General features: G+C 53.5%; 169 protein-coding genes, 25 tRNA genes, 3 rRNA genes and 2 pseudogenes (2 of these 199 cut by a window edge). 124 read left to right on the top strand and 75 right to left on the bottom strand.

Translation table 11 applies throughout. The features are described from left to right. On the bottom strand, nucleotides 1–314 hold the start of the coding sequence (locus LQ901_RS11120; RefSeq protein WP_052181342.1) for a YtjB family periplasmic protein. 397 nt of this gene lie to the left of the window's left edge; the window shows 314 of its 711 coding nt (coding positions 1–314); it begins with the start codon at nucleotides 312–314; its stop codon lies off the left edge, out of view. Between the two features lie 440 nt (nucleotides 315–754). Here LQ901_RS11120 and serB point away from each other — a divergent pair, with 440 nt between their 5' ends. Then, a complete protein-coding gene (serB, locus tag LQ901_RS11115) occupies nucleotides 755–1732 on the top strand; it encodes a phosphoserine phosphatase (protein ID WP_047708038.1) in 978 nt (325 codons plus the stop codon). A gap of 125 nt (nucleotides 1733–1857) precedes the next feature. Here the strand turns inward: serB and LQ901_RS11110 are convergent, their stop codons facing one another. Continuing rightward, nucleotides 1858–4269: a PilZ domain-containing protein gene (locus LQ901_RS11110; protein WP_010862472.1), complete on the bottom strand. Its 2412-nt coding sequence runs from the start codon at nucleotides 4267–4269 to the stop codon at nucleotides 1858–1860. A 150-nt stretch (nucleotides 4270–4419) separates the two neighbouring features. On the opposite strand from LQ901_RS11110, the gene radA reads away from it, so the two are divergent. Further along, complete coding sequence (radA, locus tag LQ901_RS11105; protein ID WP_010862471.1) at nucleotides 4420–5799, top strand: DNA repair protein RadA; 1380 nt, start codon at nucleotides 4420–4422, stop codon at nucleotides 5797–5799. A gap of 785 nt (nucleotides 5800–6584) precedes the next feature. Here the strand turns inward: radA and ettA are convergent. Beyond that, on the bottom strand, nucleotides 6585–8252 hold the full coding sequence (ettA, locus tag LQ901_RS11100; protein ID WP_064977220.1) for an energy-dependent translational throttle protein EttA: 1668 nt from the start codon (nucleotides 8250–8252) through the stop codon (nucleotides 6585–6587). A 336-nt stretch (nucleotides 8253–8588) separates the two neighbouring features. On the opposite strand from ettA, the gene sltY reads away from it, so the two are divergent. Beyond that, a complete protein-coding gene (sltY, locus tag LQ901_RS11095) occupies nucleotides 8589–10511 on the top strand; it encodes a murein transglycosylase (RefSeq protein ID WP_064977221.1) in 1923 nt (640 codons plus the stop codon). An 82-nt stretch (nucleotides 10512–10593) separates the two neighbouring features. Further along, nucleotides 10594–10944 carry a trp operon repressor gene (trpR, locus tag LQ901_RS11090; RefSeq protein ID WP_010862468.1) on the top strand — a complete coding sequence of 117 codons (351 nt, stop codon included), beginning with the start codon at nucleotides 10594–10596 and terminating at the stop codon, nucleotides 10942–10944. Nucleotides 10945–11114: 170 nt separating this feature from the next. Here the strand turns inward: trpR and yjjX are convergent, their stop codons facing one another. Further along, nucleotides 11115–11624: an inosine/xanthosine triphosphatase gene (yjjX, locus tag LQ901_RS11085; RefSeq protein WP_233672259.1), complete on the bottom strand. Its 510-nt coding sequence runs from the start codon at nucleotides 11622–11624 to the stop codon at nucleotides 11115–11117. Between the two features lie 74 nt (nucleotides 11625–11698). Here yjjX and gpmB point away from each other — a divergent pair, with 74 nt between their 5' ends. Then, on the top strand, nucleotides 11699–12343 hold the full coding sequence (gpmB, locus tag LQ901_RS11080) for a 2,3-diphosphoglycerate-dependent phosphoglycerate mutase GpmB (RefSeq protein ID WP_010862466.1): 645 nt from the start codon (nucleotides 11699–11701) through the stop codon (nucleotides 12341–12343). Nucleotides 12344–12354: 11 nt separating this feature from the next. On the opposite strand, the gene LQ901_RS11075 is transcribed toward gpmB, so the two are convergent. After that, nucleotides 12355–13251, bottom strand: a complete 897-nt coding sequence (locus LQ901_RS11075; RefSeq protein WP_064977222.1) for a helix-turn-helix domain-containing protein — start codon at nucleotides 13249–13251, stop codon at nucleotides 12355–12357. 444 nt (nucleotides 13252–13695) lie between these two features. Here LQ901_RS11075 and creA point away from each other — a divergent pair, with 444 nt between their 5' ends. The 3 genes from creA (at nucleotide 13696) to LQ901_RS11060 (ending at nucleotide 16135) form a co-directional block, all read left to right on the top strand. Next, nucleotides 13696–14175: a protein CreA gene (gene creA, locus LQ901_RS11070; protein ID WP_369795325.1), complete on the top strand. Its 480-nt coding sequence runs from the start codon at nucleotides 13696–13698 to the stop codon at nucleotides 14173–14175. A 51-nt stretch (nucleotides 14176–14226) separates the two neighbouring features. Next, nucleotides 14227–14931: a monofunctional biosynthetic peptidoglycan transglycosylase gene (mtgA, locus tag LQ901_RS11065; RefSeq protein WP_064977223.1), complete on the top strand. Its 705-nt coding sequence runs from the start codon at nucleotides 14227–14229 to the stop codon at nucleotides 14929–14931. A 238-nt stretch (nucleotides 14932–15169) separates the two neighbouring features. Next, entirely contained in the window at nucleotides 15170–16135 is a 966-nt protein-coding gene (locus tag LQ901_RS11060) for an endonuclease/exonuclease/phosphatase family protein (RefSeq protein WP_064977224.1), read from the top strand. 137 nt (nucleotides 16136–16272) lie between these two features. On the opposite strand, the gene LQ901_RS11055 is transcribed toward LQ901_RS11060, so the two are convergent. Together LQ901_RS11055 and gloB are read right to left on the bottom strand one after the other, a co-directional pair. Next, a complete protein-coding gene (locus LQ901_RS11055; RefSeq protein ID WP_152136096.1) occupies nucleotides 16273–17790 on the bottom strand; it encodes a LysM peptidoglycan-binding domain-containing protein in 1518 nt (505 codons plus the stop codon). Nucleotides 17791–17863: 73 nt separating this feature from the next. Continuing rightward, nucleotides 17864–18622 (bottom strand): hydroxyacylglutathione hydrolase, encoded by a 759-nt coding sequence (gene gloB / locus LQ901_RS11050; RefSeq protein WP_152136719.1) that lies wholly within the window; start codon nucleotides 18620–18622, stop codon nucleotides 17864–17866. Between the two features lie 165 nt (nucleotides 18623–18787). Between gloB and LQ901_RS11045 the strand changes: the two genes are divergently transcribed. Next, nucleotides 18788–19540 (top strand): class I SAM-dependent methyltransferase, encoded by a 753-nt coding sequence (locus LQ901_RS11045; RefSeq protein WP_052181344.1) that lies wholly within the window; start codon nucleotides 18788–18790, stop codon nucleotides 19538–19540. On the opposite strand, the gene rnhA is transcribed toward LQ901_RS11045, so the two are convergent. Further along, nucleotides 19503–19970 carry a ribonuclease HI gene (gene rnhA, locus LQ901_RS11040; RefSeq protein WP_010862458.1) on the bottom strand — a complete coding sequence of 156 codons (468 nt, stop codon included), beginning with the start codon at nucleotides 19968–19970 and terminating at the stop codon, nucleotides 19503–19505. The two genes, LQ901_RS11045 and rnhA, sit on opposite strands and share 38 nt — an antisense overlap. 54 nt (nucleotides 19971–20024) lie before the next feature. Here rnhA and dnaQ point away from each other — a divergent pair, with 54 nt between their 5' ends. From dnaQ to LQ901_RS11015, 5 genes are all read left to right on the top strand, one after another. Further along, the gene (dnaQ, locus tag LQ901_RS11035; RefSeq protein WP_010862457.1) at nucleotides 20025–20756 is read left to right on the top strand and encodes a DNA polymerase III subunit epsilon; all 732 of its coding nucleotides are present in this window, start codon (nucleotides 20025–20027) and stop codon (nucleotides 20754–20756) included. A gap of 89 nt (nucleotides 20757–20845) precedes the next feature. Then, the gene (locus LQ901_RS11030; RefSeq protein WP_152136098.1) at nucleotides 20846–22297 is read left to right on the top strand and encodes a choice-of-anchor X domain-containing protein; all 1452 of its coding nucleotides are present in this window, start codon (nucleotides 20846–20848) and stop codon (nucleotides 22295–22297) included. Between the two features lie 257 nt (nucleotides 22298–22554). After that, nucleotides 22555–22631: transfer RNA gene (locus tag LQ901_RS11025), tRNA-Asp, on the top strand. A 103-nt stretch (nucleotides 22632–22734) separates the two neighbouring features. Continuing rightward, a tRNA-Asp gene (locus tag LQ901_RS11020) sits at nucleotides 22735–22811 on the top strand. Nucleotides 22812–22884: 73 nt separating this feature from the next. Next, nucleotides 22885–22961: transfer RNA gene (locus tag LQ901_RS11015), tRNA-Asp, on the top strand. A 123-nt stretch (nucleotides 22962–23084) separates the two neighbouring features. Here the strand turns inward: LQ901_RS11015 and LQ901_RS11010 are convergent. After that, a complete protein-coding gene (locus tag LQ901_RS11010; protein WP_152136099.1) occupies nucleotides 23085–23723 on the bottom strand; it encodes a hypothetical protein in 639 nt (212 codons plus the stop codon). Between the two features lie 333 nt (nucleotides 23724–24056). Further along, a complete protein-coding gene (fadE, locus tag LQ901_RS11005; protein WP_152136100.1) occupies nucleotides 24057–26498 on the bottom strand; it encodes an acyl-CoA dehydrogenase FadE in 2442 nt (813 codons plus the stop codon). 213 nt (nucleotides 26499–26711) lie between these two features. On the opposite strand from fadE, the gene lpcA reads away from it, so the two are divergent. Both lpcA and LQ901_RS10995 read left to right on the top strand, forming a co-directional pair. Further along, nucleotides 26712–27293: a D-sedoheptulose 7-phosphate isomerase gene (gene lpcA, locus LQ901_RS11000; protein WP_010862453.1), complete on the top strand. Its 582-nt coding sequence runs from the start codon at nucleotides 26712–26714 to the stop codon at nucleotides 27291–27293. 124 nt (nucleotides 27294–27417) lie between these two features. Beyond that, nucleotides 27418–28188 carry a class II glutamine amidotransferase gene (locus LQ901_RS10995; protein ID WP_152136107.1) on the top strand — a complete coding sequence of 257 codons (771 nt, stop codon included), beginning with the start codon at nucleotides 27418–27420 and terminating at the stop codon, nucleotides 28186–28188. A 179-nt stretch (nucleotides 28189–28367) separates the two neighbouring features. Here the strand turns inward: LQ901_RS10995 and LQ901_RS10990 are convergent, their stop codons facing one another. Next, nucleotides 28368–28970: a peroxiredoxin C gene (locus LQ901_RS10990; RefSeq protein WP_010862451.1), complete on the bottom strand. Its 603-nt coding sequence runs from the start codon at nucleotides 28968–28970 to the stop codon at nucleotides 28368–28370. Nucleotides 28971–29093: 123 nt separating this feature from the next. Here LQ901_RS10990 and LQ901_RS10985 point away from each other — a divergent pair, with 123 nt between their 5' ends. The 3 genes from LQ901_RS10985 (at nucleotide 29094) to aceA (ending at nucleotide 33554) form a co-directional block, all read left to right on the top strand. Then, the gene (locus LQ901_RS10985) at nucleotides 29094–29999 is read left to right on the top strand and encodes a hydrogen peroxide-inducible genes activator (protein ID WP_039046701.1); all 906 of its coding nucleotides are present in this window, start codon (nucleotides 29094–29096) and stop codon (nucleotides 29997–29999) included. Nucleotides 30000–30569: 570 nt separating this feature from the next. Next, nucleotides 30570–32180, top strand: a complete 1611-nt coding sequence (gene aceB / locus LQ901_RS10980) for a malate synthase A (protein ID WP_064977230.1) — start codon at nucleotides 30570–30572, stop codon at nucleotides 32178–32180. A gap of 63 nt (nucleotides 32181–32243) precedes the next feature. After that, nucleotides 32244–33554, top strand: coding sequence for an isocitrate lyase (gene aceA, locus LQ901_RS10975; RefSeq protein WP_010862448.1), 1311 nt, complete (start codon nucleotides 32244–32246; stop codon nucleotides 33552–33554). Between the two features lie 182 nt (nucleotides 33555–33736). On the opposite strand, the gene LQ901_RS10970 is transcribed toward aceA, so the two are convergent. Further along, nucleotides 33737–34258, bottom strand: a complete 522-nt coding sequence (locus LQ901_RS10970; RefSeq protein ID WP_064977231.1) for a CBS domain-containing protein — start codon at nucleotides 34256–34258, stop codon at nucleotides 33737–33739. A gap of 230 nt (nucleotides 34259–34488) precedes the next feature. On the opposite strand from LQ901_RS10970, the gene LQ901_RS10965 reads away from it, so the two are divergent. From LQ901_RS10965 to secF, 6 genes are all read left to right on the top strand, one after another. After that, nucleotides 34489–35499 carry a trypsin-like serine protease gene (locus LQ901_RS10965; protein WP_167550116.1) on the top strand — a complete coding sequence of 337 codons (1011 nt, stop codon included), beginning with the start codon at nucleotides 34489–34491 and terminating at the stop codon, nucleotides 35497–35499. Between the two features lie 65 nt (nucleotides 35500–35564). Next, complete coding sequence (gene queA, locus LQ901_RS10960; protein WP_064977233.1) at nucleotides 35565–36611, top strand: tRNA preQ1(34) S-adenosylmethionine ribosyltransferase-isomerase QueA; 1047 nt, start codon at nucleotides 35565–35567, stop codon at nucleotides 36609–36611. A 141-nt stretch (nucleotides 36612–36752) separates the two neighbouring features. After that, nucleotides 36753–37880, top strand: a complete 1128-nt coding sequence (gene tgt / locus LQ901_RS10955) for a tRNA guanosine(34) transglycosylase Tgt (protein ID WP_064977234.1) — start codon at nucleotides 36753–36755, stop codon at nucleotides 37878–37880. 18 nt (nucleotides 37881–37898) lie between these two features. Next, a complete protein-coding gene (gene yajC / locus LQ901_RS10950) occupies nucleotides 37899–38234 on the top strand; it encodes a preprotein translocase subunit YajC (protein ID WP_010862443.1) in 336 nt (111 codons plus the stop codon). A 27-nt stretch (nucleotides 38235–38261) separates the two neighbouring features. Beyond that, the gene (gene secD / locus LQ901_RS10945; protein ID WP_010862442.1) at nucleotides 38262–40121 is read left to right on the top strand and encodes a protein translocase subunit SecD; all 1860 of its coding nucleotides are present in this window, start codon (nucleotides 38262–38264) and stop codon (nucleotides 40119–40121) included. A gap of 65 nt (nucleotides 40122–40186) precedes the next feature. Beyond that, entirely contained in the window at nucleotides 40187–41095 is a 909-nt protein-coding gene (gene secF, locus LQ901_RS10940; protein WP_052021520.1) for a protein translocase subunit SecF, read from the top strand. A 237-nt stretch (nucleotides 41096–41332) separates the two neighbouring features. On the opposite strand, the gene suhB is transcribed toward secF, so the two are convergent. Further along, the gene (gene suhB, locus LQ901_RS10935) at nucleotides 41333–42136 is read right to left on the bottom strand and encodes an inositol-1-monophosphatase (protein ID WP_010862440.1); all 804 of its coding nucleotides are present in this window, start codon (nucleotides 42134–42136) and stop codon (nucleotides 41333–41335) included. A 496-nt stretch (nucleotides 42137–42632) separates the two neighbouring features. Between suhB and trmJ the strand changes: the two genes are divergently transcribed. The 21 genes from trmJ (at nucleotide 42633) to LQ901_RS10830 (ending at nucleotide 62440) form a co-directional block, all read left to right on the top strand. After that, entirely contained in the window at nucleotides 42633–43382 is a 750-nt protein-coding gene (gene trmJ, locus LQ901_RS10930; protein ID WP_064977235.1) for a tRNA (cytosine(32)/uridine(32)-2'-O)-methyltransferase TrmJ, read from the top strand. Nucleotides 43383–43459: 77 nt separating this feature from the next. Beyond that, a complete protein-coding gene (gene iscR, locus LQ901_RS10925; protein WP_010862438.1) occupies nucleotides 43460–43960 on the top strand; it encodes a Fe-S cluster assembly transcriptional regulator IscR in 501 nt (166 codons plus the stop codon). A gap of 41 nt (nucleotides 43961–44001) precedes the next feature. After that, nucleotides 44002–45216 (top strand): IscS subfamily cysteine desulfurase, encoded by a 1215-nt coding sequence (locus tag LQ901_RS10920; protein ID WP_010862437.1) that lies wholly within the window; start codon nucleotides 44002–44004, stop codon nucleotides 45214–45216. Nucleotides 45217–45240: 24 nt separating this feature from the next. Beyond that, complete coding sequence (gene iscU, locus LQ901_RS10915; protein ID WP_064977236.1) at nucleotides 45241–45630, top strand: Fe-S cluster assembly scaffold IscU; 390 nt, start codon at nucleotides 45241–45243, stop codon at nucleotides 45628–45630. A gap of 33 nt (nucleotides 45631–45663) precedes the next feature. After that, nucleotides 45664–45987, top strand: a complete 324-nt coding sequence (gene iscA, locus LQ901_RS10910) for an iron-sulfur cluster assembly protein IscA (RefSeq protein WP_010862435.1) — start codon at nucleotides 45664–45666, stop codon at nucleotides 45985–45987. Between the two features lie 27 nt (nucleotides 45988–46014). Further along, entirely contained in the window at nucleotides 46015–46533 is a 519-nt protein-coding gene (gene hscB, locus LQ901_RS10905; RefSeq protein WP_112865669.1) for a co-chaperone HscB, read from the top strand. Between the two features lie 14 nt (nucleotides 46534–46547). Continuing rightward, nucleotides 46548–48401: a Fe-S protein assembly chaperone HscA gene (hscA, locus tag LQ901_RS10900; protein ID WP_152136101.1), complete on the top strand. Its 1854-nt coding sequence runs from the start codon at nucleotides 46548–46550 to the stop codon at nucleotides 48399–48401. 2 nt (nucleotides 48402–48403) lie between these two features. Beyond that, nucleotides 48404–48742 (top strand): ISC system 2Fe-2S type ferredoxin, encoded by a 339-nt coding sequence (fdx, locus tag LQ901_RS10895; protein WP_039046707.1) that lies wholly within the window; start codon nucleotides 48404–48406, stop codon nucleotides 48740–48742. 47 nt (nucleotides 48743–48789) lie between these two features. Then, entirely contained in the window at nucleotides 48790–48990 is a 201-nt protein-coding gene (iscX, locus tag LQ901_RS10890; protein ID WP_010862431.1) for a Fe-S cluster assembly protein IscX, read from the top strand. Nucleotides 48991–49204: 214 nt separating this feature from the next. After that, a complete protein-coding gene (pepB, locus tag LQ901_RS10885; protein ID WP_010862430.1) occupies nucleotides 49205–50509 on the top strand; it encodes an aminopeptidase PepB in 1305 nt (434 codons plus the stop codon). Nucleotides 50510–50634: 125 nt separating this feature from the next. Beyond that, nucleotides 50635–51915 (top strand): aminopeptidase PepB, encoded by a 1281-nt coding sequence (gene pepB, locus LQ901_RS10880; protein ID WP_064977240.1) that lies wholly within the window; start codon nucleotides 50635–50637, stop codon nucleotides 51913–51915. 378 nt (nucleotides 51916–52293) lie between these two features. After that, the gene (gene ndk / locus LQ901_RS10875) at nucleotides 52294–52722 is read left to right on the top strand and encodes a nucleoside-diphosphate kinase (RefSeq protein ID WP_064977241.1); all 429 of its coding nucleotides are present in this window, start codon (nucleotides 52294–52296) and stop codon (nucleotides 52720–52722) included. Nucleotides 52723–52955: 233 nt separating this feature from the next. After that, complete coding sequence (locus LQ901_RS10870) at nucleotides 52956–54077, top strand: bifunctional tRNA (adenosine(37)-C2)-methyltransferase TrmG/ribosomal RNA large subunit methyltransferase RlmN (RefSeq protein WP_010862427.1); 1122 nt, start codon at nucleotides 52956–52958, stop codon at nucleotides 54075–54077. A 53-nt stretch (nucleotides 54078–54130) separates the two neighbouring features. Beyond that, entirely contained in the window at nucleotides 54131–54886 is a 756-nt protein-coding gene (gene pilW / locus LQ901_RS10865) for a type IV pilus biogenesis/stability protein PilW (RefSeq protein ID WP_039046710.1), read from the top strand. Further along, on the top strand, nucleotides 54876–55895 hold the full coding sequence (gene rodZ, locus LQ901_RS10860; protein ID WP_064977242.1) for a cytoskeleton protein RodZ: 1020 nt from the start codon (nucleotides 54876–54878) through the stop codon (nucleotides 55893–55895). The genes pilW and rodZ overlap by 11 nt, the downstream gene beginning before the upstream one ends. 9 nt (nucleotides 55896–55904) lie before the next feature. Further along, nucleotides 55905–57026, top strand: coding sequence for a flavodoxin-dependent (E)-4-hydroxy-3-methylbut-2-enyl-diphosphate synthase (gene ispG / locus LQ901_RS10855; protein ID WP_010862423.1), 1122 nt, complete (start codon nucleotides 55905–55907; stop codon nucleotides 57024–57026). A gap of 167 nt (nucleotides 57027–57193) precedes the next feature. Continuing rightward, entirely contained in the window at nucleotides 57194–58465 is a 1272-nt protein-coding gene (hisS, locus tag LQ901_RS10850; RefSeq protein WP_010862422.1) for a histidine--tRNA ligase, read from the top strand. Between the two features lie 18 nt (nucleotides 58466–58483). Then, nucleotides 58484–59140: a YfgM family protein gene (locus tag LQ901_RS10845; RefSeq protein ID WP_064978416.1), complete on the top strand. Its 657-nt coding sequence runs from the start codon at nucleotides 58484–58486 to the stop codon at nucleotides 59138–59140. A gap of 76 nt (nucleotides 59141–59216) precedes the next feature. Then, nucleotides 59217–60401 carry an outer membrane protein assembly factor BamB gene (gene bamB / locus LQ901_RS10840; RefSeq protein WP_064977243.1) on the top strand — a complete coding sequence of 395 codons (1185 nt, stop codon included), beginning with the start codon at nucleotides 59217–59219 and terminating at the stop codon, nucleotides 60399–60401. An 82-nt stretch (nucleotides 60402–60483) separates the two neighbouring features. Beyond that, nucleotides 60484–61995 (top strand): ribosome biogenesis GTPase Der, encoded by a 1512-nt coding sequence (gene der / locus LQ901_RS10835; RefSeq protein ID WP_010862419.1) that lies wholly within the window; start codon nucleotides 60484–60486, stop codon nucleotides 61993–61995. Nucleotides 61996–62182: 187 nt separating this feature from the next. Beyond that, the gene (locus LQ901_RS10830; protein WP_010862418.1) at nucleotides 62183–62440 is read left to right on the top strand and encodes a zinc ribbon domain-containing protein; all 258 of its coding nucleotides are present in this window, start codon (nucleotides 62183–62185) and stop codon (nucleotides 62438–62440) included. Nucleotides 62441–62454: 14 nt separating this feature from the next. Here LQ901_RS10830 and xseA read toward each other — a convergent pair whose 3' ends face one another. After that, entirely contained in the window at nucleotides 62455–63792 is a 1338-nt protein-coding gene (xseA, locus tag LQ901_RS10825) for an exodeoxyribonuclease VII large subunit (protein WP_233672258.1), read from the bottom strand. A gap of 180 nt (nucleotides 63793–63972) precedes the next feature. Between xseA and guaB the strand changes: the two genes are divergently transcribed. From guaB to tadA, 4 genes are all read left to right on the top strand, one after another. Then, nucleotides 63973–65436 (top strand): IMP dehydrogenase, encoded by a 1464-nt coding sequence (guaB, locus tag LQ901_RS10820; protein ID WP_010862416.1) that lies wholly within the window; start codon nucleotides 63973–63975, stop codon nucleotides 65434–65436. Between the two features lie 87 nt (nucleotides 65437–65523). Further along, nucleotides 65524–67101: a glutamine-hydrolyzing GMP synthase gene (gene guaA / locus LQ901_RS10815; RefSeq protein WP_010862415.1), complete on the top strand. Its 1578-nt coding sequence runs from the start codon at nucleotides 65524–65526 to the stop codon at nucleotides 67099–67101. 263 nt (nucleotides 67102–67364) lie between these two features. After that, nucleotides 67365–68921 (top strand): AbgT family transporter, encoded by a 1557-nt coding sequence (locus LQ901_RS10810; RefSeq protein WP_036768610.1) that lies wholly within the window; start codon nucleotides 67365–67367, stop codon nucleotides 68919–68921. Nucleotides 68922–69145: 224 nt separating this feature from the next. Next, nucleotides 69146–69667 (top strand): tRNA adenosine(34) deaminase TadA, encoded by a 522-nt coding sequence (gene tadA, locus LQ901_RS10805; protein WP_370635647.1) that lies wholly within the window; start codon nucleotides 69146–69148, stop codon nucleotides 69665–69667. 104 nt (nucleotides 69668–69771) lie between these two features. Here tadA and LQ901_RS10800 read toward each other — a convergent pair whose 3' ends face one another. Together LQ901_RS10800 and mltF are read right to left on the bottom strand one after the other, a co-directional pair. Continuing rightward, on the bottom strand, nucleotides 69772–69975 hold the full coding sequence (locus LQ901_RS10800; RefSeq protein WP_039046714.1) for a hypothetical protein: 204 nt from the start codon (nucleotides 69973–69975) through the stop codon (nucleotides 69772–69774). Between the two features lie 474 nt (nucleotides 69976–70449). Further along, nucleotides 70450–72015 carry a membrane-bound lytic murein transglycosylase MltF gene (mltF, locus tag LQ901_RS10795; protein WP_064977246.1) on the bottom strand — a complete coding sequence of 522 codons (1566 nt, stop codon included), beginning with the start codon at nucleotides 72013–72015 and terminating at the stop codon, nucleotides 70450–70452. A gap of 249 nt (nucleotides 72016–72264) precedes the next feature. Here mltF and purL point away from each other — a divergent pair, with 249 nt between their 5' ends. The 12 genes from purL to LQ901_RS10735 all read left to right on the top strand — a co-directional run bounded on the left by purL (nucleotide 72265) and on the right by LQ901_RS10735 (nucleotide 90720). Then, entirely contained in the window at nucleotides 72265–76158 is a 3894-nt protein-coding gene (gene purL / locus LQ901_RS10790) for a phosphoribosylformylglycinamidine synthase (protein WP_178090322.1), read from the top strand. A gap of 849 nt (nucleotides 76159–77007) precedes the next feature. Next, nucleotides 77008–78435, top strand: a complete 1428-nt coding sequence (locus tag LQ901_RS10785) for a sensor histidine kinase (RefSeq protein ID WP_369795329.1) — start codon at nucleotides 77008–77010, stop codon at nucleotides 78433–78435. Between the two features lie 13 nt (nucleotides 78436–78448). Then, nucleotides 78449–79240, top strand: a complete 792-nt coding sequence (locus LQ901_RS10780) for a hypothetical protein (protein WP_165807666.1) — start codon at nucleotides 78449–78451, stop codon at nucleotides 79238–79240. Further along, entirely contained in the window at nucleotides 79200–80543 is a 1344-nt protein-coding gene (glrR, locus tag LQ901_RS10775; RefSeq protein WP_010862402.1) for a two-component system response regulator GlrR, read from the top strand. Before LQ901_RS10780 ends, glrR begins: the two co-directional genes overlap by 41 nt. Before the next feature lie 174 nt (nucleotides 80544–80717). After that, nucleotides 80718–82367 (top strand): NAD+ synthase, encoded by a 1650-nt coding sequence (locus LQ901_RS10770; protein WP_064977247.1) that lies wholly within the window; start codon nucleotides 80718–80720, stop codon nucleotides 82365–82367. A gap of 9 nt (nucleotides 82368–82376) precedes the next feature. Next, nucleotides 82377–82715: a nitrogen regulatory protein P-II gene (glnB, locus tag LQ901_RS10765; protein ID WP_010862400.1), complete on the top strand. Its 339-nt coding sequence runs from the start codon at nucleotides 82377–82379 to the stop codon at nucleotides 82713–82715. Nucleotides 82716–82926: 211 nt separating this feature from the next. Then, a complete protein-coding gene (glyA, locus tag LQ901_RS10760; protein ID WP_047708350.1) occupies nucleotides 82927–84180 on the top strand; it encodes a serine hydroxymethyltransferase in 1254 nt (417 codons plus the stop codon). A 665-nt stretch (nucleotides 84181–84845) separates the two neighbouring features. Beyond that, a 16S ribosomal RNA gene (locus tag LQ901_RS10755) occupies nucleotides 84846–86387 on the top strand. Nucleotides 86388–86444: 57 nt separating this feature from the next. Further along, nucleotides 86445–86520 (top strand) — tRNA-Glu (locus LQ901_RS10750). Between the two features lie 129 nt (nucleotides 86521–86649). Further along, nucleotides 86650–89553, top strand: a 23S ribosomal RNA gene (locus LQ901_RS10745). 141 nt (nucleotides 89554–89694) lie between these two features. Next, nucleotides 89695–89810: ribosomal RNA gene (gene rrf / locus LQ901_RS10740) — 5S ribosomal RNA — on the top strand. Together the 16S, 23S and 5S rRNA genes with 1 tRNA gene alongside form the textbook arrangement of a ribosomal RNA operon. Nucleotides 89811–90102: 292 nt before the next feature. Further along, a complete protein-coding gene (locus LQ901_RS10735; RefSeq protein WP_233672257.1) occupies nucleotides 90103–90720 on the top strand; it encodes a hypothetical protein in 618 nt (205 codons plus the stop codon). Between the two features lie 152 nt (nucleotides 90721–90872). Here LQ901_RS10735 and pssA read toward each other — a convergent pair whose 3' ends face one another. Both pssA and LQ901_RS10725 read right to left on the bottom strand, forming a co-directional pair. Beyond that, entirely contained in the window at nucleotides 90873–92231 is a 1359-nt protein-coding gene (gene pssA, locus LQ901_RS10730; protein ID WP_064977249.1) for a CDP-diacylglycerol--serine O-phosphatidyltransferase, read from the bottom strand. Between the two features lie 105 nt (nucleotides 92232–92336). After that, on the bottom strand, nucleotides 92337–93821 hold the full coding sequence (locus LQ901_RS10725; RefSeq protein ID WP_218572285.1) for a cobyric acid synthase: 1485 nt from the start codon (nucleotides 93819–93821) through the stop codon (nucleotides 92337–92339). A gap of 214 nt (nucleotides 93822–94035) precedes the next feature. On the opposite strand from LQ901_RS10725, the gene cobO reads away from it, so the two are divergent. After that, nucleotides 94036–94644, top strand: a complete 609-nt coding sequence (gene cobO, locus LQ901_RS10720) for a cob(I)yrinic acid a,c-diamide adenosyltransferase (protein WP_064977251.1) — start codon at nucleotides 94036–94038, stop codon at nucleotides 94642–94644. Nucleotides 94645–94689: 45 nt separating this feature from the next. On the opposite strand, the gene LQ901_RS10715 is transcribed toward cobO, so the two are convergent. The 3 genes from LQ901_RS10715 to trxC all read right to left on the bottom strand — a co-directional run bounded on the left by LQ901_RS10715 (nucleotide 94690) and on the right by trxC (nucleotide 98630). Next, nucleotides 94690–97326 (bottom strand): bifunctional acetate--CoA ligase family protein/GNAT family N-acetyltransferase, encoded by a 2637-nt coding sequence (locus tag LQ901_RS10715; RefSeq protein ID WP_233672256.1) that lies wholly within the window; start codon nucleotides 97324–97326, stop codon nucleotides 94690–94692. Nucleotides 97327–97422: 96 nt separating this feature from the next. Then, nucleotides 97423–98130 (bottom strand): tRNA-uridine aminocarboxypropyltransferase, encoded by a 708-nt coding sequence (locus LQ901_RS10710; protein WP_064977253.1) that lies wholly within the window; start codon nucleotides 98128–98130, stop codon nucleotides 97423–97425. Between the two features lie 74 nt (nucleotides 98131–98204). Then, on the bottom strand, nucleotides 98205–98630 hold the full coding sequence (gene trxC, locus LQ901_RS10705; protein WP_064977254.1) for a thioredoxin TrxC: 426 nt from the start codon (nucleotides 98628–98630) through the stop codon (nucleotides 98205–98207). A gap of 924 nt (nucleotides 98631–99554) precedes the next feature. On the opposite strand from trxC, the pseudogene LQ901_RS10700 reads away from it, so the two are divergent. Beyond that, nucleotides 99555–100673: pseudogene (locus tag LQ901_RS10700) on the top strand (tRNA/rRNA methyltransferase); the annotation flags it as partial. A 163-nt stretch (nucleotides 100674–100836) separates the two neighbouring features. Here the strand turns inward: LQ901_RS10700 and LQ901_RS10695 are convergent. After that, nucleotides 100837–101094, bottom strand: a complete 258-nt coding sequence (locus LQ901_RS10695; protein WP_010862390.1) for a YfhL family 4Fe-4S dicluster ferredoxin — start codon at nucleotides 101092–101094, stop codon at nucleotides 100837–100839. A gap of 186 nt (nucleotides 101095–101280) precedes the next feature. Further along, nucleotides 101281–102132: a MurR/RpiR family transcriptional regulator gene (locus LQ901_RS10690; RefSeq protein ID WP_010862389.1), complete on the bottom strand. Its 852-nt coding sequence runs from the start codon at nucleotides 102130–102132 to the stop codon at nucleotides 101281–101283. A gap of 264 nt (nucleotides 102133–102396) precedes the next feature. Here LQ901_RS10690 and murQ point away from each other — a divergent pair, with 264 nt between their 5' ends. Beyond that, the gene (murQ, locus tag LQ901_RS10685) at nucleotides 102397–103290 is read left to right on the top strand and encodes an N-acetylmuramic acid 6-phosphate etherase (protein ID WP_152135509.1); all 894 of its coding nucleotides are present in this window, start codon (nucleotides 102397–102399) and stop codon (nucleotides 103288–103290) included. A 55-nt stretch (nucleotides 103291–103345) separates the two neighbouring features. After that, nucleotides 103346–104722 carry a PTS transporter subunit EIIC gene (locus LQ901_RS10680; RefSeq protein WP_152135508.1) on the top strand — a complete coding sequence of 459 codons (1377 nt, stop codon included), beginning with the start codon at nucleotides 103346–103348 and terminating at the stop codon, nucleotides 104720–104722. A 125-nt stretch (nucleotides 104723–104847) separates the two neighbouring features. Here LQ901_RS10680 and LQ901_RS10675 read toward each other — a convergent pair whose 3' ends face one another. The 4 genes from LQ901_RS10675 to rdgC form a co-directional block, all read right to left on the bottom strand. Continuing rightward, the gene (locus tag LQ901_RS10675; protein ID WP_152135507.1) at nucleotides 104848–106950 is read right to left on the bottom strand and encodes a methyl-accepting chemotaxis protein; all 2103 of its coding nucleotides are present in this window, start codon (nucleotides 106948–106950) and stop codon (nucleotides 104848–104850) included. A 301-nt stretch (nucleotides 106951–107251) separates the two neighbouring features. Continuing rightward, a complete protein-coding gene (locus tag LQ901_RS10670; protein ID WP_152135506.1) occupies nucleotides 107252–110374 on the bottom strand; it encodes a glycosyl hydrolase family 18 protein in 3123 nt (1040 codons plus the stop codon). 704 nt (nucleotides 110375–111078) lie between these two features. Then, nucleotides 111079–112452 (bottom strand): tRNA 5-hydroxyuridine modification protein YegQ, encoded by a 1374-nt coding sequence (gene yegQ / locus LQ901_RS10665; protein ID WP_064977298.1) that lies wholly within the window; start codon nucleotides 112450–112452, stop codon nucleotides 111079–111081. 358 nt (nucleotides 112453–112810) lie between these two features. Beyond that, nucleotides 112811–113728: a recombination-associated protein RdgC gene (gene rdgC, locus LQ901_RS10660; protein WP_010862383.1), complete on the bottom strand. Its 918-nt coding sequence runs from the start codon at nucleotides 113726–113728 to the stop codon at nucleotides 112811–112813. Nucleotides 113729–113982: 254 nt separating this feature from the next. Between rdgC and LQ901_RS10655 the strand changes: the two genes are divergently transcribed. The 5 genes from LQ901_RS10655 to LQ901_RS10635 all read left to right on the top strand — a co-directional run bounded on the left by LQ901_RS10655 (nucleotide 113983) and on the right by LQ901_RS10635 (nucleotide 122408). Continuing rightward, complete coding sequence (locus LQ901_RS10655) at nucleotides 113983–115266, top strand: exonuclease SbcCD subunit D C-terminal domain-containing protein (protein ID WP_064977299.1); 1284 nt, start codon at nucleotides 113983–113985, stop codon at nucleotides 115264–115266. Continuing rightward, complete coding sequence (locus LQ901_RS10650; protein ID WP_064977300.1) at nucleotides 115263–119048, top strand: AAA family ATPase; 3786 nt, start codon at nucleotides 115263–115265, stop codon at nucleotides 119046–119048. The genes LQ901_RS10655 and LQ901_RS10650 overlap by 4 nt, the downstream gene beginning before the upstream one ends. Nucleotides 119049–119187: 139 nt before the next feature. Further along, nucleotides 119188–119877 carry a phosphate regulon transcriptional regulator PhoB gene (phoB, locus tag LQ901_RS10645; protein ID WP_010862380.1) on the top strand — a complete coding sequence of 230 codons (690 nt, stop codon included), beginning with the start codon at nucleotides 119188–119190 and terminating at the stop codon, nucleotides 119875–119877. A gap of 75 nt (nucleotides 119878–119952) precedes the next feature. After that, on the top strand, nucleotides 119953–121263 hold the full coding sequence (gene phoR, locus LQ901_RS10640) for a phosphate regulon sensor histidine kinase PhoR (RefSeq protein WP_116546618.1): 1311 nt from the start codon (nucleotides 119953–119955) through the stop codon (nucleotides 121261–121263). Nucleotides 121264–121436: 173 nt separating this feature from the next. Continuing rightward, nucleotides 121437–122408 carry a PstS family phosphate ABC transporter substrate-binding protein gene (locus LQ901_RS10635; RefSeq protein WP_010862378.1) on the top strand — a complete coding sequence of 324 codons (972 nt, stop codon included), beginning with the start codon at nucleotides 121437–121439 and terminating at the stop codon, nucleotides 122406–122408. A gap of 105 nt (nucleotides 122409–122513) precedes the next feature. Here the strand turns inward: LQ901_RS10635 and tdh are convergent, their stop codons facing one another. From tdh to ppk1, 6 genes are all read right to left on the bottom strand, one after another. After that, complete coding sequence (tdh, locus tag LQ901_RS10630; protein ID WP_064978422.1) at nucleotides 122514–123539, bottom strand: L-threonine 3-dehydrogenase; 1026 nt, start codon at nucleotides 123537–123539, stop codon at nucleotides 122514–122516. Between the two features lie 76 nt (nucleotides 123540–123615). Continuing rightward, nucleotides 123616–124806, bottom strand: a complete 1191-nt coding sequence (locus LQ901_RS10625; RefSeq protein WP_047708842.1) for a glycine C-acetyltransferase — start codon at nucleotides 124804–124806, stop codon at nucleotides 123616–123618. 331 nt (nucleotides 124807–125137) lie between these two features. Then, complete coding sequence (locus LQ901_RS10620; protein WP_178088309.1) at nucleotides 125138–125488, bottom strand: DsrE family protein; 351 nt, start codon at nucleotides 125486–125488, stop codon at nucleotides 125138–125140. A 283-nt stretch (nucleotides 125489–125771) separates the two neighbouring features. Continuing rightward, nucleotides 125772–126665 (bottom strand): aldo/keto reductase family oxidoreductase, encoded by an 894-nt coding sequence (locus tag LQ901_RS10615; RefSeq protein WP_152135504.1) that lies wholly within the window; start codon nucleotides 126663–126665, stop codon nucleotides 125772–125774. A 133-nt stretch (nucleotides 126666–126798) separates the two neighbouring features. Then, complete coding sequence (ppx, locus tag LQ901_RS10610; protein WP_106911278.1) at nucleotides 126799–128355, bottom strand: exopolyphosphatase; 1557 nt, start codon at nucleotides 128353–128355, stop codon at nucleotides 126799–126801. Then, nucleotides 128333–130429, bottom strand: a complete 2097-nt coding sequence (gene ppk1, locus LQ901_RS10605) for a polyphosphate kinase 1 (RefSeq protein ID WP_010862372.1) — start codon at nucleotides 130427–130429, stop codon at nucleotides 128333–128335. The genes ppx and ppk1 overlap by 23 nt, the downstream gene beginning before the upstream one ends. A 217-nt stretch (nucleotides 130430–130646) precedes the next feature. On the opposite strand from ppk1, the gene LQ901_RS10600 reads away from it, so the two are divergent. Genes LQ901_RS10600 through phoU form a run of 4 tightly spaced genes read left to right on the top strand, consistent with a single transcriptional unit; the run spans nucleotide 130647 to nucleotide 136112 of the window. Continuing rightward, nucleotides 130647–132875: an ABC transporter permease subunit gene (locus LQ901_RS10600; RefSeq protein ID WP_064977305.1), complete on the top strand. Its 2229-nt coding sequence runs from the start codon at nucleotides 130647–130649 to the stop codon at nucleotides 132873–132875. Between the two features lie 10 nt (nucleotides 132876–132885). Beyond that, the gene (gene pstA, locus LQ901_RS10595; protein ID WP_010862370.1) at nucleotides 132886–134535 is read left to right on the top strand and encodes a phosphate ABC transporter permease PstA; all 1650 of its coding nucleotides are present in this window, start codon (nucleotides 132886–132888) and stop codon (nucleotides 134533–134535) included. A 35-nt stretch (nucleotides 134536–134570) separates the two neighbouring features. After that, nucleotides 134571–135389, top strand: a complete 819-nt coding sequence (pstB, locus tag LQ901_RS10590; protein WP_010862369.1) for a phosphate ABC transporter ATP-binding protein PstB — start codon at nucleotides 134571–134573, stop codon at nucleotides 135387–135389. 15 nt (nucleotides 135390–135404) lie between these two features. Further along, nucleotides 135405–136112, top strand: coding sequence for a phosphate signaling complex protein PhoU (gene phoU, locus LQ901_RS10585; protein ID WP_010862368.1), 708 nt, complete (start codon nucleotides 135405–135407; stop codon nucleotides 136110–136112). A gap of 163 nt (nucleotides 136113–136275) precedes the next feature. Here phoU and ppk2 read toward each other — a convergent pair whose 3' ends face one another. The 3 genes from ppk2 to purM form a co-directional block, all read right to left on the bottom strand. After that, entirely contained in the window at nucleotides 136276–137103 is an 828-nt protein-coding gene (gene ppk2 / locus LQ901_RS10580) for a polyphosphate kinase 2 (protein WP_052241784.1), read from the bottom strand. 222 nt (nucleotides 137104–137325) lie between these two features. Beyond that, nucleotides 137326–137976, bottom strand: a complete 651-nt coding sequence (gene purN / locus LQ901_RS10575) for a phosphoribosylglycinamide formyltransferase (RefSeq protein WP_010862366.1) — start codon at nucleotides 137974–137976, stop codon at nucleotides 137326–137328. After that, complete coding sequence (gene purM, locus LQ901_RS10570; RefSeq protein ID WP_010862365.1) at nucleotides 137976–139016, bottom strand: phosphoribosylformylglycinamidine cyclo-ligase; 1041 nt, start codon at nucleotides 139014–139016, stop codon at nucleotides 137976–137978. The genes purN and purM overlap by 1 nt, the downstream gene beginning before the upstream one ends. Before the next feature lie 221 nt (nucleotides 139017–139237). On the opposite strand from purM, the gene upp reads away from it, so the two are divergent. The 3 genes from upp to hda all read left to right on the top strand — a co-directional run bounded on the left by upp (nucleotide 139238) and on the right by hda (nucleotide 142502). Further along, entirely contained in the window at nucleotides 139238–139864 is a 627-nt protein-coding gene (upp, locus tag LQ901_RS10565) for a uracil phosphoribosyltransferase (protein ID WP_039044642.1), read from the top strand. Nucleotides 139865–140179: 315 nt separating this feature from the next. Beyond that, complete coding sequence (locus tag LQ901_RS10560) at nucleotides 140180–141718, top strand: DUF2066 domain-containing protein (RefSeq protein WP_233672255.1); 1539 nt, start codon at nucleotides 140180–140182, stop codon at nucleotides 141716–141718. Between the two features lie 82 nt (nucleotides 141719–141800). After that, the gene (hda, locus tag LQ901_RS10555; RefSeq protein ID WP_215791181.1) at nucleotides 141801–142502 is read left to right on the top strand and encodes a DnaA inactivator Hda; all 702 of its coding nucleotides are present in this window, start codon (nucleotides 141801–141803) and stop codon (nucleotides 142500–142502) included. A 135-nt stretch (nucleotides 142503–142637) separates the two neighbouring features. Here the strand turns inward: hda and LQ901_RS10550 are convergent, their stop codons facing one another. The 4 genes from LQ901_RS10550 to LQ901_RS10535 are packed head-to-tail and all read right to left on the bottom strand — an operon-like array spanning nucleotide 142638 to nucleotide 145620. Further along, a complete protein-coding gene (locus LQ901_RS10550; protein WP_233672254.1) occupies nucleotides 142638–143066 on the bottom strand; it encodes a DUF2069 domain-containing protein in 429 nt (142 codons plus the stop codon). Between the two features lie 52 nt (nucleotides 143067–143118). Continuing rightward, complete coding sequence (gene wrbA, locus LQ901_RS10545) at nucleotides 143119–143712, bottom strand: NAD(P)H:quinone oxidoreductase (RefSeq protein WP_064977308.1); 594 nt, start codon at nucleotides 143710–143712, stop codon at nucleotides 143119–143121. Next, on the bottom strand, nucleotides 143712–144059 hold the full coding sequence (gene arsC / locus LQ901_RS10540; protein WP_064977309.1) for an arsenate reductase (glutaredoxin): 348 nt from the start codon (nucleotides 144057–144059) through the stop codon (nucleotides 143712–143714). The genes wrbA and arsC overlap by 1 nt, the downstream gene beginning before the upstream one ends. 55 nt (nucleotides 144060–144114) lie before the next feature. After that, the gene (locus tag LQ901_RS10535) at nucleotides 144115–145620 is read right to left on the bottom strand and encodes a M48 family metallopeptidase (RefSeq protein ID WP_010862357.1); all 1506 of its coding nucleotides are present in this window, start codon (nucleotides 145618–145620) and stop codon (nucleotides 144115–144117) included. A gap of 131 nt (nucleotides 145621–145751) precedes the next feature. On the opposite strand from LQ901_RS10535, the gene LQ901_RS10530 reads away from it, so the two are divergent. Next, a complete protein-coding gene (locus LQ901_RS10530; protein ID WP_064977310.1) occupies nucleotides 145752–146006 on the top strand; it encodes a sulfurtransferase TusA family protein in 255 nt (84 codons plus the stop codon). After that, a complete protein-coding gene (locus tag LQ901_RS10525; RefSeq protein WP_064977311.1) occupies nucleotides 146006–147076 on the top strand; it encodes an AI-2E family transporter in 1071 nt (356 codons plus the stop codon). Before LQ901_RS10530 ends, LQ901_RS10525 begins: the two co-directional genes overlap by 1 nt. 124 nt (nucleotides 147077–147200) lie before the next feature. On the opposite strand, the gene bcp is transcribed toward LQ901_RS10525, so the two are convergent. Continuing rightward, nucleotides 147201–147668, bottom strand: coding sequence for a thioredoxin-dependent thiol peroxidase (bcp, locus tag LQ901_RS10520; RefSeq protein ID WP_010862354.1), 468 nt, complete (start codon nucleotides 147666–147668; stop codon nucleotides 147201–147203). A 54-nt stretch (nucleotides 147669–147722) separates the two neighbouring features. After that, nucleotides 147723–148283: a glycine cleavage system transcriptional repressor gene (locus LQ901_RS10515; protein ID WP_010862353.1), complete on the bottom strand. Its 561-nt coding sequence runs from the start codon at nucleotides 148281–148283 to the stop codon at nucleotides 147723–147725. A gap of 152 nt (nucleotides 148284–148435) precedes the next feature. Here LQ901_RS10515 and dapA point away from each other — a divergent pair, with 152 nt between their 5' ends. The 5 genes from dapA to LQ901_RS10490 all read left to right on the top strand — a co-directional run bounded on the left by dapA (nucleotide 148436) and on the right by LQ901_RS10490 (nucleotide 162770). Continuing rightward, nucleotides 148436–149314, top strand: coding sequence for a 4-hydroxy-tetrahydrodipicolinate synthase (dapA, locus tag LQ901_RS10510; RefSeq protein ID WP_010862352.1), 879 nt, complete (start codon nucleotides 148436–148438; stop codon nucleotides 149312–149314). 15 nt (nucleotides 149315–149329) lie between these two features. Further along, nucleotides 149330–150409: an outer membrane protein assembly factor BamC gene (bamC, locus tag LQ901_RS10505; RefSeq protein ID WP_233672253.1), complete on the top strand. Its 1080-nt coding sequence runs from the start codon at nucleotides 149330–149332 to the stop codon at nucleotides 150407–150409. A 63-nt stretch (nucleotides 150410–150472) separates the two neighbouring features. Then, nucleotides 150473–151186, top strand: a complete 714-nt coding sequence (gene purC, locus LQ901_RS10500; protein ID WP_010862350.1) for a phosphoribosylaminoimidazolesuccinocarboxamide synthase — start codon at nucleotides 150473–150475, stop codon at nucleotides 151184–151186. Between the two features lie 514 nt (nucleotides 151187–151700). Next, nucleotides 151701–160421 carry a glycoside hydrolase family 94 protein gene (locus tag LQ901_RS10495; protein WP_233672252.1) on the top strand — a complete coding sequence of 2907 codons (8721 nt, stop codon included), beginning with the start codon at nucleotides 151701–151703 and terminating at the stop codon, nucleotides 160419–160421. 135 nt (nucleotides 160422–160556) lie between these two features. Next, the gene (locus LQ901_RS10490) at nucleotides 160557–162770 is read left to right on the top strand and encodes a tRNA(Met) cytidine acetyltransferase TmcA (protein WP_230405883.1); all 2214 of its coding nucleotides are present in this window, start codon (nucleotides 160557–160559) and stop codon (nucleotides 162768–162770) included. Nucleotides 162771–163132: 362 nt separating this feature from the next. On the opposite strand, the gene LQ901_RS10485 is transcribed toward LQ901_RS10490, so the two are convergent. The 4 genes from LQ901_RS10485 to LQ901_RS10470 all read right to left on the bottom strand — a co-directional run bounded on the left by LQ901_RS10485 (nucleotide 163133) and on the right by LQ901_RS10470 (nucleotide 165798). Next, the gene (locus tag LQ901_RS10485) at nucleotides 163133–163501 is read right to left on the bottom strand and encodes a DUF2897 family protein (protein ID WP_152135499.1); all 369 of its coding nucleotides are present in this window, start codon (nucleotides 163499–163501) and stop codon (nucleotides 163133–163135) included. Between the two features lie 72 nt (nucleotides 163502–163573). Further along, nucleotides 163574–164257, bottom strand: a complete 684-nt coding sequence (locus LQ901_RS10480; RefSeq protein ID WP_230405884.1) for a M15 family metallopeptidase — start codon at nucleotides 164255–164257, stop codon at nucleotides 163574–163576. After that, nucleotides 164254–165381 (bottom strand): succinyl-diaminopimelate desuccinylase, encoded by a 1128-nt coding sequence (dapE, locus tag LQ901_RS10475; protein WP_152135498.1) that lies wholly within the window; start codon nucleotides 165379–165381, stop codon nucleotides 164254–164256. Before dapE ends, LQ901_RS10480 begins: the two co-directional genes overlap by 4 nt. Nucleotides 165382–165444: 63 nt before the next feature. Then, nucleotides 165445–165798 carry an ArsC family reductase gene (locus tag LQ901_RS10470; protein ID WP_152135497.1) on the bottom strand — a complete coding sequence of 118 codons (354 nt, stop codon included), beginning with the start codon at nucleotides 165796–165798 and terminating at the stop codon, nucleotides 165445–165447. Between the two features lie 309 nt (nucleotides 165799–166107). Here LQ901_RS10470 and LQ901_RS10465 point away from each other — a divergent pair, with 309 nt between their 5' ends. From LQ901_RS10465 to LQ901_RS10440, 6 genes are all read left to right on the top strand, one after another. Next, nucleotides 166108–166392 (top strand): helix-turn-helix domain-containing protein, encoded by a 285-nt coding sequence (locus tag LQ901_RS10465; protein WP_010862342.1) that lies wholly within the window; start codon nucleotides 166108–166110, stop codon nucleotides 166390–166392. Nucleotides 166393–166964: 572 nt separating this feature from the next. Continuing rightward, the gene (locus LQ901_RS10460; RefSeq protein WP_010862341.1) at nucleotides 166965–167393 is read left to right on the top strand and encodes a GNAT family acetyltransferase; all 429 of its coding nucleotides are present in this window, start codon (nucleotides 166965–166967) and stop codon (nucleotides 167391–167393) included. After that, nucleotides 167386–167874: a DUF2919 domain-containing protein gene (locus LQ901_RS10455; RefSeq protein ID WP_152135496.1), complete on the top strand. Its 489-nt coding sequence runs from the start codon at nucleotides 167386–167388 to the stop codon at nucleotides 167872–167874. The genes LQ901_RS10460 and LQ901_RS10455 overlap by 8 nt, the downstream gene beginning before the upstream one ends. A 129-nt stretch (nucleotides 167875–168003) precedes the next feature. Then, the gene (locus tag LQ901_RS10450) at nucleotides 168004–168585 is read left to right on the top strand and encodes a DUF1131 family protein (RefSeq protein WP_152135495.1); all 582 of its coding nucleotides are present in this window, start codon (nucleotides 168004–168006) and stop codon (nucleotides 168583–168585) included. A gap of 49 nt (nucleotides 168586–168634) precedes the next feature. After that, nucleotides 168635–169543: a Dyp-type peroxidase gene (locus LQ901_RS10445; RefSeq protein ID WP_233672251.1), complete on the top strand. Its 909-nt coding sequence runs from the start codon at nucleotides 168635–168637 to the stop codon at nucleotides 169541–169543. A gap of 204 nt (nucleotides 169544–169747) precedes the next feature. After that, entirely contained in the window at nucleotides 169748–170083 is a 336-nt protein-coding gene (locus LQ901_RS10440) for a hypothetical protein (protein WP_010862337.1), read from the top strand. Between the two features lie 99 nt (nucleotides 170084–170182). Here the strand turns inward: LQ901_RS10440 and crr are convergent, their stop codons facing one another. From crr to cysK, 4 genes are all read right to left on the bottom strand, one after another. After that, nucleotides 170183–170692 carry a PTS glucose transporter subunit IIA gene (crr, locus tag LQ901_RS10435; protein ID WP_010862336.1) on the bottom strand — a complete coding sequence of 170 codons (510 nt, stop codon included), beginning with the start codon at nucleotides 170690–170692 and terminating at the stop codon, nucleotides 170183–170185. A 72-nt stretch (nucleotides 170693–170764) separates the two neighbouring features. Continuing rightward, nucleotides 170765–172492 carry a phosphoenolpyruvate-protein phosphotransferase PtsI gene (gene ptsI / locus LQ901_RS10430; protein WP_047708869.1) on the bottom strand — a complete coding sequence of 576 codons (1728 nt, stop codon included), beginning with the start codon at nucleotides 172490–172492 and terminating at the stop codon, nucleotides 170765–170767. Nucleotides 172493–172549: 57 nt separating this feature from the next. Continuing rightward, nucleotides 172550–172807, bottom strand: coding sequence for a phosphocarrier protein Hpr (gene ptsH, locus LQ901_RS10425; RefSeq protein WP_010862334.1), 258 nt, complete (start codon nucleotides 172805–172807; stop codon nucleotides 172550–172552). 331 nt (nucleotides 172808–173138) lie between these two features. Next, nucleotides 173139–174107 (bottom strand): cysteine synthase A, encoded by a 969-nt coding sequence (cysK, locus tag LQ901_RS10420; RefSeq protein WP_233672250.1) that lies wholly within the window; start codon nucleotides 174105–174107, stop codon nucleotides 173139–173141. Between the two features lie 387 nt (nucleotides 174108–174494). Here cysK and LQ901_RS10415 point away from each other — a divergent pair, with 387 nt between their 5' ends. After that, nucleotides 174495–175616 carry a beta-ketoacyl-ACP synthase III gene (locus LQ901_RS10415; RefSeq protein ID WP_152135492.1) on the top strand — a complete coding sequence of 374 codons (1122 nt, stop codon included), beginning with the start codon at nucleotides 174495–174497 and terminating at the stop codon, nucleotides 175614–175616. A gap of 108 nt (nucleotides 175617–175724) precedes the next feature. Here the strand turns inward: LQ901_RS10415 and cysZ are convergent, their stop codons facing one another. Next, nucleotides 175725–176483 (bottom strand): sulfate transporter CysZ, encoded by a 759-nt coding sequence (cysZ, locus tag LQ901_RS10410; protein WP_010862331.1) that lies wholly within the window; start codon nucleotides 176481–176483, stop codon nucleotides 175725–175727. 388 nt (nucleotides 176484–176871) lie between these two features. Between cysZ and zipA the strand changes: the two genes are divergently transcribed. The 3 genes from zipA (at nucleotide 176872) to LQ901_RS10395 (ending at nucleotide 181438) form a co-directional block, all read left to right on the top strand. Then, the gene (gene zipA / locus LQ901_RS10405) at nucleotides 176872–177747 is read left to right on the top strand and encodes a cell division protein ZipA (protein WP_152135491.1); all 876 of its coding nucleotides are present in this window, start codon (nucleotides 176872–176874) and stop codon (nucleotides 177745–177747) included. Between the two features lie 86 nt (nucleotides 177748–177833). Beyond that, nucleotides 177834–179846, top strand: a complete 2013-nt coding sequence (ligA, locus tag LQ901_RS10400) for an NAD-dependent DNA ligase LigA (protein ID WP_152135490.1) — start codon at nucleotides 177834–177836, stop codon at nucleotides 179844–179846. Nucleotides 179847–180346: 500 nt separating this feature from the next. Next, nucleotides 180347–181438, top strand: coding sequence for a porin (locus LQ901_RS10395; RefSeq protein ID WP_010862328.1), 1092 nt, complete (start codon nucleotides 180347–180349; stop codon nucleotides 181436–181438). A gap of 223 nt (nucleotides 181439–181661) precedes the next feature. Here the strand turns inward: LQ901_RS10395 and LQ901_RS10390 are convergent, their stop codons facing one another. From LQ901_RS10390 to LQ901_RS10300, 19 genes are all read right to left on the bottom strand, one after another. Then, a complete protein-coding gene (locus LQ901_RS10390) occupies nucleotides 181662–182390 on the bottom strand; it encodes a DUF2057 domain-containing protein (RefSeq protein ID WP_064977321.1) in 729 nt (242 codons plus the stop codon). Nucleotides 182391–182575: 185 nt separating this feature from the next. Then, nucleotides 182576–182782 (bottom strand): hypothetical protein, encoded by a 207-nt coding sequence (locus tag LQ901_RS10385; RefSeq protein ID WP_071849674.1) that lies wholly within the window; start codon nucleotides 182780–182782, stop codon nucleotides 182576–182578. A gap of 249 nt (nucleotides 182783–183031) precedes the next feature. Further along, nucleotides 183032–183107, bottom strand: a tRNA-Val gene (locus LQ901_RS10380). Between the two features lie 35 nt (nucleotides 183108–183142). After that, a tRNA-Lys gene (locus tag LQ901_RS10375) sits at nucleotides 183143–183218 on the bottom strand. A 77-nt stretch (nucleotides 183219–183295) separates the two neighbouring features. Next, nucleotides 183296–183371 (bottom strand) — tRNA-Val (locus LQ901_RS10370). A 37-nt stretch (nucleotides 183372–183408) separates the two neighbouring features. Further along, nucleotides 183409–183484, bottom strand: a tRNA-Lys gene (locus tag LQ901_RS10365). Nucleotides 183485–183561: 77 nt separating this feature from the next. Further along, a tRNA-Val gene (locus LQ901_RS10360) sits at nucleotides 183562–183637 on the bottom strand. A 37-nt stretch (nucleotides 183638–183674) separates the two neighbouring features. Beyond that, nucleotides 183675–183750 (bottom strand) — tRNA-Lys (locus tag LQ901_RS10355). A gap of 77 nt (nucleotides 183751–183827) precedes the next feature. Then, nucleotides 183828–183903: transfer RNA gene (locus tag LQ901_RS10350), tRNA-Val, on the bottom strand. Between the two features lie 37 nt (nucleotides 183904–183940). After that, nucleotides 183941–184016 (bottom strand) — tRNA-Lys (locus tag LQ901_RS10345). Between the two features lie 77 nt (nucleotides 184017–184093). Next, nucleotides 184094–184169: transfer RNA gene (locus LQ901_RS10340), tRNA-Val, on the bottom strand. 37 nt (nucleotides 184170–184206) lie between these two features. Then, nucleotides 184207–184282 (bottom strand) — tRNA-Lys (locus LQ901_RS10335). Between the two features lie 77 nt (nucleotides 184283–184359). Continuing rightward, nucleotides 184360–184435: transfer RNA gene (locus LQ901_RS10330), tRNA-Val, on the bottom strand. A 37-nt stretch (nucleotides 184436–184472) separates the two neighbouring features. Beyond that, a tRNA-Lys gene (locus tag LQ901_RS10325) sits at nucleotides 184473–184548 on the bottom strand. 77 nt (nucleotides 184549–184625) lie between these two features. Continuing rightward, nucleotides 184626–184701 (bottom strand) — tRNA-Val (locus LQ901_RS10320). 37 nt (nucleotides 184702–184738) lie between these two features. Then, a tRNA-Lys gene (locus tag LQ901_RS10315) sits at nucleotides 184739–184814 on the bottom strand. A 126-nt stretch (nucleotides 184815–184940) separates the two neighbouring features. Next, nucleotides 184941–185016, bottom strand: a tRNA-Val gene (locus LQ901_RS10310). Nucleotides 185017–185053: 37 nt separating this feature from the next. After that, nucleotides 185054–185129, bottom strand: a tRNA-Lys gene (locus tag LQ901_RS10305). Nucleotides 185130–185171: 42 nt separating this feature from the next. After that, nucleotides 185172–185247: transfer RNA gene (locus tag LQ901_RS10300), tRNA-Val, on the bottom strand. A gap of 371 nt (nucleotides 185248–185618) precedes the next feature. On the opposite strand from LQ901_RS10300, the gene gltX reads away from it, so the two are divergent. The 5 genes from gltX to LQ901_RS10275 all read left to right on the top strand — a co-directional run bounded on the left by gltX (nucleotide 185619) and on the right by LQ901_RS10275 (nucleotide 187849). Beyond that, nucleotides 185619–187028 carry a glutamate--tRNA ligase gene (gene gltX, locus LQ901_RS10295; RefSeq protein ID WP_064977322.1) on the top strand — a complete coding sequence of 470 codons (1410 nt, stop codon included), beginning with the start codon at nucleotides 185619–185621 and terminating at the stop codon, nucleotides 187026–187028. Between the two features lie 357 nt (nucleotides 187029–187385). Beyond that, a tRNA-Ala gene (locus LQ901_RS10290) sits at nucleotides 187386–187461 on the top strand. Between the two features lie 78 nt (nucleotides 187462–187539). Then, nucleotides 187540–187615, top strand: a tRNA-Ala gene (locus LQ901_RS10285). A 30-nt stretch (nucleotides 187616–187645) separates the two neighbouring features. After that, nucleotides 187646–187721: transfer RNA gene (locus tag LQ901_RS10280), tRNA-Ala, on the top strand. A 52-nt stretch (nucleotides 187722–187773) separates the two neighbouring features. Further along, a tRNA-Ala gene (locus LQ901_RS10275) sits at nucleotides 187774–187849 on the top strand. 490 nt (nucleotides 187850–188339) lie between these two features. Here the strand turns inward: LQ901_RS10275 and cadA are convergent. Continuing rightward, nucleotides 188340–190475: a lysine decarboxylase gene (gene cadA, locus LQ901_RS10270; RefSeq protein WP_010862326.1), complete on the bottom strand. Its 2136-nt coding sequence runs from the start codon at nucleotides 190473–190475 to the stop codon at nucleotides 188340–188342. A gap of 984 nt (nucleotides 190476–191459) precedes the next feature. On the opposite strand from cadA, the gene LQ901_RS10265 reads away from it, so the two are divergent. Then, nucleotides 191460–193175 (top strand): NAD-dependent malic enzyme, encoded by a 1716-nt coding sequence (locus LQ901_RS10265; RefSeq protein ID WP_064977323.1) that lies wholly within the window; start codon nucleotides 191460–191462, stop codon nucleotides 193173–193175. Nucleotides 193176–193334: 159 nt separating this feature from the next. Here LQ901_RS10265 and LQ901_RS10260 read toward each other — a convergent pair whose 3' ends face one another. Beyond that, the gene (locus LQ901_RS10260) at nucleotides 193335–195884 is read right to left on the bottom strand and encodes a toxin-antitoxin system YwqK family antitoxin (protein WP_167550120.1); all 2550 of its coding nucleotides are present in this window, start codon (nucleotides 195882–195884) and stop codon (nucleotides 193335–193337) included. A gap of 190 nt (nucleotides 195885–196074) precedes the next feature. Between LQ901_RS10260 and LQ901_RS10255 the strand changes: the two genes are divergently transcribed. Beyond that, entirely contained in the window at nucleotides 196075–196485 is a 411-nt protein-coding gene (locus LQ901_RS10255; RefSeq protein ID WP_064977325.1) for a VOC family protein, read from the top strand. Between the two features lie 44 nt (nucleotides 196486–196529). On the opposite strand, the gene nfsB is transcribed toward LQ901_RS10255, so the two are convergent. The 3 genes from nfsB to LQ901_RS10240 all read right to left on the bottom strand — a co-directional run bounded on the left by nfsB (nucleotide 196530) and on the right by LQ901_RS10240 (nucleotide 198939). Continuing rightward, on the bottom strand, nucleotides 196530–197186 hold the full coding sequence (gene nfsB, locus LQ901_RS10250; protein ID WP_064977326.1) for an oxygen-insensitive NAD(P)H nitroreductase: 657 nt from the start codon (nucleotides 197184–197186) through the stop codon (nucleotides 196530–196532). Between the two features lie 256 nt (nucleotides 197187–197442). Continuing rightward, nucleotides 197443–198579: an HlyD family secretion protein gene (locus LQ901_RS10245; protein ID WP_064977327.1), complete on the bottom strand. Its 1137-nt coding sequence runs from the start codon at nucleotides 198577–198579 to the stop codon at nucleotides 197443–197445. Between the two features lie 18 nt (nucleotides 198580–198597). After that, nucleotides 198598–198939 carry a DUF3302 domain-containing protein gene (locus LQ901_RS10240; RefSeq protein WP_064977328.1) on the bottom strand — a complete coding sequence of 114 codons (342 nt, stop codon included), beginning with the start codon at nucleotides 198937–198939 and terminating at the stop codon, nucleotides 198598–198600. Between the two features lie 552 nt (nucleotides 198940–199491). On the opposite strand from LQ901_RS10240, the gene LQ901_RS10235 reads away from it, so the two are divergent. The 22 genes and pseudogenes from LQ901_RS10235 to tssM form a co-directional block, all read left to right on the top strand. Continuing rightward, nucleotides 199492–200394 (top strand): autotransporter domain-containing protein, encoded by a 903-nt coding sequence (locus LQ901_RS10235; RefSeq protein ID WP_230402873.1) that lies wholly within the window; start codon nucleotides 199492–199494, stop codon nucleotides 200392–200394. 229 nt (nucleotides 200395–200623) lie between these two features. Next, nucleotides 200624–203110 (top strand): alpha-glucosidase, encoded by a 2487-nt coding sequence (gene ygjK / locus LQ901_RS10230; RefSeq protein ID WP_329618711.1) that lies wholly within the window; start codon nucleotides 200624–200626, stop codon nucleotides 203108–203110. 555 nt (nucleotides 203111–203665) lie between these two features. Then, nucleotides 203666–205717: an autotransporter domain-containing protein gene (locus LQ901_RS10225; protein ID WP_233672249.1), complete on the top strand. Its 2052-nt coding sequence runs from the start codon at nucleotides 203666–203668 to the stop codon at nucleotides 205715–205717. A 160-nt stretch (nucleotides 205718–205877) separates the two neighbouring features. Beyond that, a pseudogene (locus tag LQ901_RS16915) lies at nucleotides 205878–206696 on the top strand (hypothetical protein); the annotation flags it as partial. A gap of 295 nt (nucleotides 206697–206991) precedes the next feature. Then, the gene (locus LQ901_RS16910; protein ID WP_370635682.1) at nucleotides 206992–207240 is read left to right on the top strand and encodes a pentapeptide repeat-containing protein; all 249 of its coding nucleotides are present in this window, start codon (nucleotides 206992–206994) and stop codon (nucleotides 207238–207240) included. A 68-nt stretch (nucleotides 207241–207308) separates the two neighbouring features. Then, entirely contained in the window at nucleotides 207309–208121 is an 813-nt protein-coding gene (locus LQ901_RS16905; RefSeq protein WP_370635681.1) for an autotransporter outer membrane beta-barrel domain-containing protein, read from the top strand. A gap of 492 nt (nucleotides 208122–208613) precedes the next feature. Beyond that, complete coding sequence (locus LQ901_RS10215) at nucleotides 208614–209585, top strand: TAXI family TRAP transporter solute-binding subunit (protein WP_010862311.1); 972 nt, start codon at nucleotides 208614–208616, stop codon at nucleotides 209583–209585. A 94-nt stretch (nucleotides 209586–209679) separates the two neighbouring features. Next, nucleotides 209680–212274: a TRAP transporter permease gene (locus LQ901_RS10210; protein WP_152136157.1), complete on the top strand. Its 2595-nt coding sequence runs from the start codon at nucleotides 209680–209682 to the stop codon at nucleotides 212272–212274. A gap of 676 nt (nucleotides 212275–212950) precedes the next feature. Continuing rightward, entirely contained in the window at nucleotides 212951–213454 is a 504-nt protein-coding gene (gene tssB / locus LQ901_RS10205; RefSeq protein WP_036768596.1) for a type VI secretion system contractile sheath small subunit, read from the top strand. A gap of 29 nt (nucleotides 213455–213483) precedes the next feature. Continuing rightward, a complete protein-coding gene (gene tssC, locus LQ901_RS10200) occupies nucleotides 213484–214962 on the top strand; it encodes a type VI secretion system contractile sheath large subunit (RefSeq protein WP_064977334.1) in 1479 nt (492 codons plus the stop codon). Nucleotides 214963–214967: 5 nt separating this feature from the next. Continuing rightward, entirely contained in the window at nucleotides 214968–215399 is a 432-nt protein-coding gene (tssE, locus tag LQ901_RS10195) for a type VI secretion system baseplate subunit TssE (RefSeq protein WP_010862307.1), read from the top strand. A gap of 6 nt (nucleotides 215400–215405) precedes the next feature. Then, complete coding sequence (gene tssF, locus LQ901_RS10190; protein WP_233672247.1) at nucleotides 215406–217178, top strand: type VI secretion system baseplate subunit TssF; 1773 nt, start codon at nucleotides 215406–215408, stop codon at nucleotides 217176–217178. Beyond that, nucleotides 217142–218140 (top strand): type VI secretion system baseplate subunit TssG, encoded by a 999-nt coding sequence (tssG, locus tag LQ901_RS10185; protein WP_233672246.1) that lies wholly within the window; start codon nucleotides 217142–217144, stop codon nucleotides 218138–218140. Before tssF ends, tssG begins: the two co-directional genes overlap by 37 nt. 2 nt (nucleotides 218141–218142) lie before the next feature. Next, on the top strand, nucleotides 218143–219384 hold the full coding sequence (gene tagH / locus LQ901_RS10180; protein ID WP_233672245.1) for a type VI secretion system-associated FHA domain protein TagH: 1242 nt from the start codon (nucleotides 218143–218145) through the stop codon (nucleotides 219382–219384). Next, nucleotides 219384–219899 (top strand): type VI secretion system lipoprotein TssJ, encoded by a 516-nt coding sequence (gene tssJ, locus LQ901_RS10175; protein WP_010862303.1) that lies wholly within the window; start codon nucleotides 219384–219386, stop codon nucleotides 219897–219899. Before tagH ends, tssJ begins: the two co-directional genes overlap by 1 nt. A 2-nt stretch (nucleotides 219900–219901) precedes the next feature. Continuing rightward, the gene (gene tssK / locus LQ901_RS10170; RefSeq protein WP_233672244.1) at nucleotides 219902–221242 is read left to right on the top strand and encodes a type VI secretion system baseplate subunit TssK; all 1341 of its coding nucleotides are present in this window, start codon (nucleotides 219902–219904) and stop codon (nucleotides 221240–221242) included. A gap of 8 nt (nucleotides 221243–221250) precedes the next feature. Next, the gene (gene icmH / locus LQ901_RS10165; RefSeq protein ID WP_010862301.1) at nucleotides 221251–222027 is read left to right on the top strand and encodes a type IVB secretion system protein IcmH/DotU; all 777 of its coding nucleotides are present in this window, start codon (nucleotides 221251–221253) and stop codon (nucleotides 222025–222027) included. A 17-nt stretch (nucleotides 222028–222044) separates the two neighbouring features. Then, nucleotides 222045–224651: a type VI secretion system ATPase TssH gene (tssH, locus tag LQ901_RS10160; protein WP_152117467.1), complete on the top strand. Its 2607-nt coding sequence runs from the start codon at nucleotides 222045–222047 to the stop codon at nucleotides 224649–224651. A 2-nt stretch (nucleotides 224652–224653) separates the two neighbouring features. Beyond that, nucleotides 224654–226195 carry a sigma-54-dependent Fis family transcriptional regulator gene (locus tag LQ901_RS10155; protein WP_010862299.1) on the top strand — a complete coding sequence of 514 codons (1542 nt, stop codon included), beginning with the start codon at nucleotides 224654–224656 and terminating at the stop codon, nucleotides 226193–226195. After that, a complete protein-coding gene (vasI, locus tag LQ901_RS10150; RefSeq protein WP_152137091.1) occupies nucleotides 226192–226800 on the top strand; it encodes a type VI secretion system-associated protein VasI in 609 nt (202 codons plus the stop codon). The genes LQ901_RS10155 and vasI overlap by 4 nt, the downstream gene beginning before the upstream one ends. Nucleotides 226801–226808: 8 nt before the next feature. Then, nucleotides 226809–228230, top strand: a complete 1422-nt coding sequence (gene tssA / locus LQ901_RS10145; protein WP_064977341.1) for a type VI secretion system protein TssA — start codon at nucleotides 226809–226811, stop codon at nucleotides 228228–228230. 85 nt (nucleotides 228231–228315) lie between these two features. Then, on the top strand, nucleotides 228316–230686 hold the 5' portion of the coding sequence (tssM, locus tag LQ901_RS10140) for a type VI secretion system membrane subunit TssM (RefSeq protein WP_230405915.1). 1067 nt of this gene lie beyond the right edge of the window; the window shows 2371 of its 3438 coding nt (coding positions 1–2371); its start codon is at nucleotides 228316–228318; its stop codon lies off the right edge, out of view.

Here is a 230686-nt window from a genome sequence, read left to right as displayed (position 1 = left end):
GTACCCGATTGCGCAATTAAAGTGCCGTCGATGCGGTAGACGCTGGCATCCAAGATCCGATCTTCGCGCGTCAGTTTGTCCAGCAGGGCGCTGACATGATCTGAAGCGTCATCATTATTCATCAGGGGCGAGAGGTTACCAGCGATTTGCCGCGTTAAGGTGCGCGCCAGCTGATCGACCTGATTGGAGCGTGAGGCTTGCGCACTCATACCAAACACGCTGGCCCATTGCAGCATCAACAGCAGCAAACAGGCCCCGATACTGCAAATCAGGATAGTGCGCAGGTGATATTTGATAAAATTGATTATCGGCATCAGAAGATCTCAGTGTAAACATTGCGCACGAACAAGTAAGGCGACAGCGTTAATTTATCAGTAACAGCAAGGGAGTGCGCGTACAGGTTACGCGCGCCCTATGATTTCGTTTTTCTTGGCGGCGTTTTTCATCCGCGCTCTGACATCCATGACTCTATTGTATCCTCGACGCGCTTTATCCACGGCGTCGTTTCTCAACGGCATCTGCGCGCATCGGCGTGCGGCAAGAGTTGCCAGAGAGCCCTGCAATAGGATAGTTTGATGCAGCAATGCTGCGTCGCGCACTCGTTTGCTTTGCCGCTGATGCATGAGATATGCAGCGAAGTGCAGACTGTGCGAAGCCGTTATGCGCCATTTTCTTATCAGCCTAATCAGCACAACTTTGCTTCACGCAGACGACGCCTGCGTGCTGTTCACGGACCAAGAGCAGGAAGCCACACATGAATTATCAGGATGTCAGTTTTGCCCACCTCCCGTCGACGATTTCTGACTGGCCGTTGTTGCCGCTGTCATTGTGCCGGGGCGAAGTGGTGCCGCTTGATTATACCGCGGGAGCAAGCGGATGGCTGCTGTATGGGAAAAATTTAGATAAAGCCTGTTTAGACCGTTTTCAGCGTCAGTTAGACGAAGCCATCGTGCTGGTGTCGGTGTGGCGTGTCAGTGATTATCAGGTCATTCGTCTGGCCGGTGAGCTGCCGACGGATGCTGCCGCGGCGGCGGACGCATTGCAGCTGGATGTCGCGCGCATGGGGGCGGAGCCGTCACTGCGTCACCCCGGATTGCTGGTTATGGATATGGACTCCACCGCCATTCAGATTGAATGTATCGACGAAATCGCTCGCTTAGCGGGCACCGGTGAACAAGTGGCTGAAGTGACTGAGCGTGCGATGCGCGGTGAGTTGGACTTTGCCCAAAGCTTACGTCAGCGTGTCGGCACCCTGCGCGGCGCCGATAGCGCTATTTTAGCGCAGGTATTGGACAGTTTGCCGTTGATGCCGGGCCTGACCGAGCTGGTGCGTAAACTACAAGCTTTTGGCTGGCAAGTTGCGATTGCCTCCGGCGGCTTTACCTACTTTGCCGATGAGCTCAAGCAGCGTCTGCAATTGGTGCATGCCGAGGCCAATTGTTTAGGTATTGAAGCGGGGCGCTTAACCGGTGAAGTGGTTGGCCCGATTGTGGATGCTGAGCGTAAAGCGCAGGTGTTACGCGAACTGGCGCTGCAATATGCTATTTCGCACGGCAATACGGTTGGGATTGGTGATGGCGCTAACGATCTGAAAATGCTGCAAGCAGCCGGCTTAGGCATCGCGTTTCACGCCAAGCCGAAAGTGCAAGCGCAGGCTAAGGTGGTGATCCGTCATGCGGATTTGATGGGTGTGCTGTGTATCTTATCGGCCAGCTTGTGCCGAGATTGCTGATAGCTGCGCGTTTAGCCTGACGGCCTCCCAAGGGAGGCCGTTATTGTTGATTGGCCGGGCTTTATTTGGCGTTATGTTACGTCATCGCAATCGCGCTCAGCGTGGCCAAAGCGCTGCATGGTGGATTAGTGGCTATCCGACAAACTGCCGTGCATCTCTTGTCGCAGCAGCACTTCTTCGGTGCAATCGGTCAACTCAATCATCGCCGACAATGCCAGCAGCTCTTGCTCCAACGTGCGTGCTTGGCTGAGGTTGGCGCGGATCAACTGATGAAAATCACGCATCAAGTTCGGATGCAAAATATTGCGCTGGTAGCGGGTTAACTGGAACTTGAGCGCGATAAATTCGCCGTGGCGCATGGCGTGGCGGATAAACTCCGCTTGCTCTTGCTTGGAGGCAAACTCACTTTCCAACTTTTTGGCGTGCAACTTGTGCTGCCAGCGCTCTTGGCGCAGCGACAGGTAAATTTTCACATCGGTAGGTAGCGCGTGACGCGATGGCTCGTTCAGCGGCCGACACACTAGCTGTGACCAATATTCCCCGAGCAGCGGATCGAGCAGATCGTCAGTACTGTCTTGGCCTAGACGGTGGTTTAGGTGGTAAGTTGCTGGAGTGATCCCCAGCGCCGTTGGCCGGAACAGGTTATTTTCCTTCACCACGAAGATCGGAATGCTGGCCAGATGCGGCACCGTCAGCTGGCGGAAGATATCGATGATCCCCGGTAGCGGCTGACGCTCGGTATCTTCTTGCAGCACGCCGCGGTTGGCGTTGATCAAGCGGCGAATAAACTGCACGCCGGTATGTTCGTCCGGCTGACCGCTGGCGGTCAGTACCAGCTGGTTTTGCTCGGCATTGATGTACAGCACCCGATACGGCAAGTTACGCAGTGGAATTTGCTTATCCAGTGATTGCCATTTCGGAAACGCCAGCAGCAGTGGCTGATTACGCCGCACGTCTACCGGTTGTCCGAGCACGATGCGCAGGCCGGTTTCCGAAAAATCGACCGTATAGCCAATCACCTTTTGCTGAGCGGGCGTGGTCACTTCCACCTCGGTCTGATGACGATAGCGCGGTGCCTGACGGCGCGGCTCTTGCGACATGTTGACCTCGAAGGTCGGAACACTGTGGCGTGGCAAGCAGTATTCGTTGAGCTGCTCTAAAGGCAGGCTCGGCTTTGGCGTGCGCTGATATTCGCTGCGGATCTCTTCGCTGCTCAAATCTTGCAGTAACACCAGATAGCGCAGATCGCCTAACTGATGCTCGGCAATCAGGGTTTGCTGCTCCGCGTGCGGGCTAAAATCATCGGCCGTCAGCTGGCGGATGATCAGGCGCTGTACGCGGAAACTCGGTCGGCGCGCGCCGGTATGCCAGAACAGTTTACGCTGCGCGCGATCGGTCAGCTCTGAGTTCAGGGCGCAATAGAAAAAGGCGCGTCCGCCTTGGCGATGGATAAAGCTGTACAGCAGCGATTTAACAGTTGAAACCCCCGGCGGACAAATTTTGCTTAGGCGCTCAGGCGTAAAAAAGCGCCCCAACACCGGTTGATACTCTTCATCGTGCCAGTATTGATACAACTCGCGGTTATTTTGCGAGTGCAGGGCATACAAGGTTCCTTGCTGGCTGATCAGCAGCGGCAAGGTGGTGGTGGCGTTAAGATAAGATTGCTCAAAACCACGAATGCGCAACTGCTCGAGCAGATCATCAACATTCAGCCGTACCTGCTTGCTGCCACTGCGTGCCAGTGCGCCCATCAGACGCTGCATGATAGGCTCAGGTTGACTGATGTGCAGGCGCAGTAATTGGCGCTGTGGCTGGCGCTCAATGCCGACGATCAGGTAATTGACGCCATTACGCAGCTCTGGCAAACCCAGTTTGTCGCCCAGCGAGCCGAACTGAACGTTCAGCTCTTGTCCTAGCTTGAACGCTACTGCATGCGGAACGCGCAGACACAAGCCGGCTAGCGAGATATCCAGCGTAATGCCGTGCACCAGATATTGGGTTTCCAACAAGGTGATCAGCACTTGGCTGTGATACAGCAGGCGAATTTCGTTGCGCATAAACTGATAGCCAAAGCGCGCGACTTTAACCGGCAGCTTTTTGGTTTCCAGTGCTTTGCTGGCCGGATTGGCTACCTCGGTGGTTTCCGGCTCAGGCTCGCTGTTGCGCTGCTGTTTTTTCTGGTGCAGGACTTTAAAATTATTGTGGGCCTGCATCACGGCATCGTATACCCCGCGGGTATAGCGTTGCTGATACAATTCCAGTTGCTGCTTAAACAGGTTGAGGGCGATATCATCCAGCCAGTGCGTGAGGCCCAGAATATGGTGCTCATAGCAGCGGCCATCAACACGATTACGTAAGTCGATCGGTTGCAGACAGGGGGTGTGTAATTCGCGCAGCTGCATTTTCAGTTGCAGGCGTTCATTTGGCGTACTGTCCGGCAACATATTGTGGATGAGATCATCCAAATTAGGATGCAAACCCATAGGGATCAGTTGCTGTAGGATGGCATTGAGCTCATCCGGTTTAGAAGTACGCATAATCCTCAATCACTGTTACGTAAGCTTAAAAAGTCCGATTGTCGGCATACAGTTTAACAAAACCATCCGGTAACGACAGAGGCGGTGGCCAGATATGGCGCGGCTTTGCGGCCTTTGTCGACTGCCAGTTCACTAAAGGAACATCTTACCGTGGCGAAAGCAGCAAAACGTGCCTTTGTGTGCAATGAGTGCGGCGCGGATTATCCGCGCTGGCAGGGGCAGTGCAGTGCCTGTCAGGCTTGGAATACCATTACGGAAGTGCGTTTGGCCAGCGCGGCCGGCAGTCGTAACGAACGCTTGAGCGGCTATGCTGGTCATGCCGGCAGCAGCAAGGTGCAAACCCTCGCCGAGATTAGTCTACAGGAACTGCCTCGCTTTTCCTCCGGTTTTAAGGAGTTTGATCGGGTTCTGGGCGGCGGCGTGGTGCCCGGCAGTGCCATTTTGATTGGTGGCAGCCCTGGTGCGGGGAAAAGTACTCTGCTGTTGCAGACCATGTGCCGTTTGGCGCTGCAGATGAACACCCTATATGTCACAGGGGAAGAGTCACTGCAGCAGGTGGCGATGCGGGCGCACCGTTTAGGATTGCCGACCGATAAATTGAAAATGCTGTCGGAAACCAGTGTCGAGCAAATCTGCCTGATTGCCGAGCAAGAGCAGCCGCAGATCATGGTGATCGACTCAATTCAGGTGATGCACATGGCCGATGTGCAATCGGCGCCCGGCAGTGTGGCGCAGGTGCGGGAAACGGCGGCGTTCCTGACGCGCTTTGCCAAAACCAAGCAAGTGGCCATCATCATGGTCGGTCACGTGACCAAAGATGGCTCGTTGGCTGGCCCGAAAGTGCTGGAGCACTGCATTGACTGCTCCGTGTTACTGGATGGCGATACCGATTCTCGTTTTCGTATGCTGCGCAGCCACAAAAACCGTTTTGGCGCAGTCAATGAATTGGGCGTGTTCGCCATGACCGAGCAAGGGATGCGTGAGGTGAGTAATCCGTCGGCGATTTTCTTGAGTCGCGGTGAAGAAGAAGCGCCCGGCAGCTCCGTGATGGTGGTGTGGGAAGGGACGCGCCCACTGCTGGTGGAAATTCAGGCGCTGGTGGATCACTCGATGCTGGGCAATCCACGTCGGGTGGCCGTGGGGCTGGATCAGAACCGTTTGTCTTTATTGTTGGCGGTATTGCACCGGCATGGCGGGTTGCAAATGGCCGATCAGGATGTGTTTGTCAACGTGGTGGGCGGGGTGAAAGTCACCGAGACCAGCGCCGATTTGGCGTTGCTGTTGGCGATGGTGTCTAGCTTACGTGATCGTCCGTTACCGCGTGATTTGGTGATTTTTGGCGAAGTTGGATTGGCCGGCGAGATCCGTCCGGTGCCCAGTGGCCAAGAGCGAATCACTGAAGCGGCCAAACATGGCTTTAAACGGGCGATAGTGCCAATTGCCAATATGCCAAAACAGCCGCCGGTTGGTATGCAGGTATTCGGGGTGAAAAAACTGTCCGATGCGTTGGATGTGTTTAACGATCTGTAATGCAGGCGCTGGGCATGCAAGGTGCGGGCATCAGAGCATCATTCTGGCTGGCGATGTCGGCGTGAGGATAAAACTAACGGGCCGCCCATTGTGGGCGGCCCGTTGTGTGATAGGTGTTGCTGGTGGTGATTAACCACGACGCCAGAAGCGTAACGACAGCGCCGCAAAGCGGGGTTTGTCGTGGTGATTAGTCAGATATTGAGTTGGCGGATAAAAGAACATAAAACACCTTGCGTTATAGTTGTGCGCCTCGGAGGATGCCGAGGCTGCTACGTCATGTTGAATGAGGTAATAAAACTACACTTCCGGTGTGTACGCGGTATCTGCCGATTTGCGCAGATCAGCGGTTCATCATGGCCGCCCAACAGCGGTGCAGAGTACGCAGCGGCAGCAGGCTTGGCTTATCGTTTTGGTTAGTGCTGTAAACAGTGGGTGGATAGATAAACATGATGTACCTCCGTGTTGCTCTCTTGTGCAGTGAAACTGCTGGGTCTATTTTGTGATGTTTATCACTTTCATGTTTGTAAGTTTACTACGAAATTAAGTGGCGACAATCCGTACAGTTAGATGCTTTTCGCATAAATAATAACCTTTGCGGACATAGCCGTTATATCGTCAGCAAGATAAGACGCCACAATAAGAGACCGGGATAACGCAGAGATAAAAAAGTGGCCGCAAAAAAGGGAATAGAAAAGGTCATAAAAAAGGTCACAAAAAAGGCCGCATAAGCGCGGCCTTTTTTAATGTGAAGCTCAGGTACGGTGTAGAAATGTGCAGACGAATGCTTATTTCACCATGCGGGTGTATTTAGCGCGGCGCGGCTGGATAGATTCCGCACCATACGTCTTCTTCTTCCACTCTTCGTATTCGGTAAAGTTACCTTCGAAGAACTCCACCTTACCTTCATCCTGATAGTCCAGAATGTGGGTAGCGATACGGTCTAAGAACCAACGGTCGTGGGAGATAACCATGGCGCAGCCTGGGAACTCCAGCAGGGCGTTTTCCAACGCGCGCAGGGTTTCTACGTCCAGGTCGTTGGTTGGTTCATCGAGCAGCAACAGGTTGCCGCCAGTTTGCAACAGCTTGGCCAGATGCAGACGGCCACGCTCACCACCGGACAGTTCGCCGACGCGTTTTTGCTGATCGGAGCCTTTGAAGTTAAAGCGACCGATATAGGCGCGGCTTGGGATCTCGAAGTTACCAATGCGCAGGATGTCCTGACCGTTAGCCACTTCTTCGAACACGGTTTTCTTGTCATCCATCGCATCACGGAACTGATCGACAGAAGCCAGCTTCACGGTATCACCTAAGGTGATGGTACCGGAATCCGGTTGCTCTTGGCCGGACAGCATGCGGAACAACGTAGACTTACCGGCACCGTTCGGACCGATGATGCCGACAATCGCGCCTTTTGGCAGACTGAACGACAGATCGTTGATCAAGGTGCGATCGCCGTAGGATTTGACCAGATTGGCCACATCCACCACTTTGTCACCGAGGCGTGGACCAGGCGGAATGAACAGCTCGTTGGTCTCGTTACGCTTTTGGTAATCAGTGTTGTTAAGCTCTTCAAAGCGCGCCATACGGGCTTTGCTCTTGGCCTGACGACCTTTTGGGTTCTGACGTACCCACTCCAGCTCTTTTTCGATCGACTTGCGACGCGCCGCTTCAGCGGACGCTTCTTGCGCCAGACGCTGATCTTTTTGCTCCAGCCAAGAGGAGTAGTTACCTTCCCACGGGATCCCCTCACCACGGTCCAGCTCCAAGATCCAGCCGGCGACGTTGTCGAGGAAGTAACGATCGTGGGTGATTGCCACCACAGTGCCTTCGTAGTCGTGCAGGAAGCGCTCCAGCCAAGCCACAGATTCCGCATCCAAGTGGTTGGTTGGTTCGTCCAGCAGCAGCATGTCTGGTTTTTCCAGCAGCAGGCGGCAGATAGCCACACGGCGACGCTCACCACCGGACAGATTGCCAATCTTGGCATCCCACGCCGGCAGACGCAGCGCATCAGCCGCACGCTCCAGTTGGTGATCCAGATTGTGGCCATCATGCGCCTGAATGATAGCTTCCAACTCGCCTTGCTCTTTGGCCAGCAGGTCAAAGTCAGCCTCTGGGTCTGCGTACAGCGCGTACACTTCATCCAGACGGGTCAGGGCGTTTTTCACCTCAGCTACCGCATCTTCGATAGCTTCGCGTACGGTGTGCTCCGGATTAAGTTTTGGCTCCTGCGGCAGGTAGCCGACTTTCAGCCCCGGTTGTGGACGGGCTTCACCTTCGATCTCGGTATCAACCCCGGCCATAATGCGCAGCAGAGTAGATTTACCGGCACCGTTGAGGCCGAGAACACCGATTTTGGCACCCGGAAAGAAACTCAACGAGATATCTTTCAGGATATGTCGCTTCGGCGGAACCACTTTGCCGACGCGGTGCATTGAATAAACGTATTGAGCCACGGTTATAACACCTTAATAAATAATGGGTTCATCATGACTGATACATACCGCAGGGTATGTATGGAACACAGGTACCTAGTTTACCATTGAATCTGGCTTTGGGTCAGCGTTGCTGTATGCGCTCGTGGGTAAAGATGGTGAGTAAAGTGGCACGCAATAATTGCGCCGATAACGCACGCAGAGCCTCGCCGCCGACCGAGGGAGTTTGTATCATAGCCAGCAGCATGCAATTGGTGGAATAAATACCAGCCAGAGTGTCTCTTTATAACGGGCATACTATACTCAACCGCGGAATATTGCAGGATGAGATATCAGGGTTAACCAAGGAGTGAACAGATGGCATTGCGCCAATGGATTTACCGGGCTTGCTGGGTGAGCGTAGCAGGCCTGATTAGCATACCGGCGTTGGCTCAGCCTACCGCCACAGAGCGTCAGTTATATCAGCAAGCCAAAACGGCCTTGGATGACAAGCAGACTGAGGTTGCCGCCGGTTTGCTGCCGTCATTGAAAAATTACCCGCTCTATCCCTATCTGGAATACCGCTTATTAACGCAGGACATGAGCCAGCTCTCTGCTGCGCAGGTGCGTGCATTTGTGCAGCGTTACCCGACCATGCCACTGGCTAAAGGCTTAACCGATCGCTTTCAGGCGGAGCTGGCCAATCGGCAGGACTGGCGTCAATTACTGACCTTTACCCCAACGCCGCCGACTTCGATTGCAGGTCAGTGCCGCTATTACTATGCCCGTTACGCCACCGGCGAGCGCAAAATAGCTTGGCAAGGCGCGCACGAAATCTGGTTGACCGGCAAGTCGTTACCGGATGCGTGTGATGACCTAATCGCCGCCTGGCAAACCAGCAATCAATATACCCCGATGGCGATTTTGGAGCGGATGCTGCTGGCGATGAAAGCGGGTAACAGCAGTTTGCTCAGCTACTTAGGGCGTCAGCTGCCGGCCAACTACCAGACCATGGGCAAAGGGTTGCTGTCACTGCAAGCCAACCCTGACACCATTTTGACCTTTGCCCGCACTCACGGGGCTAGCCCGATAGCGCGTCAGGCGACCTTAATTGCCTTTAACCGCGTGGTGCGCGCCGATGTGGATAATGCGCGCCTGCTGATTAGCCCGCTCAGTAAAGCGCAGGCGATGAGCCAAGAGCAAGTAGCGCAGATGGAGCGCGCGGTGGCGAACCGGATGATGGATGCCGATGACAGCGAGCAGATCCGCTGGCGTGATGCGGTGATCCGGCGCAGTGGTGATAAGTCATTAATTGAAAAACGGATCCGTCTGGCGCTGCAGCATAATGATATAACCGATGTCGGTGAGTGGATCGCCCGTTTACCGGCCTCTGCGCGTGAGCAGGATGAATGGCTGTACTGGCAAGCGCGGGTGCTTGAGCGTAAAGGACAGAAAAAACAGGCTCAGGCGCTGCTGAAAACCTTAAGTGAACGTCGTGGTTTTTACCCGATGGTGGCGGCGCAGCAATTAGGCCAGCCGTACGTGGTGAAAAATGATTCGCGCCAGGTCAAAGTGCTGAATGCCGGTAACTGGCCGGAAGTGCAGCGCATTCGCGAACTGATGTATTGGGATCAGCACAATCTGGCGCGCAGTGAGTGGATCAGTTTGATCGATCATCAACCGCAAACGGTGAAAGCGGAGCTGACGCGTTATGCGCAAAAGCAGGGCTGGAGCGATCTGAGCGTGCAGGGCACTATTCGCGGCAAGTTGTGGGATCACCTCGATGAGCGTTTCCCGCTGGCTTACCCGAACCAGTTCCGCCAGTCGACCGACGACAAAGCGATTTCGATGAGCTACGCCATGGCGATTGCCCGTCAAGAGAGTGCTTGGAACCCGCAGGCACAATCACCGGTGGGCGCACGCGGTTTGATGCAGCTGATGCCGAAAACCGCCCAGCACACCGCTAAGAAAAATGGCATCAGCCTGACGCAAGATAATCAGCTGTTTATGCCGGGGGTGAATATCCAGTTGGGCACCGCTTATCTGGAAGAGGTGTATCAAAAATTTGGTCGGAACCGGATTTTATCGACTGCCGCTTATAACGCGGGGCCGTCACGGGTAACGCGTTGGCTAAATAATGCCGGAGGGCGTCTGGATGCGCTGGCCTTTATTGAGAGTATCCCGTTTACCGAAACCCGGGGATACGTCAAAAATGTGTTAGCCTACGATGTATTCTATCGTTATCAGATGAAAAATCAGGCTGATGTGCTAACTGAGGCGGAATGGAGCCGACGTTACTGATGACATCAGTCCGGAGCGTCGCGCGGGTCTATCTTAGGCATCGCGACGCTCCGTCGCTCGACCAACAAGGGAGTCTATCCGGATGAAACAGAGCACGCCGACGGCGCCGTCAAAATCATGCCAACAAACCGAGGATGAGTGGCGCGGCTTTATCGATTTGCTGCGCCAAGCGGTGCAGGACGGGCAGGATGTACCGGTATTGCAGCTGTTGCTCACCCCTGATGAGCGCGAAGCGCTCGGCACTCGGGTGCGGATCGTGCAAGAGTTGCTGCGTGGTGAGATGAGTCAGCGGGAAATCAAAACCGAACTCGGTGCCGGGATCGCCACCATCACGCGCGGCTCCAACAGTTTGAAAATGGCCCCCACCGATACGCGGGCATGGTTAGAAGCTCAATTATTGACTGACGTGGCAGCGACAGTGGTAGCGAAATAAGCCAAGAGCCGATACGTCATACTGACATCACCGATTGCGCCATCACCTCGTCTAGCATCACTGGGGGGGCTTTTGCTGGGTCACTATTGCGCGTTAGTTGCGTGGGCAAACTACTTGGGCAAGCTACGTGAGCAAACAACGCGGGCAAACAACCTGAACCCGTTAGCGCCTTAGAACCACTGCGGATTAATAAACGGGATCAGCGCCAAAATCAGAGCTTGGTGGTAAACCTTGCTACGGCTGAGTACGCCGTGGGTAAACACCGCAATAGCGCCGCCTTTGTGTTTGATGTTTTGCTCGCCCGTCAGTTGGTCCATCACCGGCCCCAGCTCTTCGCCGCGCTCGAGTGCTTGCAGCACTTGCGGTGGCAAGGTCAGGCTGGCTGAGCGCGATTCACCCATCGTCTGGCCGTTTGAGACTACCATCCACGCAAAGGTTTGGTGCCCTTCAACGCCCGCTTCCAGCCCGACCCAAAAGTCGGCTTTCGGGCGGGCCAGCTCGGCATTGCGTACCCGGTTGTAGGCTCCGCGGCGCGTTTCTTCATTACCAAACGGCTGCGCGGCCACACCACTGTCGACTTCGATCCCTTCTACGCGGCAGTCGCCAAACACGTCTTTAAAGGCGTGGCGAACCGCATTTATTTTGGACGGGTTGGCAGAGGCAACAACAACATGGTACATAAATAACTCCCGGCACACTGACTACACAATGACTACAGATGTCCTTGGATGACACATAACCTTGGGTGAACACAATGACACAAATTTACCTGATTCGTCACGGAGAAACCGAGTGGAATGCCACGCGCCGGATCCAAGGGCATACCGACAGCCCGCTCACTGAGCTGGGGATGTTGCAAGCAGCGCAGGTCGGTCAGTATCTGGCCGAGGAAGGGATCGGGAAGATTATCAGTAGCGATTTGGGCCGCGCGCAACAAACCGCGGCGCGCATTGCCGAACAGTGCTGCTGTGCGGTGCGCACCGATAGCCGGTTGCGCGAAATGAATATGGGCGTGCTCGAAGCGCGTGCGATGCATGAGTTAACGGCCGAAGAGCACAGTTGGCGTCAGCGCATCTTAGATGGCACGCCGCACGGCTGTATTCCTCAAGGGGAAACCTTGCAACAGGTCAGCCTGCGTATGCGTGCGGTGTTGGATGAGTTCAGTGAAAGTGGGCTGGGTAAAATTGCGTTTGTCAGCCACGGCATTGCGCTGGGTAGTTTGATTGGCAATGTGATTGGATTACCGGCTCATGCCGAGCGCCGCTTTCGCTTGCGCAATTGTTCGGTGTCGGTGCTGGAGTTTCAGGATAATGACTGGCTGGCGAGTGGCTGGGTAGTGGAGCGCCTTGGCGATACACATCACCTGTTGTTGCCAGCGCTGGATGAGATCCAGCGCTAATACGGCACTTTTTACTCTGCGAGCGCAGACTCTTCTGGGCGGCGGATCGGAATGTAGTAATCACATTGGATGATCCCGAACTCCATTGGTCGCTCTGGTGAGGTTGGGAATATTTCGATATCAGGGCTGGCGCGGCGCGTCAGCTTGTGCAGCGGCATCACATCACAATACACGTGCACAATGAACTCGGTTAAACCGCGGAATGTCCCGACATAGGTAAAGCGAGCGTATTCACCGGCGGGGATATTGTACTCGCTGAGTTTTCCCTCTTCTGGCGCGTACTCACTATCCACGGCGCAGGTGTAATACAGCTGCTGCTCGTCTTCATTGGTTTTCTTAGTTTCGCCGGAGAGCAGGGCAAAAAAGCGCGGTGGCACCGGCTTATCGGCCGTAAACAGGTTGCGGAATTTCTGCCAATGTTGGAGCACGGAGCGTGGCTTTAAGGTTCCGTCGCGGCGATAGGAAATTGAATAGCTCACGGTGCTGCCACGCAGAGGAATGTCTGGCAACTGCACAAAGGTTGGCTCGGGTAATTCTTGCTTGTACAGGCGCAACAACGGCGGCTGCATCCCGCTGCAATCCCATTCGTCTAAACGGCGGTATTGTGCAGGGGTTCGGTCAAACTGAGTTTTAAACGCCCGGGTAAAGGTTTGTTGTGAATCGAAGCAGTAGTGCAGAGCAATATCTAAGATAGAGCGGTTGGTGGAGCGTAAATCGTGAGCGGAGCGGGTCAGACGGCGTGCGCGCAAATAAGCGCCCATGGCGTGCCCGGTAATATCCTTGAACATCCGCTGCAGATGCCACTTTGAATAACCAGCTCGATTTGCAATATCATCGATTGACAGAGGCTTGCTTAGGTTTGTCTCAATCCAATGCAGCAGTTCCCGGACTATCGCCTCTTGGGCCATGACGCGTTCCTCAACTTAACTCGACATTCTGTTTGTGCTGATAAATTATATCGGCTTCACGTAGGTAACTAATATTATTTGTTTAATCAATCAAGCGGCACTGGCAGGCAAAATGTAGCATCTTTTTTACATACTATACCGCAAACCTCAGCACTGACCCCGTTATCATATCGAAGAAGTTGTGTGTTTTTGTAGATAAATACCATAAATACGTGACTAATGTGTATTTTAATCCACAAGGTATCCCATACTGGAGTCGAAAGAGGCGCGGCAGTCAAACTTGGCGCTATCATTGTCGGTTAATCACCAGACATGACAGATATTTGTACGTGATACTACGCTGACCCGTACTGGCTACTGCAAGCCGGCGGCGACAGATTGATGATTTAGGCCGCTGGTTATTGCGCGCTTTAGACATATTGCACAGAGATTGACCTTATGACCATGAAAACTGTTTTACATCGCTGTTTGGCGTTAGCGTTATTGAGTGTTTCTGCATTGGCGTCGGCCGAACAAATTGGCTCGGTCGATACCGTATTTAAGCTGTTTGGCCCTGATCATAAAATCGTGATCGATGCGTTTGATGACCCCGAAGTCAGTGGCGTGACCTGCTACCTGAGCCGCGCTAAAACCGGCGGTATTAAAGGCGGGTTAGGGTTAGCCGAAGATACCTCCGATGCGTCGATTGCTTGCCGTCAGGTGGGGCCAATCAGTTTGTCGGAGCGCATTAAAAACGGTAAAGCCAATGGGGAATCGGTGTTTGAAAAGCGCACCTCGTTGATTTTCAAAAAATTGCAGGTGGTGCGTTTTTACGATCCGAAACGCAATACGTTGGTGTATCTGACTTATTCTGATCGCGTCGTGGACGGTTCACCGAAGAACTCGCTGACTGCTGTACCGGTCATGCCGTGGCCAGGTCAGTAATCTTGGCTACATTCTCGATAATCAGATTTCAGTAGAGGATCAACACTGCGCATGAGGGAAAAGCTCAGACGATGGCGACGCATTCTGGTGCGGCTATTAGCGGTCGGTTTTGGCATGCTGCTCGCCTTGATTGTGGCTTACCGCTTTGTGCCCGTGGCGCTCCCTAACGTGATTATCGAGCGTTATGTGGAAGCCTATGCGCAAGGTCATTTTGCCTTTAGCGCTCGCCATGACTGGGTCAGTAGCGATCAGATTGCGCCGGCCATGAAGTTGGCGGTAATCGCTGCTGAAGACCAACGTTTTGCTGAAAACTTTGGTTTTGACTGGGACGCTATTCGTAAAGCGTTGCAGCACAACGAGCGTGGGCGTAGTGTGCGAGGCGGCTCGACCATCACCCAGCAAACGGCCAAAAATGTCTTTTTATGGGGCGAGCGTTCGTGGCTGCGCAAAGGGCTGGAAGCGGGGATCACTGTGCTGTTGGAAACTTTTTGGAGTAAAGAGCGGATTTTGACGGTCTATCTAAACAGCATTGAGTTTGGTCCTGGCATATTTGGCGTTGAAGCCGCGGCGCATCACTACTTTCATAAGCCGGCGAGTCGCTTAACCAGCCGTGAAGCAGCGCTGTTGGCGGCAGTATTACCGAATCCGATTCGCTATAAGGTGCAAGCGCCATCCGGTTATGTGGTGCGGCGTCAGCAGTGGATTTTGCGTCAAATGCGTCAGCTCGGTGGTACGGCGGCGGTTGCTGATTTATAGCCGCATTGCCGCTGTAGCACGAGCTGTACACTCTACCTGCCGCTGATGCAGTGCATAAAATTTCACCAGTTAGCTAGGCGGCGTAGCCAACTTTTGTTACTTTAGCGGTCTTGTATACCGTGTAAGACCAGCACAAGGTTGCCGGTACCGAGTAGCAAAACAGGTTGTCGCGGCGCCGCTTAGCGTGTCGTGGTTGAGCGAAATTTGACGTTCCCGTACCGGATGGTTTTACAGTCGGATGAAAGGTAAAAAACGTTTACTGCTAGGCACCACAGCGTCGTTGCTGGCGGTGGGCGCGTGGCAGTGGCCGGTCGATGTGCCGGATGACAGTGTGGTTTTGCAGTATCAGCCTGCCGCAGCGGCGGCGGTGATGCAAGGCTGTGGCAGTGAATCGGATCAGGGTCAGTACCTGAATGCCGACTCGCTCAAAGTGCTGGTCTGGAATATCTATAAACAGCAGCGTAGCGACTGGTTACAGGCGCTGTCTGAGTTTGCTCATGGCTCGCAACTGGTGTTGTTGCAAGAGGCGCAGGCCTCGCCTGAGTTACTGCGTTATGCCACGCACCGCTATCCAGCAGTGGCGCAAGTGGCGGCATTTTCCATTCGTGAGCAGATGGCGGGGGTGATGACACTCTCTTCTGCCGATGCCGAATACTATTGCCCACTGCGCGAATGGGAGCCGTGGTTACAGCTGCCGAAATCCTCGCTGGTTAGCGTGTATGCGCTCAATAATGGCGAATCCCTGATGGTGGTGAATGTGCATGCGGTGAACTTCACCATGGGCGTGCAGGCCTATCGGCAGCAGTTACATCAGGTGATGGCACAAATCGCTCTGCATCAAGGGCCAGTGATCTTGGCCGGTGATTTTAATAGCTGGAGTACCACGCGTCTGGCGTTGCTACGTCATATGGCGGCCAGTGTCGGTTTGCATGAAGTACCGTTTGCCCAAGATCAGCGCAAGCAGGCGTTTGGCTATCCATTGGATCATGTCTTTTATCGCGGCCTGAAGATAGAAGATGCGGCGGTGCTCAATACCGATGCGTCAGATCATAATCCGTTGGCGGTGACTTTCCGTTTGCCTAGTCGACCAGACGCCGCTGCACAGCAAGCGGCGGTGACATCGCGACCGAAAGCGGTGGCCACCACACCGGCTGTTAAAAATCCGGCCGTTAAAAAAGCGCCGTCTGTGACGTTGCAGCCGTAGATCCAGATATCGGGCGGTATAGCGAGCCGCATATCTAACTGCATATTGAACCCATATCGAAGCTAAATCAGTACTCAATAAAAAGGCAGCCAATCGGCTGCCTTTTTATTGTCTGCTTGCATCACGTTTAAGCGTTATCAGCTTTTCACTTTCACCGTCAGGACGGTGCCAGGCTTGAGAACGCTCTTGCGGCTCAAGTCATTCCAGCGCACCAAGTCATCGACAGCGACGCCGTGGCGTTGGGCAATGCTGTACAGAGAGTCGCCTTTACGTGCGCGATAGGCAATCTCCGTTGGCGCGTCGCTCTTCAGTTTCAGCGTTTGCCCAAGCTTGAGACGGCTGCTGACGCTGATCCGGTTTAACTTGGCCAGCTCACTGCTGCTCATGTTATGGCGACGGGCAATCGTCGACAGGGTATCGCCCGATTTGACTTTGTAGCTGCTGGTTACGCTGTTTTTGGCGATACGGCTGTCATCGCCGTTCTGCGCACTACTGCGGGTTCCGCTGCGGTTATTCTTGGCCAGATATTCGCTTTGCGACAATGGCAGCAAGATATATTGACCACGACGAATGCCGGCCCCGTTGAGCTCATTGATCTGCTTGATATCCAGCGCAGAGATCTCGTAACGACGCGCCAGCACATCCAAACTTTCACCGGCTTGGACTTTGTGGCGTACCACGCGAACAGTTAAATCATCCCCATTTTCGCGCAAAATCTTCTTAAACTGCTTAGCTTTTTGCTTTGGCAGCATCAGATAGTGCGGACCGGTAGGGGCCGTGGCCAGCGTTTTATAGGCCGGGTTCAGGGTTTGCAATTCAGACACTGACATCCCCACCACTTGCGCGGCAGTATTCAGATCAAATTGCTGGCCCACATTTACCCGTGCCAGCGCCGTAGACTTATCGATATGCGGCAGATTCAGCGCATAGCGGTCGGCATTGCGGATAATTTCGCTCAACGCCAAGACTTTCGGCACATACAGCGCCGTTTCGCGCGGCAGATTCAAGGACCAGTAGTCAGTAGGCTTACCGTGTGCGCGGTTGGCTTTGATGGCTTTTTGGATCCGACCTTCGCCCGCGTTGTAAGCGGCCAGCGTCATCATCCAATCGCCGTCAAACATGGTGTTGAGGCGCTGTAACAGATCCAGCGCAGCGCGCGTAGAGGCGCCTACATCGCGGCGGCCGTCATACCACCAGTTTTGGTCTAAACCAAAGCGGCGGCCAGTTGCCGGGGTGATCTGCCATAATCCGGCGGCATTGGCGCTGGATAAGGCGTTCGGATCAAAAGCACTCTCCACCATGGGTAACAACGCGACTTCCATCGGCATATTACGCTTCTTAACTTCCTCTACTATCCAGTACAGGTAAGGTTCTGAGCGTTCTGCCACACGTTGGAGATGACTCTTATTACGCAAGTAGCGTGATTTTTGACTGCGGATCCGTTCGTTGTTCGGTACATCTAGTTTCAGTTCGTTGCCAATGAAGTCCCACACATTTTGCTGTGCGAGCTGTTCATCGGCCCATCGCGACGATGACGGGTCAGCGTCGTCACGAACTGATGACTCCTGCGTGCTAGGGTACGGCGTCGACGCGTGATTCGGCGCCTGACAGCCGGCCAGCAACACGGAGGCAAATATCAGTGCTCGTGCCTTCATGTTATTCCGGTCGGTTGTTGCTTAAAAGATGTGCAATAATACTTATCTGACCACCGGCTGACAACCTTAAGGCTTAAAACTGGTCTTTTAGAGCACGTAATTGTGCAAAAATTGAGCTTTCAGATGGATTTTTACCCGACTTTTGCAACGCGTTTCGCAAACTTGGCGCGTGACAACGTAAAAAAGGATTTAAGGCTTTTTCACGGCGCAAGGTCGACGGCAAGGTCGGTAAGTGCTGATGACGCAGTGTCGCGACATCTTGTGAATAGTCATTTAACGCCGGATTTTCTGGCTCCAGATGGCAGGCAAAGCGCAAGTTGGCTGCGGTATATTCATGTGCCGCGCACACCAGTGTGCTGTCCGGCAATTGGCTTAAGCGTTGCAGTGAGTCATACATCTGCTCTGCACTGCCCTCGAACAAGCGTCCGCAACCGATAGAAAACAGGGTATCGCCACAAAACAAGATGCCATCGGCGTAATAGCAAACATGGCCGAGGGTATGACCGGGCGTGGCAATCACCTGCCATCGCTGATCTGCATCGGCTAAGGTTACGGTTTCACCGCCTTGCACCAGATGGGTCGGCTGTACGGCGGCCGTTTCTTGTGGCCCAATCACCAACACATTGGGGTAGTGACGGCGCAGCGTCTCAACCCCTGCGGTATGGTCACCGTGATGGTGGGTGAGTAAAATAGCATGCAGGTTCAATTGCTGCTGGCTAAGTACGCGCAGCACCGGTTCGGCTTCGCCGGGGTCGACCACCACTGCCTGTTGCTGATCGCGGCAAAACAGCCAGATGTAATTATCCGTTAACGCGGGTATGCTGAGTAACATGGCCTAGTTCCTTGTGTCGTGACGTTTACCGGGGCTTGTATCGTTAATGGGTATCGTAACTTGTCCCGCTACAGTCCCGTTACATACAGTAGTGCCGTTCCCTTTGATGGGCGTTGTTGTGCTTGACGCCATTGGCGTTGGCTTTCTGGTTACGAGGATAATAGAGTGATTCGTCCGGCTCGTACATCCCGTGTTATTTTGCCCCCATTGGGCTGGTCAATGATCCCGAAAGGGGAGCGTTACCGTGAGTTACTGCATCAGACATTAGCGCCATGGTGGGGGAAAATCTTTGGTTTTCATCTACTGAAGTTAGGTGCGCTGAGCGCAGATCTCGATAGCTCCGCATCACCCATCCAACATCATGTGGCGGTGGCGCCCGAAGGCCCACAACTTAGCGTGCTGGCTGACCCTGATTGCTTGCCCTTTACCAATAAAGCGTTTGATGCTGCGCTACTGGCGTTTACGCTGGATTACGCCAGTGATCCGCATGCGGTACTGCGCGAAGTTGACCGAGTGCTGGTGGATGATGGGTATCTGATTTTGATTGATTGCAACCCGTTTAGTCTGGCGGGGATTGGCCGCTGTGTACCGCTGCTGCGGCGCCGCTTTCCCTATCAGTGCCGGATGTTTGCACCGTTTCGGATCACCGATTGGCTGCATCTGCTCAATTATGAAGTGATCCATGCCGAGGCGATGCTACCGTTTCCGGGGCGAGCCAGTTCGCGGCGACTGGCGGGATTTTGCACTTGCCATCTACCGGTGCTGGGCAGTTGGCGCTTGCTGGTGGCGCGTAAGCGCACCATCCCGCTGATCCTGACCGGCTCTAAGCGGGCATTGAATAACCCGCGAATGATGTATCCGGTCAGTGCCTGTCAGCAGGTTAACTCTCCGGCTGATAGCCGGTGTCATCCTGAGTAGGATTTTCTGCGGCGCTGCGCGCCAGTTGATCGCACAGTTCGTTTTCGCGGTGGCCCGCGTGCCCTTTAACCCAGTGCCACGCCACATCATGGCGGGCAGCGGCCAAATCTAAGCGCTGCCATAAATCGGCATTTTTTACCGGCTGCTTAGAGGCGGTTTTCCAGCCACGTTTTTTCCAGTTATGGATCCAGCTGGTGATCCCTTGGCGGACATACTGGCTGTCAGTGGTTAAGTCCACATGACACGGCTCTTTTAGGGTCTCCAAACCGACGATTGCGGCCAGCAACTCCATACGGTTGTTGGTGGTAAGACGAAAACCGCCGCTGAGCTGTTTTTCATGCTGGCGGTAACGCAGTACGATACCGTAACCACCGGGACCGGGGTTGCCGAGGCAGGAGCCGTCCGTAAACAGGGCTATCTGTTTTTGCATCTTGGTTAAACCCGTTATTATTTTCTAAACCCAAAGTCTGACATAAATACCGCTATGAGCACAGATTCAAACCGTATTGTTGTACTGGATACCGAAACCACCGGTATGAACAAACTGGGCGTGCACTATGAAGGGCACAAGATCATCGAGATCGGGGCGGTGGAAATTGTTAACCGCCGTTTAACCGGTCGGCATTTTCATGTCTATATCAAGCCCGATCGTTTAGTTGATCCGGAAGCCATTGCGGTTCACGGGATCACCGATGAATTTTTGCAAGACAAGCCCGAGTTTGCCGCTGTCGCCGATGAGTTTATTAACTTTATCCGCGGCGCTGAGCTGGTAATCCATAACGCGCCGTTCGATATCGGCTTTATGGATTATGAATTTGAGCTATTAAACCGTGGGTTAGCCAAAACCGAGACCTTCTGCCGCATCACCGATACCTTGGCGATGGCGCGTAAGATTTTCCCCGGTAAGCGTAATAACCTCGATGCCTTGTGTGATCGTTACGGGATAGATAACAGCCACCGTACCCTGCACGGGGCGTTACTCGATGCCGAGATCTTGGCTGACGTCTATCTGTTGATGACCGGCGGCCAGACCTCACTGGCGTTTAGCGGCGATAGCGAAGAGCACAATACTAACCATCAAGGCGATGTACAGCGCAGCGTGGTGCCACAATTGTCTCTAAAGGTTGTCCGTGCTTCAGCCGATGAATTAGAAGCGCATGAATCCCGTTTGGATCTGGTTCAGAAGAAAGGGGGCTCATGCCTTTGGCGCGTTTGAGTTAAGGACTGTGGCTAGCCGCCATGACTTAATTTAGCGCGGCTTACCACAGTAGACACAAACAGCGAAGCGAGAAGTGAGGAGCGGGCATGCACAACGGGCTGGATAACGGCGCTACGATCACGGCACGGATGGGCATTACCCGGTGGTCGAATCGACTCACACGGCCTCGTAGGTTGGCGTTTCGTATGTTGGCCTGCTGTCTGGGCGTGACCCTATCGGCCAGTGTGGCAGCCATGGACTCTGACGCCGCGGCGCCGATGACGCCACCGGACAGCATTACCGTCGAGCACGATGCCATCTTTGCGAACCGTTTTCGCCTCGACCGCACGGTACAGTGGCTCACTTTGCTGATCAGCCGCAGCGATAATCAAGAACAACTGGTCTTAGTGCAGCCGGATGGCAGTAAGCTCAACGCCCGGATGGACAGTCCCGATGTGCATTGGTGGCGCTCGCCCACACTGGAGATTGTGACCATCAATCGTCCGATGCAAGGCCCGTGGCAAGTGTCAGCACCCGAAGGCACGGTAAGCACCTTCATCGGAGTGCCGGACATGCAATTGAGCGCCGATAGCATGCCGCAGCCGCTGTATCAGCATGAACAGTTGAAACTGACTGCGCGAGTGCTGGTCAACAACCAGCCTTTGCTGCGCACGGATATTTTGCAGCATCTGCGGCTGCATGCCGAGTTTGTGCCGGTTAATGCCAATCACGCCTTACAAGCAGGACAAGACACCGTACGCGCCGGACGTCCGGCAGTAATGGCGGGTGAGCTGCGTGATGATGGACAACATCTCGACGCCAAAGCCGGCGATGGCATCTTTACCATGCAATTACCGGTGAATCCGGCGCCCGGCGAGTATGTTCTGACCATCAATACCGGTGACGGCATTTACCTACCGCCATTTCGTGAGCAGGTAACGGTGCATCCGATGCCGCTGCAGGCACAATTCTTACAAGGGCGTACTGCCAGTCAAAATCATCGGCTCGATGTCAGCAGTGATGCGACGCGCATCGTGCCCGGCTCATTGTTAGTGCGGGTGGATGAAAAGATCCCCGGCGGCCTCAATGCCGAATATCAGGTACAGGCACCGGCCACTGGCAATAGCGTGAGTCTGGAGATCCCGCAGCGTGATTTTATCGGTAATTACAGCCTGACGGCGTGGATTTATGCCCAGCAAGTGGGCGACCGACCATTATCGCTGTTATTGCCTGAGCAACGCTTTATGGTGGTGACCAGCCAGCAGCAAACCCAGCAGCTACTTAATCAGCTGGCGCAGCAAAAGCAGCAGCAAGCTTTAAGCGAACAGGCACAGGCCGAGCTGGCCTCAGTCACGCAAGCGGCGCGCAACCAAGGCTCACACCGTCTGCAAATGGTGCTGTTAGGCACCGTGCTGGTGGTGGGCATATTTGGCGCGGCCATTTGGGGCGGCATGGCCCTGCGCCGCGCTCATCAGCGCCGTCAGGCTTTGCAGGTGTTGCGTCATCAGCAAGCCAGCAGCCAGAAAGTCGGCCAGCGCGATCTCTCCAGTTCGCGCTAAAACGCACTACTGGTAGCAAAGTTGCAGGGCTGGTGGGCCATCAGGCGCTGTATCTCTGCCTCAATGAGTCACGTGGATAGCGGGGGAGGGTTTCGGCAGAGCCGCGCTCATTGCCTGTGCTTACTTGCTGAAAATAGAGTGCTTTGCCGGTTTTTTATGCGAATGAAGTGAAAAAAGCAGATTTTGTGTAAAAGGCTATTGACTCATTTGCGGATGAACCCTATTATTCGCCCCGCTTGCGACGGCAAGCATTGAGCGGTGCGGTAGTTCAGTCGGTTAGAATACCGGCCTGTCACGCCGGGGGTCGCGGGTTCGAGTCCCGTCCGCACCGCCACTTATTTTGTGAATGATGTTGCTGAATATCGCTGAACAGGTATTATCAGGAACATGGTTCAAAGCAACAACCGATTTAAAAGCGAAAGCTTGCACAGTTTCGCGGTGCGGTAGTTCAGTTGGTTAGAATACCGGCCTGTCACGCCGGGGGTCGCGGGTTCGAGTCCCGTCCGCACCGCCAACAATTAGAAAAAACGCGTTCCGAGTACTGATGCGGAATTGCGTAGAAGCGAAAGCTTCGACACCAGTTTCGCGGAGCGGTAGTTCAGTCGGTTAGAATACCGGCCTGTCACGCCGGGGGTCGCGGGTTCGAGTCCCGTCCGCTCCGCCACTTTATCAACCCAGACAGCTTGCTGTCTGGGTTTTTTCTTGCCTACGCTCTGGCGATTTGGCCAGATTTCTGTCTTCTGTCTTCTGTCTTCTGTCTTCTGTCTTCTGTCTTCTGTCTTCTGTCTTATCCGGTATGGCGAACCAACAACAGATTGGCTTGGTTGCGCTGAGTGGTGTGTTCTGCAGGATGATGCCAATCGGGTGCCGGCAGGCGAGCCCAGCTTAGGCCTTGCTGCAAGGCGGAGAGTTGAGTGAGGCGAAAATAAAATGCCGTGGTATTGGGTTTGATGACCGCCTGCGGCAAACGGATCGCTTCCCCCAGTTCAAATAGCCAATATTGTTGTTCGCCCTGCGCGGGTGGCGTTTGGCTCCCGGTTTGTTCGCGGCTTAATTTTTCCCGCGCCGTGAGGCGAATACTGAGCACCGGATAGACGAAAAAAGCTTTTTGCACGGTGGGATCGTTGACCGGAACGGCCACGGCGCAGTAGCGAATTTGAGCCATTTGGCGAGTGAACATCCCTTGGCGGCGGCTGGTACTGACCGGCATGTGATACCAACGCGCGCGCCCTTCACGAAAGGCCGCGGCATAGCGCGGATCACGCTTGTGCACGGAGCTAACGATCAAGGTCAGCTCCGGATTGACCGAGCAGCTGCGCTGCGCGTGGCGGTAGCAGGTATGCTCGTGGCGAGCCGCTCGCTCGGTAATCGGGGCGACGGATGCAACACTCGTGGGCTCGGTTGTGGGCGTGGCGGCAATGGGCATGATCGTTTCCTTCTGACCTCAAACTGACAACAGTGTTCGCTGCTACCGCGGCAGAATATCCGGTTTCCATACCGGCTTGCCATGGCCCACCTCGGGCGGTAATCGCACCGGAGTGTGCAGCTCGGCGCGTGAAACGGTGGTGGCAGCGATGAAATTTTCGCACAGTTAAAATTAGTGTAGCCGTGGCTGCTGCTGGTGAGGGCGTAGAGCACGAAATAAACGCCGAAACAGCGATCTGTTTCGCTTTTTACCGGATAAAAAATGGGCTGCATCGGCAGCCCAGAGTGTGAGAGAGCATGTTAAAACGTAGGGAACCCTTGTGGGGTGACCCACTTAGCTTGTCGGTGCTTCGCTGGATACCGATTGACCTGCCGGTAATACGCGCGGATCAAAATCATCCACATTGATACTGCGCAGGCGTCCATGTTCGGCGCGGATCAGCAATTGCGCCTCTTCCGCGTGGATCACGCCTGCCTCCAAAGCGCGAGCTGCCAATTTATCTAGCCCTGTGAATGGATACGCGGTATTAAAATGCTGACAAATCTTACGGAACAGCGGCTCGGCGTGCAGAATATCGCGCAGCGCTTCTTCCAACTGACCTGCTGGGTTGCCTTCGGTCGGCGCGAGATATTGACCGCGGCCTAAGCGATCACGGGTCGGTGATGGGGTTTGCAGTAACCGCGCCAACTGGTGATCCAAGGCATCATCAGGTCGACGAGCACGCGCCCCCAGCGGCAGCAGGATCAAACGCAGCAGCCCAGCGATCGGACGTTGCGGCAAATTAGCCAGAATATCTAACAAGGCCTGTTCGGCTTGCCATAGGCAATCTTGTACCCCCCAATGCAGTAGCGGCAGATCGGCTTCCAGTCGGCCTTCGTCTTCAAAGCGCTTCAGCGCGGCTGAGGCTAAGAACAGTTGGCTCAGAATATCGCCCAAGCGCGCTGAAATGCGCTCGCGCCGTTTTAGGCTGCCACCAAACAATCCCATGCTGACATCCGACAGCAGTGCCAGATTGGCCGACAGGCGATTGATGCGCTGATAGTAACGCGCCGTATCATCGTGTACTGGGGCGGCGCTGGTGCGGCCATTGGTCAGGCCGAGCCACAGTGAACGGGCTAAATTGGTGCACACAAACCCGATATGGCCGAACAGGGCGTTGTCGAAATGCTCAGTGGCGTACGGCTCTTCTTCCATCACCGCCTGCATTTCGCGTAACACATACGGATGGCAGCGAATCGCGCCTTGGCCATAGATAATCATGCTGCGGGTGAGGATGTTGGCACCTTCTACCGTGATGGCGATCGGTGCGCCTTGATAGGCTCGGGCTAAGAAGTTGGACGGCCCCATGCAAATCCCCTTACCGCCGACGATGTCCATGGCATCTATCAGGCAGCGCTGGCCGCGGTGGGTACAGTGATATTTGACGATCGCTGAGACCACTGCGGGCTTTTCACCCAGATCGATAGCGGTGGTGGCTAAGGTGGCTGCGGCGTCCATCACATACACGTTACCGGCCAGCCGCGCCAACGGCTCTTCGATCCCTTCCATATGGCCTATCGGCATTTTAAATTGGCGACGAATGCGGGCGTAAGCACCGGTAGCCAGCGCGGCGCTTTTGCTGCCGCCGGTGGCGTTAGAGGGCAGAGTGATCCCTCGTCCGACCGATAAGCACTCCATCAGCATGCGCCAACCTTGACCGGCCATTACCTGACCGCCAATGATGTAATCCAACGGCACAAAGACGTTGTCACCACGTGTCGGCCCGTTTTGGAATGGCACGTTGAGAGGGAAGTGGCGGCGACCAATTTGCACGCCTGGGGTGTGGGTTGGGATCAGGGCGCAGGTGATCCCTAAGTCCTCCTCCATCCCCAATAAATGCTCGGGATCGTGCAGTTTGAACGCCAGCCCCAGCACGGTCGCAATCGGTGCGAGGGTGATGTAGCGCTTATTCCACGTCAGGTAAATACCGACAATCTCTTCGCCTTGCCACTGGCCACGGCCAATAATGCCGATATCAGGGATTGCGCCGGCATCAGAGCCCGCCTCTGGGCTGGTCAGGGCAAAACAGGGGATCTCGTCGCCACGGGCTAAACGCGGCAGGTAATAATTTTTTTGCGCTTCAGTGCCGTAGTGTTGCAGCAGCTCACCGGGGCCGAGTGAGTTTGGCACGCCAACGGTGGAAGAGAGCACGCCAGATACGCCGGCCAATTTTTGCAGTACCCGCGCCTGCGCGTAGGCGGAAAACTCCAGCCCGCCATACTCTTTGCGGATGATCATGGCAAAAAAGCGCTGCTCTTTCAGGTAGTGCCAAATCGGGGCGGGCAGGTCAGCCAATTCATGGGTGATTTCAAAATCACGCGCCATGCTGCACAGGGTTTCGACGGGGCCATCTAAGAAGGCTTGTTCTTCCGGACTTAGCTGCGGTTTTGGGTAGTTTTGCAGCAGTTGCCACTGTGGTTCACCGCGGAACAATTCCCCTTCCCACCAGGTGGTTCCTGCTTCAATTGCTTCTTTTTCGGTGCGAGACATGGCCGGCATGATATGGCGGAAGGTTCGCAAGATCGGGGCGCTGATCCATTTTTTACGCAGGGACAGGAAGTTCAGTGGCAGCACCACAATAAGTACTGGGAGCCACAACCACAAGGTTTCAGGGGCGAGCAGTGCGCACAGCAAAGCCGAGCCAAGACAGACGCGACTGCTCAGAAGCAGAGGGATCCGGTGATAAGCCAAGGCACCGAGCAGGATCAGGCTCAGTACAATAAGAATCAGGGTCATGGTGCGCACTCCTTAATTTAGGTCAGAGGTCTGACCTGATAACAGGAATGTTTTAGTTCAAAATCAAACCGGCAGCAAGTTGTTTACATTGAAATTACAACAAACCGCTGCTGATTCGTTATCAGCCGTGTAACTGCCTGTATGCTTCTCGCCGTTGCAGCAATTGGTTACACTGCCAAGGATTCCGATAATAACTGACCTGAGGTTTTACCCATGTACCATGATCTGATCCGTGCGGAGCTGTGTGAAGCGTCTGAGGTGCTGAATAATTTTCTGGCCGATGAAAAGAACATTGCCAGCATTGAAGATGCTGCGCGTCTGATTGCTGATTCCTTCAAAGCCGGTGGCAAAGTCTTGTCATGTGGTAATGGCGGCTCGCACTGTGACGCAATGCATTTTGCCGAAGAGCTGACCGGTCGTTACCGTGAAAATCGCCCGGGTTATCCGGCGATTGCTATCTCTGACCCGAGCCATCTGTCTTGCGTGAGCAACGATTTTGGTTATGACTATGTATTCTCTCGCTATGTTGAAGCGGTAGGCCGTGAGGGCGATGTGCTGCTGGGCATTTCTACGTCTGGTAACTCGGGCAACATCATCAAGGCGATTGAAGCGGCGCGTGCCAAGGGCATGAAAGTGCTGACCCTGACCGGTAAAGACGGCGGCAAGATGGCCGGTAGTGCCGATGTTGAAATTCGTGTGCCACACTTTGGTTATGCGGATCGTATTCAGGAAGTGCATATTAAAGCCATCCATATCATGATCCAGCTGATTGAAAAGGAAATGGCTGGCGCGTAATGGCGTAGTTGGGCGTGCGGGGCCGGTATGGCGGCGTAGCTGTCGTGGTGCCGGCTCACGGATATATCCAGTAGAGCGCAAAGATACCGCCGCCAAGAGTCAAGGGCAGGAAAGGAGACCGCGTATGTGCGAATTACTCGGCATGAGTGCCAATGTCCCGACGGACATCTGCTTTAGTTTTACCGGACTGGCGCGGCGCGGTGGGCAAACCGGCCCGCATAAAGACGGTTGGGGAATTACGTTCTACGAAGGGCGCGGTTTTCGTACCTTTAAAGATCCGCTCCCCAGCGCCAATTCGCGTATTGCGCAGCTGGTGCAAGACTACCCAATCAAATCTTGCGCGGTGGTCGCGCATATTCGCCAAGCTAATAGCGGTCCGGTGTCACTGGAAAATACCCATCCCTTTACGCGTGAGCTATGGGGGCGTTATTGGACCTATGCCCACAATGGCCAGCTCACCGACTTACCGGCGTTGGCTGATGGCCGTCAGCGCCCTGTCGGGCAAACTGACAGCGAACATGCCTTTTGCTGGTTACTCAATTGCCTTGAGCAACGTTATCCTGCGCCGCTGCAAGATTGGCCGGCCATGTTCGCCTACGTCGCGACCTTAGCCGCGCAGCTGCAACAGCGCGGGGTGTTTAATATGCTGTTGTCGGACGGTGAGTTTGTGATGGCTTATTGCGGCACTAAGCTGCATTGGCTGACCCGTCGTGCGCCGTTTGGCAAAGCCACCTTGCTGGATGAAGACGTGATGATTGATTTTCAGCAGCAGACTACGCCGCAAGATGTGGTGACGATCATCGCTACGCAGCCATTGACCCAAGATGAAGTGTGGCATCCGATGCAACCGGGCGAGTATGGCCTGTTCCGTTATGGTGAGTGGTTAAATCGCTAACTGAATATAGGTGGTTACCGTTTGGGTCGTGATGCCTTGTCATGGGGCACAGGTCTGACGCATCTGGCATCGTTAGCGATGAAGCATAGTCAGCCATCAAGCGCAGAAAAAAACGCTTATCCCAAGGGATAAGCGTTTTTCATTACGTCAGTTTACACAGCTCTTGGGCTGCTTAGCGATTACAGATCGCCAGAGTTTTCTGCCAGGAAGCGAGCTACGCCGTCCGGAGAGGCTTCCATCGCTTTCTTGCCTTTTTCCCACTGAGCTGGGCACACATCGCCATGCTCTTCGTGGAATTGCAGCGCATCAACCATACGCAGCATTTCATCAATGTTACGGCCCAGTGGCAGGTCGTTTACTACCTGATGACGCACAACGCCGTGCTTGTCGATCAGGAAAGAACCACGCAGAGCAACACCCGCTTCTTCCAGCTCAACACCGTAAGCGCGGCAGATGTCGTGTTTAACGTCAGCAACCAGTGGGTAACGAACTTCGCCGATACCGCCCTTGTCTACTGGGGTCTTACGCCATGCGTTGTGGGTGAATTCGGAGTCGATAGAAACACCAATCACCTCAACACCGCGTTTTTGGAACTCTTCGATGCGGTGATCAAAAGCGATCAGCTCAGAAGGGCACACAAAAGTGAAGTCCAGCGGATAGAAGAACAGAACGGCCGCTTTACCTGCGATGTGCTGCTTCAGGTTGAAATTATCAACGATTTCACCGTTACCCAGTACTGCTGCTGCAGTAAAGTCTGGGGCTTGACGTGCTACCAGAACCATAGCAACTCCCGTATTGATTCAGTTAGAGGTGATGAGAATATTCTCAGACAACGAGAATTAGTGTAGGGAAGATGGTACATTGAGGAAAGCGAAAAAAAACGATTGTTGTAATCGGATTTTACGATGAATAATAAATGGCCTTCCCTGAAACAACTGCATTATCTTGTTACCCTGCACGACGTGCGCCACTTCAACCGCGCTGCCCGAGCCTGTTACGTTAGCCAGTCTACGCTAAGCAGCGGCATTCAGAGCCTAGAAGAACGGCTGGGATGTACATTAATTGAACGGGATCACAAATCCTTTATCTTCACCCCCAGTGGCGAAGAGGTGGTTAAACGCGCCCGTGAACTGTTGGCGCGGACATTAGATTTGACCGATTTTGCCGCTAGCCAAACGGCTGAAATGGAAGGGCAGTTGCGGGTCGGCTGCATTCCAACCATTGCCCCGTTCTTGTTGTGTGATTTGGTCAAACAGGTGCAACAGCGCTATCCCAAACTGGAGTTGGTATTGCGTGAAGATACCACTTCGGTGCTGATTGATGCGCTCAAAGGCGGTCAGCTGGATGTCTTGCTGTTGGCGTTACCGGTGGACATTCATGGCTTGCACAGCCGGATCGTGGGTCGTGATAAGTTCAAAATGGTGCTGCCCAAAGCGCTGGCTAGCCAATTGCACATGCCATTGGATTTCAATCAGCTGCCGGATGGCTCGGTGTACTTGCTGGAGCGCGAGCATTGCTTGACCGAGCATGCCTTAACTGCCTGTCATCTGGCTTACAGCGATAAAATCAATCCGTTTACCGCCACCAGTTTGCATACCTTGGTACAAATGGTGGCCAATGGGTTGGGCACCACCTTTGTGCCGCAAATGGCCATTCGCCAAGGGCTAGTACAAAATCTGGATCTGGTGATCACCGATCCGCCTCATGCGCCGGCCTACCGTGATATCGGTTTGGTCTGGCGACCGAGCTCCAGCCGCGTTAATACCTTCAGCAAGCTCGGCGAGATAGTCGGTGAGCTGCTAAACGAATAAAAATCCTGTTGTTTACCTTTACGGCGCAGCAATCCTCTATGCTGGCCGTTGGGCATTTTATTATTCGATGTGCTCGCCGCCGGTATTTACTTTCAGTCAGCCGGTTTCAGGTTTTTATAGCCTGAAATCGGTGTTGTTCACATTGGTTCGATTTTTTCTCTATAACCCCGCGTTTCGTTGGCTTTTTTTCTTTTCCTGTCCGAGTCTTTTTGTATTACGCCGTCGTGTACGCGACTGGTGTGTTAGTGTTTTGTAATAAAATAACTGAAAGACTTTCATTTTGGTGGTGGGACACGAGAAGCAAAAACGGAAGTCTCTCCCTTTTTAGAGCAATGACTTTATAGGGATATTCAGCATATTCATTTTTTTATCTCGCTGAGCTGAAACCATTTTTCAGCAAATTCAAACGATAACTTAAAACGCGATGTTGATTTTTTGTTATCGATTGGTCATTTTGTTGCCATAGGGACACGTCATAATCAGCAGCACTGGCTCAGTAATTCGAGCGGTGTATCAGCTTAAGCAATACCGGGTGAGTGGTTGCTAATTTACAAATGATAAGGAAAGGGTATGAGCGGACAACACAATACTTCGGCGCAGCACCCGCTGCTGACCTGTACTGAGCCTCTGACCGCAGAGCAGCAGGCCATCCTTACCCCACAGGCATTGGATTTTCTGGCCGAGCTGGTGACCCGTTTCGCCCCGCAGGTACCGCAATTGCTGGCGGCCCGTGAAGCGTTCCAAGCGCAGATTGATGCCGGTGCATTGCCTGATTTTCTGCCTGAAACCGAGCACATTCGCGAAAAAGCCTGGACTATCCGTGGCGTGCCTGCCGATTTGCGCGATCGCCGCGTAGAGATCACCGGCCCTGTTGAACGCAAAATGATCATCAATGCCTTAAATGCCAACGTTAAAGTCTTCATGGCGGATTTCGAAGACTCCTTGGCTCCGGCGTGGGATAAAGTGATCCAAGGGCAAATCAACCTGCGCGATGCAGTGGATGGCACCATTGAATATCGCAGCGAAGAAGGTAAATCCTACCGACTCAATGCCCATCCGGCGGTGCTGATTTGTCGGGTGCGGGGCTTCCATCTGCAAGAAAAACATATGCGCTATCAAGGCGAGCCTATTCCCGGCAACCTGTTTGATTTTGCACTCTACTTTTTCCATAACCATCAGCGTTTGCTGGCCAAAGGCAGCGGCCCGTATTTCTACCTGCCGAAGATGCAGTCATATCACGAAGCTGCATGGTGGAGTGAGGTGTTCAGTTTCGCCGAAGATCATGTCGGCTTGGCGCGCGGCACCATCAAAGCGACGGCCTTGATCGAGACTCTGCCTGCCGTGTTTCAGATGGATGAGATCCTATATCACCTGCGAGACCACATTGTCGGCCTGAACTGTGGTCGTTGGGACTACATCTTTAGCTATATCAAAACACTGAAAAATCACCCCGATAAAGTCCTGCCAGATCGCCAAGTGGTGACCATGGACAAACCGTTCTTGAGTGCCTATTCGCGCCTACTGATCCGTACCTGTCATCGCCGTGGCGCATTTGCCATGGGCGGTATGGCGGCCTTTATTCCAAGCAAAGATCCGGCGCGTAATGAGTGGGTGCTGAATAAAGTGCGCGCGGATAAAGAGCTGGAAGCCGGTAATGGACATGACGGCACGTGGGTAGCCCACCCCGGCCTTGCCGATGTGGCGATGGCAGTGTTCGACCGCGTACTCGATGGCCGCGCCAATCAACTGGATGTGCGCCGCGAGCATGATGAGCCGGTCACTGCGGCGGATTTGCTGCAACCTTGTGAGGGCGAGCGTACCGAAGAGGGCATGCGCGCCAATATTCGAGTGGCGGTGCAGTACATCGAGGCGTGGATCTCCGGTAACGGCTGTGTGCCCATTTACGGTCTGATGGAAGATGCGGCTACCGCTGAGATTTCGCGTACCTCAATTTGGCAGTGGATCCGGCACCAAAAACGCTTAAGTAACGGCAAGTTGGTGACCAAAGCTTTGTTCAGCGCCATGTTGCGCGAAGAGCTGGCGACCTTACGTGATGAGTTAGGCGCCGAGAAATATGATACAGGTCGCTATGAGGAAGCGGCGGCCTTGATGGAGCAAATCACGGTATCGGATGAGCTGGTCAACTTTCTGACTTTGCCTGGCTACCGTTATCTGAACTGAGTAATGGATTGTAAAGATCCGATAAGCGCCTGACATGAGAACGAAATAAGAGGGAGTTTGACCATGAGCATGACACGCGAACAGCAGATCGCTGCACTGGAAAAAGACTGGAAAGAAAACCCGCGCTGGCAAGGGATCCGCCGTCCTTACACTGCGGCGGAAGTGGTGAACCTGCGTGGCTCGTTTGTGCCTGAGCATTCACTGGCGCAGCGTGGAGCCGAGAAACTGTGGCGTCTGGTCAACGGCGAAGCCAAGAAAGGCTATGTCAACAGTCTGGGCGCGCTGACCGGTGGTCAGGCGGTGCAACAAGCCAAAGCGGGCATCGAAGCGGTGTACTTATCTGGCTGGCAGGTGGCGGCAGATGCCAACTTAGCCTCATCCATGTACCCAGATCAATCACTGTATCCGGCTAACTCTGTGCCAGCGGTGGTGCAGCGTATCAATAACTCCTTCCGCCGCGCCGATCAAATTCAGTGGGCGAACGGCATTGGTCCGGGGGATGCCGGTTATACCGATTATTTCCTGCCCATTGTCGCGGATGCAGAAGCCGGTTTCGGCGGCGTGCTGAATGCGTTTGAACTGATGAAATCGATGATCGAAGCGGGCGCCGGTGCGGTGCACTTTGAAGATCAGTTAGCGTCGGTGAAAAAATGCGGCCATATGGGCGGCAAGGTGCTGGTACCAACCCAAGAAGCGATCCAAAAGCTGGTGGCCGCACGTTTGGCGGCGGACACCTGCGGCGTGCCAACTCTGCTGGTGGCGCGTACCGATGCCGATGCGGCGGATCTGCTGACTTCGGATTGCGATCCGTATGACAGCGATTTTATTACCGGTGAGCGTACCAGTGAAGGCTTCTACCGTACTCGCGCCGGCATCGATCAGGCAATCAGCCGTGCTCTGGCTTATGCGCCGTATGCAGATATGGTGTGGTGTGAAACGTCTAAACCGGATCTGGAGCAAGCGCGTAAGTTTGCCGACGCGGTGCATGCTAAGTTCCCAGGTAAATTGCTGGCGTATAACTGTTCGCCATCGTTTAACTGGAAGAAGAATTTGGACGACGCCACTATCGCGCGCTTCCAACAAGCGCTGTCAGACATGGGCTATAAATACCAGTTCATCACGCTGGCGGGGATCCACAGCATGTGGTTCAACATGTTCGATCTGGCCCATGCTTACGCACAGGGCGAGGGCATGCGTCACTACGTGGAAAAAGTGCAGCAGCCGGAGTTTGCCTGTGCCGACAAGGGCTATACCTTCGTGGCGCACCAGCAAGAGGTGGGCACCGGTTACTTTGATAAGGTGACCAACGTGATCCAAGGCGGTCAGTCATCAGTGACTGCGCTGACGGGCTCAACCGAAGAAGATCAGTTCTAAGGTGAGGCCTCCTCTCTGCGGGTAATGCGGCAGTTGGGATACGGAAAAACAGGCTATACCGAAAATCAAACCTAAAACGAAAAGGAGAAGCATAGGCTTCTCCTTTTTTGTGTATTTTCTTTGTGTGCTTTCGCTGGAACAGTCGTTTGAATTGAGGCGTCGATAATCCTGCAACGCCGGACTTACTCGTCGCCGTTATTGGTACGCACCTGTGGAGTAAGATCAACGGATAAGCCATTGAGGCTGTCGTCATCCAACTCATCTTGCTCTGGCGGATCGGTTTCCTCTTCCAGCTCCAGCAGATGAATCGCCACCGCCACGAAATCGGAATCGGTAATGATCCCCACCAGTTTGCTTTGTTCGGTAACCGGCAGACAGCCGATCCGGTGTTTAAACAGGATCTGCGCTGCGGCGCGAATACCGGCATGCAGATCGATAGTCAGCACTCGGGTTCGCATCAGCTCGCCAAGCTGGATCTCATTCTCCTGCTCAATGCGCCGATTCTCGCTTAACGACAGTAGGCAAGATGTCTGCGCCGCCAGAATGTCGCGCTGGGTGATCAGCCCGATTAATTGCATCTCGTCATCCACGATTGGGATGTGCCGGATCCTGTGCTGAGCCATCAGCACGCGGGCATCGGTGAGACTGTTATCAGCCCGCAAAGTGTACGGATTAGATGTCATGATATCGCCGATAAGCAGCATGATAGCCCTCCTCCGGATTTAACTGCGCATACCGCAACCGTAACGCAACACAGGAAAAATGCCTGCGAAGTGAATCAAATATCCTTTAACAATCTCGCCCAAGCCGAGAAAGATTGCATAAACTCGCGGTGAGTGTTTTTTAACCGTATCGCAGAGTGCAGGATAAGTACAGGCAGGGACGAAGGATGGGGTGTCAACATACACGGGCAATCAACAACGGGTGCATCAGCATGTTGGCTATGCTGATGTTAGGCATGACGCCAGCGCAGACGTTCGCACAAACAGTTACTCCAGAAGCGCCGAGCGTACGGGTGATTGGCGGGCAAGATGTCGCTTCAGTACATACCTACCCGTGGATGGGGTTGCTGCAGGTGCGTAAAACCACTGCGGATCAAACCAGCCAATTGCTGTGTGGTGCCTCGTTTATCAATTCTGGTTGGGTACTGACCGCTGCCCACTGTGTGGCGGATAAAACGTGGCTGGCCGGAGCCAGCGATGTCAGTGTATTTGCCGGTCAGGTGGATAAAGACCGTTTTACACCTGCCGATGAGCATCCTGCAGCGCAAGTGTATGTGCACCGTGACTACAATCCTGATAGCCAGCTGAATGACATTGCGCTGATCCGGTTATCGGTCAGCTATACCGGTGGCACATTGGCGTTAGCCAATGAAGCGCAATCTCAGCATGCGTTGGTTACACCACAAGGTTTGCGCATTCTCGGCTGGGGCAAAACGTCGAATAGCGCGACCCAAGGCAGTACCGTTTTGCAAACGGCACTGTTAAATCCTATCGATGCGCAAGTCTGCCAGACGGCATGGCCGGGATTACCCGATAGCGCGTTTTGTGCGAAAGGGGATGAGGTCAGTGCGGGTTCAGGGCAATATGTGGATAGCTGTTTTGGTGACAGTGGCGGCCCACTTATCAGTGAAACAGGCTCCAGTGTACAGGTCGGGATTGTCAGTTTCGGTACGCAAAATTGCGGCACTAACGTCCCCTCGGTGTATACCCGCATCACCTCGTATTTGAGTTGGATCAGCGGAATTCAAGATGGCAGCATTACCGAGGTGTATGCACCCAGTGGCGGTAGCGGCGGTGGTACCGTTACGCCGCCGACCACCGATAATTGCCAGATTGGTGGCGGGATCGAGTGTGGCCCCGGTGAAGGTGGTGGCAGTTTCCCGCTGTGGATCGCCCTGTTTTTGCCGCTGATTTATGTTTTACGGCGAAGAAAGCACGCATAACAACTTGAAGACACCGGCAGGCGGCTCTAGACTAGCCGCCTGTTTATCTCTGCCCGGTGTTGGTTATGCGAGTTGCTGATTTTTCCTTTTCCCTGCCTGAAACGCTGATTGCGCGCTATCCGCAACCTGAGCGTACTTCTAGCCGCCTGTTGTCATTAGACGGCAATAGTGGCGCGTTAACCCACGGCACCTTTGCCGATGTGGTCGACAAAATTCAGCCTGGCGATCTGGTGGTCTTCAACAATACTCGGGTAATTCCGGCGCGTATGTTTGGCCGTAAAGTCTCTGGCGGTAAGCTGGAAGTGTTGGTTGAACGCGTACTGGATGACAAACGTATTCTGGCGCATGTGCGCGCGTCGAAAGCACCGAAGCCGGGTACTGAGCTGTTGCTGGGCGAAGATGAAAGTGTGCGCGCTACTATGCTGGCGCGTCACGATGCGCTGTTTGAAATCGGTTTTGATGACGAGCGCAATGTCTTTGCTATTTTAGATGCGATCGGCCACATGCCGCTGCCGCCGTATATCGACCGTCCGGATGAGGACAGCGATAAAGAGCGCTATCAAACCGTATACAACAAAAAGCCCGGTGCGGTGGCTGCACCGACCGCCGGTCTGCACTTCGATGAGCAGTTGCTGGAAAAACTGCACGCCAAAGGCGTGGAGTTTGCTTTTGTCACTTTGCATGTCGGCGCGGGTACCTTCCAACCGGTGCGCGTTGATACCATTGAAGAGCACCACATGCACTCTGAGTACGCCGAAGTGCCACAAGAGGTGGTGGATGCTGTACTGGCTTGTAAAGCGCGTGGTAACCGCGTAATTGCTGTCGGCACTACCTCGGTGCGTTCACTGGAAAGTGCGGCACGCGCCGCCGGCGAGAGCGCCATCATTGCGCCGTTCCATCGTGATACCGATATCTTTATCTATCCTGGTTATCAATTCAAAGTGGTGGATGCACTGATCACCAACTTCCACCTGCCAGAATCTACCTTGATTATGTTGGTGTCTGCCTTTGCTGGTTATGAGCATGTCATGCATGCTTATCAAGAAGCTGTGGCGAACCAATATCGCTTTTTCAGTTATGGTGATGCGATGTTTATCACGCGTCAGGCATAATTGAGCAATAAGGCCGACGTGGGCGCTACTGCATACCGTCAGCGGGCGCGACGTCTGGCCGGATAATATGAACCTTTCCACAATCCTGTGGTCATTGTCACCGGACGTTATCAGACTGTTTCTCTGATGCGGGGAGAAAAAATGAAATACGAATTAATCACCACCCAAGGTAATGCCCGTCGTGGCCGCTTGGTTTTTGAACGCGGAACCGTGGAAACCCCGGCTTTCATGCCGGTGGGAACTTACGGCACAGTGAAGGGGATGACCCCTGAAGAAGTGCAGGAAACCGGTGCCCAAATTTTGCTGGGTAACACCTTCCACCTGTGGCTGCGTCCAGGTCAGGACATTATGCGTAAGCATGGCGACCTGCATGACTTCATGAAGTGGCCAGGCCCAATCCTGACTGACTCGGGTGGTTTCCAAGTATTCAGTTTGGGTGATATTCGCAAGATCACCGAGGAAGGCGTGCATTTTCGCAATCCAGTAAATGGTGACAAGATATTCCTAAGCCCTGAAAAATCAATGGAAATCCAGTATGATCTGGGTTCCGACATCGTCATGATTTTTGACGAATGTACGCCATACCCGGCGGATTGGGATTACGCCAAGCGCTCGATGGAGATGTCTTTGCGTTGGGCCGATCGTTGCCGTAAGCACTTTGACCAACTGGGCAACAAAAATGCGCTGTTTGGTATTGTGCAGGGTAGCGTGTATGAAGATCTGCGCGACATCTCCGTGAAAGGCCTGACTGAAATCGGCTTTGACGGCTATGCCGTAGGTGGTCTGGCGGTGGGCGAGCCAAAAGAGGATATGCACCGCATTCTGGAGCATACTTGTCCTCAGCTGCCGCAAGACAAACCACGCTATCTGATGGGTGTGGGTAAGCCTGAAGATCTGGTAGAAGGGGTTCGCCGCGGTATCGATATGTTCGACTGTGTGATGCCGACCCGAAATGCGCGTAACGGTCACTTGTTTGTTACGGATGGCGTGGTAAAAATCCGTAATGCCAAGTATCGTGATGACTTGTCGCCATTAGACGCAGAGTGTGATTGCTACACATGTCGCAATTATACACGCGCCTACTTGTATCATCTGGACCGTTGCAACGAAATTCTCGGTGCTCGTTTGAATACCATTCACAATTTGCGTTATTACCAGCGCTTAATGGCCGGCATCCGTCAGGCAATTGAAAACGGTAATTTCGATACGTTTGTGACTGAGTTTTATACGCGTATCGGAAAACCTGTTCCACCTTTGAACCACAAATAAATAGAGGAATATTCACCGATGAGTCTGTTCATTTCTGACGCTTATGCGGCCGCCGGTGCCCCGGCACAAGGAAGCAGCCTGCAGCTGATTTTTATGCTGGTAATTTTTGGCCTGATTTTCTATTTCATGATTTACCGCCCACAGGCAAAACGCACCAAAGAACACCGCAACCTGATGGAATCCATCAGCAAAGGTGATGAAGTGCTGACTAACGGTGGCCTGATCGGTCGTGTGACTAAAACCAGCGCAGAATCCGGTTATCTGGTGATCGCTCTGAATGACACCACCGAAGTAACCATCAAGAAAGACTTCGTGACTGCGGTACTGCCAAAAGGCACGATGAAGTCCCTGTAATTTCCATACTTCCCTAAGGGGACCGTCGTGTTAAACCGTTATCCTTTGTGGAAGTATCTGATGGTGGCCTTCGTGGTCACCATCGGTGCGTTATACGCACTTCCAAATATTTATGGCGAAGACCCGGCAATCCAAATTTCGGGTGTTCGTGGCGCGTCAACCGACATGCAAACGCTGGACAAGGTTAAAGACCTGCTGGCGGAGAAAAAACTTCCGGTTAAAGCCATTGCTCTGGAAAACGGCACCGTTCTGGTACGCTTCAAAGATACCGATGAACAGCTGGCTGCCCGTGATCTGGTGGCGGACGCGCTGGGAGACAAATTCACTGTAGCCCTGAACCTGGCACCTTCCACCCCGCGTTGGTTGGAAGATATCGGTGCTAACCCGATGAAACTGGGTCTGGACCTGCGTGGTGGTGTGCACTTCCTGATGGAAGTGGATATGGATGCCGCCATGGGCAAACTGCAGGAGCAAACTGCAGACAGCTTCCGTTCTGAACTGCGTGAAAAACGCATCCGCTATTCTTCCGTGCGTAAACTGGACTCCGGTACTGCCGTGGGCGCTGTTGAAGTGCGCTTCCGCTCCCCTGAAGAGCTGACTGCGGCACTGGACTACCTGCAACCGCTGCACCGTGATCTGACCTTCACCGCGATGGGTGATACCGCCTTTATCGCGCAGCTGAGCGAAGCGCGCCTGAAAGAAGCCCGTGAATACGCGGTACAGCAAAACATCACTATTTTGCGTAACCGTGTGAACGAGCTGGGTGTTGCCGAGCCAATTGTGCAGCGTCAAGGCGCGAGCCGGATTGTGGTGGAGCTGCCAGGTATTCAAGATACGGCGCGCGCCAAAGAGATCTTGGGTGCTACCGCGACGCTGGAATTCCGTTTGGTGAACAACCAAGCCGATCTGCAAGCGGCAGTCAGTGGCCGTGTGCCTGGTGACTCCGAGCTGCAGTACATGCGTGATGGTCGCCCAGTTCTGTTGTACAAGAAAGTGGTACTGACCGGTGACCATATCACCGATTCCAGCTCCAGCTCTGACGAGTACAACCGTCCGCAGGTGAACATTTCTCTGGACAGCGAAGGCGGCACTAAGATGGCCAACTTCACCAAGGACAACATCGGTAAACCGATGGCGACCTTGTTCAGTGAATACAAAGACAGCGGCAAGCGTGACGCTAACGGCAAAGTGATTTTGGTCAAGCATGATGAAGTCATCAACATGGCGACCATTCAGTCCCGTTTGGGCCGTAGCTTCCGTATCACCGGTATTGATAGCCAAGCCGAAGCGCATAACCTGTCGCTGCTGCTGCGTGCAGGTGCCTTGATTGCGCCAATCCAGATCGTTGAAGAACGTACCATCGGCCCATCTTTGGGTGCGCAGAACATTCAGCAAGGTCTGGATGCCTGTATGTGGGGTCTGGCGGCGGTGGTGATCTTCATGGGTATTTACTATCGCAAGTTTGGTCTGATTGCGATCAGTGCGCTGCTGGCTAACTTGGTGCTGATTGTCGGTATCATGTCTATGCTGCCGGGGGCGACGCTGACCATGCCGGGGATTGCCGGTATTGTGTTGACCGTGGGGATGGCGGTAGACGCCAACGTACTGATCTTTGAGCGGATCCGCGAAGAGATGCGTAATGGCCGCTCGGTGCAGCAGGCGATTAACGAAGGTTACAGCAATGCGTTCTCCAGTATTGCCGATGCCAACGTGACCACCCTGATCACCGCGCTGATCCTGTACGCAGTCGGTACGGGTCCAGTGAAAGGCTTTGCCATCACCTTGAGTATTGGTATTGCGACCTCAATGTTCACGGCGATCATCGGTACCCGTGCGATCGTGAACTTCCTGTACGGCGGCAAGCGCATTACTAAGCTGTCTATCTAAGGAGTACAGACGTGGTCACTGAAAAACGTAATAACCCGGATAGCCAGCCGAAGGTGCTTGATTTCATGCGTCTTGGCCCGGCGGCGTTCGTGTTCTCTTTGATCCTGATGATTGCCTCAATTGGCATCATCGTCAAAAACGGCTTTAACTGGGGGTTGGACTTCACCGGCGGTACGCTGATTGAAGTGACTTTCTCCAAGTCGGCCGATTTGGGTCAAGTGCGCGATGAACTGCAAAAAGCCGGTTTCGACAACGCCATTGTGCAGAACTTCGGTACTTCCCGTGATGTTATGGTGCGTATGCCACCGAAAGATGACATCAAAGGTGAAGAGCTGGGTCGCCGCGTACTGACTGCTATCCAGCAAGGGGTAGATGCGCAGGCGCAGGTACACCGTATCGAGTTCGTGGGTCCAAACGTGGGTAGCGAGCTGGCGCAAGCCGGTGGTATGGCCATTTTGGTTTCCCTGCTCAGCATCCTGATTTACGTTGGGATCCGCTTTGAGTGGCGTCTGGCGGCGGGTGCGGTATTGTCACTGGCACACGACGTGTTGCTGACTCTGGGCGTGCTGTCGCTGTTCCACATTGAGCTGGACCTGACTATCGTGGCATCGCTGCTGTCGGTGGTGGGTTACTCACTGAACGATACCATCGTGGTATTTGACCGGATCCGGGAGAACTTCCGTAAGGTGCGTCGTGGTACGCCACGCGATATCCTGAACCTCTCCCTGACGCAAACCCTGAGCCGGACCTTGATGACCTCCGCCACTACGCTGGTGGTTGTTCTGTCACTGTTCGTGTTCGGTGGTGCGCTGATCCACGGTTTTGCGACCGTAATGCTGATCGGGATCCTGATTGGTACTTACTCTTCTATCTACGTAGCGTCCGCGCTGGCCCTGAAACTGGGCGTCAAACGCGAACACATGCTGCAGCCAGTAGTGGAAAAAGAAGGTGCCGATATGGAGCGCATGCGCTGAGTTAACACCTCGTATTGAAAAAGCCGCATCCTTGGATGCGGCTTTTTTTATGCCTGAATCTGTGGCTCCAGCTGTAAAGCGGTGGGGGATACGAGTGGATAGCTGCATGTCCTGCGTAGCTTATGTCTGGGTAGCCGATTCGATGGGCAGCAACAAAAAAAGCCGCTCATGAGAGCGGCCTTTTGTCGTTATGTTCGCGTATGTTAGACGCTAAGTACGGGTAAACCGTACTGGCGATTAGCGCTTCAGCGCTTCGCTCAGCTCGTCACGCATGCAAGACAGCATCGCGCGAACAACACGTGGATTACCGGCCACGGTGTTACCGGTCAGCAGGTGGTTGTGGCCACCAACGAAGTCACAAACCAGACCACCGGCTTCACGTACCATCAGCTCACCGGCTGCGGTGTCCCATGGCTTCAGACCGATTTCGAAGAAACCGTCTACACGGCCAGCAGCAACGTAAGCCAGATCCAGCGCTGCAGAGCCGGTACGACGCATATCAGCGCACTGTGCGAACAGCGCTTTCATGATATCCATGTAGGCATTGGTGTGTTGCTTAGCTTTGAATGGGAAGCCTGTGGCCAGTACGGTGCCAGTTAAGTCTTTGGCATCGCCTGCACGCAGACGGTAGCCGTTCAGCTGAGCGCCGCTACCGCGAGTGGCGGTAAACAGTTCGTTGCGGATTGGGTCATAAACCACTGCCACTTCAGTACGGCCTTTGATGCGCACTGCAATGGAAACAGAGAAATGAGGAATACGTTTGATGAAGTTGGTGGTGCCATCCAGCGGATCGATAACCCATTGAACGTCTTGATCTTCACCAAGTTGCTCGCCGCACTCTTCACCATAAATGGTGTGCTTTGGATAGGATTTCTTGATGGTATCAATGATGACTTTTTCAGCTGCTTTGTCGACGTTGGTGACAAAGTCATTCGCACCCTTCTGGGTTGCCTCAACAGATTCTGGTTGTTCGTAAGCTTTGGCAATAACGTTACCAGCCTTGCGCGCAGCACGCACGGCAATGTTCAGCATCGGATGCATAGGTCTCTTCCGGTGGATGTTGTTAAAGAACGGGAAAACGGTGGCGGAGTATAGCAAAGGCGTAAGCAAAAGGGAACGGTTGTTTTTTATCCAGTCGGTTTTGTGGATCTGTTTATTGGCTGGTATAGCTGCGCCCCTTTGACGTGCTACTCGCGTGGCAAACTGCAAAGGGTATAGGCGAAAACCGGCGAGATGATAAATCCATGTAAAAAGTAAGGCTATTGCCTATTCAGCCATTTTGGCGCTGCTCCGGCATTCCACGCTAAAGCGAAGATCCGCGTGCTTGTTATAAACTCGCGGCGCTATCCCGCGCCGGCTAAGCGCTACAGCCTGTAATAAGTGACCGACGATCTGTAGCACGAGGAAAGCAAACGTGCCGAACCGCACAGTTTCTGTATGCCGAATCCCTGCGCAAGCAGTTTTAAATATGTTAATATAATGCCCCTTTTCAGACCGCTGGTTTCGGCCGGCGGCGGTAACCCGATCAGAGCGATTCATGTTAGAAAATGTGCGGATTGTTTTGGTAGAAACCTCCCATACCGGCAATATGGGTTCTACCGCGCGAGCAATGAAAACCATGGGCTTAACCAACTTGTATCTGGTTAATCCGAAAGTTGAGCCCGACTCCCAGGCGATCGCCTTGGCTGCGGGTGCCAGTGACGTCATTGGCCAAGCCAAAATCGTCAGCTCGCTGGATGAAGCGATTGCCGGCTGTGCGCTGGTGATCGGTACCAGTGCTCGCTCGCGCAGTCTGCAGTGGCCACTGATTGAGCCGCGTGAATGTGGTCAGCGTATTGCAACTGAGTGTGCGCAGCATCCGGTTGCCTTGGTATTTGGCCGCGAACGTGTCGGGCTGACTAACGAAGAGCTGCAACAGTGCCACTTCCACGTCACCATTCCGGCCAATCCGGAGTACAGCTCGCTCAATCTGGCGATGGCGGTACAGCTGCTGTCGTATGAGATCCGCATGAACTGGCTGGAGCAGCAGCGTGTAGCAGCACCTGATTACTCGGGTCAAGTTACCGAATACCCGCTGATGGAAGATTTGAACCGCTTCTATCAACATCTGGAGCAAGTGCTGACAGACGTGCACTTCATCCGCAAAGCTAACCCTGGTTTGGTGATGAGCAAATTACGCCGGATGTATACCCGTGCGCGCCCTGAAGCGGCGGAGCTCAATATCCTGCGCGGTATGCTGAGCGGGATCCAGAAAGCGCTCAGTGATAAGTCACATAAATCCGACTAAAACAGTCAGGATAATACTTGACCAAAATAGTAGGAAATGGCACACTGCCAACATCTGAATATAAAGGATGAAGTGCCATGAGACTGACATCAAAAGGACGTTACGCAGTGACCGCTATGTTGGACGTGGCACTGCATTCCGAGCAAGGACCGGTATCACTGGCGGATATCTCTGAACGACAAGGGATATCGCTGTCATATCTGGAGCAGCTTTTTGCCAGACTGCGCAAACAAGGGCTGGTTAACAGCGTGCGTGGTCCGGGTGGTGGTTATCTGCTGGGTAAACCGTCTGACCAAATTGCGGTTGGTATGGTGATCTCCGCCGTGGATGAATCGGTAGATGCCACCAAGTGTTTAGGGAAAGGTGACTGTCAGGGCGGTGCCCGCTGCCTGACCCATGCGTTATGGCGTGATCTTAGCGATAGGATCAGTGGATTTTTAAATAACATTACGTTAGCCGAATTAATGGCCAATCAGGAAGTGTTGCAAGTTGCTGATCGTCAGGAACACGCACACCGTCCGGTAACCGTAGCCGCTGCCTCGCACCGTGATGCACATAGCATCAATCTGGGTGTGTGATTGGGATCCTGACCTCTGACGTAATGTGACGGAGCAATGAAATGAAATTGCCTATTTATCTTGATTATTCGGCCACCTGCCCGATGGATCCGCGTGTTGCGGAAAAAATGATGCAGTTCATGACCATGGACGGCACCTTTGGTAACCCAGCGTCTCGCTCCCACCGTTTTGGTTGGCAGGCAGAAGAGGCGGTGGATATCGCCCGTAACCAGATTGCTGAGCTGGTGAATGCTGATCCGCGTGAAATCGTGTTTACCTCTGGGGCAACCGAAGCGGATAACCTGGCTATCAAAGGGGTGGCGAACTTCTACGGTAAAAAGGGTAAGCACATCATTACCTGTACCACCGAGCACAAAGCAGTGCTGGATACCTGCCGCCAGATGGAGCGTGAAGGCTTCGAAGTGACGTATTTGGATCCAGAATCCAACGGTCTGGTGGATCTGGCGAAGCTGGAAGCGGCCATGCGCCCGGATACCATTTTGGTTTCCATCATGCATGTGAACAACGAAATCGGTGTGATTCAGGATATCGCCACTATCGGTGAAATGTGCCGTAGCCGTGGCATCCTGTTCCATGTCGATGCCACTCAGAGCGTGGGCAAGCTGCCTATCGATCTGGCTGAGCTGAAAGTGGATTTGATGTCTTTCTCCGCCCACAAAGTGTACGGCCCGAAAGGTATCGGCGCGCTGTATGTTCGCCGTAAGCCACGGGTACGTCTGGAAGCGCAAATGCACGGTGGTGGCCATGAACGCGGCATGCGTTCTGGTACTTTGCCGGTCCACCAAATTGTGGGGATGGGCGAAGCGTACCGCATTGCTAAAGAAGAGATGGCCGAAGAGATGGCCCGCATCCGCACCCTGCGTGACCGTTTGTGGAATGGTCTGAAAGACATGGAAGCGGTGTACGTGAACGGCGATCTGGAACAGCGTATGGCCGGTAACCTGAACGTCAGCTTTGCTTTCGTGGAAGGGGAATCCCTGATCATGGCGCTGAAAGACTTGGCGGTATCCTCCGGTTCTGCCTGTACTTCCGCCAGTTTAGAGCCGTCTTATGTATTGCGTGCGCTGGGTCTGAACGATGAGCTGGCACACAGTTCTATCCGCTTCTCCATTGGTCGTTATACCACGGAAGAAGAGGTCGATTACGCCATTGAGCTCTGCCGCTCTGCGGTAACCCGCCTGCGTGAGTTATCTCCGCTGTGGGACATGTACAAAGAAGGTATCGATCTGAATACCGTTGAGTGGGCGCATCATTAATTTCGGTTTATGAGGAGTTAGGCTATGGCATACAGTGATAAAGTTATCGACCACTATGAAAACCCGCGTAACGTTGGTGCGTTTGATAAGAATGACGCCAACGTCGGTAGCGGTATGGTCGGGGCGCCTGCCTGTGGCGACGTGATGAAGCTGCAGATCAAGGTTAACGACGCCGGCATCATCGAAGATGCTCGCTTTAAAACTTACGGTTGTGGCTCTGCCATTGCATCCAGCTCACTGGTCACCGAATGGGTGAAAGGTAAGTCTCTGGATGAAGCAGCGGCCATCAAAAACACCGATATCGCCGAAGAACTGGCGCTGCCACCGGTGAAGATTCACTGCTCGATTCTGGCGGAAGATGCGATTAAAGCCGCAATTGCCGATTATAAGAGCAAGCACGACGTCGCAGAATAATACGAAGAACGATACAAAGAGGTTGTAGAGCAAATGGCAATCACCATGACTGAAAGTGCAGAAAGCCGTGTCCGCACGTTTTTACAAAACCGCGGCAAAGGTATCGGACTGCGTCTGGGGGTAAAAACCTCCGGTTGTTCCGGTATGGCTTATGTACTGGAGTTTGTTGATGTACTGAACGACGATGACGTAGTGTTTGATAACAACGGCGTCAAGGTGATTGTCGATACCAAGAGCCTGCAATTTCTGGACGGAACTGAACTGGACTTCGTCCGTGAAGGCCTGAACGAAGGCTTCAAGTTCAACAATCCGAATGTTACCGGTGAGTGCGGTTGCGGCGAAAGTTTCAACGTCTGACCGGTCACTGACATCAGGTTGTGACCGATGAACTATTTTGACTTATTCGGGCTGCCCGTTGACTTTCAGGTTGACGGCAGCCTTTTAACCGTCCGGTACCGTGAACTGCAAAAACAGTGTCATCCGGATAATTTCGCCACGGCGTCCGAGCGTGATCGTCTGCTGGCAGTCCAGCAAGCCGCACGTATCAATGACGGCTACCAAACGCTGAAAGACCCGTTGCGACGCGCTGAATATTTGCTGGCGCAACAAGGGCTGGATCTGGCCGGCGAGCAGCACACCATGCACGACACCGAGTTCTTGATGCAGCAAATGATGCTGCGTGAAGAGCTGGAAGAGATTGCCGAGCAAGGGGATGCGGCCGAAGACGCGCTGTCAGCCTTTGAACAGCGAGTGGCACACATGCATGCCCAACGTATGCAGCAACTGAGCGATGCACTGGCACAACAGCAGTGGTATGTCGCGGCTGACACGGTACGCAAACTGAAGTTTCTAGCCAAACTCCGGCAGGAAGTTGAGCGACTGGAAGACAACTTGCTGGGGTAATAACGGAAAAGACAATGGCGTTATTACAAATTGCTGAACCCGGCCAGATGGCTGCTCCGCATCAGCATCGTCTGGCGGCGGGAATTGATTTGGGGACCACCAACTCACTGGTGGCCTCGGTACGCAGCGGGCAAGCGCAAACGCTGCCAGATGCCGAAGGGCGTCATTTGCTGCCTTCGGTGGTTCACTACGGTGCGGGCGAACAAGGCCTGTCCGTGGGTTGGGATGCGCGTGCCAATGCTGCGCGTGATCCGGCTAACACCATCATTTCGGTAAAACGCCTGATGGGGCGTTCGCTGGCCGATATCCAAGCGCGTTATCCAAGCTTACCTTACCAGTTTGAGGCTTCAGCCAATGGCCTGCCACAGATCCGCACTGTACAGGGCGAGGTCAATCCGGTGCAGGTATCGGCTGAGATCTTAAAAGCGCTGAGTGCACGCGCCGAAGCCACACTGGGTGGCCCGTTAAGTGGCGTGGTGATCACTGTGCCGGCTTACTTTGATGATGCGCAGCGCCAAGGCACCAAAGATGCTGCGCGTTTAGCCGGTCTGCATGTCTTGCGTCTACTCAACGAACCGACTGCAGCGGCGATTGCCTATGGCCTAGATTCCGGCCAAGAAGGGGTGATCGCGGTTTATGACTTAGGCGGCGGCACCTTCGATATTTCGGTGTTGCGTTTGTCACGCGGCGTGTTTGAAGTGTTGGCGACCGGCGGTGACTCTGCGCTTGGCGGTGACGACTTTGACCATCTGCTGGCTGACTGGCTGGCCGAACAAGCGGGGATCAGCACGCCGGACTCGCAGTTGCAACGTCAACTGCTGGACGAAGCTATCCGCGCCAAAATTGCCTTGAGCGATGCTGAGAGCGTCAGCGTGCAGATTGCTAACTGGCAGGGCCATGTGAGCCGTGAGCAGTTTGCTAGCTTGATCCGTCCGCTGGTGAAGAAAACCTTACTGGCTTGTCGCCGCGCATTGAAAGATGCCGGTATCAGCGCCGAAGAGGTGCTAGAAGTGGTGATGGTGGGCGGCTCGACCCGCACCCCGCTGGTCCGCGAGATGGTGGGCGAGTTCTTTCATCGTCAGCCACTGACCTCGATTGACCCTGACAAAGTGGTAGCGATTGGCGCCGGTATTCAGGCCGATATTTTGGCCGGTAACAAGCCAGATGCCGAAATGCTGCTGCTGGATGTGATCCCACTGTCGCTGGGGATCGAAACCATGGGCGGACTGGTCGAGAAAATTATTCCGCGTAACACCACTATTCCGGTGGCGCGCGCGCAAGAATTTACCACCTTCAAAGATGGCCAAAGCGCCATGATGGTGCACGTGGTGCAAGGCGAGCGTGAGCTGGTGGATGATTGCCGCTCACTGGCGCGCTTTACCCTGCGTGGCATTCCAGCCATGCCAGCCGGTGGCGCGCACATTCGCGTGACCTATCAGGTGGATGCCGATGGTTTGCTGAGCGTCACCGCGATGGAGAAGTCCACCGGTGTGCAATCCTCGATTCAGGTTAAACCGTCTTACGGCCTGACCGACGATGAAATTGTTGGCATGCTGCGCGACTCAATGGCCAATGCCGAGCAGGATATGCAAGCGCGTATGCTGGCGGAACAGCAAGTGGAAGCCGATCGGGTAGCTGAGAGCTTGAGCGTGGCGTTGGAAAAAGACGCGGCGCTGCTGAGCGCCGCTGAGCTAGCCACGATCGAGCAGGCGCTGGGCGCCCTGCGCACCGCTCGTCAAGGCGATCGCGCTGCCGATATTGAAGCGGCCATTAAAGCTGTGGATGCTGCAACCCAAGAGTTTGCGGCACGTCGTATGGATGAATCAATCCGCCGGGCACTGACCGGCCACTCTGTGGATGAGATGTAATTATGCCTAAAATTGTCTTTTTACCGCATCAGAGCCTGTGTCCGGATGGCATGGTGGTCGACGCCGCCGAAGGCGAAACCATTTTGGATGCGGCGCTGCGTAACGGCATCGAAATTGAGCACGCGTGTGAAAAGTCCTGTGCTTGCACCACGTGTCACTGCATCGTGCGCGAAGGCTTTGACTCGCTCAATGAGAGCGATGAGCTGGAAGATGACATGCTGGATAAAGCCTGGGGGCTGGAGCCGGAAAGTCGTCTGAGCTGTCAGGCGCGTGTTAGCGATGAAGATTTGGTGGTGGAGATCCCACGCTACACCGTCAACCACGCACGCGAACATCATTAATACCGTCCGGTAGTCGAAGACTGCCGGATACAGGGAGGATGGAGAAGATGGGCTTACGCTGGCAAGACAGTCGTGACATTGCTCTGGCGCTGCTGGAGCAGTTTCCGGATACCGATCCGAAAACAGTTCGCTTTACCGATCTGCATCGCTGGATCTGTGAGTTGGATGAGTTTGACGATCAACCGGATCGTTCGAATGAAAAAATTCTCGAAGCGATCATCCTGTGTTGGATGGATGAAGCAGATTAAGACCGGGGCCTAAGGGTGCCGGCGCTGCAATCACTGAACGGCTGCCGTATTTCGGCGGCCGTTTTTTTATTCTGATCGCCCGTAACGCCTTTTTACATCCCCCGTTGCAAAATCACCCGCAAAAAACTGCCGCATTGCGCCTAAGATATGTTAACAATGTGCGGTTATCCTTTTAAAAACACTCACACGAACAAGAGATCACAAGGAGTGGTTTATGTCTGAACTGATGTCCGTTTTTCTATCCACCGAGCCGGCCGATAGCCGCTGGGGGGATAAAGCGCTACTGAGCATGAGCGATTTAGGTGTGTGCATTCACCTGCAAGGCAACAGCGCCGAGTGTGTACAAAAAGCGGCGCGTAAATTAGATGGCCAAGGGATCCGCCGCGTGCGTTTAGCCGGTGATGGCTGGGATCTGGAAACCTGTTGGGCATTCCATCAAGGTTTTCGCGCCAGTAAAGGCGAGCGTTTCGCCGAGCTGCCAACCTTGCCCGATGAGCAGCAACGTGAGCTGAATGCCCGTATTCGCTGCGGTGACTGGGTGCGCGATACCATTAACTTGTCGGCTGAAGAGTTAGGTCCGCAACAATTGTCGGTACGCGCTGCCGCATTTATCAAAGAGCTGGCGGGCGATAAGGTGAGCTTTAAAGTGATCACCGGCTCTGAGCTGCGTGAGCAGCAATACAACGGCATTTATACCGTGGGCCGCGGCTCCGATCGCGTGCCTGCGATGTTACAGCTGGATTTCAACCCTAGCGGTCAGGCCGATGCCCCAGTATTGGCGTGTTTGGTAGGGAAAGGCATCACTTTTGACTCCGGTGGTTACAGCATCAAGCCGAGCGGCACCATGGACTCCATGAAGTCTGACATGGGCGGTGCGGCCTTGGTCACCGGTGCGCTGGGGCTGGCGATTGCCCGTGGTTTGAACCAGCGGGTGAAACTGTATCTGTGCTGCGCCGAGAACATGGTCAGCGGCAATGCCTATAAACTGGGCGATATCATTCGTTACCGTAACGGCAAAACCGTTGAGATCCTCAATACTGATGCCGAAGGCCGTCTGGTATTGGCCGATGGTCTGCTGGATGCCGATCAGCAAAATGCTGGTTTGATTATCGACTGCGCAACCCTGACGGGCGCGGCGAAAACCGCGCTGGGCAACGATTACCACGCGCTGTTTAGCTTCGATGAAGCGCTGAGCGCGCAGATGCTGACGGCGGCGCAAGAAGAGCAAGAAGCGTTCTGGCGTTTGCCGTTGGCCGAACTGCATCGCCAGCAGTTGCCATCTAACTTTGCTGACCTGTGCAATATCGCGACCTCGCCATATACCGCCGGTGCTAGCACGGCCGCCGCGTTCCTGTCTTACTTTGTGCGTGATTATCGTCGTAACTGGCTGCACATCGACTGCTCGGCCACTTACCGCAAAGGCGCCAGCGATCTGTGGTCTGTTGGGGCGACCGGCATTGGTGTTCGCTCTCTGGCGAACTTGCTGCTCAAGCGTGCGGCAGACGCTGCGCACGCGTAATGGCGCACGCATTAACGGTTCACCGCGGTCATCCGAGTCCGCGCGCTTGCGCGGTACTCGATGAGGCGGAGCTGTTGTGCGCTTCGTTGCAAACATTCAGATAATCGAACACCTTGGAGGTGATCATGACGATCGCAGTCTATTTAACCACCAAGACGCCTGAAGCGCCTTGGTCGGCGCAGGCGCCGGTATCTTTGCATGACAATCAGGTCTGGTTGCATGTGGATCCGCAGTACTCGCTGCGCCGAATTCAAAAAGCCGCGCGTGCGTTACAGTCAATGGGTATCAATGCCGTTGAGCTGTGCGGTGAGCAGTGGAGCGAAGCGGCGCAGTGGGCCTTTGCCAATGGTTTTACCACCGCCAAAGGCGGCCAGCAGATCACTTGGCATCAAGGCGATCAGGCGGTGCAAACCCGTTTGCAGCAGCGCATGAAAGCGGTCAGTTGGCTGCGTGAGGTGACCAATGCGGCGCCGCAAGATATGACGCCGTCAGTTCTGGCGCAAAGAGCGGAAACCTTTATTCGCAGCTGTACCGAGCAGTTTATCAATACCCGCTGGATAGATGATGGCGATCTGCTCGCCCAAGGTTATGTTGGTGTGCACAGTGTCGGGCGTGGCAGCAGCAATACGCCGGTATTTTTGGAAATCGATGTTAATGCGGGCGCAGGCCCGGTTGCCGCTTGTCTGGTGGGTAAGGGGATCACCTTTGACTCCGGCGGCTACAGCATCAAGTCCAGCGAAGGCATGCTGCACATGAAATGCGACATGGGCGGCGCGGCGACTGTTACTGCCGCGTTGGGCTTGGCGTTGATGCAAGGTCTTAACCGTCACGTGAAGTTGTTCTTGTGCTGTGCGGAAAACCTGATTGCCGGTAACGCCTATAAACTGGGTGATATTCTGCATTATCGCAATGGGGTGAGCGTCGAGGTGGTCAATACCGATGCGGAAGGGCGTCTGGTGCTGGCTGATGGTTTGATTGATGCCACGGCTACTGGCGCGCCACTGATCATTGATGCGGCGACCTTAACCGGTGCGGCGGTGACCGCGCTGGGGGATAACTACAACGCCCTGTTCGCGCTGGATCATGACTTGCTGCAACAGGCGCAAGCTGTGGCGGCTGAGGTCAGTGAACCGGTGTGGCCATTGCCACTGGAGCCTTGGCATCAAGAGATGTGCCCATCTGCCTATGCCGATACCGCCAACAGTCGGGCGGTGAAAGGGGGCGGCGCCGGTGGTGCGTCCAACGCGGCCGGCTTTTTGTCGCGCTTTGCCCCAGAAAATGGCAAGGGATGGTTGCATATCGATTTGGCCGCCAGCTTTGCTGATAGCAGCAACAGCCTGTGGGCTGCGGGTGCCACAGGTCAAGGCGTGGCGACCATCGCACGCTTGCTGTTAACGCGCACCTGATTGTTTTCGTGACTCACCTATTCGCAACGTCTACAACGAAGACGTGAATCCCCGGTCTGTTCATCTTCGCGATGAACAGACCGGTAATCGTGGAGTGAAACGTGGGTGCCACGGATTATGGCCGGCGAGCGTTCGCTTCAGACGATACGGTTAAGTAAACGTGTGACATGACCCCTCATTGGGGGCGTAATCACATCAATAACACCGCACGCAGGCATTTTGTTATGTTGTTTTGGTTAACGAAATGTTTATATAATGTGCGTGTTTGACGGGGGCAATATGCGCATTGCTTACCCCGTAGGACGGAACCCAACACTGGCGGTGCATGTCGCCAACAAAACGTAAAACAGCCCTAAAATAACAACGATAGGACATATCATGGCTCTCGAACGTACATTCTCGATCATCAAACCGGATGCGGTTGCCAAAAATCTGATTGGTGCCATCTATTCTCGCTTTGAAGCGGCCGGTTTACGCATTGTGGCCGCCAAAATGCTGCATCTGAGCTCTGAGCAAGCGGCCGGTTTTTACGCGGAGCATCAGGGCAAACCATTTTATGATGATCTGGTCTCCTTTATGACTTCAGGCCCTATCATGGTGCAAGTGCTGGAAGGGGAAGACGCTATCCGCCGTCACCGTGAGATCATGGGCTCAACCAATCCTGCGCAGGCGCAAGCCGGAACACTGCGCGCGAACTATGCCGAAAGCATGAGCCGTAACGCCGTGCATGGCTCTGACGCCCCTGCGTCTGCCGAGCGTGAAATTGCTTATTTCTTCACGCCAGCGGAAGTTTTTCCACGCGCCTAATCGCCTTTGCTGCGTGCCAATGTGCGCCGCCTAGGTGAACCTATTTCCTAAGGGAGCTACGGCTCCCTTTTCTGTTTCCAGATTGTTTCTGCTCTTTGCCGTCTGTGAGTGGAAAGCCTATCTTAAAGTTTGTACAATGCCGCGCCCTTGTCTGCACAGTTTGCATATTGCGCCAGTGTATTAAGGGGCGACTTATTTCCTTTCACGCCATAACGTGTAATAACGAGGCAAGCATGTCCAACACCAAAATTAACCTTCTTGATCTGAACCGTGAAGCGATGCGCGCGTTTTTTGCCGATTTGGGCGAAAAGCCTTTCCGCGCCGATCAGGTCATGAAATGGATTTACCACTTTGGCTGCGATGATTTCGACGCTATGACCAATATCAACAAGGTGTTGCGCGGTAAACTCAAGGAAGTCGCCGAAATCCGAGCGCCGGAGATTGTTGCAGAGCAGCGCTCCAGTGACGGTACGATCAAATGGGCACTGGCGGTGGGCGACCAGCGCGTAGAAACCGTGTATATCCCAGAAGATGACCGCGCGACCTTGTGCGTTTCTTCTCAGGTGGGTTGTGCGCTGGAATGTACGTTCTGCTCCACCGCGCAGCAAGGTTTTAACCGTAACCTGCGAGTTTCCGAAATTATCGGTCAGGTATGGCGTGCCGCGAAAACCATCGGTCCGGTGGCGACGAACAGCGGTCAGCGTCCTATCACCAACGTCGTGATGATGGGGATGGGCGAGCCATTGCTGAACGTCAGTAACGTGATTCCTGCGATGGAGATCATGTTAGATGATTTCGGATTTGGCCTGTCGAAACGCCGTGTTACCCTGTCTACATCTGGGGTGGTTCCGGCACTGGATAAGCTGGGTGACATGATTGATGTGGCACTGGCGATCTCCTTGCACGCGCCGACCGATGCCATCCGTGACGAAATTGTACCGATTAACCGCAAGTACAATATCGAGTCATTCTTGGCTTCTGTGCGTCGTTATCTGGAGAAATCCAATGCCAATCAGGGCCGCGTCACGGTAGAGTATGTGATGCTGGATCACATCAACGATGGCATCGAGCACGCGCATCAGTTGGCCGAGTGCCTGAAAGATACCCCGTGCAAAGTTAACCTGATCCCATGGAACCCGTTCCCGGGCGCGCCGTATGGCCGCAGCTCGAACAGCCGGATTGACCGTTTCTCCAAAACATTGATGGAATACGGCATTACCGTGATTGTGCGTAAAACCCGTGGTGACGATATCGATGCCGCCTGTGGTCAGTTGGCCGGTGAAGTGGTCGACCGGACTAAGCGCGTGTTGAAGAAACAGGCTCTCGGGGAACCTATCAGCGTTAAAACGGTCTGATTGTCAGAGATTTATTTCTGTTTGTTATAACAGCAGGGTAGCGATAGGAAAGCATGAGGCTAAAACCAGTATTACAAGCAGCGTTCATTTCTGTGTTGCTGTCGGGATGTGTCAGTAGTGTTCCCGAGCGGGCAGCCATTAACTCCGAAGATGCCGCGCAAGCACGCATCAATCTGGGGCTGGGCTATCTGCAACAGGGCGAAATGGTACTGGCACGCCAAAATCTTGAACGGGCGCAGGCCTTTGCGCCCGATGATTATCGCGTTCACATGGCAATGGCGTATTATCACCAGCGGGTCGGCGAATTTAGCAAGGCCGAAACCGATTACACCAAAGCCATGCGCTTAGCACCGAAAAATGGTGACATTCTGAATAACTACGGCGCATTTTTGTGCTCACAAGGCAAATATGCGCAGGCTGAGACACAATTCAAGGCCGCATTAACGATTCCGGACTATTATCGGACAGCAGATAGCCTCGAAAATATGGGGCTGTGTGCCATGCGAGCCGGTAAAACCCAAGAGGCTGAAGGCTACCTGATCCGGGCGCTTAAACATGAACCGGCAAAGGGATCTCGTCTCATGTTACTGGCTGACAATGAACTAAAATCAGGTAATCGTGCGCAGGCGCAGTTTATGCTTGCCACTTATGATCGCGTGTTACCACCCAGTGCTGACAGCCTGTGGATGCATATCCGTCTGGCGAAAATCAATAATCAGTACAGTGCGCTGAACCAATACGGTCAGCAACTGGCGCGCGAATATCCTCAATCTCAACGCTATCAGCAGTTTTTAGCCAATGAATACTGAAGCCCAACATACAGAAAGTCCGATGACGCCGGGACAGCGTCTGCGTCAGGCACGTGAACAACTTGGCTACTCACAGGCTCAGGTTGCCGAACGTTTGTGTTTAAAAAATTCTGTCGTGCGGGCGTTAGAGGAGGATACCCTGACCTCTGAGCTGGCACCGACCTTTATCCGTGGTTATGTCCGCTCCTATGCTCGGCTGGTGAACCTGCCAGAGCAGGAAATGGTCGCGGCCATCAACGCTGTGCTGCCGGCAGAACCTGCACCACAACTCAACATGCAAAGCTTCTCTAGTAAAAAAGAGCGCCGCAGCCATGATAATCGGCTGATGCTGTTCACTTGGGTGTTGCTGTTTGTGGTCATCAGTTTGACCGGTCTGTGGTGGTGGCAAAATCATCAGGCGCAGCAAGCCGAGCTGGAGAAAATGACCAGCACCCTGCCGCCTGCTGAACAATCACAAACCATTAGCGAAACGCCGGCCGTGCCGGTGCCGGAAGATGCCACCACTAACGCTAATAGCGTAAGTGGCACGGCGACCGCGCCAGCGACCGATGCCAATGGCGCACCTCTGGCGGCTACCGCTGGCGTAGCTAGCGCGGTGACGCCAGCTACAGCGCAAGGCGCCACCGCACCGCTTGCCGCCAACGCGGCGCAGCCAGCCGTTGCTGAGATCAACGGTCAGCCAGTGGCGCTCAATGCCGATGGTAATCCGGTTGCCCCAGTGACAACGCCAGCCGAGGAAGCGGCGGCGGAAGTGGCAACCGCGGGTGCGTTGAATCTGGAGTTTACCGGTGATTGCTGGTTAGAAATTAAAGATGCAACTGGCCAGAAACTGACGAGCGGGTTGCAAAAACAAGGGGCGAAACTGAGCTTGTCCGGTACGCCGCCTTACCGTCTGACCATTGGGGCGCCGGGCGCCGTTAACCTGAGTTTCGAAGGGAAACCGGTTGACCTGAGCCGCTACGCCGCCAGCGGCCGGGTGGCCCGCTTTACGCTGCCCCTGACAGAGTGATAGTAAGTTATGCATAAGGAATCGCCAATTCAACGGCGTAAATCACGCCAGATTTTCGTGGGTAATGTACCGGTTGGTGGTAATGCACCGATCTCCGTGCAGTCGATGACCAACACCCGTACCACCGATGTGGATGCGACAGTGGCGCAGATCCGCGCGCTGGAGCGAGTCGGGGCGGATATCGTACGGGTTTCGGTACCGACCATGGATGCGGCGGAAGCCTTTAAACTGATCAAGCAGCAGGTGACGGTACCGCTGGTGGCCGATATCCACTTCGATTACCGCATCGCGCTGAAAGTGGCTGAGTACGGGGTTGACTGTTTGCGCATCAACCCGGGCAATATTGGCCGTGAAGATCGCATTCGCGCCGTTGTGGATTGCGCGCGCGATAACAATATCCCGATTCGGATCGGCGTGAACGCCGGCTCGCTGGAGAAGGATATCCAAGAAAAATACGGTGAGCCGACGCCGCAAGCGTTGGTGGAATCTGCACTGCGCCATGTCGAAATCCTCGACCGTCTGAACTTCCCTGATTTCAAAGTCAGTGTTAAAGCTTCGGATGTGTTCTTGGCGGTGCAAGCGTATCGCCTGCTGGCGCAACAGATCGAACAGCCTTTGCATCTGGGGATCACCGAAGCCGGCGGCGCACGTAGCGGCTCGGTCAAATCGGCGATCGGTCTGGGCATGTTGCTGGCCGAAGGTATCGGTGACACGCTGCGCGTTTCTCTGGCCGCTGATCCGGTTGAAGAGATCAAAGTGGGCTTTGATATCCTCAAAGCGCTGCGTATTCGCTCGCGTGGCATCAACTTCATCGCTTGCCCGACGTGCTCACGCCAAGAGTTTGATGTGATCAGCACTGTGAATGCGCTGGAGCAGCGCCTAGAAGACCTGATCACACCAATGGATGTATCTATCATCGGTTGCGTGGTCAATGGCCCGGGTGAAGCGCTGGTGTCCGATTTGGGCGTCACCGGTGGCAGCAACAAGAGCGGTTTTTACGAGGATGGCGTGCGTCAAAAGACCCGTTTTGACAACGACAATCTGGTCGACGAGCTGGAAGCCAAAATCCGCGCCAAAGCGGCGATGATGGATGAGCGCAACCGGATCGGCATCAATCAGATTGATGAGTGATCTGAACGCCGACAGCCTGTAACAACTGTAGCGGCGGCCTTGATTGAATCGGCGCTAACAAACTATTTATAATCCGCAAGGATCCTCCGGCAGTCGGCACCGATGCGACTGCCGGAGCAGTTTCGGATTCTGCGAAGAATACAGACAAATTACAAAAGAGAAGTGACGTGGCCAAACAAATCCAAGCCATCCGCGGGATGAATGACTGTCTGCCAAATGAAACCCCGGTCTGGCAAAAAATCGAAGGTACCATCAAGCGCGTTGTCGCGAGCTATGGGTACAGTGAAATCCGTATGCCTCTGGTGGAGATGACTCCGCTGTTCTGTCGTGCGATCGGTGAAGTGACCGACGTGGTAGAAAAAGAGATGTACACCTTTGAAGATCGCAACGGCGACAGCCTGACCCTGCGACCTGAAGGCACAGCAAGCTGTGTTCGCGCCGGTATCGAGCATGGCCTGCTGTACAATCAGGAACAGCGCCTGTGGTACATCGGCCCGATGTTCCGTCACGAGCGTCCGCAAAAAGGCCGTTATCGCCAGTTCCATCAGGTTGGGGTTGAAGTGTTCGGTCTGCAAGGCCCGGATATCGATGCTGAGCTGATCATGATGACCGCCCGTCTGTGGCGTGAGCTGGGGATTGCCGATCACGTACGTCTGGAGCTGAACTCGATCGGCTCTCTGGAAGCACGTGCTAACTACCGTACCGCGCTGATTGCATTCTTAGAGCAGCATATCGATGTGCTGGACGAAGATTGCAAGCGCCGCATGTACACCAACCCACTGCGCGTGCTGGATACCAAAAATGCCGATATCCAAGCGCTGCTGAACGATGCGCCGAAGCTGGCCGATTATCTGGACGACGAGTCGCGCGATCACTTCAACGGCTTGTGTGCGCTGCTGGATGCTGCCGGTATTGCTTACACCCTGAATAACCGTCTGGTGCGTGGTCTGGATTACTACAACCGTACCGTGTTCGAGTGGGTCACTGAAAGCTTGGGCTCTCAAGGTACCGTGTGTGGCGGTGGTCGCTACGATGGTCTGGTTGAGCAGCTGGGTGGTCACGCGACCACATCGGTGGGCTTCGCCATGGGCTTGGAGCGTCTGGTTCTGCTGGTGCAAACCGTTAACCAGAGCATTGAAATTAAAAATCCGGTTGATATTTATGTGGTTTCCGCCGGAGAAGGTACACTGACTGCGGCAATGTGTCTGGCCGAAAATCTGCGTGATTTGCTGCCAGAGCTGAACATCATGACTCACTGCGGTGGCGGTAACTTTAAAAAGCAATTCAAACGCGCAGATAAAGTGGGCGCACAGTATGCGCTGGTGCTGGGCGAGAGTGAAATCGCGACCGGTCAGGTAGTACTGAAAAACCTGCATACCTCAGATCAGGAAACCCTGAGTCAGGATGCAGCGGTGGCACGATTGGCGACACTGTTTTAATTAATGAGGATGGAATCGGTGGACATCTATACCACAGAAGAGCAGCAACTTGACGCGTTTCGTCAATGGTGGAAGGACAACGGCCGCGCCGTCATTATCGGTGCGGTACTGGGGTTAGGTGGATTGTATGGCTGGCGTTACTGGCAGTCTCATCAGCACAATAACTACACCGCAATGTCGACACAATACGAGCAAGTATTGACCGGTCTGAACACTGTGGCTGACGGCAGCAAAGCAGCCGACAGCACACAAGCGCAGGCGGTGGATAAGCAGGCTCAGGCGTTTATTGATGCCCATCCAGATACCTCCTATGGTGTGTTTACCGCGCTCGAGCTGAGCAAAGCGCAGATTGAACAAGGTAATTACGCCGCGGCAGCCAAGCAGCTGGAGTGGGCGCAGGCCAATACTCAAGATGCCACGCTGACTCCAGTTATCACTCTGCGTCTGGCGCGCGTTCAGCAGCAGCTGGGGCAGTCGGATAACGCACTGGCGACTTTGGATAAAATCACCTCTGCGGCTTGGAAACCACAAGCGCTGGCACTGCGTGGCGATATCCTGCTGAGCAAACATGATCTGGCTGGCGCGAAAGCGGCCTACACCCAGGCCATGACCGACGGTGCAAACCCGACGCTGCAAGGCATGTTGCAGATGAAGCTGAACGACTTATCCAACTAAGACGGCTCTCAGCGCGCATCACGTAAGTGGGGCGCGCTGCATCTTAGTGTGGCCATACGATTAAAGAGAGGTTGGCATGGCAAAGCGCCATCATCTGCTGGCAACCAGCTTGCTGGCAGCAACATTACTGAGCGGCTGCTCTTTGTTTAGCGGCGAAGAAGATGTGGTGAAGATGTCACCACTGCCGGTAGTGGAAAACCAGTTTAAAGTAGAAAAATTGTGGGATACCTCCGTGGGCAACGGCGTCGGTGATTTCTTCTCCCGTCTGCGTCCAGCTTATATGGATGGCAAGGTTTACGCCGCGTCCCGTAACGGCGAAGTCGCCGCTCTGGATGCCGAAAAAGGCAATGTGCTGTGGAAAACCAGCGTGGCGGAAAAATCCGGCTTCTTCTCTAGCAGCACTTCACCGATGTTAGCCGGTGGCGTGACTGCCGCTGATGGCTCAGTGTATGTGGCCAGCGAAAAGGCCGAGCTGTATGCCCTGAATGCTGACGATGGCAGCGTGAAGTGGACGGCGCGTGTTGGCGGCGAAGTGCTGTCACGTCCTGCCGTAGAAGACAATATAGTGCTGGTGCATACCACAAATGGTATGCTACAGGCCCTGAATGCCGATGATGGCCAGATCCGTTGGACGGCTAACCTAGATACCCCAACCCTGTCGATTCGCGGCGAGTCTAGCCCAGTGACAGCGTACGGTGCCGTGCTGGTGGGCGGCGACAGTGGTCGCGTGACCGCCATCATGATGGATCAAGGTCAGCTGATTTGGCAGCAACGTATCGCCAAGCCGGGTGGGGCGACTGAGATTGATCGCCTGTCCGATGTGGATGCCACGCCGATTGTGGTGAATAATGTGGTATATGCACTGGCGTATAACGGCGAGCTGTCTGCGCTGGATCTGCGCTCCGGTCAACCACTGTGGCGTCGTTCCTTTGGCTCCGTGAATGACTTTGTCATTGATGGCAACACCCTGTATCTGGTCGACAGCACCGGTCGCATTGTAGCGGTGGATATTCGCGGTGGCACCGAGCTGTGGAGCCAAAATGCTCTGCAGTACCGTGGTGTGACTGCGCCTGTGGTGTATGAAGGCTATCTGGTGGTTGGTGATGCCGAAGGCTACCTGCACTGGATGGATCTGGGTGATGGCCGTTTTGTCGCCCAGAGCAAAGTCGACAGCAGCGGTTTGTATGCCGAGCCAGTTGTGGCCGATGACACCTTGTTGGTGCAGGCCCGTAACGGTGATGTGATTGCACTGAAAAAATAAGTGCAAGCGTAGTAATTGGTGAGGTACGGCTCCTGATCTTGGGATCAGGAGCCGTTTTCTCTATAAGAAATAAGAGGTTTTTATGGTTCCTGTCGTCGCTCTAGTAGGACGTCCGAATGTGGGGAAATCCACGCTGTTCAATCGTCTTACCCGCACGCGGGATGCGTTGGTTGCTGATTTTCCCGGCCTGACCCGAGATCGCAAATATGGACGTGCGGTTCTATCCGGCCATGAGTTCATCGTGATTGATACCGGTGGTATTGACGGTACCGAAGACGGTGTGGAAACCAAAATGGCAGAGCAATCGCTGATGGCGATTGAAGAAGCCGATGTGGTGCTGTTTTTAGTGGATGCCCGTGCCGGCATGACCACCGCCGATCAGGCGATTGCCCAGCATCTGCGGATGCGTGAAAAACCAACCCTGGTGGTCGCCAACAAAGTCGATGGTATCGATGCTGATGCGCATTGCGCCGATTTTTACGCACTGGGTTTGGGTGAGATTTATCAAATTGCTGCGGCGCATGGCCGTGGTGTGTCGGCGCTGATCGATCAGGCACTGGCTCCGCTGGTGTCTGAGATGGAAGAAGAAGAGCACGACGAGCTGGCCGATGAAGGCGATGATGGCTGGAATGAGCCAGAAGATCTGCAGTTTGATGAAAACGGCGATCTGATCGATTCTGAAGAGCTGGAAGACGAAGCGGAGCAGGCTCCGGATGATCGTCCAATCAAGATTGCTTTGGTCGGTCGTCCAAACGTGGGTAAATCCACGCTGACCAACCGTATTCTGGGTGAAGATCGCGTCGTGGTTTACGATATGCCGGGTACTACCCGTGACAGTATCTATATCCCGATGGAACGTGATGGCCAAGACTACGTGGTGATCGATACCGCTGGGGTGCGTCGTCGCGGTAAAGTGACCGAGACGGTGGAGAAGTTCTCCGTTATTAAAACCCTGCAAGCAATCGAAGATGCTAACGTCGTTCTGCTGGTGCTGGATGCGCGCATGGGCATTTCCGATCAGGACTTGTCATTGCTCGGTTTCGTGCTGAATGCCGGTCGTTCGCTGGTCGTGGTGGTGAACAAGTGGGATGGTCTGGATCAATCAGTGAAAGATCGCGTCAAAGAAGAGCTGGATCGTCGTCTGGACTTCGTGGACTTTGCCCGTATTCACTTCATCTCGGCACTGCACGGCAGTGGTGTGGGTAACCTGTTTGAGTCGATCCAAGAAGCGTATTCGTCGGCGACCAAGCGTGTGAGCACGGCGATGCTGACCCGGATCATGCAGATGGCGACCCAAGATCACCAGCCACCAATGGTGAATGGCCGTCGCATTAAGCTGAAGTATGCGCACACCGGTGGTCACAACCCTCCGATCATCGTGATCCACGGTAACCAGCTCAAAGACTTGCCGGAGTCTTACAAGCGTTACCTGATGAACTACTATCGTCGCTCCTTGAAGATCATGGGGACGCCGATCCGAATTCAGTTCCAAGAGACGTCGAACCCGTTTGGTCAGAAGCGTAACTTGCTGAGTGTGAGCCAGATGCACAAGCGTAAGCGTCTGCTGAAATTCATCAAAAAAGCGAAGAACTGATTTTCGTCTAGCGAAAGTTGGATCTTGCTTGTTGCACTATCACGGGAGCCTTTGGGCTCCCGTGTTGCATTTTGGGTATACTGAACTCACGATGCGGCAAAGGCGCACTGGCATCGAGTGCCGCTTTACCAGCACAGCACCCGTACAGAAAGTACAGTAATCGAAATGGAAATATCAGGAGTCAGCGATGAGTGATACGCAAAGCGATATGCCAAATGGCGGTGAAAACAGCTGTCCACACTGTGCGGGCGAGTTAGTGTGGAGCAAAGGGCATTATCACTGCCCAGAATGCGGCGAGAGTTTTATCCGGTTGGCTGATTGCCCTGAATGCGGACAACCGCTGCAGCGTTTAGCGGCGTGTGGCGCTGAGAGTTATTTTTGTAATCACTGCAATGTGCCGCGTTCACGGCAGACATTGCAGTTTTATTTTCAAGCCGCTGAATAAGCGTATACCGCAGATTACTCGCTGGTACGCTCGACGCGGCTGTGCAGCACGCCGTCGCTAAGACGAATTTGCAGGCTATCTCCGGCCTGCACTTGCTGCACTGAGGTGATGAGCTGGCGTTGTTCGTCTTGCACTACTGCATAGCCACGAGCCAGCGTCGCCAGTGGGCTGACGGCCTGCAGACGCGCGCCGAGTAGGCCCAAGGCCTGGCCTCGCTGGCGCAGCAGGTGTTGCGTTTGCTGTGACAGGCGAGCCGTGAGCTGATCGAGCTGTTGCTGGCTGCGATCGATGCGCTGGCGTGGCGTTTGGGTATGCAGCCGATGCAACAGGCTATCGGTACGCTGCTGCTGACGTTGCAACAGTCGCTCCGTGGCCTGCTGCAGGCGATGCTGTAAATCATCCAGCTGCATCTGCTGGCGCTGTAGACGCGCTTGTGGGTGTTGGCGCAGTAAACGGTGCTGTAAGCGCTCCAGATGCTGCTGCTGGCGCTGCAGCTGGCGTATCGCAGCTTGTTGTAAGCGATGCTGGCTCTGGCTTAGGCGCGTGAGCAGCGCTTGCTGGTCACGGCTGACTAATTCTGCAGCGGCGGACGGCGTTGGCGCGCGCAGGTCGGCAACAAAATCGGCAATGGTGACATCGGTTTCATGGCCGACGGCGCTGATCACCGGTAGTTGGCTGGCAAAAATTGCCCGTGCAACCGCTTCGTTGTTAAACGCCAGCAAATCTTCCAGTGCACCACCGCCGCGCCCGACAATCAGCACATCACATTCCCGTCGGGCATTCGCTAGCGTAAGCGCTCGGATAATTTGCGCCGGCGCCTCGTTACCTTGCACCATCACCGGATAAATCACTACCGGCAGCATCGGATCGCGGCGCTGCAAGATTTGCAACATATCTTGTAGGGCTGCACCACTGGCGGAGGTGATGATCCCCACTTGCTTGGGATGCTCGGGCAGCGGCTTTTTAGCGCTTTGGGCAAATAATCCTTCTGCCGCCAGCTGCATCTTCAACTGCTCAAACTGCTGCTGTAAATCACCGGCCCCATCGGCCTGCATGCCTTCCACGACCAGCTGATAATCGCCACGTGGCTCATACAGGGTGACATTCGCGTGAACCAACACTTGCTGGCCGTTTTGCGGTCGAAAGGTCACTTTGCGATTGCTGGTACGGAACATGGCGCAGCGGACTTGCGCTTGCAGGTCTTTGAGCGTGAAGTACCAATGGCCAGAAACGGGCATCGAAAGGTTGGAGATTTCCCCGCTGATCCAGATCTGTGTCAGTTGGCTTTCGAGGAGTAAACGTACTGCCTGATTGAGACGAGAGACAGTGAAGATAGGACGGTTTTCTTGCAAAACAGCTCCGCGCAGATTACCGGCTGAAGAATGATGGTGATCAATCGATAGTACGTTACCTAGGCAAAAACGCAAGCAGCAAAGCGAAAAAACGTTTGGCTAATCGTTTACGTCATGTATAATGCGACGGCAATATTTTATCGAACTTTGAACTTCCACTTTCCCTGGTGAGATATTGCAATGTTAAGAATCGCAAAAGAAGCTTTGACCTTTGACGACGTTCTGCTCGTTCCTGCCCATTCTACTGTCTTACCAAACACTGCGAACTTGAGCACTCAGCTCACTAAAACCATTCGCCTGAACATTCCGATGCTGTCTGCTGCTATGGATACCGTGACCGAAGCGGATCTGGCTATTGCGCTGGCACAGGAAGGCGGTCTGGGCTTTATTCACAAGAATATGCCTATCGAGCGTCAGGCTGAAGAAGTCCGCAAAGTGAAAAAATATGAAAGTGGGGTGGTGAGCGATCCGGTGACCGTGAAGCCGACCACCACTATCCGTGAAGTGCTGGCGCTGACCGAGAAAAATGGCTTTGCCGGTTACCCAGTCGTGACCGACGAGCTGGAGTTGGTGGGGATCATCACCGGGCGTGATGTGCGCTTTGTGACTGACTTGGATCAGCCTGTAACCAAGGTGATGACACCAAAACCACGTATGGTGACTGTGCTGGAAGGCGCGCCACGCACCGATGTACTGGCGCTGATGCACGAGCGTCGCGTGGAAAAAGTGCTGGTGGTGGATCGCAGCTTCCGCCTCAAAGGCATGATCACAGTAAAAGACTTCCAAAAAGCCGAGCGTAAGCCGAATGCCTGTAAAGACGAGCTGGGTCGCCTGCGTGTAGGCGCGGCCGTAGGTGCGGGCGCGGGCAATGAAGAGCGTATCGATGCGCTGGTGGAAGCCGGTATCGATGTGCTGCTGATTGACTCCTCGCACGGTCACTCTGAAGGCGTATTGCAACGTATTCGTGAAACCCGCGCTAAATATCCTGATCTGCAAATCATCGGCGGTAACGTAGCTACCGCAGCCGGTGCATTGGCACTGGCCGAAGCCGGTTGCAGTGCCGTGAAAGTGGGCATCGGCCCAGGCTCTATCTGTACCACTCGTATCGTAACTGGCGTGGGTGTACCGCAAATTACTGCAGTATCTGATGCTGCTGCCGCGCTGGCGCCACTGGGCATTCCTGTGATTGCTGATGGTGGTATTCGTTTCTCTGGTGATATCGCTAAAGCCATTGCGGCAGGCGCTTCTTGCGTGATGGTTGGCTCGATGCTGGCCGGTACCGAAGAATCTCCAGGCGAAATCGAGCTGTATCAAGGCCGCGCATTCAAATCCTACCGCGGTATGGGTTCACTGGGTGCGATGTCAAAAGGCTCGTCTGATCGTTACTTCCAAAGCGACAACGCTGCCGACAAACTGGTACCGGAAGGTATCGAAGGCCGTATCGCTTACAAAGGCAAACTCAAAGAGATCGTGCACCAGCAAATGGGCGGTCTGCGCTCTTGCATGGGCTTGACCGGTAGCGCCACCATCGAAGATCTGCGCACCAAGGCCGAGTTTGTGCGCATCACCGGTGCGGGCATGAAAGAAAGCCACGTACACGATGTCACCATCACTAAAGAGTCGCCGAACTACCGTATGGGCTGATTAGCCGCCTGTATGCTTGCAGCGGCGGCGTATGAATCCCGCCGCTGCAGTAACCTTTTTCGCCGTTAATTCAAAACAGAGTGACCGATGAGCAAAAATATTCACGACCACCGTATTCTGATCCTCGATTTTGGTTCTCAGTACACCCAACTGATTGCCCGCCGTATCCGTGAGATTGGCGTATATTGTGAATTGTGGGCCTGGGATGTCACTGAAGAGCAGATCCGCAGCTTTAACCCGAACGGTATTATCCTCTCTGGTGGCCCAGAAAGTACTACCGAGCAAGGTAGCCCACGTGCGCCGGAATATGTGTTCAACGCCGGTGTCCCGGTACTGGGCGTGTGCTATGGCATGCAGACCATGGCGATGCAGTTAGGCGGCATGGTGCACTCTTCTGACGAGCGCGAATTTGGCTATGCCAGTGTGGAAGTGCTGGGTAACAGCCGTCTGTTTGCAGGCGCACAAGACAGCGTGAATGCCGAAGGCAAACCACTGCTGGATGTGTGGATGAGTCACGGCGATAAAGTGACAGCGATTCCTTCTGATTTCAGCACTATTGCGGTAACGGATACCTGTCCGTTTGCGGCGATGGCTAACGAAGAAAAACGTTTTTACGGTGTTCAGTTCCACCCAGAAGTGACCCATACCCATCAGGGTAAGCGCATGCTGGAGAACTTCGTACTGGAGATCTGTGGCTGTGAAGCGCTGTGGACGCCAGCTACTATCATCGATGACGCGGTGGCTCGGATCCGCGAGCAAGTGGGCGATGATGAGGTGATCTTAGGTCTGTCCGGTGGTGTGGATTCTTCCGTAACCGCTATGCTGCTGCACCGCGCGATCGGTAAGCGTCTGACTTGTGTGTTCGTTGACAACGGTCTGCTGCGTTTGAACGAAGCGGATCAAGTGATGAACATGTTCGGCGATCAGTTTGGCCTGAACATTATCCGTGTGGAAGCCGAAGAGCGTTTCTTGACTGCACTGGCTGGTATTCAAGATCCAGAGCAAAAGCGTAAGACCATCGGTCGCGTGTTCGTGGAAGTGTTCGACGAGGAAGCCGGCAAACTCAGCAACGTGAAGTGGCTGGCGCAAGGCACTATCTATCCAGATGTGATTGAATCCGCTGCCTCCGCGACCGGTAAGGCACACGTGATCAAATCTCACCACAACGTAGGTGGATTGCCAGAAGAGATGGCGCTGGGTCTGGTTGAGCCGCTCAAAGAGCTGTTCAAAGACGAAGTGCGTCGTATTGGTTTGGAGCTGGGTCTGCCGTATAACATGCTGTACCGACACCCGTTCCCTGGTCCTGGTTTGGGGGTTCGCGTACTGGGTGAAGTGAAGAAAGAGTACTGCGATATCCTGCGCCGTGCCGATGCCATCTTTATCGAAGAGCTGCATAAAGCCAACTGGTACGACAAAGTCAGCCAAGCTTTCGTGGTCTTCCTGCCTGTGCGTTCGGTTGGGGTGATGGGCGATGGCCGCAAGTATGACTGGGTGGTCTCCCTGCGCGCGGTAGAAACCATCGACTTTATGACCGCCCATTGGGCGCACCTGCCGTATGAGCTGTTGGGCAAAGTGTCTAACCGAATCATCAACGAAATCAACGGTATTTCCCGCGTTGTTTACGATGTTTCTGGTAAGCCACCGGCAACTATCGAGTGGGAATAATCCTTCCTCTCTGACCGCTTTAGCTGTATCGGCGGTCAGCATATATCGATTTATCTTGCTTCGTCATGTTAGCCCCGCACTGCGGGGCTTTTTTGTATGAGTATTTGGCTAGGTTGATCACCTAATCGCAGAATGATATTTAGCGATCTGTGCTTATATTGTGTGAAATACGCTCTGTTTTTACTGCGGAAATAAGATGAAACAATTTGTTTATGCTAGCATGCACCGATTTTTCATCTTCAAATAACAAATGCAGGACGCGTATGAGTGAACAACAAGCACAACTCCCTTCGCCCACAATGATGACCCGTTTTTTAAACGCGGTTGAACGTGCGGGTAACAAACTTCCTGATCCAGCCATGATGTTTTTGTACGCCTTGCTGCTGGTGTGGGGCGTGTCAGCACTGCTGTCACAAGTGACCTTTGATCTGGTTAACCCTGTCAATGGCGAAACTGTACAGGTCAATAACCTGCTGACCGGTACGGCGCTAACCTCTTTCTTGGCCAATATGGTCACCACCTTTACCTCGTTTGCACCGTTGGGCATCGTACTGGTGGCCATGCTGGGGGTCGGTGTGGCGGAGCAGTCTGGCTACATCAACACCGGTTTGAAAAAACTGCTGCGGGTAACGCCGGGTCACATGCTGACCCCGATGCTGATTTTTGTCGCCATGCTGAGCCACACTGCGGCGGATGCGGGTTACGTGCTGGTGATCCCAATTGGTGGGATTATCTTCCACGCCGCGGGTCGTCATCCGCTGGTTGGTCTGGCCGCTGCCTTTGCCGGGGTATCGGGTGGATTTGCCGCAAACTTCATCCCGTGTGGTAACGATGCGCTGCTGCAAGGCTTTACCCAAGCGGCCGCTCGTTTGCTGGATGGCGATTACACCGTTAACACGCTGTGTAACGTGTTCTTCGGTATGGCCTCTTCCCTGATGATCACACTGGTTGGCTGGTGGGTCACCGAGAAAGTGGTTGAGCCGCGCGTGAGCAAAATGAAGCTCAACGATACGCTGCCAGAGCCTGAAGACATGACCTCCTACAGCGAGGCGGAAAACCGTGGTTTCCGCGCTGCTAGCTGGGCGATGCTGGCCGGTCTTGGCCTGTTGGCCGCAGCGCTGTGGCCTGAGACATCACCGCTGCGCGCTGCTGATGGCTCACTGACCAGCTATGCTGCGCCGGTGATGAAGTCGATTGTGCCATTGATTTTCTTGCTGTTTATCTTCCCTGGCATTGTGTATGGCCGTGTAGCGGGTACTTTCAAGACCAGCAAAGACGTGATTGATGCCATGAGCAACACCATGAGCAAGATGGGCTCATACATGGTGATGGCGTTTTTCTGTGCGCAGTTCATCAAAGCGTTTGGCGATTCCAATCTGGGTACGCTGCTGGCGCTGTCAGGGGCGAATGTCCTCAAAGAGATGGCGTTGCCGGGCGAAGTGACCATCATCGGTATGGTTCTGCTGACGGCGATGGTTAACATCCTGATTGGCTCTGCGTCTGCAAAATGGGCGCTGTTGTCACCAATTATGGTGCCGATGCTGATGGCGGTGGGCTTGTCTCCTGAGCTGACGCAGGCAGCGTTCCGTATTGGTGACTCTACCACCAACATTATTACGCCGCTGATGGTGTTCTTCCCGCTGGTGGTGGTGTATTGCCAGCGTTATGTGAAAGAGACCGGGGTGGGTACGCTGGTGTCTATCATGATGCCGTACTCCATTGCCTTTATGATCAGTTGGATTTTGTTCCTGCTGGCATGGTGGGCGCTGGGGCTGCCGCTGGGTCTGCAAGCTGGTTATACCTATCCGGTTGCAGGTTAAGTTGGTCAGAACTAAAAAAGCGTTTGATACGCTTTGATAGACCGCTTTTCGATAACGGGCTGCTTTGGCAGCCCGTTTTTTATGGGGAAGTGTCGGCATCACATGTAACATTGGCGGAGGAAATGCTTGTATGTAACCACGTAGCAGAAGCAGGCGACCGGATGGCGCGGCTTGTCTATAATTGGCGGCAAGAGATAACGCTAACCATCAGGTAAGAATGTAACGTGATACAACAGGCGGAGCACGAATTTTGGATGCGTCATGCCATGACGCTGGCTGCGAAAGCGGAAGCGGAAGGTGAAGTGCCAGTCGGCGCAGTATTGGTGTTGGACGGCCAAGTGATAGGTGAAGGCTGGAATCGCTCCATCGACCAACATGATCCGACCGCGCATGCGGAGATGATGGCGATCCGCCAAGGCGGCAAAGTGGTACAAAACTATCGTCTGCTGGATGCGGTGCTGTATGTGACATTGGAGCCTTGCGCCATGTGTTCAGGCGCGATGGTGCATGGCCGAATTCGGCAACTGGTGTTTGGGGCCAGCGATTTGAAAACCGGCACCGCGGGCTCGGTGATGAATTTGCTGCGTGAACCGCACTTTAATCATCAGTTAGAGGTGCTGGGCGGCGTATTAGCCGACGAGTGCGGGGCGCAGCTCAGTGCATTTTTCCGTCGGCGTCGGGCTGAGAAAAAAGCGTTGCGTCAGGCGGCACGTGAATCGAGCTCGCTCGGCGAGGATGTTGAGTAAGAGAACAGCACCTGCTCTGGCTGCGGGATTCTAGCCGCAGCCGTTTCGGATACATAATCAATTTGGGATAGGGTGGTGCGGGGTAAAGTGGATATAGCGCTGAATTAGTGGTGAGACGGCTCGGGTACGCGTCCCCAACAAACCTGCTCTGGCATCCTTTCTGCTGTATCGTATTGCAGGTTAATCAATGTAAATAAGCGATTGCGAAACAGGATCTTGCGCTTACGGTTCACCTGCATGCGCAGGCGGCGCAGAGAGCCCCCAATCGCCGGTTTCTTACTGCTCATCAATTTACGACGTCGGATCATGGTACACCTCTTTGGACTGACTGCCTTGTCCATCTCATACGCTCAGTGTTACCAGATTATGACGCACAGGTAAATGCTCCAATGCGATCAGCCCGACAATATTGCATGCTAATTGTGTCTGATGTGCTGTTAGAGTCAGGTTTTGCGGCTTTTTAACCTAAAATTATGCCTATATGCGGATATGTAGCGGAAAAATGGTGAAATGCCAGTTTTAACATTAGCCGGTAATTACGCGGGCCAAAAGCATAACCGAGATGTGAATTATTTATTACGGTTATATTGGTGGGCCGAATTGCGTACCGATACGCGAGCTTATGAATGTTGCTGATATTCGAGCCTGTGTGCAGGTGAGTGATGCCTGAACCCATGGCTTAAACAGGACACAAGAGACACAAAAAAAGAGGAGCAGGCGCTCCTCTTTTTACTTTGTTTACCGTTCTTATGTGCTGTTTGCGTATCGGTGTGGCAGCACCGTTATTCTTTCACCTTCGCGGTAACTAAGCCTGCGCCGGGGGATTTGAGCTCGGTCATCGCCTCTTGACGGCTTTGCTTCATCTCGGCACGTTGCAGCGCGTTTTGCTCACGCGCTTCTTGCGCGGTATTGATCACCGCCGGCTCACCGTTATCGTTCAGCGGCGCGACTTCTTTGGCTTTAGCGGCAATCGCCAGCTGCTGCGCCTGATCATAGCCCACCAAACTTTGCATGTAGCGACGAATGTTCTCCACGTAGCGGAAGGCTTCACCGCCACGGGCAAAGCCGTAGCGAGTCTGCGCGTAGTAGCGTTTTTGACTGAGCATCGGCAGACGTTGCTTCACATCCGCCCAAGAGTCAGGATTGGCGCCTTGGGTTTTGGTCAGGCGACGGGCATCCATCATATGACCAAAGCCAATGTTGTACGCCGCCAGTGCAAACCATGCTCGCTCGTCTTCGGGAATGCTTTCTGGAATTTTATCCATCAAGCGCGCCAGATAATCGGAGCCACCACGAATGCTTTGCTCAGGATCGGTGCGATCACTGACGCCCACCGAGGCGGCAGTTGGACGGGTCAACATCATCAGGCCACGCACACCGGTAGGTGAGGTAGCATCCGGATCCCAATGCGATTCCTGATAGGCTACCGCCGCCAGCAAACGCCAATCCAGCTCGCCCGCATATTGCTCGAACAGCTTCTGGTATTGCGGCAGCGTTTTTTCGATTTCGGCCAAGAAAGTACGGGTATCGACATAATCAAACTCATCGATATGACCGAAGTATTTCTCTTCCAAACGCGCCAGCGTGCCGTCTTCCACAATCTCACTCATGAAATCCAGCATCGCGGCGTACAGGCTGTCGTCATCGCTTTTACGCATGTACCAGACGACTGGCTCTTCATCACTGATATCGAAGGCGACGGCCAGCTCGGGCTTGATGCGCTGCAGCGCCGCAATACTCACTGAGTCAGCCACGGTGTAATCCAGTGAGCCTTCGGCCACTTGGCGTAGCAATTCATCCGAAGAGAGATCGGTGGTGGCTTTCCAGCTTAAATTGCTAAATTTGCCGGTTAACTTAGCCAGTGAGGCTGCATGTGCCGAACCGGAGGCCACCATCAAGGTGCCTTTCAGATCGTTTAAGTTTTTCGGGCGCGCTTTCCCCTTCCGGTATACCAACTGCTGGGATACGGAATAGTAAGAAGGGCCAACCCGAAATTGAGACAGGCGTTCCTGATTAAACAGCAGGCCGGCGGCTGCCATATCGAGCCGTTTTTCGTTTACGGCCGGAAACAGATCCGTCAGGCTGAAGGCAGATTCAATCCGCAGTTCGACCCCGAGGTAATCGGCGAAACGTTTGGTGAGCTCATACTCTAGGCCGGATGGACCATTCGGTCCGATGTAATAAGAGAGGGCACTGTTGATGGTGCCGACGCGGAGCTCCCCGCGCTCTTTTACTTGTTCTAGTTGGCTGCGTCTGTCAAAAACCCAATTACGTCCCGGTAATAATACAGCCAATCCCACGGCCAGAAGTAACAGACAGCTGATCCATTTAAAATTCAGCGTTTTCAATAGATTATCTCTTCACAGAGTGTTACTGGTGATAACGTGTTGGTGACTTTTTGTTCAATTGGGCCAAGGCATTTTCTCCAACCGAGGCCCGTGACGCAATCTTTTTATTACAAGATGGGGTTACTGACTGTAGGAATTTCTTACTAACGAAGTCAGGAATAATCATGACGCAAACGGTTTCGTCGGCGCGGCAATTTCTCTATAATACGGCGGCCTTTTAGCCAAACCGCCCTTAAAGAGAGCTAAACGATGATGGAAATTATGCGCGGCTCGCCAGCGCTTTCAGCTTTTCGCGTGACCAAATTACTGTCTGCCTGCCAGGATGCGCAACTGCCAGTACAGGATGTGTATGCCGAATATGTGCATTTCGCCCATTTGAGCGCGCCCCTTTCCACCGATGAACAGGTCAAGCTGGCACGCCTGTTACGTTATGGCCCGTCATTGCCAGAGCATGAGCCAAAGGGCTATCTGCTGCTGGTAACGCCACGTCCGGGGACGGTATCGCCATGGTCCTCCAAAGCTACCGACATTGCGCATAACTGTGGCTTGACGCAGGTGCGCCGCTTAGAGCGCGGTATTGCCTACTACCTGACGGCCGATGCTCTGACTGCGGAGCAGTTAGCGGCGGTGAAAGCGTTGTTGCATGATCGCATGATGGAGTGTGTGTTTACCGAGTTGCAGCAAGCCGATGTGCTGTTCAGTGAGCAGGCACCCGCTCCGGTACAGCAAATTCCTGTGCTGGAAGAAGGGCGCGCAGCGCTGGAGCAAGCAAACCTGCGCCTAGGGCTGGCGTTGGCCGATGAAGAAATTGATTACCTGTTGGCTAGCTTTACTCGCCTGCAGCGTAATCCGAATGACATTGAGCTTTATATGTTCGCGCAGGCCAACTCTGAGCACTGCCGCCACAAGATTTTCAATGCCGATTGGATTATCGATGATCAGCCGCAGGCAAAATCGCTGTTCAAGATGATCAAAAACACCTTCGAGAAGACTCCTGAGTATGTCTTCTCGGCGTATAAAGATAATGCCGCCGTGATGGAAGGCTCGGTTGCCGGGCGTTTCTTTGCCGCGCCGGACACCGGCCGCTATGAATACTATCAAGAGCCGACTCACATTCTGATGAAGGTGGAAACGCACAACCACCCCACCGCGATTTCACCATGGCCAGGTGCGGCCACCGGCTCTGGTGGGGAAATTCGTGATGAAGGCGCTACGGGGCGCGGCGCCAAACCAAAAGCCGGTTTAGTGGGCTTCTCGGTGTCTAACTTACGCATTCCGGGCTTTGAACAGCCGTGGGAAACCGATTTTGGTAAGCCCGATCGCATCGTTTCGGCGCTGGATATCATGACCGAAGGCCCACTGGGCGGCGCGGCGTTTAACAACGAATTTGGCCGTCCAGCGTTGCTGGGTTACTTCCGCACCTACGAAGAAGAGGTGAATAGCCATAACGGGCAGGAAGTGCGAGGCTATCATAAGCCGATCATGCTGGCTGGTGGCCTCGGTAATATCCGAGAAAATCATATTCAAAAAGGGGAGATTCCGGTTGGCGCCAAACTGATTGTGCTGGGGGGCCCGGCAATGAATATCGGTTTGGGTGGTGGCGCGGCTTCATCCATGACCTCGGGCCAATCGCAAGAGGATTTGGACTTTGCCTCCGTGCAGCGTGATAACCCAGAGATGGAGCGCCGCTGTCAGGAAGTGATCGACCGCTGCTGGCAGCTGGGCGACGACAACCCAATCCTGTTTATCCATGATGTGGGCGCGGGTGGCCTGTCGAACGCCATGCCAGAGCTGGTGCACGATGGTGGCCGCGGCGGTCGCTTTGACCTGCGCGCCATTGCCAGCGATGAGCCGGGCATGAGTCCGCTGGAGATCTGGTGTAACGAATCGCAAGAGCGTTATGTGCTGGCGGTAGCTCCTGATCAGCTGGCGCGCTTTGAAGCGCTGTGCCAGCGTGAGCGTGCGCCGTACGCCGTGATTGGTGAGGCCTGCGCCGAGCTGCATCTGGATATGTATGACCCGCATTTTGACAACCATCCGATTGATTTACCGATGGATGTGCTGCTGGGTAGCACGCCGAAGATGCTGCGCGATGTGAAGACCTTGCAGATGCAGGGCAAAAAACTCGATTTAGGTGGTGCTACGCTGCACGAAGCGCTGGAGCGCGTCTTGCGCTTGCCGGCAGTCGCCGAAAAAACTTTCCTGATCACCATCGGCGATCGCAGTGTCACCGGTATGGTGGCGCGCGATCAAATGGTTGGCCCGTGGCAGATCCCTGTTGCTGACTGCGCGGTCACCGCGGCGAGCTTTGATACTTATCACGGCGAAGCGATGTCGATGGGCGAGCGGGCGCCTGTGGCGCTGTTGGACTTTGCCGCCTCGGCGCGTCTGGCGGTCGGTGAAGCGATCACCAATATCGCGGCGACGCGCATCGGTGACATCAAGCGTATCAAGCTGTCCGCCAACTGGATGGCGGCAGCCGGTCACCCGGGTGAAGATGCCGGTTTGTATGCGGCAGTGAAGGCGGTGGGCGAAGAGCTGTGTCCGGCGCTGGGTCTGACCATTCCGGTGGGTAAAGACTCGATGTCGATGAAAACCCGCTGGCAGCAAGAGGGCGAAGAGCTGTCTGTGACCGCGCCGCTGTCGCTGGTGATCTCGGCCTTTAGCCGCGTGGAAGATATTCGCGCCACGCTGACACCACAACTGCGCACCGATTTGGGCGCATCACGCCTGCTGCTGATTGACTTAGGTGAAGGGTGTAACCGCGTTGGCGGCTCGGCACTGGCCCAAGTGTATAAGCAGCTGGGCGATAAGCCGGCCGATTTGGATAATCCAGCGCGTTTGCTGGCCTTCTTCAATGCGATGCAAGAGCTGGTAGCGGCGCGTCATCTGCTGGCCTACCACGACCGTTCGGATGGTGGTCTGCTGGTTACGCTGGCGGAGATGGCCTTTGCCGGTCATTGCGGCGTGGAAGTGGATATTGGTGCGCTGGGTGATGACAACATGGCGGTGCTGTTCAGTGAAGAGCTGGGCGCAGTGCTGCAGGTGCGCGATAGCGCCATCACCGATGTGCGTAAAATCCTGATCAAGCATGGCCTGCTGGATATCACCCATGAAATTGGCGCACCAGTGACCGATGATCTGTTCAGTATCCGCCGTGGCACCCGCGTGATTATCGAAGATACCCGCACGCGCCTGCGTGGGATCTGGGCGGAGATGACGTGGCAGATGCAGCGTCGTCGTGATAACCCAGAGTGCGCCGATCAGGAGTTTGCGGGCAAATGTGACCCGCAAGATCCGGGGTTGAATGTTCGCCTGAGCTTCGATTCGGCAGACGACATTGCCGCGCCGTACATTGCGACTGGCGTGCGTCCGAAGTTGGCGGTGCTGCGTGAGCAGGGCGTGAACTCGCATGTCGAGATGGCGGCAGCGTTCGATCGCGCTGGTTTTGATGCCATCGATGTGCACATGAGCGATATTCTGGGCGGACGCATCAACTTGCAGCAGTTCCAATCGCTGGTGGCCTGCGGCGGCTTCTCGTACGGTGACGTTTTGGGCGCCGGTGAAGGTTGGGCGAAGTCGATTTTGTTCAACGCGCAGGCGCGGGATCAATTTGAGTCGTTCTTCCGTCGTCAAGATACGCTGGCGCTCGGGGTGTGTAATGGCTGTCAGATGATGTCCAACTTGCATGAGCTGATCCCAGGTACTGAAAACTGGCCACGTTTCGTGCGTAACCGCTCGGAGCGTTTCGAGGCGCGTTTCAGTCTGGTGGAAGTGGCGGCGAGTCCTTCTCTGCTGCTGGCGGATATGGCCGGCTCACGGATGCCAATTGCGGTATCGCATGGTGAAGGGCAAGTGGAGTTTCGCGACACGGTGCAGCTCAATGCGCTGGAGCAAAGCGCGCTGGTGGCGATGCGCTTTGTGAACAACGCCGGGCAAGCGACCACCACTTATCCTGCTAACCCGAACGGGTCGGTCAACGGCATTACCGCGGTGACTAACTTGGATGGTCGCGTCACTATCATGATGCCGCATCCTGAGCGGGTGTTCCGTACGGTCAGCAATTCTTGGCATCCTGATAACTGGGGTGAAGATAGCCCGTGGATGCGCATGTTCCGTAATGCGCGTCGTCAACTGGGGTAATCGGCTATCGCGGTATAGCTAATGACCGGTTTTTCACCGGTTTTGAACCGAAGGCGCTCAATAGAGCGCCTTTTTAATTGCTTGATTATTAATGGCTTTTATTTGATTGTCGCGAAATGCCGACAAGGGTGTTTATTCGTGTCGCCAAAAAGAGACATTTATCTTGTTGTTTTTAAATGGATATTTGTTTGGCGCTTTATCCTGTCGTTTTTTCGCGACAGTTTTAGCTGTTGCTGCCAGCTGAAATACCCATAGCCAATGAGAAGCGTAAGTTTGATAGCATTGATTTAAAATTTAATTCATTTTAAATCAATGGTTTATTTCGTTTAATAAAAAGATGGCACGCCAGCTGCATTATATTGGTCGTAAGCGCTCATCCACCTTCTTATGATAGCTTAGCTTCATAAACTTATCGGATGATGCCAATGTCATGGAGTCTAACGTCCGACCCTTGATAATGACTACGGTCTTATCTAATTACGGACGCCACGTTGAGTGAGACTCCGCCCGACGTACCACTGCGATAAACAGAGATTTATCATCCGGTACGTGCTGAGAAGCCGGATACCAGTCGCCTGATTTCGATGAACATCAGTTTTCATCACCCTGCAGGCGTAGCAAATACGGTCTGGTATCCTGACAGCCGCTCTGCCCGTTTAAGTGTAACGCAAGCAGACTGGTCCGGGACGTACCGGGGGAAACCCCGGTCACCCGTCACTTTATCTTCTTTCTGTCGCTCGCAAGCGCTCAGATCTTGCTCATCCTCGGGCAAGAATCGCGTTTGTATCTTTTCTCTGCGCCTGAGCTCAGGTAGCATTCTTCTATCTATTATTCACCATTATGACCTTTATGCGCTTTTCACCCCGTTCTTTGCGGCAATTGGTTTTGCTGGCCTTTGTGCTGGTGCTGCTGCCATTGCTGCTGTTGGCCTATCAGGCTTATCGGGGGCTCGATAACCTCAGTGAACAAGCCGAGCAGCTCAACCGCTCTACGTTGGCCGATGCGCGGCGCTCGGAGGTAATGAGTAATATCGCGCTAGAGATGGAGCGTAGCTACCGTCAGTACTGTGTGTTTGGTGATAAGACCTTTGCGAATTTGTACCAAAATCAGCGTAAGCAATACCTGCGTCAGCTGACCTTACATGCCCGCGCGTTGCCGGAAAAAATCAACTATGCGGATTTACATACCCAGCTGCAGGCGCTGGCGGTGCCGCTGTGTAATAATGAAGGATTGACGCCAGAAGCGTTGTCGCTTTTGGAGCAGTTTGCGCGCAGCAATACCCAGATGCTGGAGACCACCCGTAACATCATCTACTCACGCGGTGAACAGTTACAGCAGACCATTGCCGATCGGGGTCGCTACTTTGGTTGGCAGGCGTTGAGCGTGTTTGTGGTCAGTCTGGTGCTGGTGTTGCTGTTTACCCGCATGATTATCGGGCCGGTGAAAAGTATCCAGCACATGATTAACCGTCTCGGGGAAGGGCATAAGATTGTCGATATCTCCGGGCTGCGTGGGCCGCGCGAGTTAAAATCGATCGCCCAGCGCGTGGTGTGGCTCAGTGAGCGTTTGAGTTGGTTAGAATCGCAACGTCACGAGTTTTTGCGGCATATTTCGCATGAGTTAAAAACCCCGTTGGCCAGTATGCGTGAAGGTACGGATTTGCTGGCGGATGAGATTGCTGGGCCGCTCACCGAATCGCAAAAAGAGATAGTCACCATTTTGGACTCCAGCAGTCGGCACTTGCAGCAGCTGATTGAGCAGTTACTGGATTATAACCGCCAGATTGCCAATACCCCGGTGCAGATGCAGGATGTGGTGCTGCTGCCGTTATTGGAGCAGGTGATGGTGGCCAATAGCTTGCCGGCCAAAGCGAAGAACATGCGCACCCATCTGGATCTGGCCTTTAGTCACTGCATGGCGGAGCCCACCTTGCTCAGTCGGGTGCTGGATAACCTGTACTCCAATGCGGTGCACTATGGTGGGGAGTCCGGCACTATCTGGATCAGTAGCCGACAGAACCTGAAAGAGTCGCGAATTCAAATTGATATCGCCAATACCGGCACCTCGATTCCTCTGGCGGAGCGGGAAATGATTTTTGAGCCGTTTTATCAGGGTAGCCGACAGCGCAAAGGCGCCGTCAAAGGCAGCGGGTTAGGCTTGAGTATTGCGCGTGACTGTATCCGGCGGATGCAGGGCGAACTGGATTTGGTGCAGGTGGATTATGCGCCAGTATGTTTTCGTATTGAATTACCGTTAAGTCCTGAACATGTCTCATAAAATGAAAAAATGGATGCTGGGAGTAGCACTGGCGGTGCCGGTTACGCTGCTGACAGCTTGCAGCGGACGCCCGACTCAGGCATTGGCACGGGTAATGGAGCCCGTGTTACCTTCAATTGAAAATGAAGATTTTTACCGTCGCTCGTGTGCGGCGATCTGGAATAGCAGTAACACCAATCAGATTCAGATGGCTGCCTATTGGTTGCGGGTTTCTGAGTGCGCAGATCAGATCCCGTTTAAATCACGGCGTGAATTTGCCGCCAGCTTGCCGACGACCACATGGCATGGTCAGCTGAAAAAAACGCTGGTCGAGCTGCGTGACAGCCCGAGCTTACCGCAGCGGCGGCGTGCACTGGATACCTTAAGTGGCTTACGTGACCAAGTGCCGTCCAGCGTGTTACCGCTGGTGCGTTTGTGGCGGGAGCAACAGGTCACGCTGATTAATGCGACCGATGAGCGGTTGCGCGCTCAGCGCGAGATGAAGCAATTGGAAATGGAGATGGCGGAGCTGCGTGCCGAGCGGCAAACGTTGCATCGCCGTCTGGATGATGCGGAGCAAAAGCTGCGCCGTTTGATGGATATTGAGCGTCAGCTGTCGGTACGTAAGCTGGTGCCGGTGCGGCCGGTACCCGAGCAAGATGACAGCACTAAACTGCCGCAGTTGGCCGTGCCGTCGGTGGGGGATACCTCGGTGGATGAGCCATTGCCGCCAGCCTCGACACCGGAGCAGATGACGCCAGATCAGATAAAGGAGCCTCAGGCTGATGACACCGAAAAAGACAGCGAGCCTGCTGCTGGTCGATGATGATCCCAGCTTGCTGCGTCTGCTGGGGATGCGTCTCAACAGTGAAGGCTTTCAGGTAGAGACCGCCCTGAACGGGCAAGAAGCACTGCGCATTTTAGAGCGCGATAAAATCGATCTCGTGATCAGTGATTTGCGCATGGATGAAATGGATGGCATGGCGCTGTTCAGCGAAATCCAAAAGCGCATCCCCGGTATGCCGGTGATATTACTGACTGCCCACGGCTCGATCCCCGATGCAGTGGCCGCCACGCGGCAGGGGGTGTTTAGCTTCCTGACCAAGCCGGTCGATAAAGAAGCACTGTATAAAGCCATTGATGAAGCCTTGGCGTTACATGCTCCGGCCAGCAGTGATGAGCGCTGGCGTGAGGGGGTGATCACCCGTAATGCGGGCATGTTACGTTTGCTGGAGCAGGCGAAAATGGTGGCGCAGTCCGATGTCAGTATTCTGATTAACGGGGCTAGCGGTACCGGTAAAGAAGTGTTGGCACAGGCGATCCATAAAGCCAGTCCGCGCGCCGGCGCGCCGTTTATTGCCATTAACTGTGGCGCGTTACCGGAGCAGTTGCTGGAGTCTGAATTATTTGGCCATGCCAAAGGCGCGTTTACCGGCGCGGTCAGTCAGCGTGAGGGCCTGTTCCAAGCGGCGCAGGGGGGAACCCTGTTTCTGGATGAAATCGGCGATATGCCTTTGGCGCTGCAAGTCAAACTGCTGCGCGTCTTGCAAGAGCGGAAAGTCCGTCCGCTGGGCAGTAACCGCGATATCGACATTGATGTGCGGGTGGTGTCGGCCACGCACCGTGATTTAGTCAAAGCCATGGAGCAAGGCGAGTTTCGTGAAGATCTCTACTACCGCCTGAACGTGGTTAACCTCAAACTGCCGGCACTGAATGAGCGTGCCGATGATATCCCCCTTCTAGCCGATCACATTTTGCGCCACGCTGCCGAGCGTAATAAACCCTTTGTGCGCGCGTTTTCCAAAGAAGCGCTCAAGCAGCTGATGGCCGCCGAGTGGCCGGGGAATGTGCGGCAATTAGTGAACGTGATTGAGCAGTGTGTGGCATTGACCACCGCGCCGGTGATCAACGAGGCGCTGGTCGCACAGGCGTTGGAAGGGGAAAATACCGCACTACCCACCTTTGCTGATGCGCGCAGCCATTTTGAATTGCATTATCTGCGTAAATTGCTGCACATTGCCAAAGGTAACGTGACGCAAGCCGCGCGTATGGCGGGACGCAATCGCACGGAATTTTATAAGCTGCTGGGGCGTCACGAGCTAGACCCGAACGATTTTAAGGATAACTGATCCGGTTTCTGGCCAACGTGTCCGAGCGTAGAAAAACGGCGGAGAACATTGGCGGGGATGGTATCGGTCGTTGTTGCATCTTATTATCGTGTGCAACACGTTATTGTGTCTGTGGCTATCACTGGGCGGCAGACAACTCTGTATGAAGTTAGTTACGGATAAGTTGGATTTGTCATGACGAAAGGGCCTGTTACCGGTTCGCTGACAGTCGCTCTGGCACAGCTGAATATGCTGGTCGGCGATATTGAAGGCAATGCGCAAAAAATCATTACTACCACGCGTGAGCAGGCCGATGCCGGCGCCGATCTGGTGGTGTTCCCTGAATTGGCGTTAACCGGCTATCCACCCGAAGATTTGCTGCTGCGTCCTGATTTGATGGTGCGCGTGAATGCCCAATTGGATCTGATTACGCAGGTGTCACACAAGACTGCCGTACTGGTGGGGCATCCGTGGCCGGAAGACGGGAAGTTATACAATGCGCTGTCTGTGTATGCCGAAGGCCGCTTGCTGATCCGTTACTACAAGCAAAAATTACCCAACTACGGCGTATTTGATGAGCTGCGTTACTTTAGCGCGGGCGATAAAAATGCGCTGTTGGAGCTCAACGGTGTCCGTCTGGGGCTGCTGATTTGTGAAGACCTGTGGTTTGATGCGCCGGTTGATGCCCTGCATGCTGCCGGTGCTGAGGTGATAGTCTCTATCAATGCTTCGCCGTACGACCAAGAAAAGCCGCAAGTACGCCAACGTCTGCTGGAAGGGCATTGCCGCCGTACCGGCTTACCACTGCTGTATCTGAACCAAATCGGTGGGCAAGATGAGCTAGTGTTTGATGGTTGCTCGAAAGTGTTCAACGCACAAGGTGAGATGACGCATCGGCTGGCGGCATTTGCCGAGCAGGTGGAACAGGTGCAATTGCACAAACAGCAGGATGCGTTGACTATTACCCCGATGGCACAACCTGCTGTAGCGCAAGGTTTGCTGGCGCAAACCTATCAAGCGTTAGTGTTGGCCGTGCGCGACTATGTCACCAAAAATGGTTTCCAAGGCGCAGTACTGGGCTTATCGGGCGGGATTGATTCGGCCTTAACTCTGGCGATAGCCGTGGATGCGTTGGGCGCCGATAAAGTGCAGGCGGTCATGATGCCGTTTCGCTATACCGCCGATATCAGTGTAGCCGATGCCAAGGAAGAAGCTGATTTGCTAGGTATCGAGTTTGATATCGTCTCTATCGAACCGATGTTTGATGCGTTTATGCAGCAGTTGGCACCGATGTTTGCTGGCACCGAGCGAGATACCACCGAAGAGAACTTGCAGGCTCGTTGCCGTGGCGTGATGTTGATGGCGCTATCGAACAAGCGTCGCCGTTTGGTACTGACCACCGGTAACAAGAGTGAGATGGCGGTAGGCTATGCCACCTTGTACGGTGATATGGCCGGTGGCTTCGATGTGCTGAAAGACGTGCCGAAAACCTTGGTCTTCCAATTATCCGAATACCGTAATACGCTCTCGTACGTGATCCCGCAGCGAGTCATTGACCGTCCGCCATCAGCAGAGCTGGCACCGGATCAGGTCGACCAAGACAGCTTGCCACCGTATGACATTTTGGATGCGATTTTGCACGCCTATGTCGAGCAGGATAAATCGGTGGCCGATCTGGTGGCGATGGGATTCGAGGAAGAAGTGGTGCGTAAGGTCATTCGTTTGGTGGATATCAACGAATACAAGCGCCGTCAGGCCGCGGTAGGGCCGCGGATCACCGCCCGTAATTTTGGCAAGGATCGGCGTTATCCAATAACGTCCGGCTTTGGTCGTGTAAACTGGTAAGGAACTGCCATGAAGAAAATTGACGCAATCATCAAACCGTTCAAGCTGGATGATGTCCGAGAAGCGCTGGCGGAAGTCGGGATCACCGGCATGACGGTGACCGAAGTGAAAGGCTTTGGTCGCCAGAAAGGGCATACCGAGTTATACCGCGGTGCCGAGTATATGGTCGATTTTCTGCCCAAAGTGAAAATTGAAATGGTGGTGGCCGATGAGATTGTCGATACCTGTGTCGATACCATCATGCAAACGGCGCAAACTGGTAAAATCGGTGACGGCAAAATCTTCGTGTATGACGTTGCGCGTGTGATCCGAATTCGTACCGGTGAACAAGACGAAGAAGCCATTTGAATCAGGTTATTCACAAAACGGTGCCGCGGGCACCGTTTTTGTTTTCAGCTGTCGCGGTTGTTGCAAATTAGATTGGCAATCGTTTGCGTTAAAATTGCCGCAGGGGCTATCAGTCCCTCGGTAAAAGCATTAAACTTGGCGCAGACCCACGGGAGCGCCGGTGACAGCCCGTTTTATCCCGCGACTTAGCTCAGGTTATCAGGAGATGCAGATGTTAAAACGAGACATGAACATTGCCGACTACGATGCTGACTTATGGCAGGCCATGCAGCAGGAAGTTGTGCGTCAGGAAGAGCATATTGAGCTGATTGCGTCAGAGAACTATACCAGCCCGCGCGTTATGCAGGCCCAGGGCTCCCAGCTGACCAACAAATACGCGGAAGGCTATCCGGGCAAGCGCTACTACGGCGGTTGTGAGTATGTGGATATTGTTGAGCAGTTGGCTATTGATCGCGCGAAGGCGCTGTTTGGTGCCGATTACGCTAACGTGCAGCCACACTCCGGTTCACAAGCTAACTCTGCGGTGTATATGGCGCTGCTAAACCCGGGCGATACCGTTCTGGGCATGAGCTTGGCGCATGGTGGCCACCTGACTCACGGTTCACCGGTTAACTTCTCCGGTAAACTGTACAACATCGTGCCTTACGGCATCGATGAGCACGGTCGCATTGATTATGATGATGTGGCGCGTCAGGCCCAAGAGCATAAGCCGAAGATGATCATCGGTGGTTTCTCTGCCTACTCTCGTCTGGTGGATTGGGCGCGTCTGCGTGAAATTGCTGACAGCGTCGGGGCTTATCTGTTTGTGGATATGGCGCACGTTGCAGGCTTAGTGGCTGCCGGTGCCTATCCAAATCCAGTGCCTCACGCTCACGTGGTGACGACTACCACGCACAAGACTCTGGCCGGTCCTCGTGGTGGCTTGATTTTGTCGGCTGCCGGTGATGAAGATCTGTATAAGAAGCTGAACTCTGCCGTGTTCCCTGGTGGCCAAGGTGGCCCACTGATGCATGTGATTGCGGCAAAAGCCGTAGCATTTAAAGAAGCTATGGAGCCGGAGTTTAAAGCGCTGCAGTTCCAAATCGTGCGTAACGCACAGGCGATGGTGGATGTATTCCAGAAACGCGGCTACAAAGTTGTTTCTAACGGCACTGAGAACCACCTGTTCTTGCTGGATCTGATTGATAAAGATATCACTGGTAAAGATGCGGATGCGGCACTGGGCCGAGCCAATATCACCGTGAACAAAAACAGCGTGCCGAACGATCCACGCAGTCCGTTTGTGACGTCGGGGATCCGTATTGGCTCTCCAGCTATTTCTCGTCGTGGCTTTAAAGAAGAAGAAGCGGCACTGCTGGCGGGTTGGATGTGTGATGTGCTGGATGACATCAACAATGAAGCAACCATCGAGCGTGTGAAAGGTCAGGTACTGGATATCTGTGCTCGCTTCCCTGTTTACGCGTAATAGGTTACCGGTTGTTTGACGTCATCTATATAGTTCTATAGATAGCAGACACGCTGAGGCTAGACGCCCATAAGCCGAACTTAAGTAGAACTAACAAGGCCGCAGATCACGCGGCCTTTTTTATAGCTATAAGCCATTAAGCTGGAGCGTGGCTAATTGTGCGGTTCTGACGAGTGCATCAGGCTCATCAGGTGTCACAGAGCGAAGAGTCGAGCGTTTCCCTCTATATTTTCATATTCCACTCTTGGTTATCCACAGGGCTTTCTGGGTATCCTGTGCATTAAATGTGAGTATTCAGTGCTTAAGTTGGGTTGCCATTATTTATTGTAATTTCAGCGTTTTTTGTAGCAAAATCGCTTGCGCTTTCGCGGCGCGCTCCTATAATGCGACCCCACTGACACGGCAGCAGTGATGCAAATCACAGTGGTCGGTGGTCAACGAAACAACGCAGTTAAGCATGATAAAAAAATGCTTGACGGCACAACAGGAAAGCGGAATAATGCGCGTCCTGTCGCTAAGGGTGAAACCCGAAGCGAAACGCTCTTTAAAAAGTTAATCAGACAATCTGTGTGGGCACTCGTTTGAGAATGCTGATATCCAAAAGATATTAAGTTAAACGAGTGACTGAACAATTTATTTGCCAGTTTATTCGAGCGACAAACTTTAAATTGAAGAGTTTGATCATGGCTCAGATTGAACGCTGGCGGCAGGCCTAACACATGCAAGTCGAGCGGTAACACAGAGGAGCTTGCTCCTTGGGTGACGAGCGGCGGACGGGTGAGTAATGCCTGGGGATCTGCCCGATAGAGGGGGATAACTACGGGAAACTGTAGCTAATACCGCATAACGTCTACGGACCAAAGTGGGGGCTCTTCGGACCTCATGCTATCGGATGAACCCAGGTGGGATTAGCTAGTTGGTGAGGTAATGGCTCACCAAGGCGACGATCTCTAACTGGTTTGAGAGAATGACCAGTCACACTGGAACTGAGACACGGTCCAGACTCCTACGGGAGGCAGCAGTGGGGAATATTGCACAATGGGCGCAAGCCTGATGCAGCCATGCCGCGTGTGTGAAGAAGGCCTTCGGGTTGTAAAGCACTTTCAGCGGGGAGGAAGGGTCACTAGTTAATACCTAGTGGCATTGACGTTACTCGCAGAAGAAGCACCGGCTAACTCCGTGCCAGCAGCCGCGGTAATACGGAGGGTGCAAGCGTTAATCGGAATTACTGGGCGTAAAGCGCACGCAGGCGGTTTGTTAAGTCAGATGTGAAATCCCCGAGCTCAACTTGGGAACTGCATTTGAAACTGGCAAGCTAGAGTCTTGTAGAGGGGGGTAGAATTCCAGGTGTAGCGGTGAAATGCGTAGAGATCTGGAGGAATACCGGTGGCGAAGGCGGCCCCCTGGACAAAGACTGACGCTCAGGTGCGAAAGCGTGGGGAGCAAACAGGATTAGATACCCTGGTAGTCCACGCTGTAAACGATGTCGATTTGGAGGTTGTGCCCTTGAGGCGTGGCTTCCGGAGCTAACGCGTTAAATCGACCGCCTGGGGAGTACGGCCGCAAGGTTAAAACTCAAATGAATTGACGGGGGCCCGCACAAGCGGTGGAGCATGTGGTTTAATTCGATGCAACGCGAAGAACCTTACCTACTCTTGACATCCAGAGAACTTTCCAGAGATGGATTGGTGCCTTCGGGAACTCTGAGACAGGTGCTGCATGGCTGTCGTCAGCTCGTGTTGTGAAATGTTGGGTTAAGTCCCGCAACGAGCGCAACCCTTATCCTTTGTTGCCAGCGATTCGGTCGGGAACTCAAAGGAGACTGCCGGTGATAAACCGGAGGAAGGTGGGGATGACGTCAAGTCATCATGGCCCTTACGAGTAGGGCTACACACGTGCTACAATGGCATATACAAAGGGCGGCAAGCTAGCGATAGTGAGCGAATCCCATAAAGTATGTCGTAGTCCGGATTGGAGTCTGCAACTCGACTCCATGAAGTCGGAATCGCTAGTAATCGCGGATCAGAATGCCGCGGTGAATACGTTCCCGGGCCTTGTACACACCGCCCGTCACACCATGGGAGTGGGTTGCAAAAGAAGTAGGTAGCTTAACCTTCGGGAGGGCGCTTACCACTTTGTGATTCATGACTGGGGTGAAGTCGTAACAAGGTAACCGTAGGGGAACCTGCGGTTGGATCACCTCCTTACCTGAGATATTCGGCGCTTAAGCTGAGTGTTCACACAGATTGTTTGAATTTAGTTGCGTCCCCTTCGTCTAGAGGCCTAGGACACCGCCCTTTCACGGCGGTAACAGGGGTTCGAATCCCCTAGGGGACGCCACTTATTGCTCTTTAAAAATCTGAAAACAAGCTGAAAAATAACTGAAGTTCTTAAGAACAAGCGACTTGAGAAACTGGCAACGACCAGTTTAGTGACTAGCATTCAGCCCGACATTATTTTGGGTTGTATGGTTAAGTGACTAAGCGTACACGGTGGATGCCTTGGCAGTCAGAGGCGATGAAGGACGTGCTACCCTGCGAAAAGGGTTGGTGAGCTGGGATGGAGCGCTATAGCCAACCATGTCCGAATGGGGAAACCCACCTAAGATAACTTAGGTATCGTTAAGTGAATCCATAGCTTAACGAGGCGAACCGGGAGAACTGAAACATCTAAGTACCCCGAGGAAAAGAAATCAACCGAGATTCCGTTAGTAGCGGCGAGCGAACGCGGAGCAGCCCAGAGTCTGAATCAGTGGATGCGTTAGTGGAACGGATTGGAAAGTCCGGCGATACAGGGTGATAGCCCCGTACACGAAGACGCATTGCTGTGAGCTCGATGAGTAGGACGGGACACGTGGTATCCTGTTTGAAGATGGGGGGACCATCCTCCAAGGCTAAATACTCCTGACTGACCGATAGCGAACCAGTACCGTGAGGGAAAGGCGAAAAGAACCCCTGTGAGGGGAGTGAAATAGAACCTGAAACCGTGTACGTACAAGCAGTGGGAGCACCTTCGTGGTGTGACTGCGTACCTTTTGTATAATGGGTCAGCGACTTACATTTTGTAGCGAGGTTAACCGAATAGGGGAGCCGTAGGGAAACCGAGTCTTAATAGGGCGAATTAGTTGCAAGGTGTAGACCCGAAACCCGGTGATCTAGCCATGGGCAGGTTGAAGGTTGGGTAACACTAACTGGAGGACCGAACCGACTAATGTTGAAAAATTAGCGGATGACTTGTGGCTGGGGGTGAAAGGCCAATCAAACCGGGAGATAGCTGGTTCTCCCCGAAAGCTATTTAGGTAGCGCCTCGGACGAACACCTACGGGGGTAGAGCACTGTTAAGGCTAGGGGGTCATCCCGACTTACCAACCCTTTGCAAACTCCGAATACCGTAGAGTGCTATCCGGGAGACACACGGCGGGTGCTAACGTCCGTCGTGAAGAGGGAAACAACCCAGACCGCCAGCTAAGGTCCCAAAGTCATGGTTAAGTGGGAAACGATGTGGGAAGGCTTAGACAGCTAGGATGTTGGCTTAGAAGCAGCCATCATTTAAAGAAAGCGTAATAGCTCACTAGTCGAGTCGGCCTGCGCGGAAGATGTAACGGGGCTAAACCATGCACCGAAGCTGCGGCAATGACATTTAGGTGTTATTGGGTAGGGGAGCGTTCTGTAAGCGGTTGAAGGTGTACTGTGAGGTATGCTGGACGTATCAGAAGTGCGAATGCTGACATAAGTAACGATAAAGCGGGTGAAAAGCCCGCTCGCCGGAAGACCAAGGGTTCCTGTTCAACGTTAATCGGAGCAGGGTGAGTCGACCCCTAAGGCGAGGCTGAAAAGCGTAGTCGATGGGAAACGGGTTAATATTCCCGTACTTGTGGTAACTGCGAAGGGGGGACGGAGAAAGTTAGGCTATCCGGGCGACGGTTGTCCCGGTTTAAGCGTGAAGGTGGAGAGACTAGGCAAATCCGGTCTTTCATTAACACTGAGGCGTGATGACGAAGCACTACGGTGCTGAAGTAGCTGATACTACGCTTCCAGGAAAAGCCTCTAAGCATCAGGTTACCAGAAATCGTACCCCAAACCGACACAGGTGGTCAGGTAGAGAATACTCAGGCGCTTGAGAGAACTCGGGTGAAGGAACTAGGCAAAATGGTGCCGTAACTTCGGGAGAAGGCACGCTGATGGTAGGTGAAGTCCCTCGCGGATGGAGCTGAACTCAGTCGAAGATACCAGCTGGCTGCAACTGTTTATTAAAAACACAGCACTGTGCAAACACGAAAGTGGACGTATACGGTGTGACGCCTGCCCGGTGCCGGAAGGTTAATTGATGGGGTTAGCGAAAGCGAAGCTCTTGATCGAAGCCCCGGTAAACGGCGGCCGTAACTATAACGGTCCTAAGGTAGCGAAATTCCTTGTCGGGTAAGTTCCGACCTGCACGAATGGCGTAATGATGGCCAGGCTGTCTCCACCCGAGACTCAGTGAAATTGAAATCGCTGTGAAGATGCAGTGTACCCGCGGCAAGACGGAAAGACCCCGTGAACCTTTACTATAGCTTGACACTGAACATTGAGCCTTGATGTGTAGGATAGGTGGGAGGCATTGAAACGTGAACGCCAGTTTGCGTGGAGCCGACCTTGAAATACCACCCTTTAATGTTTGATGTTCTAACGTTGTCCCGTAATCCGGGATACGGACAGTGTCTGGTGGGTAGTTTGACTGGGGCGGTCTCCTCCTAAAGAGTAACGGAGGAGCACGAAGGTTAGCTAAGCATGGTCGGACATCATGCGGTTAGTGCAAAGGCAGAAGCTAGCTTAACTGCGAGACGGACAGGTCGAGCAGATACGAAAGTAGGTCTTAGTGATCCGGTGGTTCTGAATGGAAGGGCCATCGCTCAACGGATAAAAGGTACTCCGGGGATAACAGGCTGATACCGCCCAAGAGTTCATATCGACGGCGGTGTTTGGCACCTCGATGTCGGCTCATCACATCCTGGGGCTGAAGTTGGTCCCAAGGGTATGGCTGTTCGCCATTTAAAGTGGTACGCGAGCTGGGTTTAGAACGTCGTGAGACAGTTCGGTCCCTATCTGTCGTGGGCGTTGGATGATTGAGGGGGGCTGCTCCTAGTACGAGAGGACCGGAGTGGACGCATCTCTGGTGTTCCGGTTGTCACGCCAGTGGCATTGCCGGGTAGCTAAATGCGGAAGAGATAAGCGCTGAAAGCATCTAAGCGCGAAACTTGCCCCGAGATGAGTCATCCCTGAGGCTTAAAGCCTCCTAAAGGGTTGTTGGAGACTACGACGTAGATAGGCAGGGTGTGTAAGCGTAGCGATACGTTGAGCTAACCTGTACTAATTGCCCGTGAGGCTTAACCATACAACGCCAAAGTGATGTTGGATGAATGAAGTCACAGTTACTTGTTCAAAGAACAACATATCAGTTATACAGCTTGTTTTTAGATTTTAACTCTGGCGCGAGACACAACAAGATGTGTACGCGATAGAGAAACAGAATTTGCCTGGCGGCGATAGCGCGGTGGTCCCACCTGACCCCATGCCGAACTCAGAAGTGAAACGCCGTAGCGCCGATGGTAGTGTGGGGTCTCCCCATGCGAGAGTAGGGAACTGCCAGGCATTAAATTAGTGAGAAGCCCATCCTAACGGATGGGCTTTTTGCGTTTGGCTTTTATCCGTTTTGAATACGTACTCAATTTTGAGCGTTGTTAGACGTATTCCAGTGATTTTATCAGCCTGTCATAGCTTGGTTTGGGCTGTTAATTTCCTTCTTTTAGTTTTCCTTTTCTTTTCCTCTATCCCTTTTATCCCGTTATTACGCTGTTTTTTATCTCCTTTTATTGTCTGTTGGCCTTTTTTCAAGGCTATGCTTATTGTCGACGAGATAATCCAATCACGGGCGGCAACAGATATGGCGAAAAGCGGTAAGACGGCACAGTATGCGCGACGCGTATTGGGCTTGTTAGTCTTGTGCGCTGTAATGACCGGCTGTGCGGGCTACCGGTCACACTCTACGGCCGCTATTAGCTCTGAGGCCGGTTATGCTTACCTTTATGGCGATGACGATCCTTGGCGTTATCATGAGAATGATTGGATCTATTACTATCCAGGTTGCTGCGCCGATCGTGATGAGCTGCAAGAGCGGTTACAGGATTGGTGGCAGGCACAAGATCCCGCGCGGCAGCAAGCGATTAAAGATCATGTGGGGCATTGGAATGAGCGGCATTTTGCTGCCAATGTTCCTGCATTGCAGCAGCAGTTGGACAGTCGCTGGCATTCGATGTCAGCGGAGCAGCAGATGAACGCGCGCCAACGTTGGCAAGCCAGACCGGTCTCGAATCATACGCCGAATTCGGTATTGAGAGAGAGTGCGCACGATCCTGCATTGCAGTTACAACGAACGCCATCATCCGCCCTATCTCCGCAAAAACTTCCCGCTCATACGGTGCGCCCAGCAATACGTTCAGGTGTGGTGCCTGCACCAAAACTGGTACGACCGATGTCGGCGCCACGCGGACGTTGGCGTTAATAAGCTTGGCAATCACATGTCTGTACGCGAATCTCGAATCTGACGTGATGAACGCTGGGGGCCTGAATTTGGTGTGTTGCGGAGCGCAGGGAGAATAAAAAAGCCTGATGGGACGCATCAGGCTTTTTGGACTGTTTCGCGTAATCGCGCAATCAGAGGATTTTATTGATCAGGCGATCAATGCGCATTCGGCTTAAGCGACGCAGTAACTTACGCACCGGCTCTGGGTATTGCGGCAGATTTTCCAGTTGTTGGTAGTGGGTAATATGCCGTGTATGTTGGCGAATATGCTCCAGCTCGGTTTGGCGCTGGGTCTGCAATTCGCCTTTCGGATCGTGGATCAGCAGGGCGTTTTCCAGATCGAGGCCCCATGCACGTGGGTTAAGGTTATTACCTGTTAGCATTTGCCAACGGTTATCCACCCAGACTCCTTTGAGGTGATAGCTGTTATCGCTGTCTTTCCATAGGCGGATCACTAGCTGCTCGCTATTGATAAAACGTTGCAAGCGGCTCATGAAGCGGCGCAGGTTAATTTCATACAGGTAAGGCAGCGCACCGATAATTTTAAATTTTTCTTCCGGCGGGATGAAGAAATCGTTGGCGGTTTTGTCACCAATGATGATTTCTACCCGTTTTCCCTGCGCCAATAATTGATGAATGGATTTCACCAACGGGGCTGGCAGGTTGAAATACGGGGTACAGATGGTGAGCTGCTCTTCTACCGCGCCAAACAGATCCTGAATCGCCAGATTCAGGGCGCTACGTTTGCCCAGACCACATAACGGACGGATGCTCAGATTATCAGCATTGGTGCACGTACCGTAGGTTTCGTAATTGGCACTTTTTAGCTCGTGACGAAAACGCTTAATTGCTACTTTGATTTCTTGCGTCGTCGGTTTGTCATCGCGATCTAAGCGTTGTACCGCCGGTGAGTTCATCAGGCTATCTTGCATGAACTTCACCATGCTATTGGCCAAATCGGTATGTTGGATTTGGTGATAGCGGTCGTAGCGGTATTTTTCCAGACGGTGCAAGTAGACGTTGTTCAGGCTAGCGCCGCTATAGAGCACGTAGTCATCAAACACGAAGCCTTTGAGGTGCAATACTCCCAGTGCTTCACGGGTGTTGACCGGAACGCCATAGATCGGAATTTCAGTCTCGGGATGCGCCTTTGCCATGGCGGTGTACCAACCGGCGTTGGTGGAGGACGCGCCTTCACCGATACGTCCACGTTGGGCACGATGCCAGTCAACAAAAATCCGGATATCCAGGTGTGGCCGCTCGGCCTTGGCCGCATAGAGGGCTTGCAGTACATCACGTCCACCCTCATCGTTTTCCAGATACAGGGCTGAGAGGTAGATACGGTGTTGCGACTGCTCTATCAGACGAAGCAGTTGCAGACGAAAATCTTCCGTCTGATAAAAAGTGGTAACGCAATCAGCCTGTAAAGGAAAACACGGCAGCAGCTCTAGGTGTTGCTGATTTTTGTTGCGTTTTAGTTTTGACAGCATCACGAGAATACTCAGTTTATCAAAATGTATTGGTTGAATAGCCAGGGTATCGAAACAATACGTTGAACCGTTAAAATTACCATGTTTTTGGCCTGATTGCTGCAGTTAACTGCAAGAGCCCTGTGGTTTGCAGTGCAACAACGCCTCCAGATCAATGTGCGCTTCAATTGCATCGGCGATCCGATCAATGGCGGAGTCACGCAGTTGTTCGATGTCTACCCGTTCGGCATGGGCCAGCCCTGCCCAGTGCAGCCAGTGTTGGCAAGCTTGTGGATGGTCAAACAAGCCATGCCAATAGGTGCCAATGACTTGGCCGTCTGGGCTGATGCAGCCCTCACGGGAGCCATCATCGCACTGTATGACACTTTGTTGCTCCGGGTGTTCCGTTTGACCGAGATGGATTTCATATCCTGTGATCGGGCATTCAGTTTGGCTCGGCAGCTGCAGGGTGCCCTGCACTGATTTTAGCTGCTTTTCCGGCTCCAGCGTGGTCTGTACCGGTAAAAAGCCCAAGCCATCACTGCTACCGGCAGGGCCTTCTAGACCTTGTGGGTCGCGGATGGTTTGCCCCAAGATTTGATAGCCACCGCAAATGCCGATGACTTTACCGCCATAGCGCAGGTGGCGGGCAATCTCGTTGTCCCAACCATTGTGGCGGATGAAGGCCAAATCATCGCGTACGGATTTGGTGCCGGGAATAATGACCAGATCGGCTTGCGGCCACGGTTGTCCTTGCGCGACAAACTGAAGGTTGACTTGGGGATGGGCGCGCAGGGCATCGAAATCGTTATGATTACTGGTGCGGGTCAGCACCGGTACTACCACATTGAGCTGGGTTTCGCCGGTAATTTGGGCGGCGCTGATGGCATCCTCGGCTTCCAGATGCAGATTGTGTAGATACGGCAACACACCGAACACCGGCTTGCCGGTTGTTTGCTCTAACCACTCCAAACCGCTTTGTAGCAGGCTGATATCGCCGCGAAAACGGTTGATGACAAAGCCTTTGACGCGCGCTTGCTCGCTGGGCGACAGCAGGGCGAGCGTGCCATATAAGTGGGCAAAGACGCCGCCTTTGTCGATATCGGCAATGATAATCACCGGCACATCGGCTTCTTCGGCAAAGCCCATGTTAGCAATATCCCGATCGCGCAGGTTGATTTCTGCAGGGCTACCGGCACCTTCGATAATCACGGCTTCATAACGTTCGGTCAGGTAGTGAAAGGATTCGAGCACTTTGGCTAACAGCGCCGGTTTATGGTGGTGATACACCTGCGCTTCCATGTTGGCGAATACTTTGCCCTGCACAATCACTTGGGCGCCGATATCGGTACTCGGTTTGAGCAGTACCGGATTCATGTGAATGCTTGGAGCAATGCGACAAGCTTGCGCTTGGACCGCTTGCGCTCGGCCAATTTCACCGCCTTCGGCGCTGACTGCGCTGTTCAGTGCCATATTTTGCGATTTGAACGGTGCCACGCGGTAGCCTCGGCGCTGCAGAACGCGACAAAGTCCGGTAACGAACGCACTTTTCCCGGCATCAGAGGTGGTTCCTTGCACCATCAGGGTAAAGGCAGCGGTAGGTTGTGGCATCTTAAGGCTCCGATCTCAGCGTTATATCAACGGGCGGCAAATAAAGCCGTTACCTTACCGCAAAGCGGGTCTTTTGTGATGGGGAATATGATGAGGAAGTTGCGTGCATGGATTGTTTTGCCGTGAAAAACTGGCAAAGTGTAGCGCTTATCGCATGGGTTTTTCCGATGCGAAACTCATAAAGCAAAACCATAACAAGAATGAATAACGGTTAATGACTGAAGGAAGTTCAACGGTGGATGATCGTCATCAGGCGCGCCAACAACGCCTTAAAGAAAAAGTGGATGCCAAAATCGCCAGTGCACAAGAAGAGCGGGGGCTATTGTTGGTACTGACCGGAAATGGCAAAGGCAAAACTACGGCGGCGATGGGAACCGTGACCCGCGCGGTCGGACACGGCCAAAAGGCGGGTGTGGTGCAGTTTATCAAAGGCAACTGGGATAACGGCGAGCTGAATTTGCTCTCTCCGTTGGGGGTTGAGTTTCAGGTGATGGCGACCGGCTTTACGTGGGAAACGCAAAATCGCGAGACCGATAAAGCTGCGGCGCAGGAGACTTGGCTGCATGCGCGCCGCATGTTGGCTGACCCTGAGTTGGATTTGGTGGTGCTGGATGAGCTGACCTATATGGTGCAGTACGACTATTTGCCGTTAGAGGAGATAGTGGCGGCATTGGAGCTGCGCCCTGCGGAGCAAAGCGTGATCATTACCGGTCGAGGTTGTCACCGTACGCTGTTGGAGATGGCGGATACCGTCACCGAGATGCGTCCTGTGAAGCATGCGTTTAACGCGGGCTTAAAGGCGCGGCGCGGGATTGACTGGTAACGCGTCGCGCATGGCGGGTTGATTGTGCTGATGCGTCGCAGCGATTCAAGGTGCGCTGCCGGTCAGGGGAAGCTGTAAATTGATGATGCCATCTTCAAGCAGCATTTCGGTCTGGAAACCGAGCTTTTGTGCCAGCCGGATCATGCCCTGATTGGCGGGCATGGTGATCCCGCTTAAGCGCTGTAATCCGCTATCGCGCGCATAGCGGATCAGTTTTTCCATCAGTAGACGGCCAATACCGAGACCTTTGAGATCGGAGCGTACTAGCACGGCAAACTCGGCATCTTGAAAGTCAGGGTCGGCCAAGGCGCGGGCGACCCCGATGATCTCTTGCTGATGGCCAAGTTGGCGCACCGCCACAAAGGCCATTTCACGATCGTAGTCAATCTGGGTCATGTGCGCCAGATCCTCATGGCTGAACTCGCCAACTTCGCTGAAATAGCGGCGGTACAGATCTTCACGCGTGACATTGGCGATGAAGGCGCGGTGCAGTGGTTCATCTTCGGGCAAGATTGGGCGCAACATACAGGGTTCGCCTTGCTTTAAGTGCACGATCTCTTCGAGCTCTTTCGGGTAAGGGCGGATCGCTAAGCGCCGCTGCGGATCGCCTTGGGGGGGGGCGATTTGCATGGCGACATCCAGCAAGATCATGTCACTGCCGGAGGCTAGCAGCGGGTGGATATCCAGCGTACTGACCATCGGGCAATCGAGGATCAGGTAGGAGACCTGCACCAGTAAGCGGCTTAACGCGCCGATATCGAGTTGAGTGCGGTTGCGAATTTTGCCGCGTTTAAGGGCGCTGATCACCAAGTAACGCGCCAGCGTCAGATTCAGTGGCGGTAGGGCGACGACCGCATCATTTTCCATCTGCCATTCCGAGCCACCTTCACCGAGTAAAATGATCGGGCCAAATACCGGATCGGTAACCACTTTAATCCGCAGCTCTTGTGTCCCTTGTCGTTGCACCATCGCTTGGACTTGTAAGCCCTGTAGTGCGGCAGCCGGATAGGTGCGAGCGGTGCGCTCTAAAATGGCGTCTGCAGCTTGCTGCACCTCAAGGGGCGTTTGCAAATTGAGCATCACGCCCTGTACGTCTGATTTATGCGGAATATCGTACGAGCGCAGTTTCACCGCTACCGGATAACCGAGTTGTTCGGCCAGAATCACTGCTTCGGCGGCATCGGTGGCCGGCAGTGCTGGCTGCACGGTCAGGTTGTAGGCTTGCAAAATGGCCCGCACCTGACAGGTATCGAGTTGCCACTGCTGCTGCGCACAGGCTTGACTGAGCAGGCTTTGCGCGGCGGAGGTATCAATGGGCAGGCCTGCCAGCGATACCGGGGTTTCCATCAGCTGCTTTTGATTGCGTTTGTATTCTACCCGGTGCATGAACGCGGCCACGGCGCTCTCAACGGTGCGGTAAGTTGGCAATCCGGTCGCCGCAAAATGTTGGCGCGCCTGCAACGAGACCTGCTCACCGCTCCAGCAGGTGAGGATATCTTTGTGCTTACCTTTGGGATGCGCGTGTAAAAAGGCAGTGATGCGCTCGGCGGTGTCGGTAGCCGGTGAGATAGCGCTCGGGGCATGCAGTAATAAAATGGCATCGCACTGGTCACTGTCGAGCACCATCTGCAGTGCGGCAAGATAGTGCTCGGCGCACGCCGCATCCCCCAGATTGAGCGGGATTGGGTTGGTGGTTGCGGGGAGATGCAAGCGCTGACGCTCTTCAGCACTAAAGGTGGCCAGTTTGCCACCGCGACTGATCAATTCATCCACCGCCATTGCAGCAGGCGCTGCACCGTTACTGATGATGGCCAGACGCTCGCCGCGCACTTTTAGGTTATGGTGCAAGGTTTCGACGGCGGCAAACAGTTCGTGGGTATCGCGTACGCGCAGTAAACCGGCGCGGGCAAAGGCGGCATCGTAGGCGCTGTCCAAGCCTTGGGCATCCAGTAGCGCGCGCGCCGCGGCGCTGCGTCCACTTTTGACCACCAAAATCGGTTTATTACGGGCGGCGGCGCGCGCGGCGGAGAGAAAGCGGCGCGCGTCGGTCAGCTGTTCGAGATAGAGCAAGATGGCGCTGGTTTTGCTGTCGCTGGCCAGATAGTCCAGCAGGTCATCCACGTCGACATCCAGCCCATCGCCGAGGGCGATAAAGTGAGAAAAGCCAATCTGGCGCGGGGCGGCCCAGTCCAATACGGTGGTGGCGACCGCTGTCGATTGGGAGACAAACGCCAGTTTGCCGGGGCGGGCGCCGACTGGCGAGAAGCTGGCGTTCAGCCCTTGCCACGGCGCGAGGATCCCTAAACTGTTGGGACCCAGTAGACGGAGCCGATATTGCTGGGCCAGTTGGCGTAATTGCTCGTGCTCGGCAGCATGACCGGATAACACGATCACCGCTCGGCAGCCGCGTTCCCCCAGTTGCTGCAACAGCGTCGGCGCATGCCGCGCATGGGTGCATAAGATGGCCAGATCGGGCGTTAACGGCAGACTGGCGATATTAGGGTAAGCCAGCACGCCACACACCGCTTTATGCCGCGGGCTAACGGGCAATACCGGGCCGGTAAATCCGCCATCGAGGAGATTGCGCATCATCAGATAACCGGCGCGATGCGGGTGTATCGATGCGCCAATCACGGCAATCGAGGCGGGGCGCAGCAGAGCGTTCAGTCCGTATTGGCTCATGGCAGTCTCTTCCGTCAGACCTGAAAGGGGCCGGCACAGGAGAGCGAGATGGCCGGCAAGCTGTCTATATAATAAGCACTCTTGCCGCGTAATGCCTCAGCGCTGGGTGTCGGCTGTGATCTGGTCGATATTGCGGTTCAGTTTGGCGGCCAAATAGTGCTGACGGAATTGGCTAAACAAGGTGTCCAATGCACTGGCGGCGTCTTGATCGCCGGCCATCGCCAGCAACTGCGCGGCCACTTCGGCAGTGCACAGCTGTTCATCGGTACTGGCTTCGCGCAGTTGATAACAAGATTGTGCAACCGGATAGAGCGGCAGAACAGGGAAGTGGTCCAGATACGGGCTTTTACGAAACATTTTGCGCGCTTCGGTCCAGGTGCCATCCAGCATCACAAACAACGGGCGTTTACCGGCCGTTTGTTCTGGCGGCGGCAGTTGTTTGACCACGCGCTCAGGCTCAGCATAACTGGCAGGGAAGATGATGTAAGGCTGGCAAGTCGGATCGTTAAGCAATGCCAGCAGCTCGGGGTCAACGGCGGTGCGTGACCACTGGAACGCCTGCGTATGGGGCAAAACATCAGCAATAAGACGACCGGTGTTGCTCGGTTTCATCGGCTCAGTATCGTACATCAGCAGACAGAACTGGCTGCGCGCTGGCGCTTGGCGGATCAGGTGACACAAGCAGTGAGACTGCGGCAGCAGGCAGTGCTCACAGCGCACGACGCGGCATCCGCGCGCCAAAAATGGGCGGGTAGCCTGTGCCAAACGGGTGGCGCGCAGGCGAAGAACGGCATTGGACGACATGAAAAAAGAAACCGTAGGGAAGCAATAAAGCGCCTATTGTAGGCGCTTATGCGTGTGGAGCAAGTCGTGCGCGGTTATGCGCCGAGGTGCGGCGCCAGCCAGCTGGTAAATTGGGCTTTTGGCAGCGCGCCATTAAGCACATCCACCTTGTTGCCTTGCTTGAAGATCATCAGCGTTGGGATGCTGCGAATAGCAAAACGCATCGCCAGTGCAGGCTCGGCTTCGGTATCGACTTTGATAAAACGCGCTTTACCGGCCAGCTCGGCCGCGGTTTGCTCAAAGATCGGCGCGAAGCTGCGGCATGGGCCACACCATGGTGCCCAGAAATCGACGACTACCGGTAAGTCATCGCCCAGCAGCGCATCGAAGGTTTGGCTGGTGGCTTTGACCACGCTACCGTCGAACAGCTCATGCTGGCAACGACCACATTTCGCGCCATCTTGCAGACGCTCTTCGGGGACCCGATTTTTGGCCTGACAGGCCGGACATACTGTATTCATCTCTTTCCCCTGCCGAGTTCCGGCATACAATAATTCATGCTTGTACTGTAGGAGGGCGACATTGGAAAAACCATGCGGTTTTACCAATGGCTCTGATAGAGAATTACAATCATAGAGCGTCGCTTTTTCAGTGATCAATGCTACACTGCGCCGATCAATTTGTTGCTTGCTGCCAGAAGGATGGGCGGATAAGCTGCGCGCCCCAAAATTTTGGAGAAATTCATGACCGACGATCGTAAACCCCGCTTTAACCGGGACAACAACAGCTACGACAACCCTTATGGTAACCGGGGTGGCAACGAGAGCCGCCGTGATGACCGCCCACGCTTTGAACGTGACGGTGAGCGCAAGCCGCGCTTCAATGATGAGCGCCGCAGCGAAGGCCGTAATGAAGGTCGCCGTGATGACCGTCCACGCTTCGAGCGTGATGGCGAGCAAAAACCACGTTTTAACGACAATCGCCGCAGCGAAGGCCGTGGTGAAGGTCGCCGCGATGACCGTCCGCGCTTCGAGCGTGATGGCGAGCGCAAGCCACGTTTTAACGACGATCGTCGCAGCGAAGGCCGAGGTGAAGGTCGCCGTGATGACCGCCCGCGCTTCGAGCGTGACGGTGAGCGCAAGCCACGCTTTAACGATGATCGCCGCAGCGAAGGCCGTGGTGAAAGTCGCCGCGATGACCGCCCACGCTTCGAACGTGACGGTGAGCGCAAGCCACGCTTTAACGACGATCGCCGCAGCGAAGGCCGTGGTGAAGGTCGCCGCGATGACCGCCCACGCTTCGAGCGTGATGGTGAGCGCAAGCCACGCTTTAACGACGATCGTCGCAGCGAAGGCCGCGGTGAAGGTCGCCGCGATGATCGCCCACGCTTCGAGCGTGATGGTGAGCGCAAGCCACGCTTTAACGACGATCGCCGCAGCGAAGGCCGTGGAGAAGGTCGCCGTGATGACCGTCCACGCTTCGAGCGTGACGGTGAGCGCAAGCCACGCTTTAACGACGATCGCCGCAGCGAAGGTCGCCGTGATGACCGTCCACGTCAAGACAAGCGCAGCGATGATCGTCGCTCTGATCGCCGTAGTGATGCACCACGCGGCAATGCAGAAAAGCAGCGCTTTGACCGTGTACAAGATGAACAGGGCAATGTGACCTTCGTGGCGCACACCCCCGTTGAGCGTGAGTCTGCCTATGTGGGTGGCGAGCAGACCCTGAGCCTGAAGCGTAATGCACGTAGCGCTGAGCGTGTTGAGGTGGAGTCTGACGAGCCAGAAGCACTGCATAACGGTATCGATATGGATCAGATCCGCCGTCAGCGCGCGGAAGAGACCCGTATTTACGGTGAGAACGCCTGTCAGGTGCTGTTCGCTAATCGTCCGGATGTGATTGTACGCGGCTGGTTTACCCCACAAGTCACCCCACGCTTTAGCGATACCCTGCGTTGGATGGCGGCTAACCGTAAAGCCTACCACGTGGTCGATGCGGAAGAGATGGCGAAAGTGGCCGGTAGTGAGCACCATGGCGGTGTGTGTCTGCTGATCAAAAAGCGTCGTCCACTGCACCTGCTGGACTATTTGGATACCGCACGTGACAGCGATTGCCTGTTGGCGCTGGAAAATGTGGCCAACCCGCACAATCTGGGCGGCATCATGCGTTCTTGCGCGCACTTTGGTGTTCGTGGTGTGGTGATGCGTCAAGCCGGCAATCTGGAGTCTGGCGCAGCAGTACGTACTGCCGAAGGTGGCGCTGAATTCCTGCAACCGATCGCAGTAGAAGATTTCGCTGCGGGCTTAGAGCGTCTGCGTCAGGCGGGTTATACCATCGTGACTACCTCCAGCCATGCCGGTCAGTCTGTGTTCAGCACTAAGCTGCCAGCTAAAGTGGTGATCGTGTTCGGTGAAGAGAAGGGCGGTATCAGCGATGATACGCTGCAGCAGGGCGATCTGGCCTTGTCTATCCCTGGTACTGGGCATGTTGAAAGTCTGAACGTGTCTGTCGCGACCGGTATTTTGCTGGGCGAATGGTGGCGTCAGCACGGCGTGCAGGCCTAATTCTGGCCTAGGTGGATGGGCGTAGGGCTTGCTTGCAGGCGCTGCGCTTTATCCTCCGCTAGCTTTATCGTCCGTAGTGACAAATAAAGTAGTAACAAATAAAAAAGTGACAAACAAAAAAAGGCTGATCGGTGATCAGCCTTTTTTATTGTGTCATCGGTGCTTACAGCTTGTCGGCATGGTGCAACAAGGCAAATTTTTCCCACAGCTGCTCATCGGTTTCGGTACGCGCCGGATCGGTAATAATGCAGTCAATCGGACAAACCTTAATGCAGGTCGGGGTATCGTAATGCCCGACGCATTCGGTGCAGCGATCCGGATCGATTTCATACACCTGCTCCCCCATCGCAATAGCCTGATTAGGGCATTCGGGTTCACACATATCGCAATTAATGCATTTGTCAGTGATTAGTAAAGCCATGGGAAAACTTCTTCAAATTCAGTATATAAACGACACATGCCGCATATAAGCGTCGTACCGAGCATCCGTTATGCTTGGCGGGCTCTTATCAGTATGGCCTGTTTTGGCCGGCGCACTGTAGCATAAAAGCCGCATCGACCACAGATCAGGCACTTTTTTCTCTGTCTTGAGTTGTCTTCGCGCGGATCATACCAGCTTTTTCACCAACGCTTCACTGTGCAAAATGCGGTGCCGAGCATTGCCTGCATCTTGCTGCACCATGCCCATAAACAACAGATCGGTCAGTGCCAGCTGCGCGGTACGTGAGAACATAGCGGCACTGCGCACGGTCTGCTCATCGGCCACCGTATAGAGGCAATGTGTCGCCAGTTGTTGCAGGCTATTGGGCTGAAAGCCGGTTAACGCTAAGACCTGCGCCCCTTGCTGGCGCGCTTCTTGCGCCGCCAGATTGACTTCGCGTCGTTCGCCGGAAAAAGAGATCGCCAGTAGTACATCATCTGCGCTCAGGGTTTGCGCAATCGTGAGCTGAACGTGGGCATCTGTTTCGCACAGCACGTTGATTCCAATTTTCAGTAGCTTATAGCTGAGATCTTTGGCAACCAAGCCCGAAGAGCCGATCCCGCAGATCTGGATCCGTCTTGCTTGCAGCAGCAGCTGAACCGCTTGAGTCAGCGCCGGATCGTCGTTCAGTTGCAAGGTCGATTGCAAAGTCCGGATGTGTTCGGCAATCAATTTATCCGCCACCCGCGGCAGCGGATCGTCACTGCGGATCTGGTTATGCAGCGTTACGCTGTCAGCTTGCGTTTCGCGGCGGATCACATCATCCCCCAAGGCTAAACGCAGCTCGGTAAAGCCGCGATAACCGAGTTTTTGGGCAAATTTCACCACGCTGGATTGGCTCACTTGCGCCGCTTCCGCCAAGGCTTTCGACGACATTTGACGCGCCTGCGCGGGGAATTGTTGCAGGTAATCCGCCAATTTTTGTTCGCTAGCCGGCAGTGACGCATACAGCTGCTGTAGTTTGAGAAGACAACTCATCGGGACTCCGTCTGCGGCAGAAGCGGGAACAAGGCCGACCTTTGTCTGTCGTACCTTTTATTATAACAAAATGATTATTAACGATAATTCGTATTAACGACACCCGTTGTGGCGTCAGTTTAGCAAAGTATTGTGTGATTGGCCGCTCATTATTCCAACAACTACTTGAATTATGGAATATATTATTCCATTATCATTCCAACGATGTAATTAAAAATTCAGTTAACTGAACTCTTTCAAATTTGCCAGAAACGGAGATACCGCATGAATCTGGGCCAATTAATGTCTGAAAGCCGCAATCCAAACACCATGGATCTGGATACGCTGTCCACCTTGGAGATGTTGACGCGCTTTAATGCCGAAGATCGCTTGGTGCCGCAAGCGGTAGCGCAGGAGTTACCGGCCATCGCTAAAGCGGTTGATTGCATTACTGCCGCATTCCAGCAAGGTGGTCGTTTGATTTACATGGGCGCGGGTACCAGTGGTCGGTTAGGGATCTTGGATGCTTCCGAATGTCCGCCAACCTACGGCGTACCGCATGGCATGGTGATAGGCCTGATTGCCGGTGGCGAAGGGGCCATTTTAAAAGCGGTGGAAGGGGCCGAAGATAGTGCCGAATTAGGTCAGCATGATTTGCAGCAGCTGGCGTTGACCTGCCGTGATGTGGTGGTCGGCATTGCGGCTTCCGGTCGTACCCCTTATGTGCTGGGCGGCTTGGCCTATGCCCGTGCTACCGGCTGTACCACGGTGGCAGTGTCTTGTAACCCTGATTCTAAAATTGCCGCGGCGGCCGATATCGCCATTTCGCCACTGGTGGGCCCTGAAGCGCTGACCGGCTCGACCCGCATGAAAGCCGGTACCGCGCAAAAGCTGGTGCTCAACATGTTGACTACTGGCGCGATGGTGAAGTTGGGCAAAGCCTACCAAAACCTGATGGTGGATGTGAAAGCCACGAATGAGAAGCTGGTGGACCGAGCGTGTCGCATTGTAATGGAAGCCTCCGGAGCGAGCCGCAGTGAAGCCGAGCATTTGCTGGCACAGACCGGCAATGAAGTGAAACCGGCAATCTTGATGCACCTGACCGGCCTAAATGCCGAGCAAGCCATTGCGCGTTTGGCTCAGCATCAGGGTTACTTGCGTCACGCATTACAGGCGTAAATTTGCCTCGATGATTGGCCCGACTATTGGCTAGATAAGCAGACAGGATGATCCTATGAGTAACCTCTCCTCGCTGGCAGCGCAGTTGCTAAGCGGTATTGGCGGAGAAGCCAATATTCGCAAACTGGAAAATTGTATGACTCGCGTCCGGATTGAAGTGTGTGACGAATCCCGACTCGATCTGGCAGCGCTCAAAGCGTTGCCGGGAGTGAAAGGCTACCTCAAACAAGGGGCCCAGCATCAGTTCATTATCGGCCCGGGGGCGGCAGCCAAAGTGGTGGATGCCATGCAGGCTTTGCTGACCGGTGCGCCGCCACTGGCCACAGCTGAGAGCAGCGGCAATACCGTTGAGCAAAATAAAGCGGCGGCCAAAGCCAAATACAAAACGCCGGTCAGTGAACTGCTGAAAAAACTGGGGAATGTGTTTATTCCGATCATTCCAGCTTTCATTGCGTCGGGCCTGATCTTGGGCATTATCAATGTGCTTAAGCGCCCCGATATTGCCGGTGATTTGGTGGATCAATACCCGAACCTGCTCAATTTGCTAGGGATCTTCGGCAATGCCGTGTTCTCGATCATGAGCATTTTGGTCGGTGTGAATGCTGCGCGGGTATTTGGCGGCTCGATGGCGATGGGCGGCGTGATGGCCGGGATCTTGACCCATCCCGGGCTGGCGCAAATTGAGCTATTTGGTGAACATCTGCAACCGGGGCGCGGCGGGATCATCGCGGTGCTGTTGGTGGTGGCGTTCATGTGCTGGGTGGAGAAAAAACTGCGGCATGCGTTGCCAGAATCGCTGGAGCTGATCCTTAATCCACTGCTGACGACGTTGATTACCGCCAGTTTAGCCATTGTGCTGCTGCAGCCACTGGGCGGTTATATCTCCGATGCCATTGCTCACGGCGCCAGCTGGGCGATTGAAAAGGGTGGCTTGCTGGTTGGCGCGATTTTGTCCGGGACCTTCTTGCCACTGGTGTTGTCCGGTTTGCATCAAGGCTTAGTGCCTATTCATGTTGAGTTGCTGCAAAAGTATGGTTCGAACCCGTTACTGCCTATCTTAGCGATGGCGGGGATGGGTCAAGTGGGCGCGGCTTTTGCGGTGCTGCTGAAAACTAAAAATGCGCGCTTAAAAGCAATGACCAAAGGCGCGTTACCGGTGGGGATCCTCGGTATCGGTGAGCCGCTGATTTTTGGTGTGACCTTGCCGTTGGGGCGTCCGTTTATCGCCGCCTGTCTGGGTGGTGCGTTGGGCGGCGCGCTGATCTGCTACTGGAAAGTGGCCACGGTGATCACCTTTGGTCTGTCGGGGGTACCGCTGGCCGTGACTATCGTGCCGGGTAAAGTGCTGCTGTATTTTGCTGGGATGGCGGTGACGGTCGTGGCTGGTTTCTTACTGACGCTGCTGCTGGGCTTTGACGATCCGCAAGATTAAAGCTGAGTGCTAGCCAATCAGAGTGATAAAAAAGGGATACGCCATGCGTATCCCTTTTTGTTGTTGCCGCGCTAGTTGCTTAGCGCGGCAGCGTACGAAGTTACTGAGCCGTGGATGTACCGCGCTTAATAGCGAAAGCGCGACAAATTGGTCATCACTTCGGCGGTAAGCTCGTTCATATGCTGAGTGTCGCTATTATTTTTACGTGCTCCATCGGCCACTTCGGATGCGGCCTGATTGATGTTGACGATATTGCGGTTGATATCTTCGGTCACGGCAAATTGCTCTTCGGCGGCGCTGGCAATTTGGGTGGTCATATCTTGAATCTGATCGGCGGCGGTCACAATCTCATCCAGCGCATTGACCGCATGGGCGATGTCATTTAGCGCCTGCTGACTCAGCTGACGGCCTTCGCTCATGGTGGCTACGGCGTTGCTGGTGGTTTGGCGCAGCGAGTCGATCATGGCCTGAATTTCAGTGGTGGAGTGCTGGGTTTTTGAGGCCAGTCCACGCACTTCGTCGGCCACTACCGCAAAACCGCGACCGTGCTCGCCAGCGCGCGCCGCCTCAATGGCGGCATTCAGTGCCAGCAGGTTGGTTTGATCGGAGATATTGCGGATCACATCCAAGATGGTGCCGATTTGCTGACTTTGCAGCTCCAGCGACTGGATCTCACCGGCCACACTGTCCACTTGTGTCGACAGCTGTTGGATGCTGCTGGCGGTGTCATTCACCACATGCTGACCGCGTTCAACAGCATGACGGGTTTGTTCAACCGCGGTGGCTGTCATTTGGGCGCTGTCGGTAACCGAGTGCGCGGTGGAGGACATCTCGTTAACCGCGGCGGCAATCTGCTCAATTTCCTGCAATTGCAGTTGAGTGCGGCGCAGCGCCTGTTGGCTGCTGACCGCGCTATTGCCTGCCGCTTGTTGCAAGGTCAAGGTGGTGCCGGCCACATCGGTGACAATGCTGTGGATGTGGCTGATCAGTTGGTTAACTTCCCGCGCCAGTTCACCGGTTTCATCTTTACGGCGAATATCCAGCCGCTGGGTGAGATCGCCGCCCGCGGCGGACAGACGCCGCAGCATCGCCACCACTTGGTTGAGCGGTTGGGCAATGGCGCGCGCGGCCCATCCGATCCCCAGCATTCCGAACAGGGCGAGCGCCAAGCCGACAAGCAACTGGATCCAAATGGCTTGGCGGAACTCATCGGCAATGGCGCGCTCGGCGGCGGTAGCTTTGGCTAAGGCCGTCGCTTCGCTGACCTCCAGCACCACGCCCCATTTTTGTTGCACACCACGCAAGCTAATTGGCGCGAAGACTAACAAGTTACCTTGCTGAGCCAGCACTTGGGTTTTGCCTTGTTGCAGCATTTGCCGGATTTGCTCGGTATCGGCGCCGGATAAGGTTTTGCCGATTGCCTCGTTATTACCGGAGTCTGCGGCGATGATGCCGCGCGGGCTGATAATACGCACGCGGCTGTTGCCGTTAAAAATCTCGCCACTGACTTGTTGCGCTAATTGTTGCAGGAAATTCAGTGAGTAATCGATGCCGACTAAGCCTTGGAACTTCCCGCCGGTGATCACCGGCACCACAAACGAAGAGAGCAGCGTCTGTTGCCCTTTGACGGTATACACTGATGGGTCTACCGCGCACGCGGACAAACTTTCCATCGGGCACAGATACCATTCCGAAGCGCGAATACCGGTTGGGCTGGCTTTGGTGGCGTAATAATCGCCGAGCGGGTTCAGATCCAGCGTGCCGTCACCGCGGTTCCAATAAGGGGCAAAGTTACCGCTTTTCTGGCTATAACGGTTGCCACCGCTGTAGGCCAGATCGTTGCCATCAAAGGCATCTTTTTCCCAGCCTGAATACACGCTCAGGAAATCGGGGTTTTTATCCAACACATCGCGCAGGAGTTGGGTGGCCGCTTCGCGGCTCAGTGGCTGGGTACTGCTGCGGTTACCGGCCAAAATCTGGCTTAAGGTCGTGGCACTGGTCAGGGCTTGCTCGAAGGTGCGGCTGATAGTTTGCGCTTCCTCATCGGCCAGCGTTTCCAGCCACTGCGCCGTACTTTCTTGGGTGTGGCTTTGGAAATAATGCTGGATGGTGGCAGAGAGACCGGAGAACGAGCTGTAACAGTAGGCGGAGACACCGGATACCGCCAGCAGCAGGCTGAGGCCTCCAGTAAAGGTTATCTGATGTTTGATTGAGCGAAATGCGAACATGATCCGATCCTTGTTATCGTTATTGCATCAACAGCTATCGCAGCGGGAATACGCGAGGTGTCGCGTCGATCGTGAGCCATTTCCCACATCAATAACAGCGCTTTTAGATGGCCGGATGCCGACATTTTTCGTGGGATCACGAAATGTAAATTTCGCGCAGAAAAGAGCCATTAGAGGCTAAAGAAAAGGCGGCACTGGCCGCCTTAGAAGAGTTAACCTGCTGATTATCGACCGTCGCGGCGGCCCGATTGGACGAGCCGGACGGTCTGGAAGCTCAGGGTTAAGTGAGTTGCGTGCGCAATTAATAGCTGCAGACGAAGCTCCAGCTGCTGTCGCTACCTGGAACGGAGTTAGTCCACCAGTTGGCTTTGTAGACCTTGTTCTGGTAGGCCATCTGGTCACCGCCGGTGGCGAAGCCATTTTGCGTCCAGTTCGGGTACACCTTCACTTTGCTGACATCCACATTTTTACTGCTGCAGCTGTCAGTTGCGGTACCGCCACCCGTACCACCACCGCTACCGTTGCCAGCACTCAGGTCGGCTAGAGGCAGGTTGGGGTATTCGGCGGCAAAGGCATATTCGGTGCCATTGATCTTGACGGTGTAGTTAGCCGGGCCAGTGATAGGCAGGTAATACACGATGTCCAGATCGTAGGTTTCCCCTTTGGCCAGTGTTTTCCAGCTTGGCAGCGTAAAGGCCACGCGATGGAAGTTACCTTTCAGACCACCGATGTTGTCACCGGTATGACCGGCTTGGATCACTTTCAGACCGGCACCTGACTGATCCGCGGCATTGGCCGGCGATGAGGTTGGGATATCAAACTGGAACTCGGTACCACCTGGGATATCAACGCCGGTGTTGTTTTTGAACTGGACTTTCGGGTTGATCGGATAGTTCTGATCGCCCACTTTAAATCCGCTGATGGTGACGGCAATGTCGACCGCTTTGGCCGGCATGGCACGTTCGGCCAGTTTGTTACCGTACGCTGGCGCATTTTTCAGGCTGTCGTACAGGGTACTGGTCATGGTGGTACCGATATAGAACTCGCCGCCATTACGCTCTGGATACCAGCCATAGTCACCGGCCAGCTCCCAGATCATGACGCCACCTAAACCTTGATTGGCCACATAATCGGCTTTGGTCTTAATGGACTCTGCATCTTCGGTAGACAGGAACACTTTCTTCTCGGCGTTCCACAGCCACGGCGCAACCGAAACTTTGTCGTAGTAGCGGACATACTTACCGGTCAGTTTATCTTGCGGATCGTTCGCTGGATCTAAACCGTATGACTGGATGTAGCTTGGCAGGATCCCTTTTTCCAAGTTCATCGCATGCCAGATGGGGTTGCCACCACCGGACATCTCTTTGCCTTGGACATCGACATCAAACCAGACGTTATCGATACCGACCGCGCCGTTACCGCACTGGTTTTTCGGATCGCCACCGGTGCCTGGTGGGCATTGGGCTTGGTTTGGCAACGCTGCGCTACCCCACAGGCCATTCTCACCGCCACTGACGTTTTGCCAACCACGGGTGTAGTAAGGCACGCCAATGTTGATACGACCGGCAGGCATTGAGCCACGGAAGTAGTGCGCCGCCCAATCGGTGTTCAAGTAACCAAGCCCACCGTATTGCGCCGTGCCATACATGTTCCACGCTGCCAATTCCGCATCTTTGCCGCTGTCGAACAGAGGCGCGTTGTGGCCGACATAGTTGTTCCATGCCCCGTGCAGGTCATAGGACATGATGTTGACGTAATCCAGATACTGGGTGATCTGGTAGGTCTCCATGCCGCGCAGCATGTAGCCAGAGGATGGCGCCGCCACGGTCAGCATATAGTGCTTGTTGTCAGCGGCGCCGGCTTTATCCAGCTCTTCACGCAGGGTTTTCATCAACACCACATAGGACTTCATCAGATGTGGACGCAGTTTTTCCGAGATAGCAAAGTCATCTGGGTTACCGGCTTTGGACATCGAGGTGGCGTACTCGTAATCAATGTCCACCCCGTTAAAGCCATACTTGCGGATGAACTCCACCGCTGATTTGGCGAAGGTTTGGATCCCGGAGGTATTGACGCTGCCATCGGCATTGGTGGTCATGCTGTAGAAGCCACCGGAGGCGACGCGTTTGCCGCTGTCATCAAAGTATCCGCCGGTTTCTGCCCAACCGCCGACAGAGATCAGGGTTTTGACGTGTGGATAGAGCTTCTTGTACTTGTTCAGCAGGTTGAAATGGCCTTTGTAGCTCAGGGTCGGATCCATTTCCGCGCCATTCACGCCCGGCCATTGCATGCCGGTAGCCGCATTTTTCGGATCGGCTTCGTTACCGACAGACAGTTTGAAATCTGGGCTGATATGCGCAAAGGCGTAGTTGATGTGAGTGATCTTATCCCACGGAATATTGCTGGCCAGATACGACGGCTGGCCGTTGGTGCCGGTACGCCATGAGGTGAAATAGCCGATGATCCTACGTGGGTGATCGGCGCCCATCATCTCGCGACCGTCTTTGTCATACACGGTGCAATACGGCACGTTGACGCCAGCAGTTTTGTACAGCCCTTCTGGGCGACACTGGTCTTGGGTGCTAACGCTAGAGCCCACCACTAAGGTGGTCACGCTAGAGGCGCCGACGCCGCCTTTGTCATCGGTGGCTTTGGCCAGTACCGCATGGCTACCATCGGTGGCTTTCCATGTAACTTGATACGGTGCGCTGGCGCTGCTGCCAACTAACTGGTTATCAACAAAGAATTCCACTTTACTGATGGTACCATCGCTGTCTTTGGCGCTGGCGCTCAAGGTGACGCTAGCACCGCTTTGCGCGCTGGTAGGGGCGCTCAGGGTCACGGTCGGCAGTTGGTTTTCCACTGGTGGTGTGGTGGTGGCGGTGACGGTCACACTGACGCTGTTATCGGTGGTGGCGCCTTTATCATCGTAGGCTTTGGCCAGCAGGGTGTGAGCGCCGGTGGTGGCGGTCCAGGCATAGCTGTACGGCGCGGCGGTGCTGGTGGCGGTTTTCACGCCATCAATGTAGAACTCGACTTTGCTGACGCTGCCATCGCTATCACTGGCGCTGGCTTGTAGGGTAACCACATCGCCTTGTTTGAAGCTGGCGTTGTTGGCTGGTGCGGTCAGCTGTACGCTCGGCGGCGTATTCACCGCCGGTGCGGAGCCGCATTCACCCAGCAGTTTCCACTCCTGATAGGCGTTGGAATACTTGTCTGGGGACATATTCTGGTTCCACCAGTTGGCCTGATAGGCCTTGTTCTGCTGCTGGACTTTGCTGCCACCGCCATAGGCGGCCGCGCTGTTCCAGACCGGCAGGCTGGTACAGTCGACACTGGCTGCCTGGGCGGGAAGTGCCATCAGACAGGCCACACTGAGAACGCTCATCGTGAGCGCCGGAGTGAGAGGTTTCTTATTCGACATGGTTGCATCCCTGAGTCGCAGAGTAGGGGGGAGCGGCTTGTGCGCAGCACCCTGTGGAGCAGGTCGCTGGGTAAGAAAGCGGCCTACGCTAATAACCATAATCGAAGTATTTTTCCAGCAATAAAAATGTTTGTGTGATGTTAATGAATGTGTGAGGTGGATTGGTAATGAGTTGCATACAAAATGCAAAATGAAAGCAATTAGGCGCGGCTTTTTTTCTAACGCAAATGTCTAACCTGTCTTGTTGCTCTGTTTTTAAATAAATTAACGCTTAAGCCTAATGCTTTGATTAGGTTAAGTTTAGTTTGAGTGCTTCGCGCGTTTTTTCTCGGTTATGTGAGACCTTGATAAGTCATAGCGCAGGGATGCGGCGGTATTTCCCTCTCTCTCCTCTGGTTTTAGCGCCGCTTATCCGCATGGCGCGGCTTTTGTGAACATGTTGATAACATTTTCAGTAATCAATTCTCAGTAAGAAGAAAGCAGAAAAGAGGGGAAGAGATAAAAAAATAAGAGCAGACCAAACGATTCGGATGCGATGATACGCGCTGGGGGATAAATCACTGAGCCTACAAATAACAAGGACGCCCGAAAGCGTCCTTCATGACATGCTTGCATGCTATGCGCATACCGAGTGTATGGGGGCGTTCACGTTAAACCTAGCCGCGTTAAACCGAGTCAGGCAAAACGTCGCTACACAATGTCGCTTAGCCCTGATGCGGATTACGGGTGGTGTTACCGTTGAGATTACGCATCAGCAGCGCAAAGTTCAGCTCGATATCATCCGGTAGTGGCAGGTAAACGATGTGACCATCACCTGGCGCTGCGTCAATGGCTTCGCCTTTTTTATTGAACAGCTGCTCGATGGTGAAGTTGATGTTGCCACTTGGGGTCATCAGCTCGACGCTATCACCGACCAAGAACTTGTTCTTCACCGCTACTTCGGCCAGCCCATTTTTGCGCTCACCGGTAAATTCACCGACAAACTGCTGACGATCGGAAACCGAGTAGCCGTACTCGTAGTTCTGGTACTCATCGTGCACATGACGGCGCAGGAAGCCTTCGGTATAACCACGGTGCGCCAGTGACTCGAGGGTGTCCATCAAGCTCTTGTCGAATGGCTTACCGGCGGCGGCGTCATCAATCGCTTTGCGATATACCTGCGCAGTACGGGCACAGTAGTAGAAAGATTTGGTCCGGCCTTCGATTTTCAGCGAGTGCACGCCTATTTGCGTCAGACGCTCCACGTGCTGAATTGCGCGCAGGTCTTTGGAGTTCATCATGTAAGTGCCGTGCTCATCTTCAAAGGCACTCATGAACTCACCCGGACGCTGGGTTTCTTCAATCAGGAACATCTTGTTGGTCGGCTGACCTTCACCCAAGGTTGGCTCGGCGGCCGGATCGATTGTCTGCACAGCAATCGGCTCTTGCTTGTGCACGATATTCCCCGCATCGTCTTCTTTGCCTTCGTGCATCTTGTATTCCCAACGGCAAGCGTTGGTGCAGGTGCCTTGGTTCGGGTCACGCTTGTTCAGGTAGCCCGACAGCAGGCAACGACCGGAATAGGCCATGCACAGCGCACCGTGGACAAAAATCTCCAGCTCCATATCTGGCACTTGCTGGCGAATTTCGGCAATTTCGTCCAGTGACAGCTCGCGCGACAAAATCACACGGGTCAGGCCCATGCTTTGCCAGAATTTAACGGTCGCCCAGTTAACGGCGTTGGCTTGCACGGACAGATGGATATCCATCTGCGGGAAAGCTTCGCGCACCAGCATGATTAAGCCCGGATCTGACATGATCAGCGCATCCGGCCCCATATCCACGACCGGTTTCAGATCGCGCAGGAAGGTTTTCAGCTTGGAGTTGTGCGGTGCAATGTTCACTACCACATAGAATTTTTTACCTTGCGCGTGGGCTTCATTGATGCCGATTTGCAGGTTTTCGTGGTTGAACTCGTTGTTACGCACTCGCAGGCTATAGCGCGGCTGACCGGCATACACGGCATCGGCACCATAGGCGAAGGCATAACGCATATTTTTCAGGCTACCGGCCGGAGAGAGTAATTCAGGCTTAAACATGCTGTTCTCTTTCATCTCAATTCTGATCACAAATCAGACCTGTCCAACCTGATTGGACAGGCAAACGTCAACCGCTGTGCGAGCAAGAAGCGACCGCTGTGGCGGGGGGCTTGCTGGCGCGTTGTTGCGGAGGCAGGCATTCTAGCATGCAGGGCTGCGAAAGTGTGATCAGGTATGCAATTATTCCCTGCGCAGTTCTATCGATGTTTTCTATCAATTTTTTATCGATTATTGCGCTGAAAAGAACGGTGCTGACGGTAAAAAAGCCAAAGAATAAGACCATGTGGGAGACGAGAGAAGAGGCGCGGACATGACGCCTGGGTTGTTGTTTGTCCGCGCGTGAGGATAGTAAAGACGCTTAGGCTGTTGGCTCGGCAGGGCCGCCCAGCGCATCGGTCAGCTGGGTGATCAGCGCGGCCAATTCAGCCGTCATCAGCGAGAAGTCGGCATCGAAACGCTGCGCAGGATCGTCGCGGTCGATGTCATCATTTTGCTCGCGCAGTTCGTCAGCAAATTTCAGGCGCTTGAGCGAGCCATCTTCGCACAGCATAAAGCTGATCCGATCTTGCCAATCCAGCGCCAGTTTGGTGACCAGCTTTTGCGCTTCAATGTGAGCGGCAATTTCATCACACACCAGATTTTGCTGTTTGCAGCGGATCACGCCGCCGTCTTCCAGCACTGATTTGAGTTCAGCTTCCTCCAGCAAGCTGAATCCGGTTGGCACATCACCGCTGCGCACCCATTCGGTCAGGGTCAATTCAATCGGTTTTTGTACGCTCAGCGGGACTACAGGCAGGCTGCCGATGGTTTTACGCAGCAGGGCCAACAGATCTTCAGCGCGCTTGGCGGAGGCGGCATCAATCATGATCAGGCCTGCTTGCGGATTGATCCACGCTTGGGTCTGACTGGTTTTGCTAAAGGCGCGCGGCAGCAGGCTGTGCAGCACTTCATCCTTGATGGTGTCTTTTTCGGTTTTCTTTAGCTTGCGTTGCTGCTCGGCTTCCAGCTTGGCCACTTTGGCATTGACCGCTTCTTTGATCACGGTACCCGGCAGAATTTTCTCTTCTTTACGCGCACAGAGTAAGATATGACCTTGTGTGGTATGCGTAAAAGCACTGCTGTCACGGCCCAGCGGCATCACCCAGCCGAATTTAGCCATATCCTGACTGCCACACGGGGTGAAGGCAAAGTCAGCCAGCTGTTTTTCCAGCGTTTCTACCGGCAGATCAATGGTGCGGGTGAAACGGTAAACCATCAGATTTTTGAACCAGAGCATAGGGATTTTCGCTGTGATGACGGGAAGATACCCAGAATGATAACGGATCTGACTTTAAGTTGTCGCCCGTTGTTGCTTGCTTAGGCACAATGGGCTTTCTACTGGCATAGAGTGCGAGATGGGCTCATTCGGCGGTATCTCACCGCATCAAAGTGGTCAGCAGGCGAGTCAAAAATAAGCGAGTCAACCACAGGCGGCTCGTGGTGAGTCAGGCGCGTGGGCGCTTGGTCAAATAAGCGTAATTTGGGATAGGCATGTCGAAGCAGAAACTCAAAATTATCCATACGGCAGATTGGCATCTGGGGCATCACCTGCATGGTTATGACCGCAGTGCCGAGCATCAGGCCTTTTTAGACTGGTTGTTGGAAACCTTGATTGCCGAGCAAGCCGATGCCCTGTTGGTCAGTGGCGATCTGTTTGATTCGGCGAACCCGCCGGCGGCAGCGTGGCAGATGCTGTACCGCTTTTTGGCCGAGGTAACGCGCCGCTTACCGGCGCTGAATGTGGTGATGGTGGGCGGTAACCATGATTCACCGAGTAAACTGGATGCCCCACATGAGCTGCTGCGCGCCTTTAATTTGCACTTAATTGGCGCGGTTAGCCGCGATAGTCATGGCCAGCTTGATTGTGAGCGCCTGCTGGTGCCGCTGTATGACCGTGCGCAACAACTGCAAGGTTGGGTACTGGCAGTGCCATTTTTACGCAGTGCCGATTTGCGAACCCCTGCGCGCGATGTTGAGCCTGAGCATGAAGCCAGCGAGCAGGAAGAAGATCGTTTGATTAGCGGTGTGCGCGAGATCTATCGGCAGGTTACGCAGGCGGCACTGGATAAAGCCAGCGCAGACCAAGTGCCGTTATTGGCGATGGGACATGCCTATATGTCGGCCGGACAGCTATCCGAGATGTCGGAGCGCCGAGTGCTGGGCGGTAATCAGCATGCGCTGCCGGTCGATATTTTCTCGCCACAGCTGAGCTATGTGGCGCTGGGCCACCTGCATCTGGCGCAGCGCGTAGGCGGCCAAGAGCACATTCGTTATAGCGGCTCACCACTGCCGTTGTCGCTGGCGGAACATGAGTATCGCCATCAGGTGTTGCGCTGCGAATTTGAGGGCGCGGCGCTGAGTTCAGTGACTGCGCTGCCGGTCCCCCGTTATTGCGACATGCTGCGCTTACCGACGCGTCCGGCGGATTTAGACACGGTGTTGGCGCAGTTACGTGCGCTGGATTTACCGCCGGTGGATCTGGCACGGCGTCCGTATCTGGATGTGCAGCTGTTGCTGGATAAGCCGCAGGCGCTGATCCGCGAAAAAGTCTTGGCAGCGCTGGAGGATAAACCGGTGCGGCTGGCTAAAATCAGTGTGAGCTATCCACCGCGTAGCCAAGCGCAGGGCGCGCCGTTGCCGCGTTTGGCAGAACTAACGCCAGAGCAGGCGTTTCGCCTATGTTATCAGCGCCGTTTTGACGGTGAGCCGGCCCCCCAACTACAACAGCTGTTTAGTGAACTGGTGCAACAGGTGGATGAAGAGGAGTTGCCATGAAAATTCTGAGTCTGCGCGGTGAGAATCTGGCCAGCTTGCAGCAGCCGTTCACGATTGATTTTGATGGCCGCATTTTAGGTGAGGCGGGGCTGTTTGCCATCACCGGGAATACCGGTGCCGGTAAAAGTACTTTGCTGGATGCGATTTGTCTGGCGCTGTTTGATCGTATGCCACGTCTGCAAAGTAACCGCAAAAATGATGCGCAGATTGGCCGTGATGATGACAGTAATCGGATTGCGGCCAATGACGTGCGTAATATTCTCAGCCGCGGCGCAGCCGAGGGTTTTGCTGAGGTAGATTTTCTGGCTGAAGATGGCCAACGTTATCGCGCTCATTGGACAGTGCGCCGCGCCCGTGGACGCATCGATGGGCGCTTGCAGCAAAGCGAAATGTGGCTAGAAAATCTGGCCGATGGCGTGCGCTTTGCCGGTAAGAAAACCGAAGTTTTGGTGCGCATTGAGCAGTTGCTTGGGCTGTCCTTTGAGCAGTTTCAGCGCGCCGTTTTACTGCCGCAGGGCGAGTTTGCCGCCTTTTTGAAAGCCAATGCCGATGAGCGTGCCGCGTTACTTGAGCGCATGACCGGCGGTGAGATTTACTCGCGGCTGTCACAAGCGGCCTATGAGCGCGCGCGCAGCGAAGAGCAAGCGCTCAGTCAGTTATCGGCGCAGCTCGGTGATTTACAGCTGTTACCTGATGAAGAGCAAGTGGCGCTGGAGCAGCAAAGTGAGCAGTTACATCGCCGCTTGGCCGCCCACGAACAGCAGATGGAAACGGTGCGCGCCCAGCAGCAAATTTTGCAGCGCGATAGCGAATTACAGGCGGCGGTTGCCAGTGGCGAAGCGCATCTGCAGACTTTACAAGCGCGCTTACAGAGCTGGGAGGGTCGTCGTCAGGCGCTGCAAGATGTCGAGCGGGTGCAAAGTGCCCGTTTGCCATTAAACCGTTTGATGGAAGCGCGTCTGCAACACCAGCGCTCCGAAGACAAACTCACCCAGCAGCAGGCGCTGGTGGCGGAAAGTGAGCGATTACTGACAGATATTCGCCAGCAGGCCGATCTTGCCGAGCAGGCATGGCAAAAAGCCGAACTGAGTTGGACGCAAATCGAGCCGAAGCTCAAGCAAGGGGCGCTGTTAGAGCAACAAATCGACAGTGTTCAGCGCCGACAGCAAGAAAAACAGCGTGAATTACGTCAGCAGCAAGATGCATTACAAAGTGAATTGCAAGCGAGAGAAAGCCTGTCGCGCTTGATAACTGAAAGAAAGCGAGCGCTTACTGACATCGAGGTGTTATTACAGCCGCTACACGCGTTGGCACCGATCGCCCCGCAGTTTAAACCGCTGCAAGAGATGCTCGAACAATACCGCCGCACGCAGCAACAGCTCACCGAGTGGCGTGTGCAGGAGCAAGAGCTGATTCAGCGCCAGCCTTATCAAGAGGCCGCGCTCAACGCTCAGCAGCGTCAGATTGACAGCATCAATACACAGTTGCAGCAATTGGGAGAAGCGCCGGACGAACATAGCCGCTCGCAGGCCTATTTAGAGCAGCAAAGTTTGCAGCAACAGCAGGCGCTGATTTTAAGTCAGTTGGAGCGAGTGCAGCGGCTGGCCGCCCGTAGTGACAACTGGCTGCATCTGTCGCAACTGATTGCTCGTCAGCAGGATGATGAGCAACGAGTGAGCGCACGCCTTGAAGAAGCCCGTCAGCAAATTGCCGCGCAAGAGATCAATCGCATCCAGTTGCGCGCCCAGCATGGGGAAGCGGAGCAGGCGTTGCGCCAGATGCTGGCCACCGCTCAGCTTGATGAGTTTCGCCCTCTGCTCAAACCTGAGCAGCCGTGTCCGCTGTGTGGCTCCTTGACGCATCCGTACCGAGAACATGCACCGCAGTTGCACAGTTTGCTTAGCCGTCAGCAGCAACGGTTGCGTGAGTTGGAAGCGGCATTGCGGCAAAGCGAAACGGAAATCCAAGCCTTACAGCACTGGTTACAGCAAGCGGCGCAAGAGCAACCGCTGCGCCAGCGTCAGCTCAATCAGTGGCTAGAGCAGTTGCAGGCCTGTGAGCGTGACATTGCTCCGCTGTGTGTCGAATTAGGGCTGGAGGAGATCTGGCAGATGTTGAGCGTCGAGCAAGATGCCGCCAGCTGGCAGCGACAATTACAGCAAACCGCATTGCACTGGCAAAAGCAGGCACAGCAGGCTGAGCTGCACAGCGAGCGGCTGCACATCGAGCAGCGCCGTTATGAGCAGGTCCAGCAGCAGCGTTTGCAACTATCGCATCAATTAGCCACCGAACGCCAAGCTCTGGCGCGACTGGAGCAAGAGCAACTGCAGCAACGGGAGCAATTAACGCATCTGCAAGCGCAATTGCAGCGTGAGCAGTTGCAACAAACCGAGCGCGCCGAGAGTTTGGATCGTCAATTTGGTCCTGCGCCAGTGGGCACTTTGCGTTGGCGCGAGTGGATTGGTCAGTCTTATGCCGGTCAGCATTTACAGATGTTGGCGCAGCAAGTGGCTCAATATCAAAAGTTGACCGAAGAGCTGGCCCGAGTGCAGTTGCAGCTGCATGAGCATGAGCCGAAGCTGGCTGAATTGCAGGCGCGGATCGCGGAAAAGCAAGCGCGTTGGCAAGCTGAGCAAGATCAGGTGCAACAGCTGCAGCAAGAGCAGGCAACATTGCAACAGCAGCGGCGCGCGCTGCTGGGTGACATGCCGTTGGCACGTTTGGAAGAGCAAGCGCGCACGGCGCGGCAAAGCGCTGAACTGCGCCGGCGTCAGACTCAGAACCAGTTGCAAGCCAGCCAGCAAAAAATCAGCGCCGAACAGGCCGCACTGGCTACCTTGGATGAGCAGCATCAGCAAAATGCTGCTCAATTGCGCCAAGTGTTGGCCGATTGGATGCACTGCCAGCAAGAGCTGGAACTCAATGAGCAGACCTTGTTACATCTGCTGAGTTTTGATGAAGCGTGGCTGCAGCACGAGCGTGCCGAGCTGCAAACGCTGGAGCAAGAGTTGCAACAAGCCAGCACGCGCTTGCAAGAGCGCCAGCAGCAGCGTCAAGCGTTAGCGCAGCAAGTCGCACAAGCCAGTGACAGTTTGCAGCAGCTGGCGCAAACCCATCAGTTAACGATGGAAACCCTGCTTACGGGCTTGCAGCAGCAATTGGAGCTACTGCGTAATCAAGAGTTCGAGCTGAAAAGCCGTCTGCGCCAAGCTGACGAGGCCCGCCAGCGCGCCGGTAATTTGCGTGACGCGATCGCGCAGCAACAACAGCGTACCGAGCAGTGGCTACAACTGAGCGATTTGATTGGTTCGGCTACCGGCAATAAATTCCGCACTTTCGCGCAGGGGCTGACGCTGGAGCAGTTACTGCTGGCGGCGAACGAGCATCTAAATGCGTTAGCGCCGCGTTATGCCTTGATGCGCGTGCCGGGCAGCACCTTGGCGCTGCAGGTAGTTGATCATGACATGGGCGATGAAGTGCGGGCGGTGGAGTCCCTCTCCGGCGGTGAGACATTCTTGATCTCGTTGGCACTGGCTTTGGCGCTGGCATCGCTGTGTGCCGATACCAGACGGCTTGGCTCACTGTTTATCGATGAAGGCTTTGGCACGCTAGACCCCGACAGCTTAGAGCAAGCATTAGCCTGCTTAGATGCTCTGCAAGCCGATGGCCGACAAATCGGGGTCATTTCCCATGTCAGCACCTTGGTAGAGCGCATCGGTACGCGGATAGCGGTCGAAAGCTTAGGGGGCGGCCGTAGCCGTATTCGGGTGCTAAATCAGTAACGTAGCAAGTGACTTGAAGCTGCCGGTGGACGTTAGGCGTTTGATAAGCTTTGCGATCACCGGCAGAACAGGTTTAACGTAACTGTCATAAAACTGTCCCATAATGCCGCAGACATCTCAGGAGAGAACAGGAACTGTTATGGCAAGACGCATCCTCGTCGTTGAAGACGAAGCTCCCATCCGGGATATGGTTTGCTTTGTACTGGAGCAAAAAGGTTATGAGCCAGTTGAAGCGGAAGATTATGACGCGGCTCTGAGCAAAATGGCCGAGCCGTATCCAGATCTGATTTTACTCGACTGGATGCTGCCGGGGGGCACCGGGATCCAGCTCATCAAACACCTCAAACGTGAAGAGCTCACGCGCAATATTCCGGTGGTCATGCTGACGGCGCGGGGGGAAGAAGAAGACCGCGTGCGCGGGCTGGAAGTGGGCGCCGATGATTACATCACCAAGCCCTTCTCACCCAAAGAGCTGGTCGCGCGGATTAAAGCCGTAATGCGCCGTATCGCACCCACCTCGGTGGAAGAGGTGATTGATGTGCAGGGGCTGCGTTTAGATCCTATCTCACACCGCGTAACCGCCGGTGAACAACCGCTGGATATGGGGCCGACCGAGTTCAAGATGCTGCATTTTTTCATGACGCATCAGGAGCGGGTATACAGCCGCGAACAACTCCTCAATAATGTATGGGGAACCAATGTGTACGTGGAAGACCGCACGGTAGATGTGCATATCCGGCGGCTGCGTAAGGCGTTGGAAGGCAGCGGACACGATCGCCTGATTCAAACAGTGCGCGGCTCCGGCTACCGTTTTTCGACCCGGTATTAAGTGGCAGGATAAAACAACCTGCGACAGCGGCACCTCCCTTGCTGAAAACGTCAGTGTGGAGATATGGAGTACCCCATGGTTGAACGTTTGTCATGGAAAACGCTGGCGCGCGAGCTGGCGTTTTTTTATATCCCAGCGCTGGTCGCTGGGCTGATTTTTGGTCATTACCTTGAATTATTGCTGGCCGCCTCTGTGTTGGCACTGTTGTGGCATTTTTATAACCAGTTGAAGTTATCCAGTTGGTTATGGGTGGACAAGAGCATGACCCCGCCCACCAGCCGTGGTAGCTGGGGGCCGCTGTTTAACGGGATTTACCGTTTGCAGCAGCGCAACCGGCGGCGGCGACGCGAGCTGGCCACCTTGATCCGCCGTTTTCGTAGCGGAGCGGAATCCTTGCCCGATGCGGTAGTGGTCTGTACCGAAGAGGGCAGCATTTTTTGGTGTAACAAACTGGCGCAGCACATGCTGGGGTTTCGTTGGCCGGAAGACAGCGGGCAGCATATTTTGAATCTGGTGCGTAACCCTGATTTCGCCGCCTATCTGCAAACGCAAAATTTCAGCAAAGCGTTGGTGATCCCCTCGCCAGCGAACCACGAGCGCTATGTAGAGTTGCGCGTCATGCCTTACAGTGAAGGGCAATTGCTGATCGCCGCGCGCGATATCAGCAAAATGCGCCAGTTAGAGGGCATGCGGCGCAATTTCTTTGCCAACGTCAGCCATGAACTGCGCACGCCGCTGACCGTGTTGCAGGGTTATTTGGAAATGCTGGATGACGATCTGGATCCGGCGCTATGGGCCAAAGCGCACAGCACCATGTTGGAGCAAACGCGGCGGATGGAATCTTTGGTCGAGCAGATCCTGACCTTATCGCGCATTGAAGCAGCACCCGAGATTAACTTGAGTGAGCCGGTTAACGTGCCGGTGATGCTACAACAATTGGAGCACGAAGCGGCGGCGCTCAGTCAAACCCATCAGGTTAGCTTTGAGGTCGACCCACAACTGCTGGTGTATGGCGATAACGAGCAGCTACGCAGTGCGGTGTCGAATTTGGTGTATAACGCCATCAATCACACCCCTGATGGCACGGCAATCCGCGTGCGTTGGCGCGCTACACCGGCCGGTGCGTGCTTTGAGGTGCGTGATAATGGCCCGGGGATCCCGGCCAATCATTTGGGCCGCTTGACCGAGCGGTTCTATCGGGTGGATAAGGCGCGCTCGCGCAAAACCGGTGGCAGTGGCTTAGGGTTGGCGATTGTGAAACACGCGTTGATCCACCATGACAGTCGTCTGGACATTCAAAGTACCCTCGGCGAAGGCAGTGTGTTCTCGTTTGTCTTGCCACGTTCGCTGGTGGTGCGTGAAGACTTGTTACCGCATGCGCATTGATGCGGCGGCGCGGCGGCATCCGTAATGGTGTTCACGCCAACGCAAAAGGTAAAGAAAGTTACGTTGAAAGGCCGGATTGTCATTTAACTGTCATTTTTTAGCGATAAAACTGTCATCAACGAGCCGGATACTGGCTGCGACTTCCACGAAGGACCGTTTTACGGAGAGAGTGCATGAAAGTAAAAACCCTGGTAAGCGCATTAGGTTTCACTCTGATGGCGTCTTTTGCTAGCAGTACTTATGCCGCAGTAGACAGCAGCTTGCCTGAATATAAAAAAGTCAGCGGTGTGTCTGGCAATCTGTCATCAGTGGGTTCTGATACCCTGGCTAACTTGATGACCTTATGGGCAGAGCAATTTAAGCGCGAATATCCGAACGTTAATATTCAAGTGCAAGCGGCAGGCTCTTCTACTGCGCCTCCAGCACTGACTGAAGGCACGGCGCAGCTGGGCCCGATGAGCCGTAAAATGAAAGGCAAGGAAATTGAAGCCTTCGAGAAAAAATTTGGTTATCAGCCAATTGGGGTTCCGGTGGCTATTGATGCGCTGGCCGTCTTTGTTAACAAAGATAACCCAATCAAAGGCCTGAACTTCGAACAACTGGATGCCATTTACTCCACCACGCTGAAGTGTGGCGCGAATGAGCAAGTGACCCGTTGGGGTCAGCTGGGGGTGACCGGCGAGCTGGCGAATAAAGATATCCAGCTGTATGGCCGTAACTCAGTATCCGGCACCTACGGTTACTTTAAAGATCACGCCTTGTGTAAAGGCGATTTTCGTAGCAACGTGAACGAGCAACCGGGCTCTGCATCGGTCGTGCAGTCAGTTGGCGCGTCTCTGAACAGCATCGGTTACACCGGTATCGGCTACAAGACCTCTGGCGTGCGCGCCCTGCCTTTGGCAGAGAAAGGGGACAAGTATGTTGAGCCAACCGAAGAAAACGCTGTAAATGGCTCGTACCCGCTGTCACGTTACCTGTATATCTACGTGAACAAGCATCCGAACAAGCCACTGGATCCAATGACCGCAGAGTTCTTGAAGATGGTTCTGTCCAAGCAAGGACAAGAGCTGGTCGCCAAAGACGGCTACATTCCGGTGCCAGCGAAAGTCTTGGAAAAAGATCTGGCTACTCTGGGCCTGAAATAAGCGCTCAAGTTCGCAGCCAAGATCCCCTGCGGATAAAAAAACAGGCCATCTTCGGATGGCCTGTTTTGTTTGGTAAGGTAATCAGGATTACCAGCCTGAACGTGATTAATCCCAGTTCAGGATCACTTTGCCTGATTGACCCGAACCCATGGCATCGAAGCCTTGTTGGAAATCATCGATAGCAAAGCGGTGAGTGATGATAGGGCTTAGATCCAGACCCGATTGGATCAGGCTGGCCATCTTGTACCAGGTTTCGAACATCTCGCGACCGTAAATGCCTTTGATGAACAGCCCTTTGAAAATCACCTGATTCCAGTCAATCGCCATGGTGGATGGCGGAATGCCCAGCATGGCAATTTTGCCGCCGTGGTTCATGCGCAGCAGCATCTCTTGAAATGCCGACGGTACGCCGGACATCTCCAGCCCCACATCGAATCCTTCGGTCATGCCGAGCTCGGCCATCACATCGGCCAGCTTTTCTTTGCTGACATCCACGGCGCGCGTAGCGCCCATTTTTTCGGCCAGCGCCAGACGATACGGATTCACATCGGTGATCACCACGTGCCGCGCGCCGACATGCCGACAAACGGCAGCTGCCATGATCCCAATAGGACCCGCGCCCGTGATCAACACATCCTCACCGACCAAATCGAACGACAACGCAGTGTGCACCGCATTACCGAACGGATCGAAAATCGCCGCCAGATCATCGGGAATGTTGTCCGGCAGTTTGAATGCGTTAAAGGCGGGGATCACCAGATACTCGGCAAAACAGCCCTGACGGTTAACACCGACACCGATGGTGTTGCGGCATAAGTGGGTACGACCGGCGCGGCAGTTGCGGCAATAACCACAGGTGATGTGGCCTTCGCCAGAAACGCGATCGCCAATGGCAAACCCGCGCACCTCTTGGCCAATGGCGACCACTTCGCCCACGTACTCATGGCCGACCACCATCGGGACGGGAATGGTTTTTTGTGACCACTCATCCCAGTTGTAGATGTGCATGTCGGTGCCGCAGATTGCGGTTTTGCGGATTTTGATCAGTAAATCGTTGTGTCCCAGCTCCGGAGCCGGTACGTCGGTCATCCAGATCCCTTTTTCGGGATGTAATTTGGAAAGTGCTTTCATACTGATGACTTCACTGTTGTTGGCCGAGGTTGGCATTGATGGCAAAAGGCCGAGGCGCAAACGCCTCAACCTGGCATTAGATCACGTTCAGTTCGCGGCCGATGCGGATGAAAGCATCAATGGCGCGATCCAGTTGCTCTCGGGTGTGCGCGGCAGACATCTGCGTGCGAATGCGCGCCTGACCTTTCGGCACCACCGGATAAGAGAAACCCACCACGTAAATGCCTTCTTGCAGCATGCGGCTGGCCATTTCCGCAGCCAGTTTGGCATCGCCCAACATGACTGGGATGATGGCGTGATCGGCACCTGCCAGCGTGAAGCCGGCCGCGCTCATGCGCTCACGGAAATAGCGGCTGTTTTCTTGCAGGCGTTGGCGCAAACTGCCGCCTTGCTCGAGCAGCTCCAGCACTTTGATGGAAGCCGACACAATTGCTGGCGCCAGTGAGTTAGAGAACAGATACGGGCGTGAGCGTTGACGCAGCCAGTCGATCACCTCTTTTTTGCCTGAGGTGTAACCGCCGGATGCGCCGCCGAGTGCTTTGCCCAGCGTACCGGTGATGATGTCGACGCGCTCCATCACCTGACAATATTCATGGGTACCACGACCGTTTTCGCCGATAAAGCCTACGGCGTGCGAGTCATCTACCATTACCAGCGCATCGTATTTATCGGCCAGATCGCAGATGGTTTTCAGGTCGGCAATCACGCCATCCATGGAAAAAACGCCATCGGTGGCGATCAGCTTAAAGCGTGCGCCATCTGCAGTGGCTTGCTGCAATTGCTGCTCCAGCGCGGCCATATCGTTGTTGGCATAGCGGTAACGCTTGGCTTTGGACAGACGCACGCCATCAATGATAGAGGCATGGTTCAGTGCATCGGAGATGATGGCATCTTCGGCCCCCAGCAGCGTTTCAAACAGGCCGCCGTTGGCATCAAAACAGGAGGAGTACAAGATGGTATCTTCGGTGCCGAGAAAGGCGGACATCTTGCGTTCCAGCTCATGGTGCAGGTCTTGTGTACCACAGATAAAACGTACCGAGGCCATACCAAAGCCGTGCTGATCCAGCCCGTGTTTGGCCGCTTCAATCAGTGCCGGATGGTTAGCCAGTCCCAGATAGTTATTGGCGCAGAAGTTCAGTACTTCGCGTCCACCAACCTCAATCTCTGCTTGTTGGGCAGACGTGATAACGCGTTCTTGTTTATACAATCCATCGGCTTTGACTTGCTCTAATTCGTTAGCCAGATGGCGATAAAATGCGTGGGACATCCGATTCTCCTCGTGAGTCTGTGGAATATGCCCAAAATGGCAAGATTTTACGCTGCCCTATATTACGTTGTCTGACGCGTAGGACAGCCGGTGACGGCGCGGAAATTTAACAACTGTGAAATGGATCAACGGCGCGCCGCGGCGCGAGCGACCCGTAGTGGAGTACCGTGGCCAGACTGAACTCAACAACCCAGAGCAAGCCCTATATGACACCGGTTGTCGGCTTGTGTGAGCGGCATCGGTTATCGATAGTTGGTGAGTGGCAGGTGCGCGCGATGCCCATAGCGCGCATCCTGTCATTATGCGATCTGGTTGCTAGCCCAAATTATGGTTAGACCCGAATATAAGCATAGCTTTGTTGCTGCTTTTGGGTCAGCGCGACAATGCCGGCGGGCACGACCAGTACAAAGTCGGTCAGTCGCTCAGGTGCTACCGCCAATGCATTAAGCGCATTGTGACAGGCACAAAAACGCACGCCTTGACGTGACAGCTCGCGCATGTTGTCGATAAAACCTAAGTTTTCAGCCACCGGTTGTTGCAGCGCAATTACACCCGTGCCGACAGCCACCACCTGAATATCCACATCTTCGACCCGATTTTGCGCATCGCGCAGCGTATTGTGGATTTGGTGTAACAGCACGCCCCAGCGTTCGTGGGTATCGATATGAAACAGTATTTTCATGATGAAAGGTCCGAATCTACCGCTTAAGGAAGGTAGTAAAAGCATGCCGTCGGCAAGGCTGACTTGTCATCTGGCTTAAGGTCAAAAAATGTAACTTAGCGCTAAGTAGATATGTCCGCGGGAGGCTATCACCGGCGGAGAATGAGAGCCGCTAATTAGCTCCGCGAATGAGACAAGGTCGGCGAGTTGCCGACCTTGGTAAGCGATGGGTAAACGATACTGGCAATGGCGCTGTGACGGGAGGTACGGTCATTGCGGCGTAAAGCGGTATCAATGCCAGCCATTAAGGCACATCGTACCCCAGTGCCGCTTTGCGAATACGGAACCATTGTTGACGCGTCAGCGGCAGGGTTAATGCAGCCGCCGCTTGTTGGACGCGCTGGATTTTCCCAGAGCCAATAATCGGCAGCGGCCGGCTTGGCAAGCGCAAGACCCACGCGTACACCACTTGTTCGATACTGGCGGCGCCCAGCTCCTGACGGATGGTTTCCAGCTCGTCACGCAGCGGCTGATATTCCGGTGCACTGAACAGGCGTCCGCCGCCTAAGCAAGACCAGGCCATCGGGGCGATGCGACGCTGCTGGCAATCATCCAGCGTACCGTCCAGTAACAGGTCTTGGTACAGCGGTGAAATCTCCAGCTGATTGGTGACCAACGGGAAATCCAGTCGACTTTGCAACAAGGCAAATTGCGCTGGCGTGAAGTTCGATACCCCGACATGGCGCACCTTGCCACTGGCACGCAGTTGGACAAACGCCTCGGCTACTTCATCGGCGTCCATTAATGGATCGGGGCGATGGATCAGCAGCAAATCGAGATATTCGGTGTGCAAGTTACGCAACGATTGCTCGGCGCTCTGGATGATATGGCGCGCTTCGGTGTTGTAGTGATTGAGCTGGTGCTCGGGGCGGGCGGTCAGCGCAATTCCACATTTACTCACGATTTCAATCTGTTGACGCAGATGCGGAGCCTGTTTCAGCGCCGTGCCAAACGCCGCTTCGCATTGATAGCCGCCATAGATATCGGCGTGATCGGTGGTGGTGATCCCAAGGTCGATATGTTGCTGGATGAAATCAGCCAGTTGTGCCGGTGTCATGTTCCATTCCAGCAAACGCCAGTAGCCCATCACCATGCGGGAAAATTGCGGGCCGTCAGCGGCCAGTGTCACTCGTTCCATCTTAAATCCTTGTCATTCATTCCTTGGCGCCCATGCCTAGCTCGCCATATAACGCGCTTTTGACAAAAAAGTGGCCCGCTGTGAGCCACTTTTTGTCAGGCGAGCGCCTTAACCGAATAGCTTATTGCCGTGATTAATCATCACTGTGTTCAGCTGGAATACCGGCTTCTTCGATGGTCAGTGACCAGCCGATGTCTTGCAGGTAATTTTGCTCAATTTCCAAGTCGGCTTGCACCAACGCATTTTGCGCCAGATAAGCTTCAGGCAGAATCAAGCGCCAGTCATGGCCGTGGCAATACAAACGCATAAACGCCGGTGGATTAGAGGCTTGGCGCAATTTATTAAACAGCACGCTCATCCGCAGCAAACGGATCAGCGCTTGTACCTGCTTTTTCTTGAACAGGGCAAACGAAGGCAAACCGTCGAGCTTGAGCGCTTTACGCTGAAAGCGTACTAACGTCGCCAGCATGTTTTGCTGCTCTTGGTTGAAACCCGGCAAGTTGGTGTGCTGCAAAATATACGCTGAGTGACGATGAATGCCGCTGTCGTTGATACTCAGCCCCACTTCATGCAGCAATGCCGCCCAACCGAGCAGTGTTTCCAAGCGTGGGCTGGCCGCATCTTGGTTATCCGCTTGCCACTGCTGATACAAGTTGAGCGCAGTATCCCGCACCCGACCGGCTTGTTCGCGATCGATGCGATAACGTTCGGCCAGACTCAGCGCGGTGCGCACTCGAATGTCTTCGTAGCGAAAGCGTTCTTCCATTTCATACATGACCCCTTCACGCAGGGCGCCATCGGAAAAACGCATCTCTTTGATTTGCAACTCATCGAAAACGCCGCACAAGATGGCCAGTCCCGGTACGAATACCGCTTGGCGCTCATCCGGCAGACCCGGCAATTTCAACGAGGCAAAATCATCGAAGGCCAGCACTTTATCGGTGATCTGCTGCAAACGCTCACGGGTGATGTGACCATCTTTTTCCCCCAGCGCTAAGATCACCTCGTGGATGGCTTTGATGGTGCCTGATGAGCCGAGAGCAAAATCCCAGTTCAGCTGACGGTACTGCCAGCTTAAGTTTTCGATTTTTTGCTGCGCGGCGACGCAGGCCTTGCGAAACGCACCGGCCGAAATTTTTCCGGCAGGGAAAAAGCGCTGGGCAAAGCTGACGCAACCCATCTGACGGCTTTCGGCGAAAATGGGATCGAAACCTTCACCAATCACCATCTCGGTCGAGCCGCCGCCGATGTCCACCACCAAACGGCGGCCAGTTTCGGACTGGGTATGGGCAACGCCAAGATAAATCAGACGCGCCTCTTCTTGCCCGCTGATGAGCTCGATGGGGTAGGGCAGCACAGCCGCTGCTTGGTCTAGAAACTGTTCGGCGTTGACGGCGCGGCGCAGAGTGTGAGTCGCCACGATGCGGACATTGTCCTCATCAAAGCCCTGCAAACGCTCGGCAAACAGCGCCAAACAAGCCAAGCCGCGATCCATCGCCTCTTGGCTTAAGTGATTTTCCGCATCTAGCCCATCGGCCATATGCACCCGTTGTTTGATACGTGACAGGATCTGCAGTGAGCCATCAACAATTCGGGCGACCACCATGTGGAAGCTGTTCGAACCTAAGTCGATCGCGGCAATTTCTTTTGGCTTACTGGCATTAACATTAGGCATTGAGGTGATTGGCATCGTTATCCGCCTGCTGTTCTCGTTGTTCGACACCTTTGAGGTAATCATAGATAGCGATCTGTGACTGCAGTTTGCGCTTGTTGCCGCGCGGAACATAGCGGTTACTCAGCTCTTTATCGATGATGCGTGCCTTGACGGTATCGTTAAATTGCAGATCCAGAATATCCAGTACCTGTTTTTTCAGACGCGGATCGAAGATAGGCGCACCCACTTCAATCCGGTAGTCGATATTCCGGGTCATCCAGTCGGCAGAAGAGATATAAACCAAAGGCTCTCCGCCGTTTTCAAAAGCATAGACTCTCGGGTGCTCCAGGTAACGGTCCAGAATACTGGTGACCTGAATATTTTCGCTGACATCCTTTAAGCCCGGCACCAGTGAGCACATGCCGCGGATCAACAAGCGAATCGACACCCCAGCATTAGACGCCGCGTACAGCCGATCGATCAGACCTTTATCGACCAGATTGTTGATCTTGAGCGAGATTTTCGCGGTCTGGCCGCTTTGGGCATTCAAGATCTCTTGATCGATAAGCTGATACAGCACTTTGCGCGAGTTTTGTGGCGACACGATCAAGTGCTCGAAGGTCACCGGACGGTACGGGTTTTCGATAAAATTAAATACCCGACGCACTTCATTGGTGATGCGCGGATCGCGGGTCAGCAAGGTGAAGTCGGTATACAGACGCGCGGTTTTCTCGTGGAAGTTACCGGTGCCCACGTGCGCATAGCGCTCGTAGTTATCCCCTTCTCGGCGGGTGATCAGGCACAGTTTGGAGTGAATTTTCAGCCCCGGGATGGAGAAAATTACGTGCACGCCCGCTTCGGTCAGCTGCTTGGCCCAGTGAATGTTGGCCTCTTCGTCAAAGCGCGCTTGCAGCTCGACCACTACCGTCACTTTTTTACCGTTGTTGGCGGCGTGGATCATCGAGTCGATGATGCGCGAGTTTTTCGCGACCCGATAGATATTGATCTTGATTGAGACCACGCTCGGATCAAAGGAGGCCTGCCGCAAAAACTCCGTAAAGTGGTTGAAGGTGTGGTATGGGTAATACAGCAGCACATCGCGTTCACGAATGGCATCAAAGGCGGTGTCGTGACGCAAGAAAATGGATTGCTCCATCGGCGGCAGCGGTTTGTTGACCAGTGAGGCTTTGCCCACATCTGGAAAACCGATGAAGTCTTTGAAATTGTGATAGCGCCCGCCCGGGATCACCGAGTCGTATGAGGAGATCCCCAGCTTATCTTTCAGGAAGTCCACCAACTCATCAGGCATATCACGCTGATAGACAAAGCGCACCGGCTCGGCGGTCAGACGTTGCTTTAAGCTGTACGACATCTGCTCTAGCAGGCTGGATTCGAGCTCGTTGATCAAGTCGTACTCGGCATCGCGCGTCATCTTCATCGAGTAAGCGGCTAATGAGTCGTACTCGAAAAAGCCGCGGAAGATGTCATCGAGGCAAAAACGAATGATGTTATCCAGCAAGATGATGGTTTTACGGCGGCGCGGTTTTTCTTGCGGCAAAGAGACAAAACGCGGCAGACGATCGGAGGGGATCTCAATCAGGGCATATTGGATGTCCTGATCTTTGCGCATCTCGACCACCAAGTAGGTGTAGTCATCCTGCATAAACTGCACCAAATCGACCTGTGACGACAGCATGGTCGGGGTGATGAACTGCAGAACATTATGGCGGAAATACTCTTTCAGCCAGCGTTTTTGGCCATCGGCCAATTGGCGCTCGTTAATCAGGAAAATCTGATTGCGCGCCATTTCCAGTAACAGTTCGTTATACAGTGAATCAAAATCCTGATTCATGCGCAGAACGCGTGATTGGATTTTTTTCAGCAGATGCCGTGCGCTGGCTTCGGTGCCTTGCTCTTCGTTAATCAAAATGCGCCGCTTCACATCGGCAAAGCGCACTTTGTAAAACTCATCGAGGTTGTTGGAGTAAATCCCTAGAAAACGCACGCGCTCAATCAGCGGGTTGGTTTTGTCGGCCGCTTCTTGCAAGACGCGCTCGTTAAAGGAAAGCCAACTGAGCTCTTTTTCAATATACAGCTTTTCCAGACTCATAATGTTTCCCTAAATCATCCATGTCACAGGATTGTCGTACACCACTGAAGCTCATGTTTCCCTGCAGACGAACAATCGTGAGGCATCACTAAAAACTATATAATATTTCACTGATATCAACATATTAGTGTAACTAAGTCTATAAACAATCTTTGTCACATAGCTGTAATATAACCGACATACAATTCGCTACATCATGTAGTCAATGGGAATACACATGGTTGATGCAGTCAGTCTTTCATTAAAGGGAAGCAAAAGCCGAGCCTTAAAAGATAAGCTCGCAAAGTATGGTGTCACCGGCGGCGGAATGCTGGTTCTGGTCGCACTGATGCTGATTTTCTTTTATCTACTGTACGTGATTTTGCCACTGTTTAAATCGGCCTCAGTCGAAAAACAGCAGCAGGTGAGCGTGAACACACAAAAGCCAGCGCTTGCGCTCGGGCTGGATGAGCGCAGTGAAGCCGGTTACCGTCTGACGACGGACGGTGAACTGACCTATATTCAACTGGCTGCCGATCGTACTCAGCCTCCGGGCACGGTACTGTTGCAACAAAAGATCAGCCCCAATAGCACTTCGGTGGGTTATACCATTCCGAGCGTGGGCATTTATGCCTTGGGCAATGCCGATGGCTCGGTGAGTGTGGTGCAACCGCAGTTCTCTTCCCTGTTCGGGACGGATAACCAGCGTCATACCACGCCAAAAATCAAATACCCGCTGGGGGAAACGCCACTGCTGCTGGATAGCCAAAAGCAGCCGTTGGTGCGTGTAGCGGTCAGTGTGCAAGAGGATTCTGCCGAGCTGGTGGGGCTGACTGCTGACCATCGCCTGCTGTTTGGCCGTTACAGCGAAGATGAAAACATGCTGAGCGGGGAAACCGAATGGAAGGGGGATGTTCAAGCCATCGCGGATATTCCCAAGCAGATTAATGAGCTGCTGCTGACGCCAAACGGCCGTTTTTTGTATCTGCTGTCTGGCAAACAACTGCACATCTTTGATTTGCGCGGAGATACGCCTGAGCTGCGTGAAGTGGTGACCTTAAGCCAAGATGCGACGCCAACTAAACTGGCCTTAATGCCGGGAGGCAGTTCGTTGCTGGTGGCTACCGATGATGGTCGCATCACCCAATGGTTTGATGTTAACAAGGGCAAAGGCCCAGTGTTGACGCAAATCCGTGAGCTGGAAAACCATGCTGGCCCATTGGTGCAACTGCAACCTGAGTATTTCCGCCGTGGCTTTGTCACGCTGTCTGATAACGGCAATGTGGGTCTGTACTACACCACCAGTGCCAATAAGCTGCTGCAAGAAAAGCTGCTGGATAAAAAACCAAATGCGTTGACCATTTCTTCGCGTGCTAATGGCTTGTTGCTGGAAGAAGATGGCAGCTGGAAGTTGTACCAAGTACACAACGAGCACCCTGAAGTAAGCTGGAGTGCCTTGTGGGACAAAGTCTGGTACGAAGGTTATCGTGAGCCGCAGTATGTGTGGCAGTCCACCTCCGCCAGTGATGATTTTGAGTCCAAGCTGAGCTTGGTGCCGATCTCCTTCGGTACCTTGAAAGCAGCTTTCTACGCCATGTTGTTTGCTGTGCCATTGGCTTTGGCCGGCGCAATTTATACCGCCTACTTCATGTCGCCGGGGATGCGTAAAGCGATTAAACCGACCGTGGAGATCATGGGCGCGCTGCCTACCGTGATCTTGGGCTTCTTGGCCGGTTTGTGGCTGGCTCCGGTACTTGAGCAATACCTCACTGGGGTGCTGACCTTCTTGGTCTTGCTGCCGGTGTCAATTTTGCTGACCGCTTTTGTCTGGGGCCGTCTGCCAGAGCGTCTGCGCTCCAAAGAGGGCTGGGATGCACTGGTGTTGGTGCCGGTCATTTTGCTGGTGGGCTACGGTTCATTCTCGGCCAGCTCGTGGATCGATCATGCCTTCTTTGGCGGTAATATTCGCGATTACTTGAGCAACGATCTGGGCATCACCTTTGACCAGCGTAACGCTTTAGTGGTGGGGATTGCGATGGGCTTTGCGGTGATCCCGAATATCTTCTCGATTGCGGAAGATGCGATTTTCAGTGTGCCACGTAACCTGACCAACGGCTCACTGGCACTGGGCGCCACACCATGGCAGACCTTAACCCGCGTCGTATTGCTGACCGCCAGCCCGGGGATTTTCTCGGCGGTGATGATCGGCCTTGGCCGCGCGGTAGGGGAAACCATGATCGTATTGATGGCGACCGGTAATACCCCGATTCTGGATTGGAGCATCTTCCAAGGGCTGCGAACCTTGGCGGCTAACATCGCGGTAGAAATGCCAGAGGCCGAAGTGGCCAGTACCCATTACCGGGTCTTGTTCTTGACGGCTTTTGTGTTGTTCGTCTTTACGTTCGTATTCAACACCATTGCGGAATACATCCGTCAGCGTTTACGTGACAAGTACAGCTCGCTGTAAGGGAAGAGTGATGAATAAGTGGTTTAAATCAGGAACCCCGTGGATCTGGATGACGGCTGGCGCCGTCTCCTTGAGTCTGATTGCGGTTGTGGGGCTGTTGTTGCTGATTGGTGCCCGCGGTCTGGTGTATTTCTGGCCGCACACCGTATACCAATTTGGCGTGATCAGCGAGCAAGGCATCGAGCGGGTGATTGGCGAGATCCATGGCCGTGAGATGGTGCCGCGTGAGCGTTTGATTGCCAACGGCGTGAATCTGGATAACTTCCCCGATGCCGATGTGCCGCGTTATCTGGTGAAAACCGGTAACCGCGAGTTCGTGAATCTTGATTTCCGTACCATTTTGGAAAGTGAAATCAAGTCGCGCACGGTGCCAGAAGGCGTGCTGGTATTAGAGCGGGCGAAAAACGGCAACTTTTACGGCTTCTTACAGGGGATGACCGAAAATGGTCAGCCGCTGGAAACCGCTGATCTGAAAGGCGAAATGCAGCGTCGTCTGGCGCGAGTACTGGAGTTGAATGCGCAGATTGACCGCTTGCAGAAAGTGGATATTGGTGCCATCAACCACGGATTAGAGCGCCTGCGGATGCGTGAGCGTGCGCTGCAGCTGCAAGGCAACCTGACCGAGCAAGATGAAGCGCAGTTTGCCGCTGAGCGCGCCGGTTTTGACCGTCAGTATTCGGCGCTGGAGCAGCAACTGATGAGTCTGCGTGAGCAGACCGGTCGTGATGCGCTGCTGGTCAAAGATATGCGCGGGGAAGTGGTCACCATCCCAATGTCTAACGTGATGGATGCCTATTACCCGAATGACATGCACGGGGTGCAGAAAGTGGGGCACTGGTTCCATCAGGTGTGGAAGTTCCTGACCGAAGACCCGCGTGAAGCCAACACTGAAGGCGGGGTGTTCCCAGCCATTTTCGGTACCGTATTCATGGTGCTGCTGATGTCGGTGTTGGTGACGCCGCTCGGGGTGGTCGCGGCGATCTACTTGCACGAATACGCCGGTAAGAACGCCATCACCAAGGTTATCCGTATCGCGGTGATTAACTTAGCCGGCGTACCGTCGATTGTGTACGGGGTATTTGGCTTAGGCTTTTTCGTCTACATGCTGGGCGGCAGCATCGATAAGCTGTTCTACCCAGAAGCGCTGCCAACGCCAACGTTCGGCACCCCAGGGGTGATGTGGGCGGCGATCACGCTGGCGATTTTGACCTTGCCGGTGGTGATTGTGTCGACCGAAGAAGGCTTGTCACGTATTCCAAGTGCGGTGCGTCAAGGCTCACTGGCGCTGGGCGCGACCAAAGCCGAAACCCTGTGGCGAATTGTGATCCCGATGGCTAGCCCAGCGATTATGACGGGCTTGATTTTGGCGGTGGCACGCGCCGCCGGTGAAACGGCGCCGCTGATGCTGGTGGGGGTAGTGAAATTGGCACCGACGTTGCCGGTCGATCTGAACTTCCCGTATGTGCATCTGGATCGTAAGTTCATGCACTTGGGCTTCCATATTTACGACGTGGGCTTCCAGAGCCCGAACGTGGAGGCGGCCCGTCCGCTGGTGTTTGCCACCTCGTTCCTGCTGGTTACTGTGATTGTCGGTCTGAACCTGACCGCCATCGGCATCCGTAACCATTTACGTGAAAAATACCGTTCCATGGATATCTAACCGGCCGGTTTAGGCAGTATTGACAGGAAAGCGTGATGATTACACTGAATGCCAACGTATCTGATTCTCCAGTGTTGGATCTGGAAAACTTAAGCCCTGAGCTGACCGCGCTGGAAGTGAAGGAGCTGGATTTATTCTACGGTAATAAGCAGGCGTTATTTAATGTTTGCATGAAGATCCCTAAAGGCCAGGTAACGGCGTTTATCGGCCCATCAGGGTGCGGTAAGTCGACCTTGCTGCGTTGCTTTAACCGGATGAACGATCTGGTTGATACTTGCCGCGTTGACGGTGAGATTGCCCTGCATGGTCATAACATTTATGACAAATCGGTGGATGTGGCGGCACTGCGTCGCCGCGTCGGGATGGTATTCCAGCGCCCGAACCCGTTCCCGAAATCCATCTACGAAAACGTGGTGTATGGCCTGCGCCTGCAAGGCATCAAAGATCGCCGGGTGTTGGATGAAGCGGTTGAGCGTTCGCTGCGCGGTGCGGCTATCTGGGATGAGGTGAAAGACCGTCTGCATGAAAATGCCTTTGGTCTGTCTGGCGGTCAGCAGCAGCGTCTGGTGATTGCGCGCGCGATTGCTATCGAGCCGGAAGTGCTGTTACTGGATGAACCGACCTCGGCGCTGGATCCGATATCAACATTAACGATTGAAGAGCTGATCAACGAGCTGAAGAGCAAGTACACTGTGGTGATTGTAACCCACAACATGCAACAGGCAGCCCGCGTATCCGATCAGACGGCGTTTATGTACATGGGGGAGCTGATTGAGTATTCCGATACCAATACCCTGTTTACAACCCCGAAGAAAAAGAAAACCGAAGACTACATTACCGGTCGTTATGGTTAATGGATGGGTGCTGATATGGACAATATGCAATTAAATAAACACATTTCCGGCCAGTTCAATACCGAACTGGAAACCATCCGCACCCAAGTGATGAGCATGGGCGGTCTGGTGGAGCAACAACTGACCGATGCTATCCGTGCGATGCACGATCGTGATGAGAATCTGGCGCGGCGCGTGATCCAAGATGATGCCAAGGTCAACATGATGGAAGTGTCCATCGATGAAGCTTGTGTGCGCATCATCGCTAAGCGTCAGCCAACGGCCAGTGATTTGCGTTTGGTGATGGCGATTATTAAAACTATCGCCGAGCTGGAGCGTATTGGCGACGTTGCCGAGCGGATTGCCAAGACCGCGCTGGAGAACTTCACCAATCAGCATCAACCACTGCTGGTAAGTCTGGAGTCGCTCGGTAGCCATACCGTGCAGATGCTGCACGACGTGCTGGATGCCTTTGCCCGCATGGATGTCGATGCGGCCATTCGTGTCTACCGTGAAGATCGTAAGGTGGATAAAGAGTACGAAGGGATTATCCGTCAGCTGATGACGTACATGATGGAAGATCCGCGCTCGATTCCTAACGTGTTGACCGCCATGTGGTGCGCGCGCGCTATCGAGCGGATTGGCGATCGGTGCCAGAACATCTGTGAGTACATCTTCTACTTTGTGAAAGGAAAAGATGTGCGTCACTTAAACGGTGATGATCTGGAGCAGATGCTGCAGTAACAACTATCTCTGCGCGTGCGCAGCATCGTGGCATCAGCATAACGCCGCCGTCTCCGGCTGACCTATTTGATGATAGGGCAACGGGTACGGCGGCGTTGTTGTTGGTGCGCGTAGGTTATGCGTAGACGATGTATGGTTTACTTGCCTTTACTTGGCATGGCGCTTACTTGCCATGAGTGTCTGGCAGTTCCGGTTCGCCATTCATGGTGCCATAAAAATCGGGCACCAACGTTTGGCTTTCATACGGGATACGCAGATAGCCATTTTTATTCAGTGGCGGTAACTCCACCGGCGCGTAGGTGATTTTTTCATACGGCACTTGCGAGAGCAGATGACGAATACAGTTTAAGCGCGCACTGCGTTTATCATCTGAGGGTACCACCCACCAAGGGGCGTTTTTGGTGTCGGTGAACTCAAACATCTGATCTTTGGCCTGCGAGTATTCGGCCCAGCGGGTGCGCGATTCTAAGTCCATCGGGCTGAATTTCCAGCGCTTATGCGGCGTATTGATACGCTCTAAAAAGCGTTTTTCCTGCTCCTCATCGGACACTGAGAACCAGTATTTAATCAAGATGATCCCCGCTCGTTGCAGCATGCGCTCAAATTCGGGGCAGGTACGCAAAAACTCTTCGTATTCGGCATCGCTGCAAAAGCCCATCACCCGTTCAACGCCTGCGCGGTTATACCAGCTGCGGTCAAACAGCACGATTTCGCCACCGGCCGGTAACTGGGCGACATAACGCTGGAAGTACCACTGGCTGCGTTCACGCTCAGTGGGTTTATCCAGCGCCACAATCCGGCACACGCGCGGATTGAGCTTATCGGTAATCGCTTTGATGGTACTGCCTTTGCCCGCGCCATCACGTCCTTCAAACACCACCACCACTTTGAGCTTTTGGGCTTTGACCCACTCTTGCATGCTGACCAGCTCTGTTTGCAGTGCCAGCAATTCGCGCTCGTAGACGGCTTTACTCAATTTGTCCTTGGCCATACGCACTCCTTGAATTCGGGAATGGGGGAATACGGCGACAACTTCACTCTGCCTAGTGGCAGTGTAGCGCATGCGACTAGGCAGAAATGGGCCACCGCTGACAAATTGATCTGATGAGTGGTGAATGCCGGTTGGTGTTCAGGCTCTGCGCGCCAATAAAAAACCCGCCGTAGCGGGTTTTCTGGTGCTCATTGTTGTCAGTAATCGGTGTAATGAACCGAGTTACTCTGCCGCATAGCCTTGGGCCGGCAGTGGCTCACCATCCATCAGTGCTTGCTGATTTTGGTATTGCAGACGGCCTTCCAAGAACCATTTGATCACCAATGGATAGCTGCGGTGCTCTTGCTCTTGCACGCGCTGGGCCACATCGGCGGCGGTGTCATCATCAAAAATCGGCACTTGCGCTTGCAAAATGATCGGGCCGCCATCGAGCTGCTCGGTCACGAAGTGAATGCTGGCACCGTGCACGGTATCACCGGCATCAATCGCCCGCTGGTGGGTATTTAACCCTGGGTATTTTGGCAGCAGGGATGGGTGGATGTTCAGCAGCTTACCGCTAAAACGCTGCACGAAGGCATCGCTCAGCACGCGCATGAAACCGGCCAAAATCACCACCGCAGGCTGGTAATGGTCAACCTGTTCGGCCAGCGCAGCATCGAAAGCGGCACGGTCGGCGAAGTCACGCTGACGCAGTACTGCGGTTGGAATGCCGGCTGCCTGCGCACGCTCCAGGGCGAAAGCATCGCTGCGATCGCAGATCACTGCTGCAACCTGACCCGGAATTTGTCCAGCCGCACAAGCATCCATAATCGCTTGCAGATTGGAGCCGTTGCCTGAAGCTAATACCACGATATTTTGAGATGACGAAGACATTAACGGATGACCACTTGTTGTTCGTTAGGAGTCGATGCCCCGATCATACCGATTTGCCACGCTTTTTCACCTGCTGCGGTGAGAATTTTCAACGCCGACTGTACGTGCGCCTGTGGCAGCGCAATGATCATGCCCACGCCGCAGTTAAAGGTGCGGTACATTTCATGTGTTGATACATTGCCTTGCGTTTGCAGCCAATGGAAGATGGCCGGCCATTGCCAGCTGCTCTCATCGATAATGGCTTGGGTATTTTCTGGCAGCACGCGCGGGATATTTTCCCAGAAACCGCCACCGGTTAAGTGTGCAATGGCGTGGATTTCACTGTTGGCAATCAGCTCCAGTACCGAGCGCACATACAGCTTGGTGGGGGCCAGCAGGTGATCAGCCAGAGATTGACCTTCAAGCTCGGTAGTCTCTGGGTCTTGGCCGCTGACTTCTAAAATTTTACGGATCAGGGAATAACCGTTGGAGTGTGGGCCGCTAGAGGCGAGGGCAATCAAGGCATCGCCCGCTTGTACTTTGCTGCCGTCAATGATTTCGGATTTTTCCACCACGCCTACGCAGAAACCGGCCACGTCATAATCATCACCGTGGTACATCCCCGGCATCTCAGCGGTTTCACCGCCGACCAGCGCACACCCGGACTCTTCACAGCCTTTGGCAATCCCTGTGATCACGGCGGCTGCGGTATCGACATCCAGCTTACCAGTGGCGTAGTAGTCGAGGAAAAACAGTGGCTCAGCCCCCTGAACGATCAGGTCGTTGACGCACATCGCCACCAGATCGATACCGATCGTATCGTGACGCTTAAGATCCATCGCCAGACGCAGTTTGGTACCTACGCCATCGGTACCTGAGACCAGAACCGGCTCACGGTATTTTTGCGGTAACGCACACAGCGCACCAAAACCACCCAGCCCGCCCATCACTTCCGGACGGCGGGTACGGCCGACGACGCCTTTAATACGGTCGACCAGCGCATTACCTGCATCAATATCTACACCAGCATCTTTGTAGCTCAAAGAGGTCTTGTTGCTCACGGGGATTCCTCGCGGTTTAGTCCAGGGTTTAAACTCGGCGGCGTCATTCTAGCAGTGAAGGCAAACGTTTGCGAGGTGTTGCGCGTAGCGGGTGAAAAAAGGGTAGGAGTAAAGCGCAATCGATTAACTTGTGAGCAAACGCACGCGAAGGCCTACCGGAATGGGTGAATTCCAGTATATAATCTGTCGATTTTATTTCGGGCTGGTGTAGGAGAAGGTTTATGAAGGTTGTTGAGGTCAAACATCCTCTGGTGAAGCACAAACTGGGTCTGATGCGTGAGGCTGATATCAGCACCAAGCGTTTCCGTGAACTGGCATCCGAAGTGGGCAGTTTGCTGACCTACGAAGCTACCGCAGATCTGGAAACCGAGAAGGTTACCATTGATGGCTGGTGCGGTAAAGTCGAAGTTGAGCAAATTAAGGGTAAAAAAATTACCGTAGTACCGATCCTGCGTGCCGGTCTGGGCATGATGGACGGTGTGCTGGAGCACGTGCCAAGCGCGCGCATCAGCGTTGTGGGTGTGTACCGTGATGAAGAGACTCTGGAGCCGGTACCTTACTTCCAGAAGCTGGTCTCTAACATCGAAGAGCGTATGGCGCTGGTGGTGGACCCAATGCTGGCCACCGGTGGCTCGATGATCGCGACTATCGACCTGCTGAAAAAAGCCGGTTGCAGCAGCATTAAAGTGCTGGTGCTGGTGGCTGCGCCAGAAGGGATCGCGGCGCTGGAAAAAGCGCATCCGGATATCGAGCTGTATTGCGCGTCCGTGGATAAGTGCCTGAACGAAAAAGGCTACATTATTCCGGGTCTGGGTGATGCGGGCGATAAGATCTTCGGTACTAAATAATCGGTACTCAATCATCAGTGCTAACATCAGTTAAGCCAGCACTGACGCAGCGATTTTGTTAATAGAACATCACATTGCAGGTTGTTGTTACGTGCTACTGGCCATGTAGTAGAGGCCATGTGGTAGACAGGAGCAGCTCCGGTGTGATTTCTATGACAGATTTTTGCGAGCAGCTTCAGACGCCGCCTTTGTGCGGCGTTTTATTTTTTGCGGTTACGGCACTTTTGCGGCAATGTACCGGTCAAAAGCGGCAGTTATACGGGCATTGATACCCGTTGTTAGACCCGAAATCGAGAATTCCAAGGGGAACAAGGTATGCGGATTAAACCCATCGTGGCATGGACTTTCCTGCTACTGGCGGGCGGCGTGCAAGCGGCAGAGGTGAATGATTTTTATCTGGTGCGCTTGCCGGTAAGTGGCGCCCAACTGACCGATGCTCAGCGTAGCGAAGCGCTGGATGATATGTTGATCCGCTACAGTGGTCTGCGTGAATTACCGGCTTCTTCGGCGCTACAAAGTGCTCAGCAACAAGCTGGTCGTTATATTGCCCAAACGCAAACGCGCAATGAAAACGGCGAAAAGACCGCCGATGTCAGTTTTGATCCGGCCGCCGTGCAGCATTTGGCGCAAACCTTAGGCTTACCGGTGTGGAACCATGATCGTCCGGCCATCATGCTGTGGTTGGTGGATAACCGCGGTAATAACAGCGCAGGCGAGCGGCGCATCATGCTCGATCAAGAGTATTCCGCTGCACGTGAACAACTGCGTCAAGTCGCCATGGAGCGCGGGATCCCACTGCTGCTGCCTTTAGGCGATCTGGAAGATAACATGGCGGTGTCGGCCAGTGATGTGTACGGCAACTTTATTAACCCAATTGCCGCCGCCAGTTTGCGTTACCAGCCGGATGCGGTACTGGTGGCGTCACTGAACAATGATAGCCTGACCTGGCATCTGTATGATGCCGCGCCAGATAAGCTGCAAACTTCACTGCCACAATCGCAAGAATATACCTTACCGGGCGCGCCAGATCAGACCGTTGGTGAGATGCTAGAGCAGGTCGCCGATTACTACGCGAAAAAAGCGCGCGATGCGGCTACACCGGCTACTGCCGTGGCGGGTGCCGCTTCGGCGAACATGGCTCCTGCTAGCACTGCTGCGGTCGGTGCGATTAACGCTGGCTCAGAGCCTGTGGCTAACTCTGCACCGGCTGTCGATTCTGCTGCGACTGCCGCTGTGGCACCTATTGCCATGGGCGCGGCCTCAGCGACCGCCGCCACAACTGCTGTCCCAACAACCGCGGTGCCCATTACTGGCCCACAAGAGACATCTGTGGCTGGCGGAATGGTACCCGCGAATGTACCGGCGACTGCGACAGCGGCAGCCAGTGCCGCAGCTAATAGCGTGGCGGGTAGTGCATCGGCCGATGGCGTTTTACCTACCGCGCAGCTGGTGCAGCAAGATATGCAGGCACAATCGGCGCTGCCGGATGCCAGCAGTGTGAGCGGCTATGCCGGCACGGTGATGCGTAGCGGTACCACGCCGCCGCCGGCCTCCGCGATTTCACCGCAAATGAGTTACCCCTCTACGCCGCTGGCTGATAATCAATACGCCTTGGTGGTGGCAGGAATAACCTCGCCTGATCAGTTAACGCAGCTCAGTAAACGCCTGAAAGCACTGACGGCGGCGACGGATGTACAGATGATTGGTCTGGCCGGTAGCGAAGTGGAATATCACATGGTGATGAAAGGAACGCGCGCTGATTTGGAAAAAGAGTTGGCGGCGGCCGGTTCGCTGAAAATGGATGCGGGCAATGCGGCGCAGGGAAAAGTGCTAAAATATCAATGGGGATCGTAACCGATCCCCAGGTGAGTTCTAACATGGCCCTGAACATGATAGACTTAGCGGCAGTTATATTAATGAGTGGACTTGAGTGGATCTGAATACACCGGCTCAGCTGTCGCTACCGATCAACCTTCCTGACGATGAAACCTTTTCCAGTTTTTATCCGGGTAAAAACCAGCAATTGCTGGAGGCGATCCAATCCCTGATTCAGGGCGATAGTGGCGGATATCTCTACTTCTGGGCGCGTAAAGGCGCGGGACGTAGTCATCTGCTACACGCTGCGTGTGCCGAACTGTCTGCTCATAATCTGGCGGTAGGTTATGTACCGCTGGATAAACGCGAGTATTTTGGTCCCGATGTGCTAGAAGGCATGGAGCATCTGGCGCTGGTTTGTATCGATAATATCGAGCTGATCGCGGGCGATCCCGAGTGGGAATTGGCGATTTTTGACCTGTATAACCGGATCCGTGAGCAGGGGCGCACGCGTTTGCTGATCGCCGGTGATCAGGCACCGCGTCAACTCAACCTGACCTTACCGGATCTGGCATCGCGTCTGGATTGGGGACAGATCTACAAACTCTATCCACTGGCGGATGAAGATAAGCTGCAGGCGCTGCAAGCGCGGGCGCGTTTGCGTGGCTTTGAGATGCCAGAAGATGTTGGCCGCTTTCTGCTCAAGCGTTTGAGCCGCGATATGCGGACCTTGTTTGATACCTTAGATAAACTCGATCACGCCTCGATAGCGGCGCAGCGTAAGCTGACCATCCCGTTTGTGAAAGAGATCCTCTCGCTCTGAGTTGGGTTTTCTCGCTTTTTATCTACTTGCCTGCCTATCTATTTATCTTGTTATCTTTCTTTCTATTAAGGGCTATCGTGGCTATCTAGGCTAATTGCGCGCGATACCTGAGGCGCGTGTTGTCGTTTTGGGATTTTATTCCGCTTTTAGTTTGTGCAGTTTTAGCCCCAATTCTTGACCACGTTTACGTGCGTACAGCAGATTTAAGGTAAAGCTACCGCTTGTTAGGATCAGCTCGACAATGCCCAGCCAGCGCTCACCCTCATCAATGGTGATGATCGTTAAGGCATGTAAAAAATAGAGCATCAGGACGAAATTAGCCCACGCATGGGTATACGGCCGCCCTTGAAACAGTCCACGTAAAGGGAACAGTAACGGCGCACACCAGCCTAGCGTGACGGCCCATGCCGGTAGGTGCGGATGCGGTGAAAGCCATAAATGCCAAACCACCTGCCATAACAGTAACCCGAGCCAAAATAGACGAGTACCTTGCCACAAGGTATGGGTATAAGTGCCGGGTGGTGGATAGCTTGCGGAAGGGGTTATCGGGGTCTGTGCCATCATCAACATCCTGTTAATTGTCTGTCCATTTGCCAAAGCACGCTTTGCGGCAGTATCAGCGTGCTGGCGGGGCATTGTCACGCAGTTTTTTGCATACCTGCGCCAGTCGCTGCCCTTGAATGCGCGCCAGTTGCTGCTCATGAGGGCTCAGACCTGGTTGATGTCCGGTATGCCCCGCACCATAAGGCGCGCCGCCTTGCTGGGTTTGATGCAGCGCCGGTTCACTGTAGGGCAGGCCGAGCACCAGCATACCGTGGTGCAGCAGCGGTAACATCAACCCCAGTAAGGTGGCCTCTTGTCCGCCGTGTTGGCTGGATGATGAGGTAAACACACAGGCCGGTTTGTCGATCAGACTGCCTTTGAGCCAGTCGGCACTGGTGCTATCCCAAAAGTGCTTCATGGGTGCGGCCATTTGGCCAAAATAGCTGGGGCTGCCTAAGGCGAGCCCCATGCAGTGTTCGAGCTCATGCGCACTAACGCGCGGATCGTCATCGGGATGTTCGGCGGCATGGGAGGTACTTTCTCCCCACTCGGGCACGGTGCGCAGCCAAACGGGCAGACCTTCGGCTTGGACGCCGCGCGCAATCTGCTGTGCCAGACGGCGGGTGGCTCCATGGCGTGAGTAATACAGTACCAATACCGCCGACATCAGAGGATATCCAGAACCTGTTGCGGCGGACGGCCAATACGCGCTTGGCCGTTATTGACCACAATTGGCCGCTCGATTAACCGTGGGTGAGCCAGCATAGCATCCAGCAATTGATCTTCGCTCAGCGCCGGATTATCTAAACCCAACTCGAGATATGCGCTCTCTTTGTGTCGCATTAAGTCACGTGCCGAGGCAAGGCCGAGCTGTTGGATCAGCGCTTGTAAGGTGGCTTTATCAGGTGGTGTTTGCAGGTACAGCACCACATCCGGTTGCAGACCACGCTCTTCGAGCAGGCTTAAGGTTTCTCGGCTTTTTGAGCAGCGTGGGTTGTGATAAATGGTCAGCATGATTAGCGATGTTTCCTTTTTCGTTATTATGGCGAGCGCGATTTTTGTTGTTATCTTAGGATTTAAATTTACTGTAGCGATTTTGTAGCTGGCGCAGCTGATCAATGCGCGCATCATAGCGCGCTTGCTTGAGGCTATTGACCTTCACCAGCTGGCTAGCGTTAGTCAGCAAGGTGATCGCTTCATCGAAATTGCCTTGCAGTGCGCTGTTTTCGGCGCGGGCGGCCAATTCGGCATCACGTTGACCAAGCGCGGCATACACTTCGGCTGACAGTCCCCAACCATTGAGATCATTTGGATTGGCGAAGGTATAGCGCTCCAAGCGCTTGATCGCTTCTTGGGACTGACCGGCTTTGTAATAGGCGTTGGCCAAGTTGAGCTGTAAGACGCGGCTATCGGGCTGGCTTTGCAGCGCCTGTTGCAAGCGGCGTACCGCATCGGCACCACGATTCTGGCCGATATCAATGTCGGTCATCAGATCGATATACCACTGATTTTTCGGGCTCTGCGTCAGTAACGGTTGTAACTCGGTGCGTGCTTGCGCGTACTGGCGGTTTTGATAAGCCAACAAGGCTTTACCGTACTGCGCCGCTTGTTTTTCTAACGCATTACCTTGCGCGCTCATCTGATTCAGTGTGGCGCTAGACAGCGTATTTTCACCGCTGCCGTACATCCCAAGCAGACGGATTTTGGCTAGCTGGAACTCCAGTGAACCGCTTGGATGGCGTTGTGGCAGGCGATTAGCGCGAGTTTGCGCTTCGGCTAAACGGCTTTCTGGTAACGGGTGCGTCAGCAAAATTTCGGGTGGCTTAGAAGCGTAACGATACTGCGCGGCGAGCTTTTCCAAAAATGACGGTGAACCTTGCGGATCGAAGCCCGCGCGCGACAGCAAGGCGATCCCAATCCGATCCGCTTCTTGTTCGTTGCTTTGGGTAAACGAAATCATATTTTGCTGCGTACCGGCCAAGGTACTGCTGAGCGCCGCCATCCCCATTTGTGGGTTTGCCATGGTCAGCAATATCGAGCCGATGGTTGCCGCCCAAGTGAGCGGTGCGGAGCGCTGTTGCTCTTCCATCGCACGCGCCAGATGGCGCTGGGTAACGTGTGAGATTTCGTGCGCAATGACCGAGGCCAGTTCGCTTTCGTTATCGGCGGTCAGGATCAAGCCGGAGTGCAGCACGACGTTGCCGCCAAAAAAGGCGAAGGCGTTGAGATTATTGTTGCGGATCAGCAGGAAATTAAACGGTGTTTGCACCGAATCGGCATGCCGCACCAGACGTTGGCCTAGACCGGCGATATAGGCATCGAGCAGCGGATCGGAGATCAACGGCGCTTTACCGCGCATTTGGCGCAGGTAAAAATCCCCTAGCTCTTTTTCCTGATTAATACTGAGTACGCTGCCGCCAGCAGTGCCGATATCCGGCAAATCGCGGTCGAGCGCAGCATCCGGACTGCTTTCCGGCAAACGTAAATCCAGCGCTGCTTGAACGGGCAGGCTGCTGGTAAGCAAAATGCCGGTCAGCAAGCCGGCAATCGCTGAGTGCGAAAATCGATATGCCATGGATCTCTGTATTATCCTTAATCTAACGACGCCGTAAGTAAACTTCGACCCTGCTTTGCAGGAGAAGTTCTTCTGCCCGCAGGGACACTCCTTTACAATAGACAGACATCTTACACCGGTGCCAAGATGTTATGGAAATGATTCAAATTGATTTGAGTGCGTTACGCTGTCCGCAACTGTTATTGCAGGCGAAAAAAACGTTACGCATGTATCCTGATGCCGCAATGGTGGTTTTTTATCTTTCCGGTTCGGCGGAGTTGCATGATTTGCTCCGTCTGGCACTGGCGCAGGGATGGTGTGTATCCCATGAGCATGAACAGGCGTTATCACGCTGGCGGGTGCAATTGAGCCGTCGGCCTTCTGATAGCCAAGGAGTTGTAAGTTAATGTTGGCGATGTTGTTGCGCTGGTACCGCCAGCGCTTTTCCGATCCGCAGGCGGTCAGTCTGGCATTGCTGCTGTTGATTGGTGCCGGAACCCTTTATTTTTTCAGTAGTTTGATCACTCCGCTGCTGGCTGCGATTGTGCTGGCGTACCTGTTGGAGTGGCCGGTCGGCCGTCTGAGCCATTACGGGATGCCGCGTACGCTGAGTGTGGTGCTGGTGATGTCGGCGTTTGTTGGTTTGATGTTGCTGTCGGTGCTGGTGTTGGTGCCAAGCCTCTGGCAGCAGTGTGCCAATTTGGCACGTGATATTCCGACCATGCTCAATCAATTCCACAATTTTGTCGCGTCCTTGCCAGAGCATTACCCAGATTATATCGATTACAGCATGCTCGATACCTTAACCTCGAGTTTGCGCGATAAGTTTCTGGCCATGGGCGAATCGGTGCTCAAGTTATCTTTGGCGTCACTGGTGAGCTTGGTCGCACTGGCGGTGTATCTGGTGCTGGTACCGCTGATGGTATTTTTCCTGCTCAAGGATAAACAGCAGATGTTTCGCGCCGTATCGCGAGTGCTGCCGAAAAATCGCCATCTGGTCGGTAAAGTGTGGCTGGAGATGAACCAGCAAATCACCAACTACATTCGCGGTAAGGTGATTGAAATTTTGGTGGTTGGGGTGACCTCGTACCTGACGTTTATCGCCTTTGGCCTGAACTATCCGCTGTTGTTGGCGGTATTAGTGGGGCTGTCGGTGTTGATCCCGTATATCGGGGCGGCGTTGGTGACCATTCCGGTCGCGCTGGTGGCGCTGTTTCAGTGGGGCATTTCGCCGGAGTTCTGGTATCTGCTCACTGCCTACCTGATTATTCAGGCGCTGGATGGTAACTTGCTGGTGCCGGTATTGTTCTCGGAAGCGGTGAATTTGCATCCGTTGGTGATTATTGTGTCGGTGCTGGTTTTTGGTGGGCTGTGGGGATTCTGGGGCGTCTTTTTTGCCATCCCACTGGCGACCTTAGTCAAGGCGGTGATCAATGTTTGGCCAGCGCCGGAAGAGCCACCGATGGAAACGGCGTGAGTTGTTTGCCGCTTTAATGGCAAAGCGAAGAGCAAAACGCGAAGAGCCAATAAATAAAAAGGACGGGGTAACCCGTCCTTTTTGCTGTCTGGTGTTTGTTGGCGTGCGCTGTTAAGCGCGGCGCTTACAGGCTACGCAGGTAGTTGAGCACTACTTCGTGGTGGTCTTTGGTCTTAAAGCTATCAAAGACGTGCTGCACGGTGCCTTGCTCATCAATCAGGAAGCTGATGCGATGGATACCATCGTACACTTTGCCCATGAACTTCTTCTCACCCCAGACGCCGAACTGTTCGGCCACCTGATGGTTTTCGTCAGACAGTAGGGTGAAGTTAAGCATCTCTTTTTCGGCAAAGCGCGACAGTTTCTCTGGTTTATCGGTGCTGATCCCCAGGACATCGACGCCAAACTGTTTCAGATCAGGCTGGCTATCCCGTAAGCCACAGGCCTGTACGGTACAACCCGGCGTCATGGCTTTCGGGTAAAAATAGACCAGCACTTTGCTGCCCAGATAGTCGCTCAGACTGATCTCTTCGCCGTCTTGATCGAGCAGCGTAAATTGCGGAGCTTTATCTCCGGCCTTTAGCGTTTGCATAAGCGGTAAGTCCTTGCGTGTTCAGATTCTGGTCATTGTTATGGCAGTATCCGGTTACGGCTGCTCAGGCTGGCTGTGAACCGCAACATTGATATTGCCCTGTGCGCCCAATTTCTGACACAAAGCGTGGAAATCATCAATCACTGAATGTTGCTCCAGCGCACAGTTTTGGCAGTGGGCTGCAATCTGAATGCTGAGCAAGGGAACTTGTCCGGGCCGTGCTAAGGTCTTCGAGGCCAGCTCGGCAATATCCAAATTGCGCGAGGCAAAAAAGTCGGTAAATTTTTCGATGATGTGCGGGGAGTCATCCACATCCACCTGCACCCAGACCATCGCCGGGTACGGCGCTTTGGGCTCGCACACCGTGCGCTTCATGACGATCATCAGGTTTAATTCGGCGGCGGTAACCGGCAAAGTGGATTCGATGCGGGCGATGGCATTCCAACTGCCGGACAGCAACATGATGAAGGTGAACTCGCCCCCGAGCAGGGCTAAACGGCTGTCTTCGATGTTGCAATCGCAACTGCTGACGTGACGGGTGATGGTGTTAACGATCCCCGGACGGTTTGTTCCGACCGCGGTCAGAACCAGATAATGAGCTTGCGGCTGTTGCACCCTGATATCTCCGAAAGCATGGATGCTTGCATGGTAGCACAAAATATTTTGTTTCCGGTGAGCAAAACTGAGCCGTATCTGCATTGTGTAGCTTGCATTTATCGTCCGGTAAAAAGTACCATGATTAGTCAAAATTCAAGGGAGATAATCAGATGTTTTCAGGAAGCATTGTTGCGCTAGTTACGCCGATGGATCAGGCCGGAGAAGTTGATTATGCAAGCCTGAAAAAATTGGTGGAGTATCATGTAGCCGGTGGGACTGATGCCATCGTTGCCATGGGGACCACCGGTGAGTCGGCAACGCTCAGTGTGGAAGAACACATCAAGGTTGTCCTGAAAACCCTTGAGTTCGCAGATGGCCGCATCCCTGTGATTGCCGGTACCGGTGCCAATGCCACTGCCGAGGCTATCACGTTGACCAAAATGTTCAACGATACCGGCGTGGTGGGTTGCCTGAGCGTAACGCCTTATTACAATAAGCCGACCCAAGAAGGCTTGTTCCGTCATTATTCGGCGATTGCCGCGCATACCGATTTACCGCAAATTCTTTATAATGTGCCGGGCCGTACGGGTTGCGATCTGCTGCCGGAAACGGTGGGCCGTTTGGCGCAAGTGCCTAATATCGTGGCACTGAAAGAGGCCACTGGCGATATTAGCCGAGTACAAAAAATTCATGCGTTAACAGGGCCAGAGTTTACCCTGTTAAGCGGCGATGATGCGTCTGCGCTGGACTTTATGCAGCAAGGCGGACGCGGAGTGATTTCGGTCACCGCAAACGTAGCAGCTGAAGCGATGAGCCGGATGTGCCGTTTGGCACTGGCTGGTGAGTGGCAAGCTGCAGAAGAAATTAACGCAACACTGATGCCGCTGCATGTGGATTTATTTGCCGAATCAAACCCGATTCCGGTGAAGTGGGCGTGCCATCGTCTGGGTCTTATCAGCCACGACATGCTGCGTCTACCTTTGTTACCGCTGAGCGAGACGGCTAAACCCCGTGTCGAGAAAGCGTTGCTTGCAGCTGGTTTGCTCTAATTGTTGGGAGTAGGAATGTCTCACTCGTTGAAAGGCACTGCGGTGCTGAAAAACACGCTGTCCGTAAAGAGCGTGTTAGGGTTATCGCTGGTGATGGCGCTGACGGCCTGTTCATCTGATGGCGGTCGCTTCAAGCGCGAAGTCAACGGTAACGACAGTTACCTGAATACTCCGGCGCAAACGGCCATGGTATGGCCGGCCGGCGTCAGTGCGCCGCTGGCGTCCAATGATTATGCGATCCCATCTGCTGGACAAGGCCCTGTGGGCAAGCAGGTGGATGTGCGTCCTCCGCAGCAAGTGATGCCGCTGTTAAACGGCTCCCGTACGCAATCGGAAGGCAATCTGTCACAAGTGATCATGGAAGGGCGCTTATATCCAGCGCAAACCTTGTGGGGCAATCTGTTAAGTGCTCTGCAGCAAGAAAAAGTGACCATCGCCAGCCAATCAGCTGCTGACATGACGCTGACCACCGATTGGGTGAATTGGACCCAAAGCGATGAAGTGCAGAACATGCGCGCCCGTTATCAGCTGCAGGTACAAAGCCAAGGTTACAACACTGTGCTGCAAAGCCGCCTGACCGAGCTGCAAGACAGCCAAGGCCAGAGCGTCACCGAAAGCACCGAGATCCAGCGTTATAACGCGATGTTGCTCAACAAACTGATGAGCACCATGGATGCGCAAAGCCGTGCTCAAGAAGCCGCTCGTTTGGCGCAGCAAGGCGCGGTACTGAACGTTCAGGCCGGTAAGGATAATACCGGTTTGCCGGTGTATATCGTGCGTGCCGGTTATGATGTGGTGTGGGCGCGTTTGCCAGCCACGCTGAGCAAGCTGGGCTTTACGGTCGAAGAGCGTAATCGTCCACAAGGTCAAATGACCTTGAGCTACAAGAATATCGGAGACAGCGGCTGGAGTGCGCTGTCGGCCAAAGATCCACAACTGTCGCGCAGTGAATACAAGCTGCAAGTCGGGGATCTGGGGAACCGTACCAGTTTGGCGCTGACGGATGCAGACGGTAAGCCGTTGTCCGACAGCAGCTTCGAAGCCTTGCTGCCAGCGGTGCAGGCGGTATTCGACAGCCAAGCTGTAAACCAGTAATGGATCAAAGGGGCCTTCGGCCCCTTTTCTTATTTATACACCCCTCAATCATGGAGTAGAAAAATGCAGAAGCGAGCTGAGCTGTATCGTGGTAAGGCTAAAACGGTGTACAGCACAGAGAATCCGGATTTTCTGGTGCTGGAGTTCCGTAATGATACCTCAGCCTTTGACGGTCAGCGGATTGAGCAGCTGGATCGCAAAGGGATGGTGAATAATAAATTTAACTATTTCATCATGACCAAACTGGCCGAAGCCGGTATTCCAACGCAGATGGAAGCCCTGCTGTCGGATACTGAGGCCTTGGTGAAAAAACTGGATATGGTACCGGTTGAGTGTGTGATCCGTAACCGTGCCGCCGGCTCTTTAGTGCGTCGTCTGGGTGTACAAGAAGGGATGGAGCTCAATCCGCCAACCTTCGAAATGTTCCTGAAAAACGATGCCCTGCATGATCCGATGGTCAACGAGTACCACTGCCGCTCTTTTGGCTGGGTGACCGATGAACAACTGGATCGGATGAAAGAGCTGAGCTTCAAGATCAATGCCGTACTGCAAGCGCTGTTTGCCGATGCTGGTCTGATTCTGGTGGATTACAAGCTGGAGTTCGGTCTGTTCCACGGGGAGATCGTGCTGGGCGATGAGTTCTCGCCGGACGGTTGCCGTCTGTGGGATAAAGATACGCTGAAGAAACTCGACAAAGACCGTTTCCGTCAAGGTCTGGGCGGGGTGATTGAAGCGTACGAAGAAGTGGCGCAGCGTCTGGGTATTGAACTGGCCTGATTTTCTTTGGTTTTTCCACGCAAACGTTTACGTCTAGTCTGTTCGTGTAAAGTCGGTCGAGGCCGTATCCGTGTAGGCGTGATGTAAACCGAGAGTGGAAAAACAATGCCTAAGCACGAATGCGTGTTATCCGGCAATAAGCAGGGAGCCGTCCGGCTCCCTGTTGTTTTTATGTGTTTGGCTGAAGTTTTAGCTAGGGTTTTAGCTAGGATTGCTTGCGGCTAAGTAAATCAGCGCTATGTCTATCCGCAGGGCCGCTCTGCTCTGCTTTTCTTTTTTGCTTTGCTCTTATCCCTTATTCCTTGCCTCTTATCCCTTTGCTGTGGCTTTGCATGCCTTCGGCTTTCGTTCTGCCAATTTGTCATGAGGCTTAATACTCATGCGGTCATCGTATTAAGCATTTGTGTTCTATGCTTACCAATGACCTGTCGCGCTTATGCGCGTGCAGGCATAGTGCGCCTTACGGTTTCGGAGTTGTGCGGTCTCCGTCTGAACAGGGGAGATGACGGTGAATATGAGCCTTTTTTCAGCGATACGGCGCAAACTGCGCTGGCAGCATCCGGAGGTGGCCGGTATACAGGCGGAAGCGCCATTACGGGCCGAATTATTTACGGCTGGCCAAATGGAGCGTCATGGCCGAGTACTGGCGCGCTCGCACAAGCTCAGCCGAGGCCGTTGCCCTGAGCGCTTATTGCCGCGTTTGGCAGAAAATGAGCAGATCCTGATCCGTTGCTGTCAGCTGCTGCAAGTATCTACCACGCAGCAAAAGCTCACTCCCGCAGGGGAATGGCTGCTGGATAACTATTATCTGATTGAAGAGCAAATTTACCTGATTCGGCAAAATCTGCCGAAAGAGTATGGTCGCGGTTTGCCGCGCCTGAATAACCCCGCACAGCACGGTATTCCACGAGTTTATGATATTGCGCTGGAAGCCATCGCGCACGGCGATGGTCATTGGGATGCAGACAGTTTCAGCCGTTTTGTTGGTGCTTATCAGCAGCAATCGGATCTGAATTTGGGCGAGTTATGGGCGTTGCCCATCATGTTGCGGCTGGCGTTGATTGAAAATTTGCGCCGGATAGCTCGCCATCTGACTGATGAATTACACACCACCGCGCTGGCGATGACATGGGCCGAACGGTTGGTGCAGGTGAGTCGTCAGTCACCGGATGCGTTGATCCAAGCGTTGGCGGAGTTGGCGCAGACACCGGTGTGCTTGTCTGCCAGCTTTGTGGCTGAGCTGACGCGTCGCTTACAGGGCAAAGATCCTGGCTTGTCGGTGGTGACCGATTGGTTGGCGCTGCGTTTGCGGGAACAAGGGATGACGCTCGATAGCGCGTTGCAGCAGCATGCGCAGTCGCAGGCGGTTAGTCAGTTGTCGGTCAGTAACAGCATCAACAGCTTACGTGCACTGGAGCAGATGAACTGGCCGGAGTTTGTCGAAACCATGAGCGTCAGCGAGCAGATTTTGCGCAGTGATCCGGCGGCGGTGTACGCGCGCATGGACTTTGCCACGCGCGATCGTTATCGCCATCAATTGGAGCGCTTGGCACGCCGTGCCCGTGTGAGTGAGCCGGTGGTAGCAAGGCGCTGCGTCGAGTTAGCGCAGCAAGCCGGAGAGCGTTATCACAGTCAGGACCGGCGTTTACATGTTGGTTATTACCTGATTGGTGACGGTCAGACGCAGCTAACCCGTGAGTTGGGGATCCGCAGTTCATTGACGCGACGCAGCCAGCAGTTTTTACATCGTCATGCACTGCCAGCATATTTGCTGGCCGTTTCTGGATTTGCGTTGTTGGCGGTGGGCGTATTGGCCTTCAGTATGTTGACGCCTCATGCTAGCGATATGCCTGCGTTTTTCGCGGCGGTTGCCGGTAGCAGCCCCTTCGCTATGGTCAGCTGCGGGTTATTGCTGGTTTGCGCGTTTTTGGCATTCAGTCAGCTGGCGGTGCAGTGGGTCAATGAATTGCTGACGCGCACCGTGACGCCGTCTCATCTGCCGAAAATGGATTTCTCTCATGGCTTACCGCCGGAGTATCGCTCGTTGGTGGTGGTGCCGATGTTATTGCGCTCACCGGCGCAAATTGATGCAGCGGTGGCGGCACTGGAAGTGCGTTATCTGGCCAATCCCGATCCTTATTTGCACTTTGCGTTGCTGACCGATTTTACCGATGCACCGCAGCCCACGTTGCCGGAAGATGAAGGGCTGTTGAACCATGTTCGTCAACATATCCAAGCCCTGAATCAACGCATTAATGGTGACAGTCGCGGCAGTATCTTCTTCTTATTCCACCGCGAGCGGCGCTGGAATGAGCGCGAAGGCTGCTGGATGGGCTATGAGCGCAAACGCGGCAAACTGGCGGCGCTGAATGCCTTTTTGCTCGGCCAAGATCCGGATGCCTTTGATGTGATTGCAGGTCGGCGCGCGGTACTGAGTAATATTCGCTATGTGATCACCTTGGATCTCGACACCCAGCTGCCGCCCGGTAGTGCCACCCAGTTGATCGGCACCTTGGCGCATCCACTGAATCAGGCGGTTTACGATCCGATTTGTCAGCGAGTGGTGGCCGGTTATGGCATTTTACAGCCGCGCATCGCCGAGCAAATCCCTGAGCAAGGGCTCAATGCTTATTTGCGCGTGTGCGCGACCGAGTGCGGTCTTGACCCTTATACCCGCACGGTATCGGATGTGTATCAGGATCTGTTTGGCGAAGGCTCGTTCATCGGGAAAGGCATTTATGATCTGGCGGTCTTCGAGCGAGTGCTGCGTGGGCGCTGGCCGGAGAATCAGGTGCTCAGTCATGATTTGTTGGAAGGGTGCTATGCGCGCTCGGGCTTGGTCAGTGATGTTGCGCTCTTTGAACAATCTCCGGATAACTATTTAGCCGATGTGGCTCGCCGCCGGCGTTGGGTGCGCGGTGATTGGCAGTTATTACCTTGGCTGCGCCGGCGCGTGCGGACATTAGGCGGCAGTTGGGAAGACAACACGTTATCGGCGTTATCGCGCTGGAAACTGTTGGATAACTTGCGCCGCAGCCTAACGCCGTTAGCCACGTTGATGTTGCTGGTGGGGGGATTATTGCTGACGACGCCAGTAAGTGTGCTGTGGATAGTCGGGCTGCTTTGGCTATCACCGGCGCTGCTGGCGCTGGTGTTAGATGTAGCTCTGGTGGCCAAAGAGGTCTCGTGGTGGCAGTACAGCCGTTTGAGCGTTGTTAAGGCGTTGCGCCGCATTCGTCAGCAAGGATTGCAACTGTTGTTGCTTCCTTTTGAAACGCTGTTTCATCTCAGCGCGGCCAGCACCGCATTATGGCGGATGTTTGCCAGTCACCGGCGCATGCTGGAGTGGACAACATCCGAGGCGCAGCAGCAACAGGCGCCCCGCTTAGCGGCAGATTTTTATCGCCAGATGTGGCTGTCATGGACGCTGGCATTGCTACTGGTGCCGTTAGTGGCACTCAGCATGTCGGCGAATCTTGGGTTAGCGTTGGCCATTGCCGCCGGTTGGTTACTGACGCCGTGGTTGATGGCAAGGCTAAGCCAGCCGGTACAGATCACGCCGGCGAATTTATCTCGTGAGCAGCAGCGCTATTTACGCCAGCTCAGCCGCGAGACCTGGGGCTTTTTTGAAACCTTTGTCAGTGCAGATGACCACTTTTTGCCGCCGGATAATTATCAGGAAGTACCCGATCCGGTGGTGGCGCATCGCACGTCACCGACCAATATCGGGTTGTCGTTACTGGCCAACCTGACGGCGTATGATTTTGGGTATATCCCGCGAGGCGAACTGCTGGCGCGCACGCGCCAGACGTTAGATACCCTTGAGCAATTAGGACGTTATCGAGGCCATTTTTACAATTGGTATGACACCCAGACTCTGCGCCCGCTCTATCCTCGCTATATCTCAACGGTCGACAGCGGCAATCTGGCCGGTCATTTGCTGATTTTGCGCCGCGGGTTATTGGCGCTACGCGAAGTTCCGCCTAATTGGCTCAGTTGGCAGCAGGGATTGATGGATACCTTGCAGCTTCTGATTCAGGCGTTAGGTGAGCGCGCCTCACCGGTGGCCGAGGCATTAACCGATCGCTTGCAAGAAGTGTTGAGCTGTAATGGCGCGGAGTTGGAACAATCGCCGCTGGCCTACTTTACCCGCGTGCAGCAGCTGGCCGCTGAGCTCAATTTGTATATTCAAGATACCTACACCAGTACTGCGGCTCGGCGCTGGTCGCAGGCGTTAGTGCAACAAACAGGGTTGCTGGTGAGCGAGCTAGAAGGGGGCAGCGCGGTGCAGCAACAGCAGCAGGCGGATATCGCATTGCTCGCCCAGCGCTTGGAAGCGTTAGCAGATATGGACTTTGAGTTTCTGTTCGATCCGGCGCGCCAGTTACTGCGTGTTGGCTATAACCTAGACTCGCACCAGTTTGACCTTGGCCACTACGATTTGCTGCAATCAGAAGCGCGGCTGAGCTATTTTCTGGCGGTTGCGCGGCGGCAAATTCCTTTGAAGAGCTGGTTTAATTTGGGCCGTTTGCTGACAGTGTTAGATGGGCGCGCGGTGCTGGCATCATGGAGCGGCTCGATGTTTGAGTACCTGATGCCGCAATTGGTGATGCCGTCATACCAAGATACCCTCATCAGCACCACCTGCCACCATGCTGTGCTACAACAGATGCATTATGGCCGACAAACCGGTTTGCCGTGGGGCGTTTCGGAGTCTGGTTATAACCGTACCGATGCGCAGTTTAACTATCAATATCGTGCGTTTGGCGTGCCCGGATTAGGGCTCAAGCGCGGCTTAGCGGAAGACCGCGTGGTGGCGCCGTACGCCACTATGATGGCATTGATGCTGGAGCCGCAAGCGGCGCTGCACAATTTGCAGCGCCTGCAAGGTATGGGCGCGCGCGGTGGTTTTGGTTTTTATGAGGCGCTGGATTTTACGCCGTCGCGCCTGAATCGGGGCGAGACTCACGCCCTGATCCGCTCTTATATGGCGCATCACCAAGGTATGGGATTCTTGGCGTTGTCCCATGCTTTATTGGGGGCACGCATGCCACAGCGCTTCAGTGCGGAGCCGTTGTTCAAAGCGACCCAATTGTTGCTGCAAGAGCGGATGCCGAAAGTCATTAGCGTTTACGTGCAGCGGCAGAAATTTGAACCGGTGTGGGAAGAGCGCCCAGATCTGGGGGATGTGCGCCGCCAATTTGGCGTTGCCGATCTGACGCAGCCGCAAATCCAGTTGCTGTCTAACTCCCGTTATCATGTGCTGCTTAGCCAAAGTGGGGCTGGCTACAGCCGTTGGCATCAGCTGGCGTTGACGCGCTGGCGCACTGATGCCACCACCGAGCGCTATGGGTTGTTCTGTTATCTGCGCGAGGTAAACAGCGCACGTACGGATAGCGTGACATGCCAGCCATTTGGCCGACGACCGGAGCTGGCGGAAGCGGAATATCGGGTGATATTTTCTGAGTCGCGCGCTGAGTTTAGCCAGTGCTTGACGCAGGTGTCGGTACAAACCGAAATCGTGGTTTCTCCAGAAGATGATGTGGAGCTGCGCCGTATTCGACTGACCAATGACAGCTACCATCCACTGACACTGGAGCTTACCACTTATGCCGAAGTGGTACTGGCGCCGCTGATCACCGATGAGCTGCACCCCGCGTTCAGCAATCTTTTTATGCAGACGGAAATTGTGGCTGGATTGCAGACCTTGCTGTGCCATCGCCGAGCACGCACGGCGCATGAGCGCAATCCGTGGTTGTTCCATCAGTTGAATGTGCAAGGCGCCGAGAGCGAAGCTATCAGCTATGAAACTGACCGCATGAAGTTCATTGGCCGTGGGCGTAGCGCGGCCAATCCGCAGGCATTAGAGCAACCGTTAACCAACAGTCATGGTGCGGTGCTCGATCCGATAGTGGCGATCCGCCGTCGTATCACGTTGGCACCGCAATCCACCGCTACCGCAGATTTGCTACTGGGGGTCGCACCAGAGCGCGAAAGTTGTTTGCTGTTGGCGCATAAATACCGCGATCCGCATTTGGCCGATCGGGTCGAGCATTTAGCGTGGACGCACAGTCAGGTCTTTTTACATCAACTTAATATCAACGATCAGGATGCGGCGCTGTTTAACCAGTTGGCAGGGCGTATTTTGTACCCCGACGCCCGTCTGCGCGCTGAACCGGCTATTTTGCAGGTTAACCGGCGCGGGCAATCGGATCTGTGGCCGCAGGCGATCTCTGGCGATCATCCAATCTTGCTGGTGCAGGTACAAAGTGCCGATGGCGAGAGTTTGGTGCGCCAGTTGCTGCAAGCGCATGCCTATCTCAGGCATAAAGGTTTTATCTTCGATTTGGTGATCGCCAACCAAGAGCATTCAGGCTATCGCCAAGAGCTGCAAACTTCCCTCGGTGGACTGCTGAATGCGACCGGCGCCTCAGAGTATGTGGATCGCGCTGGCGGCGTCTATCTGCGTGCGATGCAAAATCTGACGGCGGAGGAGCAAACTTTGCTGCAGGCGGTGGCAGTGGTGATTTTGGATGAGCGCCACGGCTCATTAGCCGAGCAATTGGCAAGTGATACGCGAAGCTCAGCATCTATCTCTGGCATTGGAGCATCCGCTACGCTGGGCGCGGCCAGTGTGACGCCACTCACTTCGGTGTCGATCACCTCGGTGGCAGCGTTGTCGATGACGCGACGCGCTAACCGCGTCGCTCCGCAGGATGCGTCTTCAGAGCCTGACATCACCTATTCGCAGCAAGAGTTGCAGTTTTTTAACGGCTTAGGCGGTTTTAGCCGCGATGGGCATGAGTACATTTTATTGCTAGATCGACAACGCAAAACTCCGGTGCCGTGGAGCAATATCTTGGCGAACCCTCATTTTGGCTCGGTGATCAGTGAAAGTGGGCAAGCGTACACCTGGTATCAAAATGCGCATGAATATCGCCTGACGCCGTGGCATAACGATCCGGTGACCGATCGGAGCGGGGAGGCGCTGTATATCCGTGATATGGAACGGGGAGAACTTTGGTCGCCGACGCCGCAACCGTGCACGGGAGAGGGGGAATACCGCACGCGACATGGCTTTGGCTATAGCGTATTCGAGCATCAACAAGGCGGCATTGAAAGCAGTCTGCAGGTGTTTGTCGATCGCGAACGGCCGGTGAAATTCTGGCAACTGCGGCTGGTGAATCGCTCTGCGGTTCGCCGTCATCTGCAAATCACTGGCTATGTCGAATGGATTGCCGGTGATTTGAAACAGAAAACCGCCTTGCACGTGGTTAGCTGGCAAGATGCGGGCAGTCGTGCGTTGTTGGCGCGCAACACATACAACCACGCGGGCGATCCGCGAACACTCTTTTTTGATGTCAGCATGCACGAGCGCAGTGTCTGTAATGACCGCCAGCAGTTCTTAGGGCCGCTCGGTCAGGAAAGCGCGCCGCTTTGGCTGGCCGTCGAACAGGCACCTGAGCGACTGCCGGGCATCAATCCGGCCAGTTGCGATCCTTGCGCGGCGCTGCAGGTGAATGTCCATCTGCTCAGTGGCGAAGCCCGTGAGCTGGTGTTTGTGTTGGGCGCTGAAGAGGATGAAACCCGCGCACTGGCGTTATTGCAACAGTTGCATGGGCGCAGTGATGATGGTGGGATGGTGGCGCAGGCCGATCGCGCTTTGGCGGCCGTGCATGCGTTTTGGCGTAACACATTGGGCGCAGTTCAGGTCAGCACCCCAGAGCCTGAGCTGGATGTACTGCTTAATGGCTGGCTGCTATACCAGACCTTAGCTTGTCGCGTGGAAGCGCGCAGTGGCTATTATCAGTCGGGCGGCGCCTTTGGTTTTCGCGATCAGCTGCAAGATTGCATGGCATTGGTGCATGCTGCTCCGAGCTTATTGCGCCAACACTTACTGACCGCGGCTGCACGGCAGTTTATCGAAGGTGATGTACAGCACTGGTGGCATCCTCCGCTCGGACAAGGCGTGCGTACCCGCTGCTCGGATGATTATCTGTGGTTGCCGTATGTGCTGTGTCATTACGTGAATAGCACCAGTGATTTGAGCATCTTGCGTGAGTCGGTTAGTTATCTGGCAGGGCGCGAGCTCAAAGAAGGGGAAGAGTCATACTACGATGCCATGCACGCCTCAGGGCAGAGTGAAACCTTGTATCAGCATGCGGTGCGCGCCTTGATGCACGGGCTGCGCTTTGGTGAACATGGGTTACCGCTGATGGGCTCGGGAGACTGGAATGATGGTATGGATCAGGTTGGGATCCACGGGCGCGGGGAGAGTGTTTGGCTCGGCTTTTTCCTGTATGACGTACTGCAGCGCTTTGCTGAATTGGCCGAGCGCTGCGGCGATACCGCCATCGCTGAGATGTGCCATCAATATGCTGAGCCGCTACAACAAAATCTGGAGCAACATGGCTGGGATGGTCAGTGGTATCGACGTGCCTATTTTGATAACGGCAGCATGCTGGGGGCGGCGATTAACAGTGAGTGCCGGATTGATGCCATCGCGCAAAGTTGGTCGGTTCTATCGGGGGCGGGAGCTTTGGAGCGCAGCCGCTTAGCCATGCATGCGTTAAACCGTCATCTGGTAAAACGGCCGGAAAACATTATTCAGCTGCTTGACCCACCCTTTGATCGCGCCGAGCCAAACCCCGGCTATATCCGGGGTTATGTGCCCGGCGTGCGGGAAAACGGTGGGCAGTACACCCATGCCGCGGTTTGGTCAGCCATGGCATTTGCCGCGTTGGGCGATAAAGAGCGGGCGTGGGAGCTTACGCGCATGCTCAATCCGCTTAATCACGGCAAGAGCTTAGCGCAAGTGGCACAGTATAAAGTCGAGCCGTATGTGGCGGCGGCTGATATTTACGCGGTAGCGCCGCATACCGGCCGTGGTGGCTGGACGTGGTACACCGGCTCGGCCGGTTGGATGTACCGCCTCATGAGCGAGTCATTGCTGGGGATCAAACGCAGTGGCACGCGCTTACTGATTGAACCTTGCTTACCCGAAGAGTGGAATCGCTTTTCGATCCGCTATCGTTACCATAGCGCCGAATATCATATCGAGGTGGAGCAGGTCGATAATCACAGCGCAACGGGCATGACGGTCGATGGTATCGACAATCCCCAAGAGGGCATTCAATTGCAAGATGATGGTAAAACCCATCAAGTGCAGTTGCGGATCCGCCGCGAGAATGGCCAACCGGATAGCCATAAACGCGATGATCGCCAGCGAGCCTAAGCGCTGTACTGACCTTCATGCATGATATTCGCCCCTGCGCACGGATGCTCGTGGGTAGGGGCGACAACCTGCCATTTGGCCGCTGATCTGTTAGCATGCCGCTATCGTGTGATAGCAGCAAAACAAAGGTTCGGCGTGGATATTCAACTGCAACAGATGACCGACGAGTTACGCCAATGCGGACATCGTCAGCTGTGCTGCCTGAGCGGCAGTGCAGCATGGACCGCCGCGCAGGCGCAGCGTTTTTTACATGCGCTGCCCGGTGACTGGTTGCAGTTGGTGCCCGAGCTCCCTACTCCCAATATGCCGAGTGCGGATAGTGTATTGCCGTTTGGCATGGCGACGCCCGCTATCTCATTTCGCGCCGCGCGCACCTTGCTTGGTCGGGAGTTTACCCACGCTCTGTTTGATGCGCGGCAAGGATTGGATGCCGAGGCGCTCGCCATTGTGGCTGGCGCCTTAGCGGCGGGCAGCTGGTTACTGCTTTTGGTACCCGACTGGCTGCAATGGCCAATGACCCCCGATTGCGACAGCGTACGTTGGTCTGAGCAACCCCGCGCCATTGCAACGCCCAATTTTGTGCGGCATTGTCAGCAAACCTTGCGGCAATCACCGGCGCTGTTGTGGAGTGAGGGCTCGTCGGGGGAGTCTGCGCCAGTGTTCGAAGCGAGCTCGCAGCTTCCTTTCTTGAAATACCACGTGGCGGTCAGCACGCCGTGGTCTGCGCCCAATGGGCAACCGACAGCCGATCAGCAGCGTTTATTGCAGCAATTGCTGCACGGCGAGCCGGGCATTTATTGCCTGACGGCCGATCGCGGACGGGGAAAGTCCACCTTGGCGGGGATGCTGGCGTCGCGTTGGGGGGCAGAGCACCCGAATGCGACGTTGTGGGTGACGGCGCCGAAACGCACCGCTTGCGATCAGCTACTGCAGCGCAGTGGCGAGCAAACCGAATTTATCGCACCGGATGCATTGTTGGCGCGTTGCCAGCAGGCCGCGTCAACCGGCGCTCCGCTGGCTGATTGGCTGATTGTGGATGAAGCGGCCGCCTTGCCCGCACCACAGCTGCGCGCCTTGCTACCCTATTTTCGCCGCTGTTTGTTGCTGACCACTGTGCAAGGGTATGAAGGTACCGGACGCGGTTTTTTACTTAAATTTTGCGCCGAGCTGCAAGCGTCAGGGGCGCCGTGGCATGCGTTAAGTTTGTCCGCGCCGGTGCGTTGGGCCGTAGGCGATCCCTTAGAAGCCACCATTGCCGATTTATTATTGCTCGATGCCGAGCAGCAATTGGCTCCGGCTTCCGTACATTCTTTATTCGCAGATTGCGCGCCAGCTTCACCGCCCGTATCTGAAATCTCGGTACAGCCCTACCAAGCGGCGCAATTAGCCGCTGAGCCTGCGTTGTTGCAGCGATTTTATGGCTTGCTGACCGGCGCGCATTACCGCACCAGTCCATTGGATTTACGCCGTTTGCTGGATGCGCCACAGCAACAATTCTGGCTAGCGCAAACGCCAGAACAACAGGTTCCGGCTGCCGCTTGGTTAGTGCCAGAGGGCGGATTGAGCGCCGAGCTGGCGCAAGCCATCTGGCGTGGTGAGCGACGTCCGCGCGGTAATTTGTTGGTGCAGTCTTTAGCGGCGCATGCTGGGGTCGCGCACGCCTGTCAGCTGCGCTCGCTGCGCGTGAGTCGGATTGCGGTGTTACCGGATTGGCGGCGTTTGGGGCTGGCATCGTCATTGCTGGAAACCGTCTGGGCGGCAGCCGTGCAGCAGCAACAGGATTTTGTGTCGGTGAGCTTTGGTTTTACACCGGCGTTATGGGCATTTTGGCAGCGCTGTGGTTTTCATCTGGTGCGTATCGGCACGCAAAAAGAGGCGAGCAGTGGCTGCTATGCCGCGATGGCGATCCGACCTTGTTCCAGCGCTGGACAGCTGCTGTTAGTGCAGGCGCAAGCTGATTTCGCGCGGCGCTGGCCGCACCAAGTGACGGCCGATTGGATGGATTGGCCGGCAGAGTATGCACTGGATGGGGTTTCTCACTCGCAAGAAACTCATTCGCACAGAGTCGCATCAGTGGATCGGTCGCTGGATAGCGCCGATTGGCGCGAGCTGCAGGGCTTTGCTTATGCGCATCGTCCGATAGAAGCCAGTTGGGCGGCTTTACAGCGTTTATTGCGTCTGGCTTTACCTGAACAGTTGCCACTGCTGAGTCGGCGGATGTTACAACGTCAAAGTGTGGCGCATATTGTGCAGGAATGTGGCTTACACGGCCAAAAGGCGTGGTTACAGGCATGTCGGCAGGAAGTGGCGGCTTACTTGCAATCGCGCGGTATTTCGCCGCTGGGATAAACAGATAATGACTGTAATTAATAGGATGTAAGCGAAAGGGCAACAAAGCAAAAGGACAAAAAAGACAAAAGAAAAGTCAGCGCACTGCAGAAGATTAGGGAGGAGAGGCAGTGCGCTGGAAAGTGAGTCTCTGCGGTTTACGCCCCAGAATCGGAGGTAAATTCGCAGTCGGCTACGGGTGTATCATTTTCAGACGTCACAGGCCATGCGGCCTGATGTTCCGAATATTCGGCGAGCGCTTTTTCATACTCATCTTGGTATGTCATGCAGATCCTCATCCGTTGTAATAATTGTTGCAAGAATAGCCGTTTTCTCCGGCGGGGGAAGGGCATACGCGACAGAAACGTGATGTATTCCCGAACTTATACCAAGTCATTGTTATGATTGTGATCTTGTTTCCTGACTGCCTTTTCCCGTTGCGTTGCGGTTACATTTTGTTCTGTGCTCAGCGTCGGTTGTGGCACATTTGCTGCCGTGGAGGATGGTGGTGCTGACGGCGCTGCTTTGGATGCATCAGGGGGCGTATCAGGGGGCACATCAGGCGTATTGCCATCACTGGCATCGGCGCTGTCGTCCGTATGGGGATCTACAGGCGCGTCTGCATCTCGCTGGGTCGGCGCTCTGCCGCGCGGAAATTTCATATTGGCGGTGACGCGCAGCGCCGCCAGATTGCCACCAATAAAGGCAATCACTAAAAAGATAATGAACCAGCCTTTGTCCAATAGATCCATGCGGCGCTCCTTGCGGACTCGGCAGGCTATCCTGACTCGTTGATGACGGAACAGCGCTAGCCGGTTTTGCCGTTACATGCCGGGCAGATTTTGTACATAGCGACGAAATAACGCAGGCAGATGCGCTTGCAACGTATCGCTACCGGCGATCTCTTCGTGCTCCCAAGCCTCTAATAACAGCGCTGGCGTTAGCTGTTCGGCCAGTGTTTCGGCCACTGGATGATAGCTGATATGCCATGGCTCCGCCGCGACACCGCCGTGATCATGCAAAAATGGCCGACAAAAATCATAGTGAGCTAAATGCTCATCCAGCCACGCAGACAACTCACTGAAATAGCCGCCCGGCTGATATTCCCACGGCTCGAGTTGGAGTGCCGTGCCTGCGGGCAGCGCATCAGGATCGTACACATCAATCTCGGTGCCCCAGTGATGGCGACTGGCTCCCGGCAAAGCTGACCAACGCAAAATCTTACGACAGCGCTCCAACGGCGCAAGCTGCAGCACATCGACGCTGTTGCCCGCATCGTCATGTACGCGTCGCTGGCCGTGGTATTTGCTGTTCCAGATCAGTTGCTGACGCGAGAAATCGCGAAAACTGCTGGCCGGTTGCAGATTAAAACCACTGCGGGCCGCTGCCTGTTGGAGAGCCAAAAACGCCGGTAGTGCCGCGTGGTGCAAAGCATGCCGTTCATTGAAGGCCGACAAATGAGCGCGGTCTTTTCCGGTCAGGCAGGCAGCCGGCAGTGAGTTCATCATGGTAATATTTTCTCCAAAATCCGCTGATAAATCAGCGTCAGTTGCTCCAGATCGTCCACGCTGACACATTCATTGACTTTGTGAATGGTGGCATTGACTGGCCCCAGCTCGACCACTTGGGTGCCCATACGGGCGATAAAGCGTCCATCGGAGGTACCGCCGGTGGTCAGTAATTGGGTGGTTTGGCCGGTGTGTTCGGCAATGGCGGCAGACACCGCATCCACCAGAGGGCCTGTTGGCGTTAAAAAGGGCTGACCGGAGATCACCCATTCAATTCGGTGTGGTAAATCATACTTGGCCAGTAATGCGGCTACCCGCTGCTGAATTTGGCTATCGGTAACCTCAGTGCTAAAGCGCAGGTTAAATTGCACGTACAGCTCGCCAGGGATCACGTTATTACTGCCGGTTCCTGCCTGAATATTGGCGATTTGCAAGCTGGTGGGCGGGAAAAAGGCATTGCCCTGATCCCACTCGATAGCGGTCAGCGCTTGCAAGAATGGTAACGCCTTGTGCACTGGGTTATCCGCCAGATGCGGGTAGGCCACATGGCCTTGAATGCCCTGAATGTACAAGTTAGCGGTCATCGAGCCGCGGCGGCCATTTTTAACTACATCGCCGACCCGCTCGGTGCTAGATGGCTCCCCCACCAGACAATAATCAATCATCTCGTGGCGCTGTTGCAGGGTTTCCACCACCTTCACCGTGCCGTTGATGGCGCTGGCTTCTTCATCTGAGGTTAGCAAGAACGCCAGTGAACCGCTGTGTTGGGGATGGGCGGCGACAAAGCGCTCGGCAGCCACCACCATCGCGGCCAGTGAGCCTTTCATGTCGGCGGCGCCGCGCCCGTATAACATGCCATCGCGGATCTGCGGCGTAAAAGGGTCTGACTGCCACAAATTAGTATCCCCTGCGGGGACCACATCGGTATGGCCGGCAAAGGCAAAGCACGGGCTGGCCGTGCCGCGGCGCGCCCATAAATTCAGGGTATCGCCAAAGAGTAACCACTCCAGCGTAAAGCCCGCCGCGGCCAAGCGCTCAGCCAACAGCGTCTGGCAACCGGCATCCTGCGGGCTGACCGACGGGCTGCGGATCAGTGCGCAGCTTAACTCAACAACACTACTCATTACGTGATGCACTCCCTGTAAACGTGGGTGGTTAGCGGTATGACGATGCCATTCACTATGCCATTAATTGGCTGGGTAAAACACCTGCTGATAGTCGGCTTCTTTGAAACCGAGCCAGTACTGGCCATTGTGCGCCAATAACGGGCGTTTGATGAGTGCAGGATGCACCACCATCAAAGCGATGGCTTGCTCTTCGGTGGTGACCTGCTTGGCCTCTTCAGGTAAAGCTCGCCACGTAGTGCCACGGGTATTGAGCAGAGGCTGCCAACCGAGCTGCGCGATAGCTGGTGCGAGTAGTGCAGCATCAACGCCATCGGCGCGGTAGTCATGAAATTGATAAGGGATGTTGTTTTGCTCCAGCCAGCGGCGGGCTTTTTTGATGGTGTCGCAGTTTTTGATCCCGAAGATGGTGGTCATAGCGTGCTCTCTTTTAGTCAGTAAAGTTAGTCAGTAAAGTTAGTCAGTAAAGTCGGTCACCCGTTACAATACGGGCTAGTGGTGAAGCCTCTTTTTGCCACAGCCGTTTGGGGGCAAAGACGGAGAAGGTTTACCGTTTAGGTGATTATTTTTATGGGGATTTCTTTGGTTCAGCGTTTATACCGTGTGAAGCAGCGCCGGTAAAGCAAAGACAAAATGTCCTGCCGCTCACAGTTATTCATTTTCGCCGCGCAGGGGGGCGACGGCAGTGGAATAATAGAGCATATAAATTTTGCTAGGGAGTGCATTATGACGTTAAACCCTGTGTTTGCCCGTCGTTTATATTTATGTCATCTGTTAGCGGTGACCGAACGGCCTAATATTCCCTGTTTAATGGAGATAACCGGCTGGCCACGACGCACCTTGCAGGATGTCATGAAGGCGTTACCGGGTCTGGGTGTCGACGTTCGCTTTGTGCAGGACGGTGTGCGCAATAATGATGGCTATTATCAGCTCTCGGATTGGGGCCCGCTACAACAACCGTGGATCACAGAGCACTTGCCGCTGATTTGCGCCGCGCTGGATAAATCTTGATTGCCTAAGGTGTGGCTGATACACAGCGTACGTGCGTGGTGAAGCGCGCAGCTTCGGCGGCAAGCGGGAAACCGGCTACCGCCGAAGGGAAATATCGCCGCCGATCGTTTATCTGTGTGTAGTGGTGAGCCGTTCGTGGGTATTCCTTCGGTATGATTTTGTGGTTACTGCTGTTTTGTCTTTTTTGTTTTCTCTTCTTCTCTCTTCTTGTTCTTTGTTTTATCCCTTGTGGTCTCCTCTTTGTTTTTCCGTCTTTTCGCTATTAACCTCTTTACCGTGATTTTTATCCTCTATTTTTGGGGGCGTTAACACGTCTACGAGGGTATCTTTTGGCATGTTACGTTTGGCGTGCGGCAAGGTGTGGCAGGGCACATTAGCGGCCGGAGAGGCGCTTTGTGCGATGGAGCGCGCTGTTCGCCGGCTTTTTTAAGTTTTTTTGCACTCCAGACCGAGGCAGATCTCAGTGGTTATGCTAAGTTACGCCCTTTCGGCTAATAAGAATTGCATGGCATTTCGGTCATGCTGATAATTGTATAATAATCAAACAGCTTAACGAGTGTTCGGATAAGGTTATGGAAATTCGCGTTTTCAGACAGAGTGATTTTGAAGAGGTTTTAACCTTGTGGGATCGGTGCGATGTGGTTCGGCCATGGAACGATCCTGAGCTCGATATTGAACGCAAAGTGCATGCGGGTGCTGATCTGTTTTTGGTGGCCGAAGTAGCTGGCGAAGTGATTGGCACCATTATGGGCGGTTATGATGGCCATCGTGGCTGGGTGAACTATCTGGCGGTGCATCCGGACTACCGCGGGCGCGGAATTGCTAATGCGCTGGTGAATCGGGTGGAGAAAAAGCTGATTGCACGCGGCTGCCCGAAAATCCATCTGCTGGTGCGTGAAGAAAATCAGGCCGTGATCAGCATGTATGAAAAGCTCGGCTACGATATTCAAGACACCATCTGCTTAGGCAAGCGCTTGATAGAAGATAGCGTGGATGAGTAAAACCGCCGACCCGTGCCTGTACGCGCCGGATGATTATGACCAGCATGGCTGGCTACGTTTACCGCTCTGGTATTGGACGATTTTGGTGCTGCAAGCCAAAACCTGGGCGCTGTTTTTGATTGCCGGCGCGTCGCGCGATACCGGCGATCGCCTGTTGCGATTGTTTTATCCGCAAACCGATGATTTTTGGCTCGGCATGATGATTGGCCTACCGGCGGTGGCGCTCTTTTTGCTGGCCGGGCGTCGTCAGCATTGGCCTCGTTTGTGGCGCAGCAGCCGACGTTTGTTGCCAGTGATGCTGGTGGGCGATCTGCTGTTATCGCTTAAAACGCTACTTTTGGCGCCGGCTGATTTTTCGCTAACGGCGGCGACCTTCTCGGTGCTGACGCTATGGGCGCTGCTGTATGTGCTGCGTAGCCGCCGTTTAGCCTGCTGTTTCATCCTTCCGGCGCATACCTCTTCCTCTTCAGCATCAAACTAGCCTGTGCCATGGCTGCCTATATTGCCGACAACCGCAAAAGGATAATTGTCTGGTAAGATAGCCTTACTGCGTATCCGTTAGCGCCACATTGCCATACTGGCAGTGCTGGCCACTACCAGGGAGTACCGAATGAAGCGTCCCGTATGGATGATAGTTTTCCCTCTGCTGCTGTCTGGCTGTAGCAGCCTCGGCGTCAGCAATTGGATGCCAACGAGCTGGTTTGGCAGTAGCGATACCGTGACCGGCGACAGCGTGCTGGGCTTGGATGCGGATACCCCCGTCACCCACGATGCCATCAGCCGCCAATTAGGCGATGGATTTCAGATCCGCACCGGCATGCAATCCAGTGGGGTCGATGTGCTGCCGTATGCTGAAGTGCGACAAAATGACGCCCGCGTGATGACCGTGAACGGCAAAGCCGACGGTCAGATATCGTCAGTGGATATCGATAGTCCTGAGATTAAAACCGAATGGGGAACTCATGTCGGTAGCCGGTTCAGCGATATCTACCCTAAAGCGCTCGGTGCCAATTGCAAAATCGGGCAGACCGAGGTGGACTCGGCGGTGATTTGCCAAGCGCCACAAGATCAGCGCATTCGTTACGTTTTCAGTGGTGAATGGGATGGCCCGCAAACCTTGCTTCCACCGGATGCAACATTGCGTGACTGGCAGATAAAACGGATTATCTGGCAGGCCGCTCCGGCACCGTAATTGTTAACTGATACCAAGCATGACAAGCAGAATAAAACAGGAGAACAGTATGACCATTGCACAAAGCGGAATTGTACCGGAGGGTAGTCGCTTTGCCATGTTCCTTGTCTTACATGTTGAACAGGGTGTTTCCCGGGTGCGCGATATTGCCAAGCAGTTCCCGGCGATGGTGCAGCAGTATGCGGAGAGCGATCCACAAGCTGAGCTGTCTGGAACCTGGGCTTTTGGTGAAGCGCTGTGGCGCACACTGGCAGGGGATGAAGAAGCGCCAGAGCTGAAGTCTTTTGTTGAGCTGGGCGAAGCGCCGTATGTGGCGCCGTCTACGCAAGAAGATCTGTTTATCCACATTCACTCTCAGCGTCACGACCTGAACTATGCGCTCGCACAATCGGTTCTCAATGCCTTAGGCGATTGTGTCACCGTTACGGATGAGCAGCACGGTTTCCGTTACCTAGATGCCCGTGACATGACCGGCTTTATTGATGGCACTGAAAACCCGCACGGGGATGAGGCTCGTCAGCAAGTGGGCGTGATTGAAGAAGGTCCGGATCAGGGCGGCAGCTATATTCTGGTGCAGCGCTACGCGCATAACTTGCCAAAATGGCATGCACAAAGCGAAGAAGATCAGGAAAAGACCATTGGCCGTACTAAGGTTGACAGTGAAGAGTTAGAGCCAGAGCAACGCTTTGCCAACTCACACGTTAGCCGCGTCGATCTGAAAGAAGAGGGCAAGGGGCTGAAAATCCTGCGTCACAGCCTGCCTTATGGCAAAGTCAGTGATGAACATGGTCTGTACTTCTGCGCTTACTGCCATTCCCTGCGCAACATTGAGCAGCAATTGCTGAGCATGTTTGGTTGCATGGAAGATGGCCAGTATGATCGTCTGCTGAAGTACACCCGTGCTGTGACCGGTGGCTACTATTTTGCTCCGTCACGTACTCGTCTTGAGCAACTGTGAAGCGATTCAGTGCTGAGTTTTGAAAACGAATTTCGTTTTCTTCCACTTTTAGCCCGCTCTTCGGTAGAATAATGCGCGTTATCGCGCATTTTTTATGTCGGCAGCCTTTTTGTTGCCGACCCGTCATGTTTAGCTCTCAGACAAAACAGACTGAAAGTGCGCGAGATACCCTCTGAAACCCGAAGATAACAATGAGCTAGGGATATGGTGACCAAACTGAAATCCGGTAAACAACGTCAACTGTTTGAGCTGCTAATGCAATCCGGCCCGCTGGCCGTTTCGGCCATGATGGATGGTGTGCGGGTCCGCCTGCAAGGCCATTGCCAATTGGCTGCCAGCGCGCAAGGCGATCGCCTGCTGGTGGGAGATAGCGGCAGTCAGCTGGATATTGACTGGCGTCAGGTCAACCGGCTGGAAGTGGCAGCCGATCGTGCTGATACGCTGAGCTTTTATAACGGACAGAAGTTGCTGTTTGCCCTGCAACATCCAACGGCAGCATTTTCACCTGCCATTTTGGAGATGGAAGGTAACCTGCTGTAAGGCGGTGTTCGCTTCTGGCTCTGCTGTCGCGTGATGAAAATCAGCCATAAAAAAAGCCATCCCGTGGGATGGCTTTTCTGTTTTAGCTGTTAGGCCGCATTACTTTTTAATGCGCAGAACCGGAGTTTCACCTACGGTTACGTTACCAGACAGCTTAACCATCTCCTTGATTTCATCCATATTGGAGATAACCACTGGAGTCAGGGTAGATTTTGCTTTCGCTTCCAGAACGGCCAGATCAAATTCAATCACTGGATCGCCCATCTTCACGCGCTGGCCTTCTTCAGCGATACGCTTGAAGCCTTCGCCTTTCAGCTCAACGGTGTCAATACCGAAGTGTACGAACAGCTCAATACCGCTGTCAGATTCGATAGAGAACGCATGGTTGGTTTCGAAGATCTTACCAATAGTACCGTCAACCGGTGCAACCATCTTGTTACCGGCCGGCTTGATGGCAATACCATCACCTACGATTTTCTCAGCAAATACCACATCAGGCACATCTTCGATGTTTACGATTTCACCTGACAACGGCGCAAAAATCTCAATGCTGCCGGCATCGCTGGTATCATCGGAAACCAGTTTCTTCAACTTATCGAACAGACCCATAGTATTCTCCTAATTATCGGTAATTATTCGGCTTGATAGTGCTAACTTAGTGTACTTGCACGTTCAGCACAATCAGCAAAGTGCTTTTTCTTCCAGAAACTTGTTAATCAGCTCCATAATATCCGCTGCCGTAGGCTGCGCCAAAGCATGTTCTGCCAGCGCTTTAGCATCTTCAAAGTTCACGTTACGGATCACTTTTTTGATGCGCGGAATGGAAATGGCACTCATGCTGAACTCATCAAGCCCCATACCGAGCAGCAGCACTGCCGCGCGCTCATCGCCGGCCAGCTCGCCACACATACCGGTCCACTTCCCTTCTTTGTGCGAGGCATCAATAACCTGCTTGATCAGGGTCAGAACCGCTGGTGTCATCGGATTGTAGAGGTGAGAGATCAGCTCATTACCCCGATCTACGGCCAGTGTGTACTGGGTCAAATCGTTGGTGCCGATACTGAAGAAATCGACTTCTTTCGCCAGATGGTGTGCGATCGCCGCTGCAGCCGGGGTTTCAACCATCACACCGACTTCGATGCTCTCGTCAAACGCATGGCCTTCTGCGGTCAGCTCCAGTTTCAGGGCATCCAGTTCGGCACGCAGGGTGCGAACTTCTTCCACTGAAATCACCATTGGGAACATGATGCGCAGCTTACCAAAGGCGGAAGCACGCAGGATGGCACGCAGCTGAGTACGCAGGATTTCTCTACGATCCAAGCAGATACGAATTGCACGCCAGCCTAAGAATGGGTTCATTTCTTTTGGCAGGTTCAGATAAGGCAAGTCCTTATCACCACCGATGTCCATGGTACGGATGATAACCGCTTGGCTGCCCATTGCTTCGGCAACCGCTTTGTAGGCGGCAAACTGCTCTTCTTCGGTTGGCAGCGCATCGCGATCCATAAACAGGAATTCGGTACGGTACAGACCAACGCCTTCACCGCCGTTACGCTCAACACCATCAACATCACGTACGGTACCGATGTTACCGCACACTTCAACCTGATGACCGTCCAGCGTCATGGCTGGCAGATCTTTGAGCTTAGCCAGCTCGGCTTTCTCATTGGCGTAACGAATTTGCGTCTCTTTCAGCTGTTCGATTTGCGCCGCAGTCGGGTTGATGTAGATAGCGTTGTTCAGCGCATCCAGTACCAGATAGTCACCGGATTTAACCTGCTGAGTTACATTGTTGGTACCCACGATCGCTGGCAGCTCTAAAGAGCGCGCCATGATAGAGGTGTGGGATGTCCGGCCACCGATATCGGTGACGAAACCTAAAACTTTGTCCAGATTCAGCTGCGCAGTTTCAGAAGGGGTCAGGTCGTTAGCAACCAGAATCACTTCTTCACTGATAGCACCCAAATCGACGATGTCCATACCGAGCACGTTTTTCAGCAAACGCTTACCGATGTCACGTACGTCAGCCGCACGCTCTTTCAGGTACTCATCATCCAGCTCTTCCAGAGCCTGAGCCTGACCTTCGATAATGGCATAAATCGCCGCTTCTGCAGAAGCTTTGTTGTCCTTAATGTAGGCTATGATTTCCTGCTCTAGCTCTTCATCTTCCAGCAGCATGATGTGACCTTCGAAGATGGCTTCCTTTTCTTCGCCCAGAGTCACGGCTGCTTTTTGTTTGATCGCTTCCAATTGGGCAGATGCTTTCGTCCGACCGGTTAAGAAACGGGCAACTTCGTTGTCCAACTCAGAGTCGGCCAGTGTTGCGCGGTTGATAACAATCTCGTCTTCTTTCAGCAGTAATGCCTTACCAAAAGCGATACCCGGTGATGCCAAGATGCCTGAAATCATAGCCCTACCTATCTAAAAATCTGTGTCAGTGACGCGTTCTTAAGAGTACAGCCGAGATTACTCGAGTTCAGCCATCAGCTTAACCAGGTGCTCAACCGCATTCTTCTCATCCGCACCTTCTGCTGCGATGGTCACTACGGTGCCCTGAGTCAGGCCCAGAGTTTGCAGCTTGAACAGGCTCTTAGCGCTGGCGCTTTTGCCGTTGGAGCTGACAGTAATGTCAGAGGTGAACTCTTTCGCTTCTTTCACAAACTGAGCGGCTGGACGAGTGTGCAGACCATTTGGAGCAGTGATAGTAACTTGTTTCTCAAACATAATATGTCATCCCAATGAGTGAAGATTATCCGTTAATTAGCGACGCCAACTAACGTCAACCTGTCTTGTTATTAAATGATAGTCGATGAAACAGAAACGTAAATTGATCCCTGTTAACCACTCACATTCTACATCAATCAGCATTGTATAAGATTATCCATGCTGCACAGGAACGTTGTAGTCAGGAGAATAATTTTACGCACTAAAAAAATTGATTGGTTTAATACAAGAGAGGGCACAATAAATCAATAACGGGAGAGGTAGAAGTTAGCACTCGCGCACAAAAAGGCATCAAAAATGATGCCTTTTTGTTCATTTCAGTAAAATGGCATTACTGTTGCATTTCTTTTTCAGTGAACATGTCGGCAAAGAGTGCGGTACTCAGATAGCGCTCACCAGACGATGGCAGGATCACCACGATGGTTTTATCGGCAAACTCTGGCAGGGCGGCCAGCTTGTTGGCGGCGGCCACGGCGGCACCGGATGAGATCCCCGCCAAAATGCCTTCTTCTTCCATCAGACGACGTGCAGTGGAGATAGCTTCTTCGTTGGTGATTTGCTCCACGCGGTCAATCAGGCTCAAATCCAGGTTTTTCGGGATAAAGCCGGCGCCAATGCCTTGAATTTTATGCGGGCCCGGTTTGATCTCTTCCCCTGCCAACGCTTGGCTGATCACCGGTGAGTCTTTTGGCTCGACCGCCACAGAAATCACCGCTTTGCCGCGGGTGTTTTTCAGATAACGGCTAACCCCAGTCAGGGTACCACCGGTGCCAACGCCGGCCACAAACACATCCACTTGACCATCGGTATCTTCCCAGATTTCTGGGCCGGTGGTTTTTTCATGAATTTCTGGGTTGGCTGGGTTATTAAATTGTTGCAGCAGAATGTAGCGATCTGGCTCGGCCGCCACAATCTCTTCGGCTTTGGTGATCGCCCCTTTCATGCCTTTGGCGCCTTCGGTCAGGATCAGGTTCGCCCCCAGCGCTTTGAGCAGTTTGCGACGCTCCAGACTCATGGTTTCTGGCATGGTCAGGGTCAAACGGTAACCACGTGCAGCGGCGACATAAGCCAGAGCAATCCCAGTATTGCCACTGGTGGGCTCAATCAGCTCTTTGTCTTTGGTTAGAATGCCGCGTTTTTCGGCATCCCAGATCATGTTGGCACCAATCCGGCATTTCACGCTGAAGCTAGGGTTACGGGATTCCACTTTGACCAGCACATTGCTCGGGCCGACGCGGTTCAGGCGTACCAGCGGGGTATGACCAATGGTTTGTGAATTGTCGGCAAAAATTTTGCTCATAATCTGTTCCTTCCGCTAACGTTTTCAGTATGTCAGTTATCTTGTTATAAACAGTTTCATCCCCAAAACCCAGCACTGAACCGCGAGTAACCTGCCTTGGCAGACTGATCAGAGAAGCTATGCAGTACTGTTGAGAATCAGCATACGCTGACCGGCCACGATGAAAAGAAAAGAATCGTCATATCCTTATGTGATTTCTGCAATTAGTGGGTTTCCCCGTGCCCAGCCCCGCAATCTTGCATGTGGTTGCTCGACATTTATTAACCTACACGTAATCTTAAGATCACGTTTTATGCTTTGCAGCGCGTAACGGTAGGCCATGAGAGCTGCTTGACGCCTGCGGGGTAGCCCTATGTCGAACAGGATGTGCTCCGAGAGGAACCGGTTATGCAGGAAGTTGTGATCAGCGGCTCAGGTCTGTACACCCCACCACATCGCATCAGTAATGACGAATTGGTGGACGCGTTTAATCGCTATGTTGAGCGCTATAATCAGGAAAACTACGGAGCAATTCAGGCTGGACAAATACAGCCATTGCAACCTTCGAGCGCGGAGTTTATCGAGAAAGCCTCCGGGATCCAGCAACGCTATGTGATGACGCGGCAGGGTATTTTGGATCCTGAGATCATGCAACCGCTGTTGGCCGAACCAAGTAACGATCAACCTTGTTGGATGGCGCAGATGGCGGCCGTGGCCGCGCAAGAAGCGCTACGTCAGGCCTCCTTGAAGGCAGACGATATCGATTTGTTGATTGTTGCCGCGTCCAACCTACAGCGCGCTTATCCGGCGATTGCCATTGAAGTGCAACAGCTACTGGGCACCCGCGGCTACGCCTTTGATATGAATGTGGCTTGCTCATCGGCAACTTTTGGTATCAGCCAGGCGATGGATGCGATTTTGTCCGGTATGGCTACGCGGGCATTGGTGATTAATCCTGAAATTTGCAGTGGCCACGTTAATTTCTGTGATCGGGATTCACATTTTATCTTTGGGGATGCTTGTACCGCGGTAGTGCTCGAGCGGCGAGAGCTCAGTAATAACGCACAAGCGTTTGTGATCGTAGACCGAGTGCTGCAAACGCAATTTTCCAACAATATTCGCAATAACTTTGGTTTCTTGAACCGAACCCATCCACAAACCCAGTTTGATAGGGATAAATTGTTTGTGCAGGAAGGGCGCAAAGTCTTCAAAGAAGTTCTGCCGCTGGTGTGTACGCTGCTGGAAAATCAACTCAGCCGCGCAGGTCTTCGCGCTGAAAATCTCAAGCGCTTGTGGCTGCATCAAGCCAACAGCAATATGAATGGGTTTATTGCCCGCAAGATTTTGGGTCGTGAGCCAACCCCAGAAGAGGCGCCACTGATCCTGAACGAATTTGCCAATACCAGTTCGGCCGGATCTGTGATTGCGTTTCATCGTTATCACGCCGATTTTAAGTCCGGAGAGCTTGGGATCTTATGTTCTTTTGGCGCCGGTTATTCTGCCGGCTCTCTGTTGCTGCGCCGCTTATAATTCGGCATCTAGGCTAGAGAACAACGGCATCAACAAAAGAAAAAGCCCCTTTTGGGGCTTTTTCTTTTTGCGTTTGCGGTTTGCCATTAGGGCGTTGCTTACGCGCAGTTATTCGGCAAACTTACCTTTGAGCTGTGGCCGGTAGCAATCCACCCACATGGCAGTCGCGCCGCAAACGGCAACCGGCATGATCACCAGATTGAGCAGTGGGATCATGGTGCATGCGCTGATTAAGGCGCCGAAGCCTAAGCTGGTCAGGCGACGCTGCTTGAGGGCATCGCGCATGGTGGCAAACGGCACTTTGTGGTTATCAAAAGGATAGTCCGCGTATTGCACGGCCAGCATCCACGCAGTCAGTAAAAACCACAACACCGGTGCCAAGGTCTGCCCAATCACGGGAATAAAGTACAACAGCAGTAGCGCCAGCACTTTGGGTAGGTAATAGGTCAGCTTGCGCACTTCACGCCGTAAAATACGAGGCACGTCGCGCAGCAGTGTCATCACGCCGGTAACGGGTGGCTCTTCGCCAGTCAGTCTGGCTTCCAATTGCTCTGCTAACAGGCCATTGAATGGGGATGCAATGATATTGGCTATAGTGCTGAAAAAATAACCGAACAGCAGCAAGATACTGATCACCGCCAATGGCCACAGCAGATAGTTCAGCCATTGCAACCATTCTGGAACGTGGCTGAGTAAGCGATCGATCCAACTGCCCAGATGTAACATCAGGGCGTAAAACGAGCCGCCCAGCAGCAAGATGTTGACGAGAAGCGGCAAAATCACATATCGCCGGATCCCGGGTAAGAAAGCCAGCCGCCATCCTTGCAGAAAATAGCTCATCCCATTTTGTGTCAGCGCTTTGTGCATAAATTAATATATCCGCTCTGTACCTGAATATCGGCATCATAGCGACTGTGCGTCAGTGATTCTAGATGAGTGATTTTAGAACAGTGATTCTCAATATCCGCTACGCCTTGTCAGAATTGATGCATTGGGCATACAGTTGCTGGGTACACTGTCTTGGCGGTCAGAAAGGGTGAGTACGCCGAGGCGTAACGAGACGGTTGCAAATACGTCAGGCAAAATGGTGCTTAATTAGACAAAAACGACGATAAAATTTTATTAACCGTCCAGAAATCTTGCTCAGTACTTGAAGAGCGCTGCACTAACACATAAAGTTAGCAGCAGTAACAGCTATGTATGATGCATAGTGTGTGTGGCATAGCCAGAACAGCGGACTGAAGAGATACCAGCGATGCAGGATTTGCGTCTGATTTTAATTGTGGTGGGAGCGATTGCGATCGCTGCCTTGTTATTGCATGGATTGTGGGCAAGCCGCAAGGAAAAACCAACAGTCTTCGGGAGTAAACCGGTTAAGCGGCTGAAAAAGACACCGCCTCCGCCGGCTGCGGAAAGTGAATATGACGATGACGGCATCGGTGCCGTACGCGTGGTCACCCCGAGTGCTGCGGTATCTCAGGAGCCGACGTTCTCTGCCACCAGTGTCGATGAGACCGCGTATATGGACGAGGCAGACGATCCGTTAGCTGCGCGTCCTCGTGAGCCGGAGGTGCGTGTCGCAACCCCTGAGCCATCGGTAACGGTACGTGCGCCACAAGAGCGTGTGGAGCCGGTGATTGCGCCCGTTGAAGAAGCGCCGGTACAACCGGTACAAACTGTTGCAGCGCAGCCAGCGCCAGAACCGGAGCCAAAGCGGCCAACCAGCGATGTGCTGGTACTGAACGTTTCGGCGCATCACGGTCAGGTGATCGATGGTGAGCGTCTGCTCAATAGCTTGTTGCAACTGGGTTTCCATCACGGTGAAATGTCTATTTTCCACCGTCATGTGGATCCGATGGGCAATGGCCCAGTGCTATTCAGTTTGGCCAACATGGTTAAGCCGGGAACATTTGATGTGGCGCAGATGCACCATTTCACCACACCGGGCGTCACGATGTTCATGCAGATCCCTTCTTATGGGGATGCAGGGCAGAACTTTAAATTGATGCTGCAGGCCGCTCAGCGTATTGCTGATGATGTGGGCGGGTTGGTGCTGGATGATGAGCGCCGGATGTGGACACCGCAAAAGACCGAAGAATACAAAGTTCGCATTAAAGCGGTCTGTGCATAACCAAATCGTGATGCATCAGGCTGACAGGGTTTAAAACGAATAAAACCCCCGCACTGCGGGGGTTTTTCTCATTACGGGGCAGGAATATGGCGAAGACCATCGCACAACAGATTTTGGCATTGCGCGCAGAGCTGCGTCACCACGAATACCTTTACTATGTTCTGGATCAGCCGTCAGTCCCTGATGCGGAATATGACCGCTTGATGCAGCAATTACGCGCGTTGGAAGAGTCGCACCCAGAGCTCATCACTGCGGATTCGCCAACACAGCGGGTCGGCGGCAAGGCGCTCACCGGTTTTGCACAGGTACAGCATGAAGTGCCGATGTTGTCGCTGGATAATGCCTTTAATGCCGAAGACTTTTTGGCATTTCAAAAGCGGGTTACCGATCGTTTAGGCGATGCCACCGCGCTGACCTATTCTTGTGAGCCGAAGCTTGATGGGCTGGCGGTCAGTATTTTGTATGTTGATGGCGTATTGACTCAAGCCGCGACCCGAGGCGATGGCACTACTGGTGAAGATATCACAGCCAACGTACGCACCATCCGCAATGTGCCTTTACGCTTAAGTGGCGATTATCCACCGCGTCTAGAAGTGCGTGGCGAAGTGTTTATGACCCGTGACGGATTTGAGCGCTTAAACGAGCAGGCCCAGCGCCGCGGGGACAAAACCTTTGCTAACCCACGTAATGCTGCTGCCGGCTCACTGCGTCAGTTAGACAGCAATATCACCGCGCAACGGCCATTAGCCTTCAATGCCTATGGTTTGGGTGTTGTTGAGGGCGCTAGGCTGCCGGACAGCCACGTTGCACGTTTGCAATATCTACAAGCTTTAGGGATCCCAGTCAGCCAAGAAGTGCGTCAAGTCACCGGCGGTGAAGCGGTGATTGATTATTACCACGCGATTCAGGCCAAACGCGACCAGCTGAATTTTGATATTGATGGCGTTGTGATCAAGGTCGATGCGTTAGCGCTGCAAGATGAATTGGGCTTTGTAGCTCGCGCGCCACGTTGGGCTGTTGCCATCAAATTCCCCGCACAAGAAGAGATCACGCAGGTGCGCGATGTTGAGTTTCAGGTCGGGCGTACCGGCGCAATCACGCCAGTGGCTAAGCTTGATCCGGTGTTTGTCGGCGGCGTGACGGTCAGTAATGCCACCTTGCATAATGCCGATGAGATAACTCGTCTGGGCTTAATGATTGGCGATTATGTGGTGATCCGCCGTGCCGGCGATGTGATCCCTAAAATTGCTAGCGTGGTGCTGGAGCGGCGCCCAGAGCAGGTGCACGCAGTGACATTCCCATCTCAATGCCCTGTGTGCCAGTCAGCTGTCGAGCGTATTGAAGGCGAGGCGGTTGCTCGCTGCAGCGGCGGCCTGATTTGTCCGGCGCAGCGCAAAGAGGCTCTGCGCCATTTTGCGTCACGCCGAGCGCTGGATATCGAAGGGATGGGTGAGAAGATTGTCGATCAGCTCGTTGAACGTGAGTTGGTACATACGCCGGCTGATTTATTCCGTCTATCTTTAGCCGAGCTGACGCGCTTGGAGCGCATGGGGCCGAAGTCGGCGCAAAAGCTACTCAACGCTATTAATCATGCCAAACAGACGACGTTCGCTCGTTTTCTGTATGCCCTGGGTATCCGTGAGGTGGGCGAGGCGACTGCCGCAAACCTAGCCGATCACTTTACAACGCTCGATGCTCTGCGCGCTGCCGATATTGAACAGCTACAAGCAGTACCTGACGTAGGTACGGTGGTGGCTACGCATATCTATCATTTCCTGCGTGAGCCACATAATGACAGCGTGATTGAGGATTTGTTGGCCTTAGGTGTGAACTGGCCGGATGCCATTAAACCGCAAGTCGCCGGCGAGTCACTGTTCAGTGGTAAAACCGTGGTATTGACCGGCACCTTGACACAAATGAGCCGTGACGAGGCGAAAAGTCGGATTCAAGCCATGGGCGGTAAAGTGACTGGTAGCGTATCAGCGAAAACCGATTTTCTGATTGCAGGTGAGGCGGCGGGCTCAAAGTTAACCAAAGCACAGTCGTTAGGGATCACCATTCTCACTGAAGATGAGTTTTTATCCCAATTCGCGAATTAATGTTTTTGCCGCAAATTAAGTCCCGCAGTCAGTGATTGGCTGCGGGTTTAATATTGGGAACAAGATCATAAAAGACGCATTTTTATAACAAATAACTGCGATGTAAATCATATAAATAAGCGTGCTAATAACGCAAGTTATGATCTCGGCACGCTTTATATTGGATAGGGTAATTTGATAACTTATTGATTTTTAATGTTTTAATTGTAATTCATTGATCTGCTTCGCATTTGAACCTGCCTATTTTAAATAGTTCCCCGCATGCCCTAATAAATTTTTGCACTCTGTCATAAATTTATAAAAATCACCCAAATAACCGTTGATGTTTTGCGCTGCAAAAGTACTCTTGTTATGTACCTACTGCCTCCCATACGGATAGATGAAGGCATTGCACATTTACCCGTATGGGATTTCGGAAAAATTTTTTCTTTGGGAGAGCTCTGGCTGCAGTGGCTGCATGACAGAGATGGATAAAAGTCCAACAAATAGGAGTTTCACACATGTTTAAGAAAAGTATGATTGCCGCAACAATCATCGGTTCTTTCGCCGCCCTTCCTGCTCATGCATACAAAATTGGCACCGAAAACGGCATGAATGTTGAAGTTTATGGTGTTATCGCCGTTGACTTGAACTACTACGCTGATACCGGTACTGGTTATGACATCAACAACGAATCGCGTGTTGGTTTCCGCGCAGGCAAGCAAATGTTCGATGATTTCGAAGTTTTTGCGCAGATCGAATCTGGCTATGTAGGTGATGATGGTGGCAGTGGTAAGTTAGGTGCTCGTGATACTTTTATTGGTGCTAAAGGTTCATGGGGTACGGCCCGTTTCGGTCGTATGCTGACCCCTCTGTATGAGCTGATTGACTGGCCATACTCTAACCCTGGCTTAGGTCAAGTATTTGACTGGGGTGGTGATTTTGCCGGTAACTATGATCGTAAAGGCGATACCATTCGTTACGATTCTCCAGTATGGGGTGGTTTCTCTTTCAGTGTAGCAACCGGTCGTGGTAATACTAGCTCTACTGGCAATAACTGGTACGGCGCAAGTGCACACTACAAAGTTATCGATGCGTTGACGTTGCATGCGGGCTATGAAAATGGCTCAAACCATGAAGTATCTGGTGCTACTGCTGCAGATATTAAGCTTGTACACCATACTGATGGCTCTGTGTCTTGGGAGCGTGTAAGTGGTGCTGATGCGGTGCTGGCCGATCGTTCTACTTACTTAGTAGGTTTTGAAGCTAGCTTACCTGCTGGATTCGGTTTCTCTGGCGCATTCAAGTCTGCTGAGCAGAAAATTAACAATGGCGGTGATAAGAAGACTCAAGACTCTATGTCTATCATCGGCCAGTACTGGAATGGTCCAGTAGGCTTTAAACTGGGTTATGCGAAGAACTTTGATTACGAGCTTAATGGTAATAAGGTTGAAAATACAGCTGATGAAGTGGTATCTGGTCAGTTGATGGCTGTAGTTAATGATTTTGTACCTTATGTACGAATCGGCCACCGTGATGTTTACAACGATGGCAAAGCTGATGGCGGTTCAAAAGGCATGTTCTACTTGGTTGGTATGGAATACGGTTTCTAATATTCACCTACCGAGTTAGACCTAATGGAAAAGGCGAGCGTAAGCTTGCCTTTTCTTTTTGGATAAAATATATCCGTGCGAGTATTAAAATTAATTAAGCCATTACATCAGATACGGCATGGGGCGGTGAGTTATAACAGATTGGATGTAAGTGGGGGAGAACGACAGGTAATCGTTAATCAGGGGAAATAAAAAGCCTTGCAAAGAAGGCTTTTTATGAAGGTTATTTGATGTTTTGTACCGCCCAACTGATGAATTTCTTTTGTGTTTCGCTATCGTATTGATTAAATAATTGCTGTAGCTGTTCAATGTTTTTATTATTCGATACGGCTGTTGTTGCCGGTGCTGAGGCTTGTACTGGCGCAGTGGTAGCTACCACTGTGGATGCTAGAGCAGCTGTTGGCTGCGAGGATCCGGTATGCTCGCCGAGCAGATTAGCCATTTTGACGTTGATGCTTGGTAGGCTAGCAGGCTTGTTCTGTTGATTATATTTATAGAGCTCTTTGTCAAAATCGCGAACAAACTGGAATCCGCCGCTCATGAGCACATCTTTAGCTATCGCGATTGGGGCATTGTTCGCGATATTGTTAATGGTATAGTTTTGCTTTTTAGCAAAGAGTAGCGCCTCATCCCGATTTTCAATTTTAGGAATATCCAGTTTTAAATTCTGATTCGAGGCATCGAACTTTACGATATAAGCATCGGATACGAATTTTTCATACCCACCTGAATTTCTGACCATATTTTCATAACGGAAAACGATCTGGTTTTCGCCATCAGGCAGAACAAAAGTAGGGCTTTTTAGCTGAGCTTTGAGCATGTCAGGAGTCGCTTCTTCTCCATTCACCATAATCATAACCAGCGAAGGTGGAAGCTCAAGATTGACTGCTGCTTGTGCAGTAAGACTGCTTACACCAATAAGGGTGCATAGCAATGTTTTGCGAATTAACATTGATCGTTCCTATTTAGACGAAGTGGCCTTGTTATTGTAACGATCAGCTTGTTTTAGATAATAGGGGTTGCGAGTAATTATGGATGCTGGCGCAAATAACGGAAATCTATAGGGGTTCTGTTCAATAAAATGCTTGACTGAGCGCATACTCACCGACGGATCCTTTTATCGGTGAGTATGATCCATCAATTGGTGTTTTTTTGCGGTGGGATGACCTTTTCAGGATTAAATCGAGCAAAATTATCTAAGCAGACAAAAAGATTATTTGCTGTAGCGCAATGCTGTAATGCCGCTTCAGGAAAGTAAGTTGGCGTTCCTGCAAGAGTAAAAGCAAATGCCGTAGAACTAAGCCCTGATGCTAGCAGTAATGTAAGTGCAATTACCCGTTTCATGTGAATGACCTCTATCGCGTATATGTGACAAATGTTGTGTTTGCGTGTTCACGTACATGTCGTTACAGTTACAAATATAGAGGTGGATAACAAAATTTCCACGTTGAAGCGTTATTTTTTGGTTCACATTAAGATTTGACTTGGAGATCAATCGGTTGGGTTTGCATACAAAAAAGCGCCTAATTAGGCGCTTTTTTTATTCGATAACCATACAAATGAATATGCAAATGATGTTTATCGACAGAAATATGGTGGGCGATACCGGGTTCGAACCAGTGACCCCCTCCTTGTAAGGGAGGTGCTCTCCCAGCTGAGCTAATCGCCCTGGGATTTTCGCTGCCAAAGTATAGCAGTAAAAGATGGTGGGTCGTGCAGGATTCGAACCTGCGACCAATTGATTAAAAGTCAACTGCTCTACCGACTGAGCTAACGACCCATCCTAAAACACATTTTTAACTGAGGAGTACGGTATTTCACGCAATCATCAGGTTTTCCTTCGTGAGAAGGAGAATATGGTGGGCGATACCGGGTTCGAACCAGTGACCCCCTCCTTGTAAGGGAGGTGCTCTCCCAGCTGAGCTAATCGCCCTGGGACTTAATCTGCGACAGAGTCTACAGAGAAAGAATGGTGGGTCGTGCAGGATTCGAACCTGCGACCAATTGATTAAAAGTCAACTGCTCTACCGACTGAGCTAACGACCCATCCTAAAACACATTTTTAACTGAGGAGTACGGTGTTTCACGTAATCATCAGGTTTTCCTTCGTGAGAAGGAGAATATGGTGGGCGATACCGGGTTCGAACCAGTGACCCCCTCCTTGTAAGGGAGGTGCTCTCCCAGCTGAGCTAATCGCCCTGGGACTTAATCTGCGACAGAGTCTACAGAGAAAGAATGGTGGGTCGTGCAGGATTCGAACCTGCGACCAATTGATTAAAAGTCAACTGCTCTACCGACTGAGCTAACGACCCATCCTAAAACACATTTTTAACTGAGGAGTACGGTGTTTCACGTAATCATCAGGTTTTCCTTCGTGAGAAGGAGAATATGGTGGGCGATACCGGGTTCGAACCAGTGACCCCCTCCTTGTAAGGGAGGTGCTCTCCCAGCTGAGCTAATCGCCCTGGGACTTAATCTGCGACAGAGTCTACAGAGAAAGAATGGTGGGTCGTGCAGGATTCGAACCTGCGACCAATTGATTAAAAGTCAACTGCTCTACCGACTGAGCTAACGACCCATCCTAAAACACATTTTTAACTGAGGAGTACGGTGTTTCACGTAATCATCAGGTTTTCCTTCGTGAGAAGGAGAATATGGTGGGCGATACCGGGTTCGAACCAGTGACCCCCTCCTTGTAAGGGAGGTGCTCTCCCAGCTGAGCTAATCGCCCTGGGACTTAATCTGCGACAGAGTCTACAGAGAAAGAATGGTGGGTCGTGCAGGATTCGAACCTGCGACCAATTGATTAAAAGTCAACTGCTCTACCGACTGAGCTAACGACCCATCCTAAAACACATTTTTAACTGAGGAGTACGGTGTTTCACGTAATCATCAGGTTTTCCTTCGTGAGAAGGAGAATATGGTGGGCGATACCGGGTTCGAACCAGTGACCCCCTCCTTGTAAGGGAGGTGCTCTCCCAGCTGAGCTAATCGCCCTGGGACTTAATCTGCGACAGAGTCTACAGAGAAAGAATGGTGGGTCGTGCAGGATTCGAACCTGCGACCAATTGATTAAAAGTCAACTGCTCTACCGACTGAGCTAACGACCCATCCTAAAACACATTTTTAACTGAGGAGTACGGTGTTTCACGTAATCATCAGGTTTTCCTTCGTGAGAAGGAGAATATGGTGGGCGATACCGGGTTCGAACCAGTGACCCCCTCCTTGTAAGGGAGGTGCTCTCCCAGCTGAGCTAATCGCCCTGGGACTTAATCTGCGACAGAGTCTACAGAGAAAGAATGGTGGGTCGTGCAGGATTCGAACCTGCGACCAATTGATTAAAAGTCAACTGCTCTACCGACTGAGCTAACGACCCATCCTACGCTCTAAAAGTGCAGTACACTGCAAACTTAAAGACTTAGCAAGTTTTAATTCGTTAACTGATGTATCGTTTATTATTCGATAAACATCTCAGTTAACGACTTCCTTTTAACAAAGGAAGTGGTGGGCGATACCGGGTTCGAACCAGTGACCCCCTCCTTGTAAGGGAGGTGCTCTCCCAGCTGAGCTAATCGCCCTGGGACTTAATCTGCGACAGAGTCTACAGAGAAAGAATGGTGGGTCGTGCAGGATTCGAACCTGCGACCAATTGATTAAAAGTCAACTGCTCTACCGACTGAGCTAACGACCCATCCAGTACCTGAATAATCAGGTTTTCGTGACGGCGAAAGTATGGTGGGCGATACCGGGTTCGAACCAGTGACCCCCTCCTTGTAAGGGAGGTGCTCTCCCAGCTGAGCTAATCGCCCGCCGTCAACGAGGGCCGCATTATAGGGGCTAAGCGTTGAGAGTCAACGGTTTTTTTAGCCAAACTGTACGTCCGTCGTAAAAACAAGCTATTTGATTTATTTTTCCACAAAATGACTTTTTTTGCATCGCTTTAGCCTGCAACGCGTTAGTTACCTTGGTGCATTCTGGGGGGAGTGCTAAAATAAGCGCCACTTTTCAGTTTTATTCGGTGTGCTCTTCTCTATATATAGCGTTTTGCAGGTTAAACCATGACGGTGTGCTGTGAGTGCTGTGTGTAGTGGCGTTGTGATGTGAGGTATCACGCCGGTAACTACTGACAGAATTTTATACCTGCTTATATCTACAGCTTTAGCAAAGGCCTGGATTCACCATGAAAATTAAAACGCGTTTTGCGCCAAGTCCTACCGGTTATCTGCATGTGGGTGGTGCCCGTACCGCTCTTTACTCTTGGTTATATGCCCGTCGTATGGGCGGTGAGTTTGTTCTGCGGATTGAAGATACCGATCTGGAGCGTTCTACTCAGGAAGCCATCGATGCCATTATGGATGGGATGAACTGGCTGGATCTGGGCTGGGATGAAGGCCCGTATTATCAGACCAAGCGTTTTGACCGTTACAACGCCATCATCGATGAGATGTTGGAAGCCGGTACCGCATACCGTTGCTATTGCTCTAAGGAGCGTTTGGAAGCGCTGCGTGCTGAGCAGGAAGAGAAGAAAGAGAAACCACGTTACGATGGTTGCTGCCGCGATCACGCGCATAATCATACCCCGGATGAGCCGCATGTGGTGCGTTTCCGTAACCCACAAGAAGGCTCAGTGATTTTTAACGATCTGATCCGTGGTCCGATTGAATTTAGCAACCAAGAGCTGGATGACCTGATTATCCGCCGTACCGATGGTTCGCCAACTTACAACTTCTGTGTGGTTGTGGATGACTGGGATATGGAGATCACGCATGTTATCCGTGGTGAAGACCATATCAACAACACGCCGCGTCAGATCAACATTCTGAAAGCGCTGGGTGCGCCGGTACCTGAGTATGCCCACGTATCGATGATCTTGGGTGATGATGGTAAGAAGCTGTCTAAGCGTCATGGTGCGGTGAGCGTGATGCAGTACCGTGATGACGGTTACCTGCCAGAAGCGCTGCTGAACTATCTGGTGCGTCTGGGTTGGTCCCATGGCGATCAGGAGATCTTCTCGATTGCTGAGATGGAGCAGTTGTTCTCGCTGGATGCGGTAAGCAAATCAGCCAGTGCGTTTAACACCGATAAGCTGCTATGGCTGAACCATCACTATATCAACCATGCTGATCCTGCGCGTGTTGCTGAGTACTTGGCGTGGCATATGCAAGATCAAGGGATCAACACCGAAAATGGTCCGGTGCTGACGGATATCGTTAAGTTGCTGGGCGAGCGTTGCAAGACACTGAAAGAGATGGCAGCGGCTAGCCGTTACTTCTTCGAAGATTTTGCTGCGTTTGATGAAGATGCGGCGAAAAAACATCTGCGTCCGGTCGCGCAAGCGCCATTGGAAGCGGTGCGTGCTCGTCTGGCGGAAGTGGAGTGGAATGTTGAGGCGATTCATACCGCTATCCAAGCCACTGCCGATGCGCTGGAAATTGGCATGGGCAAAATTGGTATGCCACTGCGTGTCGCGGTGACCGGTGCGGGTCAGTCGCCATCTGTGGATGCCACCGTGCATGCCATTGGTCGTGAGCGCGTATTAGCGCGTATCGATATGGCGCTGGCGTATATCGCGGCGCGTGCGGCGCAGTAAATCGCACGTTATCGCCAGCTAAGGCGAGCGAGGCGTAAAAAGGAAAAGCAAGGCTGTGATGGCCTTGCTTTTTTTATGGGCGAATATACCTTTCCTACTTGAAGTTGCAGCGGTGTTGACTACGTTCGTTCACCCCAATCACATAGTTTGCCTATGCTCATGGGAATTCACTCACTGGCCGCCTACCTGCAACGTCAAGTCGTTTGGGTATAGAGGCAATTTTTTCCAGAATCGCGGCTGAAGTGTTGAGTTTTTGCGCACTTAGCTAGAGAGTCATGGGAATAGTATTGACAGTCTGCGGCGGCATGCCTATTATTCGCCTCGCTTACAGCGATTCTGTTACATGAGTCAGGTAACGGGGCTATAGCTCAGCTGGGAGAGCGCTTGCATGGCATGCAAGAGGTCAGCGGTTCGATCCCGCTTAGCTCCACCATCTGTCTTACGTATAGGATTCGCAGCATTATCGGTACCCATACCGATGATGTTAAGTTAAGCACTCTGATATAGCGATGGGGCTATAGCTCAGCTGGGAGAGCGCCTGCTTTGCACGCAGGAGGTCAGCGGTTCGATCCCGCTTAGCTCCACCATCTTTTCAGAGTCTGTGATGTGTTTTGATTGGGGCTATAGCTCAGCTGGGAGAGCGCTTGCATGGCATGCAAGAGGTCAGCGGTTCGATCCCGCTTAGCTCCACCATCATCACCACAGATTCATTATCAGAGTAACTCGCACGACCTTTCTTTATGATGGGGCTATAGCTCAGCTGGGAGAGCGCTTGCATGGCATGCAAGAGGTCAGCGGTTCGATCCCGCTTAGCTCCACCAAATTTCGCTCTCACAATTCTATCTTCTCTCAATCCTTCGTATTAATCTTAATTTTCCCTAAACTTTTTCTCGCATAAGCTGCTATCTGCTATCTGCTATCTGCTATCTGCTATCTGCTATCTGCTATCTGCTATCTGCTATCTGCTATCTGCTATCTGCTATCTGCTATCTGCTATCTGCTATCTGCTATCTGCTATCTGCTATCTGCTATCTGCGTATGATTATAGCGCAGCAGGCGCACAGAGCTTGCTGAGATGGACGTTTTGGGGCGTTGATGGCATTAACCTTGCCTGAAGCACTTTGAGCGTCTGAGAGAGCATACTGGGCGTTTGGTGGTGAGGTGGCTATCGCAATACAGGTTTTCTGTCCCCCATTTTCTGCGCTGAAAACGGCGGGAGATAACGTGCAAAGGCGCGGATAAACCACGCCTTTGAGGTTGGAGACAGTTTCTGCAATCGCATTGACTTAATGCATCATGCAGCAGTGTCCGTTATTTTTTGATGACTTTAACGGTATAACGGCCATCGGCTTGCGCATAAGCGCCGTGGATGTCGGTTTCAAAGCCTGGGAAGTGGGCGCCGATTTCGCACAGCATCTGCAGGAAGTCCAGCACTGGGCGGCTTTCTTCGGTGATCATTTCACCTGGCATTACCAGAGGCACACCTGGTGGGTATGGCAGGATCATGTTCGCGTTGATGCGGCCAACCGCTTCATCCAGATAGCACTCTTCCACGTTACCGCGCAGCTCTTCTTGGAAGGCTTCGTGCGGTGTCATGATCATCTTCGGCAGAACTTCGAAGGCGCTGAACATCAAATCTGGCAGTTTGTGCTGGCAAATCAGTTTGTGGATCCCAGCCGCCAGATCTTGGATACGCATGTCGGCGTAGAATTCCGGATCTTCTTGGTACAGGCTTGGCAGGATGTTTTTGATCTTCAGGTTCAGATCATAACCGCGTTTGAAGTCGGTCAGTGCACGCAGCAGGCTAAGTGCTTTGGTTTTGTCGATACCGATGCTGAACAGGAACAGCATGCTGTATGGACCGGTTTTTTCCACGATGATGCCGTGTTGGTCCAGATACTTGGCCACCAGTGCCGCTGGGATACCGGTGCTTTCCAGTTGACCGTCTTTGTTCAGGCCCGGAGTCAGAATGGTGACTTTGATTGGGTCCAGATACATATGGTCGCTGTCGACATCTTTGAAGCCGTGCCATTTGGCTTTCGGATCCAAGTTCCAGCATTCGATGCTGTCGATGTTGTCAGGTTGCCATACGTCAAAGAACCAGCCGTCAGACTCTTTGTTCAGACGCTTGATCTCTTTACGGAAGCGGATGGCGCGCTCGATAGAGCCACGGATCATGCGACGACCGCTGTTGCCCTTCATCATGGCCGCAGACATTTCAGCGGAAGCGACGATGCTGTACAACGGTGATGTTGAGGTGTGCATCATGAAGGCTTCGTTGAAGGTCTCTTCGTTCACATCACCTTTAATGTGGATCATCGAGGCTTGTGAGAAGGCAGCCAGCAGTTTGTGAGTGGACTGGGTTTCGTAAATCACTTTACCCGGTACACGGTCACCGCTCATACCGCATTTGCCTTTGTAGATCGGGTCAAAGTTGGTATAAGGCACCCATGCAGAGTCAAAATGGATGGATTTGACGTCCAGATTTTGCTTGATGAAGTCGGTGTTGTAGAACAGGCCATCATAGGTGGAGTTGGTTACGACCGCATGGACCGGCCACTGGGCATTCGGCGCTTCTTTTACCTTCTGCTCAATGGTGCTGTGCATGAATTCGCTTTTCGGGATCCCACCCAGAATACCGTAGGCGTTACGGGTTGGACGCAGATAAACCGGCACCACATTGTTCATCATCAACAGGTGAGTCAGTGATTTGTGGCAGTTACGGTCAATCAGTACGGTGCTACCGGCCGGTGAGGAGTACATACCAACAATTTTGTTGGCGGTGGACGTACCGTTAGTAACGATGTAGCTGCGCTCAGCGTTGAAGACTTTGGCGATGTACTCTTCGGCCTCTTTGTGCGGACCGGAGTGATCCAGCAAAGAGCCCAGCTCGCTGACGGAGATAGAAATGTCAGACTTCATGGTGTTTTCACCGAAGAAGTCATAGAACAGGCTACCGACAGGGGATTTTTGGAACGCGGTACCGCCCATGTGGCCTGGGGTACAGAAGGTGTATTTGCCTTCATCAACATATTTGAACAGCGCTTTGGTCAGCGGTGGCAGAATAGTGTTGATGTATTCATCAGTTTTTTGCTCAATTTTCAGCGCAATATCCGCTGCGGTATCTAACGCATACTCAAAGAACGTGACGTTCAGGCGCAGGTCGTTGAGGCTGACATCCAGTGTTGAGTGAGTATTGGCAAAAGCGTAAACCGGCAGGTGTTCATTCAGTTGGCTGATTTCAGCGCACAGCTCTAAGCTGTACAGATCCCAGTCAAAAATCACACCGCAAATGCGCGGGTTATTTTCCAAAAGCTTAATCAAATCTTCGCGATCTGATGGCAGGACGACTTCAAATCCCTTTTGTTCAAGGGTGTCCTGCAGCTGACGCAGTGGTTCTTCTTTGAAGAATGCACCACGCTCACTCATTACAGCAATAATATTCATGCTTGATCCTCACGTATAGAACGTTTTTGTCAAGATATTAGGGTACACGTTGACTCAGTGATGAATTGACTCCATCACGATGAGTTAAAAATAAATTAACCTGGTCAGTATATTTTGATGCTGTGTACGCATTTTCATATGCCGGTTTTTATTTTGCTCGCTCAGCGTTATGGCTGGTCGATTTTATTTATAAACAAGCCATGTCCGAACGAGGAAATAAAACCGTTATCAAACTCGTGTGTTCTTGATTTTATGAACGCCGTTAATATACGCCGCCAAGTGTGTACTGCCCATAGGGGCGGTTGTGAGAGGGTGTGTCTGATATTTCACTATAACCTATTGCAGTTACAATTATGCGCGCATCATGCTTGATAGTGAATAATTATCAGTGGGTTGCGCCATAATTACGTGTGAGTCACAAAATGAAAGTTATTACATTTGAAAAATAAATGCGGTTATTAGTCATGTTTTGCAATCTTATTATTCTCTGCTGTTTTTACGCTGGCTGTGAATTGTGTCACGGATTTTTCAAGGCGAGAGGCGTAGTGGATATAAAATACTGCGCCAATAGTTTCTCGTTGAAATAACTTTGCGTTCAAATAATATTCGCTGTTTTGCATTTTATTTTTAAGTGTTTGTATCCTTATCTACTTTAATCGGTGCCTTTTTAAGGTATTGGCTTTTTCATCCCATTATTTTTTCGCGCAGGAAACGCAGTGATATTCCCTGCAAGCCGTTACTTAGCAGGTTGCGGGGCGATTCACGCTTTATGCGCTTGCCAGTCAGCGGAGTTTGCCTCTGGTCACAAAATAACCTTTTCCACAGGAATATCATTAGATTAGCAATGGCTCTGCACGGTCGGCTGTACGCTACGGTGAGGTTGCTTGCGGGGTAAGAGCGTCTGCAATTGTCATAATACGTTGAGTTCGGGTAACACGGGCGCGGTGTTTTCACCGGCTCGGCACTGGGGAAAAGGGAGAGGCTATGGCTACAGGTAAGTATTTACGCTGGAAAGACTCCGAAGGTAATGAATTCCGGCCGGTTTCATTGACCGGCATGGATTTGCTCAATGACCGTAACCTGAATAAGGGGACAGCGTTTAGTGAGCAGGAGCGGGCCGATTTTGAGCTAGACGGCCTGTTGCCACCTCAGGTGCAGATGTTTGATGATCAGATTGAGCGGGTGTATCAGGGGTTTGAAAGCGCCTCGACCGATATCGAAAAGTATATCTTTTTGCGCTCGCTGCAAGACCGTAACGAAACGTTGTTCTACGCGCTGCTTTCTCAGCATGTGGAGCAGATGACGCCGATTATCTACACCCCTACGGTGGGCAAAGCTTGTCAGGAGTTTAGCCACCGTTACCAAAAGCCGCGCGGGTTGTTTATTACGCCGGAAAACGTGGACAACATGGGGAACATGGCGCGCCATTTTAACGGCAAAACCATCAAGATTATTGTGGTGACCGATAGCCAAGGCATTTTGGGGATCGGTGACCAAGGGGTCGGCGGGATGGGGATCCCGATTGGCAAGTTGTCACTGTACACCTTGGCGGCGGGGATCCACCCTGCTTGTTGCTTACCGATCACGCTGGATGTGGGTACCGATAATCAGGCTCTGCTCGACGATCCTATGTATTTGGGACAGCCCCATAAGCGGATTCGCGGTCAGGAGTACGACGCGTTTATTGAGAAGTTTGTACGTCAGGTGAAGGTACATTTCCCTAATGCAGTATTGCAGTGGGAAGATTTCAGTAAATCGAATGCCTTTAATAACTTAAGCCGCTATCAGCAGGAATTGCCCTCATTTAATGATGATATTCAGGGCACCGGAGCGGTAGTGCTGGCGGGGATCATCGGCGCGGTGCGCAGTAAAGGCGAGAGCTTAGGCCAGCAAAATTATCTGGTGTATGGCGCTGGAGCTGGCGGGGTTGGCGTCGCGGATCAGATTTATGCCGGTATGCTGCGTGAAGGGTTAGAGCCGCAGGCGGCGCGGGATCGCATCTATATTCTCGATACGCAAGGCTTGGTGTGTGATAACCGCGATAATCTGGATGAGTACAAGCGCCGCTATGCCAAGCCGGGCGCGCTGCTGGAAATGTGGCGTACTGAAGAGCCGGGCAAAGCTAATTTGATGGATGTGTTGACCCATGTGCCGGTGACGGTGCTACTGGGTACCAGTGGCTCGGGCGGCGCGTTTAAAGAGGCGCATATTCGTCAGATGATGGAGCATTGTGCACGGCCAATGATTTTCCCGCTGTCGAACCCGACCAGTAATTGCGAGGCGTTGCCGGAGGATATTTTCCGTTGGAGCGAAGGTCAGGCGATTGTGGCGACCGGTAGCCCGTTCAAAGATGTGCAGTATCAAGGCGAGTCGTACCGCATTGGGCAGGGTAACAACGTGTTTATCTTCCCGGGAGTTGGCCTTGCGGCAATTGTGAGCCAAATTCGCGAGATCTCACCGGATATCTTTACCACCGCCGCTTTTGCTTTGGCCGAGTGCGTAGAGCCTTCCGATCTGGCGCGCGGTACGGTGTATCCGCGGATCAGTGAACTGCGCCGAATTTCGGTGCATGTAGCATCGGAGATCTTAAAAGAGATTGTCCGCAATGATCCGCAGCATCCGCTAAACGGCAAAGATCTGATGCAGCACATTGAAGCTTGTATGTGGGCGCCGATGTATCTGCCGTATCGCCGCGTGTAACTGGCGGAGTAAGAGTTAAACGCTGTCTGTACCGGAGTGGTTGTGAGCTGGGCGGTACAGACAGTGTGCGTTTCCTTATCAGCTCCATCCACTGCTTGTTTGTGGAGAACCTTTCCCGCCGCTGCCGTTACCTAACGACAGCGGTTTTTTTTATCTCCACTATAAGCTCTCGTAGAGCGGACTGTGGCTTTGTGTGATGCTGCCGTCCGGTTGGCGGCGCAGATGCAGACGCTGTTCTCCATCAGGCAGCGGTTGTGCCAGACTGAGCCAGTTTCCCTGTGGGTCATACAGCACTTCGTACTGCACGTTCGCCGTATCATCGGCGTAGCGCAGCCGGTTTAGCTGACCGGTTGGGCTAAATCGGTATTGGCTCGCGCAGCGTGCCGTGGCGTTACGCCACGCAGCGGGTAGGCTATATACTGCTTCGGGATCTGATTGGTCATTACGCTGACGACAACCTTGTTCGAGGGCGCTCAAGCTGCCATCGGCGGCAAATAGCCACAGCGGCCCGATAGGCACGTTGTCTTGCGCGTCATTGTAGCTGATCAGCCGCTCGCCCTGTGCTGGGGCGGATTTTGTATCGGTCAGGTAGCGGCTGATGGCGCCGTCATTGCGATCGTTACGATACAGGTTGCTGCTGGTGAGGCGCGCTCCACTGAAACTGTAGCTGGGGCCATTGCGTTGACCAGTCTGATAATATTCGACATTGACCAGTTGACCTTGTGCGTCATAGTCGCGTTGTTCGCCTTCGAGCAGCGAGTTGGGCTTATCTTTATCTTGCAGGCAGCTAAAGCCGCGGCAGAGTTTGGGGTTTTCCGGTACCGGGAGTGGCTGCCAGTGACGCACCTGAGCCAGTTGCCCGTTGGGGTGATACATCAGTTGTGCGCCGGTGCGCGCATTGTTCTGATAGTGGCTAATTTCTTTAAGCTGTCCGGACGGGTAAAAGAGCTGCTCCTCCCCTTGACGCTCCACGCCTTGAAGATGGGAGATGCGGAGCAAACGCTGCTCGGCATCGTATTCGCGCTGTTCGCCGTTGACTTGGCTGTTTTGGTACTGGGTATCGGTATAACCGCCGTCAGCCAGACCTGAGCGCCATACGCCTTCATAGTTACCATTTACCCGTTGACCTTGCTCTGATAGCTGCAGTTGGACTTGATTTTCCCCGTTCGCATCTTTGCCCATGACTAAGCGGTAGGATTGATAAGCGCCATGCAAGACGCCGTTCTGGTAGTGCTTTTCTCCTCCGGCGAAGGGGGTATCTCGGCCACGTATCGACTCATGATAAATCAAGGTTTGCTTCCACAGGCCTTGCGGCTGGTCATTCAGATAGCGACCTTGCCAGAGGTTGTTGGAGGTATAGATGGGTGGAAAAGGCTGGCGGCGGCCCAGTTTCCACTCGCCTTGCCGTTGACCTTGTACGTACTCTCCTTGCTCGAGCAGCAATACGTAGTCATGATCCCACGTTTGCCATTGGCCGTGGCGTATTCCTTGTTGAAAATGCGCCACGCGCTCAGGGCGAAGCTCACATTGCTGGGCGATGAAACGCACCTGCTCGCCATCGAGTAAGGTTTCCTCAATCTCATCGGGGTTTTGCTGCAGGCTATCCGCCTGCTGATAGCGCATTTCAGTGAGAATAAACGACTGAAAATTACTGCCACAAGATACGTTTTGGCGACGTAGCAACGCGGTAAGCACGTAGGGTGAGGCCGGTGCAGGCTTATCTGTTGTGGTTGTATTCGTTGCCGGCGCTGCTGGGCGTGTGTGCTCGGGAACGGTCAGCAAAATGGTCTGCACTTGACCCATTTCACGCGCTCCTAGCTGACTTAACACCACAGGCGTATTGGTCGAGTCCGCTGACCGCGGGCGAAACAGGGCAAAGCCATTTTCATCGAAAACCGCCTGCACTTTCGCTTTGGCCAGTAATGGACCGTGCAGCAGTGCGAGCAGCAGTGGGTCGGTCAGTGCTCTGTCGTCATAACGTGCCTGATACAACTGGGGAGGAACGGCGAGTAGGGCGCGCCGAGTCTGGTTTACGGTAAAGGGCTTGATGGTTGGCGCTAGCGTATCCAGCAGCGGTTGCAGGCGCGTGAGTGGCACTTGCACATTGGCGGAAGGTGGCGGCGGGGTTAGCCAATCGCCTTCGGCTAAAGTAGCCTCATTTTTACCGTAAGCGCGCAGGCGTTGTCCGGTGGCATCTTCATACATCACAATGACTTCGTCTTCCCCGCCGGTATCCAGATCGGTATAGAACACCGCCTTGATGGGCGAAGAGGAGGCTAAGTTGTCTAAGCGATCCCAAATCTTGGCTTCAGACGGGTGTTTATCACCATAGGGAAACGTCACCGGATATACCGCATTCTCAAACAGATAGAAGCGCAGATCGCGCTTTGTTTGCTCGGCTTTGTCATACACATTATTCAATAGCGGCAGCGGGCCGTGCACCAGCGTGCCTTGCGCGAGCAGAGTGCTGATGTTGGGAAATGCGGGTTGGTGAGCTGTAGTATCCGCAGCGTCTGTTTTGCTGGCGGGGGGATCGGTTGGGATGACGGCGGTGGATGGCGTGGCCTGCGCTACGCTGGTGCTGAGTAATGTTGCCAGTATTGTGACCGTCAGACCACGCAGAGCGGCGCGGGGAGTCATCACATTTTTAGATGAAGCGTCAAGGGATTGAAAGAGCATCGGGTAGCCTGAGCGCAGAGTAAAATCCATGTAATCACCGCGCATCGCATTGTAGACAATGGGTGCGCGATAGCGTCGGTAGCGGTGGCAGCATTATCGAACCATATCTAGATCTAGCCATATCACCGCATCTTTCATTATACAATTGCAGTGCAAGCAAAACAGTTGGCGTCATCCAGAACGTGATGGCGGTACACCACAGATTGAAGGAGACCCCAAAATGAGCGTGGAAGGACAGCAGATGATCGGCAAAGTGGCGCTGGTGGTACGCGATTATGATGAGGCGATCGCCTTTTATACCGAAAAACTGGGATTTATCCTGACAGAAGATACGCCACTTGGTGGAGGTAAACGTTGGGTACTGGTCGCACCGCGCGGCCAGCAAGGGACACAGCTGTTGCTAGCCAAGGCTGTCGGCGAGCAGCAAGTTGCGGCGATAGGAAATCAAAGCGGTGGACGGGTCTTTTTATTTTTACAGACCGATGATTTTTGGCGTGATTACCACACGATGCAGCAGGCTGGGGTATCGTTTTGTGAAGCGCCACGGGAAGAAGCGTACGGCACCGTGGTGGTGTTTCAGGATCTGTACGGCAATAAATGGGATTTATTGCAGTTAAATCCGGCGTCGTAACGCCGGATGGTTTTGAGCTGCGATGAACTGCCGTAAGGCTGGTTTTACGCCAGTACGGTAAAAATCTCGGTTTCAGGCAGGCGCGATTTTGGCAGTTTGGCGTTAAAGTCAGACTCTTTGCGATATCCTAGCGCGACCATTGCCACTGCAGTAAAGCCTTGCTCACGCAGGTTCAGCTCTTGATCCAAAATGCGGGTATCACAGCCTTCAATTGGCACGGCATCAATGCCCAGCGCGGCAGCGCCCAGCAGCAAGGTTCCCATATTCAGGTAAACCTGCTTTTCCATCCAATGTTGCAGATCTTTGAGGTCATAGCGGTGCATGTTGACGAACAACGAGCGCGCATTGTGGCTCAGGGTTTTAATCGCTGGATCGGCAAAGCGGCCATCGCGCTCTTCGGTGGCAATCAGGTGCTCAAGATAAGCATGGTCGACTCCAGTGCGAGCGCAAAACAGTACCACGTGTGAGGCATTCATCACTTTGGCTTCGTTAAAGCTGTATAGGTCTTGGGTGCCTTTGGCCAGACGGCGTTTGGCATTGTCGGTGCCTGCAATCACAAAATGCCAAGGTTGCAGGTTGACACTGGATGGGCTTAAGCGCAATAAGGCCATCAGCGATTCGACATCGTTATCGCTGATTTTACGAGTGTCATCGAACGCTTTGGTGGAATAACGGGTTTGCGCTGCATCAACGATATTCATGCTATTTTTCCTTCATTTTTCGTCACATTCAGTCCGCTTTCTGGGTAGGACGGATCTTGGTTCTGGCTATCATAAAAGGGATAACGGCGGACGGCACGTGCTTTATGCAACAAGGTGTGTGTCGTATAGGTGGGGTTGTTGTAACGCGTTGAGTTTGAAGAAATAGGCACTTGAGAATCAGGTTATGGGCGTGTCGTTATGAACACGCCCAATTATTGGTACAGGAAAAGCCGATGCTCTCCAATCGCGGTGATTATCAGTGATCCAGATACAGGTAGTGCATCCAGCTGGTCATGCGTAGCAGCACTTTACGCATCACGGCCACGTGTTCGAAATGCTTGGAGTAAATCGCCACTTGCGCATTCACCCCGTCTGGCAGCGCGTATTGGTCGATTTCCGGCCCCAGTAGCAAGGTGACGTAAATACCGTCACGCGAGGGGTCAAAGGTCAATCCTTGCAGCGTGCCTTGGGCTTGATAACTGCCGTTTGGCACGATCGGAGCAACATTCAGCACTTTAGCAGGGAAGACTTTGCCGGGAATACCGTTAAATGCGGCCTCCGCTTCATCGCCCGGTGTTATGCTGAGAAATGAGTTTTGCCGAAAGACGGCGGTGATGCGGCGGTCTTGGGCTGGAATAAAGACCATCACCGGTCGCAGCGGCATGGCTACCGCATAGGTGCCCGGTTGCAATAAAACTTGCGTGACATAGCCATCGCTTGGGGCGCGGATAATGGTTTGGTCTAGATTATAGCGGGCTTCTGCCAATTGGGCTTTCAGGCTGGCGACTTGTGAGTTATCGCCGCTGATGATGCCATCGAGTTGTGCTTGGATCTGCTCGCGATCCGCAATCGCCGAGGCGAGTACCGCTTCTTGGGCTAAATAGTTTTGCCGAGCATTGGTGATCTCTTGTTCGGAGAATGGGCTGACAGCTTTCTTGCCGCCTCCAGAATAACGCTCGGAGTCGCGCAATGCTTTATCGCGATCGGCTTGTGCGCGGCTGACATTGGCATTGGCTTCACGCACACTGGCTTGCAGTGACGACACTTGTTGTTTAACGGTGACCAGATCCGCTTGCAGCCGCTCGACACGCGCTTGATAGCGGGTGGGGTCCAGTTTAAACAGAATATCGCCCTTTTTGATCCAATCATTAGACTGCACCAGAACCTCGGTGACCACGCCGGAGACTTGCGGCACGATCGGTACCGAAATCACCGCTTTTTGCGCGCGATAGGTGTAAGGGTGGTTATAGTTCATGGTCAGCACTAACGCGCCGACAATCACAATTCCGCCCAAAATGGCAGTCGGAACCGTCCATTTATTAACGGGGATCCGAAACAGTTTAAAGCACCCATACGCAAAGGCGGTATAGGTCAGGATGATGAGTAAATCCATACGTTTCCCTGCTGATTGTTATTCGGTTTTTGAGCGGGTTTCGGCCGGTTTTACTGAGGCTTCGAGTACCGCAAGCCGGGCCTTGAGTTGTTGAATTTCGTTTTCTTCAGCATCGAGTTTTTGCTGCACAAATCCCCAACCGCGATCTTCGCGGTACAAGGTGGCCCAAATCCATAAGAATGGCCATAAAACGTGCAGAGTGAACAGGCTGACCCAGCCCGCAACATGGATGGCATCTTGGTGTGGATGGTTACGTTTTTGCGCGATGTGGTAAGGAATATCGTGAATGACGATCACCCCGTAAAATATGGTGAGCACCACAAAAACCAAGATCCCCAAAGCAAAATAATCGAGGAACATAGGAAGCTCCTTAAATAATTTATGAAATTTTTGCTGCTATTATTTAATGCAGTGAATTAGTTTTGTGGTAATTCATTCATTTTCTGCATATTGGATATAGACATTTATTGATGAAAGTTCAATTTGCTCGTTGTTTATAGCTCCATCTTATTTAAAAGCAGTGGACTATAGCAAAAAAAGTACTTAGCCAACATGAATTATTCATTTTAAGGTATACAAAATCATGAGTATTGTTTTGTTGATAATTCAAGTTGTTATGCTGTGCTTTGTCGATTGGTTGCGTATTTTAGGTATCTATTTATTCAGTGAATGAAGGAGTAGTCTATTAATTCATTTATTGCCACTAATAAATGAATGCTCTTTCAGTGTCGCTGTAACGTTCTTATGACAGCTATATTCTACAATGCGATGAGATAACAAATTGCACCGTATAAATGTATTAGCGTAAGTGCACTCTCAACGAAGCGACAATCAGAGTTAACGGATGAAGTAAGGCATAGCATGAACAAAATAACGTTAAGTTGTGTTTTATGCATGGTATGGAGCGGGTTGTTGAGCGCGCCGAGTGATGCCCAGTCATTGTTGCAAAATGATGAGCTGGTTCGAAAACGTATTAACGCTGCCGCCAGTTTGCTCAGCTTCACGGTCGTGCCGGATGTGACGACAAGCAATTTGTCTGTGGCGTCCGGTAATGTGAATGATGACGATGTTGGCATGCGACTGACTCAGTTTGGTGGCGGCGCAACTTTAAGTAGCGATTTCCCGCTGTATGCCGAAGGCACTATGGGCTATAGCCGTTATGATCCGCGTTTTATCGTCACCTCGGGTGAAGAGGTGCGCAGTGTGCCGTTTCGTTGGAATGCCTTTTCGGCTGCTGGAGGATTGGGTTGGGATTTTCCCTTGCGTGAGCATTTGGTGCTGCGTCCAATCTTAAACATTTCGTTGGGCACGGTGGCCAGTGATGTGTTGATAGGTCGCCTGATTTTGGAAAATCGCACCGGACGAGAGTTGGCTTTCCTAGATGGCGGCAGTATGAGCTTTTATGGCTATGGCGGCTCGTTAATGTTGGATTATGAATTTTTCTCTGATGCCTATGACATGGATGTGGAAGCGCGTTACTCCAACATCCGTCTCGAGCCATTTCAAAAAGATGACCGTGCGGTGGCCGGCGGTGCGTCGGCCGAGCAGTTGAATCTCTATTTTCGTACCCGTATCCCAACCGGAATGCACCTTTTTGAGCGCCCGGTGCGGGTGGTGTTGGAGTCAGCGCATACCGAATTTCTTGATGATCAGCGCGGGGCATTGGGGTTTGATTACCTGACCTCGTTTGGCTTGGGGATGGAAATTGATACCAGCAAATACGATATCTGGATCTCCCGCACACGGCTGGTAGCGCGCTATATTACCGGCGATAACACCACCGGATATTCATTGGGATTGGCGGTCAGTTTCTGATTGTTCGGCAGTCTCTTTTCCCTGTTTAACCCTTTGTTTGTCTGCTCTTTATTGGCATTTGAAAGACAAATGTAAACGATTACCCGATCTGGCTCACTGAACGCGGTTGAGAAACGGAGCTGATTCACACTTTCCCGGAAAGGCACAAGCAAAATGCGAAGAGCTGTTTTATTTTTGCGCGAAAAATAAAACCCGTTTGATGTGCTGTACATAAGGGAAGTCGTAAATCATGAAAAAACATCTGTGTGCCGTGGCGGTCAGTGCCGCGTTGTTAATGCCCGCTATGTCTGTGGCTGCGCCTGCTGCGCCTGCTGCGTCTACGCAAGACGCTACGCCAGCGGCGACTACGCAACCCTCTCAGTGGTCAGCGCCGCAATTTCGCAATGTCATTGATCGCACCGGTAAGCCGATGTTTATGCGCGATACTGCCTCAAAGGGCCACATGCGCTATAACCCACTGTTTGACCTCGGGGCGTGGCATGGTCACCTGTTACCGGCATCCGCTGCAGAGGCCGGTGGTTTTCCTGGGCCTGCGTTGGTGACCGAAGAGTACATGAATTACATGGCGGATCAGTTTGATCAGCTGTCGGTGTGGAAAAATGGCAAGCCCGTGACGTTTGCGATGCAGGCTTACAGCATCCCGGGCGCACTGGTGCAAGAGCTGACCTCTGACGATGGCGTGACCGTGACGCTGACCCTGCGCTTTGCCTCGAATCGCACCTCGCTGATGGAAACCCGCATTACCACCAATGCGCCGCTGACGCTGAAGTGGCAAGGCCAATTGATGCAGGCGCATTACGGCGAAAATGGCCAACCGAAAGGGGATAAGCTGATGTTAGCCGAAGCCTATCCGACTTATCAGCGCACCCTCAGTACCACCGAGAATGGCGTACAGGTCGATTTTGGCCGTGTACGCGATCCGAACGCCTTGCTCACCTCGGGTGAGAGTGCGTTTATGCTAACTCGCTCGTTACCGCATCAGACCCAAATTAGCGCCGATAGCTATCGCGCGCAGGCCGAGATCACCGGCTCGACCGTGTTTTATACCACCTACAGCCATGTGCTGACCGCCGATGAGGCGCGTCAAGAGCGGGCGCGAGTGAAAGAAATTCTGGCTAACCCACAGGCAGTGATGCAAGCTTCCGTTACGCGCTGGGATGAGTATTTACAGCGTGGGCTGACCAATCCGAATACCAGCACCGAACAGCAGCGCGTTGCGGTAAAAGCGATTGAAACCCTCAACGGTAACTGGCGTAGTGCCGCTGGTGCGGTGGCATTTGATACCGTAACGCCATCGGTGACTTCACGTTGGTTCTCCGGCAACCTGACGTGGCCGTGGGACTCATGGAAGCAAGCTTACGCCATGGCACACTTTAATCCAGATGTGGCGATGTCCAATATCCGTGCCGTGTTCTCGCGCCAAATTCAGGCCGATGATCCGATCCGCCCGTACGATGCCGGTTACGTGATTGATGTGATTGGCTACAACATGAGCCCAGAGCGCGGTAAAGCCTCCGGTCAGCCAGATGCTGATGGTGGTAACTGGAATGAGCGTAACACCAAGCCCTCATTGGCAGCATGGGCGGTCTGGGAAGTGTATAACGCGCTGAACAATGAGCATCAGCGTGAGCAAGAAGCCAAAGCGTGGCTGGATGAGATGTATCCGAAGCTGGTGGCTTATCATGACTGGTGGCTGCGCGCTCGTGATACCAATGACAACGGCATCCCAGAGTACGGCGCGGCAACTGACGTGGCGCACAACACTGCCGATGGCAAGATGCTGTTTAGCGTCACTTATGCCGATGGCAAAAAGCAGGAGATGACCGGCATTGAGGCTTATAACGCGCTGCTCGACTCCGGTAAGCCTTATCAGTCGCTGACTATTCCGGCGCAAACCGCGGCTTCTTGGGAATCGGGGCGTGATGATGCCGCCGTGTTTGGCTTTATCGATGAAGATCAGTTAGCGCGTTACGTGGCCAATGGCGGCAGCGCCGGCGACTGGCAGGTCCGTTTTGCTGAAAGTCGCGATCCGAAAACCGGTCAGCTGAAAGGCTATTCCCTGCTGCAAGAGTCGGTCGACCAAGCCTCGTACTGGTACAGCGATAATCACTATCTGGCACAAATGGCCGAGATTTTAGGTAAGCCTGAGGAAGCTAAAGCTTTCCGCAGCCGTGCTGAGAAAACGGCCGAGTACATCAATACGTGTATGTTCCATGCGCCGAGCGGTTATTTCTACGATATCGAAATTGCAGATAAACCGTTGGCTAACGGATGCGCCGGTGAGCCGCTGTATAAGCGCGGCAAAGGGCCTGAAGGGTGGTCTCCACTGTTTAATGGCGCCGCAACACAAGCGAATGCTGATGCGGTGGTCAAAGTGATGCTGGATCCGAAAGAGTTTAACACCCTGATCCCACTGGGTACGGCGGCGTTAACCAACCCAGCCTATGGCTCGGATATCTACTGGCGTGGCCGCGTGTGGCTGGATCAGTTCTATTTTGGGGTAAAAGGGATGGAGCAGTACGGTTATCGTGCTCAGGCGGTGGAGCTGGCGAATAAGCTGTTCCGTAATGCCAATGGCCTGACGCAAGATGGCCCGATCCGTGAGAACTACAACCCAGAAACCGGCGCTCAGCAAGGCGCACCGAACTTCTCTTGGAGCTCAGCGCACTTGTATATGCTGTATCACGGCTTTTTCAGTGCGGATAAAAAGTCGTAACGATAACGCTAAACAGTAAATAAAAGGCCGGTTGCTTGTGCATCCGGCCTTTTTATTTATCTGCCGGTACGTATGGATTTGTTTTGCGTTTTAATAGTTGAGGTTAGGATTATTGCAAAACGTAAGTTTTATGAGTTTAAATATATTTATTGCGGATGATATTTTTCCGCGTTAGCTCTCGGTTATTTTTTATTTCCTTTATTTTCAATATGTTTAGTGATGGTGTCTCTTTGCCTTATACCGGTAGATATTTTACCTAAATACCTGCTTACAAGGGGACACCGCAATTAATCACTTTTAAGCCAAGATTGTCATGCATCTTTTTTGTCCATTGGATATCAGTGCGGAGCAATATTTCCGTGCGCGATATAAAAGCCGGCACTTTAAGTCGGATAAAATAATCAAGAGAATGACAACATGGCTAGTCTGGTATGCAAGAAGCACGTAATATGCGCGCTATTAAATGCGGTGGGCATACTTTCACTCCCACATGCACACGCTGCGTCGATAAATAATAATTCAGATTTACTGGCACAATATCGACAGCAAGGGATCGTGGATATTGGTGGCCAATTGGGGGCGTCGGTTGTCGCCATGACGCCATCGGGGCAATTTGCGGTGGGGGGAATGACTTTATCGCAAGGTTCACAAGCGTTTTTATGGAGTGCGACACAGGGAATTTCCTTATTACCGGTTCCCTATGCATTACGCGGTGGGATCAGTCGAGCGTCAGCCATCAGTAATGATGGGCAATATATCGTGGGTTTTGTCGATTATAATCCGTCGACTACCTCCGGGTCGGTCAGCCAAGCCGTCATGTGGCTCGGCCCACACCAAGTCAGTGTTTTACCCACATTAAACCCACAACTGACCGGTTCGACGGCCAATGCGATTAGCGGTGACGGTGCCATTATTGCCGGCGCTAGTACAACCGCTGACGCCACCTTACATGCGGTGTATTGGGAACGTGAAACGTCCGCTATTCATGATTTGGGGTCACTCAATAGTGCTGCTGGGCAAGATTTTTCCAATGCCCTCGCGCTCAACCAAGATGGGACCATTATTGTCGGCGTAACCAATACCACCGATGGCACTTTTCGAGCATTTCGCTGGGCAAAAAATACCGGGATGGTGGCTTTACCCAGCTTAGGAGGAGCATCGCAAGCCAACGGGATCAGTAATACTGGGCGTATCATCGGGGATTCTATCAATGGCAGTGGTGAAAAGCGGGCCGTGTATTGGGACAACGCCACCGTGCATGATTTGGGTACATTAAAATCGGATAATTCCGGCCAAAGCCAAGCAAAAGCCATTACGCCAAATGGAACATTAATTGTGGGGGAGGCCAATACCGCCCAAGGCACAACCGGCTTTATCTGGAAAGAAGGCGCGGGGATGTTCTCGGTGGCTGATTGGCTCAAGCATGCCCATGTTCAGGCCGAGGGAATGCCGGTGCGCAGCGTTAATGCGATTTCTGCTGATGGCACAACTATCGCGGGGCAATTGATGAATGGGGATGGTTATGTGGCACATCTCATTGCCCTTAATGCACCGGCGGTGGTGAATCCGGCGCATCCTGAAACTGGACCTGTAAAACCAGAGCAGCCTAAACCAGAGCCTGAGCATCCTAGTGATCACCATGTGGTTAAGCCGGGTTATCACGCTAGTGGTATCGTCGAAACGCGGCAGGTGGTGTCCTCCTTGTACTTTGTACAACGTAATTTAGAGGTACAGCGCCAGTTACTGGATGTGGCCGCGTCACAGGCCGATTGCGCCAGTTTTGGTGCCGATGGGATGTGCGTCAAAGCGCAGGCCGATTTACGTTTTCGTGGTGGTGAGGTGCAATATCGGGTGCCGGCCGCTAGTCTGACCGTTGCCTACCAATTTTACCCACAGTGGCGCTTAGGGTTATCGGCCATGGCTGCGGATATGCACATTAAAGATGCCAACGGTGGCCGTATTACGCAGCAAGCATCGGCCTTTACTCTGTTTACCGGCTACGGTAATGCGGGCGAAGCAGGATGGAAAGCCTATGCTGGTGTCACTTTACTGGATGCGGGGATGGATATTGAACGGGCCTACCACAATGGCGATGCCCGCGAAATCGGTTATGGCCATACACGCACCCGTGCCTATGATTTTAATCTCAGTGGCGGTTATACCTTCACACCGTACGCCCATGTACAACTGACCCCGTATCTTGCTTTGGGTTACCACTCCTTGCGTTGGAATGGTTATGACGAAGCTGACAATTCCGTCTTTGCGGCTCACTTTGATGGGCTGCGTAGCAAAGTCACCTCGGCTGCTCTTGGGGTTGCCACGCAGTGGCAGGTCAGCGCGCGCTCTTCACTGGGCTTGGATATCAGCGTCGAGAAAAATATCAAGCAACACAACAGCCGTGCAGTTGCCAGTGTGCTCGGTGGTTTTGCCGGTCTAGCAAGCCAATACCAAGTGCCGGATGTGGATGATGTCATGCCGCACGTCGAGGCGAGTTATACCTTTGCTGCGGATAAACATCAGGCGGTGAGCCTCTCTGCGGGTTACCAAGATATCGGTTTTGGCAGTGGGGAAGGCAATGCGGGCTTGACTTATCGCGTGGCATTTTAGGTTGTTAGGCAATAGCTGCTCTGATGGATGAAAAGCTGACGATTCAGTTTTTACTGTATTGGTATTGAACGTGGATTTTCATACAGAGTAAACCTTGCAACATAAAAATAGAAATGAATGGTGTTTTTTAGCTGCAAAAAAATACACAGAGATTATTAAAATGAAAATTAATGTGATGTATATGCTGACCGGTTTTGCTGCATTATCATTGAGTATCAGTGCTTTTGCCGCAAGACCATCATCAGGGAGTGATGGTTTATTAAATAATTTTGATAACGATGGGATCGTGGATCTAGGCGGAAATCCCTATTCAGATATGTTGGCATTATCGTCGTCAGGAAACATTGCGGTCGGATTCATTGCGACGCCAGCCAATAATAATCAAGCAGGTGCTTGGACCGTATCTCACGGGCTTATTGCTTTACCTATCCCTTTTGCTCAAACAGAGGGGATGAGTAATGCTCAGGGAGTCAGTAGTGATGGAAGGTATATTGTTGGTTATGTTATGCCTGAGAACTCATCATTAATGCAGGGAGTTTTGTGGACAGATGCATCAAAATTAACTTATTTAACGCCTCTGGCTCCCGGTGCTGATTATTATGCAAATGGCATTAGCGCGGACGGAAGTATCGTCGTGGGTACTGCGTCCGATCAGCATAACAATGAACACGCCGTATATTGGGATCGTGCAGCTAATACTATTCATGATTTAGGTTCGCTTAATCACTCTTCTAGTCAGTTTTCTAATGCGATAGCCGCTAATCATGATGGTTCAGTGATTGTGGGAAGTAGTACTAATGATGCTGGAATGACTCAAGGTTTTCGTTGGACTGCAAAAACGGGCATAGTTGAATTACCGTCATTGAGTGGAACTTCACAGGCAAAGGGTATTAGCGATACAGGACGAATTATTGGTTCATCTATTAACGCAAAGAATGAGAATCGTGCTGTCTACTGGGAAGATAATCAGATTAAAGATTTAGGAACATTACGTACGGATAATAGAGGTTACAGTTCAGCGCAAGATATTAGTGCGACTGGTAAAGTGATCGTGGGGTCAGCTGATAGCGACACACAACGTACCGGCTTTATATGGAAAGAAGGGGCCGGGATGTACTCGGTTAATGAGTGGCTAAAATATGCGCATGTGCAAGCGAATAGTATGTCGGTGAAGTCGGTTAATGCGATTTCTGCGGATAGTCAGACTATCGCTGGGCAACTAACGAATGGTCACGGTTATGTAGCTCATTTGATAGAGTTAAAAGATCCTGCTGATGTTAATCCTTCAAGCCCCAAACCTGATCCCGAATTACCTAAACCAGAGCAGCCTAAGCCAGAGCAGCCTAAGCCAGAGCAGCCTAAGCCAGAGCAACCTAAACCAGAGCAACCTAAGCCAGAGCAGCCAAAACCAGAGCCTGAGCATCCTAGTGATCACCATGTGGTTAAGCCGGGTTATCACGCCAGTGGTATCGTCGAAACGCGGCAGGTGGTGTCCTCCTTGTACTTTGTACAACGTAATTTAGAGGTGCAGCGTCAGTTACTGGATGTGGCCGCGTCACAGGCCGATTGCGCCAGTTTTGGCGCCGATGGGATGTGCGTCAAAGCGCAGGCTGATTTACGTTTTCGTGGTGGAGAGGTGCAATATCGGGTGCCGGCCGCGAGTCTGACCGTCGCCTACCAATTTTATCCACAGTGGCGCTTAGGGTTATCGGCCATGGCTGCGGATATGCACATTAAAGATGCCAACGGTGGCCGTATTACGCAGCAAGCACCGGCCTTTACTCTGTTTACCGGCTACGGTAATGCGGGCGAAGCAGGATGGAAAGCCTATGCTGGTGTCACTTTACTGGATGCGGGGATGGATATTGAACGGGCCTACCACAATGGCGATGCCCGCGAAATCGGTTATGGCCATACACGCACCCGTGCCTATGATTTTAATCTCAGTGGCGGTTATACCTTCACACCGTACGCCCATGTACAACTGACCCCGTATCTTGCTTTGGGTTACCACTCCTTGCGTTGGAATGGTTATGACGAAACTGACAATTCCGTCTTTGCGGCTCACTTTGAGGGGCTACGTAGCAAAGTCACCTCAGCTGCTCTTGGGGTAGCCACGCAGTGGCAGGTCAGCGCGCGCTCTTCACTGGGCTTGGATATCAGCGTCGAGAAAAATATCAAGCAACACAACAGCCGTGCAGTCGCCAGTGTGCTCGGTGGTTTTGCCGGTCTAGCAAGCCAATACCAAGTGCCGGATGTGGATGATGTCATGCCGCACGTCGAGGCGAGTTATACCTTTGCTGCGGATAAACATCAGGCGGTGAGTCTCTCTGCGGGTTACCAAGATATCGGTTTTGGCAGTGGGGAAGGCAATGTAGGTTTGACCTACCGAATTGCGTTCTGATAGGGCAGCGTTCCATATCCGTTAACTAGCGATAATGCGCCGTAATAGGCACTGCGAGTGGCAGTGCCTATTGCTGTTTAGTTTTTATGATTAGCATCTCACCGATATGCAACTGAGCGCGCGCTTGCTGTTGCGTGGTTTGCTGAGCAAATCTTCCCTCTCTGGTCTGACAAAACATAAAATAATGTTACAAACTTGGTTATCAGAATAAACATCCAGATAATTTCTGCGTAAACAATCGTTGTTTTAAGTTGATCCCCTTCAAAAAAATCGATGAATATCGGCCAGAATCACGATTAGTGTTTGCCTTGACCTGCCTGTTTCGGGTTATTTTCAGAATGTGTGTTTTTGTGATGGGATGTAACTTTCCTCCACTTGATTGTTGACGCCCCGTCATTCGTCTTCTTGCCGTGAAGACATTGCACCTACCCACGTTATCTCCCCGTGAGGGGACGATGGCACTCTTCTGATGACGATAAAAAGGATTAATTGATGAAGGGATTAACCCTGGCATGTGCCATTTCTGCTGCTTTATTTGGAACCTTATCTGTACCGGCCACGCAAGCGGCTGAGCGTTTTGTCACTATTGGTACCGGTGGGCAAACCGGGGTGTATTACGTGGCAGGCCAGTCTATCTGTCGTTTTCTTAATCAGGGCGCGTCGCAGCACGAGATCAAATGTAACGCTCCGGCCAGCGGTGGTGGCGTGGCTAACGTTAACGGGATCCGCAGTGGCGAATTTAATTTCGGTATCATGCAATCTGATCACCAGTACAAAGCGATGAAAGGCTTAGAGCCATTCAAAGCGCAAGGTGCGATGGACGATATGCGGGCGGTATTCTCGCTGCAAAGCGAAATTTTCACCATCTTGGCACGTAAAGATGCGGCCATTGGTGGCTTTGATGAGCTGAAAAATAAGCGCGTGAATATCGGTAATCCGGGCTCGGGTCAGCGTGATACCTTTGAAGAGATCATGGGCGTTAAAGGTTGGGATAAGTCGGCATTTCGTCTGGTTTCGGAGTTGAAACCGGCCGAGCAGGCTTCCGCGTTGGGTGACAATAATATCGATGCCATGAGCTATTTTGTCGGTCATCCAAACGGTGCTATTCAAGAAGCCTCGACCACCACCGATGCGGTGCTGGTGCCAGTCACCGGACCTGAAATCGATAAACTGTTAGCCGAGAAGAGCTATTACACCAAAGCTGAGATCCCGGGTGGATTGTATAAAGGCAACCCGCAGCCAACGCCATCGATTGGCGGCAAAGCGGTGCTGTCGACCAGTGCCAATACCGATCCTGAAGTGGTGTATCAACTCACCAAGTCAGTGTTTGACAATTTAGCGCGCTTTAAGCGTCTGCACCCAGCGTTTGCTGATTTGCAAGAAACCGACATGATCAAAGTGGGGCTGTCAGCGCCGCTGCACGAAGGGGCTGAGCGTTACTACAAAGAGCGTGGCTGGATGTAATCAGTGCCACTGATTATGCCGCACGTTACGCAATAAGGCAGGCCGGCTTGTTAGAGAGCCGGTCTGTTTGTGTAGTATCAACGGAGTCATCCCCATGCAACACACACCACAACAAGAACTGCAATCAGCAGAAGATCTGATTGCTCAGGATGTCGGCGCCCGTCTGCCATTGGGCGCGATGAGCAAAGTGATTGCCATGCTGGCACTGCTTTGGTCATTGTTTCAGCTCTGGATCGCCTCACCATTGCCATTTGTTTTAGGCATCGGGGTGCTGAATGATACCGAAGCGCGCTCCATCCATCTGGCGTTTGCCATTTTGCTTGCTTACTTGGTTTTCCCGGCCTTGCGCTCCTCGCCGCGCGATCGCGTGCCTATCGGCGATATCCTACTGGGATTGGCCGGAGCTGGCTGCGCCGCCTATCTATTTTTAGCCTATGAGTTTTTAGCCCAGCGACCGGGCAATCTAACAACGTTAGATTTTGCCGTGGCTTGTCTGGGTATTCCGTTGCTGCTGGAAGCCGCACGCCGCGCATTAGGCCCCGCGTTAGCGGTGATTGCGATTGTCTTTTTAGGCTATAGCTTGGCCGGCCCTTGGATGCCGGGTTTACTGGCGCATCGCGGCGTCAGTTTGATGGCGTTGGCCAATCACCAGTGGATCACTACTGAAGGGGTATTTGGTATTGCCCTTGGTGTGTCGACCAGTTTTGTCTTTTTGTTTGTGCTGTTTGGCGCGCTTTTAGAGCGTGCTGGAGCTGGGCACTACTTTATCCAACTGGCCTTTAGTATGTTGGGGCACCTGCGTGGTGGGCCAGCTAAAGCGGCCGTGGTTGCGTCGGCCCTGACAGGGGTAATTTCCGGCTCATCCATCGCCAACGTAGTGACTACCGGTACCTTTACCATCCCGATGATGAAGCGGGTGGGCTTTTCCAAGGAAAAGGCCGGCGCGGTGGAAGTGGCCTCCTCAGTGAACGGGCAAATCATGCCGCCGGTGATGGGCGCGGCCGCCTTTTTGATGGTGGAGTATGTCGGCATTCCGTATGTCGAGATCATCAAGCATGCGTTTTTACCCGCGGCAATTTCCTATATCGCGCTGCTCTATATCGTGCATTTGGAAGCACTGAAGCTCGGCATGCAGCCGATCGGTAATGTACAACCGCGCCCTTGGTTACAACGTTTGACCGGCTTTGCCTTTGGCGCGGCGTTGGTCTGTGGTGTGTCGCTGGCCGTGTACTATGGCCTTGGCTGGCTTAAGCCGATGCTGGGTGATTATGCGCTGCCGGGGATTGGGGTTTTGCTGGCGCTGTCTTATCTGGGGTTGCTGAAAGTGGCGGCCAGCAATGAGCCGCTGCCACCAGAAGACCCTGATGCGCCACTGGAGCGCCTGCCGCAGACGCGTTCGGTGTTGCTGTCGGGCTTGCATTTTCTGTTACCGGTGGTGGTGCTGGTCTGGTGTTTGATGGTCGAGCGCCTATCGCCGGGTTTGTCGGCGTTTTGGGGCACTGTCATGTTGGTCGTGATTTTGTTGACTCAACGCCCGCTGCTGAACTGGCTGCGCACCGATGGGCGCCATGATTATGGTTCGTTCAATGATGGTGTGGTGGACTTGCGTGAAGGGCTGATTGCTGGCGCACGTAACATGATAGGGATCGGTATTGCTACCGCCACAGCCGGTATTATCGTTGGCGCGGTTTCCCAGACCGGGGTCGGCTTGGTCTTGGCCGATCTGGTGGAATACCTGTCGATGGGCAACTTGTTGCTGATGCTGCTCTTGACCGCCTTGCTCAGTTTGATCTTAGGGATGGGCTTGCCGACCACCGCGAACTACATCGTGGTGTCCAGCTTGCTGGCGCCGGTGATTGTCACGCTGGGTCAGCAAAATGGCCTGATCGTCCCGCTGATTGCCGTGCACCTGTTTGTGTTTTACTTCGGGATCATGGCGGATGTGACGCCGCCAGTCGGTTTGGCCTCGTTTGCCGCTGCGGCGGTCTCCAAAGGCGATCCGATTAAAACTGGGATCACCGCGTTTTATTACAGCTTGCGAACCGCGGCGTTGCCGTTCTTGTTTATCTTCAACACCGATCTGTTGCTGATCAACGTGGATTTTGCCCACGGGGTACTGATCTTTGCGGTCGCAACAGTTGCCATGTTGATTTTTGCTGCGGCAACGCAGGGCTATTTCCTCGTCAAAAGCCGCTGGTATGAGAGCTTATTGCTGCTGTTGGTGGCCTTTACCTTGTTCCGCCCAGGATTTTGGATGGACAGGATCCATGACCCTTATCGTCAGATAGAGCCTGCGCAGCTAGTACAGGCGTTGGGTGATGTGGAAGAGGACAGCAATTTGCGCTTGCGAGTAGAAGGGCCAGATGCGGTAGGGAAAACTCGCCGCTTTACTGTCTTGCTACCGGTACCTGCAGGCGAAAGTGGTGAAGAGCGCTTACAAAAGCTCGGGATCGCGCTGTATGAGCAAGATGGTAAGACACTCATTGATAATGTCACCTTTGGCAGTACAGCCGCTGAATTGGGATTGGAGTTTGATCAGCAGATTATTGGCGTGAAAGCGCCTACCGATCGCTGGCGTAAAGAAATTATCTGGATCCCAGGCTTTATGCTCTTTGGATTAATTGTGTGGTGGCAGCGTCGCCGTTTACCGCCGACTGCCACGGCGCCTTTAGCGCGAGCGCAGCAATAGCTATCATAAAATATTAGTGCGTATATCCACTAAAAAAGCAGCCATAGGGCTGCTTTTTTTTGATAAGAACAACGTTAAATTAGAATCTTCTTATGTGCTCGTTGGAACTTCTATTCAATCATGCCAATTGTCACTGATGCTGAACGTCATCTACGCTAAATAGGTAATGGTTTGCGAGAGTTATCTGACTAATTAATGGTTTTGTTTAACATTCGTTTAGTTTTGTATTTATTTTAATATGAGATGGGCGAATTTAATGGAATGCTAAAATACTAATAATTCCATTTTGTTATAGATTTATTTATCCCTATTCCCATATGTTATTTGTGATTATATTAGTGCCTGCTTTTAAACCTAGCCCAAAAAGACGACCCTCTCTAAAAAAATTTAAATTATTTTTATATGCAATTACTCGCAGTGGGATGCATTTCACAATTAGTGTGATTTGTAAGTAAGCATGTAGTTGCGTTTAATTGACAGGGTAGATTTTCCACGTATATTACTCAGACAAATCAGATGGATGAGATTTCTAGCATTATCTGCTTCTCAACCGTGTAGTCGCGAGTAAACCTGTCTTTGCTTCGTTGTAATACCGTCTGTAGATCCTGCAGTTAGCGGTATATCTGATATTTCCTCATCTAGGCCTGTTTGGCCTTCTAACCTTGGTATCTGGAATATGGGTAAAGGAATTACTGGCGTGAGCGTTGCGCCAAAAGAACGTATCAATATTAAATATGTTCCCGCCACAGGTGGTCAGCAGGCCGAAATCGAATTACCAATGACAATGATGGTTATCGGTAATATGAAAGGTCGCGTCGAAGATACACCGATTGAAGAGCGGCAGACCGTTTCCATCGATAAAAATAACTTCTCTTCCGTGATGAAAGAGTCGGGTTTGGAACTTAATTTCAGCGTGCAAAATCGTCTGGAAGAGGGGAGCCAAGATGAATTACCAGTGAAATTGCAGTTTGCCTCTATGGCCGATTTTGCGCCAGACAGTATTGCTAACCAAGTTCCCGAATTGCAAAAACTGCTGGAATTGCGTGAAGCGCTGGTAGCTCTGAAAGGTCCATTGGGAAATATTCCGGCGTTTAGAAATCGTTTGCAGGATTTATTATCCAGCGATGAAGCGCGCGAACAATTACTGAAGGAATTAGATCTGGTTGCTCCGGCGGAATAATCGGATAAGAAAGGAAGAGAGAGCGAAACATGTCTGTGGTTGAAGAACAAGTTAAAGCCGGGGTGCAGGCCTCTTCAGGTTCGTTGCTGGATGAAATTATGGCGCAAGCCAGAATTACACCGGTAGACGAGGGATACAGTGTTGCTAAGCAGGGTATTGCTGCGTTGGTGGCCAATATTCTGGATAGCGGCAACACCGCTGAGCCAGTGAATAAAGCGCTGGTGGATAGCATGATTGTTGAGTTAGATAAAAAACTCAGCAAGCAGATGGATGTCATTTTACATGCTCAGCCACTGAAAGAGCTGGAATCTTCTTGGCGCTCCTTGAAGCTGTTGGTGGATCGTACCGATTTTCGTGAAAACATCAAAATCCAAGTCTTGCATGCCACTAAAGAAGAGTTGCTGGATGATTTTGAGTTTGCACCAGAAATTACCCAGTCCGGTTTTTACAAACATGTTTACTCCAGTGGTTATGGCCAATTTGGTGGTCAACCGGTGGGGGCGGTGATCGGTGATTACGCCTTTAGCCAAAGCTCACCAGATATCAAACTGATGCAGTATGTTAGTGCCGTTGGCGCCATGGCGCATGCTCCGTTTATCTCTTCCGTAGCCCCGACTTTCTTTGGGGTTGATAGTTTTACTGATCTGCCATCCATCAAAGATCTGAAATCGGTATTTGAAGGTCCGGCTTACACCAAGTGGCGCTCACTGCGTGAGTCCGAAGATGCACGCTATCTGGGTCTGACCGCACCGCGTTTCTTGGCGCGTCTGCCGTACGATCCGGTTGAAAACCCAATCAAAACTTTCAACTACAAAGAAGATATCAGCGCGGATCACGACCACTACCTGTGGGGTAATACTGCTTATCTGATGGGTTCGGCGTTGAATGACAGTTTCGCCAAGTACCGTTGGTGCCCGAACATTATCGGCCCACAAAGCGGTGGTGCGGTAACCGATTTGCCGGTACACGTGTACGAAGCGATGGGACAGCTGCAGGCGAAGATCCCAACTGAAGTGCTGATCACCGATCGCCGTGAATACGAGATGGCGGAAGAGGGCTTTATCACCCTGACCATGCGTAAAGACAGTGATAATGCGGCATTCTTCTCAGCCAATTCGGTACAAAAGCCGAAGGTCTTCCCAAATACCAAAGAAGGTAAAGAAGCGGAAACCAACTACAAGCTGGGTACGCAGCTGCCTTACATGTTCATCATCAACCGCTTGGCGCATTACATCAAAGTGTTGCAGCGCGAGCAGATCGGCTCTTGGAAAGAGCGTCAGGATCTGGAGCGTGAACTGAATGGCTGGATTAAGCAGTACGTAGCGGATCAGGAAAACCCGCCTGCCGATGTTCGTAGCCGTCGTCCACTGCGCGCGGCACAAATTAAAGTGCTGGATGTGGAAGGTGAACCGGGCTGGTATCAGGTAGCGATGTCAGTACGCCCACACTTTAAATATATGGGCGCCAGTTTTGAACTGTCTCTCGTGGGTCGTCTAGATAAGGAATAAGGTTTATGCCGTCACTCACCTCGTGGGATAGAGGGAGTACGGCCAGCCTGTTCGATCGCATTCGCGGAGAGACAGTCACTGTCTCTCCGGATAAAGAACTTGAGACACTGATTGTATCGGTTAAAAAACAACTCGATTGTGTCCTCAATACCCGTCCTGGCAGTTGCCGCAGTGCCCCTGAATTAGGCGTCATTGATTTGAATGATGCGACACAAGGCAGTGCAGATATTCGTGGACGGATCAGGGAAGCGATCCGGCAATGTATCCGCCGGTATGAGCCCCGAATAGTGCATGTGGATGTTCAGTCAGCGGACTCATTAATGAACCCGTTGGAAATGTCATTTCAAGTCACAGCACATGTTCGGTTGGAGAATATCGAGCAGGTGACCTCCTTCAATATTCATATGGATAACCATCGTCACTATCGAATGGTGTAATTACTGATGCCGCTGGACAATTATTTCAGGGATGAATTGGCGTATTTGCGTCTGCAAGGCCGTGAATTTGCTGACGCTTATCCGGAGCTGACGCGTTTTCTTTCCGAACAAACTACAGATCCGGATGTCGAGCGCCTGTTGGAAGGCTTTGCCTTTTTAACCGGTAGTCTGCGCGCCAAAATTGAAGATGAATTCCCAGAATTAACCCACGGTTTGCTGGGTATGCTGTGGCCTAATTATTTGCGGCCAGTACCTAGCATGACGGTCATGCAATTTTCGGTGATCCCAGGCGCGATTGTGCAATCGGCTCCGGTTGCACGCGGTTGTCGTTTAGACAGCTTGCCGGTTGATGGGGTGACGTGCCATTTTCAAACTTGCCATGATGCCTGGATTTATCCGGCAGATATTCACGATATTCGCGCGCAAAGCGGCAATGATTTATCCACCATCACCACCGAAATTCATTTACACAGTCCACTGACCTTAGCCGAATTACAGTTGGATAAATTGCGCTTTTATTTGGGCGGTGACAGCTATACCGCCAATGAACTGTATTACTGGTTATCGGCGCAATTGTCTTATATCGAGCTAGAGGTCAATGGCCAGCGTTTTCGTCAATCGGCGTCGGTGTTAAAGGCGCTGGGTTTTGAGCGTGATGATGCGCTGTTGCCTTATCCAAGTAACGTTTACTCCGGTTACCGCATTTTGCAGGAGTATTTCTGTTTTCCAGAAAGCTTCCTGTTCTTTGAGCTCTCAGGCGCGGGCGCGGATTGGCCAAAACAGCCGTTAGCGGTGACCGAATTTAAATTGCATTTTTGCTTTGAGCGGCCTTTGCCGTCGGCATTAAAAATTCGTCCAGACTCCTTGCAGCTTAATTGTGTGCCCGCGATTAATTTATTTCAGCATGACAGTGAGCCGATTAATTTACATGGCCGCCAGACCGAATATCCGCTGAAAGCCAGCTATCGCTATGCGGACAGTTTCGAGATTTTTTCGGTCGATAAAGTGGAGAGCTGGGCTGAAGGTGGCATTGGGCGTGCTCGCGGCGCGACGCGGCAATATCACCCGTTTGAGAGCTTCCAGCATCAGATTGAACGGGCTAAAGGTCGGCAGGCATTGTACTACCGCATCCGAGTGCGGGAAGCGGTCAGTGGTGATGGATTTGAGCATGCGCTGTCTTTTGTGCGCGGCGATGAAACGGCCATGTTGGGGCTGGATGAGTCGGTCTCGGTCTCGTTGACCTGCACTAATCGTGGCAAAGCGGCGCGGTTACCGGTCGGTGCGATTTGTGTGCCTACGGGCAGCTCACCGTCATTTGCCACGTTCAAGAATTTACTGCGCCCGACGCGCCCACTGCGCCCAGCGTTGGATGGCAGCTTGCATTGGACGCTGATTTCTAACTTATCCCTGAATTATGTTTCGCTGCTGCGCCGTGATGCTTTGGTGCAAATTTTGCGCACCTACGATTTTCCTGCCTTGCATGATAAGCAGGCGGAACAGGCATCGCGTAAGCGTCTGGCAGGTATCGAGCAGATTGAAACCGTTCCGGTGGATCGTCTGGTGCGCGGCATGCCGGTTCGTGGGTTGAAATCGGTGCTGTCGATTCGCCAAAGCGCCTTTGGCAGTGAGGGCGAACTTTACTTGTTCAGCACCGTGTTGGCGCACTTTTTTTCGTTGTATGCCAGCGTGAATGCGTTTCACCTGCTGGAAGTGGTCAACCTTGATAACCAGGAGCGCTACCGATGGCCGGTGCAGATAGGTCAGCACTCCATGATGTGATGGCGCAGGATGACGCGCCTCGTTTTAATTTTTTCCAGCTGGTCGAGGTGTTGAGCTGCCTTGAGCAGATGGATCTGGAAGCGGAAACCGATCGCTTACCGGCACAGGAAAAAATCCGGTTTAAATCGGCTGCGTCGCTCGGTTTTCCGGCCAGCGATGTGTTGCAGGTCTCGCAAGATCAGGTGGGACGCCACCAGTTGGAGGTGGCGTTTTTGGGGCTGCATGGCAGCCAATCGCCAATGCCCGGTTATTACTTGGATGATTTGGCATGGGAGTACGCACAGGGTGAGCCGAAACTGGGCTTGTTTCTGGACTTTTTTCATCATCGCCTATTGACCTTGTTACACCGCGGTTGGCGCAAGTACCGCTATCACGTGCGTTTTCAAGATAACGGCAGTGATGGGTTTTCGCGGTTGATGTTTGCGCTCGTTGGCCTTGGCAATCAGGCGGTGCGCGATAGCTTACCGGTCAATCGCGCCAAGATGCTGTCTTACGCCGGCATGCTGGCAAGCCCCAGCCGTTCACCGGAAGTGGTCGCCGGTTTGGTTTCGCACTGTTTTGACCTTGAGGATGTGGTGTTAGAGGCGTGGCAGGCGCGCAAAGTGGCTGTCCATCCTGAACAGCAAAACCGTTTAGGGCGCGCCAATGTGCGACTCGGCGGCGAGTTGGTGCTGGGCGATAAGGTCAACGATTGTGCCGGTAAGTTTGTTTTACGCATTAACGCCTTAAGTTTTGAGCGATTTTTGAGTTTCCTCCCCAATGGCGAACATTTTCAGCCGTTGGTGCGTTTTGTCTCGTTCATTTTGCGTGATCAGTTGGCGTGGGATCTGCGTTTGGGATTTGGCGAAGCGCAAGCGCGCGGTTTACGGCTCGGTGATGAACAAAGTGGGCGGCTCGGCTGGAGCAGTTTTTTAGGGCAACCCCCGGTTGACCCGTATGTGACGATTTGTGTGCAGGAGTAAGTGTGAACCCGTTCAATCAGCAACTCTCTTTGGTGGTACTGAACAGCGAGCAACTGGATGGTCATTCTCAGGTGCAATATCAGTTTGATCATGATGGCGGCACCTTAGGTGCGGCCTCGCATGATGACTGGGTATTAACCGATCGTCTGGGCGCTGTGTTGCCTTCTCATGCCCGTATCGAGCTGCACGATGGCCGTTTTTGTCTGTGCGATTTAAGCGGACAAACGTTTATTAACGGCGCCACCACGCCCGTCGGACGCAGTCGCAAAGTCTATCTAGAGCAGGGTGATGAGTTGCTGGTTGGGCCATTTCGTCTGCGGGTCTATCTGGGACAGGTGCAGGCCGAGGCCAACATTGAACAGGTGCTGGGCAATCATCCTGCTGATGAGTTGGATGACTGGCTGGCCAGCGATGGGAATCGTGAGCTGGCTAGTCATGATTCGGCACGCTTGTCTGTGTTGCACAGCGATCCGTTACATGCCCTAGAGCGTGAGCAGGCTACGTCACTGAGCGCGTTATTGCATACACCCGAGGCGCAGACGTCAGCGCTGTCGTCTGCTATTCCGGCATCTGTTTTTTCAGCTATCGAGGACACCATGGATCAGGAATTCATTGATATGCCGGGGATTGATAATCCCTACAGTATCCCTGCCGAATCCGGCGATGTGGATCATGTGGCGTTAACGCCACTGATGCGTGGACTGGGTCAGCGCTTGCAATTGCGCGACTCCCAGCAAGCCCACGATATGCTCGAAGAAATGGGCAAAACCTTGCGTGCGATGGTGGAAGGGCTACTCGCGGTACAAGCCGATCAAGCCGCGCTGGCCGACAAACACTTGCGCCCCATTGAAGATAATCCACTGCGTCTGGGGCTGGATTATGAAGCAACCTTGCCGCTGCTGTTTGCCGATGGCAAAAGCCCAGTGCATCTGTCTGCACCGGCTGCAATCAGAGAAGTGCTGCACAATGTGCGTACCCACCATATTGCGAACCAGCAGGCAATTGCTACGGCGCTGGACAGTATTTTACATGCCTTTTCGCCAGAGGCATTGCTGGGGCGCTTTGAACACTATCGCCGTACGGGTACTAACGACAGTCTCGATGAAGGTTGGGCGTGGACCATGTACCAGCACTATTACCGTGAGCTGACCTCAGTACGTCAACAAGGCTTCGATAAGCTTTTCCATCAGGTGTATGCGCAAGCCTATGACCGCGCAGTACGCGAACAACAGGGGCTGCGTTGATGCTGCGAACACTGTGGTGTGCGGTATGGCTGTTGGCGCTGACCGGCTGTACCACACTCGGCAAGATGGCTGATGTGGCGATGAACCCGGATATTCAGGTGGGCAGCAATGCCGATCAACCTTCAACTGTGGGCTTAAGTTTGCTGGCGGAGCCGGACGTCAATCCGAATGAAAGTGGCGAAGCGGCACCCATAGAGTTTCAGGTCTTGCTGCTGTCTGAAGATTCGCGCTTGTTGGCCACCGATTACGATCAAGTGACCGAGGATGTGGCCAAGGTATTGGGGAAAAACTACCTCGATCATCAGGATTACACCTTACTTCCTGGGCAATTCAAGTACCTACCGCCCGTGAAGCTGGAAGAAGAGGTGCGCTATATCGGGGTGATTGCCCGTTACGCCGAGCCGGATAAGGCCGAGTGGCGCAAAGTCATCAAGGTCAAAAATACCGGCCGCCATTATCAGATCTTGGTGCACCTGCGTCAGGATGAAGTTGAACTGCAAAAAGAAGAAGAATAACCATGTCGAGCCGAAATCGGGTCATCTGGCGTGAAGGGCTGTTCATCAAGCCCCAGCATTTCCAGCAGCAGCAACGGCATGCGGATCACATGCTGCATGCTCGCTTAAGTGCCCTGAGTGACTATTTTTATGGTCTGCAGTCGCTGAGCATCAATGATGATTACTTAGGCTTTGGGCGCATTGCGCTGGTCAGCGCCAGTGGCGTGATGCCGGACGGTACGGTGTTCAGTATTCCCGTCGATGATGTATTGCCGCCTCCATTGGAGGTCACCGATGTCTCGGTGGCCAACCAGAAAGTGTATCTGGCGTTACCGCTGTCGGTCAGTGGCGTCAGTGAGGTCGGTGAGTCAGGGCAAGCGGTAGCGACTCGTTTGCAATCGCATCGTCATGACCTGCGCGATCTGCACAGTGACGGCGGCGATATTACGTCACTGGAAGTGGGCAAAGTCAGCTTACGTCTGATGTTGGAGCGTGAAGATCGCAGTGCCTATGCCGCGATCGCGATTGCGCGCATTTTGGATAAGCGCCCAGATGGCGGCTTGGTGCTCGATCCGAACTTTATGCCGTGCAGTATTAGCGTGGCAGCGATCCCGACCTTAAAGCGCTTTTTGGGCGAGTCCGCCGGACTGGTGGCTGAACGCGCGCGCAGTCTAGCCCAGCGTCTGGCCGCTCCCGGTCAGCAAGGGGTGGCGGATGTCGCTGAGTTCATGATGTTGCAGCTGCTCAATCGGGCACAGCCACAGCTTTCTCATCTGGCCCGTTTGGGCACTTTGCATCCTGAGCGTTTACACGAGGCCTTGGTGCAGCTGTGTGGTGAGTTGATGACATTTACCGATGAGTCGCGATTGCCGCCAGAGTTTCCGGCCTACCGGCATGATGATCAGCAAGTCAGTTTCGAGCCGGTGATCTTGGCGTTGCGCCAATCACTGAGCACCGTGTTGTCACCGCGTGCGGTGTCTATCCAGCTGCGCAAACATCCGTACGGCATCATGGTCGCGATGGTGGGCGACAGCGATTTGATGGCCAGTGCCGAGTTTGTTCTGGCAGTACGTGCGCGGATGCCACAAGAGCAGCTGCGTAAGCAATTGCTGCAGCAAACCAAAATTGCCTCCAGCGAGAAAATTCGTGAGCTAATCAGTTTGCAGTTACCGGGGATCCCGTTATTGCCTTTGCCGGTGGCGCCGCGTCAGCTGCCATACCACGCCGGTTACAGCTATTTCCAACTGGATAGACAAAGCCCCGCGTGGCAGATGTTGGCCCAAAGTAACACGTTGGCTTTCCATATCGCCGGAGACTTCCCTGAGCTGGATATGCAGTTCTGGGCGATCCGCAGTCAGGGATGAGATGAGCGATGACTATCGACATTATTCAACATGAGCAACTGGACGATCTGCTGTATGACCATGCCGCACAGCTGGATCTGGACTCTGATTATTGGTTCCGCCTACGTGGCCACAGCATTAACCCCATGATTGATGCGGTTACGCCGCTACTGGGCATGGTGCTACGTGTCCGTCAGCTGTCTAGCCACAGCCAAGTCGGCGAGCTGTATCAGCGCGTGGTGACAGAAATCCAGGCCATCGAACAAGAGCTGATGGCCCATGGCTATGAAAACGGTGTGGTGCTCTCGTTTCGCTACATCCTGTGCACCTTTATCGATGAGGCGGTGATGAGCCGTGAGTGGGGCAGCCAAAGTGAATGGTCTGAACACTCGTTACTGACTCGGTTTCACAACGAAACTTGGGGCGGCGAAAAGGTGTTTGTCCTGTTAGGCAAATTACAAGAAGACCCCGCGCGCTATCGCGACGTGCTTGAGTTTATCTACCTGTGCCTGTGTCTGGGTTTTGAAGGGCGGTATCGGGTGATGAGCCATGGTCGGGATGAGTTTGAGCGCGTGGTGCGCCAGTTGCACCGCCAGCTGTATCCCGATGGCCGTGATGCACCCACGGTATTTCATCTCGATTTAGGCCAGCAAGCATCCCGTTATCAGCTTAAGCGGCAGGTGTCGCTGCGTAGCCTGTGTATCGGCGCAGCCCTGCTGCTGACCGGCATTTTTGTTTTGTATTACACCCGGCTGGATAACCAGACGCAGGACGTACTGCGCCAGCTAAGCGATTTGTTGAAATAAGTTAAGGAGAGCGTGCTTTGATCCGTATTGAACTGCCCGTCTTGGTGGAAAGGCTGAATCCGGTCTGCCGGCATATGCTGGAAGAAGCGGCAGCCCTGTGTGTAAATCATCAGGGCACGGAGATCCGAATTGAGCATCTGCTGCTCAAAATGCTGGAAACCCCACTGTGTGATAGCAAAGCGATCATGCAGCGTGCTGGGGTGGATATGGCGGCGCTGCATGAACTGTTGCAGCCGGCTCTCAATGGCCAGTCTTTTGAGCAGGGATATCCCTCTTTTTCTCCGTTATTGGTGGAGTGGTTGCAAGATAGCTGGCTGTTCGCGTCGGCGGAGTTGCAACACGCTCAGCTACGTAGCGGGGTGTTATTGCTGGTCTTGCTGATGAGCCCTGCGCGCTATTTACCTGCTTCGGTGGTGCGTTTACTGACAGTGATCAATCGCGATCTGGTGCGCCAACAGTTTGATGAGTGGGTTAAAGACTCGGCTGAAACCGAGGTGGTGGCGCAGGCTGGCGAAAGTAAAGCAAACGCCGTCGCCAGCGATGCCTCTTTGTTAGGACGTTTTACCGAAAACATCACCGAGCAAGCACGCAAAGGGCTGCTGGATCCGGTGTTGTGCCGCGATCATGAAATCGACCTGATGATCGATATCTTATCCCGCCGTCGTAAAAATAACCCGATAGTGGTTGGCGAAGCTGGGGTGGGTAAAAGTGCCCTAATTGAAGGCTTGGCGCTGCGGATTGTGGCCGGACAGGTGCCAGAAAAATTGCGTAATGTAGCGCTGTTGTCGCTGGATTTAGGGGCGATGCAGGCCGGCGCTTCGGTTAAAGGGGAATTTGAAAAGCGCTTTAAAGGCGTGATGCAAGAGGTGAAAGCCTCCGAGTACCCGATCATCCTCTTTATTGATGAAGCGCATACCTTGATCGGTGCGGGTAATCAGGCTGGTGGATTGGATGTGTCTAACCTGATTAAACCGGCCTTGGCGCGCGGTGAGCTGCGCACCATCGCGGCAACCACGTGGAGTGAATATAAAAAATACGTCGAAAAGGATGCGGCGCTCTCTCGGCGTTTCCAGTTGGTGAAAGTGGGCGAGCCTGATGCGCAAGAAGCGACGGTCATTTTGCGTGGCTTACGCGGCATTTATGAAAAAGCCCACGGCGTATTGATTGACGATGAAGCGCTGCAAGCGGCGGCGCAGTTGTCGGCCCGTTATATCTCGGGTCGTCAGCTGCCCGACAAAGCCATCGATGTGCTGGATACCGCCTGTGCGCGCGTCGCCATCAATTTGACCACTCCGCCGCGCGCGATTAGCCATTTGCAAAATGCGCTGCGCCAACGTGAGTTGGAAATTACCCAATTAGAGCGCCAAAGCGTGATTGGCCTGGGGGAACACAGTGAGCGTTTGGCGCAACTGCATGCATTGCAGGAGCAAGATAACGCCGAACTGAAACGCTTGCAGGCCAATTGGCAGCAGCAGCAAGCACTGGTGCAGCAGATCATCGATGTGCGGGCCACGTTGTTGCAGCGCGATGCTGCCACCGATGACGCGAATGTGACGGAACAAACCACGCAGCTTACCGCGCTTGAAGCCGAGTTGTCGGCGTTGCAGCAAGAGTCGGTGCTGGTTTCCGCGCATGTAGATAAGAGTCAGATCGCCTCGGTGATCGCCGAGTGGACCGGCGTGCCACTTAATCGGATCTCGCAAGGCGAGTTAGATGTGGTGACTCGCTTACCGGAGTATCTGGGGGCCTGTATCAAAGGCCAAGATGTGGCGGTGAGCCATCTACATCGCCATTTGTTGACTGCTCGCGCCGATTTACGCCGTCCAGGGCGTCCGCTGGGGGCATTTTTGCTGGTTGGGCCGAGCGGGGTTGGTAAGACCGAAACCGTAGTGCAGATTGCCGATCTGATGTTTGGTGGCCGTCAGTATCTGACCACCATCAACATGTCGGAATATCAGGAAAAACATACTGTTTCGCGTTTAATCGGCTCGCCGCCGGGTTATGTCGGTTTTGGCGAAGGCGGCGTGTTAACCGAAGCTATCCGGCAAAAACCGTATTCGGTGGTGCTGCTGGATGAGGTTGAAAAGGCGCACCCTGATGTACTGAACCTGTTCTACCAAGCCTTTGATAAAGGTGAATTGGCCGACGGTGAAGGGCGCATCATCGATTGCAAAAATGTGGTGTTTTTCCTCACCTCCAACTTAGGTTTCCAAACCATTGTCGAGTATGCCCAGCAGCCAGAGCATCTGCTCGATGCCCTGTATCCAGAGTTGGCGGCATTCTTTAAGCCCGCACTGTTGGCGCGGATGGAAGTGATCCCCTATTTGCCGCTGGATCATGCCACGTTGGTGGAGATTGTTGGTGGCAAGCTGGCGCGTTTGACGTCGTTGTTACAGAGCCGCTTTGGCGCCGAGGTAGACATTGATCCGCAGGTGCACGAGGAGATCTTACGCCGTGCGAATCGCAGTGAAAATGGTGCGCGGATGCTCGAGTCGGTGATTGATGGAGCCCTGTTGCCACCGGTTTCGCTGCAGTTGTTGCAGCGGCTGTCAGCGGGCGAATCGGTGCGAAAAGTCAGCTTTGGCGTCACAGAGGGCGAGTTTATCGCTGAGGTGGAGTGCTAAGCATGCAACAGGCACTCGAATTCGCGTTCTCCCTGACGCAGGCGCGCGGGGAGCCGTCACTGTGTGATTGGTTGCTGGCGATTGTGCGCCAAGGATGGCAGCCACGCGGTGCGTTACTGGGCATGCTGGATGTCAGCGGTCGCCAGTTGCAATGCCGTGGCTGGGTGGGAGAGCAGGAGACGACGTTGTCATTGGCGGCGGATGATTTTACCCATCCGCTGGCCTTGGCGCTGTGTCGCGATCAGGTGTGCACTTGGGAGTCTCTCCATGGCGGCGCGCGTATTGGCCCAAGCGGCTTGCGCCGCATGTTAGCGCAAGCCGGCACTGATAGCGGGATCCACTGCCTGCCATTACATAGCCATGACGGTAAACCAGTAGCGGTTTTAGCTTTGTTGGATACGGCAGACTGTTTAAAACAGTGGCAAGCGCAAGATGCGCTGGCGTTGCTAACCCAGATTTTTACCGGTCAGCTTACGCTGATTCGCGATTTAGGGCGCTCGCGTCGAGGGGTCAGCGATTTACAAGACTCTATCCGCGTGATGCGCGGTGAGGGCGAGCAGCGTCGGCGTCAGGATGAGCGGTTGAAAGAAACCTTAATCGGTGAATCGCGTGCGATTCGACAGCTGCGTGAGCAAATTGCCAAGGCCGCGGCGCATCGCCTCAATGTGTTGATTCAGGGCGAAACGGGTACCGGTAAAGAGGTGGTCGCTCGTCTGCTGCATCAGTGCTCTGCGCGCGCTGATAAGCCGTTTGTTGCGATCAACTGTGCGGCTATCCCAGAAAACCTGATTGAAAGTGAGCTGTTTGGGTACCAAAAAGGGGCTTTTTCGGGGGCGCAAAGCAATAAAACCGGTCTCGTTGCACAAGCCAATGGCGGCACCTTATTTCTGGATGAAGTGGGTGATATGCCTGCGGGAATGCAGGCCAAGTTGCTGCGCGTGCTGGAAACACGCCATTTTCGGCCGTTGGGCGGCGATAAAGAGGTGTATTCCGATTTTCGCCTGCTTGCGGCTACGCACCAGCCGCTGGAGCAGCGGGTCAGTGAAGGGCTGTTTCGCCAAGACTTGTACCATCGCTTATGTCAGTGCCTGTTGATGCTCACGCCGCTGCGTGAGCGGCCGGATGATATCAGTGTGCTTAGCGAGCATTTCATTGCTCATTTTGCCGCGCAAGAAGGCAAATCGTTTGGTGCGCTGCAGCGTGGTTTTCTCAAGCAGTTAATCAGTTATGACTTTCCCGGCAATGTGCGTGAGCTGCGTAACTTGTTGGAAGTAGCGTGTGCTCAGACGCCGTCTGGACAGGCGATCACCTTGTCGGCCTTACCGCCGGAAATTCACGACCGCCTGACCGTGGAGCCGGATGCTTATCAGGATGATTTTTGCCACGTCAGTGATTTGCGCCAAGCCTTGCAGCAATTTGAGGCTTCCGTGATTGAAGCGCGGTTGCGTTATTTCCAAGGTAACCGGATGCGGGTGGCGGAAAGCCTCAATATCCCGAAGCGCACACTGGATCACAAATGCCAGAAGCTGGAGGTTAATGGATGAAAGGTTGGGCGCTGGCCGCGTTACTGCTGACCAGCAGCGCGGCGGCACAAACGGATTGGCCTGTGGAATGGCAACGTTGTCGTGCGCAAGCCGCGCCGTTGGCGCGTTTAGCGTGTTATGACGCAATAGGTGCGAGCAAGGCTCCTGTGTCGGTTAGCGCGCATGATGCCGCACCGCGTTCACTTATCTGGCGTCAAATCCAAGCGCAGGAAGCAAGCCGCAGTGGTGATAGCCCGCTTTTTATGTTGGGCCAACTGCCGGATTCCGATGATCTGCTACTGACGCGTGCAGCGCTGCGCGGTGGCACCTTGGCGATAGGTTGTAATAACGCCATTACCCGCATTTGGCTGCGTTTAGATAGCTCCTGGGTGGGCGATCAGGTGAGCGCATCGGTAGATGGTGAGCCGGCAGGTAATAACTGGTTTGTTCGTGACCACGGGCTGCTGTTGGAGTTTGGTCGTGGATTGCCGGCGATTGACGAGCTTAAGCACTGGAGCGGTCAACGCGAGTTGTTGCTACAGGCCTCCGATGGCTCTTCGATTCGCGTGGATTTGAGTGGCATGCCCGAGGCATTGCAACCGCTGCGCCAGTTGTGTCGGTGGTAGGAGGCAGGATGCAGCATTCACACCCTTGGTGTCAGCGTTTGCTGACGCCGCTACCGGATGAAGCCATGCGCTGCGCCGTTGCCGCTGACGATCCGCTGTGGGAGAGCGTCGAGACCGAGTTAGTCAAACTCGGCTCTTTGGCGCATAGCCAAGTGGATTTACAGAAAGTGGCGGGCGCTTGTTTAACCTTACTGGAAACGCGCACCAAAGATATGCGGGTGTTGGCGCAATTGACCCGTTGTCTGCAGCACCCAGCTAAAGCCACGCCGTTTGCTACCGCACTGATGTTACTGGATTGCTGGGTCGAGGCTTATTGGGCATGTGCGTGGCCGGCCAGCGTGATGCAAAAACAGCGGGTGGTGAGCCAGATCATCAAGCGTTTTGAGGGAGTATTAGAGCGCGTATGTAGCGCGGCCTCAAGCGCCGAGTTAACCCAGCTCTTGCAACTGAGCGAAGCGTTTGCTGAGCGTTGGAATGCATTAGCACCGGATAAAAGTGCGCTTTTAGATGAATTATTAGCGGGTTTACGCCGCGCGCAGCGACAAAAACACGAACAGGCGAAGGCTGATGCGGCGGCGACGCCTGCTGCATCAACAGCATCGTCAACGATATCGGGCCAGAACGCGGTGTCGGGCGGGGCGGCATCACTGATGAGCGCCAGTAGCCAGTCGGCGATTGATACCTCGGATGAACGGGCTTGGCGTCAGACGCAGTTGCGCGTCGCTGAGTTACTCATTGAGGCGCAGCCGAGTGCGGCAATCGGTTTTCGCTTACGGCGGCACGCACTGTGGAGTGGGATCACGGCCGCGCCCTTGGTGAGTCGCGCTAATAAAACCCAGTTGGCGCCGTTTTCTGCTGATATGGCGGATGAGTATCGCAGCGCACTGGCGCAAGCGGATCTGGCGCTATGGCAGAAAATCGAGCACAGCCTGACGTTGGCACCCTATTGGTTTGAGGGGCATTACCTCTCGGCACAAGTGGCGCTCAAACTCGGCTATACCGCCGTCGCGAATGCCATTGCTGATGAGGTGGGGGCGTTTTTGGCGCGCTTACCGACACTGCGCGAGATGACCTTCAGTGATGGCACCCCGTTTTTAAGTGCTGAATGTAGCCAGTGGTTGCAACCGGCCGCCAGTGTAGCGGGCGGCTCAGCGGATTTAGGCGGCGAGTTGCAGGCTTGCTGCCAGACACAAGGGCTGTCCGGCGCCTTGAGCATGCTGGATGAAAAAGTGCGGCAGCTCAAAGAGCCGCGCAGTCGCTTTTATCACCAGTTGGCCGGTGCTGACCTTTTGGCTGCAGAAGGGATGCCGCACTTGGCCGCCCAACAATATCAATCTTTGTGGCAGGAAACACAGCGCTTAGGACTGGCACAGTGGGAGCCTGGGTTGGTCAACCGCCTGGCACGTTACGCGACCCCGCGGTCGGCATGAGACATTCGGAGCTGAATGGATAGTTATGTTCAAAACTTTTTTTTCCCTCATTAAGCAAGTCATGTCCCGATTCCGGATCTCATGGATGGTGATCGGCGTAGTGCTCTGGGCGGTGACGCTCATGTTGGGCTGGTGGTTAGGCCCACAATTAACGCTCGGAGAATTTAAACCCTTGGCCGGTATTTGGCATCGGGTGGTGTTTACCCTGGTCTGGTTGTGGCTGATTTTTGGCGTCTACTCTTGGCAGATTTGGAAAAAGATGCAGCAGCTCAAGGCCGAGCGACAAGAGCAAGAGAGTGCCGAGGCCGATCCGGTCAAGCCGCGTTTGGACGCGCAGCAGCATTTTCTCGATCGCTGGTTACAGGCGCTGCGTGAGCATCTTGGGCGCGGTGCGCTGTATGCCATGCCGTGGTATCTGGTGATTGGTTTACCGGGCAGTGGTAAAAGCAGTTTGATCCATCGCGCCAATCCGGCCAACAAACTCAATCCGCGTTTGGAAGCGGAGCTGCGCGATTATGCCGCCGATCAGCAGATTGATTGCTGGGTTGGGGAGCAGGCTGTGATGCTCGATCCGGATGGCAAATTGCTGACGCAAGCGCACAGCGGTGCGCAGGAGTCGGAGCGGGCTGATGAGCGTTTGTGGCAACACGCCTTGCGCTGGTTGAGTAGCAACCGCCGTCGCCAGCCATTAAATGGCTTGGTGCTGACCTTAGATCTGGCGTGGTTGGCACAAGCTGGGGTCGCAGAGCGTCAGGCATATGCGCAGATGATGCGCGCGCGTTTGCAGGATATCAGCTTACACATTAATACCCGTTTGCCGCTGTACATCACGCTGACCAAGCTGGATATGCTGCGTGGCTTTGATGTCTTGTATCAGCAGTTGGATAAAGAGGCGCGTGATGCCGTACTGGGAGTCACGTTCAGTCCGGATAGTAGCCAAGGCGATGAGTGGCTGCAGGAGCTGGATAAGTTCTGGACGCAGTGGCTGGATCATCTGAACAACAACCTGCCGTCGATGATGTTGGATAAGCTCGATGCGGCGCAGCGCAGCACGTTGTTTGCGTTTGTACGCCAGCTAGCGGGGCTGAAAGATTATGTGCTGGAAGTACTGGGCGACATCTTAACCGACAAAGAGCAAAAAGGGCTGTTGATGCGCGGGGTGTATATCAGCTCGGTGTATCAGCAAGGTGTGCCGTTTGATGCTTTCACGCAAGCGGCGTCCAACCGTTATCAGCTGGCCGAGCCGGTGCATTCGGCGCTACGTGGTGAATCGAACGCCTTTTTTGTGCGTAGCTTGTTTGCCGACATCATCTTCCCTGAGGCGCATTTGGCCGGGGAGAACCGTCTGCATACCTTGTATCGCCGACGTCGGATGGCGATCGGGGTGGGTTCACTGTCGTTGTGTTGTGCGCTGCTGATTGCCGGTTGGCACCACTTTTACCGCGTCAATGAAGCGGCGGGTCACAATGTGCTGAACAAAGCGCAGGCCTTTACCGGTACCGGAGAGCTGACGGGGGAGCAAGGCTTTGGCTACAGCCAGTTGCCGCGCTTGAACTTGATTCGTGAGGCGACGCTGTCGTTTGGTGATTATCGCGATAAAACCCCATTGTTGGCCGATTTGGGTCTGTATCAAGGCGATCGGATCGGGCCATATGTTGAAGGCACTTATCTGCAGCTGCTGAACCTGCGCTTTTTACCGGCGGTCATGCAAGGGTTGCTGGATGATTTAAATCAGGCGCCGGCAGGCAGTGAGCAGAAACTGGCGATCTTGCGCGTAATGCGCATGCTCGATGATGCCTCTGGGCGCAATAACGCCCTGGTCGAACAGTTTATGGCTCAGCGTTGGCAGCAGGCATTTCCTGGTCAAGGGCAGGTACAAGAACAGCTGATGCAGCATCTGGATTATGCCCTGCAACACACCAACTGGTATGGCGCTCGGCAAAATAAAGATCAGGCTGCAATCAGTGCCTTCGCTCCGTTCAGTAAGCCGGTTTATGCCGCGCAGCGTGAGCTGAGCAAGTTACCGATGTTCCAGCGCGTGTACCAAAGCTTGGTGGTGAAGGCCAACGATCAGTTAGCGCCCGATTTGGCCATTCGTGACGAAGTGGGTCCAACCTTTGACAGCGTATTTGTGCTGCGTAGCGATGATGCTGGCACCGTACCGCGCCTATTAACGTGGCCAGGCTTTAGCGAGTTTTTCTTGCGTCAGGATAAAACCCTGATGGATTTAACCGCCATGGATGTTTGGGTGTTGGGCCAGCGCCAGCAAGTCAGTTTGAGTGCGGCGGATCGTAAGGAGATCTCTCGTCAGGTCAATGATCGTTATGTGACCGATTACGTTAACCACTGGCAAAAAATGCTCAGCAGCTTGGATGTCCAGCCACTGAGTAGCCCTGAGCAGGCGCTGAACGTGTTGGCCGCTGTGATTGGCAATGATCAACCGTTCCAACGGGTAT

This window comes from Plesiomonas sp. PI-19 (assembly GCF_021368255.1).
GTDB lineage: Bacteria > Pseudomonadota > Gammaproteobacteria > Enterobacterales > CAMTGL01 > Plesiomonas > Plesiomonas shigelloides.
Note: the sequence above shows the minus strand (reverse complement) of the source record. Positions and strands in the feature narration are given on the sequence as shown.

Excerpts from the sequence above, each read along its gene's own strand:
- serB (WP_047708038.1), top strand. The coding sequence starts at position 755 with ATGAATTATCAGGATGTCAGTTTTGCCCACCTCCCGTCGACGATTTCT.
- LQ901_RS11110 (WP_010862472.1), bottom strand. The coding sequence starts at position 4,269 with ATGCGTACTTCTAAACCGGATGAGCTCAATGCCATCCTACAGCAACTG.
- sltY (WP_064977221.1), top strand. The coding sequence starts at position 8,589 with ATGGCATTGCGCCAATGGATTTACCGGGCTTGCTGGGTGAGCGTAGCA.
- trpR (WP_010862468.1), top strand. The coding sequence starts at position 10,594 with ATGAAACAGAGCACGCCGACGGCGCCGTCAAAATCATGCCAACAAACC.
- yjjX (WP_233672259.1), bottom strand. The coding sequence starts at position 11,624 with ATGTACCATGTTGTTGTTGCCTCTGCCAACCCGTCCAAAATAAATGCG.
- gpmB (WP_010862466.1), top strand. The coding sequence starts at position 11,699 with ATGACACAAATTTACCTGATTCGTCACGGAGAAACCGAGTGGAATGCC.
- LQ901_RS11075 (WP_064977222.1), bottom strand. The coding sequence starts at position 13,251 with ATGGCCCAAGAGGCGATAGTCCGGGAACTGCTGCATTGGATTGAGACA.
- creA (WP_369795325.1), top strand. The coding sequence starts at position 13,696 with ATGAAAACTGTTTTACATCGCTGTTTGGCGTTAGCGTTATTGAGTGTT.
- mtgA (WP_064977223.1), top strand. The coding sequence starts at position 14,227 with ATGAGGGAAAAGCTCAGACGATGGCGACGCATTCTGGTGCGGCTATTA.
- LQ901_RS11060 (WP_064977224.1), top strand. The coding sequence starts at position 15,170 with ATGAAAGGTAAAAAACGTTTACTGCTAGGCACCACAGCGTCGTTGCTG.
- LQ901_RS11055 (WP_152136096.1), bottom strand. The coding sequence starts at position 17,790 with ATGAAGGCACGAGCACTGATATTTGCCTCCGTGTTGCTGGCCGGCTGT.
- gloB (WP_152136719.1), bottom strand. The coding sequence starts at position 18,622 with ATGTTACTCAGCATACCCGCGTTAACGGATAATTACATCTGGCTGTTT.
- rnhA (WP_010862458.1), bottom strand. The coding sequence starts at position 19,970 with ATGCAAAAACAGATAGCCCTGTTTACGGACGGCTCCTGCCTCGGCAAC.
- dnaQ (WP_010862457.1), top strand. The coding sequence starts at position 20,025 with ATGAGCACAGATTCAAACCGTATTGTTGTACTGGATACCGAAACCACC.
- LQ901_RS11030 (WP_152136098.1), top strand. The coding sequence starts at position 20,846 with ATGCACAACGGGCTGGATAACGGCGCTACGATCACGGCACGGATGGGC.
- LQ901_RS11010 (WP_152136099.1), bottom strand. The coding sequence starts at position 23,723 with ATGCCCATTGCCGCCACGCCCACAACCGAGCCCACGAGTGTTGCATCC.
- fadE (WP_152136100.1), bottom strand. The coding sequence starts at position 26,498 with ATGACCCTGATTCTTATTGTACTGAGCCTGATCCTGCTCGGTGCCTTG.
- lpcA (WP_010862453.1), top strand. The coding sequence starts at position 26,712 with ATGTACCATGATCTGATCCGTGCGGAGCTGTGTGAAGCGTCTGAGGTG.
- LQ901_RS10995 (WP_152136107.1), top strand. The coding sequence starts at position 27,418 with ATGTGCGAATTACTCGGCATGAGTGCCAATGTCCCGACGGACATCTGC.
- LQ901_RS10990 (WP_010862451.1), bottom strand. The coding sequence starts at position 28,970 with ATGGTTCTGGTAGCACGTCAAGCCCCAGACTTTACTGCAGCAGCAGTA.
- LQ901_RS10985 (WP_039046701.1), top strand. The coding sequence starts at position 29,094 with ATGAATAATAAATGGCCTTCCCTGAAACAACTGCATTATCTTGTTACC.
- aceB (WP_064977230.1), top strand. The coding sequence starts at position 30,570 with ATGAGCGGACAACACAATACTTCGGCGCAGCACCCGCTGCTGACCTGT.
- aceA (WP_010862448.1), top strand. The coding sequence starts at position 32,244 with ATGAGCATGACACGCGAACAGCAGATCGCTGCACTGGAAAAAGACTGG.
- LQ901_RS10970 (WP_064977231.1), bottom strand. The coding sequence starts at position 34,258 with ATGCTGCTTATCGGCGATATCATGACATCTAATCCGTACACTTTGCGG.
- LQ901_RS10965 (WP_167550116.1), top strand. The coding sequence starts at position 34,489 with ATGTTGGCTATGCTGATGTTAGGCATGACGCCAGCGCAGACGTTCGCA.
- queA (WP_064977233.1), top strand. The coding sequence starts at position 35,565 with ATGCGAGTTGCTGATTTTTCCTTTTCCCTGCCTGAAACGCTGATTGCG.
- tgt (WP_064977234.1), top strand. The coding sequence starts at position 36,753 with ATGAAATACGAATTAATCACCACCCAAGGTAATGCCCGTCGTGGCCGC.
- yajC (WP_010862443.1), top strand. The coding sequence starts at position 37,899 with ATGAGTCTGTTCATTTCTGACGCTTATGCGGCCGCCGGTGCCCCGGCA.
- secF (WP_052021520.1), top strand. The coding sequence starts at position 40,187 with ATGCGTCTTGGCCCGGCGGCGTTCGTGTTCTCTTTGATCCTGATGATT.
- suhB (WP_010862440.1), bottom strand. The coding sequence starts at position 42,136 with ATGCATCCGATGCTGAACATTGCCGTGCGTGCTGCGCGCAAGGCTGGT.
- trmJ (WP_064977235.1), top strand. The coding sequence starts at position 42,633 with ATGTTAGAAAATGTGCGGATTGTTTTGGTAGAAACCTCCCATACCGGC.
- iscR (WP_010862438.1), top strand. The coding sequence starts at position 43,460 with ATGAGACTGACATCAAAAGGACGTTACGCAGTGACCGCTATGTTGGAC.
- LQ901_RS10920 (WP_010862437.1), top strand. The coding sequence starts at position 44,002 with ATGAAATTGCCTATTTATCTTGATTATTCGGCCACCTGCCCGATGGAT.
- iscU (WP_064977236.1), top strand. The coding sequence starts at position 45,241 with ATGGCATACAGTGATAAAGTTATCGACCACTATGAAAACCCGCGTAAC.
- iscA (WP_010862435.1), top strand. The coding sequence starts at position 45,664 with ATGGCAATCACCATGACTGAAAGTGCAGAAAGCCGTGTCCGCACGTTT.
- hscB (WP_112865669.1), top strand. The coding sequence starts at position 46,015 with ATGAACTATTTTGACTTATTCGGGCTGCCCGTTGACTTTCAGGTTGAC.
- hscA (WP_152136101.1), top strand. The coding sequence starts at position 46,548 with ATGGCGTTATTACAAATTGCTGAACCCGGCCAGATGGCTGCTCCGCAT.
- fdx (WP_039046707.1), top strand. The coding sequence starts at position 48,404 with ATGCCTAAAATTGTCTTTTTACCGCATCAGAGCCTGTGTCCGGATGGC.
- iscX (WP_010862431.1), top strand. The coding sequence starts at position 48,790 with ATGGGCTTACGCTGGCAAGACAGTCGTGACATTGCTCTGGCGCTGCTG.
- pepB (WP_010862430.1), top strand. The coding sequence starts at position 49,205 with ATGTCTGAACTGATGTCCGTTTTTCTATCCACCGAGCCGGCCGATAGC.
- pepB (WP_064977240.1), top strand. The coding sequence starts at position 50,635 with ATGACGATCGCAGTCTATTTAACCACCAAGACGCCTGAAGCGCCTTGG.
- ndk (WP_064977241.1), top strand. The coding sequence starts at position 52,294 with ATGGCTCTCGAACGTACATTCTCGATCATCAAACCGGATGCGGTTGCC.
- LQ901_RS10870 (WP_010862427.1), top strand. The coding sequence starts at position 52,956 with ATGTCCAACACCAAAATTAACCTTCTTGATCTGAACCGTGAAGCGATG.
- pilW (WP_039046710.1), top strand. The coding sequence starts at position 54,131 with ATGAGGCTAAAACCAGTATTACAAGCAGCGTTCATTTCTGTGTTGCTG.
- rodZ (WP_064977242.1), top strand. The coding sequence starts at position 54,876 with ATGAATACTGAAGCCCAACATACAGAAAGTCCGATGACGCCGGGACAG.
- ispG (WP_010862423.1), top strand. The coding sequence starts at position 55,905 with ATGCATAAGGAATCGCCAATTCAACGGCGTAAATCACGCCAGATTTTC.
- bamB (WP_064977243.1), top strand. The coding sequence starts at position 59,217 with ATGGCAAAGCGCCATCATCTGCTGGCAACCAGCTTGCTGGCAGCAACA.
- der (WP_010862419.1), top strand. The coding sequence starts at position 60,484 with ATGGTTCCTGTCGTCGCTCTAGTAGGACGTCCGAATGTGGGGAAATCC.
- LQ901_RS10830 (WP_010862418.1), top strand. The coding sequence starts at position 62,183 with ATGAGTGATACGCAAAGCGATATGCCAAATGGCGGTGAAAACAGCTGT.
- guaB (WP_010862416.1), top strand. The coding sequence starts at position 63,973 with ATGTTAAGAATCGCAAAAGAAGCTTTGACCTTTGACGACGTTCTGCTC.
- guaA (WP_010862415.1), top strand. The coding sequence starts at position 65,524 with ATGAGCAAAAATATTCACGACCACCGTATTCTGATCCTCGATTTTGGT.
- LQ901_RS10810 (WP_036768610.1), top strand. The coding sequence starts at position 67,365 with ATGAGTGAACAACAAGCACAACTCCCTTCGCCCACAATGATGACCCGT.
- LQ901_RS10800 (WP_039046714.1), bottom strand. The coding sequence starts at position 69,975 with ATGATCCGACGTCGTAAATTGATGAGCAGTAAGAAACCGGCGATTGGG.
- purL (WP_178090322.1), top strand. The coding sequence starts at position 72,265 with ATGATGGAAATTATGCGCGGCTCGCCAGCGCTTTCAGCTTTTCGCGTG.
- LQ901_RS10785 (WP_369795329.1), top strand. The coding sequence starts at position 77,008 with ATGCGCTTTTCACCCCGTTCTTTGCGGCAATTGGTTTTGCTGGCCTTT.
- LQ901_RS10780 (WP_165807666.1), top strand. The coding sequence starts at position 78,449 with ATGCTGGGAGTAGCACTGGCGGTGCCGGTTACGCTGCTGACAGCTTGC.
- glrR (WP_010862402.1), top strand. The coding sequence starts at position 79,200 with ATGACACCGAAAAAGACAGCGAGCCTGCTGCTGGTCGATGATGATCCC.
- LQ901_RS10770 (WP_064977247.1), top strand. The coding sequence starts at position 80,718 with ATGACGAAAGGGCCTGTTACCGGTTCGCTGACAGTCGCTCTGGCACAG.
- glnB (WP_010862400.1), top strand. The coding sequence starts at position 82,377 with ATGAAGAAAATTGACGCAATCATCAAACCGTTCAAGCTGGATGATGTC.
- glyA (WP_047708350.1), top strand. The coding sequence starts at position 82,927 with ATGTTAAAACGAGACATGAACATTGCCGACTACGATGCTGACTTATGG.
- LQ901_RS10735 (WP_233672257.1), top strand. The coding sequence starts at position 90,103 with ATGGCGAAAAGCGGTAAGACGGCACAGTATGCGCGACGCGTATTGGGC.
- pssA (WP_064977249.1), bottom strand. The coding sequence starts at position 92,231 with ATGCTGTCAAAACTAAAACGCAACAAAAATCAGCAACACCTAGAGCTG.
- LQ901_RS10725 (WP_218572285.1), bottom strand. The coding sequence starts at position 93,821 with ATGCCACAACCTACCGCTGCCTTTACCCTGATGGTGCAAGGAACCACC.
- cobO (WP_064977251.1), top strand. The coding sequence starts at position 94,036 with ATGACTGAAGGAAGTTCAACGGTGGATGATCGTCATCAGGCGCGCCAA.
- LQ901_RS10715 (WP_233672256.1), bottom strand. The coding sequence starts at position 97,326 with ATGAGCCAATACGGACTGAACGCTCTGCTGCGCCCCGCCTCGATTGCC.
- LQ901_RS10710 (WP_064977253.1), bottom strand. The coding sequence starts at position 98,130 with ATGTCGTCCAATGCCGTTCTTCGCCTGCGCGCCACCCGTTTGGCACAG.
- trxC (WP_064977254.1), bottom strand. The coding sequence starts at position 98,630 with ATGAATACAGTATGTCCGGCCTGTCAGGCCAAAAATCGGGTCCCCGAA.
- LQ901_RS10695 (WP_010862390.1), bottom strand. The coding sequence starts at position 101,094 with ATGGCTTTACTAATCACTGACAAATGCATTAATTGCGATATGTGTGAA.
- LQ901_RS10690 (WP_010862389.1), bottom strand. The coding sequence starts at position 102,132 with ATGAGTTGTCTTCTCAAACTACAGCAGCTGTATGCGTCACTGCCGGCT.
- murQ (WP_152135509.1), top strand. The coding sequence starts at position 102,397 with ATGAATCTGGGCCAATTAATGTCTGAAAGCCGCAATCCAAACACCATG.
- LQ901_RS10680 (WP_152135508.1), top strand. The coding sequence starts at position 103,346 with ATGAGTAACCTCTCCTCGCTGGCAGCGCAGTTGCTAAGCGGTATTGGC.
- LQ901_RS10675 (WP_152135507.1), bottom strand. The coding sequence starts at position 106,950 with ATGTTCGCATTTCGCTCAATCAAACATCAGATAACCTTTACTGGAGGC.
- LQ901_RS10670 (WP_152135506.1), bottom strand. The coding sequence starts at position 110,374 with ATGTCGAATAAGAAACCTCTCACTCCGGCGCTCACGATGAGCGTTCTC.
- yegQ (WP_064977298.1), bottom strand. The coding sequence starts at position 112,452 with ATGTTTAAGCCTGAATTACTCTCTCCGGCCGGTAGCCTGAAAAATATG.
- rdgC (WP_010862383.1), bottom strand. The coding sequence starts at position 113,728 with ATGCTCTGGTTCAAAAATCTGATGGTTTACCGTTTCACCCGCACCATT.
- LQ901_RS10655 (WP_064977299.1), top strand. The coding sequence starts at position 113,983 with ATGTCGAAGCAGAAACTCAAAATTATCCATACGGCAGATTGGCATCTG.
- LQ901_RS10650 (WP_064977300.1), top strand. The coding sequence starts at position 115,263 with ATGAAAATTCTGAGTCTGCGCGGTGAGAATCTGGCCAGCTTGCAGCAG.
- phoB (WP_010862380.1), top strand. The coding sequence starts at position 119,188 with ATGGCAAGACGCATCCTCGTCGTTGAAGACGAAGCTCCCATCCGGGAT.
- phoR (WP_116546618.1), top strand. The coding sequence starts at position 119,953 with ATGGTTGAACGTTTGTCATGGAAAACGCTGGCGCGCGAGCTGGCGTTT.
- LQ901_RS10635 (WP_010862378.1), top strand. The coding sequence starts at position 121,437 with ATGAAAGTAAAAACCCTGGTAAGCGCATTAGGTTTCACTCTGATGGCG.
- tdh (WP_064978422.1), bottom strand. The coding sequence starts at position 123,539 with ATGAAAGCACTTTCCAAATTACATCCCGAAAAAGGGATCTGGATGACC.
- LQ901_RS10625 (WP_047708842.1), bottom strand. The coding sequence starts at position 124,806 with ATGTCCCACGCATTTTATCGCCATCTGGCTAACGAATTAGAGCAAGTC.
- LQ901_RS10620 (WP_178088309.1), bottom strand. The coding sequence starts at position 125,488 with ATGAAAATACTGTTTCATATCGATACCCACGAACGCTGGGGCGTGCTG.
- LQ901_RS10615 (WP_152135504.1), bottom strand. The coding sequence starts at position 126,665 with ATGGAACGAGTGACACTGGCCGCTGACGGCCCGCAATTTTCCCGCATG.
- ppx (WP_106911278.1), bottom strand. The coding sequence starts at position 128,355 with ATGCCAATCACCTCAATGCCTAATGTTAATGCCAGTAAGCCAAAAGAA.
- ppk1 (WP_010862372.1), bottom strand. The coding sequence starts at position 130,429 with ATGAGTCTGGAAAAGCTGTATATTGAAAAAGAGCTCAGTTGGCTTTCC.
- LQ901_RS10600 (WP_064977305.1), top strand. The coding sequence starts at position 130,647 with ATGGTTGATGCAGTCAGTCTTTCATTAAAGGGAAGCAAAAGCCGAGCC.
- pstA (WP_010862370.1), top strand. The coding sequence starts at position 132,886 with ATGAATAAGTGGTTTAAATCAGGAACCCCGTGGATCTGGATGACGGCT.
- pstB (WP_010862369.1), top strand. The coding sequence starts at position 134,571 with ATGATTACACTGAATGCCAACGTATCTGATTCTCCAGTGTTGGATCTG.
- phoU (WP_010862368.1), top strand. The coding sequence starts at position 135,405 with ATGGACAATATGCAATTAAATAAACACATTTCCGGCCAGTTCAATACC.
- ppk2 (WP_052241784.1), bottom strand. The coding sequence starts at position 137,103 with ATGGCCAAGGACAAATTGAGTAAAGCCGTCTACGAGCGCGAATTGCTG.
- purN (WP_010862366.1), bottom strand. The coding sequence starts at position 137,976 with ATGTCTTCGTCATCTCAAAATATCGTGGTATTAGCTTCAGGCAACGGC.
- upp (WP_039044642.1), top strand. The coding sequence starts at position 139,238 with ATGAAGGTTGTTGAGGTCAAACATCCTCTGGTGAAGCACAAACTGGGT.
- LQ901_RS10560 (WP_233672255.1), top strand. The coding sequence starts at position 140,180 with ATGCGGATTAAACCCATCGTGGCATGGACTTTCCTGCTACTGGCGGGC.
- LQ901_RS10550 (WP_233672254.1), bottom strand. The coding sequence starts at position 143,066 with ATGATGGCACAGACCCCGATAACCCCTTCCGCAAGCTATCCACCACCC.
- wrbA (WP_064977308.1), bottom strand. The coding sequence starts at position 143,712 with ATGTCGGCGGTATTGGTACTGTATTACTCACGCCATGGAGCCACCCGC.
- arsC (WP_064977309.1), bottom strand. The coding sequence starts at position 144,059 with ATGCTGACCATTTATCACAACCCACGCTGCTCAAAAAGCCGAGAAACC.
- LQ901_RS10535 (WP_010862357.1), bottom strand. The coding sequence starts at position 145,620 with ATGGCATATCGATTTTCGCACTCAGCGATTGCCGGCTTGCTGACCGGC.
- LQ901_RS10530 (WP_064977310.1), top strand. The coding sequence starts at position 145,752 with ATGGAAATGATTCAAATTGATTTGAGTGCGTTACGCTGTCCGCAACTG.
- LQ901_RS10525 (WP_064977311.1), top strand. The coding sequence starts at position 146,006 with ATGTTGGCGATGTTGTTGCGCTGGTACCGCCAGCGCTTTTCCGATCCG.
- bcp (WP_010862354.1), bottom strand. The coding sequence starts at position 147,668 with ATGCAAACGCTAAAGGCCGGAGATAAAGCTCCGCAATTTACGCTGCTC.
- dapA (WP_010862352.1), top strand. The coding sequence starts at position 148,436 with ATGTTTTCAGGAAGCATTGTTGCGCTAGTTACGCCGATGGATCAGGCC.
- bamC (WP_233672253.1), top strand. The coding sequence starts at position 149,330 with ATGTCTCACTCGTTGAAAGGCACTGCGGTGCTGAAAAACACGCTGTCC.
- purC (WP_010862350.1), top strand. The coding sequence starts at position 150,473 with ATGCAGAAGCGAGCTGAGCTGTATCGTGGTAAGGCTAAAACGGTGTAC.
- LQ901_RS10495 (WP_233672252.1), top strand. The coding sequence starts at position 151,701 with ATGAGCCTTTTTTCAGCGATACGGCGCAAACTGCGCTGGCAGCATCCG.
- LQ901_RS10485 (WP_152135499.1), bottom strand. The coding sequence starts at position 163,501 with ATGGATCTATTGGACAAAGGCTGGTTCATTATCTTTTTAGTGATTGCC.
- LQ901_RS10480 (WP_230405884.1), bottom strand. The coding sequence starts at position 164,257 with ATGATGAACTCACTGCCGGCTGCCTGCCTGACCGGAAAAGACCGCGCT.
- dapE (WP_152135498.1), bottom strand. The coding sequence starts at position 165,381 with ATGAGTAGTGTTGTTGAGTTAAGCTGCGCACTGATCCGCAGCCCGTCG.
- LQ901_RS10470 (WP_152135497.1), bottom strand. The coding sequence starts at position 165,798 with ATGACCACCATCTTCGGGATCAAAAACTGCGACACCATCAAAAAAGCC.
- LQ901_RS10465 (WP_010862342.1), top strand. The coding sequence starts at position 166,108 with ATGACGTTAAACCCTGTGTTTGCCCGTCGTTTATATTTATGTCATCTG.
- LQ901_RS10460 (WP_010862341.1), top strand. The coding sequence starts at position 166,965 with ATGGAAATTCGCGTTTTCAGACAGAGTGATTTTGAAGAGGTTTTAACC.
- LQ901_RS10455 (WP_152135496.1), top strand. The coding sequence starts at position 167,386 with ATGAGTAAAACCGCCGACCCGTGCCTGTACGCGCCGGATGATTATGAC.
- LQ901_RS10450 (WP_152135495.1), top strand. The coding sequence starts at position 168,004 with ATGAAGCGTCCCGTATGGATGATAGTTTTCCCTCTGCTGCTGTCTGGC.
- LQ901_RS10445 (WP_233672251.1), top strand. The coding sequence starts at position 168,635 with ATGACCATTGCACAAAGCGGAATTGTACCGGAGGGTAGTCGCTTTGCC.
- LQ901_RS10440 (WP_010862337.1), top strand. The coding sequence starts at position 169,748 with ATGGTGACCAAACTGAAATCCGGTAAACAACGTCAACTGTTTGAGCTG.
- crr (WP_010862336.1), bottom strand. The coding sequence starts at position 170,692 with ATGGGTCTGTTCGATAAGTTGAAGAAACTGGTTTCCGATGATACCAGC.
- ptsI (WP_047708869.1), bottom strand. The coding sequence starts at position 172,492 with ATGATTTCAGGCATCTTGGCATCACCGGGTATCGCTTTTGGTAAGGCA.
- ptsH (WP_010862334.1), bottom strand. The coding sequence starts at position 172,807 with ATGTTTGAGAAACAAGTTACTATCACTGCTCCAAATGGTCTGCACACT.
- cysK (WP_233672250.1), bottom strand. The coding sequence starts at position 174,107 with ATGAGCAAAATTTTTGCCGACAATTCACAAACCATTGGTCATACCCCG.
- LQ901_RS10415 (WP_152135492.1), top strand. The coding sequence starts at position 174,495 with ATGCAGGAAGTTGTGATCAGCGGCTCAGGTCTGTACACCCCACCACAT.
- cysZ (WP_010862331.1), bottom strand. The coding sequence starts at position 176,483 with ATGCACAAAGCGCTGACACAAAATGGGATGAGCTATTTTCTGCAAGGA.
- zipA (WP_152135491.1), top strand. The coding sequence starts at position 176,872 with ATGCAGGATTTGCGTCTGATTTTAATTGTGGTGGGAGCGATTGCGATC.
- ligA (WP_152135490.1), top strand. The coding sequence starts at position 177,834 with ATGGCGAAGACCATCGCACAACAGATTTTGGCATTGCGCGCAGAGCTG.
- LQ901_RS10395 (WP_010862328.1), top strand. The coding sequence starts at position 180,347 with ATGTTTAAGAAAAGTATGATTGCCGCAACAATCATCGGTTCTTTCGCC.
- LQ901_RS10390 (WP_064977321.1), bottom strand. The coding sequence starts at position 182,390 with ATGTTAATTCGCAAAACATTGCTATGCACCCTTATTGGTGTAAGCAGT.
- LQ901_RS10385 (WP_071849674.1), bottom strand. The coding sequence starts at position 182,782 with ATGAAACGGGTAATTGCACTTACATTACTGCTAGCATCAGGGCTTAGT.
- gltX (WP_064977322.1), top strand. The coding sequence starts at position 185,619 with ATGAAAATTAAAACGCGTTTTGCGCCAAGTCCTACCGGTTATCTGCAT.
- cadA (WP_010862326.1), bottom strand. The coding sequence starts at position 190,475 with ATGAATATTATTGCTGTAATGAGTGAGCGTGGTGCATTCTTCAAAGAA.
- LQ901_RS10265 (WP_064977323.1), top strand. The coding sequence starts at position 191,460 with ATGGCTACAGGTAAGTATTTACGCTGGAAAGACTCCGAAGGTAATGAA.
- LQ901_RS10260 (WP_167550120.1), bottom strand. The coding sequence starts at position 195,884 with ATGGATTTTACTCTGCGCTCAGGCTACCCGATGCTCTTTCAATCCCTT.
- LQ901_RS10255 (WP_064977325.1), top strand. The coding sequence starts at position 196,075 with ATGAGCGTGGAAGGACAGCAGATGATCGGCAAAGTGGCGCTGGTGGTA.
- nfsB (WP_064977326.1), bottom strand. The coding sequence starts at position 197,186 with ATGAATATCGTTGATGCAGCGCAAACCCGTTATTCCACCAAAGCGTTC.
- LQ901_RS10245 (WP_064977327.1), bottom strand. The coding sequence starts at position 198,579 with ATGGATTTACTCATCATCCTGACCTATACCGCCTTTGCGTATGGGTGC.
- LQ901_RS10240 (WP_064977328.1), bottom strand. The coding sequence starts at position 198,939 with ATGTTCCTCGATTATTTTGCTTTGGGGATCTTGGTTTTTGTGGTGCTC.
- ygjK (WP_329618711.1), top strand. The coding sequence starts at position 200,624 with ATGAAAAAACATCTGTGTGCCGTGGCGGTCAGTGCCGCGTTGTTAATG.
- LQ901_RS16910 (WP_370635682.1), top strand. The coding sequence starts at position 206,992 with ATGTTAATCCTTCAAGCCCCAAACCTGATCCCGAATTACCTAAACCAG.
- LQ901_RS16905 (WP_370635681.1), top strand. The coding sequence starts at position 207,309 with ATGTGCGTCAAAGCGCAGGCTGATTTACGTTTTCGTGGTGGAGAGGTG.
- LQ901_RS10215 (WP_010862311.1), top strand. The coding sequence starts at position 208,614 with ATGAAGGGATTAACCCTGGCATGTGCCATTTCTGCTGCTTTATTTGGA.
- LQ901_RS10210 (WP_152136157.1), top strand. The coding sequence starts at position 209,680 with ATGCAACACACACCACAACAAGAACTGCAATCAGCAGAAGATCTGATT.
- tssB (WP_036768596.1), top strand. The coding sequence starts at position 212,951 with ATGGGTAAAGGAATTACTGGCGTGAGCGTTGCGCCAAAAGAACGTATC.
- tssC (WP_064977334.1), top strand. The coding sequence starts at position 213,484 with ATGTCTGTGGTTGAAGAACAAGTTAAAGCCGGGGTGCAGGCCTCTTCA.
- tssE (WP_010862307.1), top strand. The coding sequence starts at position 214,968 with ATGCCGTCACTCACCTCGTGGGATAGAGGGAGTACGGCCAGCCTGTTC.
- tssF (WP_233672247.1), top strand. The coding sequence starts at position 215,406 with ATGCCGCTGGACAATTATTTCAGGGATGAATTGGCGTATTTGCGTCTG.
- tssG (WP_233672246.1), top strand. The coding sequence starts at position 217,142 with ATGGCCGGTGCAGATAGGTCAGCACTCCATGATGTGATGGCGCAGGAT.
- tssJ (WP_010862303.1), top strand. The coding sequence starts at position 219,384 with ATGCTGCGAACACTGTGGTGTGCGGTATGGCTGTTGGCGCTGACCGGC.
- tssK (WP_233672244.1), top strand. The coding sequence starts at position 219,902 with ATGTCGAGCCGAAATCGGGTCATCTGGCGTGAAGGGCTGTTCATCAAG.
- icmH (WP_010862301.1), top strand. The coding sequence starts at position 221,251 with ATGACTATCGACATTATTCAACATGAGCAACTGGACGATCTGCTGTAT.
- LQ901_RS10155 (WP_010862299.1), top strand. The coding sequence starts at position 224,654 with ATGCAACAGGCACTCGAATTCGCGTTCTCCCTGACGCAGGCGCGCGGG.
- vasI (WP_152137091.1), top strand. The coding sequence starts at position 226,192 with ATGAAAGGTTGGGCGCTGGCCGCGTTACTGCTGACCAGCAGCGCGGCG.
- tssA (WP_064977341.1), top strand. The coding sequence starts at position 226,809 with ATGCAGCATTCACACCCTTGGTGTCAGCGTTTGCTGACGCCGCTACCG.